The organism is Streptomyces sp. NPDC001222 (assembly GCF_042896945.1).
GTDB classification, from domain to species: domain Bacteria; phylum Actinomycetota; class Actinomycetes; order Streptomycetales; family Streptomycetaceae; genus Streptomyces; species Streptomyces gibsoniae.
Map to the genome: position 1 here is coordinate 1 of NZ_JBIAXT010000016.1, position 178,148 is coordinate 178,148.

Annotated in this window: 144 protein-coding genes and 7 pseudogenes; 58 read left to right on the forward strand and 93 right to left on the reverse strand. The window is 71.5% G+C overall.

The genetic code is table 11. The features are described 5' to 3' along the window. From ispG to ACFY2Z_RS21845, 16 genes are all read right to left on the reverse strand, one after another. The coding region (gene ispG / locus ACFY2Z_RS21770; protein WP_390745748.1) for a flavodoxin-dependent (E)-4-hydroxy-3-methylbut-2-enyl-diphosphate synthase at positions 1-719 on the reverse strand (719 nt) is incomplete at its 3' end. Between the two features lie 4 nt (positions 720-723). After that, positions 724-1,755 (reverse strand): adenosyl-hopene transferase HpnH, encoded by a 1,032-nt coding sequence (gene hpnH, locus ACFY2Z_RS21775; protein ID WP_311694262.1) that lies wholly within the window; start codon positions 1,753-1,755, stop codon positions 724-726. A 5-nt stretch (positions 1,756-1,760) separates the two neighbouring features. Then, positions 1,761-2,402, reverse strand: coding sequence for a 1-hydroxy-2-methyl-2-butenyl 4-diphosphate reductase (locus tag ACFY2Z_RS21780; RefSeq protein ID WP_390745749.1), 642 nt, complete (start codon positions 2,400-2,402; stop codon positions 1,761-1,763). Further along, positions 2,399-4,402, reverse strand: a complete 2,004-nt coding sequence (shc, locus tag ACFY2Z_RS21785; RefSeq protein ID WP_390745750.1) for a squalene--hopene cyclase — start codon at positions 4,400-4,402, stop codon at positions 2,399-2,401. The genes ACFY2Z_RS21780 and shc overlap by 4 nt, the downstream gene beginning before the upstream one ends. Positions 4,403-4,589: 187 nt before the next feature. After that, on the reverse strand, positions 4,590-5,726 hold the full coding sequence (locus ACFY2Z_RS21790; protein ID WP_390745880.1) for a polyprenyl synthetase family protein: 1,137 nt from the start codon (positions 5,724-5,726) through the stop codon (positions 4,590-4,592). Positions 5,727-5,728: 2 nt separating this feature from the next. After that, on the reverse strand, positions 5,729-7,174 hold the full coding sequence (gene hpnE / locus ACFY2Z_RS21795) for a hydroxysqualene dehydroxylase HpnE (protein ID WP_390745751.1): 1,446 nt from the start codon (positions 7,172-7,174) through the stop codon (positions 5,729-5,731). Beyond that, a complete protein-coding gene (locus ACFY2Z_RS21800) occupies positions 7,171-7,311 on the reverse strand; it encodes a DUF6380 family protein (protein ID WP_390745752.1) in 141 nt (46 codons plus the stop codon). Before ACFY2Z_RS21800 ends, hpnE begins: the two co-directional genes overlap by 4 nt. Further along, on the reverse strand, positions 7,311-8,261 hold the full coding sequence (gene hpnD / locus ACFY2Z_RS21805) for a presqualene diphosphate synthase HpnD (RefSeq protein ID WP_390745753.1): 951 nt from the start codon (positions 8,259-8,261) through the stop codon (positions 7,311-7,313). Before hpnD ends, ACFY2Z_RS21800 begins: the two co-directional genes overlap by 1 nt. Further along, complete coding sequence (hpnC, locus tag ACFY2Z_RS21810) at positions 8,258-9,160, reverse strand: squalene synthase HpnC (protein ID WP_390745754.1); 903 nt, start codon at positions 9,158-9,160, stop codon at positions 8,258-8,260. The genes hpnD and hpnC overlap by 4 nt, the downstream gene beginning before the upstream one ends. A gap of 364 nt (positions 9,161-9,524) precedes the next feature. Further along, complete coding sequence (locus ACFY2Z_RS21815; RefSeq protein WP_390745755.1) at positions 9,525-10,313, reverse strand: ABC transporter ATP-binding protein; 789 nt, start codon at positions 10,311-10,313, stop codon at positions 9,525-9,527. Beyond that, on the reverse strand, positions 10,306-11,235 hold the full coding sequence (locus ACFY2Z_RS21820) for an ABC transporter permease (protein WP_390745756.1): 930 nt from the start codon (positions 11,233-11,235) through the stop codon (positions 10,306-10,308). Before ACFY2Z_RS21820 ends, ACFY2Z_RS21815 begins: the two co-directional genes overlap by 8 nt. A 97-nt stretch (positions 11,236-11,332) precedes the next feature. After that, positions 11,333-12,205: a glycosyltransferase family 2 protein gene (locus ACFY2Z_RS21825; RefSeq protein ID WP_390745881.1), complete on the reverse strand. Its 873-nt coding sequence runs from the start codon at positions 12,203-12,205 to the stop codon at positions 11,333-11,335. Between the two features lie 8 nt (positions 12,206-12,213). Next, on the reverse strand, positions 12,214-12,993 hold the full coding sequence (locus ACFY2Z_RS21830) for a CDP-alcohol phosphatidyltransferase family protein (protein ID WP_390745757.1): 780 nt from the start codon (positions 12,991-12,993) through the stop codon (positions 12,214-12,216). Continuing rightward, positions 12,971-14,032 carry an iron-containing alcohol dehydrogenase family protein gene (locus ACFY2Z_RS21835; RefSeq protein ID WP_390745758.1) on the reverse strand — a complete coding sequence of 354 codons (1,062 nt, stop codon included), beginning with the start codon at positions 14,030-14,032 and terminating at the stop codon, positions 12,971-12,973. Before ACFY2Z_RS21835 ends, ACFY2Z_RS21830 begins: the two co-directional genes overlap by 23 nt. After that, positions 14,020-14,772 carry a sugar phosphate nucleotidyltransferase gene (locus ACFY2Z_RS21840; protein WP_390745759.1) on the reverse strand — a complete coding sequence of 251 codons (753 nt, stop codon included), beginning with the start codon at positions 14,770-14,772 and terminating at the stop codon, positions 14,020-14,022. Before ACFY2Z_RS21840 ends, ACFY2Z_RS21835 begins: the two co-directional genes overlap by 13 nt. Next, positions 14,769-16,658: a DUF5941 domain-containing protein gene (locus ACFY2Z_RS21845; protein WP_390745882.1), complete on the reverse strand. Its 1,890-nt coding sequence runs from the start codon at positions 16,656-16,658 to the stop codon at positions 14,769-14,771. Before ACFY2Z_RS21845 ends, ACFY2Z_RS21840 begins: the two co-directional genes overlap by 4 nt. 421 nt (positions 16,659-17,079) lie before the next feature. Here ACFY2Z_RS21845 and ACFY2Z_RS21850 point away from each other — a divergent pair. Next, positions 17,080-17,325: pseudogene (locus ACFY2Z_RS21850) on the forward strand (UDP-glucose 4-epimerase GalE); the annotation flags it as partial. 356 nt (positions 17,326-17,681) lie between these two features. Beyond that, the gene (idi, locus tag ACFY2Z_RS21855) at positions 17,682-18,275 is read left to right on the forward strand and encodes an isopentenyl-diphosphate Delta-isomerase (RefSeq protein ID WP_390745760.1); all 594 of its coding nucleotides are present in this window, start codon (positions 17,682-17,684) and stop codon (positions 18,273-18,275) included. A 104-nt stretch (positions 18,276-18,379) separates the two neighbouring features. On the opposite strand, the gene ACFY2Z_RS21860 is transcribed toward idi, so the two are convergent. Then, complete coding sequence (locus ACFY2Z_RS21860) at positions 18,380-18,889, reverse strand: ATP-binding protein (RefSeq protein WP_390745761.1); 510 nt, start codon at positions 18,887-18,889, stop codon at positions 18,380-18,382. A 283-nt stretch (positions 18,890-19,172) separates the two neighbouring features. Between ACFY2Z_RS21860 and ACFY2Z_RS21865 the strand changes: the two genes are divergently transcribed. Next, on the forward strand, positions 19,173-19,922 hold the full coding sequence (locus ACFY2Z_RS21865; RefSeq protein WP_390745762.1) for an enoyl-CoA hydratase/isomerase family protein: 750 nt from the start codon (positions 19,173-19,175) through the stop codon (positions 19,920-19,922). On the opposite strand, the gene ACFY2Z_RS21870 is transcribed toward ACFY2Z_RS21865, so the two are convergent. Next, positions 19,909-20,544 carry a DJ-1/PfpI family protein gene (locus ACFY2Z_RS21870; protein ID WP_390745763.1) on the reverse strand — a complete coding sequence of 212 codons (636 nt, stop codon included), beginning with the start codon at positions 20,542-20,544 and terminating at the stop codon, positions 19,909-19,911. The genes ACFY2Z_RS21865 and ACFY2Z_RS21870 overlap by 14 nt on opposite strands. Before the next feature lie 17 nt (positions 20,545-20,561). Beyond that, a complete protein-coding gene (locus ACFY2Z_RS21875; RefSeq protein WP_390745764.1) occupies positions 20,562-21,551 on the reverse strand; it encodes a GlxA family transcriptional regulator in 990 nt (329 codons plus the stop codon). 76 nt (positions 21,552-21,627) lie between these two features. On the opposite strand from ACFY2Z_RS21875, the gene ACFY2Z_RS21880 reads away from it, so the two are divergent. Together ACFY2Z_RS21880 and ACFY2Z_RS21885 are read left to right on the forward strand one after the other, a co-directional pair. Then, entirely contained in the window at positions 21,628-22,494 is an 867-nt protein-coding gene (locus tag ACFY2Z_RS21880; RefSeq protein WP_390745765.1) for a hypothetical protein, read from the forward strand. Positions 22,495-22,819: 325 nt separating this feature from the next. After that, positions 22,820-25,225, forward strand: a complete 2,406-nt coding sequence (locus ACFY2Z_RS21885; RefSeq protein ID WP_390745766.1) for a Tex family protein — start codon at positions 22,820-22,822, stop codon at positions 25,223-25,225. An 82-nt stretch (positions 25,226-25,307) separates the two neighbouring features. On the opposite strand, the gene ACFY2Z_RS21890 is transcribed toward ACFY2Z_RS21885, so the two are convergent. Both ACFY2Z_RS21890 and ACFY2Z_RS21895 read right to left on the reverse strand, forming a co-directional pair. Beyond that, the gene (locus ACFY2Z_RS21890) at positions 25,308-26,948 is read right to left on the reverse strand and encodes an ABC-F family ATP-binding cassette domain-containing protein (RefSeq protein WP_390745767.1); all 1,641 of its coding nucleotides are present in this window, start codon (positions 26,946-26,948) and stop codon (positions 25,308-25,310) included. 394 nt (positions 26,949-27,342) lie between these two features. Then, positions 27,343-29,307, reverse strand: a complete 1,965-nt coding sequence (locus ACFY2Z_RS21895; RefSeq protein WP_390745768.1) for a Xaa-Pro dipeptidyl-peptidase — start codon at positions 29,305-29,307, stop codon at positions 27,343-27,345. A gap of 218 nt (positions 29,308-29,525) precedes the next feature. Between ACFY2Z_RS21895 and ACFY2Z_RS21900 the strand changes: the two genes are divergently transcribed. Further along, positions 29,526-31,019, forward strand: a complete 1,494-nt coding sequence (locus tag ACFY2Z_RS21900; protein WP_390745769.1) for a M1 family metallopeptidase — start codon at positions 29,526-29,528, stop codon at positions 31,017-31,019. A 104-nt stretch (positions 31,020-31,123) separates the two neighbouring features. Here the strand turns inward: ACFY2Z_RS21900 and ACFY2Z_RS21905 are convergent. Together ACFY2Z_RS21905 and ACFY2Z_RS21910 are read right to left on the reverse strand one after the other, a co-directional pair. Next, positions 31,124-31,593, reverse strand: a pseudogene (locus tag ACFY2Z_RS21905) (Appr-1-p processing protein). 43 nt (positions 31,594-31,636) lie between these two features. Continuing rightward, positions 31,637-33,103, reverse strand: coding sequence for an amino acid permease (locus ACFY2Z_RS21910; RefSeq protein ID WP_390745770.1), 1,467 nt, complete (start codon positions 33,101-33,103; stop codon positions 31,637-31,639). Between the two features lie 252 nt (positions 33,104-33,355). Here ACFY2Z_RS21910 and ACFY2Z_RS21915 point away from each other — a divergent pair, with 252 nt between their 5' ends. After that, positions 33,356-34,090: a MerR family transcriptional regulator gene (locus ACFY2Z_RS21915; RefSeq protein WP_390745771.1), complete on the forward strand. Its 735-nt coding sequence runs from the start codon at positions 33,356-33,358 to the stop codon at positions 34,088-34,090. Positions 34,091-34,142: 52 nt separating this feature from the next. On the opposite strand, the gene ACFY2Z_RS21920 is transcribed toward ACFY2Z_RS21915, so the two are convergent. The 3 genes from ACFY2Z_RS21920 to ACFY2Z_RS21930 form a co-directional block, all read right to left on the reverse strand. Next, positions 34,143-36,320: a 3-hydroxyacyl-CoA dehydrogenase NAD-binding domain-containing protein gene (locus ACFY2Z_RS21920; RefSeq protein ID WP_390745772.1), complete on the reverse strand. Its 2,178-nt coding sequence runs from the start codon at positions 36,318-36,320 to the stop codon at positions 34,143-34,145. A 41-nt stretch (positions 36,321-36,361) separates the two neighbouring features. Then, complete coding sequence (locus ACFY2Z_RS21925; RefSeq protein ID WP_390745773.1) at positions 36,362-37,576, reverse strand: acetyl-CoA C-acetyltransferase; 1,215 nt, start codon at positions 37,574-37,576, stop codon at positions 36,362-36,364. 139 nt (positions 37,577-37,715) lie between these two features. Next, positions 37,716-38,849, reverse strand: coding sequence for a CaiB/BaiF CoA transferase family protein (locus ACFY2Z_RS21930; protein ID WP_390745883.1), 1,134 nt, complete (start codon positions 38,847-38,849; stop codon positions 37,716-37,718). A 251-nt stretch (positions 38,850-39,100) separates the two neighbouring features. On the opposite strand from ACFY2Z_RS21930, the gene ACFY2Z_RS21935 reads away from it, so the two are divergent. Then, entirely contained in the window at positions 39,101-40,276 is a 1,176-nt protein-coding gene (locus tag ACFY2Z_RS21935) for a saccharopine dehydrogenase family protein (protein WP_390745774.1), read from the forward strand. 30 nt (positions 40,277-40,306) lie between these two features. Here the strand turns inward: ACFY2Z_RS21935 and ACFY2Z_RS21940 are convergent, their stop codons facing one another. The 3 genes from ACFY2Z_RS21940 to ACFY2Z_RS21950 all read right to left on the reverse strand — a co-directional run bounded on the left by ACFY2Z_RS21940 (position 40,307) and on the right by ACFY2Z_RS21950 (position 42,512). Then, the gene (locus ACFY2Z_RS21940; RefSeq protein WP_390745775.1) at positions 40,307-41,014 is read right to left on the reverse strand and encodes an endonuclease V; all 708 of its coding nucleotides are present in this window, start codon (positions 41,012-41,014) and stop codon (positions 40,307-40,309) included. Positions 41,015-41,047: 33 nt separating this feature from the next. Next, entirely contained in the window at positions 41,048-41,371 is a 324-nt protein-coding gene (locus tag ACFY2Z_RS21945) for a plasmid stabilization protein (protein ID WP_390745776.1), read from the reverse strand. A 64-nt stretch (positions 41,372-41,435) separates the two neighbouring features. Beyond that, a complete protein-coding gene (locus tag ACFY2Z_RS21950; protein ID WP_390745884.1) occupies positions 41,436-42,512 on the reverse strand; it encodes a WD40/YVTN/BNR-like repeat-containing protein in 1,077 nt (358 codons plus the stop codon). 268 nt (positions 42,513-42,780) lie between these two features. Between ACFY2Z_RS21950 and ACFY2Z_RS21955 the strand changes: the two genes are divergently transcribed. After that, positions 42,781-43,197: an SsgA family sporulation/cell division regulator gene (locus tag ACFY2Z_RS21955; protein WP_355918754.1), complete on the forward strand. Its 417-nt coding sequence runs from the start codon at positions 42,781-42,783 to the stop codon at positions 43,195-43,197. A gap of 52 nt (positions 43,198-43,249) precedes the next feature. On the opposite strand, the gene ACFY2Z_RS21960 is transcribed toward ACFY2Z_RS21955, so the two are convergent. Together ACFY2Z_RS21960 and ACFY2Z_RS21965 are read right to left on the reverse strand one after the other, a co-directional pair. After that, positions 43,250-44,083 (reverse strand): isocitrate lyase/phosphoenolpyruvate mutase family protein, encoded by an 834-nt coding sequence (locus ACFY2Z_RS21960; protein ID WP_390745777.1) that lies wholly within the window; start codon positions 44,081-44,083, stop codon positions 43,250-43,252. Positions 44,084-44,153: 70 nt separating this feature from the next. Next, on the reverse strand, positions 44,154-44,828 hold the full coding sequence (locus tag ACFY2Z_RS21965) for a GPP34 family phosphoprotein (RefSeq protein ID WP_390745778.1): 675 nt from the start codon (positions 44,826-44,828) through the stop codon (positions 44,154-44,156). Positions 44,829-45,274: 446 nt separating this feature from the next. On the opposite strand from ACFY2Z_RS21965, the gene ACFY2Z_RS21970 reads away from it, so the two are divergent. From ACFY2Z_RS21970 to ACFY2Z_RS21985, 4 genes are all read left to right on the forward strand, one after another. Next, positions 45,275-46,903 carry an ABC-F family ATP-binding cassette domain-containing protein gene (locus ACFY2Z_RS21970; RefSeq protein ID WP_390745779.1) on the forward strand — a complete coding sequence of 543 codons (1,629 nt, stop codon included), beginning with the start codon at positions 45,275-45,277 and terminating at the stop codon, positions 46,901-46,903. 87 nt (positions 46,904-46,990) lie between these two features. Continuing rightward, complete coding sequence (ddaH, locus tag ACFY2Z_RS21975; RefSeq protein WP_390745780.1) at positions 46,991-47,767, forward strand: dimethylargininase; 777 nt, start codon at positions 46,991-46,993, stop codon at positions 47,765-47,767. Positions 47,768-47,988: 221 nt separating this feature from the next. Then, positions 47,989-48,963: an acyl-ACP desaturase gene (locus ACFY2Z_RS21980; protein WP_390745781.1), complete on the forward strand. Its 975-nt coding sequence runs from the start codon at positions 47,989-47,991 to the stop codon at positions 48,961-48,963. A 190-nt stretch (positions 48,964-49,153) separates the two neighbouring features. Next, positions 49,154-49,615, forward strand: coding sequence for a hypothetical protein (locus ACFY2Z_RS21985; protein ID WP_390745782.1), 462 nt, complete (start codon positions 49,154-49,156; stop codon positions 49,613-49,615). Between the two features lie 489 nt (positions 49,616-50,104). On the opposite strand, the gene ACFY2Z_RS21990 is transcribed toward ACFY2Z_RS21985, so the two are convergent. Together ACFY2Z_RS21990 and ACFY2Z_RS21995 are read right to left on the reverse strand one after the other, a co-directional pair. Next, a complete protein-coding gene (locus ACFY2Z_RS21990) occupies positions 50,105-50,320 on the reverse strand; it encodes a hypothetical protein (RefSeq protein WP_311694183.1) in 216 nt (71 codons plus the stop codon). A 162-nt stretch (positions 50,321-50,482) separates the two neighbouring features. Continuing rightward, positions 50,483-50,734: a WhiB family transcriptional regulator gene (locus tag ACFY2Z_RS21995; protein ID WP_390745783.1), complete on the reverse strand. Its 252-nt coding sequence runs from the start codon at positions 50,732-50,734 to the stop codon at positions 50,483-50,485. A gap of 292 nt (positions 50,735-51,026) precedes the next feature. Here ACFY2Z_RS21995 and ACFY2Z_RS22000 point away from each other — a divergent pair, with 292 nt between their 5' ends. After that, positions 51,027-51,821: a VOC family protein gene (locus ACFY2Z_RS22000; protein WP_390745784.1), complete on the forward strand. Its 795-nt coding sequence runs from the start codon at positions 51,027-51,029 to the stop codon at positions 51,819-51,821. A 271-nt stretch (positions 51,822-52,092) separates the two neighbouring features. After that, complete coding sequence (locus tag ACFY2Z_RS22005) at positions 52,093-53,301, forward strand: glycoside hydrolase family 64 protein (RefSeq protein WP_390745785.1); 1,209 nt, start codon at positions 52,093-52,095, stop codon at positions 53,299-53,301. 57 nt (positions 53,302-53,358) lie between these two features. On the opposite strand, the gene ACFY2Z_RS22010 is transcribed toward ACFY2Z_RS22005, so the two are convergent. The 3 genes from ACFY2Z_RS22010 to ligD form a co-directional block, all read right to left on the reverse strand. After that, positions 53,359-54,414 (reverse strand): LacI family DNA-binding transcriptional regulator, encoded by a 1,056-nt coding sequence (locus tag ACFY2Z_RS22010; protein WP_390745786.1) that lies wholly within the window; start codon positions 54,412-54,414, stop codon positions 53,359-53,361. A gap of 532 nt (positions 54,415-54,946) precedes the next feature. After that, positions 54,947-55,885 carry a multicopper oxidase domain-containing protein gene (locus tag ACFY2Z_RS22015; protein WP_390745787.1) on the reverse strand — a complete coding sequence of 313 codons (939 nt, stop codon included), beginning with the start codon at positions 55,883-55,885 and terminating at the stop codon, positions 54,947-54,949. A gap of 132 nt (positions 55,886-56,017) precedes the next feature. Then, positions 56,018-57,043 (reverse strand): non-homologous end-joining DNA ligase, encoded by a 1,026-nt coding sequence (ligD, locus tag ACFY2Z_RS22020; protein ID WP_390745788.1) that lies wholly within the window; start codon positions 57,041-57,043, stop codon positions 56,018-56,020. A gap of 294 nt (positions 57,044-57,337) precedes the next feature. On the opposite strand from ligD, the gene ACFY2Z_RS22025 reads away from it, so the two are divergent. From ACFY2Z_RS22025 to ACFY2Z_RS22035, 3 genes are all read left to right on the forward strand, one after another. Beyond that, entirely contained in the window at positions 57,338-58,513 is a 1,176-nt protein-coding gene (locus ACFY2Z_RS22025) for a glutathione-independent formaldehyde dehydrogenase (RefSeq protein ID WP_390745789.1), read from the forward strand. Positions 58,514-58,648: 135 nt separating this feature from the next. Beyond that, the gene (locus ACFY2Z_RS22030) at positions 58,649-59,725 is read left to right on the forward strand and encodes an ATP-dependent DNA ligase (RefSeq protein WP_390745790.1); all 1,077 of its coding nucleotides are present in this window, start codon (positions 58,649-58,651) and stop codon (positions 59,723-59,725) included. Positions 59,726-59,782: 57 nt separating this feature from the next. Next, positions 59,783-60,745, forward strand: a complete 963-nt coding sequence (locus ACFY2Z_RS22035) for a DUF3048 domain-containing protein (RefSeq protein ID WP_390745791.1) — start codon at positions 59,783-59,785, stop codon at positions 60,743-60,745. Positions 60,746-60,778: 33 nt separating this feature from the next. On the opposite strand, the gene ACFY2Z_RS22040 is transcribed toward ACFY2Z_RS22035, so the two are convergent. Both ACFY2Z_RS22040 and ACFY2Z_RS22045 read right to left on the reverse strand, forming a co-directional pair. After that, positions 60,779-61,111: a hypothetical protein gene (locus ACFY2Z_RS22040; protein ID WP_390745792.1), complete on the reverse strand. Its 333-nt coding sequence runs from the start codon at positions 61,109-61,111 to the stop codon at positions 60,779-60,781. A gap of 209 nt (positions 61,112-61,320) precedes the next feature. Then, positions 61,321-64,009, reverse strand: a pseudogene (locus ACFY2Z_RS22045) (ATP-binding protein). A 284-nt stretch (positions 64,010-64,293) separates the two neighbouring features. Here ACFY2Z_RS22045 and ACFY2Z_RS22050 point away from each other — a divergent pair. Next, the gene (locus ACFY2Z_RS22050; RefSeq protein WP_390745793.1) at positions 64,294-65,391 is read left to right on the forward strand and encodes a DUF2510 domain-containing protein; all 1,098 of its coding nucleotides are present in this window, start codon (positions 64,294-64,296) and stop codon (positions 65,389-65,391) included. A gap of 156 nt (positions 65,392-65,547) precedes the next feature. Here the strand turns inward: ACFY2Z_RS22050 and ACFY2Z_RS22055 are convergent, their stop codons facing one another. Beyond that, positions 65,548-66,162, reverse strand: coding sequence for a TetR/AcrR family transcriptional regulator (locus tag ACFY2Z_RS22055; protein WP_390745794.1), 615 nt, complete (start codon positions 66,160-66,162; stop codon positions 65,548-65,550). A gap of 204 nt (positions 66,163-66,366) precedes the next feature. Between ACFY2Z_RS22055 and ACFY2Z_RS22060 the strand changes: the two genes are divergently transcribed. After that, a complete protein-coding gene (locus ACFY2Z_RS22060; RefSeq protein ID WP_390745795.1) occupies positions 66,367-67,293 on the forward strand; it encodes a phosphatase PAP2 family protein in 927 nt (308 codons plus the stop codon). After that, a complete protein-coding gene (locus ACFY2Z_RS22065) occupies positions 67,290-68,285 on the forward strand; it encodes a DMT family transporter (protein ID WP_390745796.1) in 996 nt (331 codons plus the stop codon). The genes ACFY2Z_RS22060 and ACFY2Z_RS22065 overlap by 4 nt, the downstream gene beginning before the upstream one ends. Before the next feature lie 64 nt (positions 68,286-68,349). On the opposite strand, the gene ACFY2Z_RS22070 is transcribed toward ACFY2Z_RS22065, so the two are convergent. Further along, positions 68,350-69,216: a phospholipid scramblase-related protein gene (locus tag ACFY2Z_RS22070; RefSeq protein ID WP_390745797.1), complete on the reverse strand. Its 867-nt coding sequence runs from the start codon at positions 69,214-69,216 to the stop codon at positions 68,350-68,352. A gap of 132 nt (positions 69,217-69,348) precedes the next feature. Then, the gene (locus tag ACFY2Z_RS22075) at positions 69,349-71,400 is read right to left on the reverse strand and encodes a phosphocholine-specific phospholipase C (protein WP_390745798.1); all 2,052 of its coding nucleotides are present in this window, start codon (positions 71,398-71,400) and stop codon (positions 69,349-69,351) included. A 514-nt stretch (positions 71,401-71,914) separates the two neighbouring features. Between ACFY2Z_RS22075 and ACFY2Z_RS22080 the strand changes: the two genes are divergently transcribed. Next, a complete protein-coding gene (locus ACFY2Z_RS22080) occupies positions 71,915-75,886 on the forward strand; it encodes a Pls/PosA family non-ribosomal peptide synthetase (RefSeq protein WP_390745799.1) in 3,972 nt (1,323 codons plus the stop codon). Further along, on the forward strand, positions 75,883-77,286 hold the full coding sequence (locus ACFY2Z_RS22085) for a M1 family metallopeptidase (RefSeq protein ID WP_390745800.1): 1,404 nt from the start codon (positions 75,883-75,885) through the stop codon (positions 77,284-77,286). The genes ACFY2Z_RS22080 and ACFY2Z_RS22085 overlap by 4 nt, the downstream gene beginning before the upstream one ends. Before the next feature lie 84 nt (positions 77,287-77,370). Here ACFY2Z_RS22085 and ACFY2Z_RS22090 read toward each other — a convergent pair whose 3' ends face one another. The 10 genes from ACFY2Z_RS22090 to ACFY2Z_RS22135 all read right to left on the reverse strand — a co-directional run bounded on the left by ACFY2Z_RS22090 (position 77,371) and on the right by ACFY2Z_RS22135 (position 89,748). Then, positions 77,371-79,515 (reverse strand): discoidin domain-containing protein, encoded by a 2,145-nt coding sequence (locus ACFY2Z_RS22090; RefSeq protein ID WP_390745801.1) that lies wholly within the window; start codon positions 79,513-79,515, stop codon positions 77,371-77,373. A 92-nt stretch (positions 79,516-79,607) separates the two neighbouring features. Continuing rightward, a complete protein-coding gene (locus ACFY2Z_RS22095; protein WP_390745802.1) occupies positions 79,608-81,227 on the reverse strand; it encodes a glycoside hydrolase family 13 protein in 1,620 nt (539 codons plus the stop codon). A gap of 39 nt (positions 81,228-81,266) precedes the next feature. Further along, positions 81,267-82,142: a carbohydrate ABC transporter permease gene (locus ACFY2Z_RS22100; RefSeq protein WP_390745803.1), complete on the reverse strand. Its 876-nt coding sequence runs from the start codon at positions 82,140-82,142 to the stop codon at positions 81,267-81,269. After that, positions 82,139-83,095, reverse strand: a complete 957-nt coding sequence (locus tag ACFY2Z_RS22105; protein WP_390745804.1) for a carbohydrate ABC transporter permease — start codon at positions 83,093-83,095, stop codon at positions 82,139-82,141. The genes ACFY2Z_RS22100 and ACFY2Z_RS22105 overlap by 4 nt, the downstream gene beginning before the upstream one ends. 5 nt (positions 83,096-83,100) lie before the next feature. Next, entirely contained in the window at positions 83,101-84,447 is a 1,347-nt protein-coding gene (locus tag ACFY2Z_RS22110) for an ABC transporter substrate-binding protein (RefSeq protein ID WP_390745805.1), read from the reverse strand. A 110-nt stretch (positions 84,448-84,557) separates the two neighbouring features. Beyond that, complete coding sequence (locus ACFY2Z_RS22115; RefSeq protein WP_390745806.1) at positions 84,558-85,556, reverse strand: LacI family DNA-binding transcriptional regulator; 999 nt, start codon at positions 85,554-85,556, stop codon at positions 84,558-84,560. A gap of 163 nt (positions 85,557-85,719) precedes the next feature. Continuing rightward, entirely contained in the window at positions 85,720-86,535 is an 816-nt protein-coding gene (locus ACFY2Z_RS22120) for an ABC transporter permease (RefSeq protein ID WP_390745807.1), read from the reverse strand. Between the two features lie 31 nt (positions 86,536-86,566). Then, entirely contained in the window at positions 86,567-87,457 is an 891-nt protein-coding gene (locus ACFY2Z_RS22125) for an ABC transporter permease (RefSeq protein WP_390745808.1), read from the reverse strand. 10 nt (positions 87,458-87,467) lie between these two features. Further along, positions 87,468-88,682 (reverse strand): ABC transporter substrate-binding protein, encoded by a 1,215-nt coding sequence (locus ACFY2Z_RS22130; RefSeq protein ID WP_390745809.1) that lies wholly within the window; start codon positions 88,680-88,682, stop codon positions 87,468-87,470. Positions 88,683-88,710: 28 nt separating this feature from the next. Further along, positions 88,711-89,748, reverse strand: coding sequence for an ABC transporter ATP-binding protein (locus ACFY2Z_RS22135; RefSeq protein WP_390745810.1), 1,038 nt, complete (start codon positions 89,746-89,748; stop codon positions 88,711-88,713). A 112-nt stretch (positions 89,749-89,860) separates the two neighbouring features. On the opposite strand from ACFY2Z_RS22135, the gene ACFY2Z_RS22140 reads away from it, so the two are divergent. Further along, entirely contained in the window at positions 89,861-90,607 is a 747-nt protein-coding gene (locus tag ACFY2Z_RS22140; protein ID WP_390745811.1) for a FadR/GntR family transcriptional regulator, read from the forward strand. A 135-nt stretch (positions 90,608-90,742) separates the two neighbouring features. Further along, positions 90,743-91,498 (forward strand): cache domain-containing protein, encoded by a 756-nt coding sequence (locus tag ACFY2Z_RS22145; protein ID WP_390745812.1) that lies wholly within the window; start codon positions 90,743-90,745, stop codon positions 91,496-91,498. Between the two features lie 73 nt (positions 91,499-91,571). Here ACFY2Z_RS22145 and ACFY2Z_RS22150 read toward each other — a convergent pair whose 3' ends face one another. Next, entirely contained in the window at positions 91,572-92,240 is a 669-nt protein-coding gene (locus ACFY2Z_RS22150) for a hypothetical protein (protein WP_390745813.1), read from the reverse strand. A gap of 220 nt (positions 92,241-92,460) precedes the next feature. Between ACFY2Z_RS22150 and ACFY2Z_RS22155 the strand changes: the two genes are divergently transcribed. The 5 genes from ACFY2Z_RS22155 to ACFY2Z_RS22175 all read left to right on the forward strand — a co-directional run bounded on the left by ACFY2Z_RS22155 (position 92,461) and on the right by ACFY2Z_RS22175 (position 97,424). Then, positions 92,461-93,117, forward strand: coding sequence for a helix-turn-helix domain-containing protein (locus tag ACFY2Z_RS22155; RefSeq protein WP_390745814.1), 657 nt, complete (start codon positions 92,461-92,463; stop codon positions 93,115-93,117). Between the two features lie 32 nt (positions 93,118-93,149). Continuing rightward, positions 93,150-93,683, forward strand: coding sequence for a toxin-antitoxin system, toxin component (locus ACFY2Z_RS22160; protein ID WP_365166349.1), 534 nt, complete (start codon positions 93,150-93,152; stop codon positions 93,681-93,683). A gap of 21 nt (positions 93,684-93,704) precedes the next feature. Then, the gene (locus ACFY2Z_RS22165; RefSeq protein WP_390745815.1) at positions 93,705-94,880 is read left to right on the forward strand and encodes an MAB_1171c family putative transporter; all 1,176 of its coding nucleotides are present in this window, start codon (positions 93,705-93,707) and stop codon (positions 94,878-94,880) included. A 108-nt stretch (positions 94,881-94,988) separates the two neighbouring features. Then, positions 94,989-95,951 carry a polyprenyl synthetase family protein gene (locus ACFY2Z_RS22170; protein ID WP_390745816.1) on the forward strand — a complete coding sequence of 321 codons (963 nt, stop codon included), beginning with the start codon at positions 94,989-94,991 and terminating at the stop codon, positions 95,949-95,951. A gap of 54 nt (positions 95,952-96,005) precedes the next feature. Continuing rightward, positions 96,006-97,424 carry an FAD-dependent oxidoreductase gene (locus ACFY2Z_RS22175; protein ID WP_390745817.1) on the forward strand — a complete coding sequence of 473 codons (1,419 nt, stop codon included), beginning with the start codon at positions 96,006-96,008 and terminating at the stop codon, positions 97,422-97,424. Positions 97,425-97,451: 27 nt separating this feature from the next. Here the strand turns inward: ACFY2Z_RS22175 and ACFY2Z_RS22180 are convergent, their stop codons facing one another. The 3 genes from ACFY2Z_RS22180 to ACFY2Z_RS22190 are packed head-to-tail and all read right to left on the reverse strand — an operon-like array spanning position 97,452 to position 100,464. After that, the gene (locus ACFY2Z_RS22180; protein WP_390745818.1) at positions 97,452-98,642 is read right to left on the reverse strand and encodes a DUF6545 domain-containing protein; all 1,191 of its coding nucleotides are present in this window, start codon (positions 98,640-98,642) and stop codon (positions 97,452-97,454) included. A 52-nt stretch (positions 98,643-98,694) separates the two neighbouring features. Then, entirely contained in the window at positions 98,695-99,858 is a 1,164-nt protein-coding gene (locus ACFY2Z_RS22185; RefSeq protein ID WP_390745819.1) for an MAB_1171c family putative transporter, read from the reverse strand. 3 nt (positions 99,859-99,861) lie between these two features. Further along, positions 99,862-100,464: a toxin-antitoxin system, toxin component gene (locus ACFY2Z_RS22190; RefSeq protein ID WP_390745820.1), complete on the reverse strand. Its 603-nt coding sequence runs from the start codon at positions 100,462-100,464 to the stop codon at positions 99,862-99,864. A gap of 470 nt (positions 100,465-100,934) precedes the next feature. Here ACFY2Z_RS22190 and ACFY2Z_RS22195 point away from each other — a divergent pair, with 470 nt between their 5' ends. Both ACFY2Z_RS22195 and ACFY2Z_RS22200 read left to right on the forward strand, forming a co-directional pair. Next, the gene (locus tag ACFY2Z_RS22195) at positions 100,935-101,156 is read left to right on the forward strand and encodes a hypothetical protein (protein ID WP_390745821.1); all 222 of its coding nucleotides are present in this window, start codon (positions 100,935-100,937) and stop codon (positions 101,154-101,156) included. A 262-nt stretch (positions 101,157-101,418) separates the two neighbouring features. After that, the gene (locus tag ACFY2Z_RS22200; protein WP_390745822.1) at positions 101,419-102,513 is read left to right on the forward strand and encodes a glutamate--cysteine ligase; all 1,095 of its coding nucleotides are present in this window, start codon (positions 101,419-101,421) and stop codon (positions 102,511-102,513) included. Positions 102,514-102,737: 224 nt separating this feature from the next. Here ACFY2Z_RS22200 and ACFY2Z_RS22205 read toward each other — a convergent pair whose 3' ends face one another. Both ACFY2Z_RS22205 and ACFY2Z_RS22210 read right to left on the reverse strand, forming a co-directional pair. Further along, on the reverse strand, positions 102,738-103,439 hold the full coding sequence (locus ACFY2Z_RS22205; protein WP_390745823.1) for a 4'-phosphopantetheinyl transferase: 702 nt from the start codon (positions 103,437-103,439) through the stop codon (positions 102,738-102,740). Then, positions 103,384-104,292 (reverse strand): metallophosphoesterase family protein, encoded by a 909-nt coding sequence (locus ACFY2Z_RS22210; protein WP_390745824.1) that lies wholly within the window; start codon positions 104,290-104,292, stop codon positions 103,384-103,386. The genes ACFY2Z_RS22205 and ACFY2Z_RS22210 overlap by 56 nt, the downstream gene beginning before the upstream one ends. Positions 104,293-104,686: 394 nt before the next feature. Between ACFY2Z_RS22210 and ACFY2Z_RS22215 the strand changes: the two genes are divergently transcribed. Continuing rightward, positions 104,687-105,814: an ATP-grasp domain-containing protein gene (locus ACFY2Z_RS22215; RefSeq protein ID WP_390745825.1), complete on the forward strand. Its 1,128-nt coding sequence runs from the start codon at positions 104,687-104,689 to the stop codon at positions 105,812-105,814. 195 nt (positions 105,815-106,009) lie between these two features. Beyond that, positions 106,010-107,686 carry a carbohydrate binding domain-containing protein gene (locus ACFY2Z_RS22220; protein WP_390745826.1) on the forward strand — a complete coding sequence of 559 codons (1,677 nt, stop codon included), beginning with the start codon at positions 106,010-106,012 and terminating at the stop codon, positions 107,684-107,686. Between the two features lie 380 nt (positions 107,687-108,066). Here ACFY2Z_RS22220 and ACFY2Z_RS22225 read toward each other — a convergent pair whose 3' ends face one another. Together ACFY2Z_RS22225 and ACFY2Z_RS22230 are read right to left on the reverse strand one after the other, a co-directional pair. After that, positions 108,067-109,407, reverse strand: coding sequence for a 6-phospho-beta-glucosidase (locus tag ACFY2Z_RS22225; protein ID WP_390745827.1), 1,341 nt, complete (start codon positions 109,405-109,407; stop codon positions 108,067-108,069). Further along, positions 109,404-110,168 carry a DeoR/GlpR family DNA-binding transcription regulator gene (locus tag ACFY2Z_RS22230; protein ID WP_390745885.1) on the reverse strand — a complete coding sequence of 255 codons (765 nt, stop codon included), beginning with the start codon at positions 110,166-110,168 and terminating at the stop codon, positions 109,404-109,406. Before ACFY2Z_RS22230 ends, ACFY2Z_RS22225 begins: the two co-directional genes overlap by 4 nt. A gap of 134 nt (positions 110,169-110,302) precedes the next feature. Between ACFY2Z_RS22230 and ACFY2Z_RS22235 the strand changes: the two are divergent. The 3 genes and pseudogenes from ACFY2Z_RS22235 to ACFY2Z_RS22245 form a co-directional block, all read left to right on the forward strand. Further along, a pseudogene (locus ACFY2Z_RS22235) lies at positions 110,303-111,982 on the forward strand (glycoside hydrolase family 2 TIM barrel-domain containing protein); the annotation flags it as partial. Positions 111,983-112,015: 33 nt separating this feature from the next. Continuing rightward, positions 112,016-113,872, forward strand: coding sequence for a LamG-like jellyroll fold domain-containing protein (locus ACFY2Z_RS22240; protein WP_390745828.1), 1,857 nt, complete (start codon positions 112,016-112,018; stop codon positions 113,870-113,872). Positions 113,873-113,890: 18 nt separating this feature from the next. Continuing rightward, positions 113,891-114,258 (forward strand): annotated as a pseudogene (locus ACFY2Z_RS22245) (histidinol-phosphatase); the annotation flags it as partial. Here the strand turns inward: ACFY2Z_RS22245 and ACFY2Z_RS22250 are convergent. Then, on the reverse strand, positions 114,247-116,922 hold the full coding sequence (locus tag ACFY2Z_RS22250; protein WP_390745829.1) for an FAD/NAD(P)-binding protein: 2,676 nt from the start codon (positions 116,920-116,922) through the stop codon (positions 114,247-114,249). The pseudogene ACFY2Z_RS22245 and the gene ACFY2Z_RS22250 sit on opposite strands and share 12 nt — an antisense overlap. A gap of 438 nt (positions 116,923-117,360) precedes the next feature. Between ACFY2Z_RS22250 and ACFY2Z_RS22255 the strand changes: the two genes are divergently transcribed. Then, complete coding sequence (locus ACFY2Z_RS22255; RefSeq protein WP_390745830.1) at positions 117,361-118,764, forward strand: glycoside hydrolase family 16 protein; 1,404 nt, start codon at positions 117,361-117,363, stop codon at positions 118,762-118,764. A 45-nt stretch (positions 118,765-118,809) separates the two neighbouring features. Here the strand turns inward: ACFY2Z_RS22255 and ACFY2Z_RS22260 are convergent, their stop codons facing one another. Further along, the gene (locus ACFY2Z_RS22260; RefSeq protein ID WP_390745831.1) at positions 118,810-119,697 is read right to left on the reverse strand and encodes a helix-turn-helix domain-containing protein; all 888 of its coding nucleotides are present in this window, start codon (positions 119,695-119,697) and stop codon (positions 118,810-118,812) included. A gap of 147 nt (positions 119,698-119,844) precedes the next feature. Here ACFY2Z_RS22260 and tkt point away from each other — a divergent pair, with 147 nt between their 5' ends. From tkt to ACFY2Z_RS22305, 9 genes are all read left to right on the forward strand, one after another. Next, positions 119,845-121,920, forward strand: coding sequence for a transketolase (gene tkt / locus ACFY2Z_RS22265; protein WP_390745832.1), 2,076 nt, complete (start codon positions 119,845-119,847; stop codon positions 121,918-121,920). Between the two features lie 19 nt (positions 121,921-121,939). Continuing rightward, positions 121,940-123,085, forward strand: a complete 1,146-nt coding sequence (gene tal / locus ACFY2Z_RS22270; protein WP_390745833.1) for a transaldolase — start codon at positions 121,940-121,942, stop codon at positions 123,083-123,085. Next, the gene (gene zwf / locus ACFY2Z_RS22275) at positions 123,082-124,722 is read left to right on the forward strand and encodes a glucose-6-phosphate dehydrogenase (RefSeq protein ID WP_390745834.1); all 1,641 of its coding nucleotides are present in this window, start codon (positions 123,082-123,084) and stop codon (positions 124,720-124,722) included. Before tal ends, zwf begins: the two co-directional genes overlap by 4 nt. Further along, complete coding sequence (gene opcA, locus ACFY2Z_RS22280) at positions 124,719-125,654, forward strand: glucose-6-phosphate dehydrogenase assembly protein OpcA (protein ID WP_390745835.1); 936 nt, start codon at positions 124,719-124,721, stop codon at positions 125,652-125,654. The genes zwf and opcA overlap by 4 nt, the downstream gene beginning before the upstream one ends. Continuing rightward, positions 125,647-127,296, forward strand: coding sequence for a glucose-6-phosphate isomerase (gene pgi / locus ACFY2Z_RS22285; RefSeq protein WP_390745836.1), 1,650 nt, complete (start codon positions 125,647-125,649; stop codon positions 127,294-127,296). Before opcA ends, pgi begins: the two co-directional genes overlap by 8 nt. A gap of 6 nt (positions 127,297-127,302) precedes the next feature. Then, complete coding sequence (gene gnd, locus ACFY2Z_RS22290; protein WP_390745837.1) at positions 127,303-128,184, forward strand: phosphogluconate dehydrogenase (NAD(+)-dependent, decarboxylating); 882 nt, start codon at positions 127,303-127,305, stop codon at positions 128,182-128,184. Between the two features lie 6 nt (positions 128,185-128,190). Beyond that, positions 128,191-128,817, forward strand: coding sequence for a histidine phosphatase family protein (locus ACFY2Z_RS22295; RefSeq protein ID WP_390745838.1), 627 nt, complete (start codon positions 128,191-128,193; stop codon positions 128,815-128,817). 62 nt (positions 128,818-128,879) lie between these two features. Continuing rightward, a complete protein-coding gene (locus ACFY2Z_RS22300) occupies positions 128,880-129,335 on the forward strand; it encodes a TerB family tellurite resistance protein (RefSeq protein WP_311694037.1) in 456 nt (151 codons plus the stop codon). A gap of 468 nt (positions 129,336-129,803) precedes the next feature. Then, positions 129,804-131,078 (forward strand): MFS transporter, encoded by a 1,275-nt coding sequence (locus ACFY2Z_RS22305; RefSeq protein ID WP_390745839.1) that lies wholly within the window; start codon positions 129,804-129,806, stop codon positions 131,076-131,078. 261 nt (positions 131,079-131,339) lie between these two features. On the opposite strand, the gene ACFY2Z_RS22310 is transcribed toward ACFY2Z_RS22305, so the two are convergent. The 3 genes from ACFY2Z_RS22310 to ACFY2Z_RS22320 all read right to left on the reverse strand — a co-directional run bounded on the left by ACFY2Z_RS22310 (position 131,340) and on the right by ACFY2Z_RS22320 (position 133,130). Then, complete coding sequence (locus tag ACFY2Z_RS22310; protein ID WP_390745840.1) at positions 131,340-131,690, reverse strand: VOC family protein; 351 nt, start codon at positions 131,688-131,690, stop codon at positions 131,340-131,342. A gap of 51 nt (positions 131,691-131,741) precedes the next feature. Continuing rightward, positions 131,742-132,152, reverse strand: a complete 411-nt coding sequence (locus tag ACFY2Z_RS22315) for a VOC family protein (RefSeq protein ID WP_390745841.1) — start codon at positions 132,150-132,152, stop codon at positions 131,742-131,744. Between the two features lie 372 nt (positions 132,153-132,524). Further along, positions 132,525-133,130: a TetR/AcrR family transcriptional regulator gene (locus ACFY2Z_RS22320; RefSeq protein WP_390745842.1), complete on the reverse strand. Its 606-nt coding sequence runs from the start codon at positions 133,128-133,130 to the stop codon at positions 132,525-132,527. Between the two features lie 116 nt (positions 133,131-133,246). On the opposite strand from ACFY2Z_RS22320, the gene ACFY2Z_RS22325 reads away from it, so the two are divergent. Beyond that, positions 133,247-134,167, forward strand: coding sequence for an NAD(P)-dependent oxidoreductase (locus ACFY2Z_RS22325; protein WP_390745843.1), 921 nt, complete (start codon positions 133,247-133,249; stop codon positions 134,165-134,167). Positions 134,168-134,387: 220 nt separating this feature from the next. Here the strand turns inward: ACFY2Z_RS22325 and ACFY2Z_RS22330 are convergent, their stop codons facing one another. Continuing rightward, a complete protein-coding gene (locus tag ACFY2Z_RS22330) occupies positions 134,388-134,825 on the reverse strand; it encodes a PPOX class F420-dependent oxidoreductase (RefSeq protein WP_390745844.1) in 438 nt (145 codons plus the stop codon). Between the two features lie 159 nt (positions 134,826-134,984). On the opposite strand from ACFY2Z_RS22330, the gene ACFY2Z_RS22335 reads away from it, so the two are divergent. Further along, positions 134,985-136,211 carry a serine hydrolase domain-containing protein gene (locus ACFY2Z_RS22335; protein WP_390745845.1) on the forward strand — a complete coding sequence of 409 codons (1,227 nt, stop codon included), beginning with the start codon at positions 134,985-134,987 and terminating at the stop codon, positions 136,209-136,211. 64 nt (positions 136,212-136,275) lie between these two features. Here ACFY2Z_RS22335 and ACFY2Z_RS22340 read toward each other — a convergent pair whose 3' ends face one another. From ACFY2Z_RS22340 to ribA, 5 genes are all read right to left on the reverse strand, one after another. Continuing rightward, positions 136,276-137,442: a saccharopine dehydrogenase family protein gene (locus ACFY2Z_RS22340; RefSeq protein ID WP_390745846.1), complete on the reverse strand. Its 1,167-nt coding sequence runs from the start codon at positions 137,440-137,442 to the stop codon at positions 136,276-136,278. Then, positions 137,435-138,490 (reverse strand): saccharopine dehydrogenase, encoded by a 1,056-nt coding sequence (locus ACFY2Z_RS22345; protein WP_390745847.1) that lies wholly within the window; start codon positions 138,488-138,490, stop codon positions 137,435-137,437. Before ACFY2Z_RS22345 ends, ACFY2Z_RS22340 begins: the two co-directional genes overlap by 8 nt. Continuing rightward, positions 138,487-139,632 carry an NAD(P)/FAD-dependent oxidoreductase gene (locus ACFY2Z_RS22350; protein ID WP_390745848.1) on the reverse strand — a complete coding sequence of 382 codons (1,146 nt, stop codon included), beginning with the start codon at positions 139,630-139,632 and terminating at the stop codon, positions 138,487-138,489. Before ACFY2Z_RS22350 ends, ACFY2Z_RS22345 begins: the two co-directional genes overlap by 4 nt. Continuing rightward, a complete protein-coding gene (locus ACFY2Z_RS22355) occupies positions 139,629-140,603 on the reverse strand; it encodes an ornithine cyclodeaminase family protein (protein ID WP_390745849.1) in 975 nt (324 codons plus the stop codon). The genes ACFY2Z_RS22350 and ACFY2Z_RS22355 overlap by 4 nt, the downstream gene beginning before the upstream one ends. Before the next feature lie 149 nt (positions 140,604-140,752). After that, on the reverse strand, positions 140,753-141,442 hold the full coding sequence (gene ribA / locus ACFY2Z_RS22360; protein WP_390745850.1) for a GTP cyclohydrolase II: 690 nt from the start codon (positions 141,440-141,442) through the stop codon (positions 140,753-140,755). A 53-nt stretch (positions 141,443-141,495) separates the two neighbouring features. Between ribA and ACFY2Z_RS22365 the strand changes: the two genes are divergently transcribed. Then, the gene (locus tag ACFY2Z_RS22365; RefSeq protein WP_390745851.1) at positions 141,496-142,359 is read left to right on the forward strand and encodes a creatininase family protein; all 864 of its coding nucleotides are present in this window, start codon (positions 141,496-141,498) and stop codon (positions 142,357-142,359) included. A gap of 329 nt (positions 142,360-142,688) precedes the next feature. On the opposite strand, the pseudogene ACFY2Z_RS22370 reads toward ACFY2Z_RS22365, so the two are convergent. The 5 genes and pseudogenes from ACFY2Z_RS22370 to ACFY2Z_RS22390 all read right to left on the reverse strand — a co-directional run. After that, positions 142,689-143,660 (reverse strand): annotated as a pseudogene (locus tag ACFY2Z_RS22370) (lysylphosphatidylglycerol synthase transmembrane domain-containing protein); the annotation flags it as partial. After that, a complete protein-coding gene (locus tag ACFY2Z_RS22375) occupies positions 143,657-144,589 on the reverse strand; it encodes a class I SAM-dependent methyltransferase (RefSeq protein WP_390745852.1) in 933 nt (310 codons plus the stop codon). The gene ACFY2Z_RS22375 and the pseudogene ACFY2Z_RS22370, both read right to left, overlap by 4 nt. Next, positions 144,586-145,800 carry a glycosyltransferase family 4 protein gene (locus tag ACFY2Z_RS22380; protein WP_390745853.1) on the reverse strand — a complete coding sequence of 405 codons (1,215 nt, stop codon included), beginning with the start codon at positions 145,798-145,800 and terminating at the stop codon, positions 144,586-144,588. Before ACFY2Z_RS22380 ends, ACFY2Z_RS22375 begins: the two co-directional genes overlap by 4 nt. Further along, on the reverse strand, positions 145,797-146,195 hold the full coding sequence (locus ACFY2Z_RS22385; RefSeq protein ID WP_311693997.1) for a 6-carboxytetrahydropterin synthase: 399 nt from the start codon (positions 146,193-146,195) through the stop codon (positions 145,797-145,799). The genes ACFY2Z_RS22380 and ACFY2Z_RS22385 overlap by 4 nt, the downstream gene beginning before the upstream one ends. A gap of 188 nt (positions 146,196-146,383) precedes the next feature. Continuing rightward, positions 146,384-147,364, reverse strand: coding sequence for a zinc-binding alcohol dehydrogenase (locus tag ACFY2Z_RS22390; protein WP_390745854.1), 981 nt, complete (start codon positions 147,362-147,364; stop codon positions 146,384-146,386). A 109-nt stretch (positions 147,365-147,473) separates the two neighbouring features. Between ACFY2Z_RS22390 and ACFY2Z_RS22395 the strand changes: the two genes are divergently transcribed. Both ACFY2Z_RS22395 and ACFY2Z_RS22400 read left to right on the forward strand, forming a co-directional pair. Then, on the forward strand, positions 147,474-148,262 hold the full coding sequence (locus ACFY2Z_RS22395; protein WP_390745855.1) for a CDP-alcohol phosphatidyltransferase family protein: 789 nt from the start codon (positions 147,474-147,476) through the stop codon (positions 148,260-148,262). 182 nt (positions 148,263-148,444) lie between these two features. After that, on the forward strand, positions 148,445-148,954 hold the full coding sequence (locus ACFY2Z_RS22400; RefSeq protein WP_390745856.1) for a hypothetical protein: 510 nt from the start codon (positions 148,445-148,447) through the stop codon (positions 148,952-148,954). Positions 148,955-149,015: 61 nt separating this feature from the next. Here the strand turns inward: ACFY2Z_RS22400 and ACFY2Z_RS22405 are convergent, their stop codons facing one another. The 3 genes from ACFY2Z_RS22405 to ACFY2Z_RS22415 form a co-directional block, all read right to left on the reverse strand. After that, positions 149,016-149,471 (reverse strand): RpiB/LacA/LacB family sugar-phosphate isomerase, encoded by a 456-nt coding sequence (locus tag ACFY2Z_RS22405; protein ID WP_390745857.1) that lies wholly within the window; start codon positions 149,469-149,471, stop codon positions 149,016-149,018. A 53-nt stretch (positions 149,472-149,524) separates the two neighbouring features. Next, entirely contained in the window at positions 149,525-150,592 is a 1,068-nt protein-coding gene (locus ACFY2Z_RS22410; RefSeq protein WP_390745858.1) for an LLM class flavin-dependent oxidoreductase, read from the reverse strand. Positions 150,593-150,676: 84 nt separating this feature from the next. Next, positions 150,677-151,240 carry an NADPH-dependent FMN reductase gene (locus ACFY2Z_RS22415; protein ID WP_390745859.1) on the reverse strand — a complete coding sequence of 188 codons (564 nt, stop codon included), beginning with the start codon at positions 151,238-151,240 and terminating at the stop codon, positions 150,677-150,679. Positions 151,241-151,356: 116 nt separating this feature from the next. Here ACFY2Z_RS22415 and ACFY2Z_RS22420 point away from each other — a divergent pair, with 116 nt between their 5' ends. Next, positions 151,357-151,848, forward strand: a complete 492-nt coding sequence (locus ACFY2Z_RS22420; protein WP_390745860.1) for a MarR family winged helix-turn-helix transcriptional regulator — start codon at positions 151,357-151,359, stop codon at positions 151,846-151,848. A gap of 119 nt (positions 151,849-151,967) precedes the next feature. Here the strand turns inward: ACFY2Z_RS22420 and ACFY2Z_RS22425 are convergent, their stop codons facing one another. After that, positions 151,968-156,149 carry a S8 family serine peptidase gene (locus tag ACFY2Z_RS22425; protein WP_390745861.1) on the reverse strand — a complete coding sequence of 1,394 codons (4,182 nt, stop codon included), beginning with the start codon at positions 156,147-156,149 and terminating at the stop codon, positions 151,968-151,970. 386 nt (positions 156,150-156,535) lie between these two features. Between ACFY2Z_RS22425 and ACFY2Z_RS22430 the strand changes: the two genes are divergently transcribed. Next, positions 156,536-157,531, forward strand: coding sequence for a helix-turn-helix domain-containing protein (locus ACFY2Z_RS22430; RefSeq protein WP_390745862.1), 996 nt, complete (start codon positions 156,536-156,538; stop codon positions 157,529-157,531). A gap of 124 nt (positions 157,532-157,655) precedes the next feature. Beyond that, a complete protein-coding gene (locus ACFY2Z_RS22435) occupies positions 157,656-158,270 on the forward strand; it encodes a DNA polymerase ligase N-terminal domain-containing protein (RefSeq protein ID WP_390745863.1) in 615 nt (204 codons plus the stop codon). 83 nt (positions 158,271-158,353) lie between these two features. Here the strand turns inward: ACFY2Z_RS22435 and ACFY2Z_RS22440 are convergent, their stop codons facing one another. From ACFY2Z_RS22440 to ACFY2Z_RS22450, 3 genes are all read right to left on the reverse strand, one after another. Next, the gene (locus ACFY2Z_RS22440) at positions 158,354-159,058 is read right to left on the reverse strand and encodes a DUF305 domain-containing protein (RefSeq protein WP_390745864.1); all 705 of its coding nucleotides are present in this window, start codon (positions 159,056-159,058) and stop codon (positions 158,354-158,356) included. A 127-nt stretch (positions 159,059-159,185) separates the two neighbouring features. Next, positions 159,186-159,641 carry a DUF6153 family protein gene (locus ACFY2Z_RS22445; RefSeq protein WP_390745865.1) on the reverse strand — a complete coding sequence of 152 codons (456 nt, stop codon included), beginning with the start codon at positions 159,639-159,641 and terminating at the stop codon, positions 159,186-159,188. A 166-nt stretch (positions 159,642-159,807) separates the two neighbouring features. Continuing rightward, positions 159,808-161,259, reverse strand: coding sequence for an MFS transporter (locus ACFY2Z_RS22450; protein WP_390745866.1), 1,452 nt, complete (start codon positions 161,257-161,259; stop codon positions 159,808-159,810). 451 nt (positions 161,260-161,710) lie between these two features. Here ACFY2Z_RS22450 and ACFY2Z_RS22455 point away from each other — a divergent pair, with 451 nt between their 5' ends. Next, positions 161,711-162,292 carry a TetR/AcrR family transcriptional regulator gene (locus ACFY2Z_RS22455; protein WP_390745867.1) on the forward strand — a complete coding sequence of 194 codons (582 nt, stop codon included), beginning with the start codon at positions 161,711-161,713 and terminating at the stop codon, positions 162,290-162,292. A gap of 100 nt (positions 162,293-162,392) precedes the next feature. Here the strand turns inward: ACFY2Z_RS22455 and ACFY2Z_RS22460 are convergent, their stop codons facing one another. The 8 genes from ACFY2Z_RS22460 to ACFY2Z_RS22495 all read right to left on the reverse strand — a co-directional run bounded on the left by ACFY2Z_RS22460 (position 162,393) and on the right by ACFY2Z_RS22495 (position 172,359). After that, a complete protein-coding gene (locus ACFY2Z_RS22460) occupies positions 162,393-163,181 on the reverse strand; it encodes a TIGR03943 family putative permease subunit (protein ID WP_390745868.1) in 789 nt (262 codons plus the stop codon). Further along, a complete protein-coding gene (locus ACFY2Z_RS22465) occupies positions 163,178-164,191 on the reverse strand; it encodes a permease (RefSeq protein WP_390745869.1) in 1,014 nt (337 codons plus the stop codon). The genes ACFY2Z_RS22460 and ACFY2Z_RS22465 overlap by 4 nt, the downstream gene beginning before the upstream one ends. Before the next feature lie 109 nt (positions 164,192-164,300). Next, positions 164,301-166,148 carry a phosphatidylglycerol lysyltransferase domain-containing protein gene (locus ACFY2Z_RS22470; RefSeq protein WP_390745870.1) on the reverse strand — a complete coding sequence of 616 codons (1,848 nt, stop codon included), beginning with the start codon at positions 166,146-166,148 and terminating at the stop codon, positions 164,301-164,303. A gap of 236 nt (positions 166,149-166,384) precedes the next feature. Further along, positions 166,385-167,329 (reverse strand): hypothetical protein, encoded by a 945-nt coding sequence (locus tag ACFY2Z_RS22475; RefSeq protein ID WP_390745871.1) that lies wholly within the window; start codon positions 167,327-167,329, stop codon positions 166,385-166,387. A gap of 146 nt (positions 167,330-167,475) precedes the next feature. Then, the gene (locus tag ACFY2Z_RS22480) at positions 167,476-168,279 is read right to left on the reverse strand and encodes a DUF2690 domain-containing protein (RefSeq protein WP_390745872.1); all 804 of its coding nucleotides are present in this window, start codon (positions 168,277-168,279) and stop codon (positions 167,476-167,478) included. Between the two features lie 251 nt (positions 168,280-168,530). Next, positions 168,531-169,154, reverse strand: coding sequence for a hypothetical protein (locus tag ACFY2Z_RS22485; protein ID WP_390745873.1), 624 nt, complete (start codon positions 169,152-169,154; stop codon positions 168,531-168,533). 199 nt (positions 169,155-169,353) lie between these two features. Beyond that, complete coding sequence (locus ACFY2Z_RS22490) at positions 169,354-170,853, reverse strand: hypothetical protein (protein WP_390745874.1); 1,500 nt, start codon at positions 170,851-170,853, stop codon at positions 169,354-169,356. 225 nt (positions 170,854-171,078) lie between these two features. Continuing rightward, positions 171,079-172,359, reverse strand: coding sequence for a serine hydrolase domain-containing protein (locus ACFY2Z_RS22495; RefSeq protein ID WP_390745875.1), 1,281 nt, complete (start codon positions 172,357-172,359; stop codon positions 171,079-171,081). A 651-nt stretch (positions 172,360-173,010) separates the two neighbouring features. On the opposite strand from ACFY2Z_RS22495, the gene ACFY2Z_RS22500 reads away from it, so the two are divergent. Further along, the gene (locus ACFY2Z_RS22500) at positions 173,011-173,604 is read left to right on the forward strand and encodes a hypothetical protein (RefSeq protein WP_390745876.1); all 594 of its coding nucleotides are present in this window, start codon (positions 173,011-173,013) and stop codon (positions 173,602-173,604) included. A 632-nt stretch (positions 173,605-174,236) separates the two neighbouring features. Here ACFY2Z_RS22500 and tnpA read toward each other — a convergent pair. After that, positions 174,237-174,667: pseudogene (tnpA, locus tag ACFY2Z_RS22505) on the reverse strand (IS200/IS605 family transposase). Positions 174,668-174,692: 25 nt separating this feature from the next. Here tnpA and ACFY2Z_RS22510 point away from each other — a divergent pair. Beyond that, a complete protein-coding gene (locus ACFY2Z_RS22510) occupies positions 174,693-175,919 on the forward strand; it encodes an RNA-guided endonuclease InsQ/TnpB family protein (protein ID WP_390745877.1) in 1,227 nt (408 codons plus the stop codon). A 14-nt stretch (positions 175,920-175,933) separates the two neighbouring features. Here the strand turns inward: ACFY2Z_RS22510 and ACFY2Z_RS22515 are convergent, their stop codons facing one another. Beyond that, on the reverse strand, positions 175,934-177,232 hold the full coding sequence (locus ACFY2Z_RS22515) for a nucleotidyl transferase AbiEii/AbiGii toxin family protein (protein ID WP_390745878.1): 1,299 nt from the start codon (positions 177,230-177,232) through the stop codon (positions 175,934-175,936). 145 nt (positions 177,233-177,377) lie between these two features. Next, positions 177,378-178,034 carry a nucleotidyl transferase AbiEii/AbiGii toxin family protein gene (locus tag ACFY2Z_RS22520; RefSeq protein WP_390745879.1) on the reverse strand — a complete coding sequence of 219 codons (657 nt, stop codon included), beginning with the start codon at positions 178,032-178,034 and terminating at the stop codon, positions 177,378-177,380. Positions 178,035-178,148: the final 114 nt, after the last annotated feature.

Genomic DNA, 178,148 nt, shown 5'->3' on the forward strand with positions numbered 1-178,148 from the left:
GACAGCAGCGCACCGAACGCGACCGCCGACTTGATCGTCCCCTGGAACGCCGGACCCGCCTCCGTCACACCCAGGTGCAGCGGATAGTCGCACCGGGCCGCCAGCTGCCGGTACGCCTCGATCATCACGACCGGGTCGTTGTGCTTGACGGAGATCTTGATGTCCCGGAAGTCGTGCTCCTCGAACAGGGAGGCCTCCCACAACGCCGACTCCACCAGCGCCTCGGGGGTCGCCTTGCCGTACTTCTGGAGCAGACGACGGTCCAGGGAACCCGCGTTCACACCGATCCGGATCGGCGTGCCATGATCCTTGGCCGCCTTCGCGATCTCCTTGACCTTGTCGTCGAACTGCTTGATGTTGCCCGGATTCACCCGGACCGCCGCACAGCCCGCCTCGATCGCCGCGAAGACGTACTTCGGCTGGAAGTGGATGTCCGCGATCACCGGGATCTGCGACTTCCGCGCGATCGTCGCCAGCGCGTCCGCGTCGTCCTGCGTGGGACACGCCACCCGCACGATCTGGCAGCCCGTCGCCGTCAGCTCCGCGATCTGCTGCAACGTGGCACCGATGTCCGACGTACGCGTCGTCGTCATCGACTGCACCGACACCGGCGCCCCGCCCCCGACCGCCACCGGCCCGACGTGGATCTGCCGCGACACGCGTCGCTCCGCGATCGGCCGGGCCGGCACCTCGGGGATGCCCAAGGAAACGGCGGTCACGGTCTCACCTGTCGTTTCCGGGGTTCTGGGCCATCGTCTCGCGCATGGCCCGCAGAGACTCCTTCAGGGAGCCCATGGTGGCCAGCACGGCGGTCGGCTCGTAGCCGCAGTGCGCCATGCAGTTGGCGCAGCGCGGGTCCTTGCCGCGGCCGTACTTGTCCCAGTCGGTCTCCTCGATCAGCTCCCGGTACGTCGGCACATACCCGTCGCTCATCAGGTAGCAGGGCCGCTGCCAGCCGAACAGCGAGTAGTTCGGGATCGCCCAGGCCGTGCACTGGAAGTCGACCTTGCCCTCGAGGAAGTCGAGGAACAGCGGCGAGTGGTTGAGCCGCCAACGGCGCCGGTTGCCGCCGGAGAACGCCTTCTTGAACAGCTCGCGGGTCTGCTCGACGCCCAGGAAGTGCTCCTGGTCGGGCGCCTTCTCGTAGGCGTAAGCGGGCGAGATCATCATCTCGTCCACCTGCAGGTCGTCGTTGAGGAAGTTGAGCACCTCGATGACGGTCTGCGGGGTGTCGGTGTTGAAGAAGGTCGAGTTGGTGGTGACCCGGAAGCCACGCCGCTTCGCCTCCTTGATGGCCTCCACGGCCTCGTCGAACACGCCCTCCTTGGCCACGGACTCGTCGTGGCGCTCGCGCAGGCCGTCGATGTGCACCGCGAACGCGAAGTACGGCGACGGCGTGAACTTGTCCATCTTCTTGCGCAGCAGCATGGCGTTGGTGCAGAGGAAGACGTACTTCCTGCGGGCCACCAACTGCCGCACGATCTCGTCGATCTGCGGATGCATCAACGGTTCGCCACCGGCGATCGACACCATCGGCGCACCGGACTCCAGCACCGCACCCACCGCCTGGGCCACCGGCATACGCTGCTTCAGCACCCCCGCCGGGTGCTGGATCTTACCGCAGCCCTCACACTTCAGATTGCAGGCGAAGAGGGGTTCCAGCTCGACGATGAGCGGAAACTTGTCCCGCCCACGCAGCTTCTGTTCGAAGAGATACGTCGCAACCTTGATGGACTGGCGCAGCGGCATGGCCATCTGGCTCACCTCCGGGGGAGCAACAAGGAACGGTGCCATTCGAAAAAAGCGGGAAGGACGGCACGAAGTACGCGGAAAGCTGATATTCCACCGCGCAAGGTGCCGATCCGGACGAGTTCATGTTCTGGAGCGTCCACGACCACCCGGACGGCCGCAACCGGGCGGGCGCCCGTGCGTACGGCGCCGTGCAGCGTGGCCGCGGACTCCATGTCGACCGCGATCGCGCCGGTCGCGAGCAGGTGCGACCGCTCCTGACCTCGGACGACATGGTCCGAACCGGTGAGCGGTCCGGTGTGGACCGTGCGCCCCGGGAGGCAGCGCACAAGCTCCTTGACGAGCAGCTCGGCGCCCACACACGGGGTGGTGCCGCGCGGATCCCGGGTCTCCTCGGCGACGACCAGGTCACCGGGGTGCATACCGGGGGCCAGCCCCGCGCAGAAGCCCGTGGCGAGGACGGCCGCCCCGGCCTGGTCCGAGTCGGCGAGCGCCCGGATGACCGAGCGTTCCGCCGCCCGGGGGCCCATACCCGTACGGAGCAGTGTGACGCGCCCGCCGGCCCCGCCGCGGTCGCCGCTGCGCAGGGCGAGGTGCTCGATGCCGAGCGCGCAGGCGATCAGCAGCGGGGCTGTGGCGGGCCTCTGGCTCATCTGCTCCCCTTGGCCTCGGCGAACGGCTCGCCGTGGACGTAGCGGCCGAGCGCAGTGAGCGGGAAAACCTGCCGGTAGAGGTGGTAGTTGATGGAGAAGTCCCAGGGGAAGCCGGTACCGGTGAAGTACGGCTCGTCCCAGGAGCCGTCCTCGTTCTGGGTCCGGGCGAGGAACTCGACGCCGCGTTGCACCGCCTTGCTCTCCGTCTCCCCCGCGGCCAGCAGTGCGAGCAGCGCCCACGCCGTCTGCGAGGCGGTGGAGGCGCCTCGGGCGCTCCACTCCCGGGCATTGTGGTACGAGCGCAGATCCTCGCCCCAGCCGCCGTCGTCGTTCTGCACGCGCTCCAGCCAGGCGACGGCTCTGCGGATCGCCGGGTGCGCCGCGGGCAGCCCGGCCGCCGTCAGCGCGGGTACCACCGAGCCGGTGCCGTACACGTAGTTGACACCCCAGCGCCCGAACCAGGAACCGTCCGGCTCCTGTTCGGCCAGCAGCCACTCGATGGCGCGCCGGGTGCGCGGGTCGTGGGAGAGGCCCTCGACAGCGAGCATCTCCACGACATGCGCGGTGACATCGGCCGACGGCGGGTCGATGACCTCGCCGAAGTCGCAGAACGGCAGCCGGTTGGGGAACGGGCTGGTGTTGTCGACGTCGAAGGCGCCCCACGCGCCGTTCTTCGACTGCATGCCGAGGTTCCAGCGCACGCCCCGCCCGATGGCCTTCTCCAGCCGTTCCGGATCGGGGTGGCCGACCCGGCGCAGCGCGAGGACGACCTCGGCGGTGTCGTCGATGTCCGGGTAGTTGTCGTTGTGGAACTCGAACGCCCAGCCGCCCGAGGGGAGTTGCGGACGCCGTACCGACCAGTCGCCGGGCCGGACGATCTGCTCGGTGAGCATCCAGTCCGCGGCCTTCACCAGCTGCGGATGGTCGGCGGGCAGTCCCGCGTCGGCGAGCGCGATGGTCGCGAGGCAGGTGTCCCACACCGGGGACTGACAGGCCTCGATCATCCGGGCCCCGTCCTCGCGCCACACCGCGAAACGGTCGAGCGAGGCGAGGCCCTCGCGCATCACGGGGTGCTGGAGGTCGTAGCCGATCAGGTGCAGGGCGATGACCGAGTACACCGCGGGCGGCTGGATACCGCCCCAGCAGCCGTCGTTCTCCTGCCGTTCGATGATCCAGCGGGCGGCGGCGTTCATCGCGGCCCTGCGCAGCCGGCGCGGGGCGACCTTGCGGTACTGGTGGAGCGCCTTGTCGAGCCGCTGGAAGACGCCGTCCCAGCTCACCACCGGGGCCAGGTCCCGGGCCGGGTTGGGGTCGTCGGGGTCGGTGTGCAGTTCGTCCAGCGGGAACGGTGCGGGCCGCACCGGGCGTTTCGCGGAGACGATGGTGAGCGGCACGATCGTCTGGCGGGCCCAGCATCCGAAGTCGTAGATGTTGAGGGGCATCCACTTCGGGAAGTAGATGAGCTCCGGCGGCAGCTCCGGCAGGTCCTCCCACTTCCACCAGCCGAAGAGGGCGAGCCAGATCCGGGTGAAGACACGGGAGGCGGCGATGCCGCCCTGCGCGCGAACCCAGGCGGAGGCCTTCGCCATATGGGGCTCTTCGGGAGCGTCCCCCGCCAGGCGCAGGGCGACGTAGGCCTCGACGGTGGCGGACAGTTCGCCGGGTCCGCCGAAGAAGGTGGCCCAGGTGCCGTCCTCACGTTGCTCGCCGCGGATGAACAGGGCGGCGGCTCGGGTGGTCTTCTCGTCGGAGATGCCCAGGAACTGACGGAGCAGCAGGTCCTCGGCGTCCATCGTGACGTTGGTCTCGAGGTCGCCCTTCCACCAGCCCTCGGCGTCCTGCCGCGCGAGCAGGAAGTCTGTCGCGCGCCGCATGGCGCGCTCGGCGGCGTCTCGAGTGCCGTCCGTCCCGGCCGCCTCCGGGAGCGGTACGTCGGTTTCGCTGGCCGAGGCTGCGCGGGGCGGCAGGGCTCCGGTGCTTCCGTCGGTCGTCGCTGTCATGGCTTCCCCTTCGTGCAGTCGTGCGAGTCGTGCTGCTGTGGGTCCGCCGTCGGCCGGTGGGTCTGCGCGGTGGGGCTCCCCCGCTCATGAGGTCCCCCCGGCTCGGACAGATCGGGAGTGGGGGGAGGTCAGGAGTGAGGGGAGGCACCGGCCGGCGACTACGCGAGGTGTATTCGACCGATATTGATCATCTCTTTCGTACGACGACGAAATCGGCGAGCGCCGTGAACTGCGCGCGCACCTCCTGGGGCATCCGGACCGAGGCCAGCGCCTCGACCGCGATCGTGTGCTGGCGACGCGCCTCCTCGGCGGTCCACTCGCGGCCGCCCGCCTCCTCGATGAGCGCGGCGCGCGCGGCGAACTCCTCCTCGGAGAAGTTCTCGAAGTCGCTGCTCTTGGCGTCCTCCGCGAGCAGCCGGCCGAGCCGCTCGGAGGCGGGTCCGCCGGCCGCCAGCGCGGCCACGACCGGCAGGGACTTCTTGCGCTGACGCAGATCGCTCCAGGTCTGCTTGCCCGTGGCCTCCGGGTCGCCCCAGATGCCGAGGAGGTCGTCCACGGCCTGGAAGGCGAGGCCGAGGTGGTAGCCGTACTTCTCCAGGGTGTCCGCGGTCGCGTCGTCGGCACCGCCCAGGACCGCGCCGATGGACGAGGCGCAGGCGAGCAGGGCGCCGGTCTTGTTGCCCTCCATCTCCAGACACTCCGCGACGCTGACCCGGTCGCGGTGCTCGTAGGAGATGTCCTGTGCCTGACCGTCGATCAGTGCGCGGGAGGACCTGGTCAGACGGCGGGTGGCGCGGCCGGCCTCGACGGTGCCGAGTTCCAGCAGCACCTCGTTGGCCAGGGCGAACAGCGCGTCGCCGACGAGGATGGCCTGGGCGGGGCCGTGCACCTTCCACACGGTGTCGCGGTGGCGGCGCTGTTCGTCGCCGTCCATCAGGTCGTCGTGCAGCAGCGAGAAGTTGTGCACCAGTTCCACCGCGACCGCGCCGGGCACGCCGACCTCGGGGTCCTGGCCCGCGGCCTGGGCGGAGAGCAGGGCGAGGGCGGGACGCACGGCCTTGCCACCGTCGCCGTCCGCGGGGTTGCCCTCGGCGTCGATCCAGCCGAAGTGATAGGAGGCGACGGTGTTCATGGGCGGTGCCAGGCGGTCCACTGCCTCCCGCAGTACCGGGGTGGCCAGGGTCCGGCCGCGCTCCAGGAGCGCGGCCACGTCCACCGCGGTCTCTCGAGCGGCCTTCTCGGCCGGGGGCACAGTGGGCACAGTCTCTCCTCTTGTTGCGATACCGGGGGTGCGGGAACCGGTTCCGTGCGCGGGGACGCTCATGTTCATGCCGCCTCCTCGAAGAGGTCGGGGAGGTGGGCGCCTGACCGGCCCAGGGCGTCCAGCGCGGCGCCCGCCGCGCCGACACCGCTGCGGACGGCACTCTCCATGGTCGCGGGCCACCCGGTGGCGGTCCACGCTCCGGCCAGGTAGAGGCCGGGGGCCTTGGTGCGGGCGCCGGGCCGCAGCCGTCCGACGCCGGGGCTGGGGGCGAACGTGGCCGCGCGCTCCCGGGTCACGAAGAAGTCCCTCACCTCGGCGCCGCGGGCGGCCGGCAACAGCCGTTCGAGCTCCGGGAGATAGCGCTCGCGCAGCACCGACACCGGCTCGTCGATCTCGTCCTGGGCGGCCGACTGGGACAGCGCGAGGTACTGGCCCTCTCGCAGTCCGGAGGCCTCGGTGCGGTCGAAGACCCACTGCACCGGGGAGCCGAGCGCCGCGAAGAAGGGGCGGCCGAGCACCTTGCGGTCGTAGACGACATGGACGTTGAGGATCGGCGCCGTGCCGATCTCGAGCAGTCGTTCGGGGGCGTCGAGGGCTCCGGCGGGCAGCAGATCGTGCGCCTCGCGCTGCGGTACGGCGAGGACCACGGTGTCGGCCTCGATGTGCTCGCCGGGAACCTGAACGCTCCAGCCGCCGTTTTCGTCAGGGGAGATGGAGGTGACGCGTGTACGGACCTCGATACGGACGCCCGCGGAGTCGAGCGCCTTGCGGGCCAGCCGGTCGTGCAGTTCGCCCAGCGGGACGCGTGCCCAGCCGATGTCGGCCGCGCCCGGGTCGGACAGCAGACCCGTCTTGAACACCATCGCGGCGAGCCCGAGCGAGGCATCGCCGGCCACCGCGTTGAGGGTGGCGACCCCGACCAGGTCCCACAGTGCCTCGATGGCACGCGCCGACTGACCGTGCGCGGCCAGCCAGCTGCCGAAGTCCTGCGTGTCGAGCGCTGAATCCGTGAGGTCCAGTGCGCGGAGCGCCAGTGCGGCACGCCCGACTCTGGCGCGCTCGGCGAGGGAGAGATGGGGGTAGGTGGCGAGGCTGCGTCCGAGGTGCAGGGGTACGGGCAGCGCGTCGCGCCGCAGTCTGCCGAGCCGTCGTCCCGGAGCCCGGTCGGCGTCGAGAACGGGCACGTCGAGACGATCCTGCAGGGGAGCCAGCGCGGACGCGTCGATGCGGTCGAGGAACCAGCGGTAGGCGGTGCAGCACCGCAGATAGACGTGCTGGCCGTTGTCCACGGTCAGCTCGCCCCGGTGGAACGAGAAGGCGAGACCACCCAGCCGCGGCCGTCCCTCCAGCAGGGTGACCCGCACTCCGGCGTCGGCGAGCGCCAGCGCGGCCGTGATCCCGGCGAGTCCCCCGCCGACCACGACGGCGGACGCCCCGGAGGCGGACGGCGCCCCGCGGTGACCCGGCCTGTCCGCAGGCGGGCCGTCCGGCTGTGTGGCCTCGCTCATCGTGCTTCCTCCCCTGCCGGTTCGCCGTGTTGCTTGAACGATGCACGGCGGACCGTCGCAGTCAGGGACGCCGCGCCGCACCGGAGGGTTGCCTGCCGTTTTTCGCCGGTGGACTCACCGTTCAGGGGACCACCCATCAGCCGCGCCTCCTGACCATGCGCCGGGAGACGTTCCGGGCGTCGAGACCCGACAGTCCGCGCACGGCGACGTACGCCTTCTCGCGTCCCGGCAGCGAGACCCGGCCGCGCAGCACGGCCTCGGGCTCACGCTCGATGCGGTCGAGGAGCCGGCGGTAGATGCCGGCCATGGCGGCGACGCAGGCACCACTGCGCCGGTCGAGCAGGGGCAGCAGCCGGTAGCCCTCGGCGAAGAGCGCACGGGCCCGGCGCACCTCGAAGTGCACGAGACCGGCGAAGTCGGAGCCCTCGGGCGGGGTCGGTCCGGGGAAGCCGGCCGAGCAGCCGAACTTGGCGAGGTCGTCTGCGGGGAGATAGATGCGTCCGCCCTCGGCGTCCTCGCGGACGTCCCGGAGGATGTTGGTGAGCTGCAGCGCGAGCCCCAGCGTGTCGGCGTACTCCGGCGCGCGCTCGGCGCCGGGGGCTCCGGGCTCCGTACCGAACACACCGAGCGAGAGGCGGCCGATGGCCCCGGCCACACAGCGGCAGTAGACCTTCAGGTCCTCCCAGGTCTCGTAGGTCTCGCCGCGGACGTCCATGAGCACGCCGTCGATGAGTTCGTCGAGACCGCCGAGCGGGATCGGGAAGTGCGAGGCGGCGTGAGTGAGGGCGACGGCGACCGGGTCGGTGTCGTCCTCGGCCACCTTGCCGTCCCGGACGCGGTCCAGCAGCGCCCGGGTCTCCTCCAGCCGCGCGGTCTTGACGTCGGCGGCCAGCGCGCCGTCGCCGATGTCGTCGACCCGCCGGGAGAACGCGTAGAGCGCCGACATCGCACGCCGCTTGGGCGTCGGCAGCAGCCGGATGCCGTAGGCGAAGTTGCGTGCCTGCTGCCCGGTCACGGCCTCGCAGTAGCTGTACGCGGCGAGTACCGGCGGGGGCACGTGCTGTTCCGACTCCACGCTCCGGATCACCCCTCTCCTCGCAGAGTCACGCCCACCTCGCGCAGCAACCGGAGCTTGCCGGGCTTGGGCGGGCCGGAAAGTACGTCGTATTCGGCGGCGGCGATCGCGCCGATCGCCGCCCTACCTCCCGCCACGAAGCCCGCAAGCAGCAGCCTCAGCCTGCCGTGGACGCTACCCACAAGGGGGACGCCTTCATTCAGGAGATCGCGGGCGCGTTCCGCTTCGTACGCGACCAGCGCGCGCACCGATGCGCCGGTTGCGTTCATGGCGAGATCCGTCTCCTGGACATGGAAGCGCTTCATGTCGGCGGCGGGCAGATAGATCCGGTCGCGGCCGAGGTCCTCGGCGACGTCCTGGAGGTGCTCGACGATCTGCAGAGCCGTGCAGATCGCGTCGGAGCGCCGGATGCGCTCGGGGGTAGCGGTGCCGGTGACGCCCAGGACGAGCCGGCCGACCGGGTTGGCGGACAGTTCGCAGTAGGCGAGGAGGTCGTCGTAGGTCTCGTAGCGCTTGACGAGCTGGTCCTGGCGGTTGGCGGCGATCAGGCCGAGGAACGGCTCGGGGGTGAGGCCGGCGCGCCGGACGGTGGGCTGGAGGCGGCGCAGCAGGGGGTGGCGCGGGGTCGCGTCGAAGACGCGGTGGAGATCGGCCTCGAAGGCGTCCAGAAGAGTGAGGCGGTCCTCGGCCTCCTCGGGCGACACGCCGAGAAGACGGGCGTCGGCGCCGCCGGGGGCGAGGTCGCCGTCACCGATGTCGTCGACGAGGCGCGCGAAGCCGTAGACGGCCATCAGGTCGGCGCGCCAGGCCCGGGGCAGGAAGAACGGCGCCACGGGGAAGTTCTCGCCCGCGGCCTTGTCGAGGGTGGCGCGCTCCGGGTCGCCGGTACGCGTCGTCCCGGCTTCGGTCACCGCTCGCCGCCCGGCGCGGAGACGGCACATGCCTCGCGGAGCTGGAGACTTTCCGTAGCCATTGCCGTCACATCTCCCGTTCTACACTGCCGACCCATTACATCCTATTTCGGACACGCCGCCCCGCCGTCCATGCAGCGCGGCAGGTAGGGGGGTGTAGGGCATTATCGCCCCAGTTGCCGCGAATCAGCACTGGTACAGCTTACGTTGTACAACTAACTGAGCCCCGGCGGGGTGTCCTGCAGATCACAACAACACACCGATTGGCGTCAAGATTCCTAAGGCCAAACAGAGTTGGCCTTTCCTTTGCAGTCGTGGGGCCCGGCCGAAACGCTCCGGCCGGGCCCTCGATCATTGGGCGCTCTTACTTGCCCGTGAACTTCTCGTACTCCTTGAGGACCTCTTCGGTCGGGCCGTCCATCCGCAGCTCACCGCGCTCCAGCCACAGGACGCGGTCGCAGGTGTCACGGATCGACTTGTTGTTGTGACTGACCAGAAACACCGTGCCCGCCTCCTTGCGCAGCTCCCGGATGCGGTCCTCGGACCGCTTCTGGAACTTGCGGTCACCGGTCGCCAGGGCCTCGTCGATCATGAGGACGTCGTGGTCCTTGGCGGCGGCGATGGAGAAGCGGAGCCGAGCGGCCATGCCGGAGGAGTAGGTGCGCATCGGCAGGGTGATGAAGTCACCCTTCTCGTTGATGCCGGAGAAGTCGACGATCTCCTGGTAGCGCTCCTTGATCTGCTCGCGCGACATGCCCATGGCGAGACCGCCCAGGATGACATTGCGCTCGCCCGTCAGGTCGTTCATCAGGGCCGCGTTCACACCGAGCAGGGAGGGCTGGCCGTCGGTGTAGACCCGGCCCCGCTCGGCGGGCAGCAGTCCGGCGATGGCGCGGAGCAGGGTGGACTTGCCGGAGCCGTTCGATCCGATCAGCCCGATGGCCTCGCCGCGGTAGGCGATGAACGACACGCCCCGGACCGCGTGCACCTTGCGCACGCCGCGCGCCGCGTCGTCGGAGCCCCGCTTGAGGATGCGGCTGAGCGCGGCGGTCGCGCTGCCCTTGCCGGTCTTGGCGCCGTTGACGCGGTAGACGATGTGCAGCTCGTCCGCGATGACGGTGGGGATCCTGGCCCCGGTGTTCTGCTCAGCCACGGCCGTACCGCTCCTCCGCCTTCCAGAAGTACACGAACCCGCCGACGAAGACGACCACCGCCCAGAACAGCGCGATGCCCCAGACGTGCGGCGGGAGGTTCGCGGCACCGTAGTTCTTGATGAGCGCGAAGCGCATGAGGTCCATGAAGACGGCGGCCGGGTTCACCTGCAACGCGCGGACCACCCATTCGGGGCGTCCGACGAGCATGTTGTGGATGGAGAACATGACGCCGGACATGTACATCCAGGTGCGCAGGACGAACGGCATCAGCTGCGCGAGGTCCGGGGTCTGGGCACCCAGCCGCGCCACGATCAGGGCGAGGCCCGTGTTGAAGAGGAACTGCAGCGCCAGGACCGGGACGATCAGCAACCAGGACAGGCGCGGGTAGCTGCCGAATCCGACGGCCACGGCGAACAGCACGATCATCGAGAACAGCAGCTGCTGGAGCTGCTGCAGCGCGAACGAGACGGGCAGCGAGGCGCGCGGGAAGTGCAGGGCGCGCACCAGGCCCAGGTTGCCGGAGATCGCCCGGACACCGGCCATGATCGAGCTCTGGGTGAACGTGAAGACGAAGACACCCGTCACCAGGAAGGGGATGTACGTGTCGTGCGACATGCCCCGGCTGGCCTTCAGGATCAGCCCGAAGATCAGGAAGTACACGAACGCGTTCAGCAGCGGGGTGGCGACCTGCCACAGCTGACCGAGCTTGGCCTGGCTGTACTGGGCGGTGAGCTTCGCCTGGGAGAAGGCGATGATGAAGTGGCGCCGCCCCCACAGCTGGCGGACGTAACTGACGAGTCCGGGCCGGGCCCCGCTCACCGAGAGCCCGTACTTGGCGGCCAGCTCGGCCGCGGTCAGCCCGTCATCGGGCGACGGTCGGTCGCTCAACGCGACACCGCCGTCGTGCGTTGTCTCACTCACAGATTGGCAAACTCTCCGTTTCGGGATGCGCGGCCTGCCCGCGCACGGATGGGAGCCGGGACATGGGTCCCCCCGCTGTTTCCGACTATCGAGCTTGTCAGATGACCGGAGGCCGGCCCAGTCGGGTCAGCCGCCACACCGTACGCCACCGCATGGGGCGCCGAGGGCCGCACGGCGTCGTCCAGCCCTCCTTGAAGCCGCCGAACCACGCCTTCAGGGCGGCCCGCGAGGGCCGGCGCAGCAGCGTCAGCAGCATCCAGACCCCCAGGTAGACCGGGGCGAGGACGGCGGGGAGGTTACGGCGGGCCAGCCAGACCCGGTTGCGGGCGACCATCCGGTGGTAGACCGCGTGCCGGGAGGGCGCGGTCGTGGGATGGTACAGGACCATGTCCGACCGGTAGTCGATCATCCAGCCCGCGTCCAGGGCCCGCCACGCCAGGTCGGTCTCCTCATGGGCGTAGAAGAACTCGTCCGGCAGTCCGCCGACCTGGGCGAAGACCTTCGTACGGACCGCGTTGGCGCCGCCCAGGAAGGTGGTGACCCGGGAGGAGCGCATCGGGTCCGAGGCGCGCAGCCGCGGCACATGGCGGCGCTGGGTCTCGCCGGTGTCGGGGTCGGCGATACGGAAGCTGATGATGCCGAGGTCGGGGTCCGCGGCGAAGGCCTGGCGGCACAGCTCGGCGGTGTCGTTGCGGGCGAGCAGGCCGTCGTCGTCCAGGAAGAGCAGGACGTCCACCTGGGTGCCGCCGGGCCCGAACGCCTCGATACCGACGTTGCGGCCGCCGGGGATGCCGAGGTTCTCGGGCAGCTCGACGGTGCGGACGCCGTCGGGGACGTCCGGGACGGGCGAGCCGTTGCCGACCACGACGACCTCGACGGTGTCGCCGTCCTGCTTGGCGACCGAGTCGAGAAGGGCGCGCAGCTCGGCGGGGCGGTTGCCCATCGTGATGACGACCGCCCCGACCTTTATGCCGCCGCTCACTTCAGCCTGCTGGAGGCGAGGATGGACACGAGGTGCAGCAGGGTCTGCAGAAGCGCGATGCCCGCCAGCACGGCGACACCGAGCCGGGAGAAGAACAGGTCTCCCCTGACCGAGTCCACGATCGCCAGGACGAGGATCAGCAGGGACGCCTCGATCCCGAGGACCAGACGGTGGAACTTCAGCGCCGAGGCCGCCCTGCGGGCCAGCGCGATGCCGGACGACCGCGGCTCGGCCGCCGCCTCCTTGACCGGCGGCAGCCCGCCCTGGTGCCGGGCCACACCGACGAGGTCGGTCTCGGCCTTGATCAGGACGGCGCCGAGGGCGGCGAGGGTGCCCAGGAAGGCCCACAGCCAGTCGATCCGCCCGGGGCCCCACAGGTCCGCGGCGCGCAGACCGAAACCGACCAGCACCGCCGCGTCGCACAGATACGCTCCGACCCGGTCCAGGTACACACCGCCGAGCGAGAACTGCTTCTTCCAGCGTGCTATCTCGCCGTCGACACAGTCGAGGAGCAGGTAGAGCTGGACCATCACCACGCCGAGCACGGCGCCCACGATGCCCGGCACCAGCAGGGCCGGAGCGGCGAGGACGCCGAAGACCGTCATCAGATAGGTCAGCTGGTTGGGCGTGACCCTGGTGTTGACCAGGTAGCGGTCGATGCGCAGCGAGACCTCACGCATGTAGAGGCGTCCCGCCCAGTGCTCACCGCTGCGCCGGTCCTTCACCCCGGCGGGGTGGACGACGGGCCGGAGTTCAGCTACCGATGGCCTTGACATAGTCGACGTAGGTGTCCTTGATCTGGTCGGTCTTCAGGTCGAGGTGTTCGAGGATCGTGTAGCGCCCGGGCCGGGTCTGCGGGGCGAACTCCACGGCCCGGACGAACTCGTCCACCGTGAAGCCGATCTCCTCCGGCAGCACGGGCAGCCCGTGCCGGCGCAGCACCTGGACCATGTACGCCGACTCCTCGTGCGCCCCCCGCAGATACATCGCGAAGGCCGCGCCCAGCCCGCACTGCTCGCCGTGGGCGGCCGCGCGCCGGGGGAACAACAGGTCGAAGGCGTGGTTGATCTCGTGGCACGCGCCGGAGGACGGGCGGGAGTCCCCCGACACCGACATGGCGATACCGCTGAGGACCAGCGCCTCGGCCAGCACCTGGAGGAAGTCGTTCTCGCCGATGCCGCCGGGGTGGCGCAGCACCGCCTCGCCGGCCTGCCGGGCCATCGCCGCGGCCAGACCGTCGATCTTCTCGCCCGTGACGCGGTTGGCCAGCTCCCAGTCCGCGATCGCGGAGATGTTGGACACGGCGTCGCCGATGCCCGCGCGCACGAAACGCACCGGGGCCTCACGGATGACATCGAGGTCGATGACGACCGCGATCGGGTTCGGCACACCGTAGGAGCCGCGGCCCGCGTCGTTGTCGAGGGTCGCGACCGGCGAGCACAGTCCGTCGTGGGCGAGGTTCGTGGGGACGGCGACCAGCGGCAGGCCGACACGCGCCGCGGCGAACTTGGCACAGTCGATGATCTTGCCGCCGCCCAGGCCCACGAGCGCGTCGTAGTGGCCCGCCTTCATGTCGCCGGCCAGCCGGACGGCGTCGTCGAGGGTGCCGCCGCCGACCTCGTACCAGGTGGCGCCGGGCAGGCTGGGGGCGAGCCGCTCACGCAGCCGGGCGCCGGAGCCGTCGCTGACGGCTACGGCCAGTTTGCCCGAGTGCGAGATCCGCTCGTCCGCGAGCACGCTCGCCAGGTCGTCGAGGGCACCCGGGCGGATGTCGACGACGACCGGCGAGGGGATGAGCCTCGTCAGTACCGGCACGCGATCTCCCGCCCCCGAGCCAGGTCGTCGTGGTTGTCGATCTCGACCCACGGCACATCGCCGATCGGAGCGACGTCGATCTTGAAGCCGCGGTCGACCAGTTCCTGGTAGCCGTGCTCGTAGAACTGCTGCGGGTCGGTCTCCCACACGGTCTTCAGCGCGTCGGCCAGCTCCCCGGCCGCCTCGCCCTCGATGAGGGTGACGCCGATGTACTCGCCGGTCGCCTCGGACGGGTCCATCAGCTTGGTGATCTTGCGGACGCCCTTGTCGGGGTCCACGACGACCTTCATCTCCTCGTCCGCGAGCTGCTTCACCGTGTCGACGGCGAGGATGATCCGCTTGCCGTCGCCACGGGCCGCGAGCAGGGTCTTCTCGACGGAGACCGGGTGCACGGTGTCGCCGTTGGCGAGGATCACGCCGTCGCTGAGGGCGTCACGGCCGCACCACAGGGAGTAGGCGTTGTTCCACTCCTCGGCCTTGTCGTTGTCGATGAGGGTGAGCTTCAGGCCGTACTTGCGCTCCAGGGCCTCCCGACGCTCGTAGACGGCCTCCTTGCGGTAGCCGACGATGATCGCGACCTCGGTCAGACCGACTTCGGCGAAGTTGCCGAGGGTGAGGTCGAGGACGGTGAGGCTGTCCTCTGTACCCGCGGGCCCCACCGGCACCAGAGCCTTGGGCAGGGTGTCCGTGTAGGGGCGCAGACGCCGTCCGGCGCCGGCCGCCAGCACGAGGCCGATCATGCGGGTTCTCCTTCGTCGTGTACGGCGGGTGCGCCACCCTTGTGGGCGGCCACCCAGAAGCGGATGCTCTCCACGAGCACCACCAGGGCCACGCAGACGGCAAGGACCGTGAGCGCGACCTTGAACTGCTCAGCGGTGAGCAGCGCAGCCAGGACCGTGACCACCAGGGTCCGGCCTTCGTGCCCCCCGACCGCGCGGACCAGCATCCGCGGCGGCGCGCCGGCGTCGCCGCGGATGCGGTACACCGTGTCGTAGTGATGGTAGGCGACAGCCGCCACCAGCCCGAAAGCCGCGGGTAGCGCTCCGTTCACCCCGGCTTTGGCCGCCAGTACCAGGACCGTGCCGTATTCCGCGGCCCGGAAGAAGGGCGGGACCAGCCAGTCGAGGGGGCCCTTGAGGGGCCGCAGTACGGCGAGGGCGGACATCACCACATAGCCGACGGCGCACAGGACGCTCTGCCAGCCGGCGCCCCACAGCAGGGTCGAGGCCACGACCAGGACCCCGCCGGCGAGGGCGAGGTACGGCGCCGCGCGGCGGGTGGTGCCGCGGGCGGAGCGCAGCAGCAGTTCGACGAGGGGGCCGCTGTCGGTGAGGTCGGCGAGCGCCCGCGCGGCCCGGTCGGTCCGCTTCGCCTTGCGCGTGAGCGAGCGCAGCACACGGCCCGCCGTGGTGTAGGTCGCGGCGAAGGCACAGCCGATGAGCAGCACGGTGAAGGTGATACGGGGGGTGGTGGCCGCCGTCAGGACGGCGATCAGCGCCCAGCGCTCACCGATCGGCAGAACGATCATCCGGCGCACCCACACCGTCCAGCCGACGCTGTCGAGCCGGTCCGAGAGGGCGGCGGTGGGGCTGGTGTTGGCGGTGGCGGCGGCGTCCCCGACGTTCGCCTCGTTGAAGGCGAAGTCCACGACGTGCCGGCAGGTCTGCAGGACCATCGCGCCGAGGGCCAGCGCCCATACGTCGTCGCCGCCGCGGGCGGCGCCGAGGGCGAGGCCCGCGTAGTAGGCGTACTCCTTGGCACGGTCGAAGGTGGCGTCGAGCCAGGCGCCGAGCGTGGAGTACTGCAGCGAGTAGCGGGCGAGCTGGCCGTCGGTGCAGTCGAGGACGAAGGACAGGATCAGCAGGACGCCCGCGGCGATGAAGCCGCCGCGGCTGCCGGTGGCCGCGCAGCCCGCCGCGATCAGGGCGGTGAGCAGCGAGGCGGTGGTGACCTGGTTGGGGGTCAGGCCCCGACGGGCGCACCAGCGGGCGAGGTAGCGCGAGTAGGGGCTGATGAAGTGCGTGGTGAAGAAGCCGTCGCGGGCCTTCACGGCGCCGCGCAGACGTACGGCCTCGTCGTCGACGGAGGCGACGGCCTGCCGTGCCTCGTTGCGGGTCTGCGGGTCGGTCGGGACAGCCGCGACCAGCGTGCCCAGCTCGGGGCGGTGGACCGCGACGCCGTCGGCGTCGAGTGCCTCGGTGAGGCGCTCGGCGAGGTTGTCGGCGACTGCGACGGCGTCCGTCCACTCGGGCTGGTCGCCCTGGTCGGGCGACGCCGGGAGCGGGGCGGAAGCCGAGAGCGTGGTGTGTGCGCCCCCGGCCGCCGCGGAGTTCTCACGGGCCAGGGCACGGGTCAGCGCCTGCCGGGCGGCGGGCTGCGCAGTGACGGCACCGGGCACGGCGGCGGCGGGGAAGCGGGGGTCGGTCAGACCGAGCCGCAGCGCGTGCTGATGTCCCACGAAGCGGCTGTCGACGATCGCGACCCGCTGGTCCGCCGGCACGGCGGCGAGGAGCGTCTCGGCGTCACCGGCGTCGGTGGCGACCCGCACGTCGAAGCCGAGGGACCGCAGATCGCCCTCGAGCGACGATCCGGGAACCGGCTGTCCGGTGAGGATGGCGGTCGACAGACGAACTCACTCCCTGAGGCCCGGCGCGCACGGGCGCCGGTCGTGTGTGTGGTGTGGGGCGCACCCAGGGCGGGGCCGGGCGGCATGTCGGCAGAGGCTATCGGATACCGGGAAGGTGGTGTTCACCGGCCGTTCATGGACTGATCAACCCGGTCTGTATGTCCGCCGCAGCGATCATCATCGACGATCGGTGCGGCGCGCAACACACCGCGGTAACGGACCTACCCATTCCCGGCATCGCGCCCGCACCACGACCGGACACACCGGGCAAGACACCTTTACCCGGACACCCGGCCGCCGGACAAGCGGCCGCACCTCGTGCCCCGGGCCCACGGCGACCGGGGCAGGTGGCGGGTTCATCCGGGCATAGGGTGAGGGCCCATGACATGGCTGATCACTGGCGGGGCCGGTTACATCGGGGTTGAACGTCGGCCGCGGCGAGGGCGTGTCGGTGCGTGAGCTGGTCACGCTCATCGGCGAGGTGACCGGCGACACCACGGCGCCGCTCGTCGAGCCGCGCCGCCCCGGTCACGCGCCCCGTGCGGTCGCGTCGTCCGCGCTGGCCGGGCGGGAGCTGGGCTGGAGCGCCCGGCGCGGGGTGCGGGAGATGGTGGAGTCGGCGTGGCGCGGCTGGCTGTTGCACCACCCGGAGGCGAACGGCGGCTGAGCGGCCGTACGCCGGGGGCAGCCACGCGCGCGTGAGCGGTCGTGAGGCGAGCCGCGCGCCCCTACGCGGCCGCGCGCCGTGCGGCGAGCCACCGGCGCGACCGGCGGGCGCGCGCGCCGGATGCAGGGCGCGCGCCCGGGCGCCGGCCACCCGGAGCGCACGGCGGGGGCGGTTCCCTCTCGGTGGCACCGGGCACGATCACGATCAGGTATCCGGCCGCGTCCGGCGTCTGTTCCCGGTGGATCGCAGGGCCCGGCCGGACCGGCCGGTGGGGACATGCGGGGACTCAGGAAGTGCCGGGAGTGCCGGATTCGTACGGCAGACTGGGGACTGGACAACCGATGCTAAGGATGGGTATGCCGATCACACCTGCCACCGCGGCGCACCGTTCGTCGAACGGCACCGCTGACGCGATCCTGCTGGAGCTGGTCGACGAGAACGGCACCACGATCGGTACGGCGGAGAAGCTCGCCGCCCATCAGCCGCCCGGACAACTGCACCGCGCGTTCTCGGTGTTCCTCTTCGACGAGCACGGTCGGCTGCTGCTCCAGCAGCGGGCGCTCGGCAAGTACCACTCCCCCGGTGTCTGGTCCAACACCTGCTGCGGCCACCCCTACCCGGGCGAGGCCCCGTTCGCGGCGGCGGCCCGGCGCACGTACGAGGAGCTGGGGGGCTCCCCGTCGCTGCTGGCCGAGGCGGGCACGGTGCGCTACAACCACCCGGACCCGGACTCCGGCCTGGTGGAGCAGGAGTACAACCACCTCTTCGTCGGGCTCGTGCAGTCTCCCGTGCGTCCGGATCCGGAGGAGGTCGGGGCGACGGCTTTCGTGACTCCCGGAGAGCTTGCCGAGCGGCACGCGAAGGACCCGTTCTCGTCGTGGTTCATGACGGTCCTGGACGCGGCGCGGCCGGCGATCAGAGAGCTGACGGGACCGTCCGCGGGCTGGTGACCCGGGGCCGTCCGGCCCGCGGGTCCGGGCGGGCGCCCGAAGCCGGTGGGAATGCGGCGCCCTGGCGGCGAGGTGTCGACTCACCGCCACGGTGTGGGTCCGGGTCACAGGAACCGTACGGGTTTGAGTGGGAGCGCGGCCCAGATCACCTTGCCGCCGCTCGCCGTGTGCTCGACGTCGCACACCCCGCCGGCCTCCCTGGTGACCTCGCGGACCAGCAGCAGCCCCCGGCCACCGGTCTGTCCGTGGTCGGCCTCCAGCGCGCTCGGGCGGTAGGGGTGCTCGTCCTCCACCGAGACCCGCACCCACTCCGGGCCCACGGCGACCTCGACGGCGAGCATCGGCGACAGCAGCGCCGCGTGCCGCACCGCGTTGGTGACCAGTTCCGAGACGATCAGCAGCAGAGCGTGCACGGTGTCGTCCGAGACGGGCACGCCCTGGCGGGCGAGCAGATCCCGGACGGCGTGCCTGGCCTGCGGCACAGAGGCCTCCACGGCGGCGGCCGTGAACCGCCAGACCCCCTCATACGGCAGCGGCGCCGACGGCCGTGGACCGTCCGGCTCGTTCCCGCCGCGGTCAGGGCGCGGGTCGGCCCCCCGCCCTCTGTTCTCCATAGCCCGGTCTCCACCCTCGCGCTCGATTGTCACCACGCGTCGAGTGTTGGGAATGCACTGGTCCGTCCCGAATGACTGAACACAAGTCAGCGGGTATCGACGACATTTTGACCGTTGGTGCATGACACAGTCGTCTGCGTGACCGCTCCTGCCCTGCCCCGCACCGCCTTCGGAACTCTTCGGGTTGTACGGGTTCGGGAGCGGGACCCCGGGCGGCGCGGTGCCGGTCGGCCGGGCACCCTTCGTGACCGGGCCTCAGGGAGGTGCGGATAGCATCCGGCCCATGGAGCCGCAGTTGCTGCACCGCGTCACCGACGGAGTCGCGACCGTCGTCATCCACCACCCGGCCAAACGGAACGCGATGACGGCCGGCATGTGGAAGGCGCTGCCACCGCTTCTCGAGGGACTCGCGGCCGACCCGGCCGTCCGGGCGCTGGTGCTCACCGGCGAGGGCGAGACCTTCTGCGCCGGGGCCGACATCTCGACTCTGCGGGAGTCGTCGGAGCCGGCGCAGAGCCTGGCCGTGCTGGCCGAGGAGGCGCTGGCCGCCTTCCCGAAGCCGACGCTGGCGGCGATCCGCGGCCACTGTGTGGGCGGCGGGTCGCAGCTCGCGGCGGCCTGCGATCTGCGGTTCGCGGAAGAGGGCGCGCTCTTCGGGGTGACGCCGGCCAGGCTCGGGATCGTCTATCCGGCCTCCGCCACCCGCCGGCTGGTCGCACTGGTCGGTCCGGGTACCGCCAAGTACCTCCTGTTCTCGGGCGAGTTGATCGACGCGGAGCGGGCGCAGCGCACGGGGATGGTCGACGAGGTGCTGCCCGAGGGCGAACTCGACAAGCGGGTGGCGGAGTTCACCCGCGTCCTGGTCTCGCGCTCCCAGCTGACACAGGCCGCGGCCAAGGAGTTCGCGAACGGGCGCACGGACCGGGAGGCCTACTGGGCGGAGCAGGCCCGCACCGGCGGCGACACCGCCGAGGGCGTCACCGCGTTCCTGGAGCGCAGACCGCCCCGGTTCACCTGGACTACGTCAGGGTGAAACGGCTCTTGGTGCGGAACTCCTCGACGAGGTGCGCGGGCGCCTTCTGCGGGGACCCGGCGTCGTAGGGCGGCTGCGGATCGTACTCGGTCAGCAGTTGTACGGCTTGGGCGTGCTCGTCGCCCGCGATCCGGCCGAGCAGGGCGAGTCCCATGTCGATGCCGGAGGAGACGCCGGCGGCGGTGACGTACTTGCCGTCGAACACGACGCGCTCGCCCGTGGCCTCGGCGCCGAACCGCGCCAGGAAGTCCAGGGCCAGCCAGTGCGAGGTGGCCCGGCGCCCGGTGAGCAACCCGGCGGCGCCCAGCAGCAGGGAGCCGGTGCACACGGAGGTCGTCCAGGTGCTGGTGGCGTCGGCGGTGCGCAGCCAGTCGAGGAGCACCTCGTTGTCCATCTGCGGGGTCTGGCCGGGACCCCCGGGAACGACCACGACGTCGGGCGCCGGCATCTCGGCCAGGGTCCGGTCGGCCAGGAGCCCGAGGGCTCCGGTGTCGCTGCGCACGGGTCCGGTCCGCTCGGCGACGAACACGGTCTCCGCGCCGGGGAGCCGTCCGAGGGTCTCGTAGGGGCCCACCGCGTCGAGGGCGGTGAAACGGTCGTAGAGGACGATCGCGATCTGCATGGGTTTCCCTTCGGGGGTCAGTCGGTGACGGCGGGGCGGAAGCGGCGGCGGTACTCGGCCGGGGCCGCGCCGAGTGCCTTCAGAAAGGCACGGCGCATCGCCTCGGGGGTGCCGTAGCCGCTGGCGCGGGAGATCTCCTGGACGCCGTCGCCGGTGTCCTCCAGGAGGCGGCGGGCGTGCTCCAGGCGGACACGGTCGACATAGCGGCCCGGGGACAGTCCCGTCTCGGCCCTGAAGGCCCGGGCGAAGTGACGGGGCGACAGCCGGCAGCGGGTGGCGAGCGACTCCACGGAGAGGTCGTCCGCCGGGTGCTCGGTGATCCACTGCTGAACCTCGCGCAGGGGCGCGCGCTGTGCGGTCTGGGCGGCGAGCTGGGCGCTGAACTGCGCCTGGTTGCCCGGGCGGCGCAGAAAGACGACCAGGTGGCGGGCGACGGTCAGCGCGGTGTCGCGGTCCAGGTCCTCCTCGATCAGGGCCAGGGCGAGGTCGATGCCGGAGGTGACGCCGGCCGAGGTGGCGACCCGGCCGTCGCGCACGTAGATGGGGTCGGGATCGACCGCGATCTCCGGGTGGTTGCGGGCCAGGGTGTCGCAGTACGCCCAGTGGGTGGTCGCCCGGCGGCCGTCCAGCAGGCCCGCGCGGGCGAGGAGGATCGCGCCGGTGCATATGGAGACCAGACGGTCGGCACGGGGGGCCTGCTGCCGCAGCCAGTCCACCAGACGCGGGTCGGGGCTCCGGGTCCCCTGGCCGCCCGGGACGATCAGGGTGTGCGGGGCGGGTACGTCCGCGAGGGCGTGGTCGGGGACGAGGGTCAGCCCGCTGGAGGTCCGCACGGGGGCGCCGTCCAGGGAGGCGGTGACGACGCGGTAGGTCCCGGGCCGGCAGGTCTCGGCGCCCGCGAAGACCTCCACGGGCCCGGTGACGTCGAGACTCTGCACCGCCTCGAAGAGAACGACCAGGAGGATGCGCGCGACATCGATTCTTGGCGGGCCCAGGGATGACCGCAACGACGAACAACCCACCTTTCCTGCCATCGCGTCGCGCGCGGTTCCCACCTACCAACCAGTCGGTAACCTACGACGCATGACGACTCCTCTCCCGGAGCGCGCCGCACGGCGCTGCCACAACCTGATCAATCCCTTTCACTCGATGCACTACTTCTCACCGGATCTGCAACGCGAGATGGCCGACCTGGGCGTCGACCACCAGCGGGCCGCCTACTTCGCGGTGCGGTCCGCCGCGATGGGCGCGGTGGGGGCGGGCGCGGTGACGGCGGCGTTCTACAACTTCAGCCCCGAGCTGGTGGCACGGCACGTGCCCGCCGTCTGGGAGACGGCGTCCCCGGCAGCGGTGCTCGCGGCACGCACGCGTGCCGTCGACGCGACCGTGCGGCGGCTGCTCGGCGAGGAGGTCGTCGCCTCGAAGGAGACGGCCGAGGCGGCGGAGCTGGCGCTGCGCGCCGCCGAGGCGTGTGGGCGGCATGCGCGCCCCCTGTACGCGGCGCACGCCGATCTGCCGGTGCCGGAGGAACCGCATCTGGCGTTCTGGCACGCGGCCACGCTGCTGCGCGAGCACCGGGGCGACGGCCATCTCGCGGTGCTGCTGCGCGCGGAGCTCGACCCGATGGAGGCGCTCGTGACGCACTCCGCGACGGGCAAGGGCATGTCCTCGAAGTGGGTTCTGGCCACCCGCGGCTGGAGCCGGGCGGACTGGGACGCGGCGTGCGGGCGGCTGCGCGAGCGGGGACTGCTCGACGCGGACGGCGAGTTGACCGAGGCGGGCACCGCGCTGCGCCGGGACATCGAGGCGGAGACCGACCGCCTCGACCGGGCCCCCTACGAACACCTCGGCGCCGAGGGCGTCGCGCGCCTGACGGAGCTGGCGGGCGCCCTGATCACCAGGGCCCGCGACGCAGGCGCCTTCCCCGAGGGTTTGATCGGCAAGGGATGAGCCGTCCGGGACTCACCCCGGCGGACACGCCGAGGGGCCGCCGAAGGAGACAGTCCGGTTGCGTCCGCGTGTCGCGGTGCCGCGCCGGAGCGGCGGGGCCCTCGCCACGGCGGTGACCGCGCGGTTCCGGGCTCTGGCCAGGCCCTTCGGCGGGGTGGCGGCCGCGGCACGGCGGAACGCGCACCCGGGCCGAGGGGCCCGTCCCCCGGGGCGGCGAGGCCCGGAGAGCGCCCTCGGTCCGCCGGATCCCTGCCCTGACCCCTTGTTGTCGGTGCGACCTGCCACAATTGCCGCGCAACCTCAGTCAAGAAGGCGGTACGGGATCGTGACGACACCCGGGTCCCTCGGAGCAGGGTCCATCGAAGGCAGGATCGCCGACGAGCTCGGCGTACGGGAGCGGCAGGTGAAGGCCGCGGTCGAGCTGCTCGACGGCGGCTCGACAGTGCCCTTCATCGCCCGCTACCGCAAGGAAGCGACCGAGATGCTCGACGACGCGCAGCTGCGCACGATCGAGGAGCGGCTGCGCTATCTGCGGGAGCTGGAGGAGCGGCGCGCCGCCATCCTGGAGTCGGTGCGCGAGCAGGGCAAGCTCACCGACGAGCTGGAGGCCCAGATCCGGGGCGCGGAGACCAAGGCGCGCCTGGAGGACATCTATCTGCCGTACAAGCCGAAGCGGCGCACCAAGGCGCAGATCGCGCGTGAGGCCGGTCTGGAGCCGCTGGCCGATGGCCTGCTCGGCGACTCGTCGGTGGAGCCGCTCGCGGCGGCCGCCGCCTTCGTCGACGCCGACAAGGGAGTGGCCGACCCGCAGGCCGCGCTCGACGGCGCACGGGCGATCCTCACCGAGCGGTTCTCGGAGGACGCGGACCTGATCGGCGAGCTGCGCGAGCGCATGTGGGTGCGCGGGCGTCTCGCCGCCAAGGTGCGCGACGGCAAGGAGGAGGCGGGCGCCAAGTTCGCCGACTACTTCGACTTCGCCGAGCCCTTCACCGAGCTGCCCTCCCACCGCGTCCTCGCCATGCTGCGCGGCGAGAAGGAGGAGGTCCTCGACCTGGTCCTGGAGCCGGAGGAGCCCAGGGACGGCCCGTCGTCGTACGAGGGCATCGTGGCGAGCCGTTTCGGGATCGCCGACCAGGGCCGCCCGGCGGACAAGTGGCTGGTGGACACGGTCCGTTGGGCCTGGCGCACCCGCCTCCTGGTGCACCTCGGGATCGATCTGCGGCTGCGGCTGCGCACGGCGGCCGAGGACGACGCGGTGGCGGTCTTCGCGGCGAACCTGCGCGACCTGCTGCTCGCCGCCCCGGCGGGTACGCGCGCGACGCTCGGCCTGGACCCCGGTTTCCGTACGGGCGTGAAGGTGGCCGTGGTGGACGCGACCGGCAAGGTCGTGGCGACGGACGTCATCTACCCGCATGTGCCGGCCAACAAGTGGGACGAGGCGATCGCCAAGCTGGCGCGCCTCGCCAAGGAGCACGCGGTCGAGCTGGTGGCGATCGGCAACGGCACGGCGTCGCGCGAGACGGACAAGCTGGCCGGTGAGCTGATCACCAAGCATCCGGAGCTGAAGCTCACCAAGGTGATGGTCTCCGAGGCCGGCGCCTCCGTGTACTCCGCCTCGGCGTTCGCCTCGCAGGAACTGCCGGACCTGGACGTGTCGCTGCGCGGCGCGGTCTCCATCGCCCGCCGGCTGCAGGACCCGCTCGCCGAGCTGGTGAAGATCGACCCGAAGTCGATCGGCGTCGGCCAGTACCAGCACGACCTGTCCGAGGTGAAGCTGTCGCGCTCGTTGGACGCGGTGGTCGAGGACTGTGTGAACGGCGTGGGCGTGGACGTCAACACGGCGTCGGCCCCGCTGCTCGCCCGGGTCTCCGGCGTCTCCTCCGGGCTCGCCGAGAACATCGTGGCCCACCGGGACTCCAACGGCCCGTTCACCTCGCGCGCGCAGCTGAAGAACGTGGCACGGCTCGGCCCGAAGGCGTACGAGCAGTGTGCGGGCTTCCTGCGGATCCGGGGCGGTGACGACCCGCTGGACGCCTCCAGTGTGCACCCGGAGGCGTACCCGGTGGTCCGCCGCATGGTGAAGACCTCGGGCCAGGAGGTGGCCTCGCTGGTCGGCAACACGGCGGTGCTGCGCTCGCTGAAGGCGTCCGAGTTCGTGGACGAGACGTTCGGTCTGCCGACCGTGACCGACATCCTGAAGGAGCTGGAGAAGCCGGGGCGCGACCCGCGGCCCGCGTTCAAGACGGCCACCTTCAAGGAGGGCGTGGAGAAGATCTCCGACCTCTCCTCCGGGATGGTTCTGGAGGGCGTGGTCACGAATGTCGCCGCCTTCGGCGCCTTCGTGGACGTCGGCGTCCATCAGGACGGGCTGGTGCATGTCTCCGCGATGTCCAAGACGTTCGTCAAGGACCCGCGGGACGTGGTGAAGCCGGGCGACATCGTCAAGGTGAAGGTGCTGGACGTCGACATCCCGCGCAAGCGGATCTCGCTGACCCTGCGCCTGGACGACGAGGCCGCCCCTCAGGGTGAGCAGGGCGGTGGCGGCCGCCAGCAGCGCGGCGGGCGTCCCCCGCAGCAGCGGCAGCAGGGCCGCCAGGGCGGCGGCTCGCGACAGGGCGCCGGCTCGCGACAGGGCGGCGGCTCCCGTCAGGCGCCCCCGCCGGCCAACAGCGCGATGGCCGACGCACTGCGCCGCGCCGGTCTGCTCGACTCGAAGAACGGCCGACGCTGAACCGTCCGGGTCCTGCCCTCCGTGATGCCACGGGGGTCGGGACCCGTTCGCCCCGCGCCCGCAAGGTCCCTGCGGAAGGCGCCTAACGCTCCGTCACCTTGCCGTCGGCCACTTCCAGTCGGCGGGTGACCCGGACCGCGTCCAGCATCCGGCGGTCATGGGTGACCAGAAGCAGCGTTCCCTCGTAGGAGTCCAGGGCCGCCTCCAACTGCTCGATGGCCGGCAGGTCGAGATGGTTGGTGGGCTCGTCCAGCACCAGGAGGTTGACGCCCCGGCCCTGGAGCAGGGCGAGGGCGGCCCGGGTGCGCTCACCCGGGGAGAGGGTCACCGCCGGGCGCAGGACGTGGTCCGCCTTCAGCCCGAACTTGGCCAGCAGGGTGCGGACGTCGCCCGGTTCCGTGTCCGGGACCGCCGCGCAGAACGCGTCCAGCAGGGTCTCCGAGCCGTGGAAGAGAGCGCGGGCCTGGTCGACCTCGCCGACCAGGACGCCCGAGCCGAGGGTCGCCCGGCCCGCGTCCAGCGGGGTACGGCCCAGCAGCGCGCCGAGCAGCGTGGACTTGCCGGCGCCGTTCGCACCCGTCACGGCCACCCGGTCCGCCCAGTCGATCTGCAACGACACCGGACCGAAGGTGAAGTCCCCGCGCCGCACCTCGGCGTCCCGGAGCGTCGCGACGACCGCGCCCGAACGCGGGGCCGACGCGATCTCCATGCGCAGTTCCCACTCCTTGCGGGGCTCCTCGACGACCTCCAGGCGCTCGATCATGCGCTGGGTCTGCCGGGCCTTCGCGGCCTGCTTCTCACTGGCCTCGCTGCGGAACTTGCGGCCGATCTTGTCGTTGTCGTTGCCCGCCTTGCGGCGCGCGTTCTTCACGCCCTTGTCCATCCAGGAGCGCTGCGTCTGGGCCCGTTCCTGGAGGCCCGCCTTCTTGTCGGCGTACTCCTCGTACTCCTCGCGGGCGTGCCGACGGTCCCGCTCGCGCTCCTCCAGATAGGCCTCGTAGCCGCCGCCGTAGAGATTGATCTGCTGCTGCGCCAGATCGAGTTCGAGGACCTTGGTGACCGTGCGGGTGAGGAACTCACGGTCGTGGCTGACGACCACGGTGCCGGCCCGCAGCCCGCCGACGAAGCGCTCCAGGCGCTCCAGGCCGTCCAGGTCCAGGTCGTTCGTCGGCTCGTCGAGCAGGAAAACGTCGTAGCGCGACAGCAGCAGCGAGGCGAGGCCGGCGCGGGCCGCCTGGCCGCCGGACAGGGAGGTCATGGGCTGGTCCAGGCCGACGCCCAGGCCGAGGGAGTCGGTGACCTCCTCCGCGCGCTCGTCGAGGTCCGCGCCGCCGAGGTCGAGCCAGCGCTCCAGGCTCACGGCGTACGCGTCGTCGGCGCCGGGCGTGCCGTCGACGAGCCCCTGGGTGGCCTCGTCCATCCGCCGCTGGGCCTCGGCCACGCCCGTGCGGCGCGCCAGGAACTCCCGTACGGTCTCCCCCGGCCTGCGCTCCGGCTCCTGCGGCAGATGGCCGACGGTCGCGGTCGGCGGCGACAGGCGCAGCTCGCCCCGCTCGGGGCTGAGCAGTCCGGCGAGCATCCGCAGCAGGGTGGACTTGCCGGCGCCGTTGGCGCCGACGAGGCCGATCACATCGCCGGGTGCGACGACGAGGTCGAGCCCGGAGAAGAGCGAGCGGTCGCCGTGGCCGGCGGCGAGGTCCTTGGCGACGAGAGTGGCAGTCATCAGACCGCCGATCCTAACGACCGCGCAACCGCCGGCCCAACAGGATCGGCCCCGGGGCCCGGGCGCGGCCTCGGCCGGCGATGCGTCGCGCGCCTCACCGTGCCACCACCGTGACCGGCACGTTTCCCGGCGCCCGGGCCACCAGGTAGGACTGTCCCGGGTCGTCGCGGGACCCAGGGCGACGCGATCGGCTGCCGGCCGGGACCGGGCGAAGTCGGCCGACTCCCGGCGAAGTCGGCCGACTGACCGCATCGACGGCTTGCACATCGCATGCTCAGCCGTCCTGTCGCATGACGGAACCTCCTACCGCAATGAGGATCCTGTTACCGCGATCGCGGCCGCCTTGCCGCCCTCACGGCCGCCGTCTGCGCGGTCGGCGGCAGGGGCCGTGTCGTCATCGGCCGTCGCCCGGCACACGACGGACGGTGTGCGGGGTGCGTACCCCGCGCGCCGTGGTCGCGGTGGTCGCCGAAGCCGCGGTGACCGGGGAGCCGGCCAGGGCCTGCGCGAAGGCGGCCGCCCCACCCACGAGCGGCACATGGGCGGCCGTACGGGAGAGGTCCACGGTCAGCGTGGGCGTGCTCGACGGAGGATCGATGAGGTCCTTGTCGGTCCCGGCGACGATCAGTGCGAGCCGGTGGCCCTCGGGGACGACATGGTCGGTCGCGGCCAGGTCGAGCGTGATCGGGTAGGCCCTGCCCGGGGTGAGCGCTACGCCCTTCCGGTCCGAGGCGTAGTGGCCGAGATCGGCCCAGCCCCGGCTGACCACCGTGGCGGTGACCTCGGTCTTCTTGGCCTGGGTGACCTTGAAGCAGGCGCTGTCGCCGGCCGTGCTCGCACCCCAGCAGGTGCGGTCGGTGAGGGTGGTGATGCCCTCGCCGGCGTCGGCGTAGTCGCGGATGGTGTCGGGGCCGAGGTCGACCAGTACGGCGGAGAGGTGGGCCGACGAGGTGGTCGGGGTGACGGTGACGGTCACCGTGGAGGAACCGGACACCCGCAGGTCCCGCGACAGGGGCGGGGTGATGAATCCGGCCTTGCTGCCGGTGGACTCGTCGAGGTGCGCGGCCCAGTCGGTCTCGCTCAGCCGCGGGTCGTCGGTGAAGGTCTCGGTGCCCGTGCCGGCGCGCAGGCCGAGGGTGCCGACGCCCGCCCGGGTGCCCTGGGCCGGGCGCAGTGTGGTCGTCGCCGTGCCCTGCGGCGGCCAGAGGGGGGAGGTGACCCACTGGTCGGGGTGACGCTCGATGTCGGCCATGGGCTCACGGTCGATGCCGTTGTCGTAGCCGAGGAGTTCGTGGTCGAACCAGCGGTGCAGCGTGTCCACCCACGAGGCGCGCCGGTAGTCGAACGGGTCGACATGGCCGGTCTGCGAGAGCCAGATCTTGCGGTGCACGCCGTTCTTCGCGAGGGCGTCCCACCACTGACCGAAGTGCTTGGTGCGGACGTTGAGGTCCTGCATCCCGTGGACGAGGAACACGCTGGCGCGGACCTTGCCCGCGTCCTTCACGTAGTCACGCTCGGTCCACAGCGGCGTCCAGTCACCCGTGCGCGGCGCCCCGTCGACGAGCTTGCGCTGCACGGCGGCGCACTTGGCGCGGGCGTCGGGGCTGTCGACGTAGTCGGAGAGCCAGTCGGGGCCCGAGTCGTACAGGGGTGCGCCCTTGGCGAAGTAGTAGTCGTACCAGGAGGAGATGCCGCTGATCGGCACGATGGTCTTCAGGCCCTTGACGCCGGTGGCGGCGACACCGTTGGCGATGGTGGCGTCCCAGCTCTTGCCGATCATGCCGGTGCGCCCGTCGGTCCACGTGGCCTTGGTGCGGACGTCCCCGGTGCGGGTGGTGTAGCCCTTGGCCCGCCCGTTCAGCCAGTCGACGACGGCCTTGGCCGACTGGATGTCGGAGCGGCCGCCGACGTCCACACATCCGTCGGAGCGATTGGTTCCGGCCAGGTCGACGCCGACGAAGGCATAGCCGCGGGGAACGAAGAAGTTGTCGTAGAAGAGCGGCATCTGGACCACATGGCCGCTCGCGTCGTAGGTCTTCAGCTGGTTCTCGTTGCCCCGTCCGCAGCAGGAGTAGTACGGGCTGGCATCCATGATCACGGGTATGCGGCGGCCCTGCGCGGCGGGTTCGCGCGGGCGCACTATGTCGACGGCGACGCGGTCGTTCTTCCCGTCGCCGTCGCCGTCGAGGCCGGTGTCCACCCAGACGGATTCGCGGATGGCGTTCTCGTAGGAGTAGACGGGCCGGCTCTCCTGTGGAGCGCCGTGGGCGGCCACCGGGGTGAGGAAGGCGGCCAGCAGGGCGACGACGGCCGCTGTCGCGAGCGGTCTCCAGATCGTGAAGCGCGTGCGTTTCGGCATGCGCGGGACGGTACAGCGGTCAACTCCCGTACAGAAGAGGGCAACTGACGACAGCGTGGGGCGGGCGGGGCGGGTTGGCCGGGAATGCTCGGTGGGTCGGCGTCGCCCATGACGGCCGGATGGCGATCGTGTGACGGGAGGTGCCATGGACACGTTCGGGCGCACAGGGACTGAATAGGCTCCGAACAGATCTCGTGCCCCTACGACTTGGAGCTCTCGTGCACCGCAGACTCATCGCACCGGGCGCACTCGCGGCGGCCTCCCTGTTGCTGGCGATCCCGGCTTCGGCGGCCGGCTTCCAGCCCGGCGCTCCGGGGATCGGCGACCCCTACTACCCGTACTACGGCAACGGCGGATACGACGTCTCCCACTACGACCTGCGGCTGAAGTACCAGCCGCAGTCGGACGAACTGGAGGGCACGGCGACGATCCTCGCGCGGACGACGCAGGACCTGTCCCGGTTCGACCTGGACTTCCTGCTCGACGTCAGCGAGGTGCGGGTGAACGGCGCGAAGGCGGCGTTCACCACCTCCGGCCAGCACGAGCTGGTGATCACCCCGGCCACCCCGCTGCCGAAGGGCACGCCCGTCACCGTCGTGGTGCGCTACAGCGGGGTGCCGTCCACGAAGAGCGCGTACGGCTTCACCACCTGGCACCGCACCCCGGACGGCGCGGTCGCGGCGGACGAGCCCGAGTCGGCGTGGTGGTGGTTCCCGAGCAACGACCACCCGCTCGACAAGGCGACGTACGACGTGTCGGTGGCCGTGCCGGACGGCACGCAGGCGATCTCCAACGGCACGCTGCAGTCGACCAGTTCGAAGCTCGGCTGGACCCGCTACACCTGGCGGTCCGCCAAGCCGCAGGCGACCTATCTGGCCACGCTCGCGATCGGGAAGTTCGACATCACCACCGGGACGACGTCGGCCGGCATCCCGGTCATCAACGCCTACAGCAAGGACCTCGGCGACAACGACGGGGCGGCTCGGGCGAGCGTGGAGCGGACCGGGGAGATCGTCGACTGGCTGACCGGCTACCTCGGGCCGTACCCGTTCGACTCCGTCGGCGGATATGTGCCGAACACCTCCACGGGGTACGCGCTGGAGACGCAGACCCGTGTCTACTACAGCCCCAAGCAGTTCGCGAGCGGCTCGAACACGTCGGTCGTCGTGCACGAGCTGGCGCACCAGTGGTACGGCGACGACGTGTCGCTGAAGGGCTGGAAGGACATCTGGATCAACGAGGGCTTCGCCCGGTACGCCCAGTGGCTGTGGTCCGAGCACGAGGGCGAGGGCACGGCGCAGGAACTGGCGGACTACGTGTACGCCTCGCACCCGGCCGACGACGCGTTCTGGACGGTCAAGCCGGGTGATCCGGGCCCCGACAACCAGTTCGACACGGCGGTCTACGACCGGGGCGCGCTCGCCGTCCAGGCGCTGCGCAACGCGGTCGGGGACGACGCGTTCTTCGCCATCCTGAAGGGCTGGCCGAAGGACCACGCGTACGGCAACGCGTCGGTCGCCGACTTCCAGGCCTACGCGGAGAAGGTGTCCGGCAAGCCGCTGGCCGCGCTGTTCGACACCTGGCTGTTCCAGCCGTCCAAGCCGGCCGCGAGCGCGGCGCGCACCGCGGCGGTCGCCCGGGCCGCCACCGCTCCCGTCCAGCCGAGGTCGTGGAAGCAGATCGAGGCGACGAACGACGTCCACTCGCACTGATCACCGGAGTCCGGACCGCACGACCGGCGGTCCGGACCGCCCGCTCCGACTCCGGCTCCGCACCCCCACGGCGGAGCCGGACCCCGGGCGGCCACGGGGTGCCGTCAGGCGTCGTGGTCGTACACCGTCACGCGTATCTCCCCCGCTTCACGAGCCGCTCGCCGACGAGCGGCTCCACCTGGGCCCAGGTGCCGCCCGCCAGCCCGCACCCGATGCGCGGCGGACGCGCCGAGTGCCACCGCCTTGCCGGCCAGTGCCCCGAGCGCCGTGTCGATCGCTTCGTAGCGCACGGGCAGGCGGCCGCCCCAGCGTATCCCCCGCTGTCCGATCATGTTGGCCACCCACACATCCGGCTGGACCCGGACGAGCTGGACCGCGCCCGGGCCGAAGTCGTTCGTCCTGCGGTCCCGGTGCCGGGCGCGGTAGGCCTCTTCCGGTTCGGGCCAGCGGCGTGACAGGCCGAGGACGAAGCGCCTCCCCCAGCCCCCGATGTCGTTGCAGACGTGGGCGATCGTCTGACGCCCCCGCCCCACGGCACGGTGGCGTCACCCCGGACATACGTGATCTCCGGCATGACGCCACCGTACGGGCCCCCACTGACAGCGGGGGGTGTGCCGCTACTTCGTCAGGTCCGTCAGTTCCTGGTCCGCGGCCGTCGCGATCCTGCGGCGCAGCGCGAACCAGCCACCGACGAGCAGTGCGGCCACCACCGGGATGAGGAGCAGTGTCTTGCGGCCCACCTCGGGGTCGTTCCACATCAGGCCGAGCACGGCCACCAGGAAGGCCACGGTCACGATCTCCGTCACGGGACTGCCGGGCAGCCGGAAGGACGGCCGGGTGACCAGCCCCGCCTTGGCGCGGCGGACGAAGATCAGGTGGCAGATCATGATGATCACCCAGGTGCTGATGATGCCGAGGGACGCCACGTTCAGCACGATCTCGAACGCCTGGCTGGGCATGAGGTAGTTCAGGCCGACACCGAGCACACAGACCGCGCAGGTCAGCAGGATGCCGCCGTACGGGACCTGGCTGCGGTTCATCCGGGCCGTGAACTTGGGCGCCGAACCCGCCACGGCCATCGAGCGCAGGATGCGGCCGGTGGAGTAGAGGCCGGAGTTCAGCGAGGACATCGCGGCGGTCAGCACGACCAGGTTCATCACGTCGCCGGCGCCCTGGACACCGATCTTAGACAGCACGGTGACGAAGGGGCTCTCGTCCCCGGAGTACACGGAGCCCGGCAGCAGCAGCGCGAGCAGGACCACCGATCCGACGTAGAAGAGGCCCACCCGCCACATGATCGAGTTCACCGCGCGCGGGACGACCTTCTCCGGCTCCGCGGTCTCACCCGCGGCGACACCGACCAGTTCGAGCGCCGCGTAGGCGAAGATCACGCCCTGCATCACGACGACGACGGGCATGAGGCCGTGCGGGAAGACACCGCCGTGGTCGCTGATCACGCTCAGGCCCGGCGTATGGCCGCCGACCTTGTGCTGCGTGGCCAGCAGGAAGATACCGACGAACATGAAGCTCACCAGCGTGGCGACCTTGATGATCGCGAACCAGAACTCCATCTCGCCGAAGATCTTCACCGAGATCAGGTTCACGGCCAGGACGACCGCCAGGGCGATCAGGGCGAGCACCCACTGCGGGATGGAGGTGAAGAAGCTCCAGTAGTGGGTGTACAGCGCGATCGCGGTGATGTCGGCGATACCGGTCGTCGACCAGTTGAGGAAGTACATCCAGCCGGCGACATAGGCGCCCTTCTCGCCGAGGAACTCGCGCGCGTACGACACGAAGGACCCCGAGGACGGCCGGTAGAGCACCAGCTCACCGAGGGCACGGACGACGAAGAAGGCGAAGACGCCGCACACCAGGTACGCCACCGCGAGGGCGGGTCCCGCGTTGTGCAGCCGGCCGCCGGCGCCCAGGAAGAGACCCGTGCCGATCGCTCCGCCGATCGCGATCATGTTGACGTGGCGGGCCTTGAGGTCCTTGCTGTAGCCGGCATCGCCCGCGTCCGCGGGCGTCCGGGCCGCATCCTGGTGGGATGCAACCGCGGCCGTGTTCACGGCGTCCTTGCTCAAGTGGATCTACTCTCTGGTGCGCCCGCACGGGGGTGATGCGCGGGTGTCCGGATAGGGCTCGGCCCTGGGAACCGCTGGCGCGGCACAGACCAAGGCCCCACCTTCCCCCGTAGATCACCCGGCATGCGATGGCACACGTCACATAGCGGTACTTCTCACATGGTCGCCACGTTCCCGTTGCCTGCTCGCCACAAAGCCGTGCCGAGTCCACTCCGGTGTCACAGTGTCGGTGGGACAGCGATACTGCTGCACATGACGACCGAGACCGAGGAGCCGACACTCACCGTCGACGAGCTGGCAGCGCGCGCGGGCGTCACGGTCCGCACAGTCCGCTTCTACAGCGCGAAGGGTCTGCTTCCGCCGCCCGTGATCGGCCCCCGGCGGGTGGGCCGCTACGGGCAGGCGCACCTGGCCCGGCTCGCTCTCATCGAGGAGCTGCAGCGCCAGGGCATGACGCTGGCCGCGATCGAGCGCCATCTGCGGCAGCTGCCGGCCGACGTGAGCGCGCGGGACCTCGCCATCCATCGCGCGGTCGTGGCGTCCTGGGCGCCGGACACCGTCGAGACGATGACACGTGAGGAACTTCAGCGGCGGGCCGGACGACCGCTCGGCGAGGAGGATCTGGAGCGGCTGGCGGCGATGAGCGTGGCGGTGCCGCAGGAAGACGGGGACGAAGGCGACGACGCGTACCGCGTGGATCCGGGGCTGCTGCGGCTCGGTGTCGAGCTGCTCGATGTGCCTCTCGGTCTGGACACGGTCCTCGCCGCCCGGGGGGTGCTGATCGAGCACTCGCGGGCGGCGGCGCGCGAGCTGTCGCGGCTGTTGCGTGAGGCGGTCGCCGAGCGCGACTCCACGGAGGTGAAGTCGCTCTCGGCCCATATGCAGCCGCTGGTGGTGCAGGCCCTGCTCACCACGTTCCAGCGCTCCCTGAGGGAGGAGCTGCGCGAGTGGCTCACGGACGGGGAGCAACCCGCTCGGCAGTCCTGAACGGCAGGAACGGGGCCCGGTGTGGAACCGGGCCCCCGAGGTCACCGCGGGCTCAGCGCGCGTCGGTGAAGCGCTCGCCCTTCTCCGCCTTCTCCACCAGCAGCGCGGGCGGCGTGAACCGCTCGCCGTAGCGCTCGGCCAGCTCGCGAGAGCGGGCGACGAAGCCGGGCAGGCCCCCCTCGTAGCCGTTGATGTACTGCAGGATGCCGCCGGTCCAGCCGGGGAAGCCGATGCCGAAGATCGAGCCGATGTTGGCGTCGGCGACCGAGGTCAGCACGCCCTCCTCCAGGAGCCGGACGGTGTCCAGCGCCTCGGAGAACAGCATGCGCTCCTTCATGTCCTCGAACGGGATCTCGTGGCCCTTGGTGAAGTGCTCACGCAGTCCCGGCCAGAGCTTGCCGCGCTTGCCGTCCTCGCCGTACTCGTAGAAGCCCGCCCCGCCGCTGCGGCCGGGGCGGCCGAACTCGTCCACCATCTTGTCGATGACGGCCTCGGCCGGGTGCGGCGTGTAGGTGCCGCCCGCCTCCTCGACGGCCCGCTTCGACTCGTTGCGGATCTTGCGCGGCAGGGTGAGCGTCAGCTCGTCCATCAGGGACAGCACCTTGGCGGGGTAGCCCGCCTGGGCTGCGGCCTGCTCGATGGAGGCGGGCTCGATGCCCTCGCCGACCATCGCGACACCCTCGTTGATGAAGTGGCCGATGACCCGGGAGGTGAAGAAGCCGCGCGAGTCGTTGACCACGATCGGGGTCTTGTTGATCTGTCGGACCAGGTCGAAGGCGCGCGCCAGCGCCTCGTCACCGGTCCGCTCACCCTTGATGATCTCGACGAGCGGCATCTTGTCGACGGGCGAGAAGAAGTGCAGCCCGATGAAGTCCGACTGCCGCTCCACGCCCTCGGCGAGCACGGTGATCGGCAGCGTCGAGGTGTTCGAGCACAGCAGCGCGTCGGGGGCGACGACGTTCTCGATCTCCTGGAACACCTTGTGCTTGAGCGCCGGGTCCTCGAAGACGGCCTCGATGACGGCGTCGCAGCCCGCGAGGTCGGCGGCCTCGGCGGTGGGCGTGATGCGGGCGAGGAGGGCGTCCGCCTTCTCCTGGGTGGTACGGCCCTTCGCCACCGCCTTGGCGCACAGCTTCTCGGAATAGCCCTTGCCCTTGGCGGCGGCTTCCGCGGAGACGTCCTTGAGGACGACCTCGATGCCCGCGCGGGCGCACGAGTAGGCGATACCCGCGCCCATCATGCCGGCGCCGAGGACGGCGACCTTGGTCACCTTGCGGGGCTCGATCCCCTTCGGGCGGTTGGCGCCGGAGTTGACGGCCTGGAGGTCGAAGAAGAACGCCTGGATCATGTTCTTCGAGGTCTGTCCGGCGGCCAGCTCGGTGAAGTAGCGGGTCTCGATGACCTGGGCGGTCTCGAAGTCGACCTGGGAGCCCTCGACGGCCGCCGCGAGGATGTTGCGCGGGGCCGGGTAGGGGGCGCCGTTCAGCTGCTTCTTGAGGGTGGCCGGGAACGCGGGCAGGTTGGCCGCGAACTTCGGGTTGGACGGCGTACCGCCCGGGATCTTGTAGCCCGGCTTGTCCCAGGGCTGCTGGGACTCGGGGTTGGCCTCGATGAAGGCGCGGGCCTTGGCCAGCATCTCTTCGGGGGTGGCGGCCACTTCGTGGACGAGGCCGTTCTCCTGGGCGCGCGGCGCGTTGTACTGCGTGCCCTGCAGCAGGACCTTCAGCAGGGCATCGGCGATGCCCAGCAGGCGCACGGTGCGCACGACTCCGCCGCCGCCGGGGAGCAGACCGAGGGTGACCTCGGGACAGCCGATCTTGGTGCCGGAGGTGTCGAGTGCGACGCGGTGGTGGCAGGCGAGCGCGAGTTCGAAGCCGCCGCCGAGGGCGGCGCCGTTGATGGCCGCGACGACCGGCTTGCCGAGGGTCTCGATGCGACGCAGGTTGCGCTTGACGGCGAGGCCGCCGTCGAACATGTCCTGGGCGGTCTCGGGGGTGACCTGGATCAGGTCACGCAGGTCGCCGCCCGCGAAGAACGTCTTCTTGGCAGAGGTGAAGATGACGCCCCGGATCGAGTCCTTCTCGGCTTCGAGCCGGTCGGCGACTACAGCGAGGGACTCGCGGAACGCCGCGTTCATGGTGTTCGCGGACTGGTTGGGGTCGTCCAGGACGAGGGTGACGATCCCGGTGTCGTCCTGCTCCCAGCGGATGGTGGTGGATTCAGTGCTCATCAGGGGTGCTCCGTATGATCCGTTCGATCCGTTGGGGAAGGTCAGACGCGCTCGACGATGGTGGCGATGCCCATGCCGCCGCCCACGCACAGCGTGGCCAGGCCGTACCGCTTGTCCTGTCGCTCCAGCTCGTCCACCAGCGTGCCGAGGATCATGGCGCCCGTCGCGCCGAGCGGGTGCCCCAGGGCGATCGCGCCACCATTGACGTTGATCTTGTCCAGGGACAGACCCATGTCCTTCGCGAAGCGCAGCACGACCGCGGCGAACGCCTCGTTGATCTCGACCAGGTCGATGTCGTCGATCGTCAGCCCGGCTTTGGCGAGCGCCTTGCGGGTGGCGGGCGCGGGGCCGGTCAGCATGATCGTCGGCTCGGAGCCGGAGACCGCCGCCGAGACGATCCGGGCCCGGGGCCGCAGTCCGTACCGCTCGCCGACCTCCTTCGAGCCGATGGCGACTAGGGCCGCGCCGTCCACGATGCCGGAGGAGTTGCCCGCGTGGTGGACATGGTCGATCTGCTCGACCCAGTGGTACTTCTGCAGCGCCACCGCGTCGAAGCCGCCCAGCTCGCCGATGTCCGCGAACGACGGCTTGAGCTTCGCGAGCGAGTCGGCCGTGGTGCCGGGCCGCATGTGCTCGTCGTGGTCGAGGACGACGAGACCGCTGCGGTCGGTCACGGGGACCAGGGACTTCTCGAAGCGGCTTTCCTTCCAGGCGGCCGCGGCCCGCTCCTGGGAGAGTGCGGCGTACTCGTCGACGTCCCGCCGGGAGAAGCCCTCGATGGTGGCGATGAGGTCGGCGCTGATGCCCTGCGGCACGAAGTTGGCGGCCATGTTGGTCATCGGGTCGGCGAACCAGGCGCCACCGTCCGAGGCCATCGGCACCCGCGACATCGACTCGACGCCGCCCGCGAGCACCAGGTCCTCCCAGCCCGAGCGGACCTTCGCGGCGGCCAGGTTGACGGCTTCGAGACCGGAGGCACAGAAGCGGTTCTCCTGGACACCGGCGACCGTCTCGGGCAGGCCCGCGGCGATCGCGGCGATCCGGGCGATGTCGGAACCCTGGTCGCCGACCGGGCTGACGACGCCGAGCACGACGTCGTCGATCGCGGCCGGGTCGAGGTCCGGGAACCGCCGCCGGATCTCATGGATCAGTCCCACCACCAGATCGATGGGCTTGGTGCCGTGCAGGGCGCCGTTCGCCTTGCCGCGCCCGCGCGGGGTGCGGATCGCGTCGTACACATACGCTTCGGTGCTCACTGGTAAGCCTTTCGGGAGGGTCGGCCGAGCGTGGGACTGCCGGGGATCCTCTTCAGGATCCCGGTGGTCCCGTCGTGAATGGTCGGGATACGGCCGCCGGTACGGGCCCTGACGGCACGGGGGGCGCGGTGTTCCGTCGTCATCCGTCGGTCTCCCCTACGAGTCGGGGTACGTCCCAGTCACGCGCGACGTCCCCGGTGTCGGCGCCGGGCCGTGCCGGCCCGCCGCGTACCGCCGTCCGGGTGACCGAGAAGCGGGGTGCCGGTGCCGGCTGGGTGATGCCGCCGACGTCGGTGAAGGTGCCGCGGGCCGCGAGGTGGGGGTGGGCCGGGGCCTCGCGCAGGGAGAGGACGGGCGCCACACACGCGTCGGATCCCTCGAAGTGGGCGGTCCACTGCGCACGGGTGCGCGTCTTGAAACGGGCGGCGACGGCCTCGCGCAGCTCGCCCCAGCGGGCCATGTCCTTGCGGGCCGGTGCCTGGCCGTCGAGGCCCAGCAGGTCCACGAACTCCTCGTAGAACTGCGGCTCCAGGGCCCCCACCGCCATGTACTGTCCGTCGGCCGTCTCGTAGGTGCCGTAGAAGGGGCAGCCGCCGTCGAGAAGGTTGACGCCTCGGCGGTCCTGCCAGCCGCCCGCCGCGAGCATGCCGTGGATCATCGAGGCCAGATGCGCGGCGCCGTCGACGATCGCGGCGTCCACCACCTGTCCGGTGCCCGTCGCACGGGCGTGGTGGAGGGCGGCGAGGACACCGACGACCAGATAGAGCGAGCCGCCCGCATAGTCGCCGACGAGATTGGCGGGGACGGCCGGCGGCGCGTCCGGGGCGCCGATCAGGCCCAGTGTGCCGGTGACCGCGATGTACGCGATGTCGTGCCCGGCGCGTGGGGCCAGCGGGCCCTCCTGGCCCCAGCCGGTCATCCGGCCGTAGACGAGGCCCGGGTTGCGCGCGTGGCAGGTGTCGGGGCCGACGCCCAGGCGCTCGGCCACACCGGGGCGGTAGCCCTCGATGAGGATGTCGGCGCGTTCGACCAGGTCGAGGACGCTCGCGAGCCCCCGCTCCGACTTCAGGTCGACGATCACCGAGCGCTTGCCGCGGTTGGTGACGTCGAAGTCGGGGTCGATCGCGAGGCCCGAGCCGTTCGGCCGCTCCACCCGCACGACGTCCGCGCCGAGGTCGGCGAGAAGCATGGCGGCGAACGGGCCGGGCCCGATGCCCGCCAGTTCGACGACACGCACGCCGGTCAGGGGTCCCTGCCCCGGCGACCCTGCCATTGCCATCAGGCCCCCAGCTTCGTGACATCACCGATGTGACACCACTGATGTTAAGAACGCGTTCCAACGCGGGCAAGAGCGAGCGAGCAAGCGCTTAGTCAAATTAGCTCACACAGCATCCGGCCAGCACACCCACAGACACCCGGATGGATGAATCGCCTGGTAGTAGGCCTCGCGCCGACCTCGTCGCTCGATGACCCGCCTCTCACGCTAGCCTCAGCCACCGACAACGACACGGGCGGAGAGGTGTCATGGGCAGGCTGAAGACGGAGCGCGCGTACGACGTCGTGCTGTTCGGCGCCACGGGTTTCGTGGGCGCGCTCACCGCGCGGTACCTCGCCGCGCACGCCCCCGAAGGGCTGCGCTGGGCTTTGGCAGGCCGCAGCACCGAGAAGCTGGAGCGACTGCGGGAGCAGCTGACCGGGCCCGCCGAGCCCGGTGTGCTGCGGGCCGATGTCGCGGATCCTCGATCGCTGCGGGAACTCGCCCGCTCCGCGCGCGTACTCGCCACCACCGTCGGGCCCTATCTGGAGTACGGCGAGGAACTGGTGGCGGCCTGCGCAGACGCGGGCACCGACTATCTGGACCTCAGCGGCGAGGCCGAGTTCGTCGACCTCGTCTATGTACGGCACGACGCACGCGCGCGGGAGACGGGCGCACGCCTCGTGCACGCGTGCGGGTTCGACTCCGTTCCGCACGACCTGGGGGCGTACTTCACCGTCCAGCAGCTCCCCGAGGGGGTGCCGCTGAGAGTCGACGGGTTCGTCCGCGCGGAGGCGATGTTCTCGGGCGGCACGTTCGCCTCCGCGCTCGGCCAGATGGCGCGCGGCCCGCACATGCTGGCGGCGGCCCGGGACCGCGGACGGCACGAGCCGCGCCTGCTGGGACGGCGGGCGCAGGCTCCCCTCGGCGCGCCGCGGTTCGCGAAGGAGGTCGGCGCCTGGGCGCTGCCGCTGCCCACCATCGACGCCCAGGTGGTGCGCCGCTCGGCCCGGGTGCTGGAGCGGTACGGTCCGGACTTCCGCTACCGGCACTACGCGGCCGTCGAGACCCTGCCGTACGCGCTGGGCGGGGTCATGGCCGCGGGCGCGCTGTTCACGGCCGCGCAGCTGCCGCCCGCCCGGCGGTGGCTCTCGGACCGGCTCAGGCCCGGGGACGGGCCGGATCCCGAGAAGCGGGCCAGGAGCTGGTTCACGGTGCGGTTCGTGGGCGAGGGCGGCGGGCGGCGCGTGTTCACGGAGGTCGCGGGCGGGGACCCGGGCTACGACGAAACGGCGAAGATGTTCGCGGAGTCGGCCCTGTCCCTCGCTCTCGACGATCTGCCGGGCACCTCCGGCCAGGTGACCACCGCCGAGGCCCTGGGCAACGCCCTCATCGAGCGCCTCCGGGCGGCGGGCATCACCTTCCGGGTGGCGGCGCGGCAGTAGCGCCACTGCGTCGGGGGCCCGGTGACGCGCTCAGCTCGGCGCGCCCGCCCGGCCCCCCGTCTCCTTCAGGGCGCGGCGGCACAGGGCGTCCGCGCGCCGGGTGGACTCGGGCAGACGGTACTTCGGTGCGAGCGCGAGGGTGTGGGCGCAGGCGCGATCGAGGCCGACCCGGTGTCCGACCGAGACGAACACCGGTTTGACGCCCGCCCGGGTGCGCACGGCCCGGCCGACCTCGTCCGGGCCGGCGCGCAGGGGGCTGGTGCTGCCGCGCGGCCGGTCCGGCTCCTCGTAGGTGAAGGTGAAGGGGTTCTTGGCCACGCCGATCGTGGGCAGCCCGGTGAGGACACCGAGGTGGCTCGCCAGCCCGAAGCGGCGTGGGTGGGCGAGGCCGTAGCCGTCGCACACCACCAGCCCGGGGTCCCGGTCGAGGGCGGCCAGGGCGGCCAGCACGGTGGGCACCTCGCGGAAGGCGAGGAGGCCGGGCACATAGGGAAAGGAGACCTCGCCGACGGCGGTGGCCTCGGCGAGCACGCCGAGCGTGGCCGCGTCCAGGACGACGGCCGCCGCCGCGACCACCCCGCGCTCGTCGTCGTAGGCCACATCGACCCCGGTCACCCGGCCGGTTCCGGGCGGCGGCCCCGGCTCGTCGAGGACCACCCGGCCGCGCAACTCGTCCTGCGCGGCCCGGGCTTCTTCTTCGCTCGCGGGCCAGCCCGCGGGGATGCGTACGATCGTCATGGTGCGTCGAGCGTACGGTCCCGCGGCTCGGTGTCACTTGCCCAGCGCACGCTTCAGTTCGCTCTTGTTCATGTCCGAACGGCCTCGGATGTTGCGCTGCTTGGCCTCCTCGTAGAGCTGGTCGTAGGTCGGCCCCTGGGAGCCGTGGCCCGAGCGCTGTCCGCCGCGCCTGCCGGACGACATGTCCTGGATGGACGTGCGGCTCGCGGTCTTGGACTCGCCGGAGCGGGCGCGTTCCTTGTTCACGGTGCGGGCCGCGATCTCCTCGGCGCGCCCCTTGCTCTCCCCTCGGTCGAGCGCGCTCTCCTTGATGTGCTCGTACTGACGTTCCCGCTTGGGGCTGGAGCCACGTGGCATGACCGGTCACTTCCTCTCGGTGCGGATGCCGACCGAGTACCCCCCTATCGACCGGGATCACGGGTCAGGGCTCCAGCCGGGCGGCCCGCCCCTTCTCGCCGGAGGCCCAGCAGACCCGGTCGGGAGCGCAGTTCACGGTGTCGTACGACCCGGTGTCGACGGTCTTCCAGGTGCGGCCGCCGTCCGTGGTGAGATCGGTGCCGGTCGGGCCGACGGCAAGTGCGGTCGTACGGCTGTGCGGGAGCCAGGTGACACCGGAGCGGTAGGCCGGCGGGGGCTGGGCGGAGGGCGTCCAGGTACGGCCGCCGTCCCGGCTCACCGCGGCGGAGCGGGGTGACGGCTGGTCGGGCCGGTAGTCGCCGCCGACCGCCAGGGCGTGCGTGCGGTCGCGGAAGGCGAGCGCGAAGACACCGCGTGCCGGATCGCCCGCGGGGACCGGTGTGTCCGCGGCGGTCCAGGTCACGCCGCGGTCCGCGGAGTGGAGCACGCGCGCGTGGGCGCCACCGCCGGTGGCGAGCCAGACATCGTGCGACCCCGAAGTGACCAGACACTGGCCACTGGCCGCGAAGCCGGCCTCGCCGTCCTGGGCGGCGGGCATCCCGGCGCCGGGCAGAACCGTCCAGGAGCGGCCGCCGTCGCTGGTGGACAGGAGGCGGAACCTGCCGTCGACCGGGTCGCTCACGGCGAGGCCGTGGCGCCGGTCGAAGAAGGCGAGGCAGTCGTAGAAGGCCTTGGCGTCGGTGTTGCGGAACGTCTCGGTCCAGGTCCGTCCGCCGTCGTCGGTGCGCAGCAGCCGGGAGGCCTCGCCCTCGCCGATGGCCAGCACCACCGCGTGCCGGGCGTCGAACGCCTCGATGTCGCGGAACTCCAGATCGGCGCCGCCCGGCGGGGAGACGTTCTGCCAGTGCGCGCCGCCGTCGGTGGTGCGCAACACGGTGCCCTTGGATCCGGCCAGCCAGGCGGTGTGCCGGCTGACCGCCGACAGCCCGCGGAAGCGGGCGTCCGTGCCGGTGTCCTTGAGCTGCCAGTGCACCGGCCGCCGCGTCTCGTGCGCCTGCGCGGGCGCCGCCCCCAGCGCGGCGAGCGCCGCCGCACACACTCCCGCGGCCACCGTCCGGCCCGTACGTCCCCTGCTCCCCATGGCTGTCATGGCGCGCGAAGTTAGTCCACCGGCCCGGTGCCGTCCAGATGGCCTCGTCCGGGAACCGTGCGGCCGCGCCCGGTGTCCCCTCCGGTGTACCGGACACCGCGGGACAGAGAACGATCAGTGACACCCGCCTCAGGAGCATGGTCTCGGTGACAGAGGTCACTCGCAATTCATGTGCACGGATCGGCCGATTCCATCGTCTCTTCAGATGCTCAGGCCGCATCCGCCCCAGTCCGTCCAGCCGTCACAAGGGAGCAAGGCGTTGTCCACCCTCATCGAGCAGCCCGTGGAGGCCCGTCTCGTCGCCGCAGCGCCGCGGATGCCGAGCATCCCGGCCATGCTCCACTACGACCGGCGCGACCCGTTCGCCGTGCGTATGACCTTCCCGGCCCCCGCCACCCTCGAAGGCGTCGAGGTCTGCTGGACCTTCTCCCGCGAGCTGCTCGCGGCGGGCCTGGAGGGCCCCGAGGGACACGGCGACGTCCGGGTGCGGCCCTACGGCTACGACCGCACCGTCCTGGAGTTCCACGCTCCGGAGGGCACGGCCGTGGTACATGTGCACTCCAAGGAGATCCGGCACTTTCTGCAGCGGACCACCGAGCTGGTGCCGGCCGGTCTGGAGCATCTGCAGGTGGACCTGGACCACGACCTGGCGGAGCTGATGCGGGACGCGTGCTGAACGCGCCCCGCGGCGGAACCGGTCGTAGGACGCCGCGTGCCGAGGACGACGGTCAACGGCCCGCGTCCGGCAGCCCGTTCAGCTCGTCGTAGGAGAGTCCGCCGGCCAGTGCCCCGTAGGTTCCCGTGCCCAGCAGCTCCCGCGCGGCACGGTGGACGAGGCCATGGGCGGCCTGTGCGACGCCCGACCCGGCACTGACCCGGGCGACCCCGAGGGCGGCGAGTTCGGGGACCGTCGGCGCGCCGGGCCCGATCATCACGTTCAGCGGCCCCTCGATCCCCTCGACGAGTGCCTTCACGGTCACCGGGTCGACGACCCCGGGCACGAAGACGCCGTCCGCCCCCGCGGCGAGGAAGGACGCGGCCCGCTCCAGGGTCTCCCCCAGTCCGCCCGCGCCCCTCAGATACGTGTCCACGCGCGCGTTGACGAACAGCGGCACGCCTGCGGCGTCGGCGGCCGCGCGCGCCGCGGCGATGCGCGTCGCCTGTTCCGCGACCGGGCGCAGCGGAGCAGATCCGGCGTGCACACCGTCCTCGATGTTCACGCCGACGGCACCCGCCGCGAGCACCGCCGCGGCGGTGTCGGCGACGCCCTCCGCGTCGGCTGCGTAACCGGCCTCGATGTCCGCGCTCACGGGTACGGTCACCGCGCCCGCGATGCGCGCCAGGGCCCGGAGGGCGTCGTCGCGGGACAGCCGGTCCCCGTCGGCGGTGCCCAGGTCCCAGGCGATCCCGGCACTGGTGGTTGCGACGGCTGCCGCGCCCGCCCGCACGACGAGCCGTGCGCTGACGGTGTCCCAGGCGTTCGGCAGCACCAGGGGTCGGCCGGGGGTGTGCAGGGCGTGGAAGGAGAGGGCCTGCTCGCGCAGGTGGGTGGCGTCGGTCATGCACCCAGCCAACCAGCCTGCGGGGGCCGTCGCTCGCGGCAATCCGACAGATACGAACGCCTTCGGGGTGTCAGCCGCCGGTCCGGGCGGATGGCGCGGCGGCGTCCGGCCCGGACACGGCCGCGCGCACCCCGAGTACGACCCTGCCCAGCACGGGCACCGCGCGGCTCCCGCGGACCGTCAGGGCCTCGATCCGTTCCCCGTGCCGTTCGGGGTCCGCGGGACTCGCCACCGTGGGCAGTCCGGCCGCGGCGCCCAGGGCCACGAGGGCGGCGTCTTCCTCGAGGACCTCGGCGACGGGTTCGGGGCCCGTGAGTGTCTGCCGCGCCTTGCGTTGCAGCGACTCGACCGTCTGCACCCGCTCCAGCGTGTACTCCACGGGCCGGAGGAGCCCGAGCCCCCTCCTGCTGTCGGCGCGCAGAAACCCCGCCGCGGCGAGCTGGGCGCGGACCGCGTCGAGGGTGACACCGGCGTAGCGGGTCACCCAGGACTCCCAGGGACCGGGCCGGGACTCCATGACGAGTTCGAGGAGTCCGTCGAGGACGGGGTCGCCGCTGTGGGCGTCGAGATCGCGCGGGGTGGCCACACCGTCCGCGTCGACGAGCAGTCCACGCCCCGCCAGCTCGGTCAAGGCGCCCGCCCGCACCAGGGGGGCGAGGCCGGGGTCGTGGCGGAGCCTGCGCCGACTGGTGTCCCAGGCGAGCAGATACAGCCGGGCGGGCAGCGAGGGGGAGCCGTCGGACACGAGGCCTCCTTGCGCTCGGATTCGATGTGGCGTACGGGTGCCCCGTACGGACGTGAATACGAATGCCCGGTACGGAGGTGACGGCGAACCTCCGGGGCGGAAGAGACCACGGACGGGCGGGGGACACGAGTGCGCGGCGGGAGGGGGCACCGGGGCGCCGACCGGACGCGGACGGGTCCACCGAATATTGCGTTGACACCCCTGGAGCCCCTACCTACCGTGGAGCACGTCCTGTTGCCGCCGATTGGAGAAGGACGTTGCTCGTCTGAGGTCCTGAGACACCGCGTCACACAGCGCTGTCCGCGTCTGTGTGCGTAGCGTGCGACCTCGGCGTTCGAGCCGTCCTGACTTCCGGCGCGGGATCTTCTCCGTGTCCGCGGACCGTCGCCCCCTTGCGGTGTCTCACACGCGTCGCCCCACCCGTTTCGAGCAGTCGCGAGGCCCGCATGTCACACACCCCTGCCATCACCTGCACGTCCCTGTCCTTCTCCTGGCCCGACGGCACCCCTGTCTTCGAGGACCTCCAGCTCGCGTTCGGCCCCGGCCGGACAGGACTCGTCGGCGTCAACGGAGCAGGAAAGTCCACCCTGTTGAAGCTGATCGCCGGTGAGCTCGTCCCGGCCGAGGGCACCGTGCGCGTCGCCGGCGAGATCGGCTATCTGCCGCAGAACGTCACACTCGACACCGCGCTGCGTGTGGACGAGGCGCTCGGTATCGCCTCCAATCGCGCCGCGCTGCACGCCATCGAGGCGGGCGACGGGGCCGAGGAGCACTTCGCGGCCGTGGGCGACGACTGGGACGTGGAGGAACGCGCCGAGGCGATGCTCGGTGAGCTCGGGCTCGGTCACATCGGCCTGGACCGCACGATCGGAGAGGTGTCCGGAGGCGAGTCCGTCCTGCTGCGCCTGGCCGCGCTGCTGCTGCGCCGCCCCGACGTGCTCCTGCTCGACGAGCCCACCAACAACCTCGACCTGTACGCGCGCCGACGGCTGTACGCGGCGGTCGAGGCATGGTCGGGGGTGATGGTCGTGGTCAGCCACGACCGTGAACTCCTCGATCTGGTCGACCAGATCGCGGATCTGCGCTCCGGGGAGGTCGTCTGGTTCGGCGGCACCTTCTCCGCCTACGAGGAGGCGCTGGCGGCGGAGCAGGAGGCGGCGGAACGCATGGTGCGCGTCGCCGAGGCGGACGTGCGCAAGCAGAGGCGGGAGCTGGCCGACGCCCAGGTGAAGCTGGCCCGCCGCAAGCGGTACGGCCAGCGGATGTGGGACAGCAAACGGGAACCGAAGATTGTCATGGGAGGACGCAAACGGGCGGCTCAGGAGTCCGCGGGCAAGCACCGCATCCTGCACGAGGAGCGGCTCGCCGAGGCCAGGGAGCGCCTCGACGAGGCGGCCGGTGCGGTACGGGACGACGACGAGATCCGTGTCGACCTGCCGTACACGGCGGTCCCGCCGGGGCGGTCGGTGCTCACGTTGAGGGATCTGGAACTGACGTACGGCGCGCGGGTGGCCGGAAGTCTCGATCTGCACGGTCCCGAGCGGATCGCGTTGATCGGGCGGAACGGCGCGGGCAAGACCACCCTGCTGCGGACGATCGCCGGTGAGCTCCAGCCGGTGACGGGCGAGGTGACGGCCCATGTGCCACTGCGTTTCCTGCCGCAGCGACTGGACGTCCTGGACGACGGACTGACGGTCGCGCAGAACGTGGCCCGGTTCGCGCCGGGGGCCACCGACAACCGGGTCCGGGCCCGGCTGGCCCGCTTCCTGTTCCGTGGCGCGCGGGCCGACCAGCCGGCCGGGACCCTGTCCGGCGGCGAGCGGTTCCGTGCCGCCCTTGCCGCGCTGATGCTCGCCGAGCCCGCGCCGCAGCTGCTGATGCTGGACGAGCCGACCAACAACCTGGACATGGCGAGCGTGCGGCAGCTGACCACGGCCCTGGAGTCGTACGAGGGAGCACTGATCGTGGCCACGCACGACATGCCGTTCCTGGAGTCGATCGGCATCACCCGCTGGCTGCTGCTCGACGGCGAACTCACGGAGACCACACCGGAAGCCGTCGGGCGTCCGGCGTAGCAGGGGAGGCGTACCCCGGGGCTTTGTCCCCGGGGTACGGCCCCTGCATGATGGCGGGCGACACCATCAGCCGAGACGGAGTTTTACGTGCCCAGCAAGAAGGCCCTCGTCCGCCGACCGAGCCCCCGCCTCGCCGAGGGGCTGGTCACCCACATCCGACGGGAGAAGGTCGACGTCGACCGCGCCCTGGAGCAGTGGGAGGCGTACACGAAGGCCCTGCGCACGCACGGCTGGGAGACCGTCGAGGTGGAACCCGCCGACGACTGCCCGGACTCGGTGTTCGTCGAGGACGCGGTGGTGATGTACAAGAACGTGGCGCTGATAGCCCGGCCCGGGGCCGGTTCCCGGCGCGGGGAGACGGCGGGCGTCGAGGAGGCGGTGGCCCAGCTCGGCTGCTCGGTGAACTGGATCTGGGAGCCGGGCACCCTCGACGGAGGGGACATCCTCAAGGTCGACGACACGATCTACGTCGGCCGCAGCGGCCGTACCAACAGCGCCGCGATCCAGCAGGTGCGCGCGGTCTTCGAACCGCTGGGCGCCCGGGTGGTCGCCGTGCCGGTCACCCGGGTGCTGCACCTGAAGTCGGCGGTCACCGCGCTCCCCGACGGCACCGTTATCGGCCATGTGCCACATGTGGACAAACCGGCGCTGTTTCCGCGTTTCCTGCCGGTGCCGGAGGAGTCCGGTGCGCACGTGGTGCTGCTCGGCGGCCACAAGCTGCTGATGGCCGACAGTGCCCCGAGGACGGCCGAGTTGCTCGCCGACCTCGGACATGAACCGGTCCTGGTGGACATCGGCGAGTTCGAAAAGCTGGAGGGCTGCGTGACGTGCCTCTCGGTGCGTCTGCGAGGGCTGTACGACTGACCCGCCTGGCGCACGGACCCCTACGGCCCCGCTTCCGCAAGGTCCTCAGCGTACCCGTCGCCGGCCGTGGCCCGGCCTGACGCCTTCATGAGGACCCCTGCCCGAGCAGGGCTTTTACAGCGCGCTTAACCTACGGGTTCGTAACCTACGGCCACGTAGCCTACGATCCCGTAGGTTCCGGCGCCGCTCGCCGGTTTGCCCGACGTCCCCATGGAGTTCCCGTGACGATCACTTCCCCGCACCTCGGCAGCCCGTCCGTCTGGACCGACGCCCGGCTGCTGTACGCCCTGGAGGAAGTGGTCGAAAAGGAGTTGAACCGCCATCTGAAGGTCGCCAAGGACTGGATGCCGCACGAGTACGTGCCGTGGAGCGACGGGCGCAACTTCCCCGGCTTCTTCGAGGACGGCACGGCCTGGGACAAGGAGCAGTCCAAGGTCACCGAGATCGGCCGGATCGCGCTGGTCGTCAATCTGCTGACGGAGGACAACCTCCCCAGCTACCACCACGAGATCGCCTCCCTCTTCGGCCGGGACGGGGCCTGGGGCACCTGGGTGCACCGCTGGACCGCCGAGGAGGGCCGGCACGGCATCGTGATGCGCGACTATCTGCTCGCCTCGCGCGCGGTCGACCCGGACAAGCTGGAACGGTTCCGCATGGCGCACATGAGCGAAGGCTTCACGTCGGACAACGGGCACTCGATGCTGCACTCCGTCGCGTACGTCGCCTTCCAGGAGCTGGCCACCCGTATCTCGCACCGCAACACCGGCCACCAGTCCGGCGACCCGGTCTGCGACCGGATGCTCGCGCGCATCGCGACCGACGAGAACCTGCACATGGTCTTCTACCGGAACCTGCTGAAGGCCGCCTTCGAGATCGCGCCCGACCCGACCATGCAGGCGGTCCGGGACGTCGTGGTCAACTTCCGCATGCCGGGCCACGGCATCCCCGGCTTCGAGCGCGCCGCCGCGCAGATGGCGATCGGCGAGGTCTACAACCTGCGCATCCACCACGACGACGTGCTCCAGCCGGTGCTGCGCCATCTGAAGGTCCTGGAGATCGACGGCCTCGGCCCCGAGGGCCGCCAGGCCCAGGAGGAACTCGGTCTGTTCATGGGCGGGCTCGACGCCGAGGCCCTGAAGTTCGACGAGCGGCTGGCGGCGCGCAAGGCTCGCATGGCGGCGCGCGCGGGGGCGTAGCGGGGGGCGCTCGGCGCCGCTCCGAACGCAACCTTAACGTTTCGGCAGTAAACGCCAGGCCTCGCCACCCTTTTGCCAGGGGGCACCATGCATCAACATGCATATGCCGGTCGGTGTTCCCCCGTGGACATTCACCCGGCCCAGTCCCCGAACTACGCCTGGTCGGGCCGGGTGGCCCCTGGAGCCTGTGATGACGAATGCGATGTGGACACACGGCGTGGAGTGGCTTGCGGCCGCCACGCCGGACCCTCAGGCGGGCGAGCGGGCGTGGCTGCCAGGTGACGGAACGATCCTGATGGAGGCCGGGCGCCACTGGGACCTGGTGAGTGTCCCCCGCCAACTCGGCCTGCTCACCCTGGACATCCTGTGGTACGACCCCGCGCGCACCCCCGGGCCGACACTCGTGGACTCGACGGCGCACCGGGTGGGCTTTCTCGTGCCCCCGGATCCGGCCGGCCACTGGTCCGGGGAGGGGGTCCGGCATGCGAGCAGGGGGGCGTGGGTCGCGGTGCCCCCGCCGCACCGGACGGCCCGCTCGCTGGAGTGGATCGTTCCCCCCGACGCGTGCACGGCGCTGCATCCGCCGGTGATGCTGCGGCTGGCGCTGCGCGAGGCCTACGAGACGCTCGCCGTACTGGCGCCGGTCAGCTAGTGTCGTGCGCCCGAAGTTCGTAGGCAGTTCTGCTGCACCGCGAATGATCAAGGCGCCTGGTCGGCCACTCGGATCGGGCCGAAGTGCCACCTCGAAACTACTGATGAAACAACGGCGCAGCACACCAGTGCCCCGACAGGCGACGTTCGCCCGGTAGCGACGCCCGGCACGCTCCCCACGCCTGGCTTCGCTCGCGCGGGCGATGCCCCCACCGCCGCACCGGCCGAAAGCCCAAGTACGTCCATTACGAGAACTTCCGGCCGGCACCCCCAAAGCTCTTCGAGTAGGGGGACCCCGGAGCACGCTCCCCCAAGCTCTCGGCTTCGCTAGAGCAGGGGGACACCCATGACGCCGCTCCTCGACGGGCAGACGTCGCCTGCCGGGGCACTGGTGCAGCGGCCGGGAATGTTCACCGGCTCGCGACGCCCGGCGAACCTTCCCGGCCACAGCACTGGGGCTTCTCCAGGGCCTCGGCGAGGAGGAGGTCTCCTACACGGCCTCGTAGTGGTGCGCCTCCGCTCCGCGCCACTTCACCCATGCGGGATCGTCGAGCAGATCCTCGGCGTCGGGCAGGCCCGCCCGGCCCAGAAACTCGATCACGTCCTCGTCCGAGAACGCCAGCCCCAGACTCTCCCCGCGCGCGGTCACCCGTCGGCCGCCGGTGCCCGACGGTGGATGAACGATGACAGGAGCCCGTCCGGACATGTCTCCAGGATCGTCCCACGCGACCGGACGCGCATCCGGACGAACACCGGGCCCCGGCTCTCACGCGGGTGCGGCGGGCGCTCCCCCGCTGTCGCGCCGGTCGGCCACCGCGTGCCGTTCGACAGGCCGGTCCGAGGTGTCCCACGACGGTCCGGCCGGACCTCACTCGCTCTCCCGTCCCCGCCGCAGATGCAGCCGCTCCTTCTCGGACAGCCCGCCCCAGACGCCGAACCGTTCGTCGTGGGCGAGCGCGTAGTCGAGACAGGCTGAGCGGATCACGCACAGTCCACAGATCCGCTTCGCCTCCCGCACCGAACTGCCCGGCTCCGGGAAGAAGAAATCGGCCCCCGTCTGCGCGCACAGCGCCTGCTCGTGCCAGGCGATGTCGGACACAGTGCTCGCTTCGATGTGCATGTTCGAGAGCGTGTCGCGTCGCGAAAAACGTCTGATCAACGCGGGATCAACGCCTCGGCCCGGGGCCTCGCCCGCGGCTCCCATGGTGACCGCGCCGAAGGGGGCGACGCACGGCGGCGCGCGGCGTGTCACGAACACCCGCCACGCAGACGCACTCTACCGGTCACCCACCGTCACGGAGGCCGGAACCCATGACTCCTTCGGCGATTGCCGGGCGATTGCCGGTGAGCGGTGAAAGACTCGGCAGTACAGGCACCGGGAACCCTCGCAGGACCCTCGAAGGAGGGCAGTCATGCTCACCACCCGCTTCGTCGACGGCGCCCCGAACTGGCTGGATGTCGGCACCCCGGACATCGACGGCGCCGTCACCTTCTACGGCGGCCTCTTCGGCTGGCAGTTCGAGTCGGCGGGCCCCGAAGCCGGGGAGTACGGCTTCTTCCAGCTCTCCGGCAGGACGGTGGCCGGCGGTATGGAGATCACCGAGGAGCAGGGGCCGCCCTCGTGGACCATCTACTTCCAGAGCTCCGACGCGGAGGCCACGGCGAAGGCGGCCGAGCAGGCCGGCGGCAGCGTGCGGGTCCAGCCCATGGACGTCATGGGCGAGGGCCACATGGCCATCCTGGCCGACCCCGCGGGGGTCCCCTTCGGCATCTGGCAGCCGGCCAGGACCAAGGGCATCGAGGTGGCCGGCACCCCCGGGGCGGCGTGCTGGGTCGAGCTGTACACCCCGGACATCGCCCGCGCCGCCGCGTTCTACCACCGGGTGCTCGGGTGGGAGACCGAGGGCGTGCCCTTCCCCGGCGGCACCTACACGTGCATCAACCCCGAGGGCGCGGGCGCGGACGCCATGTTCGGCGGCCTCGTACCGCTGGCCGACGACCCCCTGGAAGCGGGGTTCGGTGCGCACTGGCTGCCGTACTTCTCCGTCGCGGACGCGGATGCCACGGTGAGGAGGGTCCAGGAGCTGGGCGGCACGGTCCGGCTGCCGGCCACGGACCTCGAAGGGGTGGGTCGTATCGCCCGGCTCGTCGACCCGTACGGAGCGCACTTCGCGGTGCTCAAGAGCGCCCCGCGCCGGCAGGGCTGACCTCGCCGGGGCGCTCGGGTCCGGGGCGTACATCCCGGATCCGACTGACTCGGGTCGACGGTCCTGCCAGGCCAGGCACCGACCACCAACAGCACTGACATCCCTGGGAGTTGCCATCACTTCTTGAACGCAAGAAATTTTCGAGAGCGCTCTCAGTCATAACCCTTGACGCCTCAACCTCCCCTGGGAACAGTGGAGCCCACCGCAGGGACCCCCCTCCACCCCCAACCCTCCCTGCGGCCCCACCCCCCACACTCCCGGGAGACGACCGGTGATATCGCGTCGAGTCTTTCTGTCCGGAACCGCCCTGGCCGCGGCCTCCGGAGCCCTCGCCTCCAAGGCCGCCCAGGCGGCCCCCGCCACCTGTCAACTCGCCCTGCGCAACGCCTCGTTGCCGGGCACGGTCCGCGCGTATGTGACCGGGCACGAACAGTCGACGGGCAACTGGATACTCCTTCGGGCCGACGGCAGCGTCTACCGGCCGGGGTCGCCCGCCGCGCCGGGAACCCCGCTGCCCGTCGACTGCGCCATCCCCCTGGGCGCCGCGGGCTCCTCCCCGAAGGTGCTGACTCTCCCTCAGATGTACGGTGCGCGGATCTACTTCGTCCGCGACGACACCCTGGCCTTCTTCCTCAACCCGGGACCCGCCCTGGTCGAGCCGGCGTTCGCGACACCCGCGGATCCCAACTACGGCAAGACATGGTCGTTCTGCGAGTTCACCTTCAACTCCAGCCAGCTGTACGCCAACATCAGCTATGTCGACCTGGTCACCGCACTCCCGATCGGGCTCACGCTGGAGGGCGACGCCACGCACTCGGTCGCACCGCTGTCCGACGGAGCGGTGGACCGGATCGCCTCGGCCCTCACAGCCCAGACGGCGAAGGACGGACAGCCCTGGGACCGGCTGGTGGTCCACGGCTCCGACGGGAAGGTGCTCCGGGTCATCTCCCCGCAGAACCTGATGGCGCCGTACTTCGACCAGCCCGACAGGATGCCGTTCCGCGATCTGTGGACCGCCTACACCGACCAGGTCTGGCAGAAGTACCGAGGCACCGATCTGCGGATCGACCTCCAGGGCGGCCGGGGCGTGTTCACCGGTCGGGTCAGCGGGGACACCCTCACCTTCACCGGCGGCCACAGCTTCGCCAAGCCCACCTCGCGGGACGTCTTCACCTGCAACCACGGCCCCTTCGCCAACAACCCGGGCGACCCGGACGACCGGAAGGCGCTGCTCGCCCGCCTCGCCGCCGGCTTCAACCGCTCCCTGATGCTCACCCACCCCGACCAGCCGGGCGGCGTGACGGCCGCCGACTACTACCAGGGCCAGGTGACCAACCACTGGGCGCGGGTCGTGCACGCGAACACACCGATCGGGTACGCGTTCCCGTACGACGACGTCCGGCCGGACGGCCAGCCGGACGTGTCGGGGGCGGCGTACGACGGCAACCCGAGGCGTTTCACGGTGATCGTCGGCACCTGACAACCGGATCCGCGCGCCCGCCCTCGCCCGTTCCCGTCCACCGGTCGCCCGCCGGGCTCAGGCGGACGCGCGCCGCACCAGTGTCGTCGGCAGCACCACACCGGACGGCGTCTCCCCCGAGGCGGACACCTCGCCCGAATCCGGCGCGCCACCGCGCCGGTCCAGTCCGCGCAGCAGCAGGCGCGCCATCAGCCGGCCCATCTCCTCTGTGTCCTGACGGATCGTCGTCAGGGGCGGGTCGGTCTGCTCGGCGACCGGCAGCATGTCGTCGAAGCCGATGACGGCGACGTCCTCGGGCACCCGGCGCCCCAGCGCGCGCAGCACGCGCAGGGCGCCGGACGCGCTCAGGTCGTTCGCGGCGAACACGGCGTCCAGGTCCGGGCAGCGCTCCAGAAGCCGGCGCATGGCACGTTCGCCACCGGCCGGGGTGAAGTCCCCTTCGGCGATCAACTCCGGGACTGCGCCGGCCATGACGTCCCGGAACCCGTCGAGCCGGTCCACGGCGGACGTCTGGTCGAGTGCGCCGGTGATGTGGGCGATCCGGCGGCGGCCGAGGCCCACGAGATGGCGTACGGCCTCGCGGGCCCCGCCGCGGTTGTCGCTGTCCACGTACACGGCGCCGCCCGTGCCGTCGCCCCAGCCGGGCCGCCCGCCGAAGACCGTGGGCACCCCGGCGCGCCGCACCAGCTCGGGCAGCGGGTCCTCCAGGTGCAGCGAGAAGACCAGGGCGCCGTCGACATGGCCGCCGGCCAGATACCGGCCGACCCGGGCGTGGTCGGCGCGCCCCTCGGTCAGCAGCAGGACGAGCTGCGAGTCATGGGCCGTCAGTTCCTTGCTGATGCCGCGTAGTTGCAGGGCGAAGAAGGGGTCGGCGAAGACCCGGGTCTCCGGTTCGGCGACGACGACGGCGATCGCGTCGTGCCGCCTGGTCACCAGGGTGCGCGCGGCCTGGTTGGGCACGTACCCGAGTTCCTCGACGGCCCGGCGCACCCGCTCCACGAGGGGTCTGCGCACGCCGTCCCCGCCGTTGACGACCCGGGACACGGTGGCCCGCGAGACCCCGGCCCGGGCGGCCACGGCCTCCAGGGTGGGACGCGGCGCGGACTCGGTCACGTGGGGCCCCTCCCTCGGCGGTTGCCGATCAGGATAGCCCGCGCCGCACCCACGCTGAGAGCGCTCCCCGCCGGGCTCGGCCGGTGCCACCGAGGCCGCCGGCGCCCGCCGGGGCCTGTCGTCGAACTCGCGTCGTCGCCCGAAGGGCGGCCCTGCGGCGTCAGGTGCGTGCTCTGGGGGTACCCCCTGCTCGAAGAGCTTGCGGGAGTGCCGGGCGGAAGCCGTCGTACTGGATGTACGGGGGGTTTCGCCCGGTGCGGCGGTGGGGGCACCGCCCGCGCGAGCGAAGCCGAGCGTGGGGGGCGTGCATGGCGTCGCAGGCGGGAGTTTGACGTAGGGCGTGTTTCGAAAGTCCCGTCTGACCCGCGACGCCTGGTACGGCACCTCGCCGCGTTGTCGGGGTCGTCCGCGTACGCGCCCGGTACGCGGACGACCCTCCGCCTTGCGATGCTCCCCCAGCTATCGCTGGGAGGTGCCCCCTGCACCGGACGCCGCGGGCCCCGCCCTTCGGGCGGACGACGCTGTGGAACAGCTAGTGCCGGTGCACCTCGTAGGTCGGAATCGTTCCGTTGGGGTTCTTCACCAGGAACAGCCCGGCCATGCCCCGGTCGGCGTGGTGCTGCACATGGCAGTGGTACATCCACGCCCCCGGCCCGACACCCTCCCCCGCGAGCACCTGGAAGCCGAAGGAGTCTCCGGGGCCCACGATCCTGTTGTCGATGATCGGGCTCGGATCGGTCGGTCCGCTCAGCAGGCCGGTGCGGTTGTGCGCCCAACGATGGCCGTGCATATGGAAGGTGTGGAAGTCGTCGCCGTGCGTGATCATCACAAACTCGACCCGGTCCCCGAGCGTCGCCGTGAAGTCCGGGCCGGAGTGCGAGGTGCGGTTGTTGATCATCTTCTCGTTGAAGACGATCGTGTGCGTCTTGAGCGGGAGGATGTCGCCCGCACGACGCACGATGACCGGCCCGTACAGACCTCTGCGGATACCGCCCGTGCCATGGTCCGAGCCGACGATGTGGTCGTGATAGTGCCAGTAGCCCGCGCTGCCCTCCCGCCAGGAGCCGTCCGCGCGGCGGCCGGGGGCATGGGTGCGCCAGATGTAGGTGCGGGTGCCGCCGGGCCGAACCGCGCTGCGGCTCCAGCGGGTTCCGTCCTGGGAGATCTGGTAGTCCAGGCCGTGCACATGCAGGCTCACCGTGACATCCATCGTGTTCACGAAATGGATGTACAGCGTGTCGCCCTCGATGAGCTCGATCAGCGGACCGGGGATGGTCGCCTTCCCCCGCTGCAGTCCGTAACCCATCTGCCCGTTGCGCAGTCTCTCGGCGTAGAGCGTGATGTGCCTGACCTTGCCTCCGGGGGGCGCCGTGCGCAGCGGCGTACCGGCGGCCTCCGGAGCCACGGACAGCGACGTCGCAACGGCCGCACTCCCCAACAGCATCCGGCGGTTGAAACTGCGTCTGTCCATGCCGGACTCCCCATCCTATTCCGAGTTCACGGATAAGAGCCGCTGGGACGAACCGAGGACGGTAGCGGCATGCGGGGATCTTATCCTCAATGAGGACAAATACTGCGCATTGCCGCCATATCGGCACTTGCCCTATGTCGGCGGCGTGCCGTTCCGTCGAGCGCGGCTGGGCTGGACCCGCTTCGGCTCGCCCGGCATCTTCGGGTACTCCGGCGGATAGGGCAGATCGCCGAGGCCATGGTCGTGTTCGTCCCGGCGGGCCAGATCGAGGAGCGCCTCCAGGGAGAAGGCATGGTCGTCCATGTCCGCGTGGACGTCACCGAGCCGGGCGAACCGCTCGGGCATGGTCGCCAGATCGAAGTCCTCGGGCACCACGTCGGAAACCTCCTCCCAGTGCAGCGGCGCGGACACCGGGGCGTGCGGCCGGGGACGTACCGAATAGGCGGAGGCGATGGTGCGGTCGCGCGCTGTCTGGTTGTAGTCGAGAAATACCTTTTCTCCCCGCTCCTCCTTCCACCAGGCGATGGTCACCTGCTGGGGCATCCGGCGCTCCAGCTCGCGCCCCACCGCGATGGCGGCGCGGCGCACCTGGGTGAAGGTCCAGCGCGGTTCGATGGGCACGAAGACATGCAGCCCCCGGCCGCCGGAGGTCTTGGGCCAGCCGCGCAGTCCGCCGAACTCGTCGAGTACGGCGCGCAGTTCATGGGCGGCGCGCACCGCGTCGGCATAGTCGGTGCCGGGCTGCGGGTCGAGGTCGAGGCGGAGTTCGTCGGGGTGGTCCACGTCGTCGCGGCGCACCGGCCATGGATGGAAGGTGAGGGTCCCGTACTGCGCGGCCCACACCACGGCGGCGACCTCGGTGGGGCACATCTCGTCGGCGCTGCGGCCGCTCGGGAAGGTGATGTGGGCGGTGGGGATCCAGTCGGGCGTGTTCTTGGGCGCCCGCTTCTGGAAGAAGGACTCGCCGGTCACGCCGTCCGGATAGCGCTCCAGGGTCGTGGGCCGGTCACGCAGGGCACGCAGAATGCCGGGGCCGACGGCCAGGTAGTACTGCGCGAGGTCCAGCTTGGTGAAGCCGCGCTCCGGGAAGAAGACCTTGCCCGGACTGGACAGCCGTACCGTCCGGCCTGCCACCTCCAGTTCCACCGCATCGCCCATGCGAGCCACGGTAGGCGCACAGGACACCCCCTGCATACCGGACACATGGCACGGCGTGGCGGGCGCGGGGCCGTCCGGGACCCGGCGGCGCCCGGATCGGCGGGTGGCCGTTTCGCGGCGGGAGCCGAGGGGGACTCGGACGGCACGCCGCCGGAGCGCTGCGGCTGCACGCGGCGGACCGGCGGCGACCACACAACTCCAGGACTCGCGGCGACCACACCACTCCAGGGCTCTCCGCGCCACCCCGACACCGCCGCGCCGCGGTCACGCCGCACGGCACCGAAGGAAGCAATCATGAAAGCAGCCGTCTACGAAGGCCCGCGAACGGTCACGGTGAAGGACGTACCGGACGCGAAGATCGAACACCCCTGTGACATCATCGTCAAGATCACCACCACCAACATCTGCGGTTCGGACCTGCACATGTACGAGGGCCGCACCTCGTTCGAGCCAGGCCGCACCCTGGGACACGAGAACATGGGCCAGGTCGTGGAGGTCGGCTCGGCCGTCCGCAAGGTCCAGGTCGGCCAGTATGTGGTCCTGCCGTTCAACATCGCCTGCGGCTTCTGCAAGCAGTGCGAGCGGGGTCTCACCAACTACTGCCTGACCATGCAGCCGGAACCGGCCCTCGCCGGAGCCGCCTACGGATTCGCCGACATGGGCCCCTACCAGGGCGGCCAGGCGGAACTGCTGCGCGTGCCCTACGGGGACTTCAACGCGCTGCGCCTGGGCGAGGACGCCGCCGACCGCCAGACCGACTATGTGATGCTCGCCGACATCTTCCCCACCGGCTACCACGCCACCGAGATGGCCCACGTCAAACCCGGCGACCAGACGATCGTCTTCGGGGCCGGTCCCGTCGGGCTGATGGCGGCCTACTCCGCCATCCTCAGGGGCGCGGGCCGAGTGTGGGTGGCCGACCACCATCCCGACCGGCTGCGCAAGGCGGAGGAGATCGGAGCCATCCCGATCAACAGCGCCGAGCAGGACCCGGCGGAGGTCGTCAAGGAGGCCACCCTCGGGCTGGGCGCCGACAACGGCTGCGAGTGCGTCGGCTACCAGGCGCACGACCCCCAGGGGCACGAGGACGCCAGCCTCACGCTCAACGGACTGATCGACTCGGTCAGGTTCACGGGCGACATCGGTGTGGTGGGCGTGTTCCTGCCCGAGGACCCCGGCGGCGCCGAGGCCCAGGGGGAGCTGGAGGCGCACGGCAAGGTCCCGATCGACTTCGGCATGATGTGGTTCAAGGGCCAGCAGATGGGCACCGGGCAGGCGCCGGTCAAGAAGTACAACCGTGCGCTGCGGGACCTCATCGCCGGCGGCAAGGCCAAGCCGAGCTTCGTCGTCTCCCACGAACTGAGCCTGGGCGAGGCCCCCACCGCCTACGAGCACTTCGACGCCCGTGACGAGGGCTGGACCAAGGTCGTCCTGCATCCGAACGGCCACGGGAACGGCCACAAGCGCTGAGGGACCCGACGGCCGCCGCTCCACCCACGTCCCCGCGCCGGTCCGGCCGGCGGGCGGCGGTGGCCGCGCCTGGGCCCGCTCGACAGGCGCGTACTCGACAGGCGGGGCCCTAGATCCGCTCCTAGAGTCAAAGCCATGGATCTGCCGGTGATGCCGCCCGTCAAGCCCATGCTCGCCAAGCCGGTGGCGAAGATCCCGCCGGACATGCAGTACGAGGCGAAGTGGGACGGGTTCCGGGCGATCGTCTTCCGCGACGGCCCCGAGGTGGAGCTGAGCAGCCGCACGGGAAAGCCGTTGACGAGGTATTTCCCGGAGCTGGTGGAGGCACTGCGGGAGCGGTTGCCGGAGCGCTGTGTGCTGGACGGGGAGATCGTGATCGTCCGGGAGGGGCACCTCGACTTCGACGCGCTGACGGAGCGGATCCATCCGGCGGCCTCCCGGGTGCGCACACTCGCGGAGCGGACCCCGGCCTCGTTCGTGGCGTTCGACCTGCTGGCGCTGGACGACCGGTCGCTGCTCGCCGTCCCGCTGACCGAACGGCGCCCTCTGCTGGAGGGAACGCTGTCGTCGGTGACGCCGCCGGTCCATCTCGCGCCCGCGACGACGGATCGCGCCGTGGCGGAGGAGTGGTTCCGGCAGTACGAGGGCGCGGGCCTGGACGGAGTGATCGCCAAGCCGTTGTCGGGGACCTACCGTCCCGACGAACGCGCGATGTACAAGATCAAGCACGAGCGCACGGCGGACGTGGTGGTCGCGGGCTACCGCTTCCACAAGAGCGGCCCGGTCGTCGGTTCCCTGCTGCTCGGGCTGTACGACGACAGGGGCGCCTTCCAGCATGTGGGCGTGTCCGCCGCGTTCTCCATGAAGCGGCGCGAGGAACTCGTGGCGGAGCTGGAACCGCTGCGGATGGAGGAGGTCGAGGGCCATCCGTGGGCGGCCTGGTCGGACGAGGTGGCGCACGAGACGGCCCGGCTGCCCGGTGCGCCCAGCCGCTGGTCGGGGAAGAAGGACCTGTCCTGGGTGCCGCTGCGGCCCGAGCGGGTGGCGGAGGTGGCGTACGACCACATGGAGAACGGAGTGCGCTTCCGGCACACCGCCCGCTTCCGCCGATGGCGCCCGGACCGCACCCCCGAGAGCTGCACCTATGCCCAGCTGGAGGAGCCGGTGCGCTACGACCTCGCGGAGATCCTCGGCACTCCTGGCCGACCCTGACACATGTTTGTCGATGTTTATCGAGACCGATCGTGTGCTTATAGGTTCTATATGGGCATGCGACCAACCGTGCGGAGACGGCGCGGCAGGACGGCGGCGGCGCTGCTGACCGTCGCGATCATGGGCTGCCTGGTGGCGGGATGCACCGCGGGCGGTACTCCCGAAGACCACGGGCAGGACGGCGGCCGCTCCTCCGCGCCCGCCTCCTCCGGGGCGGTACTCGCGGTGAAGATCGACAATGTGGCCGCGGCGCGCCCGCAGACGGGCCTGGACCAGGCGGACCTCGTCTATGCCGAGCAGGTCGAGGCCGGGCTCAGCCGGCTGATGGCGGTGTTCGCGACTGATCTGCCGAAGGTGGTCGGCCCGGTGCGCAGTGCCCGCGAGTCGGATCTGGAGCTGCTGCGCCAGTTCCACACACCGACGCTCGCCTTCTCCGGTGCGCAGCACAAGCTCCTGCCCCTCATCGACAAGGCACCCCTGACCCCGGCACCCCCGGACAGGAACTCCGACGCCTACTTCCGTGACTCCCACAAGGCCGCCCCGCACAACCTCTATCTGCGACCGCAGCGCCTGATGCGGTCCGCGCCGGGAGCCGCCGCGCTGACCACCGGCTTCCGCTTCGGCGCCGCACCGGCGGGCGGCACCCCTGAGACCACGCAGACGGTCCGCTTCCCGTCGGCTCGGTTCACCTTCACCTGGTCCGCGGAGCGGCATCGTTGGCTGGTGGCCATGGACGGGACGCCGACGGTGGCGGCGGACGGGACGCAGGTGGCCCCGGCGACCGTGGTGGTGCAGTTCGTACGGGTGCGCACGTCCGGCCTCCACGACGTCCTCGGCAACAACTCGCCGTACACGGAGACAGTGGGCTCCGGGAAGGCTCAAGTCCTGCGCGACGGAAAGGTGTTCGACGTTCGGTGGCGGCGGGCGTCGGCGACGGACGGAACACGGTTCACGACGGCGGACGGCACCCCGATGAACTTCGCGCGGGGGCAGGTCTGGGTCGTGCTCGCGAAGGAGTGAGCCGGGGCGGGCGAGCCGCTGTCACCTCGTCCGCTACGACCTGCGGCTGAGCCGGCGTGCGATCGCCGTGCCGGCGTCACGGCGGGCGGGGGCGAGCGCCGTCCGGGCGTCGTCGGCCGAGGCGAGTCCGAGGGCCGCCGCGATCGCCTCCCAGGCGACACCGCCTTCGAGCAGCGCCTCCACGGCGGCACCGACGGCGACCACTGTCTCCCGGCGGGCCCGGTCGAGTTCGGCCAGCGCACGCAGCAGGTCGGGGGCCGTCGCCGCATCGGAGAGCCCGCTCTGCGCCGCGTGCCGCGCCTGGTCGGCGGTGACCCACCAGTCGGCGGCCGGGTGCGGGGAAGCGGTGAAGAGGGTCCGGTCCACGGGGTGCCGCCTTCCTTGCCGGGTACGGATGCGGGGGCTGCCGTGACCGCCAGTCTAGGTCGGTGATCCGGTGAGCGGCGCCTGTGGTCCGCTGAACGGACCAATGCGCGCGGGCTGCTGACCGCCCCTGCGCCGCCGACGGAGTGTCACCCCCGGGGCCACGGCACGAGGGTCGGACGCCGGTCGACCCGTCACGCCACGGCCGAGCGTCACGCGCTCCCCCACCCGTCCTCCAGCGCCTGTTCCGCCCGGGCCGCCAGCCCGTCCGCCCCGCACGACCGGGCCAGTGTCAGCCCCCCTCCTCAGCTCGGCCGCCGAACGGGTGGCCACGCCGTACTCGACACGGGCCAGCGCATGCTCGTAGGCACAGGGTGACGCCTCCAGATAGGTCACCGCCCGGGCGTACAGCGCGGCGGCGCGCTGGCCCGTCTCCAGGGCGGCGGCCACCCGGAGTGCCTCGCCGATCGCGGTGTCCGTGCCGAGCAGCTCGGCCTGCCGGCGGGCGGACAGGGCGAGTTCGGCGGCCCGGCGCGGATCGTCCGCGGCCAGCGCGCGGGCGAGATCGGCGGCCCAGGGAGCCAGTACGGTGTTGTGACCGCGCCCGGCGGCCGCCTTCTCGGCGGCCTCCAGCTCGCCCACTCCCTCCTCGGTCCGGCCGACGGCGCACAGCAGCCGACCGCGGACGCACCGGGTGTCGGGCAGCACGATCGTGGAGGGGTACGGCGGCGCGAAGCCGTATCGCTCGGCGATCGACCAGGCCTCCTCGGCATGCCCGCGGGCGAGCAGGGTGTCGACGAGTCCGCAGGTCGCGGACCAGTACAGGGGCAGTCCGCGGCCGACGCGCTCCGCGAGGCGCAGGGATTCACGCAGCGAGGTCTCCGCCTCTCTGAGCCGGCCCCGCCTGCGATGGGCCAGTCCGACATAGGCGTGCGCCAGGGCGAGGTGGCCGCCGCTCCACCCGGCGGACTCGTAGGCGCGCAGGGCCTCCGTGAACAGACTCTCGGCCCGGTCGAGGCGGTCGGTGTAGGCGTAGGCGCTGCCCAGCATCAGCAGCAGCTCGATGCCCCACTCGGTGTCGGTCCAGCCGAGTCCGGGGGCGAGGCGGCCGTTGACGAGGGCGCGGTCGCACAGCTCCACGATCTCCTCGGCGTTCTCGCCGTGGGTCATCGCGTCGAAGCCGCGCAGGATGAGCAGTGCGCGTTCGGAGTTGTCCTTCCCGGTGCAGGTGCGGGCCAGTTCGGCCAGCTCCCGGGAGCGGTCCGGGGAGTCCTCCTCGGACGCGTGGATGCCCTCCCACATGTAGTGCACGGCCTGCAGCCGCATCCGGGAGGGCCCGGGTTCGAGGCGGGCGGCCTCCTCGTCGACGGTGCGGACGGCCTCGTCCAGCTGGTCGTTGTGCAACAGGGCCTGGGACAGGCGGCAGACGGCGTCGACACGCACCTCACCCTCCAGGCCGGGCATGGCGAGGGCCGCCTGAAGGTAGTCGATGGTGGTGGCGGGCGAGGTCAGCAGGGTGGCGCAGCCCAGTTCGTAGAGCACATGCGGATGGACCTCGGGCAGCGGCGGCTCCACCAGGGCCCGCTCCAGGCAGCGGCGGGCGGCATCGGGGGCGCCCACGGCGAGGTGCTCGCGCGCCGCCTCGCGCATCTGCTCCACGAGTTCCTCGTCGTCGTCCGGATGGACCTCCAGGAGGTGACGGGAGGCGGCCGCGGCGCCGAGTCCGGAGTCCGTGACGACCTGTGCGGCGATGCCGTGCATCGCGGTGCGCAGCCCGTCGGGGATGGAGCGGTAGACGGCACTGGCGATCAGCGGGTGTACGAACTCCAGCTCGCCCTCGGCCAACTGGCGGCCGGCCGGATCGGGCTCGGCCAGGATGCGGGCCGCGCCGAGGAGTTCGGCACACCGCACCGCCTCCCCATGGTGCATGGTGGCGAGCCGGGCCACCAGGTCCACGGTGATGCCGGTGCCGAGGATGGCCGCGGCCCAGGCGAACCGGGTGGCCTCGATGCCGAGGCTCTCCAGTCGGGCGACGAGGCCGTTGCCGCGGGCCGAGCGGTTCAGGGCGCGCAGTTCGACGGCGGACGCCTCGACCGGTTCGAGCTGGCTGTCCTGCACCTTGGCGAGGAGTTCGACGGTCTCGTACGGATTGCCGCCGGTCACGGCCCACACCTCGCGGCAGAACGGCGCGTCGGCGTGCGCGCCGATGGTGGCGCGGGTGATTCCGGCGGTCGCCTCGGGGGTGAGTTCGCTCAGCGTGCTGACCGGGCGGCGGGCGGCCGCGGCGATCGTGTCGAGGTGACGGGCGCTGTCGCCGGTGACCTCGCCGGGGCGCAGGGCGACCACGACCAGGACACGCAGTTCTTCGAGGCGCTCGCAGAACGCGGCGAGCCAGTGGAGGGTCTCCAGGTCGGCCCACTGCGCGTCGTCGATGAGCAGGACCAGGGGCCACTCCCGTTTGGCGAGCCGGGAGACGGCGACGACCAGGCCGTCGCACACACCCTGCGGGTCGGCCTGCCGTTCGCCCGGTTCCGTTATCCCGAGGGCGGGGCCCGCGACGTCGTACCAGTCGCCCAGGTACTCCCGCGCCTCCTCGGGCATCAGCGAGAGCAGCGCGGGCTGAAGCAGTTGCCGTACGACATTGAAGGGGACGGACGTGACGGTCTCTCCCCCGCGCGCCGACCACACCGTGCAGCCGCGCCGCTCCGCGATGCGGCGTGTCTCGGTGAGGAGCGCGGTCTTGCCGATGCCGGCCTCCCCGCCGATCACCAGCAGGCTCCCCGACGCGGAGGGCGAGGCGTCGTCGCACAAGGCGTCCACCGCCTCGGTGACGACGGCGAGTTCCGCGTCGCGTTCCCACAGGGAAGCCGAGGCGGCCGCTCCGGGCCGTGCCTCCGTCATCCCGGTACCTCCCCAGGTCGCCCAAACGACGTACAGACATCGAGCCTAGCCGCCCCCGGGCCCCGGCGGAGCCGGGTCGGGGCACCTGTTGCCGTGATGGGTGACTTGCGATGCCCTGGGGCGACGCGAGGGGCCGCCGACCAGCCGAGGAAAGGTTTCGTTGGTCAATTTCTCGCAAAACCGGCCCTCTCGACGGTCACTGACGGACCACCGGAGAACCGGGGCGGACCGGCCGGTCGGGGGGCTCTCATCCCTCTTTCACGCATGCCTCCTACGGTGGTCCCATGACGCAGGTGACTCCTCCCGGGTGGTACCCCGACCCCGGGCAGACAAGTGACGGGCCCGCCACCGAGCGCTGGTGGGACGGCAAGGCGTGGACGGACCGGACCCGACCTGCGGATCAGGCCGCCGCATGGGCTCCGCCGGCACAGCCGCCGGGCGTCGGACCGTATCCGGGCGGGCCGTTCGCCACCATGCCGTATCCGGCCGCCGCGCCCGCCCCGGCGCGGCGCGGGCTGCGGACCGGGATAGCCGTCGTGGCGGCGATCGCCGTGCTCGCGGGCATAGGCGGCGGCGTCTACGCGCTCACCGCGAACGACGGCGGCGGGAACTCCGCGCGTTCCCAGGGGCCCGGGGGCCGGGGAGGCTTCGGCGGTCCGGAGGGCCAGGGAGGCCGCGGCGGGCAGGACGGGCAAGGGGCACAGGGGGGCCAAGGGGGCCAGGGCGATCCCTTCGGCGACCAGGGCGGACCCTTCGGAGGCCAGGGCGGTCAGGGGGGCCAGGGCGGCCCCGACGGATCGGGCGGGTCGGACGGGTCAGGCGGGTCGGGCGGATCCGGGGGGACCGAGGACGGGTACGCCACCGACCCGTTCAACGGCATCAGCATCCCCGTACCGGACGGCTGGAGCGGCAACCTCATCGACGGCGGCGCGGCGATCCAGTCGAAAGGCGAGTACAAGTGCCCCGGTGACACGACGAAGACGTGCAGCACCGGCGGGGCGTACTCGGCGTCCGCGAAGGCGCAGGGTCTGACGGCCACCAAGGCCGAGGCCGCGGCCAAGCAGGACATCGCCAAGAACGCCGAGGAGTCCTACGGCGGCGCGAGCTACGGCGGTATCACCTCGCACCAGGTGCTGGCCTCGAAGACGGTGACGGTGGCCGGGCAGAAGGGCTACCTCGTCCGCTGGAAGGCGGTCACCGGGAAGGGCGCGGACGGCTATGTCGAGTCGCTCGTCTTCCCCTCGCCCGCCGGCTCCGGGCAGCTCGTCGTCGTCCGCTTCGGTATCGACGTCGGCTCGAACGCGCCGAAGCCGTCCGTCCTCGACCAGGTCGCCGCGGGCATCAAAGCGGCGTCCGCGACCGGCGACGGACAGAACGTCTGAACCACCGCCGCCCGGCCGAACGTAGTACTGCGGCCGGGTGGGGTTCCCCTCCGCTCAAGAGGAACCCCACCCGGCCGGGTTGCGCGCCGCCCCCGTCCCCACGGTGCGGCGCAGCGGGGCCGACGTCCGGTCATCCCACGGACGGCGGCCCGGTCTCTAGGTCAGTCCCAGCAGCGGGAGCACCGCCACCTCGACGTAACGCGTGAAGTACTCCTCGTCCACGTGCTGCCCCTCCAGCAGCGGCCGGGCGCGGAGCACGCCCAGCAGTTGGACGGGGATGAACTCGAGGGCCGGATGGTCGGCGGCCACCTCGCCGCGCTCCACCCCGCGCCGCAGGATCTCCCGCAGCGCCCTGGTCTCGGGCTCGACCAGCGCCTCGCGCAGCGCCTGGGCGAGTTCCTGGTCCTGCACGACGGCGGGACCGAGGGCCTGGAGCAGCTTGGTGTCGCGGCGGGACCACGCGGCCGCGGCCCGTGCGGCGGCGCGCAGGTCCCCGGCGAGAGAACCGGTGTCGATGCCCGCGATCCGCTTCGTACGGCTGGATCTGAGGGCGGCGGCCACGAACTGGGGCTTGGTCTTCCACTGCCGGTACAGCGTCGACTTGCTGCACCGCGTGCTGGCGGCGATGCCCTCCATGGTGACCGAGTCGTAGCCGCATTCGCGGATCTGCTCGAGCACGGCGTCGAAGAACTCCCGCTCACGCTGCGGCGTGAGCTTGGAGCGGCGCGAAGCGGCAACCGAATCCGGTTCCTCCGCTGCCTGCGACGTCATGGCTGGCTCCTCCTCCGTAGCGCGCCCGGCCCGTGGGCCGCTTCACATCAGTATATCGATACGCGAGTGTACCGGTACGCGAGCGTATCGGTACACTGACGTATCGATGAGCCTTGGACAGGACCCACTCGTCTGTCGAGTGGACCCTTTCCTGGGCTCACCACGCACCACCTCACGCAAGACCATCAGCAAAGGGGCCGGGGGATGGATTCCCGCACCGAGCCTGAAAGCGACGGGGCAGCCGCGATACGGCGGCCGCCCCTCGTCCGGGAGCTCCTGCTCGTGGCGGGGCTCTTCCTCGTCTACAAGTTCGGCCGCCAGCTGGCGAACGGCCGCACCGCCGAGGCCTACCGCAACGCGCACCACGTGTGGCACTGGGAGCGCTCCCTGCACCTGCCGGGCGAGGGCGACGTGCAGTCCGTACTGCTGCACGGCCACGTCCTGGTCCGCACCGCGAACCTCTACTACGTGGCCGTCCACTTCACGGCCACCGTGGCCTTCCTGGTCTGGCTGTACCTACGTCGCCCGGACCACTACCTGTGGGCCCGCCGGGTCCTCGCCCTGCTCACCGGCGCCGCGCTGGCACTGCACCTGACGTTCCCGCTCGCCCCGCCGCGCATGCTGGACGTGGCGCATCTGGTGGACACCGGGCAGGTCTACGGCCCCACGGTCTACGGGGCCAGGCCGGAGACCGACTCGATGGCGAACCAGTTCGCCGCCATGCCGTCGCTGCACTTCGGATGGGCCCTGATGGTCGCGATCGGCCTGATCGCGACCACCCGGTCACGGCTACGGTGGCTGTGGCTGCTGCATCCGCTGCTGACCCTGGCCGTGATCGTCGGCACGGCGAACCACTACTGGCTCGACGCGATCGTGGCGAGCGCCCTGCTCGCAGTCGCGCTCGCGGTGGTCCACGCACCGTCGCCGGCACCGGACAAATCGCCCACGGCACGCCGCACGCTCCCCGCGCCGAGGCCCGCCGAGCCCGTACCGGTCGCCCGGCGCTCGGCGGCCCTGCCGGACACACCGGCCGCTCGGCCCCCGGCGTCCCCGGCCGCCGCCCGGCGCTCGACGCTCATGCCCGACGTGCCGACCGCCGGCGGTCCCGGCCTGGTGGGAGCGGGACGATGAGCGCCACGCTCCTCGCCCTCGTCCTGTCCCTGTTCTCGGCCGTCGCCTACGCGGCCGCGGCCGTGGCGCAGGAACGGCTCGCCGCCCGGTCCCCGGGCACCGACACCCTGCGGCTGTTCACCAGCGGCGCCTGGTGGTGGTCGGTACTTCTCAACGCCTCCGCCGCCCTGCTGCACGTCGCCGCCCTCAAGTTCGGCCCACTGACCCTGGTCCAGCCGCTCGGCGCGCTCACCCTGGTCGCCGCGGTGCCGCTCGGCGCACGTGCGGCGGGACGCCGGGTCAGCCCGGTGGAGTGGCGGGGCACCGTCCTCACTCTGGCCGGTCTGGCCGCGCTGCTGGTGACGGCCTCCGGGCCCGAGCCCGACAACGTGCTCAGCCTGCCGGAGGCCCTGGCCGTGGCGGGCGCCACCGCCGGCCTGATCGGCACACTGACCCTCCCCCACTCCCGCTCGACCGGGGGGCTCTCACTGGGCTCCCGCCCCGGCCTGCGGCACGCGACCGCCTCCGGTGTCGCCTCGGGTGTCGCCTCGGCACTGACACAGACCGTGACGGTGGCCGCGACGGACCGCTCGCAGTCGGTGCTCAGTGTGCAGGTCGTCGTGGTGGCGCTGCTGGTCGCGGCGTTCGCGACGGGTGGTCTGCTGCTGTCCCAGACCGCCTACCGGGACGGCCTCGGCGCGCCGCTCGCGGTGGTGACCCTCGCCAATCCGGTCGCCGCCGCGGTGATCGGCCTCTCCTTCCTGGGCGAGCACCTCCAGGGCGGCCCGGCGGGCCTGCTGCTCACGGCGGTGGGCGCGGCCCTGGCCTCCTGGGGCGTGGTGACACTGTCCCGGTCGGCCCCGGTCCCCGCCCCGGCGGCGGACACCGGGGCGGGCGCCGACCGCCCCGTGGCCACGGTGCCCGGCCCGGCACCCACGCCGCTCCCCTTCGAGCCGCCGTTGCTGCCCCAGCAGCCGGCACCCCCGTCACCGGGGCACCTCACCACGCTGTGAAACGGGCGGAGGCCGGCACGTATCTGTACGTGCCGGCCTCCGCCGTCGTCGTCCGTCCCCGGACTCAGCCCCAGCCCCGGGAGTCCTGCTTGAGCGCGGTGTCCACGGTCAGCGCCGTCGCCACGACCAGGCTCACCAGCGGCTCGGGCAGCTGGTAGTGGATCTGCAGGACGTAGTTGTCCGCCGTGGTGAACATCGTCTTCGCCAGACCCTCCCAGGTCTTGGTGATCCGGGCCACCTCGTTCCCGGCGTGGTCGACGATGGCGAAGTTCCAGGCGCGCCAGTTCTCCGCCTTGATCGCGCCGACCTGCCGGCCGTCCGCGTTCATCGCGAAGTTGATCTTCCCGAACACGTTCTGCTGGACGATCTCGCCCACGGGCTGTCCGTCCGGACGCTGGATCAGCACCCGCGACTTGAAGATCTTCGCGGGCCGGACCAGCACGAGCTGCGGCTGTCCGTAGGCGTCGCGGATCTCCAGCTTGTGCGTCAGGAACTGGTCGATGCTGGAGACGAAGCGCAGGATCTTCCGCAGCGCGCTCTGCCCGACCTCGGTGACCGCGCCGAGCTGGTTGCCGTTCTGGTCGAAGACGCTGTACTCGTTCGTCAGCTCGATCAGCTTGGCCTTCTGGTTCACGACCAGCACCGGTTCGCTGAACAGGGTGCCGCCACCGGCGCCGCTGGGGGCGACCCCGGCCTGCTGCTGCACCTGACGCTGGACGCGCGGGTCAGGGGCGGCGACGGGGCGGCCGTACACCTGCTGCGGCTGCTGCTGCACCGGGGGCGCCTGGTGGGCCGGCTGGGCGGGGCCACCGCCCTGCGGGTCCGCGTGGGTGTGCTGGGTCCACTGGGCACCGTCCCAGTACCGCAGGGTGCCCGGGCCACCGTGCGGATCCGGATACCAACCTGCAGGTGTGTTCGATTGCGTGGTCACCGGGGCACACTACCCCGACACCGGCGCAGGCCCCCGAAACGGGGCGATCGGGCCGCCCTCGCCCTTGCGGCGCCTCCGCCGGCCCTGCCCGGGACCGCCGCCGGGGTGCGCGCGGCGGTCCCGGGTCCCCGGTCACCCGGTGACGATCGCCGGGTCGCTCACGCCCGGCCGCCCGTTCTCGACGTGTCCGGCGAAGCGGCGCAGGAAGGCGGGGTCGGCCTCGGACGTCACGGTGAAGTCGTACCAGCGCCTGCTCGCCCCCAGGGCGAAGGTGCGCCGCACGGTGGCACCGGAGCGGACCGTGACGGCCTGGGCGTGACCGCCGTACGCGCAGACGACCTTGAGCCGTACCGTGCCGGAGCCCTTGTGGGTGAAGGTCAGCTCGACGTCGTCGCCGACGTGCCGTGCGACGACCTCCGGGCCGGCCGCCTTGTTCGGCCCCTGGAAGACGCGCAGGAAGCCGTTCGGGCCGTGCACGGTCAGGTCGTAGGAGCCGCCCGAGTAGGCCGAGTTCCAGGTGTCCGAGACGGTCTTGCCGGCCTCGGTGGTGTAGGTCCAGGGGCCGTCGGTGCGGTTGCCGGACGTGACGAGGAAGGCGGCGCCTGCCTGCGCCCCGGAGGCGAAGGACAGCGTGAACCTCCCGTGCCCGGTGTCCGCGGAACCGTCCACGACGGGCGCGTACTTGAGCGGACGGGTGGGCCGCGAGCCGCGCTCCTGCTTGGGCAGGACGGGGTGGGCGGGCGGGGTCGGCACATAGTCGGGGTGCCGGTCGTGGTCCGGCGGCTGGTAGCCGTCCGTGGCCGGCAGCGACACCGGCCCGGTGTCCTTGCGGGAGAAGTCGAACGCGGAGGTCAGGTCGCCGCAGATCGCGCGTCGCCAGGGCGAGATGTTCGGCTCGTGCACGCCGAAGCGCCGCTCGATGAACCGGATGATCGAGGTGTGGTCGAGGGTCTCCGAGCAGACGTATCCGCCCTTGCTCCAGGGCGAGATGACCAGCATCGGCACGCGCTGCCCGAGTCCGTAGGGACCGGCCGGGTGGCCGGCATCGCCCACGAAGAGGTCCGGGCCGGCGTCCACCGTGGACCTGCCCTGTGCGGCGGAGGCCGGCGGGAACGGCGGGACGAGGTGGTCGAAGAAGCCGTCGTTCTCGTCGTACGTGATGAACAGGGCCGTCTTCGCCCACACCTGCGGGTCGGAGGTGAGTGCGTCGAGGACCTGGGAGACGTACCAGGCGCCGTAGTTGGCGGGCCAGTTGGGGTGCTCCGTGAACGCCTCGGGGGCGACGACCCAGGAGACCTGCGGCAGCCGGCCGGCCTTCACATCGGCCTTGAGCCGGTCGAAGAAGCCCTCGCCCGTGCGGGCGTCGGTGCCGGTGCGGGCCTTGTCGTAGAGCGGGTCGCCGGGCGCCGCGTTCTGGTACTGCTTGAAGTAGAGCAGCGAGTTGTCGCCGTAGTTGCCGCGGTAGGCGTCCGGGATCCAGCCCCAGGAGCCCTTCGCGTCCAGGCCGTCACCGACGTCCTGGTAGATCTTCCAGGAGACACCGGCGGACTCCAGGCGCTCGGGGTAGGTCGTCCAGCTGTAGCCGGCCTCGTCGTTGCCGAGGACCGGGCCGCCGCCCTGGCCGTCGTTGCCCGTGTAGCCCGTCCACATGTAGTAGCGGTTCGGGTCGGTGGAGCCGATGAACGAGCAGTGGTACGCGTCACAGACGGTGAAGGTGTCGGCGAGCGCGTAGTGGAAGGGGATGTCCTCGCGGGTCAGATACGCCATCGTGGTGGCGGACTTGGCAGGCACCCACTTGTCGTACTTGCCGCCGTTGAAGGCGGTGTGACCGTCGTTCCAGCCGTGCGGTAGGTCCTGGATGAACGCGAGACCCAGGTCGTCGGCGTCGGGGTGGAACGGCAGGACGTCCTTGGTGCCGTCCGACTGGTGCCAGACCGACTTGCCGTTCTGGAGACTGACCGGGCGCGGGTCGCCGAAGCCGCGGACGCCTCTGAGCGTGCCGAAGTAGTGGTCGAAGGAACGGTTCTCTTGCATCAGGACGACGATGTGCTCGACGTCCTCGATGGTGCCGGACCGGTGGTGCGCGGGAAGAGCCGCGGCACGCTCGATGCTGCCGGAGAGCGCGCTGAACGCGGCGGTGCCGCCCGCCAGCTGCAGGAAGCGGCGCCGATTCACTTGAGGCATGACGGAGTGACCCCTTGTCCTGAACGGGGGCATGGAGCGCCCGTTGGTGAGAGAACCTGCGCGAAGGGAGTGTTCCAGGGACACCAAACGTCAGGAAAGGGTGCGATGGCGCCCATGTGAAAGTCGCCGGTACGGCAGATGCGGCCGCGGCCAAGAGCTCCCCAAGACCTTCCCAAGCCCCCTGACCACCTGCCGGAATTTCCTGCGCCAGCCCACTGCTTCCGTCCTCGCAGGGGAATAGGGGAAAGCCGGCTTCTGGCGATCTCCCCGAAGGTCGGAGCAGGAGTCAAACCATTCTCTCGGCAGTTTCTTCCCTTAATCGAAGGGACCATGCGTAGCCCCTATGAGCTGGGCGAACGTTGAGTTTTCAGCGCATCAATTTTCTCCCATGAGCGGGTCGAGAATCAGGGCCGCATTGCTTGCGAGGAGTTGGTGAACCTTCTTCACGAGCACCCCATCTGACGGGTCGACAAGGGCGTTGCGCCCATCGGCACCGAAAGACAGAGGCACCACATTGCCTTCGCCCCTCTCCCCGCCGTCCCCCGAACCGTTCGTGTCGCACGGCGAGCGGGCCCTCTTCCGCACCGGCGAGGCTCCTCCACCGCGCACCCTGATCGATGTCCTGGAGACCACCGCAGCCGCACACCCGCAGGCGCCCGCACTGCAGACGGCCGCGGAGGTGCTCTCCTACCGCGAGCTCCACACCGAGGTCCTGCGCCGCGCAGGCCGGCTGGCCGGCCTCGGCATCGGTCCCGGCGACCGGGTGGGCATCCGGGTGCCGTCGGGCACCGCCGAGCTGTATCTGTCGATCCTCGCGGTACTGCGCTGCGGAGCGGCCTATGTGCCGGTCGACGCAGACGACCCCGACGAGCGGGCCGCCACCGTCTTCCGCGAGGCCGGGGTGTGCGCGGTGCTCGGTCCGTATCCGCAGCCCGAGCGGCTCGCCGTGCCGTCGGGGGCGGCGGGCCGCTTCGGGCCCGCTCCCGGCGACGACGCGTGGATCATCTTCACCTCCGGTTCGACCGGCGCGCCCAAGGGCGTCGCCGTCACCCACCGGTCCGCCGCGTCCTTCGTCGACGCCGAGGCGCTGCTGTTCCTGCGGGAGCGGCCGCTCGGCCCGGGGGACCGTGTCCTCGCGGGGCTCTCCGTCGCCTTCGACGCCTCCTGCGAGGAGATGTGGCTGGCCTGGCGGCACGGCGCGTGTCTCGTACCGGCCGAGCGCTCCCTGGTGCGGGCCGGTCACGACCTCGGCCCCTGGCTCGTCGAGCAGGGCATCACCGTCGTCTCCACCGTGCCCACCCTGCTGGCGATGTGGCCCGAGGAGGCAGTGCAGCGGCTGCGGCTGCTGATCCTGGGCGGTGAGGCGTGTCCTCCGGGGCTCGTCGACCGGTTCGCCGGGCCGGACCGGGAGATGTGGAACACCTACGGTCCGACCGAGACCACCGTCGTGGCCTGCGCGGCCCGTCTGCGGCGCGGCCGTCCGGTGCGCATCGGACTGCCGCTCGCGGGCTGGCAGTTGGCGGTCGTCGACGAGGCCGGGCAGCCGGTGGCCTACGGGGAGGAGGGCGAGCTGGTCATCGCCGGGGCGGGCACCGCCCGCTATCTCGACCCCGTCAAGGACGCCGACCGCTACCGGCCGTGCGCCGCGCTGGACGCACCGCGCGCCTACCGCTCGGGCGATCTCGTGCGCGCCGACCGCGAGGGCCTGGTGTTCCTGGGACGCGCCGACGACCAGGTCAAGCTCGGCGGCCGGCGGGTCGAACTCGGCGAGATCGACGCGGCCCTGCTCGCCCTGCCGGGTGTGCGCGGTGCGGCGGCCGCCGTACGGACGACACCGGCCGGGACCCAGGTGCTGGTGGGCTATGTGGTGCCGGAGCGGGCCGCCGAGGGGCATGCGGTCTTCCAGGCCGACAAGGCCAGAGCGCTGCTCGTGGAGCGGCTGCCCGCCCCACTGGTGCCGTTGCTCGCGGAGGTGGCGGATCTGCCCACCCGGGCCTCCGGGAAGGTCGACCGCAACGCCCTGCCCTGGCCGGTTCCGCTCGGCGGGACCGAGGGCGGCGAGGCCGGCGCGGACGACCCCGCGCACCGGCTGCACGGGACGGCCGCCCGGCTGGCGGACGTGTGGGAGCAGTTGCTCGGTCTCCGGCCCGGCCCGGACAGCGACTTCGTGGACCTCGGCGGCACCAGCCTGACCGCCGCCCGGATGGCGTCGGTACTGCGGGAGCACTACCCGGGGGTGTCCGTCGCCGACCTCTACCGGCACTCGGTGCTGCACCGCATGGCCACGCACCTCGACACCCTGGCGGGCACCGCCGACGAGGTGCGCCCGGCTCGGCCCGTGCCGAGGCGGACCGCCCTCGTCCAGTTCCTGGTCCAGTTGGCCGCCTACGGCATAACGGGCCTGCGCGGCCTGGTCGGGCTCGCGGCGGCGGACAATGTGCTCGGCTGGGCGGCTCCCCGTGCCTGGACGCCGCACACCGCATGGTGGCTGGTCGTCGTGGGCTGGGTGGTGCTGTTCAGTGCGCCGGCGCGGTGCCTGATCGGCGCGGGGCTGGCCCGCGCGCTGGCCGGTTCCATCGCCCCCGGCGCCCATCCGCGGGGCGGGCGGGTGCATCTGCGGCTGTGGAGCGCCGAACGGGCGGTGGCGGCCTTCGGTGTTCCGTCCCTGCTCGGCACGCCGTGGGCCGCCCGGTACGCCCGGCTGGTGGGCTGCACCACCGGCCGTGATGTCCATCTGCACGCCATGCCCCCGGTGACGGGGCTGGCCGAGCTGGGCGACGGGTGCGGCGTCGAACCCGGGGCGGACCTCGCGGGCTGGTGGCTCGACGGCGACACGCTGCACGTCGGGAAGGTCACTGTCGGCGCGGGGGCGCGGGTGGGCCACCGCGCCATGCTGCTGCCGGGTGCCGTCGTGGGCCGGGACGCGGAACTCACGGCCGGAAGCTGTCTGGACGCCCGGATCCCGGACGGCCGGACCTGGACCGGCTCCCCCGCCCGCCCGGACGAGAATGCCGAAGGCGTCGCGGACGGCGGCCCTTCGGCGCCCGCGGGCCCGCGCCGACGCCGCTGGGACCTGGTCTACGCGCTGTCCCTCGCCGCGTTGCCGCTGCTGTCCCTGCTGGCGGCCGCCCCTGCCCTGGGGGCCACCTGTCTTCTGGTGCGCCGGGTACCGACGCTGTCGGGTGCGGCGCTGCGTCTGCTGGCCGCCGCCCCGGTGTTCGCGGTCGTGACGACGGGGTGCGCGATACTCGTCACCGCGGGCGCCGTCCGGCTGCTGAGCCGGTCCATCACGCCGGGTGTGCACCGCGCGGACGGTGGAGTGGCGTGGCGGGTGTGGCTGGTGACCCGGCTGCTCGACGGGGCCCGGGGCAGCCTCTTCCCGCTCTACGCGAGCCTGGCCACACCGCTCTGGCTGCGTCTGCTCGGCGCCCGGGTCGGCCGGGGCACCGAGATCTCGACCGTACTGCCCCTGCCGTCCCTGCTGGAGGTGGCGGACGGGGCGTTCCTCGCCGACGACACGCTCGTCGCACCCTTCGAACTGCGCGGCGGGTGGCTGCGGCTGGGACGGGTGCGCATCGGTGAACGCGCGTTCGTCGGCAACTCGGGGATCGTGGGCCCCGGCCGCGAGGTGGCCGACCGCGAGCTGGTGGGGGTCCTGTCCGACGCACCGGCGCACGGCAGGCCGGGCATGTCGTGGATCGGGCGGCCCGCGATGCCGCTGCCCCGGGTGCCGGGGAACGCCGATCCCGCACGGACGTTCGCCCCGCCCCGGCGGCTGGTGGCGGCCCGCGCGGCCGTGGAGCTGTGCCGGTTGCTGCCGCTGATGCTGAGCACGCTGCTGGCGGAGTGCGTGCTGCTCGGCGAGCAGGACGCCCTGGACGTGGGCGGGCTGCCGCTGGCGGCGCTCGTCGGCGCCCCGCTGCTGCTCGCCGCGGGCGTCACGGCCTGTCTCACCGCCACCGGCGCCAAGTGGCTGCTCGTGGGCCGGTTCCGGCCGGTCGAGCGCCCGCTGTGGTCGCCGTTCGTGTGGCGCAACGAGCTGTTCGACACGTTCGTGGAGTCGTTGGCGGTGCCGTGGGGAGCGAGCGCCTTCCTGGGCACCCCGGCGCTCAACTGGTGGCTGCGCAGCCTCGGTGCGCGGATCGGACGCGGGGTGTGGTGCGAGACGTACTGGCTGCCGGAGACCGACCTGGTCAGCCTCGGCGACGGGGTCAGCGTCAACCGCGGTTGTGTGCTCCAGACACATCTCTTCCACGACCGGATCATGCGGATGGACACCGTGGACCTGGCGGCGGGAGCGTCCCTGGGACCGCACAGCATCGCCCTGCCCGGCACCGCGGTCGGCGCCGGCGCGTCGATCGGCGCGTCGTCGCTCGTGATGCGCGGCGAGACCGTGCCCGACGGCACGCGCTGGGCCGGCAACCCCATAGCGGGCGCCACGGCGACCCGTTCCACGGCCGTGCTCGCCGGCGGGGAGGCGGCGTGACCCGGTGCAGCCGACGGGCGCTGATCCGGGGCGCGGTGCTCGTACCGCTCGCGGTCACGGCCGCGGACCGCCTCCCGCAACCCGCCGAGCGCTATTTCGCGAGCCATGGGTCCTACGGTCACCACACCCTCTCCTACGATCTGCGCCTCGCCTACGACCCGGCCCGCGGCACCCTCGCAGGCCGGGCGCGGATCCGGGCGGTGGCCGACCGTCCGCTGCGGCGGGTGGAACTCGACCTCGCCCGCCTGGCGGTGCACACCGCCCGGGTCGACGGGGTGGAGGTCCGTGCCCGGCAACGGCGGAACAAGCTGTTCCTGTCGGCCCCGCGCCCGCTCGCGGCGGGTACGCCCTTCACCGCGGACATCGGCTACGGCGGCCGGCCGGGTCCTCTGCGCACACCGTTCGGGCCCATCGGCTGGGACCGCACGGGGGACGCGCACGACGGAACGCTGGTGGCGGCCCAGCCGCTCGGCGCCCCCTCGTGGTTCCCCTGCAACGACCGCCCGGACGACAAGGCCGCGTTCACGTTCCGGGTGACCGTGCCCCACGGCCACCAGGTGCTCGCCAACGGAACCCTGCGGGAGCGGCGCGTCCTCGGCCCCGAGGAGCGCTGGACCTACCACCACCCCGGTCCCATGGCTCCCTATCTCGCCGCGCTGTACACCGGGCGCTTCGGGCACGAGACCTGGAGGGCCCGGGACAGCGCGACCGGCCGCCTGGTCGCCGGGCACAACGCCTACCCGGCACGGCTCGCGGACCCGGCCCGTCATGACCTGGGTCGCCAGCCGCAGATGCTCGGCGCGTTCACCGACCGGTTCGGCCCGTACCCGTTCGAGACCTACGGCGCGGTGGTCGTGGACGCGGAGCTGGACGAGCCGGTGGAGAACCAGACCCTCTCGGTCTTCGGGAGCAACCACATCGACGGCGAGCGCGGTTGGGAGACGCTCGTCGCCCATGAACTCGTTCACCAGTGGTACGGCAACAGCGTGAGCCTGCGGGACTGGCGTGACATCTGGCTCAACGAGGGGTTCGCGACCTACGGCGAGTGGCTGTGGTCGGAGCACATCGGCGAGGACTCGGCCGACACCATCGCCCGCGCGGAGTGGCACACGCTGGCACGGGGCGCACAGGATCTACGGATCGCCGACCCGGGCCGGCGCCGTATCTTCGACGACCGCGTCTACACCCGCGGCGCGTGCACCCTGCACGCGCTGCGCCTGACCATGGGCGACGACCGCTTCTTCGCCATGTTGCGCTCCTGGCACCGAATCCACCGCGGTGCCAGTGCCACCACGTCCGCCTTCGTCGCCCATGCCGGGCGCTGCTCGCCTCTGGCCACCGAGCCGCTGCTCCGCGCCTGGCTCTACGACAGCCGGCTGCCGACGCTGCCCCGGGCGTGAGAGGCGCACCCGCCGTCCGTCCCGGCCGGGGCGAGGCGGACGGCGGGACGCGGGAACCTCAAGGTGCCAGAGCTCCTCGCGCGGTCATGAGAGGTACGCCTCCACTTCGCTGAACTGGGCGGCGGGCCAGCCGGTGTTGGCGGTCACGTTCAGCCGCAGATAGCGCAGGTTCGTGCCGCCGGGCAGGGTGACGGTCACCGTGTTGCCGGTCGCCGGGTCGAAACGGTAGTCCGCGGAGCCGAGCACGGTCGTGTACCCGGATCCGTCCGTGCTGCCCAGCACGGACAGCGTCTGGGTGCGTGCCTGCCAGACCGAGAGCGGCGGCAGTTTCAGCACCAGCCGGCGTACCGCCTGCGACGATCCGAGGTCCACGGTGAAGTACTGCGGGAAGGCGTTGTTGGTCGACTCCCAGTAGCTGTTCGCGTCCCCGTCGACCGCCCTGCCCGGGGTGTAGACGTCCTGGGAGCCGCTCGCGGTGGCCTGGCGGCCCTTGGCGAGGTTGCGGCCCGGGTCCGGGGGCGGGTTGCCCTGGCCGGGCTGGGGCCAGGTCGAGCAGTCCGACCAGGTGCTGCCCCAGCCGGAGTTGCCGCCGCCGTCGGTGAGCGCGAAGGCACCGGAGTTCGCCGGATAGGGGCAGTTGTAGACGCCCGCCGAGCCGACCGAGGTGGCGGAGACGTTGCGGAAGGTGGCGGCGCCCTGGGCCTCGGCCTGGACGACGACGGTGCCGGTGTTGCGCACGGTGGCGCCGTCCACCGTGACGTTCCGGACGGGATAGCCCTGCCCGCCGCCGGAGACGAACTCGAAGGCGCCGTAGGGGCTGTCGGTGATCGTGGTGTTGGTGATGTTCACGGTGGCGTTGATCGCACTGTCGTAGGAGTCGACACGCAGCGCGCCCATGGGATGGTTCCAGTTGGGGTTCATCGCGCCGGTGCGCACGAGTGTGTTGCCGTCGACCGTGATGGTGCCGGCCAGCGGGGAGAACGGGTCCAGGAACTTCTGGTTGGAGATCGCGATACCGCTGCCGAGGGCGTTGGTGTCGGAGATCAGGTTGTTTCGCACCGCGAGGTCCGTGCCGCCGTAGATCGCGATGCCGTTGGCGAGGTTGGGCTGCGAGATGGTGTTGTTCTCGAAGCTGCTGTTGGTGTCCGGCGAGTACAGCGACCACATGGCGAGCGCGTCGTCGCCCTGGTTGCGCAGGAAGTTGTTGCGGACCCGGACGCCCTTGGCGGTGCCGTTGAGGTTGAGGCCGTCGGCGGTGGTGTCGAGGATGCGGTTGTTCTCGACGACCAGGTTGTCGTTGTTGCCCATCAGCCAAAGGCCGACCTTCATGTGCTGAATCCACATGCCGGAGACGGACGAGTTCGGTCCCAGCGCGCCGTTGACGAAGTTGTCGGGGTTGGAGTCGACGCGCTCGGTGACCTCGCCGAGGACCGCGAACTCCTTGATGTGGACGTTGCCCGCGGAGCCGGACTGGTCGATGAAGCGGGAGGTGTGCACCACGGACCACCAGCTGCCGGCGCCCTGGAGGGTCACGTTCTGCACCCCGCTCAGCGAGGACGTCAGCCGGTAGTCGCCCGGCGGGATCCAGACCACTCCCCCCTGGGCCGCGGCGATGGCGTCGCGGAAGGCCTGGGTGGAGTCGCCCTGGCCGCTGGGGTCGGCGCCCTTGGAGGTGACGGAGACCGATCCGGCGGGCTGGGCCGCTGCGGCGGCCACCTGCTCGAAGTCGGCGACGTCGACGGTGACCTGGGTGCCGGTCGACTCGAAGGCGATCTTGTCGCCCGGCTGGACGTTCTGGCCCAGCAGCAGGCGGGCGTTGTCGAAGAAGTGATGGGTCCTGGCGCCGGGGATCCAGCCGGTGTCGATGTAGGAGTACCTGGAGGTCACGGCCAGGGTCTTCGCCAGCCTGATCCCGTTGACGTACACGTTGAGCGTGCCGGACTGGCCGTCCGGCACGCTGTAGGCGAGGTTCACGGCGTTGGCGGCCCGGGGCACGGTGAACTCGACGCGCTGTCCGGAGGTGAGCCGGACGGCCTGGCGGCCGGAGGCCTCGGAGGCGAGGCTGCCCTGGGTGTAGTCGGGGCCGATCTTCGTTCCGGTGGTGGTGGCGGACTCGGCCTCGACCGAGGTGAAAGGCAGGGAGGCGCCCGCGGCCGCGTGGGCGGCGGGTGCGCCGAGGGTGACGAGCATGCCGGCGGCGAGGGCGACGACGGCCCCGATTGCTGGCATGCGCCTGACAGATCTGACCGTGCGGGTGGTCCCGTGCATGTGCTGATCCCTTCATGGTGGGGGTGGTGGGATAGCGCGGTGCGGGACGGCGGTCAGGCGCGCAGCCAGACCGCCGTGTCCTGGGGAAGGCGGCCCTGTTCGTCCAGGGGGCCGCTGGCCAGCAGAAGCCGGGAGGCGGGGGGCAGTTCGGCGGGGGCGGCGGCGAGGTTCACCATGCAGCTCACGCCCTGGGCGCGGGTGAAGGCGAGGACACCCTCGGGAGCGGGCAGCCAGGTCGGCGGGCCGTCGCCGAACACCGGCCGGATCCGGATCGCCGCACGGTAGAGGCTGAGCATCGAGCCGGGGTCGGCCGCCTGGAGGTCCGCCGCGTACGTCGGCCAGTACGCGGGCTGCGGCAGCCAGGGCTCTCCGCCGAATCCCGCGTGGGGTGCGCCGGCCGTCCACGGCAGCGGCACCCGGCATCCGTCGCGGCCCGGGTCGGTGCCGCCGGAGCGGAAGTACATCGGGTCCTGGATACGGTCGAGCGGGATGTCGGCCTCGGGCAGGCCGAGTTCCTCGCCCTGGTAGACGTAGACCGCGCCCGGCAGGGCCAGCGACAGCAAGGCGGCCGCGCGGGCGCGCCGGGTGCCGAGGGCCAGGTCGCTGGAGGTGCCGAAGGTCTTGGCGGCGAAGTCGAAGCCGGTGTCGTCGCGGCCGTAGCGGGTGACCGTGCGGGTGACGTCGTGGTTGCACAACACCCAGGTGGCGGGGGCGCCGACGGGGGCGTGCTCGGCGAGCGTGCTGTCGATGGCGGAACGCAGACGCCCGGCGTCCCAGGGGCAGGACAGAAAGGAGAAGTTGAAGGCGGTGTGGAGTTCGTCGGGGCGGAGGTAGCGGGCGAAGCGTTCCGGGTCGGGGAGCCAGACCTCACCGACGAACACACCGTCGTAGGCGTCGGCGACGGCCCGCCAGGAGCGGTAGATGTCGTGGAGTTCGTCGCGGTCGACGAACGGGTGCGGCTCGGGGTGCGTGGCCAGGTCGGGCAGGTCCGGGTCCTTGGCGAGCAGGGCCGCCGAGTCGATGCGGACGCCGGCGACACCGCGTTCGAACCAGAAGCGCAGGATGTCCTCGTGCTCCTGGCGGACGGCCGGGTGGGCCCAGTTGAGGTCGGGCTGCTCGGGGGTGAACAGATGCAGGTACCAGTCGCCGTCGGGCAGCCGGGTCCACACCGGTTCGGTGGAGCCGACGAACTGGGACGGCCAGTCGTTGGGCGGGAGTGCACCGTCGGCTCCGCGTCCGGGCCGGAAGTGGAACAGTTCGCGCTCGGGGCTGCCCGGTCCGGCGGCGAGGGCTGCCCGGAACCAGGGGTGCCGGTCGGAGACGTGGTTGGGCACGATGTCGACGATCGTGCGGATACCCAGATCGCGTGCCTCGGAGATGAGTTTCTCGGCCTCGGCGAGGTCGCCGAAGGCCGGGTCTACGGCACGGTAGTCGGCGACGTCGTAGCCGCCGTCCTTCATGGGCGACAGATACCAGGGGTTGAACCACAGTGCGTCCACGCCGAGTTCGGCGAGATACGGCAGTCTCGCGCGGACGCCCGCGAGGTCCCCGGTGCCGTCGCCGTCGCCGTCCGCGAAGCTGCGGACATACACCTGGTAGATGACGGCCGAACGCCACCAGTCACGGTCGGTCCGGGCGGTGCGGGCGGTGCGGGCAGGAGTGGGCTGTCCCACGGTGCGGGCCTTTCTGTCTCGGGGGTGCCAGGGGCCGGTTCAGCCCTTGGTGCTGCCCGCGCTGATACCGGCGATGATGTGCCGCTGGAAGACGAGGAACAGCGCGACCATCGGGATGCTGGCGATCACCATCGCGGCGACGAGCACGGTGAGCTGGATGTTCTGCGAGAGCTGGACCAGGGCCACGCTGATCGGCTGCCTGTCGGTGTCGGAGAAGATCATCAGCGGCCACAGGAAGTCCTGCCAGACGGCGACCAGCGCGAAGATCGACACCACGCCGAGCACCGGCCGGGACATGGGGAGGACGACCGACCACAGGATGCGCAGGCGGCCCGCGCCGTCGATCTCGGCGGCCTCCAGGACGTCGCGCGGCAGCTGGTCGAAGAACCGCTTCAGCAGGTACAGGTTGAAGGCGTTGGCGACGGCCGGCAGCCAGATGCCGAGGGGGTCGTTGAGCAGGCTGGTGTGGATCAGCGGAAGGTCGGCGGCGGTCAGGTACTTGGGGACGACCAGCGCCTGGGCCGGGACCATCAGGGTGGCGAGGATGCCGCCGAGGATCACCTTGCCGAAGGCGGGGCTCAGCTTGGACAGGGCGTAGGCGGCGGCCGTGCAGAACACCAGCTGGAACGCCCACGCGCCGGCCGCCTGCACCACCGTGTTCCACAGGTGCTGCGGCAGCTGCATCAGGTCCCAGGCGTCGGTGTAACCGCTGATGTGCCAGTGCTTCGGCAGCAGTGTCGGCGGGGTCCGGGCGATCTCGTCCGGTGACTTCATCGCGCCCGTCACCATCCAGTAGACCGGGAAGAGGAAGGCGAGCGCGAAGAGCAGGACGACGCCGGTGAACACGGTCCAGTAGAGGGCCCTGCCCCGGGGCCGGGCGAGCGTGGCCGGCGAGATCAGGGTACGGGTGCTCATACGGCGTCCTCCCCGGCGCGGGTGAGCCGCAGATAACCGGCGGAGAAGACGCCGAGCAGCACGAGGAGCATGACGCTCAGCGCGCAGGCGCCGCCGAAGTCGTTGTAGAGAAAGGCGTATTTGTAGATCAGGTACAGGACGGTGACCGTGGCGCTCTCCGGTCCGCCGCCGGTGATCACGAACGGCTCCGTGAAGGCCTGCATGGTCGCGATGATCTGAAGCAGCATCAGCATCAGGATGACGAACCGCGTCTGTGGGATCGTCACATGGCGTATGCGCTGGAGGAGGTTCGCACCGTCCAGTTCGGCGGCCTCGTACAGCTCGCCGGGGATGGACGCGAGCGCGGCCAGGTAGATCAGGACGGTGCCGCCCATGTTGGCCCAGGTCGCGACGAGCACCAGGGAGACCAGGGCGGTGTCGGCGCCGTTGGTCCAGTTGGAGGTGGGCAGGTGCAGAAAGCGCAGCGTCTCGTTGGCGAGGCCGGCCCCGGGGTCGTAGAACCACTTCCACAGCAGTGCGCTGACCACCGGTGGGATCATCACCGGCAGATAGACCACGACCCGGAAGAAGGCCCGGGCGTGGCGCAGTTCGTTCAGGACGAGGGCCAGCACGAAGGGGACCGCGAAGCCGATCAGCAGCGCCAGCAGGGTGAAGGTGAGTGTGTTGCGCCAGGCGGCCGCGAACTCCGGGTCGTGCAGCACCCGGGTGAAGTTGGCGGTGCCGACCCACTCGGGCGGGGAGCCGGGCGTGTACTTCTGGAAGGCGATCACGACCGCACGGATCGCGGGGTACCAGGAGAACAGGGCGAAGCAGAGCAGGCCGCCGAGCAGGAAGCCGTATGCGCGCGCCTGGTCGGCGAGGCGGCGCCGCCCCCGGCCCCTCGACGGGGGCGGCGCCTGCACCGGGTGGACGGCGACCGTCTCGACGGGCCGCCGTGCGGCGGTCTGCGTCATGAGGGTCAGCTCCGGGCCAGAATGGCGTCGATCTTTCCGCCGGCGTCCTTGAGGAGCTGGCCGATGTCGGCGTCCTTCTTGGTCAGTACGGCGGAGACGGTGCCGTCGAGGACGGAGTAGATCTGCTGGGCGTTCGGCGGCTCGATCTTCATCTGCAGGCTCTGGTTGCCCTCGAGGAAGGACTGGTAGTTCTTCACCGGGACATTGGCGTTGGCCTTCTTCACCTGCTGGTCCTTGGCGTCGGCGGCGCCGGTGAACAGCCGGGGCTCGGGCAGTCCGACGGGTGCGTTGTTCTTCCTGGCACGGGCGTAGTCGCCGAGGAAGCCCTTGCCCGGGGTGAGGAACATGTGGTCGAGCCACTTCAGGCCCGCGCGGATCTGCGCCGGGGTGTCCTTCTTGCTGAACATGTAGCCGTCGCCGCCGATGAGCGTGCCCTTGCCGCCGGGCATGGGGGCGATGGCGAGGTCGTCGTAGTTGCCGCCCTTCTCCTTGACCAGGATCGGGATGTTGTCGGGGGCGGAGAGGTACATGCCGAGCTTTCCTGAGCCCATCATCTGCTGGACGTCGTTGATGACGAGGAGCTGCTTGCTGCCCATGGAGTTGTCGGTCCAGCGCATGTCGTGGAGGTTCTGCAGCACGGCGTGCGCTTCGGGGGTGTCCACGGTGGACTTCTTGCCGTCGGCGGAGACGACGTCCCCGCCCTGTGCGTACAGCTCGGCCGTGAAGTGCCAGCCGCCCTGGTTCTGGGCGCTGTAGTCGGCGTAGCCCACGGTTCCGTTGCCGAGCGCGGCGATCTTCTTGGCGTCGGCGCGGAGTTCCTCCCAGGTCGTGGGCGGCCGGTCGGGGTCGAGGCCGGCCTGCTGGAAGAGCTTCCTGTTGTAGATCAGGCCCATCGAGTAGCCGGTGCGCGGGATGCCGTAGATCTTGCCGTCGACGGTGTAGATGTCGCGCAGCTGCTGCTGGAGGGTGTCGTAGCTCTTCAACTCCTTGACGTACGGAGTGAGATCGGCCGCCTGGCCGGTGGCGACGACATGCTTGACGTCGGTGAAGTACGTGTAGAACACGTCCTCCATCTGACCGCCGGCGAGCTTGGCGTCGAAGGTCTTGGGGTCCTCGCAGGGGAACGCGTCGTGGGCGACGACGTCGATGTCCTGGTGCTGCTTCTCGAAGGAGGCGATGTCCTCCTCGAAGAACCGGCGGTCGACCTTGGCGCTCTTGGGCGGCTCGCAGTTGACCGTGATGCGCGTCTTGCCGCTCGCCGAGTCGTCGCTCGATCCGCAGGCGGCGGCGGTGAGGGCGAGGGAGCAGACGCCGATCGCGGCGAAGGTACGGCGGAACCCGGTGCTTCTCATCGGTGGACCCCTCTGGGCGTGAGCGGTGGGCGCCGCACACTCAAGCACCGCCGACATCCCTTCGCAAGATGTCGCGCAGAATCTGTAATTATTCGACAGCAGAGTGGATCTCAGCCACGAGGCGCTTGCGCGGTCGATCCGCGCACCACCAGCTCCGGCTCGAAGAGAAGTTCGTCGGCCGGTACGGACCTCCCGCCGATCTGGGCGTTGAGCAGCTCGACGACGGCCTTCCCCATCGACTCGATGGGCTGGCGGACGGTGGTGAGCGGCGGTTCCGTGCAGTTCATCAGGGCGGAGTCGTCATATCCCACGACGGAGATCCGGGAGGGCACGTCGAGTCCCTTGCGGCGGGCGGCCCGCACGACACCGAGGGCCAGCGGATCGCTGGCGCAGATGAAGCCGGTGACCCCGCGGTCGATGAGCTTGGCGGCCGCCGCGTGCCCGCCCTCGATCGAGAACATGGCCCGGGCGACGAACTCGTCCGGCAGCTCCCCGGCGATCGCCCGCGCCGCGGCCAGCTTCCGGGCCGACGGCACATGGTCGCTCGGGCCGAGGACCAGGCCGATCCGCTCGTGCCCCAGCGAGGCGAGGTGACGCCAGGCCTGCTCGACGGCCACGGCGTCGTCGCAGGAGACGCCCGGGAAGCCGAGGTGTTCTATGGCCGCGTTGACCAGCACCACCGGGATGTTGCGGTCCGCGAGCAGCCGGTAGTGGTCGTGCGGGGCGTCGGCCTGTGCGTAGAGCCCGCCGGCGAAGACCACCCCGGAGACCTGCTGTTGCAGCAGCAGCGCCACGTAGTCCGCCTCGGAGACCCCGCCCTTGGTCTGGGTGCACAGCACCGGGGTCAGTCCCAGCTGGGCGAGCGCGCCGCCGATCACCTCGGCGAAGGCGGGGAAGATGGGGTTCTGCAGCTCGGGCAGGACCAGCCCGACGAGCCGCGCCCGCTCACCGCGCAGTTGCGTGGGCCGCTCGTAGCCGAGGACGTCGAGCGCGGAGAGCACCGCCTGCCGGGTGACCTCGGAGACCCCGGGCTTACCGTTGAGCACCCGGCTGACCGTGGCCTCACTGACCCCGACCTTTTTCGCCACCTCAGCAAGTCGTCGCGTCATGGACGCAAGAATAGCGCAAATAATGCAAGCGGCTTGCGTTGACGCCTCAGCCGGACCTGAACGGCGCCGGGGCGCGGCCCCCGGGTTCCCCGGCACCGCGCCCCGTCAGGTCCTCCGGTGGATCCCGCTCTCCGTCGCCGACCGATCCGGCCCTGCGCCGGCGTCAGATCCTGCTCTCCGTCGCCGTGTCCGCCGACAGGCGCTGGGCGATGTAGATCGGGACCACCGACAGCACGACGAGTACCGCCGCGACGACGTTCACGACCGGGGCCTGCTGAGGGCGGGTCATGTTGTTGAAGATCCAGATCGGCAGGGTCTCGATGCCGGGACCGGCCGTGAACGTCGTGACCACGATCTCGTCGAAGGAGAGTGCGAAGGACAGCAGCGCGCCCGCGAACAGCGCCGAGCGCACCAGCGGGAACGTGACGTCCACGAAGGCGCGGAAGGTGTCGGCGCCCAGGTCCATCGCCGCCTCCTCGTAGGAGCCGGAGGTGCGGCGCAGTCGCGCGACGACGTTGTTGAAGACCACGACGATGCAGAAGGTGGCGTGGCCGACGACCACGGTGAACAGGCCGAGTCCGACGCCGAGCGGCTCCAGGACCGTGCTGAACGCCGAGTTGAGCGCGATGCCGGTGACGATGCCGGGCAGCGCGATCGGCAGGACGACCACGAAGGAGATGGCGTCGCGGCCGAAGAAGCGGTGCCGGGCCACCGCGAAGGCGATCAGCGTGCCGAGCGCCAGCGCGATCGCCGTGGCGCCGAGACCCGCCTTCACCGAGACCCACAGCGCGCTGCGGGCCCCCGCGTTCTCCCAGGCCACCGACCACCAGTGGGCGGTCCATCCGGGCGGCGGCCAGCTCGCGCTGCGGTCCGGGTTGAAGGAGTTGACCAGAACGAGGGCGAGCGGGACATAGATCACCGCGAAGCCGAGGCCGGCGGCGACGCGCAGCGCGATACGCGCGGAGCGGGACAGTTGCATGACGGGTACCCCTGCTGGAGGCTGCGGAGTTCTAGATGCTGCTGAGCGCGCCCGTACGGCGCATCGCCAGCAGGTACAGCACGATGACCAGCACCGGAACCGTGCCCAGCGCTGCGGCCATGGGCAGGTTGAGTTCGATGTTGGAGTAGACGAGGTTGCCGATCAGCTGGGTCTTGCCGCCGACGATCTGCACGGTGATGTAGTCACCGAGGCTGAGCGAGAAGGTGAAGACCGAGCCGGCGGCCACGGACGGGAGCACCATCGGCAGCACGACCGAGCGGAAGGTGCGGCCGGGGCGCGCCCCCAGGTCGGCGGAGGCGTCCAGCAGGCCCGTGGGCAGCTGTTCGAACGCCGTGTGGATCGGCAGGATCATGTACGGCAGCCAGAGGTAGGTCAGCGTGATGACGGTCGCCGGGAGCCCGAAGCCGGGTCCGCTCAGCCCGAACGGCCGCAGCATCCAGTCGGCGAGCCCGCCCTCGGACAGGATCAGCCGCCAGGCGTACACCTTCACGAGGTAACTCGCCCACAGGGGCGTCAGGATGGCGACCACCAGCAGGGGCCGCCACCTGGGGCGGGCGACGCGTGCGGTGTAGAAGGCCAGCGGGAAGGCGATCAGCGCGCACAGGACGGTGACCGCGAGGGCCACGCCGATGCTGCGCAGGATCACCTGGCGGAAGACGGGCGTGGTCAGCAGCTCGTGGAAGTTGTCCGTGGACCAGACCTTCACCACCTCGGAGGTGAAGGAGTCCGTCGTCCAGAAGGCGGAGACGAACAGCACGGCGAGCGAGCCGAGATAGAGCACGGCCAGCCACAGCAGGGGCGCGGTCAGCAGCAGGGACAGCCGCAGCCGCGGACGGCGGTGCAGCAGCCCGGCGAGCCGCCGGACGGGGGTCCGTCCGGCGGCAGGCAGGGTGGCGGTCATGGTCGTGTCCTCAGCCCTTGATCTCGGTCCAGGCCTGGACCCACTTGGCGTACGGCACGCACTTGACGTCCGTACGGCCGTCGAGGCACTGCTCGATGGGGGTGTTCCAGAAGGCGATGTTCTTCCAGTAGGCCGTGTCGGCCGCGTGGTAGGTGGTGCAGAAGTTCTTGTCGCTGGTCTCCTCGCACGCCTTGGCGTTGGACGGCGCCTCGCCGAAGTACTCGGCGACCTGGGCGTTGACCTTCGGCGAGATGATCCAGTTCATCCACTGGTAGGCGCAGTTGGGGTGCTTGGCCTTGGCCGAGATCATCCAGGTGTCGGACCAGCCGGTCGAACCCTCCTTGGGTACGGAGGCCTTGACCTTGGCGCCCTCACTCTGCGCGAGGTTGGCGATGACCTGCCAGGTGGTGCCGACCACGGAGTCGCCGCTCTTGAAGGCGGACACCTCCTTGAGGTAGTCGCCCCAGTACTCGCCCACGTTCGCGTTCTGCTTCTTCAGCAGGCCGACGGCCGCGTCGAACTGCTTCTGGTCGAGCGCGTACGGGTCCTTGATCTTCAGTTCGGGCTTGGTGGCCTTCAGATAGAGCGCCGCGTCGGCGATGTAGATCGGGGAGTCGTACGCGGTGACGTGGCCCTTGTACCTGGACGCGTCGTCGAAGACGGCGGACCAGGACGTCGGCGCGGGCTTGACCTTGTCCGTGTTGTACATCAGCAGGTTGGCGCCGCGGCCGTGCGGGATGCCGTAGGCCTTGCCCTTGACCGAGTTCCACGGCTGGAGCTTCAGGTCGGCGAAGACGTCCTTGTAGTTCGGCACCAGGTCGGTGTTGACCGGCGCCGCGTCGCCGGAGGCGATCAGGCGCAGGGAGGCGTCGCCGGAGGCGGAGACCGCGTCGTACTCGCCGGTCTTCATCAGCTTGACCATCTCGTCGGAGCTGGCCGCGACCTTGGAGTGCACCTGGCAGCCGGTCTGCTTCTCGAAGTCGCCGACCCAGTTCACCTTGGCGTCGTTGGAGCCGTCCTCGACATAGCCGGCCCAGGCGACGAGGTTGACCTGCCCCTCGGACTTGCCCAGCTTCGTCTGCGCCTTCAGATCGGGCGGGTTGAGGCCGGTGGACGAGGACGAGCCGCCCGAGCCGGACGAGCCGCAGGCGGTGGCCGCGAGCAGCACCGCGGCAGCGGCGGCGGCCTTCAGGGTACCGATGGTGAGACGCACGTCGTTCTCCATACGTGACGGTGGGGGCTGGTGCGGGGGGTCAGCGGGCGTCCGGGACCTGGACGGCATGGCGGCGGTGCCACTGGAGGCGCACCCGGGTGCCGCGGTAGGCGGCGACGTCCTCGGAGGAGGTCTCCAGGTTCTGCTGGAGCGCGGTGAGACGGCCGCCCGCGTCGAGGTCGACGAGGAAGCGGGTGGCGTCTCCCAGGTAGACCACTTCGGCGACGGTGCCGACGGCGGTGGAGTGCTCCGGCTCGTCCGCGTCGGCGGACTCCTTCAGGACCCGGATCTTCTCGGGCCTGATGCTGTACGTGCCCGCGGTGCCGACGATCCGCTCGGCCGCCTCGCCCTGGAGCAGGTTCGAGGTGCCGACGAACGAGGCGACGAACGCGGTGGCGGGGCGCTCGTAGATCTCGGCGGGCGTGCCGACCTGCTCGATGCGGCCCTGGTTGAAGACGGCGATGCGGTCGCTCATCGTCAGGGCCTCCTCCTGGTCGTGGGTGACGAACACGAAGGTGATCCCCACCTCCCGCTGGATCGCCTTGAGTTCGACCTGCATCTGCTCGCGCAGCTTGAGGTCGAGGGCGCCGAGCGGCTCGTCGAGGAGCAGCAGACGGGGGCGGCCGACGAGGGCGCGGGCGAGTGCGACCCGCTGCCGCTGGCCGCCGGAGAGCTGTCCGGGCCGCCGCTTGCCGAAGGCTTCGAGACGTACGCCGGCGAGCGCCTCGCGGGCCCGGGTGAGCCGCTCGGCCTTGGGCACCTTGCGGACCTTGAGGCCGTAGGCCACGTTCTGCTCGACGGTCATGTGCGGGAAGAGCGCGTAGTCCTGGAAGACGGTGTGCACGTCCCGCTCGAAGGGCGCCAGCCCGGTGACGTCCTGGCCGGCCAGCTCTATGGCGCCGGAGGTGGGGCTCTCGAAGCCCGCGATCATGCGCAGGACGGTGGTCTTGCCGGAGCCGGACGGGCCGAGCATGGAGAAGAACTCCCCGTCGGCTATCTCCAGGTCCACCCCGGCCACCGCAGCCGTGTCACCGAACTCCTTCCGCAGCCCTCGCAGCCGGATCGCGCTTCCCTCCATGGACGGGAACCTTTCTGGTGCACTCTTCCGTTCGTACTCTGGTCGAAAAGATATGAACTCATAGTTCAAAGCTCAAGACCCCTTTAGGGTAAAGGTTGAGTCAACGCACAAGGTGGTGGCCGTGAAGCACAACTGGGGCGGCGGGGCCCGGAGAGCCGTCTTCTCTCCCGTGGACACCCGCGCACGCGTGGAGACGGTCGTCCGGCGCCTCGGCGACGCCATCGAACTGGGGCTGCTCGCCGACGGGGAGCAGCTGCCCGGCGAGAGCGAGCTGGCGGGACAGCTCGGGGTGTCCACCGTGACCCTGCGGGAGGCGCTCATGGCGCTGCGGCAGCAGGGCCTGGTCACCACCCGGCGGGGACGCGGCGGCGGCAGCTTCGTCTCGCTGCCCGAGGACCCGGCCGAGGAACGGATCAAGCTGCGGCTGGCCGGCTGGAGCACGGAGGAGCTGCGCGATCTCGGCGACCACTGGGCGGCCGTCTCCGGCACCGCCGCCCGGCTCGCCGCCCAGCGGACCGGCCCGGACGACCTCCAGCCGCTGCGGCGCACGTTGGAGGAGTTCGCGGCAGCCGAGGACCCGGCGGCGCGCAGCCGGGTCTACGGCCGGTTCCATGTGGAGCTGGCGGCGGCGGCCCAGTCCGCCCGGCTCACCCGGGAGCAGGTCGGGCTCCAGACGGAGGTCGGCGCGCTGCTGTGCCTCGTCCTCGGGGACGACACCTATCGCGAAGAGGTGGCGGACCGTCACCGCGCCGTGATCTCCGCAGTGCAGGATGGGGCGCACGATTCGGCCAGGGAGCTGGCCGAGCGGTGCGTCCGGGAATCGACGGCACGGCTCATCGCGCTGCGCCTCGACCTGTAAGAGCTCCGAACAGAACAAGCGCCCGGCTCGGCGTCTGGCACGCACGCACCAGACGCCGCGAGCTGATCGGACTCCCGTTCTGTGCGGAGCTCCACGGACGCGCCGGCATCCGGTCGTGTGCGCGGGAGGGCGCCGATGATCACGAGCACCGGTCTGGCGGCACCGCCGGAAGCGCAGGTGACGGCCCGGGTGCGGTCCGCGCTGGAGGCGGTGTTCGACGCCGTCGCGGAGACCCGCGCCGACACCACGGCGCTGCTGTCCCGGGTGGCCGAACGGGGCATCCGGCCCGCGACCGCGGACCTGGCCGCGCTGCGCCCGGGGCTCCATGCCCGGCTGGCCCGGCAGGAGTTGGTGTCCGGTGTCGGGTTCGTCGCGGCCCCCGGCCTGCTGAGCGACGTACCGGCATGGCTGGAGTGGTGGCAGACCGGCGCGAACGGTGACGTACGGCCTCTGCTGCCCGACCTGGATCCGGCGCACTCGGCGTACTCCGACTACACGCACTGGGACTGGTTCGCGCTGCCTCGTGACACCGGGCGGCGGGCGGTGGCCGGACCCTATGTGGACTACCTCTGCTCGGACGAGTACAGCCTCACCCTGTCGGCGCCCGTGCTCCTCGCGGGACACTTCGCGGGGGTCGCCGCGGCCGACGTCTACCTACGGCACTTCGAGGCGGCGGTGCTCCCCCTGCTGCGCCGGCTGCCCGGGCCCGCGCATCTGGTCAACGCCCGGGGCCGGGTGGCGGCCTCGGCCGACCCGGCACATCTGGCCGGATCGCTCACCAAGGGGCCGGACTTCGCGGCGGTGCTGGAGGGGGCCCGGCCTCAGGTGCGGCGGGGACTGCGGCTGGTCCCGTGCGACGGGATTCCGCTCGTGCTGGTCGTGCCCGCCTGAGCCGGCGGTCGCCGCGGGCCCCGGCGCCGTCGGTGACCTGAACACCGACGGAGCCGGGGCGTTGAGGAGGGTCTCAGTCCGGTGGTGCGGGCACCACGCTGAGGTGGCCTGTCGTGCGCCGGGTGCGGCGCGGGCTCCGGACGGCGGGCGCCGGGCGGCGCGCCTCGCGCAGCACCAGCGTCAGCTTCGAGTAGCCCATGGCCTGAAGGGACTTGGGCGTCTCCCCGACCACCCGGCACTCGCCACCCCAGCGCGGGTCGGGGTGCAGCAGCGGGCGCACCGCCCCGTCGTGCTCCACGGCGCCCGGGCCGGCCGCGCGGATCCAGTGCGGCAGGCCCTGCCGGTAGGCGGCGTCCATGATCGGGTCCTGGGCGATCTCCCGGCGAATGGCCTGAAGTCCATGGTCGTGGCCGTGGCGCTCCATCGCCGCCGCGAAGTGCGCCAGCATCGGCAGACACCAACGCGACTCGTGCTCGCCGAGGACCGTGCCCGCGTCCGGGTGGAACAGCACGAACCGCAGGAAGTTGTCGGCGGGCATGGCCGTCGGATGCGGTCCCACCCCGCGGAAGAGGGTCTCGAACGCGGAGTTGACGAGAACGACGTCCCAGCGGTGGTCGAAGACGACGGACGGAAAGGGCGCGGCCTCCAGGAGCATGGCGTAGTCCTGCAGGTACGCCCTTGCTTCCGGACTCTCGGGGACGGGCCGCGGCTGCGACCGCTGCCCTCCTGCCTGAAACGCCATCGGGAGGTCACCCCTCTTGCCCTTACGGCCTGCACGCGGCGCCCTGATCCTGCTGCGCCGGATCGAGCTGTGTCAACTATCGTGGCATTTGGCGTCGGTTGACGGCCGAATCTCGCCACAGTTGTGGCGAGACCTGGATGTGAGTTCGAGAGAACGGCTAATCTCCGGATGGTTCCGGACGACTATGAACGATGTGAGAAGAGACGTAGGAGATCTGTCGGTGACGGATGGCTTCGAGGTTCCGGGCGCCACGGCGACGGGTCTGCTGCCGGGCGTCGTCGCCCGTGTCACCGCTCTCGCCGACCGGGTGGGGGTGCCGCACGAGGAGATCTTCGCCGTCTCGCGTCTGTCGGTCGCCTCCGGCGTCCCGGAGCCGGTGGTGAGGGCCCTGCTGAGCGGGGTGCCCGCCGGGGAGCCGGATCTCCAGGCGCGCTTTCTGCAGCGGCTCGACCTGCTGCGCCGCACCCGGCTCAAGCCCAACGGCCGCAAGTACACCCAGCAGGAGATCGCCGACGGCGCGGGCATGTCCCGCCAGCAGGCGGGCGCTCTCATCAACGGCGACCGGCGCCCCACCATGGAGCACTGCGACGCCATTCAGCGCTTCTTCAGGGTGCATGCCGGGTTCCTCACGGCCGAGGACCCCGAGGCACTCGCGAACGCCCTCCAGCGCAAGGAACAGGAACTCCTCCAGCAGCTCGCCGACCGCGAGCGCGCGGCGGCCGCCACCGCCGACGACCCGCTGGAGCGGCTGTTGCAGGACCATGGCGTCCGCGGCATCGCCTGGCGGGCGGCCCAGCTGCCCACCGACCAGCACCGCGACAAGGTCGCGGAGTGGCTGGACATGCTCCTGGAGAGCGTCAAGCGGCCCGAGTCCTGATCCTGGGGAGAACCGTGGGCATCGGAAGGGAAATGCGCCGCCTGTGCGGTGAGTTGATGGGGGAGCTCTCGCTCCCGGCGCCGGCGGCACCCGCCGACCTGTACACCGCGCTGTGCGCGGGCATGAGCAGACGCCGGGGCCGCCCCGTCCAGTTCCGCATGGCGGCCTTCCCGCCCGGCACCGCGAGCGGCCTCTGGCTCGACATGGCCGACCAGGACCTGGTGGTCGTCGAGGAACGCACCGCTCCGGACCACCAGTTGGTCATCCTCGGTCACGAACTGTGGCACATGAACGCCGGCCACCAGGGCCACGCCGTGGAGGGGGCCACGGTCGCGGCGCGCCTGCTCAGCGACACCACCGATCTCCAGGCGACCGTCCACAAGGTCGCCGCGCGTACGCACTTCGACCTCGCGGACGAGCAGGAGGCCGAGAGCTTCGGTCTGCTGCTGGCCAGCAAGTGCCGTACGTGGCTGGCGGGTTCCTCGCTGCGCGGCCCCGTCCAGCGGGACGATCTGGCGGGCCGGATCGAGGCCTCGCTCGGCTACCGCGGGCCGCAGGGCCGCTGAGGCGCGCGGGACACGGACACGATGGACGGTTCGAGCTACTACATACCCGCCACCGCGATGGCGGTCGCCTTCGCCTTCAAGGCGCCGGCGCTGGTGCGCTCCTGGCGCGACCCGCTGCTGCGCTCCGTGTGCGCGCTGCTCGCCCTGGCGGGTGCGGTGTTCTTCTTCGCCGCGCCGCCCACCATCGTGAAGGTCAACGACCTCACCGGCATCACCAATGTCTCCGCCCCGCTGGTGTACGCCCTGCTGAGCGCGTTCAGCGCGGCCTGTCTGGTGCTCGTCGTCAACTGGCGGGGCGGGCCGCCCGCCGTCACCCGCAGCCTCACCCGGCGGATCACCGCGGGATACGGCATGGTGATCGTCGCCCTGGTCGTACTGTTCGCCCTGGGTGACACACCGGTGGAGCGGCTGCGCGACTTCGACACCTACTACGCCCTCACGCCGTACATCCGCGAGATGATCGTGCTCTATCTCGCGGCGCTGACCGTGGCGAGCCTCGCGATGACCGTGCTGTGCTGGCGGTGGGCTCTGCAGGTCCACGGCTGGCTGCGGGCCGGTCTCTTGATCATCGTGACCGGCTACCTGTTCAACATGGCCTATCTGGCGACCAAGTTCACGGCCGTGATCGCCCGCTGGAGCGGCGGGAACCTCGACGACCTCAGCACCTATGCCGCACCCGCGCTCGCCTCGATCGGCGGCCAGATCAGCGCCGTGGGCTTCTGTCTGCCGCTCGCCTGCCGTCGTGTCGGGGACCAGTGGACCACCTGGTCCACCTATCGCCGGCTGGGACCGCTGTGGCGCGAGCTGCGGCCGGTGTCCGCCCATACCGGCCGCGAGGGGCGCATCTCCTGGTGGTCGTCGGCGGAACTGCAGGTCACTCAGCGGGAGTCCGACATCCACGACGGCATGCTGAGCCTGTACCCCTACTTCGATCCCGATCTGCGCGCACACGCCTACGACGCCGCAGTGGCCGCGGGCTCCGACCCGGTCCAGGCCCGGGCGGAGGCCGACGCGGCGATGGTGACGGCGGCGGTGCGGGCCCGGGCCAGGGACCCGGAGGGCCGCGTCATCAGCGCGGCGGAGGCCCCCGCCGGGCCCCACGACGGCCCGCGCGACCTCGTCCGCATGTCCCTGGCGCTGCGCAGATCGCCGGTCGTCGCGGCCGTACGCAGCACGGCCGGAGTACGGCTTGCATGACCGACACGCCGACCGGCCGAGAACACATCAGCCGTGCCCGGACCTGACCGGGCGCGCTCTCCCCGGAGAGCACGCAGCACGCCGACCGCAGGCGTATGGGGGTGCCTTTTGAAGACGTACCTGGATCTGCACCGCGAGTTCTCCGCCGGTATCGAGGCGGAGCTCGCGGACTCGCTCGCCCGGGCGGGCGAGTCCGCGCCCGCCGTCCGTGACGCGGTCGACCGACTGCTGCGGCACCAGCCGATGAAGTACCCGCTGTCGGTGCTGCCGCTGCTGGTGCACGGCGCGGAGACCGGTTGTGCCGAACCGGCCCTGCCGCTGTCGGCCGTACACACCCTGTGGTGGACGTCCGCCTGCTACCTCGACGACCTGGCCGACGGACAGGGCGCGGCCCTTCCCGCCGGCCTCGGCCTGCACGAGGCGCTGCTGGCGGCCATCGTCACCGGGCATCTGCTGCCGCTCCAGGTCCTGGAGTCGCCCGTGGTCCCGCCCGCCGTCCGGCCCGCGTTGACGGCGGAACTGCTGGCGTGCGGGATGACGGCCGCCGAGGGGCAGATGGACGACATGCGCAAGAACACCGGCGAGGCCGGCCGGAGCACGGTCCTCGCGGCCTACCGGGGAAAGTCCGGCGCCCCCTTCGCGATGATCACGGCGATGGCCGCGATCCTCTCCGGGGCGCAGGCCGAACGGATCGGTCTGTGGCGGGAGTTCGGTGATGTCTTCGGCATTCTGTGGCAGATCTTCAACGACTACGAGGACCTCGCGTCGGGCCGTCACGAGGACCTGCTGAACGGCACGGTGACCTATGCGCTGGCCTGCGCCCTGGAGGAGGCGTCGCCCGGCGAGCGGCAGCGGATCCTGGCCCTGCACGCCGACGCGCCCACGTCCGACGAGGCCCGGTCGGAGCTCGCCGATCTCCTCCTCGGCCCGTCCGCCCTGGCCTACTGCGAGAAGGACATCGGGGAGTACCGCGACGCGGCGTACCGCATCCTGGACGAACTCGGCGGCGACGAGGCCCATGTGTCAGTCCTGCGCGGGCTCGTGGACCAGACGTCCCGACTGCGCCCGTGACCGACCGCCACCCACCCCCGGTGTTCCGCCCCACGACAGAAAGAGTGCCAGGCCATGTCTGACGGAATCGCCCTCCGCCGCACCGCGGTGGTCATCGGCGGGGGCATGACGGGCATGCTCGCCGCGGCGGTGCTCGCCGAGCACGCCGATGTCATGGTCGTCGAACGTGACCTGCTGCCGGACGGTCCTGCCCCCCGCAAGGGGCTTCCGCAGGCCCGGCACGCCCACATCCTGTGGTCCGGTGGGGTGAAGGCCCTGGAGGGGCTCCTGCCGGGCGTGGTGGACCGGCTCGTCGGGCGCGGCGCCCGCCAGGCGCGCATCATGACCGACCTGGTGTCCAAGGCCCCCTCGGGCCAGTGGTTCCGCCGGTTCACCCACAGCCGCCATGTCAATCTGCTGTGCAGCCGCGATCTGCTCGACGCCGTCGTACGGGAGCGGGTCCTGGAGGATCCCCGGATCACTCTGCGGCCGGGGACCGAGGCGCTGGCCCTGGAGGGCGGCGCGGACCGCGTCAGCGGGGTACGCGTACGGTCGGCGGACTCGACGAGCACCCTCACCGCCGACCTGGTCGTCGACGCCAGTGGACGGGCCGGCCGGGCTCCCGTCTGGCTGCGGGAACTCGGCCTGCCGGCGGTCGCCGAGCGCACGGTCGACGCCGGCCTCGGCTACGCCAGCCGCCTCTACCGCGCTCCCGGACGCACCGCCGACGGCTATCCCATCGTCAACGTCCAGGCCGACCCCCGGCAGGCCCCCGGCCGGGGCGGCATCATCCTGCCCATCGAGGGCGGGCGCTGGCTCGTGACCCTCTCGGGGACCCGCGGCGGACAGCCCACCGCGGACAACGATGCGTTCCTGGACTTCGCCCGCACTCTGCCCCATCCCGTCATCGGCGAGCTGCTCGCCGACGCCGAACCCCTCACCGACGTCGTCACCACCCGGAGCACCGCCAACAAGCGGCGCTACTACGAGAAGGCGGCCCGGTGGCCGGAGGGCTTCGCCGTCCTCGGCGACGCCATGGCGGGCTACAACCCGGTCTACGGCCATGGGCTGAGCGCCTCGGCGCTGAGTGTGCTCGCCATGCGCGGTGTGCTGGGGCGGCAGCACCTCACCGCGCCCGGGACGGCCCGGCGCATCCAGAAGGCCGCGGCGCGTCCCGTCGAGAACGCCTGGAGCCTGGCCGTGGGCCAGGACGTGTTCTACCCGGGTGCCGGCGACCAGCCGCCGACCCGGCTGGAGACGACGCTCGCCGCCTTCGTGGACCGGGCCGTCGACGCCGGAGCGCGCAACCCGCGGGCGCTGCGGATCCTCCTGGACGTGATGAGCATGGAGGCGTCCCCGGCCCGGCTGCTGATGCCCGACATGCTCGCCCTGGTGTGGTTCGGCCGGAAGAAGCCGCTCCTCGACGGCCCTCCGCTGACCGAGCAGGAGCGCAAGGCGGCGCTGGACCCGCCGCCGCTCGGCGAGGAGGACTGACCGCTTCCGTCGCGGCGGCTCCCGGCGTCAGGTCGGGGCCCGTTCCGGGCGGACCCGGCGGCGGCGGATGTCCTTGACGACGCGGGTCCGCAGGGCACGGGAGAGCCGGGCGAGGTCACCGGTCGTGGGCGGCGGGAAGAACGGACCGGCGGGCTCCTGGCCGGCCGAGGGTTCGTCGCCGACGACCCGGTAACGGTCGACGGCGACAGCGATCATCGCCGCCTCGGCGATGATGTCGGCGACCTGTGCGACCGCTCCCCGGTCGAGGGCGGCGGCGTGCGCCTCGTTCCAGGTCCGGCGGTCGAAGCAGCCCCGGCAGGCCACGATGCGGTCGGAGATGTACGTCTGACGCTGCGTCAGCCGCAGCTGGAAGTCGGGCGTCCACCAGGGCAGGGGCAACTGGGTGAGGCCGGGCGCGCCGGGGACCGCGCTCAGCGTCCGGGCGAGCGGGCCGAGCTGCCAGTACCGTACGGCGTCCTCGCTACGGCGTCCGACGAGCGGGAGGATGAAGCCGACCGCGACGAGCAGGGCGCTGGGCTGGCCCATGCTGGGCGCGACACCGGTGGCCAGGAAGTCCCAGTCGTGCCCCGTCCAGCGGGCGCCGATCGCCACGAGTTTGGGCCCGTCGTAGCCCGCGTAGTGCATCAGATAGCCGAGGGCGAGGGCGCGCAGTCCGATCCGCATGGTGCCGTGCACATCGCGCGACCAACGCCAGCACAGACGGCTGCACACGTAGGAGGCCAGACCGTGGGCGAGGAGGTACAGCAGGATCATCTCGCGGATGTAGGGCGTGCCTGAGTAGTACACGTCGAAGTCGGTGCGCCGCTCCACGGGTGCGTCGCCGAGCGCGTACAGGGTGATGATCAGTACCCATACGAGCAGATACAGCGCGATGATCCACTGGGACAGGCGCCGGGTGTGGCCCTTGTCCGAGCCGCCGCGCCAGTTCAGGACGAGCACGACCGAGGCCGCGGAGAAGCCGGTGAGCGCGCAGTAGACCAGCGGGGCGGAGAAGTTGGACACCCCGGTGGTCCGGTTGACCAGGATGATCGTCTGGGGGGCAGAGGTGAACAGGACCCCGGATCCGACCAGGAGCAGGGCGCAGATCGAGGACAGCAGCCAGTCCCGGCCACGGGCACGGATCAACGCGGGTAACTTGAGCAGGCAAGCCAGGAGCAGGAGCCCGCCGGCGATGTAGAAACCGAGGTTGGCCTTCATGGCGCGGCGGCCCCCGGGGGTGTCTGACAGAGGGGCGCCTGGGTGCGTAAGTTCATGTCTGACGGCTCTCCGGCCTGCCGTCCGCGTGCAGCGTGTCGGTGACGACGAGGGCGTGGACGGCCTGGGAGACCCGGACGAGGTCGCCCAGGGTGCCGTCGAGTGCGGTGGGACCGCATACGCCGGGCGAGGAGTCGTCCGGCGCACCGCACCGGGTGGCGGCCACCACCATGGCGGCGGCGCCCATCGCCTCGGCCTCCGGGGCGCTCGCCCCGGACGAGAGCGCCCGGTGGTAGGCGCGTTCTCGGACGCGGTCGTCGAAGCGGGGTTCCAGGCGGGTGATACCGTCGCGGATCCCGGTCTCCCGCTGGGTGAGTCGGAGGTCGATGTCGCCCAGCGACCGCCAGGACAGCGGCACCCAGTACCGCTTGTCGGCGGGGTCGACCAGGAGTTTGAACAGCGGTCGGAGCCTGGCGTAGGCGGCGACGCTCTCGATGCGCGGGCCCACCAGCGGCAGGGCGTAGCCTACGGTGACGAGGGCGGCCGCGACGGCGGCGACCCCGGGGGCGAGGTCGGTGCTCAGGCCTTCCCAGTGCCGCCCGGTCCAACGGCCCGCCACGGCGGCCAGTTTGACCATCCCGAAGACGCCGTTGAGCAGCCAGCCCAGCACGAGGACCCGCAGGCCCTTGCGGGTCCAGCCGGTCACCTTCCGGGACCAGCGCCAGCACAGCGTCGTGGTGGTGAACGCCGCGACCAGGTGCGCCACCAGATACAGGGTGATCATCTCGGCGAGGCCGGGGGTGGTGGCGTAGTAGGTGTCCAGATCGGTCCGGCGTTCCACCGGTGCGTTGCCCACCGCGAACAGCACCCACAGGGCGACGATGACGACGGCGTAGCCGGTCAGCCAACCGCGGGCCACTCGGCGTACGTGCTCCGGCTCGCCCCCGCGCCAGTAGACGATCACGACCAGGCAGGCGGCGCTGAACGCGGTCACCACGGTGTAGACCAGCGGCGCCGCGATGTTCGGGACCCCCGTCAGACGGTTGACGGCCGCGACGCTGGCGGGAGCGGACAGGGTGAAGGAGATCCCGGCCGACAGCACGACCGCGCACAGCGACACCAGCGCGGGGTCGCGCCGGCTGTGCAGCAGTCTGGGGATCCTGATGGCGAGGCCGCTCCACAGGAGCAGGGCCGTCAGGTAGTAGATCCGACCGTCCACGACTCAGACCCAGAGACCTCTGCCCAGCGAGTCCTCGATGCGTCCGGCCACCTGGCCCAGGTCGGCGCGCCAATGGGTCCTGCGGAAGGTGCGCAGGTCCGTGCCCAGCCGCAGACCGAACATCTCGGCCTCCGCCTCGTGCCGGTCGTCGAAGCGGGTGCGGGCGGCGACCCCGAGCTGGGGTTCGCCGAGCCCGCCGAGCCGTGCGTCCCGGGAGGCGAGGAGTCGGCGGACCACGTCGTCCACGGCGCCGGCGTGGAAGGTGTGGGCCCGCGCGGCGGCGCGGCCCGCCGGGATGTGGGCTCCGCAGTGTCCCTCGAACATGTGCCAGATCTCATGGCCCAGGATGACGTGCTCGTGCTCGCTGTTGGTCGTGTCGTCCCGGACGGCGACGAGGTCCATGTCCTCCAGGTCGAGCCAGAGCCCGCTCGCGGTGCCCGGCGGAAAGGTGGTCCGCTTCAGCACCACCGGACGTCCACGCAGACCGGTGAGGATGCCGCCGAGCGCCGCGAATATCTCGTCGTTGTCACCCGGCGCGGCCTGACCGAGCCGGGTGAGCAGTTCGGCGCTGAGTTCCTTCATCCTCTTCTCGCGCCTGGTCTTCACGTCGTCACTCCCCGTTCTTCGACGTCGGTGTCCGATGCCGCCCGGTGGCCGCCCGCGACGGGACGGTGGCCGGTCGGCACGGCTCGTGGAACATCCGGATCGCCACAGTAGTCACTTCTCCGTGGTCCTCAACCGACCTCTGACACAGAGGCACAGGGACAACGGCGAGCATGCCGGACAAACCGCGTTCTGTCTCCCCGTCCCACCGTGCCGTGTTGACTCCTCTCGCCCGCATTCCGCGTCCTTCGCGGAGGAGTTCGCGCCGCGCGACGCACGGGTTTTCGGGAAGGTTCGGACTCCGCTGAGCGGGCGAACCCGCGGCTTCGGCCCCGGGATTGTCAGTGGCGGGCGGCAAGCTGGGGGAGCGCCACCACTGTGCGCGGCGACCGGCCGCGTACGAGGGGCGTGCACCGTGCATGTACCGCCGCACGCCCTGCCGGGCCGCGCGGCCGAACCGGGGAGAGCAACCGATGCAGACCGCCGTACTGACCGACCGCCAACGCGCCGCCGTGCAGGCCTATCTGCGCCTCCTCCACACCGTACGAGCGGCGTTCGACGGGCCGCCGGATCCACGCCGACCACCCGTGGTCCCGACCGCCGCCCTGGCCGAGGCGGACCGGGCCCTGGCGGAGGCGGGACTCACGGGCACCGAGGAGGAGTTCTTCCGCCTGTGCGGGCAGTGGTGTCCCTGAGGGGGCTCGCACGGGACTCCTCCCGGGCCGTCACCGGGACCGTGGGGCCGGTCCGCCGGATCCGTCGTAGCCACACCCGGCGGGTAGTCGCTGCGCACCGCCACGCGGCCCGGTTTGAGCCGGTCCGCTCGCGGAACTTGTTCTGCGCGCCCTCGGGCAGACGGGGCGGGCCGGTGACGGGCGTGTCGCGCGCCCGGAGCGCTGCGGGCCCGTCCTCCGCGGGCTGGTGCGCGGGCGCGAGGTGGCGAGGGAGAGGTCGGCGATGACGACGGTCGGTGTGGAAGAGGAGTACCTGCTGATCGATCCGGTCACGGGCCGGCTGGCGGCGCGGGGAGCGAAGGTACGGGCCGCCGCCGGACTGGCGCCCTTCGTCGCCGACGCCGAGATCCAGGCGGAGCTGCTGCAGGCACAGATCGAGGTGGCCACACCGGTGTGCGCCACACTGGAAGAGGTCGGCGGGCATCTACGGCGGCTGCGGCACGCGGTGGCGGGAGCGGCGCGGGCCTGTGGCTGCCGGGTCATGGCCGGCGGGACGCCGCCACCGGCGGAGGGGCTGCCCGTGCCCGTCACCGACAAGGCCCGCTACCGGGAGATGCAGCGGCAGGCTCCTCAGCTGGTGGCCGAGCAGATGGTCAACGGCATGCATGTACATGTCGCCGTGCCCGACCGCCACATGGGCGTCGAGGTGCTCAACCGCCTCCGGGTGTGGCTGCCGACACTGACGGCCATGTCGGCGAACTCCCCGCTGTGGGAGGGGCACGACACCGGGTTCGCCAGCTGGCGCACCATCGTCTTCGACCGCTGGCCGGTCAGCGGCGTGCCGCCGTACTTCGCCGACGAGGCGGACTACGACCGGCGTGTGGGACGCCTGCTGTCGACCGGCGTGATCAGCGACACCGGCCAGCTGTACTGGCAGGCCCGGCTGTCCGACAACTACCCCACGGTGGAGGTCCGCTGCCTGGACGTCCAGCTGCACGCGGACGACGCCGTGATGTTCGCGGGCCTGATGCGCGCCCTTGCCGACACCGCCATGCGCGACGCCGCGGCGGGCGGCACGGCGCCCCAGGACGAGGGTGAGTTCGTACGGGCGGCGATGTGGCAGGCCGCCCGCCACGGGCTGAGCGGGGAGCTGATCGACCTGCGCGGCCGGCGCCGTCCCGCCGACGAGGTGGTGCACGGGCTGCTGGAGCACGTCGGCCCCGCGCTGGCGGCGTACGGGGACACCCGGGAGGTGACCTCGCTGGTGCACCGTCTGCTGGAGCGGGGCACGGGCGCGGAGCTTCAGCGCAGGGCGCTGGCCGAAGGGGGCCTCGACGGCGTCACCCGCATGATCGTCGACGCCGTGGTCGCCCCCTAGGTGTATTGATCACGAGCGTTGTCAACGCGGGCCGGGCTTGATCATGGCGAAGACCTCCGGTGTGGTGGAGCCCTCTAGGAACGCACCACACGGAGGTCTTAGTGACCCACCGTAATGCCCGGCTGACCGTGCACGGCAGGCGGCTGCTCGTGGAGCGCGTCCGTTCGGGCCGCCCCTCCGGGCGACGACGCGAGTTTGACGACAGGCCCTGGCCCTGCCGTCGCTCAGGAGCGCTCGCCGCTCTGGGGCCGGGGTACGACGATGGCCGTCGCGGCAAGGCCCCGCCCCGCCGTCCAGCGGCCGTCGAAGATCTCGATGCGGTGGTCGTCGACCACCGGTCCCGGGACCAGCAGCCGTGCCCGGAAACGGCCGGGGGCGCCGGGCTCGGGGCCCGGGTCGATCTCTATGTCGGCCTGCTGGAAATCCAGCCACTTTCCGGTCAGGGGGAACCACGCCTTGTAGACGGACTCCTTGGCGCTGAACAGCAGCCGGTCCCAGTGGACGGAGGGGTGGCTGCGGGCGAGGGCCCGCAGCCGGGTCTGCTCGGTGGGCAGCGCGACCGCCTCCAGGACGCCCTCGGGCAGCCGGTCGTGCGGTTCCGCGTCGATGCCGACCGAGACCAGCTCGCCGGCGTGCACCAGCGCGGCGGCGCAGTAGCCCTCGCAGTGGGTCATGCTGCCGATCAGCCCGTCCGGCCAGCGCGGTGCGCCCCGCTCGCCGGGCAGGATGGGCCCCGGCGGGACACCGAGCTTCTCCATGGCCTGCCGCGCACAGCCCCGAGCAGCCCGGAACTCCCGCTGCCGCTTCTCGACGGCCCGCGCCACGACCGCCTCCTCCTCCGGATAGAGGAGGACGCCGTCGCCGAGCGCGTCACGTCCGTATGCCTCCACGACCGCGATCGAACCCGGGAGCAGCTCCTCGATCACCTGCTGGGACCTCCATCGGCAGAATACGGCGCAGTCGTCCTGGCGGTGTCGCGCGCGGACGCCATTCTCGGGGATAACCCACCGACACCTCTTCGAAGCGCACGCCCTCGTGATGCGTGGTGCGCGGAATGTGCAGATGACCGTAGACCATGCAGGCGACCCGGAAACGGCGGTGCCAGTCGGCGGTCAGCCGGGTCCCGCACCACATGGCGAACTCGGGGTGGCGCAGGATGTTCGTGGGGTGCCGGTCCAGCGGGTAGTGGTTCATCAGCACGGTGGGAAGATCGTCGGGGATCTCCGCCAGTCTGCGCTCGGTCTCGGCCACCCTGGCCCGGCACCATGCCTCGCGGCTCGGGTGGGGGTCGGGGTGCAGCAGATACTCGTCGGTGCACACGATCCCGGTGCCATGGGCGTACTCGAGCCCCTGCTCCTTGGTCGTGCAGCCCTGCGGCAGGAACGAGTAGTCGTAGAGCAGGAAGAGCGGTGCCACGGCCACCGGACCGCCCGGCCCCTCCCAGACCGGGTAGGGGTCCTCGGGGGAGGTCACGCCCAGCTCCCGGCACATGGCGACCAGATGGTCGTAGCGCTCGACGCCGCGCAGGGTGACGGTGTCCCTCTGGTGCGTCCACAGTTCGTGGTTGCCCGGCGACCAGAGCACCTTGCGGAAGCGGCCGGCCAGCAGTTCCAGGGCCCAGCGGAGGTCGGCGACGGTCTCGGCCACGTCACCTGCGACGAGGAGCCAGTCCTCGTCCGAGGTGGGGCGCATGCGCTCGACGAGGGCGCGGTTCTCCGGGTACCCGATGTGCAGGTCGCTGATGGCGAGCAGCTGTCCACGGCCGTCCGTCGACTCCACCGTCGCCCCTTTCGAGAACCGAATGGGAACACGAGACCACATCGGGCCGCCGAGGGACAAGAGCGACCCGCGGAGGACGCCGACGCCTCCCGGAAAACGGCTGGAATCCCTCTACCCACAGGTCCGCAGACCTCCCGCCCCCGGCCCACAGCCCCCGGAGGCGGGCTGCTCCCTCCGGCCCGCACCCCTCGAACAGCCCGTTGCCGCGCGGCCGGAAAACAGGCAGGAATCCGTAACCCGCGCGTGGCACGGAGAGTGTCCGGGAGGCCCTATGATCGCCCCAACACCTCCGCCACGCACGCCTTCCCGCGTACGGCGGTTGGGTGTACCTCCCCCTCCCATGGCCGGGCACGGCCTGCTCCGCCCTGCCCGCGCACCCTGAAAGGTGGCCTGCATGGTCTCTCGCGTACGCGTCTGGCTCAACCGCACGTACGCGGAGAACGTGTTCTTCATGGAACAGCTGCGGAGAAATCCCAGCGACCGCGCCGTCGACATCCATGCCACGCACGGCGACCCCGACTCGCCCGTCCTGGCCGCGGCGGACACCGCCGAACTGGAGCCGGAGAACCTGTCCCCCGCCGGGTATGTGGAGTACGCCCTCGACCAGTGCGTGCGCCGCGGCATCGACGTGTTCGTACCGCGGCTGCACCAGGAGGCGATCGTCGCGCATCGCACGGAGTTCGAGGCGGCCGGTACGGCGCTGCTGGCGCCGACCGCCGAGGCGGTCGCGGTCTTCCATGACAAGGCGACGGCGTATCAGGCCGTGGAGTCGATCGGGATTCCGGTGCCGCCGTGGCGGCGGGTGACGAACGAGGAAGAACTCCTCACCGCGGTGGAGGAGTTGGAGGCCGACGGCCACAAGGCGTGCTTCAAGCCGGCGGCGGGCGCGGGCGGGGTGGGCTTCCGCGTCATCACGCGTGCGCCGTTCTCGATGGCACATCTGAACGGGTTCCCGGGCCCCTATGTGCCGCTGGACCTGGTCGTCCAAGCGGTGCGCGAGGCCGAGGAGCCCGTCGACTGGCTGGTGATGCCGCGGCTGGCGGAACCGGAGGTGTCGGTGGACTGCCTGACCGGGCCCGACAACCTGATCCGTATGGCGGTGGCCCGCACCAAGAACGGGCGCCGCCGGGGCTTCACGCTGGACAAGCGGTGGGTGGAGCCGGCCACGCGGCTCGCGGAGGGTTTCGGACTGCACTACCTGTCCAACATCCAGTTCCGGATGTTCGGGGAGGAGCCGGTGCTGCTCGACGTCAACACGCGCCCGGCGGGCGGACTGCACCAGCTGTCGCTGTGCGGCGTCAACGCCCCATGGGCGGCCGTGCAGTTGGCGCTCGGGGAGGACCCGGGCCAGGTGGTGCCGCCGTTCCTGGGCACGGACTACGCGGTGGTGTCGGGCCCCCGTCCGCTCCGCTCGCTCTCGCTGCCGGAGCAGCGGGCGGACGAGGTGGAGCAGACTCCGGTACTGCCCGCCGTGCCGGTCACCCCGGTCGAGGTCGGCACGGCGCAGGCCCTGCCCCTTTAGGAATACATCGAGCCGTTCCCGCCCTTCGGCAGGTTCGGCCCGAGCCAACCCATGCTCTCCCGCGATGGGTCACCCCACCGGTCTGGACCAATCCTCCCCCGAACCCTTGACACCCGGATTGGTCCATACCAACTTGGTTGCGCACCTACTGCCCTGCCCTGCACTCCCGAACCCCATCGCCTTCAGGGAGATCGCGTGCGCACACTCCTCAGACGTCCCAGACGTGCCTTCTTCGCTCTCATCGGCTCCGCCGCCCTGGCGCTGGGCTGGGCGGTCGCCCTCCCCGGGACCGCCCAGGCGGCCAACATCCTGTCGAACCCCGGCTTCGAGTCGGGCCTGTCCCCCTGGTCCTGCACCGGCAATCTCGGCTCGGTCGTCTCCAGTCCCGTGCACGGCGGCTCCAAGGCCCTCGCGGGAGCCGCCAGTTCGAGCGACGACGCACAGTGCAGCCAGACCGTGCCGGTCCAGCCGAACACGACGTACAGCCTCAGCGGCTGGGTCCGCGGCAGCTATGTCTACCTCGGTGTGGACGGCGGCGCCTCGACCTGGACCACGTCCCCGTCGGCGTACAGTCAGCTGTCCGTCTCCTTCACCACCGGCGCCTCGCAGACCAGCGCCACGATCTACGTCCACGGCTGGTACGCGCAGGGCACGTACTACGCCGACGACATCAGCCTGGACGGACCCGGCGGCGGCTCCGACACCCAGGCGCCGACCGCGCCCACCGGCCTGACCTCCACCGGCAAGACCTCCTCCAGCGTGTCCCTGCAGTGGAACGCCTCGACGGACAACGTCGGTGTGACCGCGTACGACATCTACCGCGGCTCCAGCCAGGTGCTGAGCGTCTCCGGTACGTCCGCCACGGTCAGCGGTCTGTCACCCAGTACCGGGTACACCTTCACCGTGAAGGCGCGGGACGCGGCCGGGAACACCTCCGCGGCCTCCAACTCCGTGTCGGTCACCACGGACGCGGGCAGCGGCGGCGGCACCGGCTTCAAACAGGCGGCGCCGTACCTCTACGAGGGCTGGGGCGACCCGCCGAACCCGAGCACGGTGATGAGCGCGACCGGCATCAAGTGGTTCACGATGGCGTTCGTGCTCGACTCCGGTGGCTGCAACCCCGCCTGGGACGGCAGCCGTCCGCTGACCGGCGGCGCCGACCAGACCGCCATCAACCAGATCCGTGCCGCGGGCGGTGACATCGTGCCGTCCTTCGGCGGCTGGTCGGGCAGCAAGCTCGGGGCCAACTGCTCCTCCGCGAGCGCGCTCGCCGGAGCCCTGCAGAAGGTGATCGACGCCTACTCCCTGAAGGCGATCGACATGGACATCGAGAACTCGGACGAGTTCGAGAACGAGGCCGTGCAGGCGAAGATCCTGACCGCCCTGAAGACGGTCAAGGCCAACAACTCCGGCCTGAGGACCATCGTCACCTTCGGCACCTCGACCACCGGCCCGACCTACTACGGCAACCGGCTGATCGAGCAGGCCCAGTCGCTCGGCGCGAACGTCGACGTCTTCACCGTCATGCCGTTCGACTTCGGCGGCGGCTCGGACATGTACGGCAACACGGTGAACGCGGCCGAGGGCCTGAAGGCCAAGCTGAAGTCGACCTTCGGCTGGGACGACGCGACGGCCTACGCGCACATCGGCATCTCCGGTATGAACGGCCTGTCCGACCAGCAGGAGAACACGACACCCGCGATCTGGACCCAGATCCGCGACTGGGCGAACTCCCATCACATCGCGCGGCTCGCCTACTGGGCGGTCAACCGCGACCGGCCGTGCGCGGGCGGCGGCGTGGTGAGCAACTGCTCCGGTATCAACCAGAGCAACTGGCAGTTCACCTCCATCACCGCCGGGTTCACCGGCTGAGCACACGGGGTGGGGGTGACGCGGCGCCGGGCACCCCCACCCCTTCTCGGCTCAGCGGCGGCCCGCCCCGCGGTACAGCTCCACGCCGTCCGGTTCCACGGCGAGCACGGTGGCGTGCGGGTCGAGGCCCGCGGCGGACGGCGGCTCGGTCCACAGCACCCCGGGGGCTAATGCAGTCCGCCGGTGACCCGGTGCACCGAGCCGAGCAGCCCCCGTACGTCGATCTCGGCGCGCGGGGCGTCGAAGAGCCTGTCAGGCCCCCACCTCCAAGGGCACCGCGGCGGCGTGGATCACGGGCTTGACGCGCTGGTTGTGGAGGCGCTCGACGCGTTCCTCGATGCGGCGGCGTTCGTCGTGGATCAGCCGATCTCCTGACGGGACTACTTGAGGTAGCCGAGGCCGGGGTGGACGGCGGTGTAGCCGTCGACGAGCCGCCGGGCGACATTGACGGAGTCGACGAGCGGGTGGAGTGCGAACGCCTTCACCGCCGTCGCGCGGGAGCCGGACTCGGCCGCCGACAGCACCTCGCGCTCGACCGCCTTGACCGAGCAGACCAGGCCGGTGGCGTGGCCGGGCAGCGGGTCGACCGCGAGGGGGTGGGCGCCGTTGGCGTCCACCAGGCACGGGACCTCGACGACCGCGTCGGGGTCCAGCACCGACAGGGTGCCACGGTTGCGCACGTTCAGGATCAGGGTGGTGCGCTCGTCGCGGGCGATGCCCCGCATCAGGGCGAGCGCCACCTTCTCGTAGCCGCCGGAGAGGTCGTCGGCGTCGCGTTCGCCCGCGCCCGCCGCCTCCCGGTTCTCGGCCATGTACGTGGCCTCGCGCTCGGCCCGGGTGCGGTCCCAGGTCTCCAGGGCAGCGGCGTCCGGATGCCTCATCTCCTCGTAGAACCGGGCCTGTTGGTCGCGCAGGAAGGCGCCGCGGGTCTTCTCGGCCTCGCGGTAGGCACGGACGGCCTCGCGGTTGAAGTAGTAGTAGTGCAGATACTCGTTCGGGATCGCGCCCAGGGACCGCAGCCAGTCGGTGCCGAACAGCTTGCCCTCCTCGAACGAGCCGAGCAGTCCGGGGTCGGCGAACAGCCTCGGCAGTTCGTCCCGGCCCGCGACGCGCAGACCGCGCACCCAGCCGAGATGGTTGAGGCCGACGTAGTCGATGAAGGTCTCGCGCGGGTTCGCGACGCCGAGCACGCGGGCGATACGACGGCCGAGCCCGACCGGTGAGTCGCAGATGCCGATGACGCGGTCGCCGAGGTGGCGGGACATGGCCTCGGTGACCAGGCCCGCCGGGTTGGTGAAGTTGATGACCCAGGCGTCGGGGGCGAGCCGGGCCACCCGCCGCGCGATGTCGACGGCGACGGGCACGGTCCGCAGACCGTAGGCGATGCCGCCCGCGCCGACCGTCTCCTGGCCGAGGACGCCCTCCGCGAGCGCCACCCGCTCGTCGTTCGCACGCCCCTCCAGGCCGCCGACGCGGATCGCGGAGAAGACGAAGTCGGCGCCGCGCAGCGCCTCGTCGAGATCGGTCGTGGCGGTCACCTCGGGCGCGTCCGGGAATCCCGCGGCCTGTTCGGCCAGCACCCGGGTCACCGCGGACAGCCGGCCGGCGTCCAGATCGTGCAGCACCACCCGGGTGACCCGGCCCTCGGCGCGGTCCCCGAGCAGCGCCCCGTACACGAGCGGCACCCGGAACCCGCCGCCGCCCAGAATCGTCAGCCTCACGTCTCCGCCTTTCCTGCCACGGCCACCTCGACGCCCGCTTCCTCCAGAGAGGACCGGGTCGCCGGGTCGACCGGCGCGTTCGTCACCACCACGTCCAGGTCCTCGGGCCCGCAGACCCGTGCCATGCCCGTCCCCGGGAACTTCGCCGCGTCAGCGAGCAGGACGACCCTGTCGGCGGCCTCGATCATGGCCCGCTTGACCGGCACCTCCACGACCGTGGTGTCCATCACCTGCCCGCCCGGCCGCACCCCGCTGGTGCCGAGGAACAGCCAGTCGGCGTGCAGCTGGCGCAGGTTGTCCTCGGTGAGGAATCCGACCAGTGAGCGGTACTCACGGCGCACCATGCCGCCCAGCAGCACCAGTTCGATGCCCTCGTCGTCGGCCAGTTCCTCGTAGACCACCAGATTGCCGGTGATCACGGTCAGCCGGCGTCCGTGCAGCTGCCGGGCCAGCCGGTAGGCGGTGGTGCCGATGTCCAGCAGCACCGACTGGCCGTCCGCGACCATCTCCGCCGCGCGCGCCGCTATCGCGTCCTTCTCGGACACGCGCACCTCGGCGACCTCGGCGAAGGACTGGTCGCCCTCGTCGGCGACGGCGCCGCCGTGCACCCGGGTGAGCAGGCCGTCCTCCTCCAGTTTGACCAGATCACGTCGGATCGTGGCGGCGCTGACGCCCAGTTGCTCGGACAGGTCGGTCACGGCCGCCGGACCACCGGAGCGCAAGGCCCGCAGGATGAGTTGATGTCGTCGTTCCGCCAGCACGCCATGAACAGTACTCGTCATCTTCAATCACTTCCATGCTCAGTTCTGCACGACTATTGACCAATCTCGGGGAGCGGCGGGCGATTCCGTGCACCGAACTTGAACAGTTCTGACGAGGGACCGTTCTGGCGAGAGTCGTGAACTGGTCGCTCGGCAACGAGTCCGACCACGGGGCGAACCACGACGCGGCGGCGGGCCGGCTGCGCCGCCACGATCCCACCCGGCCGCTCCAGCACGAGGGCGCCGCCAGACGGGGCTGGGCGGATCCCGCGGTCGCCTCCGACATCGCCTGCCCGATGTGCACAGCGATCGAGGGCTGCGTCGCGCACGCCCTGTCCGGAGACCAGACCAAACCACTGATCCAGTGCGAATACGGGCACGTCATGGGCAACAGCAACGGCACGCTCGCCGACCACTGGGCTGCCATCGAGTCCACCCCGGGCCTTCAGGGCGGCTTCATCTGGGAGTTCTGGGGCCACGGCATTGTCCAGCGCGTGAGCGACGGAAGACCCGCCGGGCGCGCTGGTGCCGGGCTGTACGACAACGGTGTCGCCGCGCCCGGGCACCCCTGGGCGTACGGCGGTGACTTCGGGGACCTCCCGAACGACGGCGCCTTCTGCGCGGACGGTGCCGCCTTCGCCGACCGCACGCCCGAACCGGCGATGTACGAGCTCCGGGAGATCGCGGCGCCGGTGCGGGTGGAGTGTTACCGGCACGAGGGCGTCGTCCTCCGCAACCACCAGCACTTCCGGGGCCTGGACTGGCTGACCGCCGTATGGGAGCTGTCGCTCGCCGACGGCCCCACGATCACCGCCCCGGCCGAGCTGCCCCCTCTCGCCCCGGGTGAGTCGGCGGCCGTACGACTGCCGTTCAGGATTCCGCGAAAGGGCGGCGAGGCCTGGCTGACCCTGCGGGTGCGCACGGCGGACGACGAGCCGTGGGCACCGCGGGGCACCGAGGTGTGTGTGCCGCAGGTGCGGCTGCGCGGGCCGTCGGCCGAGGAGCCCGTACCCGTTCCGGGCCGGTCCGTCGAGGTCGACGAAAACGGCCTGCTGGCCCATCCGCTTCTGACCGCCGCCCCCACGCTCACCCTGTGGCGGGCGCCCACCGACAACGACGAGCCGGGCGGGACGGCCGGACGCCGGCGGGCCCGGGGGCTCGACCGGCTGGTCCGCACGGTGGTGGAGGTGCGCCGGGGCGACGGTCCGGTGACCGTGGTCTCCGCGTACGCCTGCGAGGCCGGTGCCGTCCGGCACGAGCAGGTGTTCACCGTCGTCGAGGGCGGGATCCTGGTGCAGGAGACCGCCGAACTGCCCCCGGAGCTCCTCGACGTGGCGCGGGTCGGCTCGGTCTTCGAGACGGTCCCGGGACCGGATCTGCTGGAGTGGTACGGACAGGGCCCCTGGGAGAGCTACCCGGACCGCGCCGCGGGAGTGCCCGTGGGACATCACTCGGCCCCCGTGGACGAGCTGTTCACCCCCTGCTCGCGTCCTCAGGAGAGCGGCGGCCGGCACGGCGTACGGCACTTCACGCTCTGGGCGCCGGACGCCACCGGTCTCTCGGTCCGTCTGGACGAGCCCCGTCAGATCTCGGTCACCCTCCCCCAGCCTTCGGCCGGGGGGACCCCCATCCGCGCCGAGGACCTGACCGCCGCCGGGCACCACGACGAAGCGCTGGCGCGTCCCGGGTGCGTGGTACGCATCGACGCCGCCCACCGGGGCCCCGGCACCACCTCGTGCGGCCCCGACACCTCTGCCTCGTATCTGATCCCGCCGGGTGTCCATCGCTGGAGCTGGACCCTGCGCACGCTCTGACCCACCTCCCTTCATGGATCCCACGGAGTAGATGTGTGCACTTCGCACGAGCCGGGGCAGCACCCTGCCCAGGAAGCCTCCCAGGCCGGGGCCGGCCGGCGCACCTTCCTGCGCGCGACCGCGCTGCTGGGCGCGGCGGCCGGCACCGGTGTCGCCCTGCCGGCGGTCGCCCAGGCGGCCCCGGCGAGCGGCGGGGGGTGGCGCCCCGATCCGGACAGCCGCCGCTTCACGCTCGCGGTGATGCCGGACACCCAGTACCTCTTCGACGGACCGAGCATCGACCCGGCGCCCGTCGAGGCCTCGCTCCGCTACCTCCTGGAGCACGGCCGGGACGAGAACATCGTGTTCCTGTCCCACCTCGGCGACCTCACCCAGAACGGCGCCAAGGAGGAGTTCGCGGCGATCGGTGAGGCGTTCCGGCTGCTCGACCGGCGGGGCGTCGGCTACAGCGTCCTCGCGGGCAACCACGATGTGCGGTCCTCGACCGACGACCAGCGCGGCCCGACGCCGTACCTCGACACCTTCGGTCCGGACCGCTTCCGGAGCCACTCCACGTTCGGGGGCGCGTCCCCCGACGGCTACAACACCTTCCATCTGTTCCGGGCCGCCGGGCGGGAGTGGCTGGTGCTGGCCCTGGACTGGCGGCTGTCGGAGCACGGGTACGCCTGGGCGAAGGACGTCATCGCCCGGCACCCGAGGACACCGGTGATCCTCACCACGCACGAGCTGGTCGTCGGGGACGACACGCTGTCCTCGTACGGCCAGGAGTTGTGGGAACGGCTGATCGAGGACCACGACCAGATCTTCCTGACCCTCAACGGGCACTACTGGCCGGCCGGCCGCGCCACCCGCAGGAACGCGGCGGGCCACGAGGTCCAGCTGCATCTGACGAACTATCAGAACCGTTACTTCGGCGGTGCGGCGATGATCCGGCTGTACCACTTCGACCTCGACCGGAACGTCATCGACGTGGAGACCGTCTCCCCGTGGATCCTCGGCCGGGCCGCCAAGGGCCTGAACCGGCTGGAGCGGGAGGAGATGGAGCTGAGCGGTGACGCCGACCGGTTCTCGGTCGTCGTCGACTTCGAGGAGCGGTTCGCGGGCTTCGCCCCCGTCCAGCCGCGTCCTTCGCGGCCGGCGTCGAAGATGACCGTCCCCGGCACGGTGGCCTACTGGCGCTTCGACGGGCACGAGGACGGGTCCGCCGTCGGCGGCACGGTCCGCGATCTGTCCGGGCGCGGCAACGACCTCACCCTGGTCACGGTGAACGGCGGCTCGCTGATCTGGTCGTCGGACCACCACCCCGACCAGCCCGGCCACGGCAGCCTGGAGTTCCGGGGCTACAAGTCGCCGCTGACGGGCGCGTATCTGCGCACGGTCGACGGGGCGCCGCTCAACTCCGCGACGCTCGCCTCGGGTTACACCATCGAGGCCTTCTACCGGCTCCCCGCGGACTGGGACCCGGCGCACCACGCCTGGTCCGGGCTCGTCAGCCGCACCGGCACGGGCGGCGCAGCGGGCAAGACCGCCGACGACCCCGACGAGCCGCTGGCCACGCTGTCGCTGTCCGACGGCCCCGGACCGCAGTGGGCGGTGCGCCCGCTCAACCAGGAGGGCATCGCCACCAACTGGGGCGACGAGACGGCGCGGGAGAAGTGGTGGCACGTGGCCGTGGTCAACGACGGCCGGCACACCACGCTGTACGTCGAGGGCTGCCCGGTGGCCCGTAACCCGAAGGCCGCCGCCGTCGGTCTGGCCTCGGTCGGGCTGCCGTGGCTCCTGGGCGGTTACGAGTACGCGGGGAAGATCGACCAGATCCTGCACGGCCGCCTCGGCGACGTCCGGATCGTCGCCCGTGCGCTGCCCGTCACCTCCTTCATGAACCACTGAGCCGAAGGGCCCCAACCCATGGCCGAGCAGCAACTGCACGCCTGGGCCGACCCTTCCGTCTCCCCCGACCGGCCGGACGCCCAGGGCCTGTCCCGCCGCGGCCTGCCGCGCAATGCCGGGCTCTTCGGCGCCGCGTTCGCCGTCGGCTCCCTCGCCACGCCCGCGGCGGCGCACGACCGGCACCTCGGCGGCGAGGACCCCCGCCTCGCCGGTCTGGCCGGCGACCACCACGTGCACTCCGTCCACAGCCACGACGCGAAGTACACGTTCTCCCAACTGGTCCAGGCCGGTACGGCCTGGACTGGATGGTGTTCAACGAGCACTCCGACTTCGGGCACGCCTCGTACGGCGCCCGGATGGAGCACCGCGTCCGGTCACCCCGGCAGCGCGGCCAGCAGACGGCGGTCCCGGGGTGCCGGTTTCCGGTCGAGGCGTCCGTCCAGCAGACGGCGGGCGGCATCGCAGCGGCCCGCCGCCACCAGGGCGTACAGCAGCGTCTCCTCGACGACCTCGCGCTGGGCCGCGCTGCCGCCGACCTTGCGCACCGCCGGCAGCAGAGCGGCGAGGCCGCGGGCCGCCTCGTGAAAGCGCTCCTCGACGAGCGCGGCCAGCGCCTCGCACAGCGGCACGACGACCTCCCGCTGTACCGCGTCGGCGCCCGCCGCGTGGTCGCGCAACCGGCGCAGGGCCGCCGCATCGCCCGCGGCGGCGAGGGCTACCGCCGCGTGCAGCGCGGTGAACGCGGTCGCGGGCCGCTCCACGATGTCCCGGGCGACCGAGTCGAGCACCTCGGCGGCGGGCACCTCGCCCGGCCAGCTGTCGCTCAGCCGTGCCCGCCACAGCAGAGATCCCGAGTCGACGAGCGCCCGTACCCCGGACACCCGCCCGGGCGCGAGCTGCGCCAGCCAGCGCCTGCGGACGGCGGCCGGATCGTCCAGCGCCAGTTCGTGCAGCGCGATGTGCCAGGAGAAGTGCGCACGGTGGACGGCGCCACGCCCCAGCCCCGACACCCATCCGTCGAGCCAGTCGCGGCCCGCCTCATGGGCGCCGCGCTCGTAGTGGACATGGGCGAGCGCGTGCACGGCGTGACCGGACGCGGGCTCGGCGGCCAGGGCCCGATGGGCGAGTTCGCCCGCCTCGTGGAAGCGGCCCTGCCCCTGGCGCAGAAAGGCCAGCAGCGAGGTGTGGAACCAGTGGCCGTCGTACGCGGGTGAGGTGCGCTCCACCAGCCGCAGCGCATAGGCGTCGTCGAGATCGCGGACCCCGGAGAAGGCGATGGTGGGCACGGCGGCGGCCAGCGCGAGCGCGTCGCCCGGGTGGGCGTCGAGATGGCCGAGGAGCGCGGTGCCGTCCTCGTCGGTGCCGTGGACGCGGTGGGTGACGACCTCCACGAAGGAGCGCTCCCGCTCATCGGCCCGCTCCCGGGCGCACCGCTGGGCCTCCGCGAGTTCCCGGGGCACGTCGACCTGCGCGCCGCACTCATGGCCGAGCAGCGCGAGCGCGGCGTGTCCAAGAGCGAATCCGGGGTCGAGGGCGACGGCCCGCCGGAACGCATCCTCGGCGCCCGACCTGACCTTGAGCACCCGGTCGAGCCCGGTGCGGTGGGCGGCGGCCGCGTCGGCGTGCGTGGAGAGGGGAAGCCCCTGTGCGTCGCCGGGGCGCCGTCGGCTCCGGCGCACCGGCGGGGCGAGCTGGGCCAGCACCTCCCGCCCCAACGCCGCCGCCTGCGCCCGGATCTCGGGGACAGCCGTGGTCTCCCACAGTTCGCCGCGGCGCGGGGCACCGAGCGTGAACAGTGGCCGGTCGGTCCGGCCGGCGGCGTCGAGGAGCCGGCCCTCGTACGTGGCGACCCCCATGCCGAGGGGCCCGGGGACGGCGGCCCCGGCGGCGGCGAGCGATCGCCACAGGGGGTCGTCGAGGTGGTGGCCGGGGCCCGTGCAGTCGATGACCCAGCCCACCCGGAGCGTACGGCCGTCGGCGAGGGCGACGGTCACCGTGCCGTCGGGGGCGCTACGGGCGTCCGCGATCAGGCCGGCGCGCACGCTCAGCCGCCGGGCGGCCCGCACCCGGGCCAGCGCCTCCGCCGTGGCGGGCGCCATACGGTGCCGATGGGTGTTCCACAGCGCCCCGTCCCGCCGTAGGAACTCGGCCCGCTCGCCTGGGGTCAGGCCCTGCCACAGCCGGACCGTGTGCGGGCGCAGACCGTCAAGGGCGGGGCGCCAGTCGCCGTGCAGCCGGACCGCCCGACCGGCCTGCCGGAGCACGGCCCGCCGCAGCCGGTCCAGGGGCGCACCGGTGAGCCCCGGGGGCGGTGGCATGGACGGTGCCGGATTCAGGGCGTGCGGCTGGGGCAGCAGTCCGTTGCGGGAGACGGCGTGGAGCACCCGGCCCGGGCGGTCCAGGGTCAGCGCCAGGTCGACGGCGGTGAGGCCGGTGCCGACCAGCAGCACATCGGCGGTGTCGGCGAGCGGCCCGGCGAGCGCGCCCGGCGCCCATGGCTCGGCGACGAACCGCGGTGACGTGCGCAGCCCGGGCGGGGCCCAGGCGCTGTTCCCCGCGGCGGGCCCGGTGGCGAGCACCGCGCTGTCGGCCGTCAGGCATCCGCCGTTCGCGAGCCGGAGTTCCAGCCGCCCGCCGGCGGTGTCCGTGCAGCCCTCCGCGCGCGAGCGCACCCGCCGCACCCCCACCACCCCATGGGCGCGGACGACAGCCTGCCCGAGGCTGTCGGCGAGGTAGGCGCCGTAGCGGTACCGGGTGAGGAAGTCGGCGGCGGTGACGGTGGGTTCCCCGTGGCGGCACAGCCAGCGGGTGAGGTGGCCGGGATCATCCGGGTAGCAACTCATCCCGCCCGCAGGGACATTGAGCCGGTGCCGGGGGTCGGTGGTGGCGTAGGCGACGCCCCGGCCGGCCTCCGGTGCCGGATCGATCAGCACGAGGTCGAGCGGGGTACGGCGGCGTGTGGCCGTCTCGCACATCTGGAGGGCGGTCAGCGCGCCGGCCGCCCCCGCCCCGACGATGGCCACGGTGCGCCGCGCACGGGCTGGGTTCACAAGTACCTCCGGCGATGGTCGGGGCCGGGGCCGCCCGGCGAGTGTCCGCTCCTCCTGTCTCCTCCTACTCTGTCCCCTTCCGGCCGCGTCGGAGCCGTCGATTCAGGCCGAGTCGCGGACGGTGTTCGCAGGCGTCTCAGGCGACGCCCCTTGGATTCAAAGAGTCAATCCACCCAGCGGCCGCAGGGCGCCCCGACACAGGGGCATCTCGGGCGGGTGGGCGGGGAGCGTCCCGGGGCGACGGACCGCATGGGCCTCGCTTCGGCGCCTGAACTCCCGTGCCGCTGACGGACTTTCTGGGCTTTACCTCTTGACGGCCGGAGTGACCGAGAGCACATTGGCGGCGCGGCGCGTGAGAGCGCTCTCAAAATTGTCCGCGCGCCTCCCCCGCTCTCACGCGCATCCGCACACCCCCACTCCGTACGAATGAGGCAGCCCATGAAGGACACTTCCGGCACACCCGCGAGACCCCGGCCCCTGCGCCGCGTCCTCGTCGCCGTAATCGGCACGACGGTTCTGGCCGTGGCCGCCGCCACGGCCGCCACCCTGCCCGCGAACGCCTCCGCCCCCACTCCCCCGTCCGGCTGGACCCAGGTCTTCCTCGACGACTTCGACGGCGCGGCCGGCTCCGGCGTGAACACGGCGAACTGGCGGTACGACACCGGGACCTCGTACCCGGGCGGCGCCGCCAACTGGGGCACCGGCGAGGTCGAGAGCATGACCTCCAGCACCAACAACGTCTCGCTCGACGGCAACGGCGATCTGCTCATCACCCCGCGCCGTGACGCCGCCGGCAACTGGACCTCGGGCCGTATCGAGACCAACCGCACCGACTTCCAGCCCCCGGCGGGCGGCAAGCTGCGGGTCCAGGCCCGGATCCAGATGCCCGATGTGACCGGCGCCGCCGCCAAGGGCTACTGGCCCGCATTCTGGATGCTCGGCGCGCCGTACCGGGGGAACTACCAGAACTGGCCGAGCGTCGGGGAGCTGGACGTGATGGAGAACGTCCAGGGCCTCAACACCGACTGGGCGACGATGCACTGCGGCACCAATCCTGGCGGCCCGTGCAACGAGACGTCCGGCATCGGCAACTCCACGTCCTGCAGCGGCACGACCTGCCAGGCGGGCTTCCACACCTACGCGATGGAGTGGGACCGCTCGACGAGTCCCGAGGAGATCCGCTTCTACCTCGACGGCGTCGACTTCCACACCGTACGGGCCAACCAGGTGGACGCGACGACCTGGGCCAACGCCACCAACCACGGTTTCTTCGTGATCCTGAACGTGGCGATGGGCGGCGGCTTCCCGGCCGCGTTCGGCGGCGGCCCGGACAGCGGCACCGAGTCCGGCCATCCGATGGTGGTCGACTATGTGCAGGTGCTCCAGTCCTCGGGCGGTGGGAGCGGTACCACGCCGCCGCCCTCCGGCAACCGGGAGGCCTACAGCGCGATCCAGGCCGAGTCGTACGACAGTCAGTCCGGTGTGATCCCCGAGACCACCACGGACACCGGTGGCGGCCAGGACATCGGCTCCCTGGCGAACGGCGACTGGGCCCTCTACAAGGGCGTGAACTTCGGCTCCACGGCGGCCACGCAGTTCTACGGCCGGGTCGCGAGCGGCGCGGCGAACGGAGTGAGCGGACTGGTCGAGGTGCGCCTCGACAGCCGTACGAACGCACCGATCGGCAGCTTCGCGGTGGCCGGCACGGGCGGCTGGCAGAGCTGGCGGACCGTGCCCGCGAACATCGGGCCGGTCACCGGCACCCATGACGTCTATCTCACCTTCACCAGCGGCCAGCCGAGCGACTTCGTGAACGTGAACTGGTTCGACTTCGGCCACTGAGAATTCGGGCAACCGGCAGGGGCGGGCCCACGGCCCGCCCCTGTGTCATCTCAACTCCGCCCGGAACGCCGCCGGTGTCGTGTCGGTGTGCTGATGGAAGAACTTGGAGAAGTTCGCCGGGTCGGGGAAGCCGACGGCCGCGCCCACGCGGCCGATCGGCAGGTCCGTGTGCGCGAGCAGGCGCTTGGCCTCCAGGACCACCCGCTTGTCGATGAAGCCCTTGGGGGTCTCGCCGGTGGCGGCGCGGACGGCGCGCACCAGGGTGCGCCGGGAGTAGCCGAGGGCGTCGGCGTAGGCGCTGACGCTGTGGTTGGTGGCGAAGCCCTGCTCGACGGCGTCCCGGAACCGGGTGAAGGTGGTGTCGGCCCGATCGCGCGCCGCCTCGGCGGAGCTGGCCGCGAGATGTCCGAGCCGCAGCAGGAACGCGGTCAGGGAGTGGCGCAGCACCGCCGTGTGCAGACTCAGCGGCAGGGTGGTCGCGTCCTCGTACTCGCGTTGCAGCTGTTCCAGGGAGGCGCGGAGCCCGGCGAGCTGCGCCGGGCCCGGGTGCAGCAGCGGCGGCAGGTCGTAGTGGTACAGGCCCGTGGCCTCCACGGTGGCGCGCGGCAGAAAACCGGGCTGCATGGTCAGCACGGTGCCGCGGTACTCGCTGGTCCGGGAGAAGCGGTGGATCTGGCCGGGGCGTATCCACAGAACGTCACCGGCGCCCGGCCGGTACTCGGCGAAGTCCACCATGTGCGACACGGGGCCGCCGTTGAAGAACATCACCACATGGAAGTCGATGCGGTGGACGCGGTCCAGCGGCGCGTCCTCGTGCCAGATACGGCCGGGCTCCATCGGACCCACCTGGATGCCGACACCGCAGACGCTCAGGTCGACCGGGAACGGGTACGTCCTGATCCCATCCCCGTCTTGTGTGGTTATGTCCGCCATGCCCGTCTCGTGCCGCCTTGATTACCGCTGCCGATGTCCCACTTTCACCGAAGGCTGACACAGGCATACCTTCCCCCGCAAAAGTCAGACTTTTAAGTTTGACGACGTTCCGCCAGAGATCATGCATCCAGTGAGGACTTCTTGAAGATGAGTGCGCTGAGCGCAGACGGATTCGAATGGACCGACCTCGACCGGCGAGCCGCCGACACAGCCCGTGTTCTGGCCGCCGACGCCGTACAGAAGGTCGGTAATGGCCACCCGGGCACCGCGATGAGCCTGGCGCCCGCCGCGTACACGATCTTTCAAAAGGTGATGAGGCACGACCCGGCGGACCCCGAGTGGACCGGCCGTGACCGCTTCGTACTCTCCCCCGGGCACACCTCGCTCACTCTCTACACCCAGCTCTTCCTCGCCGGCTACGAGCTGGAGCTGGACGACCTGAAGGCGTTCCGCACGCACGGTTCCAAGACGCCTGGTCACCCCGAGTACGGCCACACGGCCGGTGTCGAGACCACCACGGGCCCCCTGGGCCAGGGCGTGGCCAACGCGGTGGGCATGGCGATGGCCGCCCGCTACGAACGCGGCCTGTTCGACCCCGAGGCCCCCGAGGGCACCTCCCCCTTCGACCACACGATCTGGGCGATCGTCTCCGACGGCGACCTGGAGGAGGGCATCTCCGCCGAGGCGTCCTCGCTCGCCGGCCATCAGAAGCTCGGCAACCTGGTCTTCGTCTACGACGACAACCACATCTCCATCGAGGGCGACACCGCGACCGCCTTCTCCGAGGACGTACTCAAGCGGTACGAGGCCTACGGCTGGCACGTCCAGCGCATCGAGCCCGCGGAGAGCGGTGACATCGACGTCCACGCGCTGTACGCGGCGCTCAAGGCGGCGCAGGCCGAGACCGGGCGCCCCTCGATCATCGCCATGCGCACGATCATCGCCTGGCCCGCCCCGAACGCCCGGAACACCGAGGCCTCGCACGGCTCGGCGCTGGGCGAGGACGAGGTCGCGGCGACCAAGCGCATCCTCGGCTTCGACCCCGAGAAGACCTTCGAGGTGTCCGACGAGGTCCTCGCCCACGCCCGCCGGGCCCTCGACCGCGGTGCCGAGGCGCACGCCGCCTGGGACAAGCGGATCGCCGAGTGGCGCACGGTCCAGCCGGAGCGCGCGAAGCTGCTCGACCGTGTCGTGGCCGGTCAGCTCCCGGAGGGCTGGGAGGACGCGCTGCCGGTCTTCGAGGAGGGCAAGGCGGTGGCCACCCGTGCCGCCTCCGGCAAGGTGCTGCAGGCGCTCGGCGCGGTCCTGCCCGAGCTGTGGGGCGGCTCGGCCGACCTGGCCGGCTCGAACAACACCACCATCGACAAGAACAGCTCCTTCCTCCCCAAGGGCAACCCGCTGCCGGAGGCGAACCCGTACGGGCGCACGGTCCACTTCGGTATCCGCGAGCACTCCATGGCCGCGGAGATGAACGGCATCGCCCTGCACGGCAACACCCGTATCTACGGCGGCACCTTCCTCGTCTTCTCCGACTACATGCGCAACGCCGTGCGCCTGTCGGCCCTGATGCAGCTCCCCGTCACCTATGTGTGGACGCACGACTCCATCGGCCTGGGCGAGGACGGCCCGACCCACCAGCCCGTCGAGCACCTGGCCAGCCTGCGCGCCATCCCGGGCCTGAACATCGTCCGTCCGGCCGACGCCAACGAGACCGCGATCGCCTGGGCCGAGATCCTCCGCCGGCACTCCACCGCCCCGGCCCCGCACGGTCTCGCGCTCACCCGGCAGGGTGTGCCGACGTACGCTCCCAACCCCGAGGCGGCCAAGGGCGGTTACATCCTGCGGGAGTCCTCCACCGGCACCCCGGACGTGATCCTCCTCGCCACCGGCTCCGAGGTGCAGCTCGCGGTCGCCGCGCGCGAACAACTGGAGGCCGAGGGCGTGGGCACCCGGGTGGTGTCGATGCCGTCCGTGGAGTGGTTCGAGGAGCAGTCCGCCGAGTACCGCGCGCACGTCCTTCCGCCGTCCGTGAAGGCGCGCGTGGCGGTCGAGGCGGGTATCGCCCTGACCTGGTACCGCTACGTCGGTGACCGTGGACGCATCGTCTCCCTGGAGCACTTCGGTGCCTCCGCCGACGCCAAGACCTTGTTCGCAGAGTTCGGCTTCACGGCCGACAACGTGGCCGCCGCCGCGCGGGAATCCCTCGCCGCCGTTCGCGGTTGATCCGATCGCACGAAGGAAGATGATCACAGTGACCGAAGCAACCGCAGCCGCGGAGCCTCTGCAGCGCCTGTCCGACGCGGGCGTGTCGATCTGGCTGGACGACCTGTCCCGCAAGCGCATCGCCTCCGGCAATCTCGCCGAACTCCTCGCCACGAAGCACGTGGTGGGTGTCACCACCAACCCCTCCATCTTCCAGGCGGCCATCGGCTCCGGGGAGGGCTACGAGGAGCAGCTCGCCGACCTGGCGGAGCGCGGCGTGACGGTCGAGGAGGCCGTCCGCATGATGACCACCGCCGACGTCCGTGCCGCCGCTGACATACTGCGGCCCGTGTACGACGCGACGGACGGCCGGGACGGCCGGGTCTCCATCGAGGTCGACCCGCGGCTCGCCCACCGCACCCGGGCGACCGTCGCGGAGGCCAGGCAGCTCGCCTGGCTCGTCGACCGCCCCAACGTGATGATCAAGATCCCGGCGACCGAGGCCGGTCTGCCCGCCATCACCGAGGTCATCGGGCAGGGCATCAGCGTCAATGTGACGCTGATCTTCTCGCTGGAGCGCTACCGCCAGGTCATGGACGCCTATCTGGCAGGCCTGGAGAAGGCCAGGGCCGCCGGGCTGGACCTGTCCGCCATCCACTCCGTGGCCTCCTTCTTCGTCTCCCGCGTCGACAGCGAGGTCGACAAGCGCCTGACGAAGCTGGGCACGGACGAGGCGCTCGCGCTCAAGGGCCGGGCGGCGCTCGCCAACGCGCGACTCGCCTACGAGGCGTACGAGGAGGTCTTCGCCGGTGAGCGCTGGCTCGCCCTGGCCGGGGCCGGCGCCAACAAGCAGCGCCCGCTGTGGGCCTCGACCGGAGTGAAGGACCCGGCGTACAAGGACACGCTGTACGTCGACGAACTGGTCGCGCCGGGCACGGTGAACACCATGCCGGAGGCGACCCTCGACGCCACCGCCGACCACGGCGACATCCAGGGCGACACGGTGACCGGCGGCTATGCGCAGGCCCGCGCGGATCTCGCGGCCGTGGAGCGGCTCGGCATCTCGTACGACGAGGTCGTCAAGCAGCTCGAGGACGAGGGCGTCGCCAAGTTCGAGGTGGCCTGGCAGGACCTGCTGGACGCCGTCACGACATCGCTGAGCAGCAAGGGGGTTGACGCAGCATGAGCAAGCAGCGTCGCGAGACGAAGGCGTCCTCGGCCGTGAGGAACGCCGAGGCGGCCGCGGCGGCCGAGAAGACCGCCGCCCCGGCCGAGAAGGCCGGCGGACCTGTCCCGGTGGCCGCCTGGGACAACCCCCTGCGCGACCCCCGCGACCGCAGGCTGCCCCGGGTGGCCGGTCCGTCCGGTCTGGTCATCTTCGGCGTCACCGGTGACCTGTCCCGCAAGAAGCTGATGCCGGCCGTCTACGACCTCGCCAACCGTGGTCTGCTGCCGCCGGGCTTCTCGCTGGTCGGGTTCGCCCGTCGCGACTGGGCCGACCAGGACTTCGCCCAGGTGGTGCACGACGCCGTGCGCGAGCACGCCCGCACGGAGTTCCGCGAGGAGGTGTGGCAGCAGCTCGCCGAGGGGATGCGGTTCGTCCCCGGCAACTTCGACGACGACACCGCGTTCAAGCAACTGCGCGCCGCCGTCGACGAGTTGGACGCCTCCCGGGGCACCAGCGGCAACTACGCGTTCTATCTCTCGGTACCGCCGAAGTTCTTCCCGAAGGTCGTCCAGCAGCTGAAGAAGCATGGGCTGGCGGACGCCCCGGAGGGGTCCTGGCGACGCGCGGTCATCGAGAAGCCGTTCGGCCACGACCTGGCCAGCGCCCGCGAGCTGAACGCGATCGTGCACGACGTGTTCGAGCCGGACCAGGTGTTCCGCATCGACCACTACCTTGGCAAGGAGACCGTCCAGAACATCCTGGCGCTCCGCTTCGCCAACCAGATGTACGAGCCGATCTGGAACAGGTCGTACGTCGACCACGTCCAGATCACGATGGCGGAGGACATCGGTATCGGCGGCCGGGCGGGCTACTACGACGGCATCGGCGCCGCCCGTGACGTCATCCAGAACCACCTGCTCCAGCTGATGGCGCTGACGGCCATGGAGGAGCCCATCGCCTTCGACGCGGAGGCGCTGCTCACCGAGAAGCTGAAGGTGCTGAAGTCGGTGCGGCTGCCGGAGGAACTCGGCCTGCACACCGTGCGCGGCCAGTACGCGGACGGCTGGCAGGGCGGCGAGAAGGTCGTCGGGTACCTCCAGGAGGAGGGCATCGACCCGCAGTCGAAGACCGACACCTACGCGGCGGTCAAGCTGGAGATCGACAACCGCCGCTGGGCGGGCGTCCCCTTCTATCTGCGTACCGGCAAGCGGCTGGGCCGCCGGGTCACCGAGATCGCGGTCGTCTTCCAGCGCGCGCCGCACTCCCCCTTCGACACCACCGCCACCGAGGAACTCGGGCAGAACGCGATCGTCATCCGGGTGCAACCGGACGAGGGCATGACCGTGCGCTTCGGTTCGAAGGTGCCGGGTACCTCGATGGAGATCCGGGACGTGTCCATGGACTTCGCCTACGGCGAGTCGTTCACGGAGTCCAGCCCGGAGGCGTACGAACGGCTGATCCTGGACGTACTGCTGGGCGACGCCAACCTCTTCCCCCGTACCGAGGAGGTGGAGGAGTCCTGGAAGATCCTCGACCCCATCGAGGAGTACTGGGACAAGCACGGCAAGCCCGCACAGTACCCCTCGGGCACCTGGGGTCCGAAGGAAGCCGACGAGATGCTCGCACGAGACGGACGGAGCTGGCGCAGGCCATGAAGATCGACCTGACCGACACCACGGCAAGCAAGATCAACAAGGCGCTGGTGCAGGGCCGCCGCGCCATCGGCACTCCCGCCGTGGGCATGGTGCTGACCATGGTCATCGTGACCGACGAGGAGAACGCCTACGACTCGGTCAAGGCGGCCGAGGACGCCTCGCGTGAGCACCCCTCGCGCACCCTCGTGGTCATCAAGCGGCACGCCCGCACCCCCCGGGACCGCACCGCCTCCCGGCTCGACGCCGAGATCCGGGTGGGCTCGGAGGCGGGCACCGGCGAGACGGTCGTGCTGCGGCTGTACGGCGAGGTGTCCGACCACGCCGACTCGGTGGTCCTGCCCCTGCTGCTGCCCGACGCTCCGGTCGTCGTGTGGTGGCCGGTGGACGCGCCGGACAACCCCGCGCGGGACCCGCTGGGCGCCCTCGCGCAGCGCCGGATCACCGACATGTACGCCGTGGAGCACCCGCTCGAAGCCCTGAAGGCGCGCGTCGCCTCCTACGCGCCCGGCGACACCGACCTGGCCTGGACCCGGCTCACCCTCTGGCGGTCGATGCTGGCCGCCGCCCTGGACCAGGCGCGGACCAAGGTGACCTACGCGGCGATCGAGAGCGAGGCCGAGAACCCCAGCTCCGAGCTGCTGGCCCGCTGGCTGGGCAGCCGGCTCAGGGTGCCGGTGGAGCGGATCGTCACCGCCGGACCGGTCATCACGACCGTGCGGCTGGGCACCGAGAAGGGCGAGATCGTCATCGACCGCCCCGACGGCCCGCTGGCCACCCTGACCCTGCCGGGACAGCCCTCGCGCACGCTCGCGCTGAAGGTGCGCCCCACCTCCGAACTGATCGCCGAGGAGCTGCGCCGCCTCGACGCGGACGAGATGTACGCCATCGCCCTGCGCGGCGAGGCCGCCAAGGAGAACGCCAGCCATGACTGACAGCCCCAGGCTCACCCGACGCCCCGAGTGGACGGCCCTGGAGGACCATCGCGGGGGCCCGCTCCTCCACCCCGACCTGCGCGCCCTCTTCGAGCAGGACCCGGGGCGGGCCGAGCGCTACACGGTGCGGGTCGGCGATCTGCTCATCGACTACTCCAAGCACCTGATCACCGACGAGACCCTCGCCCTGCTCCAGGAACTGGCCACCGCCACCGACGTGTTCCGCCTCAGGGACGCCATGTTCCGCGGCGAGAGGATCAATGTCACCGAGCGCCGGGCCGTGCTGCACACCGCGCTGCGCGCCTCGCGGGACGCGGTGATCGAGGTCGACGGCGAGAACGTGGTGGCCAAGGTCCACGCGGTCCTCGACAGGATGGCCGCGTTCGCGGACCGGGTCCGTTCGGGCGAGTGGACGGGCCACACCGGCAAGCGCATCAGGAACGTCGTCAACATCGGCATCGGCGGCTCGGACCTGGGCCCGGCGATGGCGTACGAGGCGCTGCGCCCGTACACCGCACGTGATGTGACGTTCCGCTTCGTCTCCAACGTCGACGGGGCCGATCTGCACGAGGCGGTCCGGGACCTGGACCCGGCGGAGACGCTGTTCATCGTCGCGTCCAAGACGTTCACCACGATCGAGACGATCACGAACGCGACCTCGGCCCGCTCCTGGCTGCTCGACGGCCTGGAAGGCGACCACAAGGCGGTCGCGAAGCACTTCGTGGCGCTGTCCACGAACGCCGGGAAGGTCACCGAGTTCGGTATCGACCCCGACAACATGTTCGAGTTCTGGGACTGGGTCGGCGGCCGCTACTCCTACGACTCGGCGATCGGGCTTTCCCTGATGATCGCCATCGGCCCGGACCGCTTCCGGGAGATGCTCGACGGTTTCCGTCTCGTGGACGAGCACTTCAAGAACGCTCCCGCCGAGGCCAACGCGCCGCTGCTGCTGGGCCTGCTGGGTGTCTGGTACAACAACTTCTTCGACGCCCAGACCCACGCGGTGCTGCCGTACAGCCACTACCTGTCCAAGTTCACCGCCTATCTCCAGCAGTTGGACATGGAGTCCGACGGCAAGTCGGTGGACCGCGACGGGCACCCGGTGGAGTGGCAGACCGGCCCGGTGGTGTGGGGCACCCCCGGCACCAACGGCCAGCACGCCTACTACCAGCTCATCCACCAGGGCACCAAGCTCATCCCGGCGGACTTCATCGGCTTCGCCCGGCCCGTCGACGAGCTGAGCGGTGACCTCGAGGCCCAGCACGACCTGCTGATGGCGAACTTCTTCGCGCAGACGCAGGCGCTGGCCTTCGGCAAGACCCCGGACGAGGTGCGCGCCGAGGGTGTCCCGGAGGAGCTGGTGCCGCACAGGACGTTCAAGGGCAATCGCCCCACCACCACGATCCTCGCCACCGAGCTGACCCCCTCGGCGCTGGGCCAGCTCATCGCCCTCTATGAGCACAAGGTGTTCGTCCAGGGCGCGATCTGGAACATCGACTCCTTCGACCAGTGGGGTGTCGAGCTGGGCAAGGTCCTCGCCAAGCGCGTCGAACCGGCTCTCACCCAGGGCGCCGAGGTGCCCGGCCTCGACCCCTCCACCACTGCTCTCGTGGCCGCATACCGTACGCTCAGGAAGAAGTGAACTGACATGCAGATCGGACTCATCGGCCTCGGCAAGATGGGCGGCAACATGCGCGAGCGGATCCGCCGCGCGGGCCACACCGTCGTCGGCTACGACCGCACCCCGGACGTCTCCGATGTCAAGCACCTGCCCGAACTGGTCGAGAAGCTCGAAGCCCCGCGCGTGATCTGGGTGATGGTCCCGGCCGGCTCCCCCACCCAGTCCGTCATCGACGAGCTCAAGGACCTGCTGTCGCCCGGCGACGTCGTGGTCGACGGCGGCAACTCCCGCTGGACCGACGACGAGAAGCACGCCACCGAACTCGGCATCAAGGGCATCGGTTTCGTCGACGCGGGCGTCTCCGGCGGTGTCTGGGGCCTGGAGAACGGCTACGCCCTGATGGTCGGCGGCGACAAGGAGCACGTCGAGCGCCTCCAGCCGATCTTCGAGGCACTCAAGCCCGAGGGCCCGTACGGGTACGTCCACGCCGGCCGGGTCGGCGCCGGGCACTTCTCCAAGATGGTCCACAACGGCATCGAGTACGCGATGATGCAGGCGTACGCCGAGGGCTGGGAGCTGCTGGAGAAGGTCAAGTCGGTGGAGAACGTCCGCGAGGTCTTCCGCTCCTGGCAGGAGGGCACGGTCATCCGCTCCTGGCTGCTGGACCTCGCGGTCAACGCCCTCGACGAGGACGAGCACCTGGACAAGCTGCGCGGCTACGCCGAGGACTCCGGCGAGGGCCGCTGGACCGTGGAGGCCGCCATCGACAACGCGGTGCCGCTGCCGGCCATCACCGCCTCGCTGTTCGCGCGGTTCAGCTCCCGTCAGGACGACTCCCCGCAGATGAAGATGATCGCGGCGCTGCGCAACCAGTTCGGCGGCCACGCGGTCGAGTCGGCGAAGGAGTAACCAGCCATGGGCGACCTCCTGTTGGTCCGCCACGGCGAAACCGAGTGGAGCAGATCGGGACAGCACACCAGCTGGACCGATCTGCCCCTCACCCAGCGGGGCGAGGAACAGGCCAAGTCCCTCGCCCCGTTGCTCGCCGGACGCACCTTCGCCCTCACCCTCACCAGCCCGCTCGCCCGGGCGGTCCGCACGGCGGAACTGGCCGGACTGTTCGGCGCCGTACCGGACCCCGATCTGCACGAGTGGGACTACGGCGGCTACGAGGGCGTCACCACGGTCGAGATACACCGCACGCGGCCGGAGTGGTGTCTGTGGACCGACGGCACGCCGCCCGGCCCGGACGGACATCCGGGCGAGTCGCCCGACGAGGTGGCGGCGCGCGCGGATCGGGTGCTGGCCCGTGTCGCGCCCGCGCTCGCCCAGGGTGATGTGATGCTCGTGGCCCACGGTCACTTCCTGCGTGTCCTGGCCGCCCGATATCTGGGCCTGTCGGCCGCCGAGGGGCGGCTGCTGCGGCTGGAGACGGCGACGGTCAGCCGGCTCTCCACCGAGCACGACTGGCCAGTGATCGCGGAGTGGAACGCACGCGGAACTTCTGCGGCATCCCATCAGTTTCCTCCTACGTCGCCGTAGAAACGAGAGGTCACGGCCCGTCCACCGGGACGGGCCGGCCTCGACGACGTAGGGAGTTCTCCATGGCCCTGTGGGACCGCATCAAGGAATCCGCCTCGACGATGCAGACCCAGCTCGTGGCAAAGAAGAACGATCTGAAGAGCGGTGCGTTCCGCGACGCGAGCATGGCCATGTGCGCTCTCGTCGCCGCGGCGGACGGGACCGTGGACCCCTCCGAGCGCCAGCGCGTCGCCCAGCTCATCGCCACGAACGAGGTGTTGCAGAACTTCCCGGCCGACGACCTGCGCCGTCGCTTCGAGGACAATCTGAACAAGCTGACCACCGACTTCGACTTCGGCAAGGTCAGCGTGCTGCAGGAGATCGGCAAGGCGAAGAAGAAGCCCGCCGAGGCCCGCGCCGTGATCCAGATCGGCATCGTCATCGGGGGTGCCGACGGTAACTTCGACAAGGACGAGCAGGCGGTGGTCCGGGAGGCGTGCTTCGCGCTCGACCTGCCGCCGCACGAGTTCGACCTCTAGGTCGTACGCGGGTACCGGCAGGCACTGCCGGACCACTGGGGCCCGGGTCACACCGTGTCGCGGCGATCGCCGCGTGCGCGCACGGTGTGACCCGGGCCTTCTCGTCGAAGCGGAACCAGTCCGTTCTCGGCCAACGTCGCCAGGGCCGTTGTGGTTGCCGGGAGCCAAGGATGGCTCCAGGCCCACCATGTGGAGGACGAGTACTACGAGCGGTACTTCCGCCACGGCTGACGGACGCGCACCGACGGCACGCGGAGCTGTGGGACGCGGCGGGCGCGGAGTGAACGGACGGGGCGGGCGCGGAGTGAACGGACGGGGCGGGCGCGGAGTGAACCGGGGGGGGCGGGCGCGGAGTGAACCGGGGGGGCGGGCGCGGAGTGAGCGGGACGGGACGAAGTGACCCACCGGCCCGATGAGTTGTGGTCTAGACCTTGCAACCTGCCCGCCCCGCCGTCACCATGACCGATCATGAGCGTGTCCTTCTTCGCGCCCACCCGCCTGTGGACCCGTAACTTCACCCTCTACTTCACCGCCCGCATCGTGTCGATGCTCGGCGACACGATGATCCCGGTCGCGATGGCCGTGGCCATGCTCTCGCTCGGGTACGGAGTGAGTGCGGTCGGGTTCGCGCTCGGAGCCTGGATGGGGGCGTTCGCTCTCTTCGTCGTGTTCGGCGGGGTGTTCGCGGACCGGTTCCACCCCAGGCCCATGATGATCGGCGCGGACGTGGTGCGATGTCTGATCCAGGGGTCGCTCGCGGTCGGCCTCGGCCTCGGGCATCCGCCGCTGTGGTTCGTCATCGCCGGGTCACTGCTCGGCGGGACGGCGACGGCGATGTTCCAGCCGGGCCTCACCAGTCTGGTGCCGCAGGTCGCCGCCGATCCTCGGCAGGCCAACGGAGTGCTGCGGGTGAGCCAGGGCATCGCCACGATGGCCGGGCCCACGCTCGCCGGGCTGCTCGTCGCCTCCGCCTCGGCCGCCTGGGTGTTCGCGGTCGACGCCGCCACCTTCGCGGTCAGCGGGATCTGTCTCATGGCCCTGCGGCTCCCACCGTTCACGGTGGACCGGTCGGCCTCCACGCTGGGCAATCTGCGCGCGGGCTGGGAGGAGTTCCGCTCCCGGTCCTGGCTGTGGGGCGTCATTCTGATCTGGTGGGTGCTCGGCATCTTCGTCTGGGGGCCGCTCACCCCGCTCGGCGCGGCCTCCGTCATCGCCGCGCACGGAAAGGCCGCGTTCGGCTACGCCGAGGGCGCGTTCGGGGCCGGCTGTGTCCTCGGCGGGCTGGTCGCGCTGCGGATCCGTCCGTCCCGTCCGCTGTTCGGCGGCGGGCTCGCGATGTTCCTGTTCCCGCTCATGCCGCTCGCCGCGGCGCTGGTCCCCGCGCTGCCGCTGCTCATGCTGGGCTACGGGGTGAGCGGGATCGGCTGGGCCTTCTGGGGCGTCCAGTGGGCCACCGCGGTGCAGACCCAGATCCCGGAGGACCGGCTGGGCCGGGTGGCCGCCTACGAGGTCGCCGGTTCCATCCTCGCCGTCCCCCTCGGTCAGACCCTGTCCGGGCCCGTCGGCACCGCGTTCGGCGTGCGCCCTCCGTTGCTGGTCGCCGCGGTGGTCGGCCTGGGCTGTGCCGCCGCCCTCATCGCCGTCGCGCCGATCCGCCGGCTGCGTCTGTCTCCCGGCGCTGGCATCACCGGCCGATTCCAGGGACAGCCGGAACGCCGGGGCGCGGCGGAGGAGTGCTCCTGACCCGGGGCCTTCGGACAACGCGGGGCGCAGCGGCCTGACAGTACGGACAGTCCCACAACGCGACCGCGCACCGGCCGCACCCGTCGCCTCAGCAACGGTCAGTTGCCGCCAACGCCCGGCAAGTGTCGCCGCGTTCACCGTGATGAGGGGGGTGAGGGCGGTGGGCCCCGCCCGTCTACCAGTTCCGCCACCAGGCACCGCGCCACCACCTCAGCACGGCGAGCGGAGTCGGCCCGTCCCCGGTCCCGGAAGAACCTGTGGTCAGCGGCCGTGCGCCCGCGGATGGAGGGGTTGGTAGAGGCCGATGTCTCCGCCGCCGGGCAGCCGGAAGGCGGTGACCCTGCCCCAGCGCGCCTCGGTGACCGGCTGAGTGAACCGGACTCCCTTCGCGGTGAGTTCGGCCATCGTGGCATCGAGGTCGTCGCACATCAGCATCAGCTCGTGCGTGGGCCCGCCCTCGGTCGGATGGAAGGCCAGTTCGGCGGGCGGTGCCTCGAAGACGAGCCAGCCATGGCCCGCGTCGACGTGCGGCCAGCCGAGGACGTCCCGGAAGAAGCCGCGGTCCGCCTCGGCGTCGCGGGAGTACAGCACGATGTGCGCCCCATTGATCACGGCCGGAGGGTAACGGCAGAACGGGGTCCCGCCTGGCGCGGCGCGCCGTACCTATGCGTTGGACCAGCTACGTCGGCAGAGCACCAGCCGGTAGCCGTCGGGGTCCTCGATCGTGACGCCCCACTCGTTCCAGTACGGGTTGGGCGAGAGCACCCGCCTGCCGCCCTGCGCCTCCAGCCGGGCGACGAGTTCGTCGGGGACCGGCTCGTCGAGGTAGAGGACGAGAAGGTCCTCCTCGGTGGGACGGGGCTCGACCGGCCGGCCTGCCTCCTGGACGAGTTCCAGATGCCAGCCCGCCTCGGGCAGGCCGAGCATGAGCAGGTCGTGCTCACCCCGCTCCGGGCCCGCCTCGGCCCGGTACACCACCGACAGCCCGAGCCCTTCGGCCCAGAACCGCTCGGCCGCGGCCAGGTCCCGGGAGGGACGGGCGATCCTGAGGTGACTGCGGGCGTCGAAGGGCATGACGGTTCCTTACGGGGATGCGAACGGCGGGTCGCCGGGGGTGCGCACGGCGAGCGGGCCCCTTCGGCAGCCTAGGGCCTGCCGTCAAACTCCCGCCTGCCCCGCGACGCCAGGCACGCTCCCCCACGCTCGGCTTCGCTCGCGCGGGCGGTGCCCCCACCGCCGCACCGGGCGAAACCCCACGCACCCCCAGTACGGGCTTCCACCCGGCACTCCCCCGAGCTCTTCGAGCAGGGGGTACCCCCAGAGCACGCACCTGACGCCGCAGGGCCGCCCTCCGGGCGACGACGCGAGTTCGACGACAGGCCCTGGGAGCGCGGTGATCGCCGGGCCATCGGCCATGCGTCCTGCGTCGCAGGGCATAGGACCGCGTCAGCCGGACGATGCCGTCGGTAGGACGCTCGCGTCGAGCAGGGGCCCCAGTTCCCGTGCGACGGTCGTCAGGGCGCGTACGTCCCGCTCGGTGCGGGCGATCAGGAGAGCCCCCTCCAGCGCGCTGATCATGAGCGTGGCGAGCGGCTCGGTCCGGTCCGCCGGGACGCCCATGTCCGCGAGGGCGTCGGCCACCGGCCGGATCCAGCGGGCGAACGCCGCCGCGGCCGCCGTCCGGGTGGAGTCGGCGGTCTGGGCACAGTCCACGGTCGCCGCGGCGACCGGGCAGCCCCCGGCGAACCCCGACGAGTCGTACTCGTCCGTCCACTGCCGCACCATCGCGGCGAACAGGCCGCTCGGCGTCGGCTCGGGCAGCTGGGCGAGGAAGCGCCCGACACGCCGGGCCGCGTACCGGCCGGCCCAGTCCACTGCCTCGTTGACGAGCTGCTCCTTGCCACCGGGGAAGTAGTGCTGGAGCGAGCCGCGCGGAGCCCCCGCATGGGCGGCGACATCGCGCATACCGGTCGCCGTGACGCCGTCGCGCCGGATCAGCTGGGCCGCGCTGAAGACCATCCGCTCCCGCGGCCCGCGCTCGGACGCCGCCATCGTCGACCTCCCGGGCTGGACACCGTGTTTCCCACTCACCCTATGACCGGCGTCATAAACCTGGCTACTATGACCGCTGTCATAGGCCGGGGGTCCGGAGCGGAAGGCGGTCCATCGTGTACATCGGCTTCATCGGTCTCGGGGTCATGGGGCAGCCCATGGCACTGCGCCTGGCCCGGTCCGGCACTCCCCTGGTGGTGTGGAACCGCACCCCGGCGCGCACCGAACCGCTGCGCGCGGCCGGCGCCGAGGTGGCGGCGGATCCCGCCGAGGTGTTCGCGCGGGCGGAGATCGTGATCCTCATGCTCGCCGACGATCTCGCGATCGACGCCACGCTGGGCCGCGGCACCCCGGACTTCGCCGCGCGCGTCGCCGGACGCGTCGTCGTGCACATGGGCACGACCTCGCCCGGATACTCCCGGGATCTGGACGCCGAGGTGCGGGCCGCGGGCGGGCGCTATGTGGAGGCGCCCGTCTCGGGATCACGCGTCCCGGCGGAGAACGGGCAGCTGGTGGCGATGCTGGCCGGGGACGCGGCGGCGGTGGACGTCGTACGGCCACTGCTCGCGCCCCTGTGCCGCGAGACGTTCGTCTGCGGCGCGGCGCCGAACGCCCTGGTGATGAAGCTGTCGGTGAATCTGTTCCTGATCACCCTGGTGACAGGGCTGTCGGAGGCCTACCACTTCGCCGACCGGCACGGTCTGGATCGCAAGCTCTTCCTGGACGTCCTGGACGCGGGGCCCATGGCCAGCGGGGTCTCCCGGATGAAGGCGCCCAAGCTGCTGGAGCGCGACTTCGCCGTGCAGGCGGCGGCCCATGACGTCCTGAAGAACAACCGGCTGGTCGCCGAGGCCGCCCGTGCGGCGGGACTCGCCTCACCGCTCCTCGACGTCTGCCACGTCCTCTTCGACGAGACCGTGACGCTGGGGCACGGGTCCGAGGACATGGTGGCCGTCCTACGGGCGATCGAGGCCCGCACCGAGAACGCGCCCCTCGGATCCGGGCCTGTGGGCGGCGGCCTGGAGAGTTCCGTCTAGTGCTGTGGCCGGGAAGGTCTGCCGGAAAGCTCGCGGCGTCCGGTGCCGGGGGTGCCCCCACGCCTTTTAGGCAACGGGGGAGCCTCGCAGAGCGGTGCATCGCCCGCGCACCGGATGTACTCGGGCGATGCGACAACGCTGCGGGGTGCCGTACCCGGAGGCACCTGCCGGCCGCCAGGCTGGGGGAGTCGCGAGCCGGTGAGCCTTTCCGGTCGCAGCACTAGCCCCGGGGGATGCCGTAGGCACGATCGACGCGCAGGCGCAGGACCAGGCGGCGGTCGCGGACCATGGCGGCGCGGTAGTCGTCCCAGTCGGGGTGCTCGCCGGTGATGTCGCGGTAGAGCCGCACCAGCTCCTCCACCGTGGGGTCGTACGGGTCCAGCGCGACAGGCGACAGCTCGGCGGTGCCCTCGGCGACCGTGTACGCCCACCGGTCGGGGCTGGTCACGTGGTACGAGGCCCGAGGGTCCCGGCGCAGATTGCGGGTCTTGGCGCGGTCGTCCGTGAGCGAGACCCGGATGATGTGTTCCTCGGGATCGTAGGCGTGGCTGACGTTCGACAGCTGGGGCCGGCCGTCGCGCTTGAGGGTGACCAGCACCCCGCCGTGACCCTCGGAGAGCAGTGCGAGCAGCGCGTTCTGCGTGGCGTCCTGAGTCATACCCGGGTCAACTTCCCCGGCCGACCCGCGCATTCCCCGGTGCGCCCTCCGTCGTGATCCGGATCGCAGCGGCCCGGGGATCGGCCCGGATCCGTGGGGGGCCGTGACATGTTGGAGCCGGAAACCCGGGACGACACCGGGACAGACCGGAGGAGAACGATGGGACAGCTGCGTCAAGAGGTGGAGCCGGGAGAGGTCGGTCTCGACCCGCAGGCGCTGGCCCGCCTCGACCAGCACTTCGCGCACCAGGTCGACGCCGGGAGGCTGCCCGGCTTCCTGGTGGCCGTCTCACGACACGGCCGCACCGCGCACCTCACCCTGTACGGACACCGCGATGTGCGGAAAGGGCTGCCGGTCGAGACCGGCACGCTGTGGCGGATGTACTCGATGACCAAGCCGGTCACCTCGGTCGCCGCGCTGATCCTCATGGAGGAGGGCCGCTTCGGGCTCGACACGCCCGTCGCGGACTTCCTGCCGGCCTTCGCCGAGCCGCGCGTCCACGTCGACGGCTCCGGCCCGGATCTGCGGACGCGCCCCGCCGAGGGGCCCATCCTGGTCCGTCATCTGCTCACCCATACGGCAGGGCTGACGTTCGGCTTCTACCACGCGCATCCCGTGGACGCCCTGTACCGGGAGGCGGGCATCGAGTCGTCCGTGGTGCCCGGGACGGATCTCGCCGAGACCTGTGAGGCTTACGCGCGGCTGCCGCTGCAGTTCGAGCCGGGCACCCAGTGGAACTACTCGGTGGCGACCAACGTGCTCGGCCGGCTCGTGGAGGTGGCCTCGGGCCAGGACCTGGCCGCCTTCCTCGCCGAACGGATCTTCACCCCGCTGGGCATGGTGGACGCGGGCCTGTGGGTCACCGAGGATCAGGTGGCACGGCTCGCGGAGCTGTACGGCGAGACGCAGGAGGGCGGGATCACCCCGGTGCCGGGGCTGCCCGTGCGCGGCCGGCCGCAGCTGCTCTCCGGCAGCGGTGGCATGGTCGCGTCGGCACACGACTACCACCGCTTCATGGAGTTCCTCCGCCGCCGCGGTGAACTGGACGGCACCCGGCTGCTGAGCGCCGACACGGTCGCCGCCATGACCTCCAACCATCTCCCCGACGGCACCGACCTGCACTCCTACGGCAGCCCGGTGCATCGCGAACCCGGCAAGGCGGGCCTCGGGTTCGGGCTCGGCGTCTCCGTCGTCACGGATCCCGCGGTCACCCGGTCGCCCACGGTCCGGGGCTCGTTCGGCTGGAGCGGAGTGGCCACCACCACCTTCTGGATCGACCCGGAGCACGACCTGACGGTCCAGTTCCTGACCCAGCTGCGGCCGACGGGCTCGCACACGGTCTACCCGGAGCTGAAGCGGCTGGTGCACGAGGCGTTGACGGGCTGACCGCGCCCGGCGCCCGACCGGCCGGGGCGAGGGGCGGCGAGCCGGCCGCCCCTCCACCGGCCGCTCAAGCGCCGACCGTCAAGCTGAACTCCAGCCCTTCCCCGGCCAGTTCCGCGAGCCACTCCTCGGACCGCGGGGCCGTCTCGGCCGCCCGGTTGAGCCCCGCGGGCAGGGCGTCGGCGAGGATCCGGCGTACGCCCAGGGCCAGCGGGCGGGAGACACAGCGGGCCATCGCGCTCTCCTCCTTCGTTCCCTCGAGGTCCAGGAGGTAGCGGCCCGACCAGGTCTCACCCGAGCCGGCCCGTACCTCCAGGGACACGGCGAGGACCACCCGGTCGCGGTCCTCGTCCGTGGTGGGGTACGCGGCCGCGAGTTCGCCGGCCAGGGCCGCGATCGTCGCGTCGTCGCCCGCCTTCAGCTCCTCGAACACCCGGTCCCAGGCGCGCAGCCAGCCGTCCAGGCGCAGGGTGCCGCGGACGAAGGTCATCGGCTTCCAGGCGGCCGGCAGTCCGTACTGGGCGACGAAGGGCACGCTGTCGCGGTTCGGGTAGACCTCGAAGGTCTCGCCGTCGATGACATGGGGGCGGGTCGCCTCCCAGGGCCGGGCCGCGGTGGTCTCGGTGCCGTCCTCGATGTAACGCGCCGGTGAGCGCAGCGCGTTGAGGACGCCGAGGGGTGCCCAGCTGAAGCGGTACCGGAAGTCGTTCGGGACCGCCGGGATGCCGCCGCAGTACGAGGTGAGGCGCACCTCCGCGGGGGTGCCGGTGCCGATCTCCTCCTCGGCGTGGGCGATCAGGCTGTGCGCGAAGAGGTGGTCGATGCCGGGGTCCAGGCCCGCCTCGGTCAGCACCACGAGTCCGGCCGAGGCGGCCTCGGGCACCAGGCCGAGGACCGCGTCGGAGACATAGCTGGAGCAGGCGAAGTGGGCCCGCCGCTCGACGCAGACGCGCAGCAGGGCCACGTGTTCGGGGGCCGGGAGCATGGAGACGACCACATCGCCCGGCGACACCTCCGCCGCCAGCGCGGGCAGGGTGAACGCACGCGGCTCGGCACGTCCCGCGAGCCCCAGCCCGGCCAGGGCCTCCGCGGCGCGCTCCTCGGTCCGGTGCCACAGCCGGACCCGTGCGGCGGTGTCGCAGACCGTCGCGAGCCCGCTGCCCGTGGACAGGCCCGCGCCGATCCAGTGCACCGTGCCGCTCGCCGGGACCGGCGCCTTGGTGGGCTCAGACATCGCTCGACTCCCCTTCCCCGGACCGGAGTTCCCGGACCGCCGTATCGAATCGTTCCCGGCAGCGCCCCCAGGCACCGCCCACCTCGAAGTCCGCCAGCAGCGGGGTCAGCCCCGCGGAGAAGTCCGTGCTCGCCTCCAGCGGCAGCAGGGACGGCAGGTTGTCGATCGCGATGAGGTCGAGGCCGGGCCCCTCGCGCAGCCTGCGGACCGGGTGTTCCCAGTCGGTCGGGGTGTCGTAGACGGGCAGGAGGTTCAGCGGCGACCCCACGTCGGCCGTCACGTCGCACACGGTGCGCAGCCGTCGGCCGGGGTCGTCGAGATCCTTGTCCGTCAGGAACGGCGGCACCGGCCTGGTGGTGAGCACGGTGTTGACCATCAGCTCGTGGTCCAGCAGGGCCGGGCGGTCCAGATCCCGGGTCTCGGCCAGATCCCAGCAGGTGGGATCGACCCCGGCCACCATGAGCGCGGTCCGCGCGCCGCGCCCGCTGCGTCCCAGCGCGCCGATCACCAGGGCCCGCGCCTCGCCCGCGACCGCGCGCAGCCGCTCGTCCAGCTCCTCCTTCGCGGTGGGCCGCAGCGGGGCGGCCAGCCGGTCGCGGTGGTGCAGCAGGGCGAGGGCGGCACCCACGTACCCGGCCCAGAACCCGAACGCGACGAGCCGGCGCCCGGTGTCGTCCACCAGGTACTCCAGGTCGAGCAGTGTTCCGCCGCCCGCGCGGAAGCGGCGCAGCAGGGCCGCGGCACCCGGCTGGCCCTTGTAGGCGTGCCCGAAGAAGACATGCCGATGGATCAGTTCCGGCGGCTGGTCCGGAAGTTCCTTGAGGCCGAGGATCACGGCGTCCCGCGGTGCCGTCACCCAGGACCCGGGCTCGGCGAGACGGCAGCCCACCGCCTCGTACTCCTTGGCCGGGAACACCCGCTGCGGTGAGTCCTCGACCGTGACGGTCACTCCCGCGTCGACGAGCCGTCGGGCGTCGGACGGCACGAGGGGGGTGCGTCGCTCGGTGGGACGGGTCTCGTGGCGGAGCCACAGATGGAGTGCGGTCATACGAGGTTGACCTCCGGACGCGGAGCGTCGGCGGCGAACCGTTCGACGCTCAGGGGACTGACGTCGACGAAGGGTACGCGGCCGAGGTAGAGATCCCGTAGGACCTCGCCGACCGCGGGCCCTTGGAGGAAACCATGGCCGGAGAACCCGGTGGCGTACAGAAAGCGGGAGGGCGAACTCGCCTCGCCGATCAGCGCGTTGTGGTCGGGAGTGATCTCGTACAGGCCCGCCCAGCCGCCGGTGCGGCGCAGGTCGAGCAGTGCGGGCGCCCGCTGCTCCATCGCCGCGTACAGCCGTGGGATCCAGCGGTCGTGGGTCTCGGTGGCGAATCCGGGCCGCTCGTCGGGGTCGGACATGCCGACGAGGAGTCCCGGGCCCTCCGTGTGGAAGTAGAAGCTGGTGGTGAAGTCGATGGTCATGGGCAGTCCGGGCGGCAGGGCCGGGACCGCCTCGGTGACGGCGATCTGGCGGCGCAGCGGCTCCACCGGCAGGTCGACCCCCACCATGGCGGCCACAGCCCGTGACCAGGCGCCCGCGGCGCAGATCACGGTGTCGGTCTCGATACGGCCTTGCTCGGTGACGACGGCGGTGATGGTGTCGCCGTGCAGTTCGATGCCGGTGGCCGCGCAGTGCCGCAGGATCCGCGCGCCGTGCCGGCGGGCCCCCGCCGCGTAGCCCCGCACCACCGACTCGGGGGTGCAGTGCCCGTCGTCGGGAGAGTACGCGGCGGCCAGCAGCCCGTCCGTGGTGATGAGCGGCGACAGCTGCCGCGCCTCGGCCGGGTCGATCATGCGGCTCGGCACACCGAGCGAGTTCTGCAGCCGCACCCCGGCCTCGAAGGAGGCGACCTCCTCGGGGGTGGAGAGCAGGAACAGATAGCCCACCCGGTGCAGCCCGATGTCCTGCCCCGGCTCCTCGGCGAACCGGGCGAACGCTTCCAGACTGCGCGCCCCGAGCCGGATGTTGAGTTCGTCGGAGAACTGCGCCCGTACGCCGCCGGCGGCCCGTGAGGTGGAACCGGCGGCGAGTTCGTCGCGCTCGACCAGGACGACGTCGGGGACGCCCGCGTGGGCCAGATGGTAGGCGGCGCTGGTGCCCATCACCCCGCCGCCGATGACGACGACACTCGCACGCAGGGTCATCGGGGGGACTCCTTTCCGCGGGCGGCGTCGATCACGGCCCAGGCCGCCGCCGCGTCCTGGACTCCGACCCCGACGCTGAGGTGGAGCACGATGTCGTCGGTGCTTCTGCGCGCCTCCCGCCGGCCGGTGACCACACCGCCCAGCGGGATCAGGTCCTCCGGGACGAGCAGCCGGTCGCGCAGCGCGGACACGACCGGGCCCGCGTGGACCCGGGCCGTGTCCGGGTCGTCCACGAGGACGGCAGCGGCCCGGCGTACCGTCTCGGGGTCGACCTCGCTGCGGGTGGGCTCGAAGGACCCGACGCTGACGACCGTGCATCCGGGGGTGAGCCAGGCACCGCGCAGGACGGGAGTGCGGCTGAGGGTGCAGACGGCGACCATCGGCAGCCCGGTCGCGGCCTCGTGCGCCGTGTCCACCGCCTTGACGGGGATGCCGAGTTCGGCGGCGAGGGTGCGGGCAGCCCGTGCGCGCCGGTCGGGCGTGGGGCTCCAGACGCGCACGGAGCGCAGGGGGCGCACCCGGGCGACGGCCCGTGCGTGGGCGAGCGCCTGGGTGCCGGCGCCGAGCAGGCCGGGTTCCGTGCTGTCGGGGGTGGCGAGGACATCGAAGGCCACGGCGCCGGCGGCGGTGCGCAGGGTGGTCACCGCGGTGCCGTCCAGGACGGCGACCAGTTGTCCCGTCACCGGGTCGAGGGCGTTGATCAGCGCGTGGATCGTCGGCAGCCCGGCGGCCGCGTTGCCCGGGTTCACGCTGCCGAACTTGGCGACCGGTCCGATGTCCGCGGAGAGGCGGGCGACATAGGAGAAGACGACGCTGTCGTCGTGGCGGCTGGGGTGCATGATCTTGCCGGGGAGTTCGGCGGTGCCGTCCCCGAGGGCGGTGAAGGCCGCGCGCTGGGAGCGGATCGCCCGGTCGGTGTCCAGCAGGTGATGGATCCGCTCGCCGCTCAGGCGTAAGACGTCGTCGGTCATTCCTTGATTGTTTCCGGGATCCGCGCCGACGTCACCAGGGCGTCAGGGACGGTGGCCCAGCGGGTGCCGAGGGGTGCCACCGCGGTGCGGGCTGTGCCACCCCGCGTGCGGGCGCGGCGGCCGGCGCCGGGCGGCCGCCGCGCACCCGCTCACGAGGAGTGCACCACCGCGTCGAGGTGCGGCAGGTAGTGGTCGAGCCGTTCCCGCTTGGTGCGCAGATACGTGATGTTGTTCTCGCACGGCGGTATCAGCAGCGAGACCTGCTCGTCGATCTTGATGCCGTGTTTGAGGAGCGCCTCCCGCTTGCGCGGGTTGTTGGAGAGCAGCCGCACGGACCGGACACCGAGGTCGTGCAGGATCTCCGCCGCGACCCGGTAGTCGCGCGCGTCCACCGGCAGACCGAGTGCGAGGTTCGCCTCCACCGTGTCCAGGCCCTCCGACTGCAGCTTCATCGCACGCAGCTTGGCGAGCAGGCCGATCCCGCGGCCCTCATGGCCGCGCAGATAGACGAGGATGCCGCGTCCCGCAGCCACGATCTCGCGCAGCGCGGTGGAGAGTTGGGGCCCGCACTCGCAGTGCGTCGAGCCGAAGGCGTCCCCCGTCAGGCACTCGGAATGGAGGCGGACGAGCATGCCCTCTCCCTCGATGTCGCCGTACACCAGGGCGACTTGTTCGTCACCGCGGTCGTGGTCGAGGTAGCCGACGGCCTGGAAATCACCGTACTTGGTCGGCAGGGGGGCATTCACGACCCGGGTGACTCCGGAGGACGGACCATTCACCACTCGGGGGACTCCCGAGAGGTGGGCATTGCCGCCGAGCACCCCATCGATGTCTGTCATGATCTATTCCTATCTGTAAGCGCAGGCGGTACGAGACGAAAGGCCGTGGAACCATGAGCGGTTCGGGAAATACGGAAACTTCTGGGACGCGGTCGGCGGATGACACGGTTGTCCCCGGGCGGACGCCGGGGCGCGGCGCGGATGTGCTGCCGTCGGACACCTCGAGAGACGTACGGGTCCGGGCGGAAGGGGTGAGCCGCCAGGTCGCCGTGCTTCCCGTGGGCAGTTTCGAACAGCACGGTCCCTACCTGCCGCTGGCGACGGACACGCTGGTCGCGTGTGCGATCGCGCGCGAGGTCGCCGCCGCGTATCCGGTTCACCTCCTCCCTCCGGTGACGATCTCCTGTTCGCACGAGCACGCGGACTGGCCGGGAACCGTGAGCATTTCCTCGGTCACTCTCCACGCGGTGGTACGGGACATCGCCGCATCCCTGCGCCGCTCGGGCGTCGAGGCCCTGGTTCTGGTGAACGGCCACGGCGGGAATTACGTCCTCGGCAATGTAGTCCAGGAATCCGCGGGCAGCGGTGTCCGGATGGCGCTTTTCCCGGCCCCGGAGGACTGGGAGGCGGCCCGGGAACGGGCCGGTGTGCGCACCTCGTTGCTCAGCGACATGCATGCCGGGGAAATCGAGACCTCCATTCTTCTGCACTGCCATCCCGAATTGGTCAGGCCCGGTTACGAGACGACGGACTTCATCGCCGACGACCGCAGGCATCTCCTCACCCTCGGCATGTCGGCCTATACGGAGTCCGGTGTCATCGGGCGTCCTTCGCTGGGTTCCGCGGAGAAGGGGAAGCACTTGCTCGCGGCGCTCGCCGACTCCTTCGCGCCGTACTTCTCCTTGCTCGCCTCGGAGGAGCCCGCTGCGAGCGGCCTGCCCGGAGCCGCGACTCCCGAGGGCAGACAGCGGCTCTGACGCCGCGTCAGCAGCGAACGACGCGACCCGGGGGGCGAGCGCGGATAGGGAGCGTAGGGCACCAGGGCACGGAGTGCGTGGGGGGAACGCTCCGGGCCCTGTGCCGAGGACTCCTGCAACGCCTCCCGACAGCCCGGCACATCGGCGAACTCGGCCGGCTCCACCGACTCGACGAGATCGACCGATCCGGCGCTGCCGGCGGGCTCCGCGTCCGTCGTCGCACGCGGGCTGCGCAGTCCCGTGTACCACCGGGCGAGGAGTACGACCATCCCGGGCAGGCTCGCGACGAAGCTGAGGACGCCGTACACGACCGCGACGCCGAGCCCCATGTCCGCGCCGAGGCCCGCAGCGCCGAACGCCCAGGCGGTGACGCCCTCGCGGGGGCCCCAGCCGCCGACGTTCAGCGGCAGTCCCATGGCGATGAGGGCGAGCAGGGCCAGGGGCAGCAGGGTGGCCGGGGAGGCGTGCGACCCGGCGGCGCGCGCGGCCACCAGGAACATCAGCAGATGCCCGGCGAGCACGACGACCGACGAGAGCAGCACCGCGGGCCAACTACCCCGGGCCAGCAGCGCGTTCCGCGCCTCGACGAGCGTGGCCCGTAGCGCGCGGGACCGCCCCGAGGGCCGGGCCGCCCGGCCCATCCGCAACGCCGCCACGACGGCGAGCACACCGAGGGTCGCGAGCGCCGACAGCGCGACCCCATGGCGAGCCTGCGTGAGCACCGGCGAGGGGAACGTGAGCAGAACCGGCACGCCGACGGCCACGAGGGCCACCTGGCCGGCGGTGCGCTCCAGGACCACGGCGCGCACACCGCGTCCGACGTCCCCGGCGCTCTGCCCGTGCCGCACCGCGCGGTGCACGTCGCCGAGCACACCCCCGGGGAGCGCCGCGTTGAGGAACAGCGCGCGGTAGTAGTCGGCGACGGCGGCGCCGAGCGGCAGCCGGATGTCCAGGGCGCGGGCGACACGGCACCAGCGCCAGGCGCTGAACACGGTGGTCAGCACGCCGATCCCGAGCCCCGCGAGCAGGGTCGGGACGTCGATCCGGCGCAGCCCGTCGAGGAACACCCCGGTGCCGAGCCGCCACAGGAGCACGCCGAGGATGGCGGCTCCGGCGACCGTGCCGAGATGCGTGCGCAGGGCGCGCGGCAAGAAGCGGCGACGCGCCGACGGCTTCTCGTCCGCGCCCGCCGCGCCGTCACTCGGCGCGGCGGGCGCGGTGTCCGGGGTGAGGACCGCGGCGGCCGAGGCCACGCGTACCCCCTCCCCCGGCTGCCCCGGGGCGAGCGTCCGCGCCGTCATCCCGCCCCTCCCGCCGGTCGCGGCAGGACCAGGATGTCGCTGTGGTGCACGACCACAGTCACCCGGCCCGCCGCGCAGTCGGCCAGCCGGTCCTGGAGATACGTCTCCGCACGTTCCGCGAGTTCCGGCCGGTGCTCCACGGCCGCACCGACCCAGCCGCGCAGCCATTCGCCGGTCAGTTCCGCCTGCTCGGCGCCGAGCCGCCACGGGCTCGGATGCACGCGTACGCTCGCGCCCAGCCTTCCGAAGACCTCGCCGGCCTCACGGACCGCGTCCGGGCCGAGGAGGCCACCGCGGCGCTGGTGGGCGTTGAAGGCGTCGGCGATCTCCTGGTCCATGGGGTGCGCGGGGGTCAGTTCCACGCGTCCGACGACGGACAGGGTGAGCAGCGCGGGGCAGCCGGCGCCGACGCAGGCCGCGGCGAACGTCTCCATCTCGTCGGCGGTGAGGACGTCGAGCAGCGCCGAGGCGGTCACCAGCGAGGCTCCCGCCAGGGCGTCCGGGGTGAGCCGGCCGATGTCGCCGCGCTGGGTGGTGACGGTGACCCGGCTGCCGTCGGCGGCCGCCTTGGGGGCGCCGACCGTGGCGAAGTGCAGCAGATACGGGTCCCGGTCGTGCAGGATCCAGTGCTGGGCGCCGTCGAGGAGCGGGGCGAGCCAGCGGCCCATCGAACCGGTGCCGCAGCCCAGGTCGTGCACCACCAGGTCGGTGCTGCGCCCGGGCCGGTTGGCGAGCCGGATCCGCAGCGGGTCGAGCAGTTCGTGCGCCCGGGCCGCCGCGTCCGCGGGTTCGCGCAGTTGCAGCCACTGCGGGGCGTACCGGGGGACCTCGGGCTCGGTGCCGCCGGGTGACGGTATCGCGGGGAGAGTGGCGGGCTCGGCGGGCTCGGGGTGCGCCTGGGGTCCGGGGGGAGTCGTACTCGTGCTCATGCCGCCCTCCGGGGTTCGTGGTGCAGCTTGGCCAGGACACCTGCCAGGCTGCGGGCCGTGGTGGCCCATCCGTCCAGTGCGGCCCGGCGGCCGCGCGCGGCGGCCTTCAGCCGGCGCCGTACATCCGCCTCGCCGAACCAGCCGCGCAGCTCGGCGGCCAGCGCGGCGGGGTCCTCCGGCGGTACGAGGATGCCGGGCACCCCGCCGTCCGGTGCGCGCCCGACCGCCTCCGGCAGCCCGCCGACGTCGGTGGCGAGGACCGGGATGCCGCGGGCGAGCGCCTCGGTGACGGCCATGCCGTACGTCTCCGCGTACGAGGTCAGGACCATGAGGTCGGCGGCGGCGTAGCTGGCGTCGAGCGCGGCGCCGGACTGCGGTCCGACGAGGTGCAGCCGGTCGCCGAGGCCGTGGGCGCCGATGAGGCCGCGCAGGCGGGCCACGTACTCGGGGTCGTTGCCGAGACCGCCGACGCAGTGGCAGCTCCACGGCAGGTCCTTGACGGTGGCGAGGGCCTCGATCAGCCGGTGCTGGCCCTTGCGCGGGGTGACCGCGGCGACGCACAGCAGCCGTGAGACGCCGTCGGTGCCGGGGGCCAGGGGCGCGATGTCGGCACCGGGCGCGGCGGCGTGCACGCGCTCGGGGGCGAGTCCGTGGTGGGAGACGAGCCGGCGCACGGCCCAGTCGCTGGTGGCGACGACGGCGGAAACGGCCCGCAGGGTGGCGCGCTCCTTGGCGTCGAGTTCGGCCGCGGTCGCCGCGTCGAGGCCCGTCTCGTCCCCGAGCGGCAGATGCACGAGGACGGCGAGGCAGAGGCGTTCCGCCTCGGGGGTGACGATCTCGGGGACGCCGCAGGCGACCAGGCCGTCCAGCAGGACGACCGTGCCGTCGGGCAGTTCCCGCAGCGTACGGGCGAGTTCGGCGCGCGCGGCGCCCTCGGGCCGGGGCCAGGTGCCGTCGACGGTGTGCTGCCGGACCTGCCAGCCGAAGCCGGGCAGGTCGAGACAGATACGGCGGTCGTAGGCGTTGCCGCCGCTGGGGGTGGCCGGGTCGTCGACACCGCCCGGCATGACGAAGTGCACGGTGCGCAGGGACATGGGGACGATGGCGGCGTTCTTCAGGGCCGTGTTCTGCACGGGCACGTAGTTCAGCCGGCTGTGGGACGCCCGGCCGCGGGAGTCCGGGGACGCGTGGTCGATGGTCGTGTCCGTCACAGGGCACGCTCGTAACTCGCCCAGGCGATGTGCGACTCGTGCAGCGTGACGGTGAGGGCGGCGATGCCCCGTGCGTTCTCGCCCAGCGCTCCCTTGTGGATCCGCTCGGCGAGGCGGTCCGCGATCACCTTGGCCAGGAACTCCGTCGAGGTGTTGGTGTTCGCGAAGTCGGGCTCGTTGTCGAGGTTGCGATAGTTGAGCTCGCTCACCACGGCGCCCAGCTCCTGCGTGGCCAGTCCGATGTCGACGACGATGTTGTCGTCGTCCAGCTCGGCGCGGCGGAAGGTCGCGTCCACGAGGAACGTCGCCCCGTGCAGGCGCTGCGCGGGTCCGAAGACCTCGCCACGGAAGCTGTGGGCGATCATCAGGTGATCGCGGACGGTGATGCTGAACAACGGACGACCCTCCAGGTGCGGTGCGTCTGGCCCCCTGCCGGGGCATGTTGTGTAGTACGGCCGACTCCGGCGCGTTGTTCAGCTGCCCGTTCTCCTTGTTGCGAGGTTTTCTGCGAATTCCCAGAGGGTTTCCCAGGAGTCCGGACAACTCGGGCCGCGGGGTCGTGACCAGTGTGTGTCGGGCCGGCTCAGCCGGCGGCGTAGCGGATGCGGTGGCACAGCCCCTTGAGATCGCCGTGCGCGAGGCGCGGCAGCACGTCGGGGAGCTCGTCGAAGGCGGACTCTCCCGTGATGAGCGCGTCGAAGGCGGGGTCGGCGAGCAGTCGCAGGGCGAGGGCCAACCGGTCGCCGTAGGTGCGTCCGGAGCGGGCGCGCGGCGAGACGGTGCCGACCTGGCTGCTGCGCAGGGTGAGACGGCGCGAGTGGAACGCCTCGCCGAGCGGCAGGGTGATCCGCCGGTCGCCGTACCAGCTGAGTTCGACGACGGTGCCTTCCGGGGCGAGCAGTTCCAGGGACCGTAGGAGCCCCTGTTCGGTCGCGCTCGCGTGGACGACGAGGTCGCACTCCCCGAGCGCGTCCTCGGGCAGCGCGAAGTCCACACCGAGCGCGCGGGCGGTCTCGGCGCGGGCGGGATCGGCGTCTACGAGCTGGACACGGACCCCGGGGTGGCGTACGAGGAGGGCGGCGACGGAACAGCCGACCATGCCGCCGCCGACCACGGCGATCCGGTCCCCGACGAGGGGACCGGCGTCCCAGACCGCGTTGACGGCGGTCTCCACGGTGCCGGCGAGGACGGCCCGGTGGGCGGGCACGGCGTCCGGTACGACGGTGACCGCCGAGGCCGGGACCACATACCGGCTCTGGTGCGGATACAGGCAGAAGACGGTCCGTCCGACCAGGTCGGCGGGCCCGTACTCCACCTGCCCGACATTCAGATAGCCGTACTTCACAGGGGCCGGGAAGTCGCCCTCCTGGAACGGGGCACGCATGGCGGCATGCTGGCTCTCCGGCACACCACCGCGGAAGACGAGGGTCTCGGTGCCGCGGCTGACGCCCGAGTACAGCGTGCGCACGAGCACATCGCCGTCACCGGGCTCCGGAAGCTCGACGTCGCGCACCTCGCCGTGGCCCGGCGAACGCAGCCAGAAGGCCCGAGCTGTGAGATCCATATGCGTCCTCCTGAACGATCGGCCGACTCTTCACGTACCGCAACTACGAGGAGTCGCGCACAACGTACGCGGCGAAGATCGAATCTGTCACTTGGCCGGAGGGTGAGCGGTGGCCCTGAACCACATGTACGACGCGAGGCTGTTGCAGCAGGAGACGACCGTAGGGGCGGGCGTGCAGGTGCTGCTGCTGACCTTGCTGGGCACGGCGATCGGGATGGGCCCGGCCGGCTGGCTGACGGGCCTTGCGTTCGCACTCGCCACCTGGGCCGTCCTCACCCGTGCCGTGCTCCGCTCCCGGTTGCGCTCCTTCGGTCCGGCCAACCGGGTGACGCTCGGCCGGGCCACACTGGTCGGCGGCGTCACGGCGCTGGTGGCGGACTCGTTCGAGAGCTCACCGCCGGTGACCGTGCTCGTGGCGCTGACCGCGGTGGCGCTGATCCTGGACGGCGTGGACGGCAAGGTGGCCCGCCGCACCGGCACGTCCACCGCGCTGGGCGCGCGCTTCGACATGGAGGTCGACGCGTTCCTGATCCTGGTGCTGAGCGTCTATGTGTCGATGTCTCTGGGCCCGTGGGTGCTGCTGATCGGCGGGATGCGGTACGTGTTCGTGGCGGCGGCCCGGGTGCTGCCGTGGCTGAACGGCGAGTTGCCGCCGAGCATGGCGCGCAAGACGGTGGCGGCCCTGCAGGGCGTCGCGCTGCTGGTCGCCGGGTCCGGGTATCTGCCGTACGCCGCGACGGCGGCCGTCGTCGCGGGTGCGCTGGCGTCCCTGCTGTGGTCGTTCGGGCGGGATGTGCTGTGGCTGTGGAGCGTTCGGGACCGGGGGCAGGACCAGGCGGACGCGGCGGCGGACGACACGGTGCTGCAGCCGGTGCCGGAGCTGGTGGCGGGCGGCTGAGCGAAGGCGGGGCCGATGTGTGGGCCGACGCCCGGTGCGGCGGCGCGCCCGGCCGCGCGTGAGGGGATGCGGAATACGCCGGATGCCCCCTCACGCCCCTGTTGCGGGAGTTCACCCGAAGTGCGTGTGCGGGCAGTGATGCGGAGGTAGTCACTGAACCGTTCACGAGAGGAACGACCGCCATGAACCGACACCTGGGCCGCCCCGCCGCCCTCGCCGCCTCCGCCGTCCTGCTGGCCGGCGGACTGCTCGCGGCCACCGCGCCGACCGTCACCGCCGCGCCCGCGAAGTACACCCAGGCGGCCGCCGCTCAGCAGTTACGGCAGGCGGGCATCCGCTGGACCTCGTCGGGCGGATGCAGCGACCGGAACAACTCCCGGTGCACGTCCTTCGAGCAGATCAACCGGACCACCGTCGCCGGTGTGATCGCCTTCAAGCGGGCGAGCGGATGCGCGGTGACCATCACCGGCGGCACGGAGCGGGGGCACGCCTCGGGCGCATACAGCCACTGGAACGGGTACAAGGTCGACATCCAGGTGACGTCGTGCGTGGACCGGTACGTCACCACCAAGTTCCGCGACGTCGGCCCGCGCCCCGGCGACCACGCGAAGCAGTACAGGTCACCCGCGGGGAACGTCTACGCCCGTGAGGGCACGCACTGGGACGTGACCTACCTCAACGGCAATCTGTGATCGGGGCGGTGGTGGGAGCCGACCACCGTCGCCCCACCACCGCCGGACCGGCACCGGTCCGCTACGGCGTCGGCCTGCCGCCGTCGAGCCGCTCGATCCGGGCCACGTTCGCGCGGTCGTCCGCGTCCGCGCTCGCCTCGGCCGCGAACCAGGCGTCGAGGATCTCCTTGAGCAGCGGCACGGACGTCAGCCGCAGGCTGAGCGCCAGCACATTGGCGTCGTTCCAGCGGCGCGCCCCGTCGGCTGTGTAGGCGTCCGTGCACAGCGCCGCCCGTACGCCCGGCACCTTGTTCGCGGCGATCGAGGCCCCGGTGCCGGTCCAGCAGCACACGACGGCCTGGTCCGCCGTCCCGTCGGCGACCTCTCGGGCCGCCGCCTCCGAACACGCCGCCCACTGGGTGTCGTCATCGGGTCGCAGGGCACCGTGGACCAGCACCTCGTGGCCGCGACCGCGCAGTTCCCCGACGAGGCTGCGGGCGACCGGTTCGTCCATGTCCGAGGAGACGGAGATCCGCATACCCCGGAGACTACCGCGCGCGGCGGTGACGGTCCGGCGCCCCGGCGGGCCGCTCAGGCGGCCGTCATGTCGCGCACCAGGGGCGCGACTTCGGTGCCGAACAGCTCGATGCAGGCCATCAGGGACGCGTGCGGCATGCCGTGCATCCCGTACTTCAGGTCGAAGCGGGACGCGCCCAGGGTGCGGAGCGTGTCGGCGATCTTCCGCGCGACGGTTTCGGGCGATCCCACGTACAGGGCCCCGTCCGGGCCGGCATCGTGCCGGAACTGCTCGAAGGTGGGCGCCCGGAATCCCCGCTGCGCGGCGACTTTCCGGATCGTGCGCTCGTAGTACGGCCAGAACTCCGCCACGGCCTGTTCGTCCGTCGCCGCGACATGCCCCGGGGAGTGCACACCCACCGGCCGCTCCGGCTGCCCGAACCTGTCGAGGGCCTCGCGGAAGAGGGCGGAGAAGGGGGCGAACCGTGCCGTCGGGCCGCCGATGATCGCGAGCATCAGCGAGAAGCCGTACCGCGCGGTGCGGATCACCGACTCGGGGCTGCCGCCGACGCCGATCCAGGTGGGTATCGCCCCGGACTCGCTGTGCGGGTAGACGGACAGACCGTCCAGACTCGCCCGGGTGCGGCCGGACCAGTGTACGGGCTTCTCCTTGAGGAGTTCGGCGAACAGGTTGACCTTCTCCTCGAAGAGCAGGTCGTAGTCGGCGAGGTCGTAGCCGAAGAGCGGGAAGGACTCGGTGCTCGACCCTCGGCCGAGGATGATCTCGGCCCGGCCGTGGGAGAGGGCGTCCAGCGTGGCATAGCGCTGGTAGACGCGTACGGGATCGTCCGAGCTGATGACCGTGACACCCGATCCGAGCCGGATGCGCGAGGTGCGTGCGGCGATGGCTCCCAGGACCACGTCGGCGGCCGAGAGCGGCATCCAGTCGGTGTGGTGCTCCCCGATGGCGAAGTGGTCGAGTCCGACCTGATCGGCGAGGACTCCCTCCTCGACCAGCTTGCGGATCGTCTCGCCGTGCGACAGCGAGTGGCCCTCGGCGTCGTCGGTGACATCGCCGAAGGTGTCCAGTCCGAGCGTGACCATGTGTTCCTCCCCCGCGCGGGCAGCGGGACGCTTCGTCATTGCAGGCTCCGGTTTCGGTAGGGCCCGCTGACGGCGAGCCGCGGTGCCCGGACCCGGGTCCGGGCACCGCTCGGGGCTTCTGGGTCAGTTCTCCGTGCGCAGCTGCGCGAGGGCGTCGCTCCAGGCGACGACCTGGTCGATCGTGGCCGTGAGGGCGTCGAGCTGGGCCTCGATGGGCTTGAAGACGCTGAAGTTCTCGAAGTCGGTGAACAGGGACAGCGCCACCTGGGACCGCACATCGGCCATGTGCAGCTCACCGGCGATCAGACGCAGATGCTCCACGGCGCGGGTGCCCCCGGTCGAGCCGTAGGCCACGAACCCGACCGCCTTGTGGTTCCACTCGGCGTAGAGGTAGTCGATGGCGTTCTTCAGGGCGCCGGGCACCGAGCGGTTGTACTCGGGCGTGACGATGATGAAGCCGTCGAAGGAGGCGATCTTCTCGGACCAGGCCTTGGTGTGCGGCTGCGTGTACTGCCCGAGCGACGGCGGGTAGGGCTCGTCCAGCAGCGGAAGGTTGTGGTCCGCCAGGTCGACGAGCTCGAACTCCGCGTCGTTGCGCCGGCTCGCGTTCTCCAGCACCCAGCGGGCGACGGCCTCTCCGTTCCTGCCGGGGCGCGTGCTTCCGAGAATGATGCCGATCTTGGTCATGGTCTTTCCCCTGCGCTTCCTGAATCCGAACATTCGCTTGCCTCGTCAAGGACATACTTGCGTGAGCAAGTAGATGCGCGGAATCCTTGACTTGTCAAGCAGCTACAATCGACGCCATGCCGTCCGCCGAACGCCCCCCGTCACCCCTCACGCCCCTCAGTGCGAGCGAGGAAGGCTTCGTGCGCGCGCTGGGCCGGGTGATGATGGTGCTGCCGCGGGCGGTGGACACCGACATGCTCCGCGACGCGCAGCTGCCGCTGTCCGAGTACACGGCCCTCATGCACCTGTCCGAGGCCCCCGGCGGTCATCTGCGCATGAGCGAACTCGCCACCGTCTGCAATCTGTCGCTCAGCGGGATGACCAGGGTGGTGAACCGCCTGGAGAAGCAGGGCTTCGTCCAGCGCGCCAAGTGCGACGAGGACGGGCGCGGCTGGAACGCCGTCGTGACCGACGAGGGCCTCGCGCGCCTGGAGCAGGCCTGGCCGACGCATCTGGCCAGCGTGCGCCGGCATGTCCTGGACCACCTCGACCCCCAGGATCTCCCCCGGCTCACCGACGCCCTGCGGCACATCGTCCCGGGGGTCGGATCGGGCGGCCGGGACGCCTGACCCGGGGGACGGTCCACACCGGGGGGACGGTCCACACCGCGGCGAGGACGCCCGAACGACGAGACGGTCCGCGGGCGCCGTGGCGCCCGCGGACCGGGGTGGTCGAGCAGCGGACCGGATCAGTAGGAGAACTGCTGGATCTGACTGCCGTCGCCCGCGTACGTCCAGCCGGTCCGGGTGGCCGGGTCGAGCTGAACGGCGTGCTCATGATGGGTTTCGAGACGGCCGTTGTAGGAGCCGAACTGCGGGTACTCGACGCCGGTCACGGTGCCCACCGTCCTGCCCGTCCTCAGGTCGACGACGGCGATGCGGCCCGTGGCGTTGTTGTCGGCGAAGCCGTACTGCTGGAAACCACCCGTCGGCTGCAGGTCCGGGAACCGGAAGGCGAGCAGCGCCAGTTGGTGCTCCCCGTCGACGGCGAGCGCGACGGGCGCCTGTGCCACTCCGAGACTCACCGGGTCACCGCTGGGCAACTGCGCGAAGTACCCGGTACCGGCGAAGTTGACGCTGAGCGAGTGGTACCACGTCTCGTAGAGGCCGCCCTTCCGGTCGGAGGCGAGGGTCTGGGCGCAAGGCGTTCCTCCCTGGCTGTGGGTGACCGTTCCGCTGTCCAGGTCGACCGCGGCCATGGTGCCGGACCCCATCGAGGCCAGGCAGTTGACGGAGTTCCCGGTTCGCTGCGCGGAGAAGACGCCGGTCGACTCGTCCACGTCCAGCAGACCGTACGCGGAGAAGCCGTCCGGGGTGGGGTCGAGCGGGATCGGCGTCCCCTGAGCGCCGGACGCCGTGTCCACGGGGAGCACGAAGCCCGCGTGGTCACTCGAACGGTAGGCGAGCACCGCCGCGCGGTGGCGCCGGGCGTCCACCCGCCCGCCCGTCACCACGTACTGGCCGTCGACCCGGACCGGGCCCCCGACCGCGGTGCCGGTGCCGGTGTCGTAGGTCTCGAGCCACTGCTCGCCGGTGGTGGTCTGCTTGTGCAGGACCAGGGCGTGGTGGGCGGAGTCGACGCCGAACACCTCGTAGACGGAACCGTACGCCGGGTCGCTCGTCAGCTTGCGCCCATAGGTTCCGGTGGTGGCGTCGTAGTCGTACACCGAGCCTTCACCGGTGGGACTCTCGACGGCCGCGACGGACGTACCGCCGGGGACGATCGCGAAGTTGGTCAGGTTGGTGCCGTCGGGGGTCAGTCCGTCGTCGTACGCCAGCAGCGACGTCGGCGAAGCCTGCCCCACCGTCCTGCCCTGCCCGTCGACGGCGAACACCCGCAGGTCGTAGGCGGTCGACGCGAGCAACCTGAGTGCGCTGGCGTCGAGTTCCGCCGTACCCCGCGTGCCCTTCAGCGAACGGTCCAGCGCCGCCGGGCTGTCCACCCCGTCGTGGTCGCGGGTGGTGCCGTTCTGGTTGCTGACCAGGTTGTACGAGTTGTACATGTTCGGTCCGGGCGCGGAGAGCTCCAGCAGGGTGCCCGTGGCGCCCTTGATCCGCGACACGTCGTAGTGCACCGAGAACCGCGGTGCGGCCCGGTCGATCTCCAGCAGATGACCGAACTCTCCGGATGCCTTCGCGGCCAGCGTCGGCGCCGGCGGGCGTTGCGAGGGGTTACCGCCGTCGACCCGGACCGAGGCGAACTCGCCGTACACCGGGCCGCGCCGGGAGCTGCCCGTGGGGTTCTGGACGACGCCGATCCCGTAGATGCCGCCGCCGGCGGAGAAGGCACGGGCCGGGACGGTCACCGTGCCGCGAAGTCCCGTCAGCGGGGCGGTGTAGGAGGCGGAGAAGATGGGCGCCAGCGCGGGGTTCCAGTGGCCGACTCCCGACACGACGAGCTGGGGCGAGCTGACCTTCCGCACCCCGGTGAGGTCATAGCTCACCTGCACGGAGTGCCCCGTCTCGACCACGGGCCGGACCACCGGGGCGAGCGCCTCGGCGTAGCCACCGTCGGTGGGACCGAAGATCAGCTCGTGGGTGGCGGAGGCCAGCACCTGGTGGCCGTGGCGCACCTCGAAGGTGAGCGAGAGCCGACGGTCCGTCGTGGCGACGACCGGCAGTCCGGCCGCCGTCAGCATCTGTGTGGGGGTCAGCCGGATCGCCGGCACATCGGAGGTGAACGTGTGACGCCCGATGCGCAGGGCATAGCTGACGCCCTGCCGGTCGGGCAGGCCGGTCACGTCGGCGCCGATGGTCACCGGTCCGACCAGGCCTTCCCCGGTGGCGGCTGAGCCCGTGCCCGGTCCGGCCAGGTCGATCCGTCCGGGGTCGGTGGCCTCCAGGTACGAGGCACCGAGCCCGCCCGTGGTCTGACGGTGCGCCACCGAGAGCCGGACGATCCGGGGCGAGCCTGTGCCGGCCCGGCTGCCGTGTGCCTTGGCCAGCACCGCCTGTACCGCGGCCGTGACATCGAGCTGGGGCCCCACGTGCAGCGGCCGGTCGATCTGCGGCGGCGTGGGCACGGCCCGGCCGGTGCGCTCCAGCAGCGAACGGACGTCGGCGGGCGACGGATGCTGCCCGGTCAGCCGGGACGTCTGCAGCACGACCGCGGCGGCGGCCGCGATCTCGGGCGCCGACGCCGAGGTGCCTCCGTTGAGGACCTCCGTCACCGACTGCGCGGTCTGGCCCTGGTGCTCGAAGGCCGGGATGCCGTCACTGGGCGCCGAGACGTCCACGCGCGTACCGAATCCCGAGGAGAAGTTCCCGGAACCGTTGAGCCTGGTGGTCGCCCAGGTTCCGTTGTCCGACGCGGCTCCGCCGTTCTGCGGCGGCACCGACAGCGTGTCGTCGGTCGTGGTGCCGCCCGCGGCGATCGCTCCGGAGTCCAGCACCTTGCTGGGCGTGGTCGAGAGCTGGTCGTCGTCGATCCGGGTGGTGTCGGCGGCCTTGCGCGTCACGTCGGTCGGAGTGCTGCCGCCGTCGGGCCCGACGGCCGCGTTGGTGTACAGCCGGGTGCCGTCGTTCGACGAGACCACCACGGTGATGCCGTACTGCTGCACGATCGACGCGATCACGGCCTGCTGGACCGGGTCGTCCTCCAGATAGCGGCCGGGGAGCCCCGCGGCGTCGGTGCCGTAACCGAGGCTGGCGGTGATCACGTCAGGTCGCGGTTGCTGCCTCGCCGCGGCCAGCAGGGACACCGCGATCTGGCTGAACGTCGGCTGCTGCGGGACGACGAGCCGGTAGTTCGCGCCCGGGGCGATGCCCAGCAGGTCGGAGTTGCCGCTGCCCTGCATACCCGGACGTTGCAGGTCGTGCGGGAGCGGCGCCATCACGGAGAAGTCCAGCAGCACCTCACCCAGCGCGGGGTCCTCCCCCTGGGCCGAGCCCGTCGGGTCGAGTGCGCCGGTCGCGTCCGCGGTGTAGGTGGGGATCAAGGGCATCGTGGGGATGTCCAGATACCGCCGGCCGTTCCGGACGACGGTCGTCGGACCCGACGGGCCCAGGTTCGGCGTCGACGCGTCCGTGAGGTCGCCGACCGAGACGTTGGTGATGGTCTCACCGGTGCCGGGCAGCTGATGGAACTTCTGCTTCAGCACGCTGTAGGCGCCGGTCGCGTTCACCCCGCCCGCGTTGAGGAAGCTCTGCAGCGAGGTGCCGAGCGCCGCGTTGCCGGGCACACCGTCGGAGCCGGTCGCGCCGCTGTCCCGCCCCTTCGCCGACGGGCCGGACTTCCCCGCCGCGGTATCCGCCGAGGAGGGCAGCGGCACGGAGCCGGTGTTCATGGGGGAGACGGTCTGGTCGGGCTCGGCGTAGACGACACCGGGAGTGGCGGCCAGCGTCCGGGCCGCCGCCGAGGCGTCGCCGCCGGCGAGCTGGACGATCTGGACCTTGGACAGGTCGATCGCGCCGGAGCCCAGCTTGAGCCGGGCGGCCGAGTGCAACTGCCGGGCCTGGGCGGCCGTGAGTCCCGGCACCAGCGGCCGCATGGAGACCGCATGGGCCCGGTGGAGCGCGGTGTTGACCGTGGTGTTCGAGGTCAGCGGGGTACGGGCCCGCAGATTGCGTTGCCTGCCCAGTGAGGTGCCGGTCACCTGGGTGGTCGAGCCGAGCACCACGAGGACCTGGTGAGGGTTGTTCTTCGCCGACTGCGCGGGCGTGGGCTTCAGGAACGAGCGCCACGGACCGAGCGCTGAGGATCCGGGGGTGGAGGGCAGCGAGACCCCCGCGGACTTGCCTTTCGCGCCGGAGTCAGGCGTAGCGGTCTGCCTTTCGGTGGCCGCCGCGTACTGCACGGGTGCGCCGAGCAAGAGGGCCGCGCTGGCTATGGTGGCGACGCCGCGAGCGATCGCTCGTCTCCGCCTTGTCATGGGAACTCCACTTCCTGCCAAAGGACTCGGGGAAGGACAGAGCAGGCGCCGGCCCCCCGAACAGCGCCGACGGTGTGGGGAATCTGTCAATCCGCAAAAGGCCGGCACAAGACGAGGAGAGTGGCGGGGTTCCGCCAACTGGCCAGAAGTCGCCAGCGAATCGGCGATAGCGCGCGGTATTTGACCCGCTCTCTATTGACGGCAGAAACAGAGGGCCCCTACGACGCGCTCGCCCGCCCTGCCATGCGACGCCGCAACAGGCACCAGCCGGAGGGCACCGCCTCGACGGAAGGGAAGATCTCGATCACGACTCGGGTTGCACAGGGCTACAGAGGTGACCGGCTTCCGCCGGCCGACGGGATCCGCCACGGAGACGGTGAGAACGCATGGCATTCAACGTGCTGGGGCTGACGGTCGAGACGGAGCGTGTGTACGCCGAGTTGGTCGGCCTGCCGCGGGCCACCGCCCGCGAAGTGGCGGACACCTGCGGCCTGTCCACCCCTGCGGTGGCGCGGCTGCTCGCCGCGCTGGTCAAGGACGGCCTCGCGACACGGGCGACCGGGCGCCCGCCCCGGTTCACCGCGGTGGCACCCGATGTCGCGGTCGCCGCCCTCATCCGTCGGCAGGAGGAGCAACTCGACGAGGCCCGGCTGCTGGTGCACCGGTTGACGGACGCCCACCGCGAGGCGTCCCGGATCAGCCACCCCGACATGCCGGTGGAACTGCTCACCGACCGCGCCGACATCAGCGCCGCGGTACGGCGGCTGACCGCAGAGGCGTGCAGCGAAGTACGGATCCTCGACCGGCCGCCGTACGTCGACCGCCCCGGCAGCAACCTGGAGGGACAGCTCCAGCGGCAGCGTGAAGGCGTGGCGTACCGGGTGGTCTACGCCCGCGCGGCGGTGGCCTGGCCGGGCCGTCTGGAGGGCGACATCCTGCCCAGCGTCCGGGCCGGCGAACAGGCGAGGGTCCGCGCCGAGTTGCCGCTCAAGCTCGTCATCTGCGACAGCCGCGACGCCCTCATCCCCTTCAGTCTCGCGCCGGGCGGTCTGTCCGCCGCCTATCTGGTGCACAGCTCACCGCTGCTGGCGGCCCTGGAGTCGCTCTTCGAGGCGGAGTGGGAGCGAGCCCTTCCGCTGTGCGTGACGGGCCAGGCGCCGCGCACCGGCGCCACGGAGGAGCCCCCGGACGACGGACCCGACGTGGAGACCCGCCATCTGCTCACGCTGCTTGCCGCCGGGCTCACGGACGCCGCCATCGCCCGGGCCCAGGGCTGGAGCGAGCGCACCACACAACGGCGCATCCAGCGTCTGATGGCCGAGCTCGGGGCCCCCACCCGCTTCCAGGCCGGCCTCCTCGCGGCTCGCCGCGGCTGGCTGTGACCGGGACCGCCGCACGGTCATGTGGGCAGGGCGGCCTACGGGGTACTCGGGCGCCGCAGACGTCACGGCCCGGTCGGCCGGCCCGGGTCGGCCGACCGGGCCGTCGGGCGGAGAGGAGCCGGACGTGGGTGGCGGCGATCGGCTGCGGGACTACCGCGGCAAACGGGACTTCGAGCGGACCGGTGAGCCCCGGGGCAGTGACGCGTCCTCCGGCGCGGAGCCCCGGTTCGTGGTGCAGATCCATGACGCGAGCACGCTGCACTTCGACTTCCGGCTCCAGGTCGGCGACGTGCTGCGGTCCTGGTCCGTCCCCAAGGGCCCCTCGACCGATCCCGTCGACAAGCGGCTCGCCGTCCCCACCGAGGACCATCCCCTGGAGTACGAGGACTTCGAGGGTGTCATCCCGCAGGGCGAGTACGGCGGCGGCACCGTGATCGTCTGGGACCACGGCACCTACCGGCCGACCAGCCACGACCGCCGCGGGCGACCCGTCCCCTTCGCCGAGGCGCTGGAACACGGGCACGCCACGTTCCGGCTGCACGGGGCGAAGCTCCACGGCGAGTACGCCCTCACCCGGTTCCGTGGCGGCCAAGGGAAGGACGAGGACGACGCCTGGCTGCTGGTGCGGACGGGGCACGCCGGGTCCGGCGGGCACGGCACGCCGGATCCCCGCCGTGCCCGCTCGGTGTGCACCGGTCGTACGCTCGCCCAGGTCGCCGCGGGCGGCCGCGGCAGGTGAACGGCGACGAGCGGCCGGCCCGGGGCTACGGCCGAAAAGGTTCACCGGCTCGCGACGCCCGGCGAACCTTCCCGGCCACAGCACTAACGGCGGCCGAGCATCCTGTTCATCTCGGTGATCTCGGCCGACTGCGAGGTGACGATCGACCGCGCCATCGCCTCGGCCGGGCCGTAGGCGCCCTTGGCCTGTTCGGCCTTGGCCATCGTGAGGGCGCCTTGGTGGTGTCCGACCATCATCCGCAGAAACGCCGTGTCGAAGGCGTCACCGGACAGCTTCGCCAGCTTGTCCATGTCCGCGCCCGACATCATGCCGGGCATCGACGAGCCGGAGTGGTCCATCCCCGGCATGCCCTCCATGGCGGACGCGGCGTCGGACGGGACCTTCTCGCCCCAGGCCTTCAGCCAGCCCGACATGGTCTCGATCTCCGGGTCCTGGGCCTTCTCGATCTTCGCGGCCAGGTCCTTCACCTGCGGGGACTTCGCCCGGGAGGGGGCCAGTGCCGCCATGGCCACGGCCTGACGGTGGTGCGGGATCATCAGCTGCGCGAACGTCACGTCCTGCGCGTTGTGGCCGCCGTGTGCCGCGGGAACGGAGGCCGACGGACTGGCGGAGGACATCGGCCCCGTGCCGGATCCCATGTCGTGGCCGGAGTGCCCCGACGAGGCGGAACCGGAGGAGGAGGGCGAGGCGGAGTCGCCGGTGCCGCCGCAGGCGGCGAGCGTGAGCGCGGCGGTCGCGGCCGCGGCCAGCGCGGCGGTCCTGCGGACGAGGGAACGACGAATTGCCATGGGCAGTACAGCTCCTTGAAGGTGCCCGCGCTCGTACGCATGCGTCGGCACGTGCGCGCGGGAAGGTACGGATCATGAGACGGACCGGAACACGCCACCCCGGGCCGGGGATGACGTGCGGGTGCCTCTAGATCCGCAGCAGCTGCAGCTCGGACAGATCGGGTGGAGCCCGCCCGTCGGTCGCTCCCGCGAGACGGTGGCCGGGTGCGACGGAGGCGGGATCGATGGGGGCGATGGGCGCGGGCGCCAGTGCGGGAGGCACGTAGGAAGCGGCCGTGCCCCTGGCCGCGCAGGTTCCGCCGGCGTGGTCCATGACCATGCCGCCTTGTCCCGTGCCCGAGACCATGCGGCACGGTCCCGCGTCGGAGGCGTGCGCGGCGGTGGTCTCGGCGTGGTGTGCTGCGATGGTCTCGGCGTGGTGTGCTGCGACGCCCGGCCCGGTCGCCATGATGTGCGCACCCGCCGACGGATTCCCCGACGGCGACAGCGCGTGCATGGCCAGCACTCCGGCCACCACCGTCAGCACGAGCGGCATCCAGCGCGCACGACGCGCCGCGAGGCGGATGCGCGGGCCGGATGTCATGGGCTCATCTTAGGGACGCTGCCCGCCCTGTCCGTGCGACAGGGTTCCGTTTGCGCCACACGGCCGACGGTCTCGGTCACCGCGGCCGGGCCGGGGACCCGCCTCATACCGGGACCGCCGTCGGCCTGGGACCGACGGCGGTCGGAGCGGTGGTCCGTCGCGGACGTCAGCCGCGCGCACTCGGCACGGCGGCCGCCGGCTCGGTGCGGGCCGGTTCCTCGGACGCGCGCGGCACTCCGCTGACCCGGGCGGCGTGCCGGACCGGCACCAGCAGCGCGGCCAGGGCGGCGGCGAGGCAGAGCAGGGCCAGCAGGCCGAAGCCGTGGGTGTATCCGGAGGCGTAGGGCAGACCCGAGGGCTGGAGGTGACCGGTCACCAGGACGCTCGTGACGGCCGCGCCTATGGAACCGCCGATCGTCCGGATGTTGGCGTTCATACCGGTCGCGGCGCCGGTCTGCTCGGCCGGCACGCTGCCGACGATCAGGTTGGCCATCGAGGCGAAGGCCAGTCCGATGCCGAAGCCGAACACGCCCGCCACGAGGGCCACCTGCCACTGCTCGTCGTGCCAGAGGGTCAGGATGCCGCAGGCGACCGCGTCCAGGGTGGCACCGGCCGTGAGCAGGGTCTTGGCTCCGAGGACCGGCTCCAGGCGACCGCTCAGCATGCCCGACAGGAACATGGCGATCAGCATGGGCAGCATGAGCAGTCCGGACCCGGTGACGGATGCGCCGAAGCCGTATCCGGCGACAGGGGGCGTCTGCACGAAGCCCGGGAGGAAGGACCAGATGGAGTACATGCCCGCACCGAACAGCAGGGCGGCGGTGTTGGTGGTCCACACGGCGGGCAGCCGCATGACGCGCAGGTCGATCAGCGGGCTGCGGGAGTGCGCCTCGGAGGTCAGCCACAGCGCGAAGAGCACCGCCGCGGCGACGAAGAGGCCGATCACGCGGGCCGATCCCCAACCCCACTGGCCCGCCTGGCTGAGCGGCAGCAGCAGGGCCACCAGCCATGCCGAGAGCAGTACGGCACCGGACCAGTTGACGCGGCCCTCGGCACGCCGCGGCGACTCGGGCACATAGCGCAGGGCGATCAGGGTGGTCGCGGCGACGACGGCGACCGGGATCCAGAACAGCCAGCGGTAGTCGAGCGCGGACACGATGGGGCCCGCCGCCACCATGCCGACGCCACCGCCGGCGGCGATCACGGCCGACAGGTTGCTGATGCTTCCGCTGACCTCGGACGGGGCGAACTCGTCGCGGATGATGCCGAAGGACAGCGGGAAGAGGGCGCCGCCCGCGCCCTGGATCACCCGGGCGACGATCAGTGTGCCGATGCCCGGCGCGAGCGCGGCGAGCAGACATCCGGCCAGCACGGTCAGCAGCACGGCGACGAGCGTGCGCTTCCTGCCGACGAGGTCGCCGATCCGGCCGAGGATCGGGGTGAACACCGAGGCGGACAGCAGATACGCCGTCATCACCCAGGTGGCGGTGGACTGCGAGGTGTGCAGCGCGTGCTGGACGGTCGGCAGAGCCGGCGCGATCAGCGACTGCAGCATGGAGAACACGCCCGCACCGGTCGCCAGGACGGCGAAGGTGAGACGGGTGGACTTCCGTGGCATCAAAAAGCCTCTCCGGACAGGGCGGGGCCCAGGTCGTCGGGTCGGGTCGTACGGGGCCGTACATGGATGTTCGGGTGGTACGCGGGTGTTCGAGGTCGCACAGCGTCGTACGGGCTCGTATGTGGCCGTACGCGCTGTGCGTGGTCGTACGTGGTCGTACGTGGTCGTACCTGGTCTACGGGCTCGGTCGCGTCGCGGGCGGCGCACAGTACGCCGACGGCCGCGAGGAGCGGTCGCGAGCGGATGGGGCGGCCGGGCGGCGCGGTGCGCGCGGGCCCGGCGTCGGGTCGGAGGAAGGTCGGGAGGTGTCGAGCGGTGTGGGGGCGTCGGCGACGCGTGTGGCCGCACGCGTCCCGGGCCGAACACACACCGACTGCTAAAGTGGAGGTACACCTCCACTGTAACGGAGGCTAACCTCCGCTTCAACCCGGTTCCGCCCAGGGAGGCAGCAGTGACGGCTCAGCCGTTCCCCGTCAGCGAGATCGTGGCCGCCCAGCGGCCGCACCGGAAGGACGCCGCCCGCAACTACGACGCCCTGATCGCGGCCGCCCGCGAGGCCTTCGCGGAGAACGGAGCGGAGGCGTCCCTGGAGGACATCGCCCGCCGCGCCGGCGTCGGCATCGGCACGCTCTACCGCAACTTCCCCACCCGCCGCCACCTCTTCGAGAGCGTGTACGCGGGCGAGGTGAACGACCTGTGCCGGGTGGCCAGGGAGGTGGCGGACCGCGAGCCGTGGGAGGCGCTCACCTCGTGGCTGCGCCGGTTCGTGGACTACACGGTGACCAAGCGCGCCATCCGCGAGGCGATGGACGACGAGTCCGACATCTTCCTCGCCTGCCGGGAATCCATGTACCAGGCGGGCGGCCCCTTGTTCGAGCGGGCCCAGAAGGCGGGCGAGGCCCGCACGGACATGCGCTTCGACGACCTGCTCCGGATGGTCGCCGGGATCACCGCGACCAACTTCCTCGACGACGCCCAGCGGGACCTGGTCCTGACGGTGGCGCTGGACGGGGTGCGGACCCGCACCGTCTGAACCGGCCGGCCACAGCCGGACTCAGCCGGCCTTCGTGCGGCTGCTCACCGGCGATCGGCGCGCCCGGCTCCTGCCACGGGCGCGCCGTCGGCCGGTCACATCACTGGTTCCAGCTCTCGTCGTAGGGGTCCTTGGGCGTCGGGACCGGCTTGGCCTCCACGACGTCGAGGAACGGGATGCGGCCGCCGTTGACGGGGTCCTTGGCCTGCCGGGCGCTGTAGGTGCCGGTGACCTGGAGCCAGGAGTCGGGCTGCAGCACGGGCGGCAGTTTGCCGGAGAGTCCGACCTTGACCGGCTGGGCGTCGGCGGCGCAGCAGTTGAGGGCCATACGGACGAGATACGGGGTGCCCCCGTGGTCCAGCGCGACGAACCCGGTGATCTCCACCTTGCGGTTGCCGAAGGAGTGCCCGTGGCCGTACGCCGCACGGCCCGCGTAGTCCACCAGGCTGAGCGGGACCGGGTCGCCGGACGGCAGCGCCGGGTAGGCCAGCGGCGGCTGCAGGGCCGTACCGGCGCGCACGGCACTGTAGGAGCCGAGCGCGGGCGGGGCGACCAGGATCAGGGCGAACAGCGGCAGCAGAAGCAGCCAGGAGATCCGCGGCTCGCGGTGGCCGTGACCATGGCCGTCGTCCTCCCCGTGCTCGTCGTCGTGACCGTCATCGGGGGCGGTGTGTGGCTCTCCCCCGCCCTTGTGCTGCCGGGCCGCGCGGTACCGGCGCAGGTCGTACCAGACGGTCGCGAGCGCGGCCATGATCAGCACGGCTCCGGCGGCGAGCAGCAGCGGCTGGAGCCCGGCCTTGACGTAGCGCAGATACAGAGAGGTGGTGCCGGCGTGCAGCATCGCCCCGCCGACCAGGAACAGAACGGCCGCCTGTGCCTGACGGTTCACAGCAGCACCGCCCCACCCAGGACCGACACCACGATCGCCAGCACGAACGTGGTGGGTGCGAACCGCAGGGCGAAGGAGCGCCCGAACGTGCCCGCCTGCATCGCGAACAGCTTCAGGTCGATCATCGGCCCGACCACGAGGAACGCCAGCCGGGCGGTGAGCGAGAACTGGGACAGCGACGCCGCCACGAACGCGTCCGCCTCGGAACAGATCGACAACAGCACCGCGAGGACCGAGAGCGCGAGGATCGCCACCACCGGATTGCCCGCCGCCGTACGCAGCCAGCTGGCCGGGGCCACGGCCTTGAGGGTGGCCGCGGCCATCGCGCCGACGACCAGGAACCCGCCCGCGTGCATCACGTCATGCCGCACGGACCCCCAGAACGCGGCACCCTTGCTCTGTCCCTCGTAGGACGCGCGGGCCGGGGGCTTCAGCCAGTCGGTGCGGCCCAGCCGCTGCCACAGCCAGCCCATCGCGCACGCCACCAGCAGGCTCGCCGCGAACCGGGCGAGGACCATCTCGGGGTTGCGGGGGAACGCGACGGCCGTGGCGGTCAGCACGATCGGGTTGATCGCGGGAGCCGACAGCAGGAAGGCCAGCGCCGCCGCGGGCGGGACCCCGCGGCGCACCAGCGCTCCCGCGACCGGCACGGAGGCGCATTCGCAGCCGGGCAGCACCGCCCCGGCCACGCCCGCGACCGGCACCGCGAGGGCGGGCCGCTTCGGCAGGGCGCGGGCGAAGAACGACGGCGGGACGAACACCGCGAGGGCGGCGGACAGCAGCACGCCGAGGACGAGGAAGGGCAGGGCCTGGACGACCACCGCGAGGAACACGGTCATCCAGCTCTGCATCACGGGCGCGCCCAGCGCCCGCCGGATGGGGCCCTGCCCGACGACCAGCAGGAGCACCAGCAGGACCAGGCCGTGGGAGGAGGTGAACTGCCAGCCCTGTGAAGGCTCCTCGTCATGGCGCCGGTCGACCGGTGCCGGGGGTGCTTTGACGATCGTCACGGGCGGGGTACCTCCGGGAGGAGCGGACGGCGCGGGAGGGGCTCGGCCCCACTACTGCTGTACGTCCTCCCGCTCGCCCCGTCTCACCCGGGGCCCGGAACTTTGCCGCTCAATGACCCTTGTCATGCCCCTTGTCGTGCGCGAGCGGGAGCTGCCCCTGTCCCCCGGCCGCGGCGTGCCGCCGCCGGAAGAGGGACGGCAGGCTCGGCGGGGTGAGGAATCCCTCGGCGCGGGCGCTGGCGATACCGATGCGCGGGATGTCGCTGCTCTTCTCGAACAGCAGGAAGCGCGGCTCCCACACGGGCCGGTACTTGGCGTTGGCCCGGTAGAGGGACTCGATCTGCCACCAGCGGGAGAAGAAGGTCAGCACGGAGCGCCAGAGCCGCAGAACGGGTCCGGCCCCGAGCCGGGAGCCGCGTTCGAAGACGGCGCGGAACATGGCGAAGTTCAGCGACACCCGCTTGATGCCGAGATCAGGCGCGCGCAGCAGCAGCTCGATCACCATGAACTCCATCAGGCCGTTCTCACAGCCGCGGTCGCGCCGCATCAGGTCCAGCGACAGACCGTGCTCACCCCAGGGCACAAAGCTCAGCAGGGCCCGGGGCTCGCCCAGGTCGTCACGGCACTCCAGCATCACGCAGTTCGCGTCGGCCGGGTCGCCGAGACGGCCCAGGGCCATGGAGAAGCCACGCTCACCGCCGCCGTCACGCCACCGGTCGGCCTTCTCGATCAGGCTCGCCATGTCGGACTCGGGGATGTCGCCGTGGCGGCGGATGTGCACGGTGTAGCCGCACCGGCGAACACGGTTGTGCGCCTGTCGTACGACGCGCATCGCGCGTCCTTCGAGGCTGAAGTCGGCGACCTCCACGATCGCCTCGTCGCCCAGTTCGAGGGCGTCGAGACCGTGCCGGGCGTAGATCGTTCCGGCCTCCTCGCTCGCGCCCATGACGGCGGGCGTCCAGGCGTGCCGACGGGCCTCCTCCAGCCATGCGTCGATGGCGCCGGGCCATGCCTCGGGGTCGCCGATCGGGTCACCTGAGGCCAGGGTGACTCCGCTGAGCACCCGGTAGGTGATGGCCGCCTTGCCGCTCGGGGACCAGATCACGGCCTTGTCCCGGCGCAGCGCGAAGTAGCCGAGGGAGTCGCGCTCACCGTGCTTGGCGAGCAGGGCGCGCAGGCGCTGCTCGTCCGCCTCGCCGAGGAGCTCCCGGCCGCGGGGCGCGCGGAAGCAGGCGTACAGGACGAGCAGGAAGGTGGCCGCGATCAGGCCGTTGATGGTGATGTCCACCCAGCGCGGGGCCTGCACGGCGTCGATACGGTCGGCGAGCGGACCCACGCTGACGCCGCGCAGCAGCGTGTACGCGATCTTGTCCGTCAGGGTGGCGCCGGCCAGCTTGTTGGTGGCGTCCACCAGCAGGGTGCCGATGCCGCCGCTGACCAGGATTCCGCCGGCGCCCACGACCAGTGCGAGTCGGGGGTTGGAGCGGTCGCCCACGGCCTGGAACTCCCTGCGGCCGATCAGCAGCGCGGCCACGAAGAGGCCGGTGAGCACGGCGGAGACCCAGTTGAAGACATGGCGGCCGAAGTCGTCCTGGGTGAGGGCGAGCACGTAGAGCGCGAAGAGCGGGCCGGCCAGCAGCATGTTGAAGATCCATGCGGCTCGCTTGCGGCGCCTCATCACCACCGCGAGGAACAGGGCCAGGGCCGCCGAGACCAGACCGGCGGTGGCCAGGTAGGGGGTGAAGAACTCACCGACGTTGTGCTCCTGGACCTCCTTGCGGAAGGGCAGGGAGACGACCGCCGCGATGTTCAGCAGCGCCTGCAGCCGCAGGTACCAGACCGTGGCGGCGGCCGCTCCCGGGCGCAGACGTGCGAGGAGCGACGGCCGCTCCTCCGGCGCGCCCTGCGGATGCCGGACGCGCTGCTGGGGGATCACTGCTTGCTGCTGTGCGGGCACCGCGATGACTCACCTTGACGAAAGGCCGGTACGACCGGCGTGGACGGAAGCGGACACTGGGGGCGGGACTGCCTGCCCTTGGCTCTCCCGGGCACTCCCATCGACCCTACATTCCGTAGGGGAACAGGGCGCCCTGCCGAGGGTAGGAGTCAGGCAAGGATGGTGACAGCGACGGCGCAGTGCGCCTGGTGTCGCGACCGGAAAGGTTCGCCGGCAAACCTCCCTGGACTGGACAACTAGCGTGCCCCGTCGTCCGCGCCCACGGCATGCCCCTCGGACGCGTACGCGGGGTCGGCCCCCGCCGACTCCGCGCGCTGCCGGAGGAACGGCACCAGCCCCCGTTCCAGGACGGCGTTCTCCCAGCTCTCGCGGGCCCGGCACACCTCGGGATCACGGTCGGCGGGATGGCCCGGACGGCAGCCGGAGCGGCTCCGCGCGCCCGTCACCAGGATCCAGGCCAGGTCACCGAGAGCCGCCCCCGCCGTCACGGCGGCGGCGATCACCCCGGCCATCACGAGCCCGTCGCCGATGTGGGGACGGACAGCTAAGGCACGCAGCCCGAACCCGCACAGCAGAAAGACACCGGTGGCCACGGCCCCGAGGCTCGGCACGAGGACCGCGAGGACGGGGAGGATCACCTTCTTCGTGTGGCCGTCGACGGCCGAGGCATCATCTGGCGTAGCGGGCTCGTCACCCGACGGGTCGCTGTGGGCAACTTCACCAGGCGCCCGGATGTCGCCGCCCGCGGGATCACCGGGCGTACGGTCGCCATCGCCTGCGGGATCACCCGGCGCACGGTCGTCGTCACCCGCGGAAGCACCCGTCGTACGGACGCCGCCACCCACAGCGCCGCCCGACGCACGGACGTCATCATCCGCAGGACCGTCCGACACACGACCGCCGTCCGCCGCCGGACCGTCCGACACCCGATCACCGTCGTCCGGGGACCCGTAGCGGTCGACCGCGGCGGCCCGGAGCGCGAGATAGCGGCTGTACTCGGCGGCGGCGACACCGACGAGGCGGGCGCGCTCCTCCAGGGCCTCGGCGCGCAGCTCCTCCCGGGACGCGCCCGTACCCGCGGCACCGAGCGCGGCCGCGATCTCCGGGGCGTCCAGCGCCCGGTCGACCATCCCCTCGAAGGTCGCGCCGACCACTGGCGACGGCTCGTCGGACTCCTGCACGCGGATCCCCCGATCGGCGACAACGGGCCGGTCGATACCGACCGGCCGGGCGGACGAGCCAAACCCTACAACATGTAGGACATCCGCCAGGAGCGGAGCGTTGACACGTCACACCCCCCGCACCGGCCCCCGGGCCGATCATCCGCTCAGCGTCCGCCCCCGCGTTCGGCATCGAGGCCGGTGCACGCCACCTTGCCGTCCACCTCAGCACATGCCTCCACGCCTTCGGGTGAACTCACGGCAAGCATCGGACTGCTCGAGCCCGCGGTGCCGTCTCCCGGGTACGACGCGGAGAGCACGTCCCGTCCCGATCGTACGTAGATGACGCGGGCGTCCGCGGCCCGCGCCTGGACCTCGGCCCAGGCGGCGCCGCAGGACGGCGAGTACTGAAGCCGTACCGCATAGGAGGCGTCCCGGACCGAACTCTTGGTCTGTGCGTCCCGGTCGCAGGCGGAGACGTCCGGCAGCTGCCCCTGACAGGACGCGCCCCGGCAACGGGGCGAGGGCGCGGCCGGACGGCCGGACGGCGCGCCCGAGCGATGTGCCGCGACAAGGGTCAGGGTCACCGCGGTCACCGCGACGACCAGGGCGAGGGCCGACCGTGGCAGCCGCCGGCGCCGGACGGACTCCGGCGGGAGTACGTCGTACGACGGCTGGGCCGGGCCCTGCTGGTGCTCGGCCGCATCCCACAGTGCCAGTACGGGGCCCGGATCGACGCCCGCGAGACCGGCGAGCGCCTCCACGGCCGAACGGGGCGGCCGCTGCGCGCCGTTGAGATAGCGATGCCAGGCGGACTTGCTGTACGGGGTACGCGTGGCGAGGGCCGCGAGACTGAGACCGGTGCGCTCCTTCAGGCCGCGCAGCTCCGTCATGAACGGTCCGTCCGGCTCGGCCGGCGGGGCCGCCGCCGTCCGCCAGGGCGCCGCCGTCCGTGCTGCGCCGGCCTTCACGGTCTGGATCCTTGGGGCTGTCGCGTACTGGACCCTTGAGGTTGTCGCATGACCTGTCCCTCAACGCCGATTCCACTTTGGGCGGTTCGCCCTTGGTTGTCAGGATGTGTTCCCGGGATTGTGGTGCCGCCACACATGGAAACCGGTATGAACAACGTGAGTTGCCGGGTGCCGGGCACGCCGAAGGCCTGCCCGGCACCCACAGGTGACCGGGCAGGCCTGTCCCTTCGGGGGGAGAGAGAAGGGACGTCTCAGCACCAGGGCACGGTGCTCCGCGTGCGGACGTAGTGCGCGGACACATAGCCCCTGTTGCCGGCGAGGCGGTACCAGTGCCGGTTCCCGTGGACGTACGAGCCGTGCCTCTTGCAGACCAGCAGCAGCCGGCCGTTGACGTGGCGGTGTCCCACCACGCGGTAGCCGGTACCCGGACCGGAGCGGATGTTCAGCGGGACATAGCGGGTGGCTACACGGCCGACGGCACGGTACGTGTGGTGCCGATACGCCACGCCCGAAACATACCCGGTGCGGTGGCGGTACGCCGTCCCCGTCACGTAGCCGACGCCGTGGCGGTACGCCGTGTGGGCGCCGTAGCCGACGCGGTGGTGCGCCGTGCGCGGGATGTGGCGCAGGTGGCAGGTGTAGCCGACGTGGCGGATATGACGGACGTAGCGCCGGCAGAGTGCGGAGCGGTGGGTGCGCTGCCGGACCGGCACGTGCCGGGTTGCGGCGGGGAGCGTGTGCGGGCGGTACTGGACCGTCGCGACGACCGGCGCCGGGGCGGCCCGGTCGCCCTCCACGGCGACCGCGGCCGTGGGCACGAGCGCGAGCATCGCGACCGCGGCGAGCAGGCCCCCCTGCAGTGTCCGACGAATCATGGAAACCTCCGTGCTGACGTTGCCGATCACGAGGCGTGATCTCACGTCGCCCAGCGTTTCCGTGCCGAGGGCCCGGAATTCCGTTTCGCCGTTCCGGGGATGGGCGGAACGTCCCGTGGGACGATCGGGGTCGGCCCGCGCCTGGTGGCCAGCGCCGTGCGCGGCGCTCGCCACCAGGCAGGTTGTCGGCGGATCGCTGTTAGACGGCGCCCGAGGCGAGCTTCCACTCCCGGTGGAACATGCCCAGCGGAATCGAGCGCTGAAGGACGGGCGTACCGAAGACGGACAGCTGCAGTTGCAGCGCACCGCTCAGATCGACACCGCCGTACAGGGCCCACGCCCCGGCCGCACCCGCCGTCGGCGGCGCGCCCGGGCTCGCGGCCGCGCTCGCCGCTGCCGACGCCTCGCCCCGCAGATACGGTGCCAGGTCGGCGCTGACGCCCACCGCGCCGTACAGGCCGACGGCGGCCTGCGCGCCGAGCGCTGCCTTGACGTTCCCCGCGGCCGTCAGGGAGGCGCGCACCGGCGTGCTCGTCATCGTGGACTCGTTCACGGGCGTCCAGCCCTTGCCCGGGCCGTAGGTGCCCCCGGCCCTGAAGTCACCCTTGAGGTCCTGTTCCACCGCGACGGTCACGCTTCCGTCGCCGGTGATCTCGAAGTAGCAGGTCAGATCGAGGTTGACGACGACGGGGATCGAGCCGACCTGGAGCACGGGGTCGGCGTGGAGCTTCGCGAAGGGCACCCGAACCGGCTTGGCGGTGGCGCCGACACGCCCCTTCAGGGACCACTGTGAGGTCCAGTCGCCCGACACGCCGAGGTAGGCCGAGGCGGGCCCGGCCTGGCCGGCCTGGGCGGACGCGTCACCGGTGCCGCCGCCGTAGGAGAAGTCGACCTCGGGAGCGACCTGTACGTACCCGGCCACGGCGGCGTCCGCCGACACCGCGGTGCCCGCGGGGGTGGGCACATCGGCCTTGAGGTCGACGCGCAGACTGCCCAGCGGTAGCTTCGCGCCCTCGGGCCCCGCGTGGATGTCGCCCGTCTTGGCCCAGGAGACCTTCACATCGGGCAGCAGCCGCTCGACGCCGAAGGACGAGGGGTCGACGGGAACCGTGCCCTTCGCCTTGTCGTCACCGAGCAGGGTGTCGAGGGTGGTCGGCGCGGTCTGCACCTCGGTGCCGTCACCGGTCTCCCCGATCACCTTGGTGACCTTGGCGAGGAGACCGTCCGGGGCGCCGGGCGCGGGCGCGCTGGCGATGACGTCACCGACGGCGATCCGCCCCGGCTCGGCGGAGCGGCTCGGGGTACCGGACGGGGTCGCCGAGGGCGATGCGGCCCCCGTGGACGACCCCGATGCCGTGGGCGATCCCGACGGGGTGGGCGTCGTCCTGACCGCCTGTGAGATGACGGCCCGTCGGGTGTGACGGTCGTACGAACTCACCTTGAGTGTGCTGCGGTGCGCCCGTGTGCCGGTCGCACCCGGCCGGGCGAGTGCGGTGGACGTGGCGGCGGGCGCCGCCTTGACCGCGAGAGCGCCGTCGGCGTCCCCGGCCGCGGCGGCGGACGCCTCGGACTGTCCGGCGGGCGACGCGCCGGAGGCGGAGGAGGAACCGGACCCCGACGCGCAGCCGGACGCGAGCAACAGCACGGATGCGGTGAGTGCGGGCATGAGGGCACGCAGGTGCCCCTTGCGAATACGCAAGATCTGTCCTGTGGTGGTGGGGGGTTGCAGAATGGCCCGGCGGTGCGTTCATACCGACGGGTAACAAGGCGTGAGCATGCCATGAAGATGTGAAGCCGCGCTCCACATTCCGACCCCGGACACCCGTGATGTGAGCAACGCAACGAACGCCGACCGGACGCGGGCGTCTCGTCGAAACCGCTTGCTGTCAGCGGGAGTTGAGGCACGAACGGCGGCGGCTGCCCCTCATCCGGCCGACGGCCGTGCGGGCAGACCGAAGACGTGCCCCGGCGTGACGATCTTCGTGATGGCTTCACCGAAGATGCTGCTGGGCTGCTGCCCGTCCTGACGGACGTCGGTGTTCAGCAGCACCACGAGGGTCGTCCGCGCCGACGGCAGATAGACGGCCAGGGACTCATAGCCCGGCAGCGAACCGTTGTGCCCGATCCAGCCCTGCACATCGAAGATGCCGAGCCCGTATGCGACACCGGGGCCGGCGGCCGGGGACGCGATGAGCCGCTGCCGCTGCAGGGCCGGGCTGATCAGGGCGGTGCCGTCGGGCAGGGTGCCGGTGGCCACCGTGCGCGCCCACGCCCGTAGATCCTGCAGATCGGAGATCATCGCGCCGGCCGCCCAGGCCCAGGAGGGGTTCCAGTCGGTCGCGTCCTCGGTCTTCCCGCTCGCGGTCTGGTCCGTGTACCCGCGGGCATGCGGGTCCGGGAAGGCGGCGTCGGTCGGGAAGTGCGTGCGGCCCAGACGGGCCGGCTGGAGGATGTTCTTCCGGATGAACTCCCCGAGCGGCTGCCCACCGGCCTTCTCCACGACCAGGCCGAGCAGAACAAGGTTGGTGTTGCTGTAGTCGAACTGCCGTCCTGGCGGAAACAGCACGGGATGCCTGAAGGAGTAGCCGAGCAGTTCCCGTGGCGTGAACGACCGCTTCGGATCGGACGTCAACGCCTTCAGAAACGTCTCGTCCTCGGAGTAGTTGAACAAGCCGCTGCGCATGCCGGCCAGCTGGCGCAGCGTGATGCCGGTTCCGCCCGGCACGCCGTCGACGTACTTCGCGATCGGGTCGTCCAGCCCCACCCGGCCCCGATCGGCCAACTGGAGCAACGCGGTCACCGTGAACGTCTTGGTCTCGCTGCCGATCCGCATGTACAGATCCGGCGCCATCGGGCGGCCTTTGCCCTTGTCGGCGACTCCGAACGAGCGTACGTAGCTGCCCTTGTCGGGCGTCCACAGCCCCACGGTCACACCGGGGACGTGCACCTCCCGCATGATCCCCTGAACAGCCGCGTCGAGCTGCCGCTGCACGGCGGGCCCGAGCGCCGGCGCCTCGTCCGCGGACAGCGACTGGGACGTGGGCATATGAGGTACGTCGACGGTGACGGTGACGGCGGCGGGCTCCCCCTCCTCCTCCCCCCGCACGGCTCCCCATACGGCTCCGGCCGCGATCGGCAGCCCGAGCACGCCCACCCCGGCGGTGATCGCCACACCTTTACGCAACCGTCCGCACACACGCGCCATGAGCCGACTCCCACCGTGAACAGACCCGCGACCACGCGGAGGACGCAGGCCACCGGTCCCGACGTCAGACTAAGAGCGCACGCGCGACCCCGCCCGTCGGCGCGTCACCCGCTCCCCGGCGGCCCGAAGCCGCAACACGCCGAAGCCACGGCCGATTCACCCGTTCGCCGAGCCCGCCCTCCGGGGCCGCGACCGGACCGCCCTCCTGCCGCATCCACCGGGAGTCCCACCGCCCGTCGACCGTCCGACCCCCCGGTTCGGACCACCCGTCACCCGACGGGTCCGCCACCCCCGCCGACCCACGCCGGACCGGCCGGTCGCCGTCCCCACACGCCCTCACGAACTGCTCTGAAATCAACGGAAGTAGACACCCGCCGAGAGGTGAAGACGGCGTCACCCCACACCCCCGCTCCCCCAGTTGAGACGGCCTCAGCCGGCCGCTCCGGGGCTCCGGAGGGGCCGACCGCCACCTTCGAACCGAGGCGGTCCAAGGGGCTCCGGCCCTGCATGACGAGGCGTCAGCGCCTCCACTACTCCAAACGGATTCTTCGTCATATTTTCAGCATGTCTGATATGACATACAAGAAGATGATCTGTACGTTCAATCTCGCATCGGCTCACAGCCGACGTCTCTCAGACAGGAGAAGCAACATGGCAACGCGTTCCACTGTGGTGACCGCCGCGCTGGCGGCCGGCGCGGCCCTGGTGGCCACCGGCATCACCTACGCCAACGCCGCCTCGGAGCCGGCTCAGGCGGCGGCCGCCGTCGCGGCCCCGGCTCCCGCCGCTGCTCCCGCTGCTCCGGCGGCGGGCGCCCCGGCCTACACCGACGGCAACAGCGGCAACGGCAACAACAACGGCAACAACAACAACTACGGCAACAACAACGACAACTCCAAGGGCCACGAGGGCGGCGAGGAGGAGAACGAGGAGGAGCAGGAGCACCACAAGGGCGAGGGCAAGATCTTCGTCAACGAGCGGGAGTACTCGCCCCACGAGGCCAGCTGCATCACGGTCGTCAGCGGCCTCGGTGCGAACAGCCTCAACGTCCGCAACGACAGCAAGAAGACCGTCGAGGTCTTCAGGGGTGCGACCTGCGACAACGGCGCTCCCATCGCCACTGTCGGTCCCCACAGCTCCAGCAACGGTCTCTTCCCCGGCCGCGTCCGCGGCGGTGTGAAGGTCAAGCACGGTGTGGTTGGCAGCATCCGGATCGTGCACCGTCACAAGGGCATCGACGACTGATAGAGGCACTTGTGCTGCCCACACAACGAGAACCCCGGCCCGCCGGAATCGGGCCGGGGTTCCGGTCTGTGAGGACCCCGAAGAGCTGTCCGCCTCCCACGCTAATCCTTTACCGAACCACCCGCGTGTCGATCACGTGAAATGCAAGATCTTGAGCTAAGGCCACAACGGGCGGCGCCGCCCCGCCGGTCCCCGCGGGGCGCCGCCGCCGTCCCCCCGAAGCCGCACGCGGAGGCACGACCGACCCCCGGCCGGGCATGACCTCCGGCTCCGGACGGGCAACGGCCCGTCAGACCGCCCCTTTCCGCCAGTCGGGTGAGGTCGTGTCGGAGAGTGCCCGTACGGGCGAAGGGACGCGGCGAGACCCTCCTCCGCCACCGCTCCGCCCGGCACGGCCACCGGCCGGAGGCGCGCGGTGCGGAGACCGAGCAGGCCGGGCTCGACACGCTGGTCGAGCGCGTGCGTGGCCGGCTCGACGATGGGGCAGCTCCCGGCGACATCGCACGACACCGCCGCCGTTCTCCACGGTTCTACCTTTGATCTTGGCCGGTACTCCGGCGTTTACGCCGGGGGTGAGGGCCATCTCAGAGCTGCTCTGACCTGCACGTGAGCACGGGTCGGCACTGTTCGGCTCAGCCCACGGCGCGCTTCTGGTTCTCGATGTACTGCTTGACAACGGTCAGGGGTGCCCCGCCACAGCTTCCGGCGAAGTAGGAGCCGGACCAGAAGTGACCGCCCCACAGGTGCTGGCGGACGTGCGCGTCGTCCTCCTTGCATAGAAGTCGGGCGGAGACGCCCTTGAGGGAATTGACCAGCTTAGAGAGCTGGACCTTCGGCGGGTAGTGCACGGGTAGGTGTACGTGATCCTCCTCGCCGTTGAACTGCTTCAGCTCGGCCTCGAAGTCCGTGCACACCTCCCGCATGATCTCTTCGCAGCGCGTCAGCATGGCGTCCGTCATCGCCTTACGCCGGTACTTCGTGACAAAAACCAAGTGGGCATGCAGGTTGTAGACGACGTACGGCCAGTACGTACATCGGGATTTGGATTCCAGCGTGGCGACATGAACCAAGTATGTATGGTGATCACCATGCAGCTCAGGTACGGGTTCCGTCTGTACCCAAGCGTCGGTCAGCGCCAGTCGCTAGCAAGGGCGTTCGGGTGTGCACGGGTGGTCTTCAACGACGCGTTGCGCGTCCGTGAGGACGCTCGTGCTGCCGGGCTGCCGTTCGTCACCTCGGCCGAGCTGTCCAAGCGGCTCACCACGTCGAAGAAGACACCAGCGCGGGCATGGCTCGGTGAGGTGTCGTCGGTGATCCTCCAGCAGTCCCTTCGGGACCTGGATACCGCGTACCGCAACTTCTTCGACGGCCTCAAGGGCAAGCGCCCGAAGACGGGGCCGCCCCGGTTCAAGTCCAAGCGGGACACCCGCCAGGCGATCCGCTTCACCGCGAATGCCGGATGGAAGATCACCCCCGGCGGGAGGCTGCGCCTGCCCAAAGTCGGCGACGTGAGCGTGAAGTGGTCGCGCACCCTGCCGTCCACCCCCACCACCGTGACCGTGATCAAGGACAGTGCGGGAAGGTACTTCGCGTCGTTCGTCGTGGAAACCGGCCCGGAAGAAGTCCTGACACCCCTCACACCCGAAGTCGGCATAGACCTCGGCCTGGGGCACTTCGCCGTCCTCTCCGACGGCACGAAGATCGACAGTCCCCGCTTCCTGCGCCGGGCCGAGAAGCACCTCAAGCGTGCACAGCAGTCCCTCTCGCGCAAGGAGAAGGGCAGCAGCAACCGGGACAAGGCCAGGCTTCGCGTCGCCCGTGCCCACGCACGGGTGACCGATGCGCGCCGCGAGTTCCACCACCAGCTCTCCACCAGGATGATCCGCGAGAACCAAGCCATCGCGGTGGAAGACCTAGCGGTCAAGGGACTCGCCCGCACACGCCTCGCCAAGTCCGTACACGACGCCGGATGGTCCCAGTTCGTGACCATGCTCGAATACAAGGCCAGCCGGTACGGGCGCATCTTCGTGCGCATCGGCCGGTTCGAGCCCACTTCACAGGTCTGCTCGGCCTGCGGGATCAAGGACGGCCCCAAACCCCTCCACATCCGAGAGTGGACCTGCGGAGCGTGCGGGACCGTCCTGGACCGAGACATCAACGCGGCGGTCAACGTCGCCAAGGCGGCCGGACTGGCCGTCTCAGCCCGTGGAGCGCAGGTAAGACGGGGACCCGTCCCCGCGCAGCGCGATGAAGCAGGAACCCACCCGAAACCGCGCCCGACAACGGCACGGCAGGCGGGAATCGCCCTCCTTTAAGGTGGGCGAGGATGTCAAAGTCGGTCGAGCTCCTGACGGAGCCAGCCCCCTCCGGTGCGCCGGTAGGCATCGGCCATCCCCTCCCAGGCCGGATCGGTCCATACGACGGTGCGTGCGTCCTCGATGCTGTGACGGTCCGGACCGAGGAGCTCTCGGGTGATCACGATGGCCGCGACCACGGGTAGACCGGCCGTGTGCATGGTCTTCTGCACCGTGCGCATGCTCTTGCGGTGAAGCAGTTCCCGATACTCCTGGGTCCGGGGCTCAAGCCAGCGAGCGTGGCGCGCGTAATCCCCCTCCCCCTCTCCGGCGGATTCGACCGCTGCGAAGGTCGGTGCGAGGGCGGTGGCCAGACGGTCGACGAAGTCGCACTCGCTTCCGGGTGTGTCGGGGTACTCCGCGACGAAGTGCTCCCACTCGACGGTCCCTTTCAGACCGGCGATCTCGGCGGGCCCTGCCGGGCGGCACCCGTCGGTCGGTTCCGCGGCGAGAAAGACCTGCCGCAACACCTCGAAACGCAGCGGCGTGTGCTCGGCCAGCAGGACGGCGTCGTAGAGGTCCTTTCCCTGCGGATGCATGTCGCACAGCAGCCACATGAGTTTCCAGGCCAGTGACAGCTCGGCGGTGGCCGCGTTCAGCAGGATTTCCGGGCCGCCCGGCGACGAGGGAAGCAACACGGGCTCGGGGTCGACGGGGAGGTGCTCGTTGAAGACGAAGTCCAGTTGTACGACTCCGCCGGGCAGCCCCCCGGAGGTCCAGGGCAGGACCAGACGACGACCGGGCACCCGGTCGTAGGTCCAGATGTCGTCGCTGACCGCTTCCGCCGCGGCGATCCGGACCGTGCTGTCACCATGCAGCGCCGCCGCCTCGGCAGCCTGGGCCAGACCGGTGAGCATCGTGTCGGTCCGCGACTCCTCGATCCGCCACGACGGCGGGTTGACGACGAAGTCCAGGTCCCCCGGTTCTCGTGCGGCGTCCCCGAACCAGGCCCGGAGCAGCACACTTCCGCGTAGCACGAGCGAGTCCGCCCAGGGCGAGTCCGCGATCGCGGACAGAACCAGGGCGATCGCGGCGCGCCGAGCCGCGTGCCAGCACCGTTCGAGGTCCGTGTCGGCGAATCGGGGATCGGCGGCGCGGTAGGCGTTGCCGTACTGCTTGAGCGCGGGGTCGAAGACCGGACGTTGCACAAGGCGCTCGTCCGTCACGGGGCGCAGCGTCGAGGGCAGGTCGAGGCGAGCCCGAGCCTCGTCGTCCAGCGGGGCCCCGGGCACCGTAGCGCTGCGCCACCCGAAGTTCTCCCAGGAACCGGTCACTGCGCACCCGCCTCTCCTGGGCGACCGCTTCGATCGCCGTGCCGATCATTCCAAGCGATCGTCCAGCCGGAAAGCGAGTTGTTCCCTGCCCCACTGGCTATGGCACCGGAGACCACGGCGGCCCCGGCCTGTGGCGGACGGTTGCTCAGGTGGGCCGTCGGCTCGGCGCGATGCGCCCGGTGAGCCGCGCGGGCGGGGACTCCGCGAACATCGGCTCCAGGGCCCGGACGAGCCGACGGAGCCAGTCGTCCGCCGTCCCCGTCACACCGGGGTGTTCGTCCTGGAAACCCGCCCAGTCCACTTCCCACCGGACCACCGCGGCCGGGTGGAAGTCCTCCGCTCGCGAGTCCGTGGCGCGGCCCAGGACCGTCCGCAGCAGTTGCGGTGGGAGTCGCGCGCCGTCCGCCTCGGCGAGGAGGACCGCGTCGTACAGGTCCTTGCCTCGCGCCTGCCCACCGTCCCGGCTGTCGGTCCACAGCCACAGCAGCTTCCAGGCCAGCGACAGCTCACGGCTCGCCGTCCGTACCGCCGTGGGCCGCCCACCGTCGCCTCGCGGTACGAGTGTCCACACCGGGGGCTCGGGAAGACGCTCGTCTCGGGCGAAGTCCAGCCGTACCTCGCCTGTCGGCAGGCCTTCGGCGTGCCAGGGGATGATCAGGCGCACTCCCGGTGTGTCGTACTCCGCGTAGGTCCAAGTGCCGTCCACCCGCGCACCGTCAGCGGCCAGGAACACACCAGGACCGGCCTCCGGCGACTGTGCCACGCGGTCGAGCAGGTCCAGATACGGCGGGCCAGGCTCCACCGCTTCCTCGTCGTCCTCGCTTATGCGTTGGTGGACAGTGTCCGCACGCTCGGTGCGTCGTTGTCTCCTGTGTGGAGGGGAACGACGCCAAGTGGCGCATGAGTGTGACGAAAC

Bases quoted from the DNA above. Each gene is read 5' to 3' on its own strand.
- hpnH (WP_311694262.1), bottom strand. From the start codon at position 1,755: ATGGCCATGCCGCTGCGCCAGTCCATCAAGGTTGCGACGTATCTCTTC.
- ACFY2Z_RS21780 (WP_390745749.1), bottom strand. From the start codon at position 2,402: ATGAGCCAGAGGCCCGCCACAGCCCCGCTGCTGATCGCCTGCGCGCTC.
- shc (WP_390745750.1), bottom strand. From the start codon at position 4,402: ATGACAGCGACGACCGACGGAAGCACCGGAGCCCTGCCGCCCCGCGCA.
- ACFY2Z_RS21790 (WP_390745880.1), bottom strand. From the start codon at position 5,726: ATGAGCGTCCCCGCGCACGGAACCGGTTCCCGCACCCCCGGTATCGCA.
- hpnE (WP_390745751.1), bottom strand. From the start codon at position 7,174: ATGAGCGAGGCCACACAGCCGGACGGCCCGCCTGCGGACAGGCCGGGT.
- ACFY2Z_RS21800 (WP_390745752.1), bottom strand. From the start codon at position 7,311: ATGGGTGGTCCCCTGAACGGTGAGTCCACCGGCGAAAAACGGCAGGCA.
- ACFY2Z_RS21830 (WP_390745757.1), bottom strand. From the start codon at position 12,993: ATGTCAAGGCCATCGGTAGCTGAACTCCGGCCCGTCGTCCACCCCGCC.
- ACFY2Z_RS21840 (WP_390745759.1), bottom strand. From the start codon at position 14,772: ATGATCGGCCTCGTGCTGGCGGCCGGCGCCGGACGGCGTCTGCGCCCC.
- idi (WP_390745760.1), top strand. From the start codon at position 17,682: ATGCCGATCACACCTGCCACCGCGGCGCACCGTTCGTCGAACGGCACC.
- ACFY2Z_RS21860 (WP_390745761.1), bottom strand. From the start codon at position 18,889: ATGGAGAACAGAGGGCGGGGGGCCGACCCGCGCCCTGACCGCGGCGGG.
- ACFY2Z_RS21865 (WP_390745762.1), top strand. From the start codon at position 19,173: ATGGAGCCGCAGTTGCTGCACCGCGTCACCGACGGAGTCGCGACCGTC.
- ACFY2Z_RS21870 (WP_390745763.1), bottom strand. From the start codon at position 20,544: ATGCAGATCGCGATCGTCCTCTACGACCGTTTCACCGCCCTCGACGCG.
- ACFY2Z_RS21880 (WP_390745765.1), top strand. From the start codon at position 21,628: ATGACGACTCCTCTCCCGGAGCGCGCCGCACGGCGCTGCCACAACCTG.
- ACFY2Z_RS21890 (WP_390745767.1), bottom strand. From the start codon at position 26,948: ATGACTGCCACTCTCGTCGCCAAGGACCTCGCCGCCGGCCACGGCGAC.
- ACFY2Z_RS21895 (WP_390745768.1), bottom strand. From the start codon at position 29,307: ATGCCGAAACGCACGCGCTTCACGATCTGGAGACCGCTCGCGACAGCG.
- ACFY2Z_RS21915 (WP_390745771.1), top strand. From the start codon at position 33,356: ATGACGACCGAGACCGAGGAGCCGACACTCACCGTCGACGAGCTGGCA.
- ACFY2Z_RS21920 (WP_390745772.1), bottom strand. From the start codon at position 36,320: ATGAGCACTGAATCCACCACCATCCGCTGGGAGCAGGACGACACCGGG.
- ACFY2Z_RS21930 (WP_390745883.1), bottom strand. From the start codon at position 38,849: ATGGCAGGGTCGCCGGGGCAGGGACCCCTGACCGGCGTGCGTGTCGTC.
- ACFY2Z_RS21935 (WP_390745774.1), top strand. From the start codon at position 39,101: ATGGGCAGGCTGAAGACGGAGCGCGCGTACGACGTCGTGCTGTTCGGC.
- ACFY2Z_RS21940 (WP_390745775.1), bottom strand. From the start codon at position 41,014: ATGACGATCGTACGCATCCCCGCGGGCTGGCCCGCGAGCGAAGAAGAA.
- ACFY2Z_RS21945 (WP_390745776.1), bottom strand. From the start codon at position 41,371: ATGCCACGTGGCTCCAGCCCCAAGCGGGAACGTCAGTACGAGCACATC.
- ACFY2Z_RS21950 (WP_390745884.1), bottom strand. From the start codon at position 42,512: ATGGGGAGCAGGGGACGTACGGGCCGGACGGTGGCCGCGGGAGTGTGT.
- ACFY2Z_RS21960 (WP_390745777.1), bottom strand. From the start codon at position 44,083: ATGACCGACGCCACCCACCTGCGCGAGCAGGCCCTCTCCTTCCACGCC.
- ACFY2Z_RS21970 (WP_390745779.1), top strand. From the start codon at position 45,275: ATGTCACACACCCCTGCCATCACCTGCACGTCCCTGTCCTTCTCCTGG.
- ACFY2Z_RS21985 (WP_390745782.1), top strand. From the start codon at position 49,154: ATGACGAATGCGATGTGGACACACGGCGTGGAGTGGCTTGCGGCCGCC.
- ACFY2Z_RS21990 (WP_311694183.1), bottom strand. From the start codon at position 50,320: ATGTCCGGACGGGCTCCTGTCATCGTTCATCCACCGTCGGGCACCGGC.
- ACFY2Z_RS21995 (WP_390745783.1), bottom strand. From the start codon at position 50,734: ATGCACATCGAAGCGAGCACTGTGTCCGACATCGCCTGGCACGAGCAG.
- ACFY2Z_RS22000 (WP_390745784.1), top strand. From the start codon at position 51,027: ATGCTCACCACCCGCTTCGTCGACGGCGCCCCGAACTGGCTGGATGTC.
- ACFY2Z_RS22015 (WP_390745787.1), bottom strand. From the start codon at position 55,885: ATGGACAGACGCAGTTTCAACCGCCGGATGCTGTTGGGGAGTGCGGCC.
- ligD (WP_390745788.1), bottom strand. From the start codon at position 57,043: ATGGGCGATGCGGTGGAACTGGAGGTGGCAGGCCGGACGGTACGGCTG.
- ACFY2Z_RS22025 (WP_390745789.1), top strand. From the start codon at position 57,338: ATGAAAGCAGCCGTCTACGAAGGCCCGCGAACGGTCACGGTGAAGGAC.
- ACFY2Z_RS22030 (WP_390745790.1), top strand. From the start codon at position 58,649: ATGGATCTGCCGGTGATGCCGCCCGTCAAGCCCATGCTCGCCAAGCCG.
- ACFY2Z_RS22035 (WP_390745791.1), top strand. From the start codon at position 59,783: ATGCGACCAACCGTGCGGAGACGGCGCGGCAGGACGGCGGCGGCGCTG.
- ACFY2Z_RS22050 (WP_390745793.1), top strand. From the start codon at position 64,294: ATGACGCAGGTGACTCCTCCCGGGTGGTACCCCGACCCCGGGCAGACA.
- ACFY2Z_RS22055 (WP_390745794.1), bottom strand. From the start codon at position 66,162: ATGACGTCGCAGGCAGCGGAGGAACCGGATTCGGTTGCCGCTTCGCGC.
- ACFY2Z_RS22060 (WP_390745795.1), top strand. From the start codon at position 66,367: ATGGATTCCCGCACCGAGCCTGAAAGCGACGGGGCAGCCGCGATACGG.
- ACFY2Z_RS22065 (WP_390745796.1), top strand. From the start codon at position 67,290: ATGAGCGCCACGCTCCTCGCCCTCGTCCTGTCCCTGTTCTCGGCCGTC.
- ACFY2Z_RS22075 (WP_390745798.1), bottom strand. From the start codon at position 71,400: ATGCCTCAAGTGAATCGGCGCCGCTTCCTGCAGCTGGCGGGCGGCACC.
- ACFY2Z_RS22090 (WP_390745801.1), bottom strand. From the start codon at position 79,515: ATGCCAGCAATCGGGGCCGTCGTCGCCCTCGCCGCCGGCATGCTCGTC.
- ACFY2Z_RS22100 (WP_390745803.1), bottom strand. From the start codon at position 82,142: ATGAGCACCCGTACCCTGATCTCGCCGGCCACGCTCGCCCGGCCCCGG.
- ACFY2Z_RS22105 (WP_390745804.1), bottom strand. From the start codon at position 83,095: ATGACGCAGACCGCCGCACGGCGGCCCGTCGAGACGGTCGCCGTCCAC.
- ACFY2Z_RS22110 (WP_390745805.1), bottom strand. From the start codon at position 84,447: ATGAGAAGCACCGGGTTCCGCCGTACCTTCGCCGCGATCGGCGTCTGC.
- ACFY2Z_RS22115 (WP_390745806.1), bottom strand. From the start codon at position 85,556: ATGACGCGACGACTTGCTGAGGTGGCGAAAAAGGTCGGGGTCAGTGAG.
- ACFY2Z_RS22120 (WP_390745807.1), bottom strand. From the start codon at position 86,535: ATGCAACTGTCCCGCTCCGCGCGTATCGCGCTGCGCGTCGCCGCCGGC.
- ACFY2Z_RS22125 (WP_390745808.1), bottom strand. From the start codon at position 87,457: ATGACCGCCACCCTGCCTGCCGCCGGACGGACCCCCGTCCGGCGGCTC.
- ACFY2Z_RS22130 (WP_390745809.1), bottom strand. From the start codon at position 88,682: ATGGAGAACGACGTGCGTCTCACCATCGGTACCCTGAAGGCCGCCGCC.
- ACFY2Z_RS22135 (WP_390745810.1), bottom strand. From the start codon at position 89,748: ATGGAGGGAAGCGCGATCCGGCTGCGAGGGCTGCGGAAGGAGTTCGGT.
- ACFY2Z_RS22145 (WP_390745812.1), top strand. From the start codon at position 90,743: ATGATCACGAGCACCGGTCTGGCGGCACCGCCGGAAGCGCAGGTGACG.
- ACFY2Z_RS22150 (WP_390745813.1), bottom strand. From the start codon at position 92,240: ATGGCGTTTCAGGCAGGAGGGCAGCGGTCGCAGCCGCGGCCCGTCCCC.
- ACFY2Z_RS22160 (WP_365166349.1), top strand. From the start codon at position 93,150: ATGCGCCGCCTGTGCGGTGAGTTGATGGGGGAGCTCTCGCTCCCGGCG.
- ACFY2Z_RS22165 (WP_390745815.1), top strand. From the start codon at position 93,705: ATGGACGGTTCGAGCTACTACATACCCGCCACCGCGATGGCGGTCGCC.
- ACFY2Z_RS22175 (WP_390745817.1), top strand. From the start codon at position 96,006: ATGTCTGACGGAATCGCCCTCCGCCGCACCGCGGTGGTCATCGGCGGG.
- ACFY2Z_RS22180 (WP_390745818.1), bottom strand. From the start codon at position 98,642: ATGAAGGCCAACCTCGGTTTCTACATCGCCGGCGGGCTCCTGCTCCTG.
- ACFY2Z_RS22195 (WP_390745821.1), top strand. From the start codon at position 100,935: ATGCAGACCGCCGTACTGACCGACCGCCAACGCGCCGCCGTGCAGGCC.
- ACFY2Z_RS22200 (WP_390745822.1), top strand. From the start codon at position 101,419: ATGACGACGGTCGGTGTGGAAGAGGAGTACCTGCTGATCGATCCGGTC.
- ACFY2Z_RS22215 (WP_390745825.1), top strand. From the start codon at position 104,687: ATGGTCTCTCGCGTACGCGTCTGGCTCAACCGCACGTACGCGGAGAAC.
- ACFY2Z_RS22255 (WP_390745830.1), top strand. From the start codon at position 117,361: ATGAAGGACACTTCCGGCACACCCGCGAGACCCCGGCCCCTGCGCCGC.
- ACFY2Z_RS22260 (WP_390745831.1), bottom strand. From the start codon at position 119,697: ATGGCGGACATAACCACACAAGACGGGGATGGGATCAGGACGTACCCG.
- tkt (WP_390745832.1), top strand. From the start codon at position 119,845: ATGAGTGCGCTGAGCGCAGACGGATTCGAATGGACCGACCTCGACCGG.
- tal (WP_390745833.1), top strand. From the start codon at position 121,940: ATGATCACAGTGACCGAAGCAACCGCAGCCGCGGAGCCTCTGCAGCGC.
- zwf (WP_390745834.1), top strand. From the start codon at position 123,082: ATGAGCAAGCAGCGTCGCGAGACGAAGGCGTCCTCGGCCGTGAGGAAC.
- opcA (WP_390745835.1), top strand. From the start codon at position 124,719: ATGAAGATCGACCTGACCGACACCACGGCAAGCAAGATCAACAAGGCG.
- pgi (WP_390745836.1), top strand. From the start codon at position 125,647: ATGACTGACAGCCCCAGGCTCACCCGACGCCCCGAGTGGACGGCCCTG.
- gnd (WP_390745837.1), top strand. From the start codon at position 127,303: ATGCAGATCGGACTCATCGGCCTCGGCAAGATGGGCGGCAACATGCGC.
- ACFY2Z_RS22295 (WP_390745838.1), top strand. From the start codon at position 128,191: ATGGGCGACCTCCTGTTGGTCCGCCACGGCGAAACCGAGTGGAGCAGA.
- ACFY2Z_RS22300 (WP_311694037.1), top strand. From the start codon at position 128,880: ATGGCCCTGTGGGACCGCATCAAGGAATCCGCCTCGACGATGCAGACC.
- ACFY2Z_RS22305 (WP_390745839.1), top strand. From the start codon at position 129,804: ATGAGCGTGTCCTTCTTCGCGCCCACCCGCCTGTGGACCCGTAACTTC.
- ACFY2Z_RS22315 (WP_390745841.1), bottom strand. From the start codon at position 132,152: ATGCCCTTCGACGCCCGCAGTCACCTCAGGATCGCCCGTCCCTCCCGG.
- ACFY2Z_RS22320 (WP_390745842.1), bottom strand. From the start codon at position 133,130: ATGGCGGCGTCCGAGCGCGGGCCGCGGGAGCGGATGGTCTTCAGCGCG.
- ACFY2Z_RS22330 (WP_390745844.1), bottom strand. From the start codon at position 134,825: ATGACTCAGGACGCCACGCAGAACGCGCTGCTCGCACTGCTCTCCGAG.
- ACFY2Z_RS22335 (WP_390745845.1), top strand. From the start codon at position 134,985: ATGGGACAGCTGCGTCAAGAGGTGGAGCCGGGAGAGGTCGGTCTCGAC.
- ACFY2Z_RS22340 (WP_390745846.1), bottom strand. From the start codon at position 137,442: ATGTCTGAGCCCACCAAGGCGCCGGTCCCGGCGAGCGGCACGGTGCAC.
- ACFY2Z_RS22345 (WP_390745847.1), bottom strand. From the start codon at position 138,490: ATGACCGCACTCCATCTGTGGCTCCGCCACGAGACCCGTCCCACCGAG.
- ACFY2Z_RS22350 (WP_390745848.1), bottom strand. From the start codon at position 139,632: ATGACCCTGCGTGCGAGTGTCGTCGTCATCGGCGGCGGGGTGATGGGC.
- ACFY2Z_RS22355 (WP_390745849.1), bottom strand. From the start codon at position 140,603: ATGACCGACGACGTCTTACGCCTGAGCGGCGAGCGGATCCATCACCTG.
- ribA (WP_390745850.1), bottom strand. From the start codon at position 141,442: ATGACAGACATCGATGGGGTGCTCGGCGGCAATGCCCACCTCTCGGGA.
- ACFY2Z_RS22365 (WP_390745851.1), top strand. From the start codon at position 141,496: ATGAGCGGTTCGGGAAATACGGAAACTTCTGGGACGCGGTCGGCGGAT.
- ACFY2Z_RS22375 (WP_390745852.1), bottom strand. From the start codon at position 144,589: ATGAGCACGAGTACGACTCCCCCCGGACCCCAGGCGCACCCCGAGCCC.
- ACFY2Z_RS22390 (WP_390745854.1), bottom strand. From the start codon at position 147,364: ATGGATCTCACAGCTCGGGCCTTCTGGCTGCGTTCGCCGGGCCACGGC.
- ACFY2Z_RS22400 (WP_390745856.1), top strand. From the start codon at position 148,445: ATGAACCGACACCTGGGCCGCCCCGCCGCCCTCGCCGCCTCCGCCGTC.
- ACFY2Z_RS22405 (WP_390745857.1), bottom strand. From the start codon at position 149,471: ATGCGGATCTCCGTCTCCTCGGACATGGACGAACCGGTCGCCCGCAGC.
- ACFY2Z_RS22410 (WP_390745858.1), bottom strand. From the start codon at position 150,592: ATGACGAAGCGTCCCGCTGCCCGCGCGGGGGAGGAACACATGGTCACG.
- ACFY2Z_RS22415 (WP_390745859.1), bottom strand. From the start codon at position 151,240: ATGACCAAGATCGGCATCATTCTCGGAAGCACGCGCCCCGGCAGGAAC.
- ACFY2Z_RS22420 (WP_390745860.1), top strand. From the start codon at position 151,357: ATGCCGTCCGCCGAACGCCCCCCGTCACCCCTCACGCCCCTCAGTGCG.
- ACFY2Z_RS22425 (WP_390745861.1), bottom strand. From the start codon at position 156,149: ATGACAAGGCGGAGACGAGCGATCGCTCGCGGCGTCGCCACCATAGCC.
- ACFY2Z_RS22430 (WP_390745862.1), top strand. From the start codon at position 156,536: ATGGCATTCAACGTGCTGGGGCTGACGGTCGAGACGGAGCGTGTGTAC.
- ACFY2Z_RS22440 (WP_390745864.1), bottom strand. From the start codon at position 159,058: ATGGCAATTCGTCGTTCCCTCGTCCGCAGGACCGCCGCGCTGGCCGCG.
- ACFY2Z_RS22445 (WP_390745865.1), bottom strand. From the start codon at position 159,641: ATGACATCCGGCCCGCGCATCCGCCTCGCGGCGCGTCGTGCGCGCTGG.
- ACFY2Z_RS22450 (WP_390745866.1), bottom strand. From the start codon at position 161,259: ATGCCACGGAAGTCCACCCGTCTCACCTTCGCCGTCCTGGCGACCGGT.
- ACFY2Z_RS22485 (WP_390745873.1), bottom strand. From the start codon at position 169,154: ATGATTCGTCGGACACTGCAGGGGGGCCTGCTCGCCGCGGTCGCGATG.
- ACFY2Z_RS22495 (WP_390745875.1), bottom strand. From the start codon at position 172,359: ATGGCGCGTGTGTGCGGACGGTTGCGTAAAGGTGTGGCGATCACCGCC.
- ACFY2Z_RS22500 (WP_390745876.1), top strand. From the start codon at position 173,011: ATGGCAACGCGTTCCACTGTGGTGACCGCCGCGCTGGCGGCCGGCGCG.
- ACFY2Z_RS22510 (WP_390745877.1), top strand. From the start codon at position 174,693: ATGCAGCTCAGGTACGGGTTCCGTCTGTACCCAAGCGTCGGTCAGCGC.